At 53.2% G+C, this 230,686-nt stretch carries 193 protein-coding genes, 8 tRNA genes and 2 pseudogenes (2 of these 203 only partly in view); 107 read left to right on the top strand and 96 right to left on the bottom strand.

The features are described from left to right. Together fadJ and AYI96_RS00455 are read left to right on the top strand one after the other, a co-directional pair. Positions 1 to 899, top strand: the 3' end of a protein-coding gene (gene fadJ, locus AYI96_RS00450; RefSeq protein ID WP_144360766.1) for a fatty acid oxidation complex subunit alpha FadJ. Its footprint begins 1,240 nt before the window's first position; only the last 899 of its 2,139 coding nucleotides appear in the window; its start codon lies off the left edge, out of view; the stop codon is at positions 897 to 899. Between the two features lie 235 nt (positions 900 to 1,134). Continuing rightward, positions 1,135 to 1,377, top strand: a pseudogene (locus tag AYI96_RS00455) (IS5/IS1182 family transposase); the annotation flags it as partial. A 60-nt stretch (positions 1,378 to 1,437) separates the two neighbouring features. Here AYI96_RS00455 and AYI96_RS20225 read toward each other — a convergent pair. The 11 genes from AYI96_RS20225 to AYI96_RS00505 all read right to left on the bottom strand — a co-directional run bounded on the left by AYI96_RS20225 (position 1,438) and on the right by AYI96_RS00505 (position 15,002). Next, complete coding sequence (locus AYI96_RS20225; protein WP_167388619.1) at positions 1,438 to 1,839, bottom strand: hypothetical protein; 402 nt, start codon at positions 1,837 to 1,839, stop codon at positions 1,438 to 1,440. A gap of 529 nt (positions 1,840 to 2,368) precedes the next feature. Further along, complete coding sequence (fhuF, locus tag AYI96_RS00460; protein ID WP_144360767.1) at positions 2,369 to 3,223, bottom strand: siderophore-iron reductase FhuF; 855 nt, start codon at positions 3,221 to 3,223, stop codon at positions 2,369 to 2,371. Then, a complete protein-coding gene (locus tag AYI96_RS00465) occupies positions 3,214 to 4,089 on the bottom strand; it encodes an ABC transporter ATP-binding protein (protein WP_144360768.1) in 876 nt (291 codons plus the stop codon). The genes fhuF and AYI96_RS00465 overlap by 10 nt, the downstream gene beginning before the upstream one ends. Then, a complete protein-coding gene (locus AYI96_RS00470; protein ID WP_144360769.1) occupies positions 4,086 to 5,147 on the bottom strand; it encodes a FecCD family ABC transporter permease in 1,062 nt (353 codons plus the stop codon). Before AYI96_RS00470 ends, AYI96_RS00465 begins: the two co-directional genes overlap by 4 nt. Further along, a complete protein-coding gene (locus AYI96_RS00475; protein ID WP_144360770.1) occupies positions 5,144 to 6,193 on the bottom strand; it encodes a FecCD family ABC transporter permease in 1,050 nt (349 codons plus the stop codon). Before AYI96_RS00475 ends, AYI96_RS00470 begins: the two co-directional genes overlap by 4 nt. Next, the gene (locus AYI96_RS00480; protein ID WP_144360771.1) at positions 6,190 to 7,314 is read right to left on the bottom strand and encodes an iron-siderophore ABC transporter substrate-binding protein; all 1,125 of its coding nucleotides are present in this window, start codon (positions 7,312 to 7,314) and stop codon (positions 6,190 to 6,192) included. The genes AYI96_RS00475 and AYI96_RS00480 overlap by 4 nt, the downstream gene beginning before the upstream one ends. A gap of 65 nt (positions 7,315 to 7,379) precedes the next feature. Further along, on the bottom strand, positions 7,380 to 9,548 hold the full coding sequence (locus AYI96_RS00485; protein ID WP_039032835.1) for a TonB-dependent siderophore receptor: 2,169 nt from the start codon (positions 9,546 to 9,548) through the stop codon (positions 7,380 to 7,382). A 22-nt stretch (positions 9,549 to 9,570) separates the two neighbouring features. Beyond that, positions 9,571 to 11,463, bottom strand: coding sequence for an IucA/IucC family protein (locus AYI96_RS00490; RefSeq protein WP_144360772.1), 1,893 nt, complete (start codon positions 11,461 to 11,463; stop codon positions 9,571 to 9,573). Beyond that, positions 11,460 to 12,077, bottom strand: a complete 618-nt coding sequence (locus AYI96_RS00495) for a GNAT family N-acetyltransferase (protein WP_144360773.1) — start codon at positions 12,075 to 12,077, stop codon at positions 11,460 to 11,462. The genes AYI96_RS00490 and AYI96_RS00495 overlap by 4 nt, the downstream gene beginning before the upstream one ends. Next, a complete protein-coding gene (locus AYI96_RS00500; protein ID WP_144360774.1) occupies positions 12,077 to 13,423 on the bottom strand; it encodes a lysine N(6)-hydroxylase/L-ornithine N(5)-oxygenase family protein in 1,347 nt (448 codons plus the stop codon). The genes AYI96_RS00495 and AYI96_RS00500 overlap by 1 nt, the downstream gene beginning before the upstream one ends. A gap of 10 nt (positions 13,424 to 13,433) precedes the next feature. Next, entirely contained in the window at positions 13,434 to 15,002 is a 1,569-nt protein-coding gene (locus tag AYI96_RS00505) for a pyridoxal phosphate-dependent decarboxylase family protein (protein ID WP_222116193.1), read from the bottom strand. Between the two features lie 559 nt (positions 15,003 to 15,561). Between AYI96_RS00505 and AYI96_RS00510 the strand changes: the two genes are divergently transcribed. Genes AYI96_RS00510 through AYI96_RS00525 form a run of 4 tightly spaced genes read left to right on the top strand, consistent with a single transcriptional unit; the run spans position 15,562 to position 19,430 of the window. Next, positions 15,562 to 16,395: a TetR/AcrR family transcriptional regulator gene (locus AYI96_RS00510; RefSeq protein WP_144360775.1), complete on the top strand. Its 834-nt coding sequence runs from the start codon at positions 15,562 to 15,564 to the stop codon at positions 16,393 to 16,395. Then, on the top strand, positions 16,392 to 17,336 hold the full coding sequence (locus AYI96_RS00515; protein WP_144360776.1) for an HlyD family secretion protein: 945 nt from the start codon (positions 16,392 to 16,394) through the stop codon (positions 17,334 to 17,336). Before AYI96_RS00510 ends, AYI96_RS00515 begins: the two co-directional genes overlap by 4 nt. After that, positions 17,333 to 18,310, top strand: coding sequence for an ATP-binding cassette domain-containing protein (locus AYI96_RS00520; RefSeq protein WP_144360777.1), 978 nt, complete (start codon positions 17,333 to 17,335; stop codon positions 18,308 to 18,310). The genes AYI96_RS00515 and AYI96_RS00520 overlap by 4 nt, the downstream gene beginning before the upstream one ends. Continuing rightward, entirely contained in the window at positions 18,300 to 19,430 is a 1,131-nt protein-coding gene (locus AYI96_RS00525) for an ABC transporter permease (RefSeq protein WP_144360778.1), read from the top strand. The genes AYI96_RS00520 and AYI96_RS00525 overlap by 11 nt, the downstream gene beginning before the upstream one ends. 10 nt (positions 19,431 to 19,440) lie before the next feature. Here the strand turns inward: AYI96_RS00525 and AYI96_RS00530 are convergent. The 11 genes and pseudogenes from AYI96_RS00530 to AYI96_RS00585 all read right to left on the bottom strand — a co-directional run. Further along, positions 19,441 to 19,848 (bottom strand): annotated as a pseudogene (locus tag AYI96_RS00530) (M24 family metallopeptidase); the annotation flags it as partial. A gap of 250 nt (positions 19,849 to 20,098) precedes the next feature. Beyond that, the gene (locus AYI96_RS00535; RefSeq protein WP_144360779.1) at positions 20,099 to 20,950 is read right to left on the bottom strand and encodes a sulfurtransferase; all 852 of its coding nucleotides are present in this window, start codon (positions 20,948 to 20,950) and stop codon (positions 20,099 to 20,101) included. A 149-nt stretch (positions 20,951 to 21,099) separates the two neighbouring features. Continuing rightward, positions 21,100 to 21,558 (bottom strand): hypothetical protein, encoded by a 459-nt coding sequence (locus tag AYI96_RS00540; RefSeq protein WP_144360780.1) that lies wholly within the window; start codon positions 21,556 to 21,558, stop codon positions 21,100 to 21,102. 3 nt (positions 21,559 to 21,561) lie between these two features. Further along, entirely contained in the window at positions 21,562 to 22,338 is a 777-nt protein-coding gene (locus AYI96_RS00545) for a hypothetical protein (protein WP_144360781.1), read from the bottom strand. Positions 22,339 to 22,467: 129 nt separating this feature from the next. Continuing rightward, positions 22,468 to 22,686 (bottom strand): DUF6500 family protein, encoded by a 219-nt coding sequence (locus AYI96_RS00555; protein WP_039032896.1) that lies wholly within the window; start codon positions 22,684 to 22,686, stop codon positions 22,468 to 22,470. A gap of 32 nt (positions 22,687 to 22,718) precedes the next feature. Beyond that, positions 22,719 to 23,081: an MmcQ/YjbR family DNA-binding protein gene (locus tag AYI96_RS00560; protein ID WP_039032897.1), complete on the bottom strand. Its 363-nt coding sequence runs from the start codon at positions 23,079 to 23,081 to the stop codon at positions 22,719 to 22,721. A gap of 91 nt (positions 23,082 to 23,172) precedes the next feature. Then, complete coding sequence (locus AYI96_RS00565) at positions 23,173 to 23,589, bottom strand: GNAT family N-acetyltransferase (RefSeq protein WP_144360782.1); 417 nt, start codon at positions 23,587 to 23,589, stop codon at positions 23,173 to 23,175. Positions 23,590 to 23,647: 58 nt separating this feature from the next. Further along, positions 23,648 to 24,238 (bottom strand): hypothetical protein, encoded by a 591-nt coding sequence (locus AYI96_RS00570; protein WP_144360783.1) that lies wholly within the window; start codon positions 24,236 to 24,238, stop codon positions 23,648 to 23,650. Positions 24,239 to 24,506: 268 nt separating this feature from the next. Beyond that, a complete protein-coding gene (locus AYI96_RS00575) occupies positions 24,507 to 25,016 on the bottom strand; it encodes a M48 family metallopeptidase (RefSeq protein WP_039032845.1) in 510 nt (169 codons plus the stop codon). A 4-nt stretch (positions 25,017 to 25,020) separates the two neighbouring features. Beyond that, positions 25,021 to 25,458: a DUF3010 family protein gene (locus AYI96_RS00580; RefSeq protein WP_039032846.1), complete on the bottom strand. Its 438-nt coding sequence runs from the start codon at positions 25,456 to 25,458 to the stop codon at positions 25,021 to 25,023. Between the two features lie 47 nt (positions 25,459 to 25,505). Continuing rightward, positions 25,506 to 26,861, bottom strand: a complete 1,356-nt coding sequence (locus AYI96_RS00585; protein ID WP_144360785.1) for a DEAD/DEAH box helicase — start codon at positions 26,859 to 26,861, stop codon at positions 25,506 to 25,508. 231 nt (positions 26,862 to 27,092) lie between these two features. Here AYI96_RS00585 and rssA point away from each other — a divergent pair, with 231 nt between their 5' ends. The 7 genes from rssA to AYI96_RS00620 all read left to right on the top strand — a co-directional run bounded on the left by rssA (position 27,093) and on the right by AYI96_RS00620 (position 34,021). Beyond that, positions 27,093 to 28,040, top strand: a complete 948-nt coding sequence (rssA, locus tag AYI96_RS00590) for a patatin-like phospholipase RssA (protein WP_101094831.1) — start codon at positions 27,093 to 27,095, stop codon at positions 28,038 to 28,040. A 177-nt stretch (positions 28,041 to 28,217) separates the two neighbouring features. Continuing rightward, positions 28,218 to 28,967, top strand: a complete 750-nt coding sequence (locus AYI96_RS00595) for a hypothetical protein (RefSeq protein ID WP_039032849.1) — start codon at positions 28,218 to 28,220, stop codon at positions 28,965 to 28,967. Positions 28,968 to 29,176: 209 nt separating this feature from the next. Then, positions 29,177 to 31,294, top strand: coding sequence for an anaerobic ribonucleoside-triphosphate reductase (nrdD, locus tag AYI96_RS00600; RefSeq protein ID WP_039032850.1), 2,118 nt, complete (start codon positions 29,177 to 29,179; stop codon positions 31,292 to 31,294). A gap of 100 nt (positions 31,295 to 31,394) precedes the next feature. Next, positions 31,395 to 31,868, top strand: a complete 474-nt coding sequence (gene nrdG / locus AYI96_RS00605; RefSeq protein ID WP_144360858.1) for an anaerobic ribonucleoside-triphosphate reductase-activating protein — start codon at positions 31,395 to 31,397, stop codon at positions 31,866 to 31,868. A 151-nt stretch (positions 31,869 to 32,019) separates the two neighbouring features. Further along, complete coding sequence (locus AYI96_RS00610) at positions 32,020 to 32,376, top strand: YibL family ribosome-associated protein (protein ID WP_039032852.1); 357 nt, start codon at positions 32,020 to 32,022, stop codon at positions 32,374 to 32,376. A gap of 168 nt (positions 32,377 to 32,544) precedes the next feature. Then, positions 32,545 to 33,162 (top strand): GTP cyclohydrolase II, encoded by a 618-nt coding sequence (gene ribA / locus AYI96_RS00615; RefSeq protein ID WP_039032853.1) that lies wholly within the window; start codon positions 32,545 to 32,547, stop codon positions 33,160 to 33,162. A gap of 10 nt (positions 33,163 to 33,172) precedes the next feature. Continuing rightward, positions 33,173 to 34,021: a hypothetical protein gene (locus AYI96_RS00620; protein WP_039032854.1), complete on the top strand. Its 849-nt coding sequence runs from the start codon at positions 33,173 to 33,175 to the stop codon at positions 34,019 to 34,021. Between the two features lie 6 nt (positions 34,022 to 34,027). Here AYI96_RS00620 and AYI96_RS00625 read toward each other — a convergent pair whose 3' ends face one another. From AYI96_RS00625 to putP, 10 genes are all read right to left on the bottom strand, one after another. Next, on the bottom strand, positions 34,028 to 34,489 hold the full coding sequence (locus AYI96_RS00625) for a hypothetical protein (RefSeq protein ID WP_143078358.1): 462 nt from the start codon (positions 34,487 to 34,489) through the stop codon (positions 34,028 to 34,030). Positions 34,490 to 34,621: 132 nt separating this feature from the next. Then, positions 34,622 to 34,972 carry a VF530 family DNA-binding protein gene (locus tag AYI96_RS00630; RefSeq protein ID WP_039032856.1) on the bottom strand — a complete coding sequence of 117 codons (351 nt, stop codon included), beginning with the start codon at positions 34,970 to 34,972 and terminating at the stop codon, positions 34,622 to 34,624. Between the two features lie 175 nt (positions 34,973 to 35,147). Continuing rightward, positions 35,148 to 37,517: a S8 family serine peptidase gene (locus tag AYI96_RS00635; protein ID WP_071475911.1), complete on the bottom strand. Its 2,370-nt coding sequence runs from the start codon at positions 37,515 to 37,517 to the stop codon at positions 35,148 to 35,150. A gap of 544 nt (positions 37,518 to 38,061) precedes the next feature. Then, complete coding sequence (locus AYI96_RS00640) at positions 38,062 to 38,451, bottom strand: rhodanese-like domain-containing protein (RefSeq protein ID WP_039032858.1); 390 nt, start codon at positions 38,449 to 38,451, stop codon at positions 38,062 to 38,064. 3 nt (positions 38,452 to 38,454) lie between these two features. Then, on the bottom strand, positions 38,455 to 38,670 hold the full coding sequence (locus AYI96_RS00645; protein WP_039032859.1) for a DUF2892 domain-containing protein: 216 nt from the start codon (positions 38,668 to 38,670) through the stop codon (positions 38,455 to 38,457). 1 nt (position 38,671) lies between these two features. Then, positions 38,672 to 41,917: an efflux RND transporter permease subunit gene (locus AYI96_RS00650; protein WP_144360786.1), complete on the bottom strand. Its 3,246-nt coding sequence runs from the start codon at positions 41,915 to 41,917 to the stop codon at positions 38,672 to 38,674. Positions 41,918 to 41,926: 9 nt separating this feature from the next. Next, a complete protein-coding gene (locus AYI96_RS00655; protein ID WP_144360787.1) occupies positions 41,927 to 42,952 on the bottom strand; it encodes an efflux RND transporter periplasmic adaptor subunit in 1,026 nt (341 codons plus the stop codon). Positions 42,953 to 43,177: 225 nt separating this feature from the next. Continuing rightward, the gene (locus AYI96_RS00660) at positions 43,178 to 43,894 is read right to left on the bottom strand and encodes an SIMPL domain-containing protein (protein ID WP_039032862.1); all 717 of its coding nucleotides are present in this window, start codon (positions 43,892 to 43,894) and stop codon (positions 43,178 to 43,180) included. A 220-nt stretch (positions 43,895 to 44,114) separates the two neighbouring features. Next, entirely contained in the window at positions 44,115 to 45,401 is a 1,287-nt protein-coding gene (locus tag AYI96_RS00665) for an OmpP1/FadL family transporter (protein WP_039032863.1), read from the bottom strand. Between the two features lie 352 nt (positions 45,402 to 45,753). Further along, positions 45,754 to 47,205 carry a sodium/proline symporter PutP gene (putP, locus tag AYI96_RS00670; RefSeq protein ID WP_071475906.1) on the bottom strand — a complete coding sequence of 484 codons (1,452 nt, stop codon included), beginning with the start codon at positions 47,203 to 47,205 and terminating at the stop codon, positions 45,754 to 45,756. 166 nt (positions 47,206 to 47,371) lie between these two features. Between putP and AYI96_RS00675 the strand changes: the two genes are divergently transcribed. The 4 genes from AYI96_RS00675 (at position 47,372) to AYI96_RS00690 (ending at position 50,011) form a co-directional block, all read left to right on the top strand. Further along, positions 47,372 to 47,569 (top strand): hypothetical protein, encoded by a 198-nt coding sequence (locus AYI96_RS00675; protein ID WP_144360788.1) that lies wholly within the window; start codon positions 47,372 to 47,374, stop codon positions 47,567 to 47,569. Positions 47,570 to 47,585: 16 nt separating this feature from the next. Beyond that, positions 47,586 to 48,179, top strand: a complete 594-nt coding sequence (locus AYI96_RS00680; RefSeq protein ID WP_071475904.1) for a hypothetical protein — start codon at positions 47,586 to 47,588, stop codon at positions 48,177 to 48,179. A gap of 65 nt (positions 48,180 to 48,244) precedes the next feature. Beyond that, complete coding sequence (locus AYI96_RS00685; protein ID WP_071475903.1) at positions 48,245 to 48,874, top strand: class I SAM-dependent methyltransferase; 630 nt, start codon at positions 48,245 to 48,247, stop codon at positions 48,872 to 48,874. Positions 48,875 to 49,072: 198 nt separating this feature from the next. Then, positions 49,073 to 50,011: a chemotaxis protein CheV gene (locus AYI96_RS00690; protein ID WP_071475902.1), complete on the top strand. Its 939-nt coding sequence runs from the start codon at positions 49,073 to 49,075 to the stop codon at positions 50,009 to 50,011. On the opposite strand, the gene AYI96_RS00695 is transcribed toward AYI96_RS00690, so the two are convergent. Both AYI96_RS00695 and AYI96_RS00700 read right to left on the bottom strand, forming a co-directional pair. After that, entirely contained in the window at positions 50,012 to 50,650 is a 639-nt protein-coding gene (locus AYI96_RS00695) for a hypothetical protein (RefSeq protein ID WP_144360789.1), read from the bottom strand. Between the two features lie 71 nt (positions 50,651 to 50,721). Then, positions 50,722 to 51,081, bottom strand: coding sequence for a DUF2750 domain-containing protein (locus AYI96_RS00700; RefSeq protein WP_039032869.1), 360 nt, complete (start codon positions 51,079 to 51,081; stop codon positions 50,722 to 50,724). A gap of 209 nt (positions 51,082 to 51,290) precedes the next feature. On the opposite strand from AYI96_RS00700, the gene AYI96_RS00705 reads away from it, so the two are divergent. The 4 genes from AYI96_RS00705 (at position 51,291) to AYI96_RS00720 (ending at position 54,374) form a co-directional block, all read left to right on the top strand. Further along, positions 51,291 to 52,502, top strand: a complete 1,212-nt coding sequence (locus tag AYI96_RS00705) for a lytic murein transglycosylase (protein ID WP_409928932.1) — start codon at positions 51,291 to 51,293, stop codon at positions 52,500 to 52,502. A gap of 136 nt (positions 52,503 to 52,638) precedes the next feature. After that, entirely contained in the window at positions 52,639 to 53,523 is an 885-nt protein-coding gene (locus AYI96_RS00710; protein ID WP_260852920.1) for a WYL domain-containing protein, read from the top strand. A 70-nt stretch (positions 53,524 to 53,593) separates the two neighbouring features. Then, entirely contained in the window at positions 53,594 to 54,076 is a 483-nt protein-coding gene (locus tag AYI96_RS00715) for a peptidylprolyl isomerase (RefSeq protein ID WP_039032870.1), read from the top strand. Between the two features lie 70 nt (positions 54,077 to 54,146). Then, entirely contained in the window at positions 54,147 to 54,374 is a 228-nt protein-coding gene (locus AYI96_RS00720; protein ID WP_039036157.1) for a DUF3389 family protein, read from the top strand. A 4-nt stretch (positions 54,375 to 54,378) separates the two neighbouring features. Here AYI96_RS00720 and AYI96_RS00725 read toward each other — a convergent pair whose 3' ends face one another. After that, the gene (locus AYI96_RS00725; RefSeq protein WP_039036158.1) at positions 54,379 to 55,386 is read right to left on the bottom strand and encodes a glutathione S-transferase family protein; all 1,008 of its coding nucleotides are present in this window, start codon (positions 55,384 to 55,386) and stop codon (positions 54,379 to 54,381) included. A 178-nt stretch (positions 55,387 to 55,564) separates the two neighbouring features. On the opposite strand from AYI96_RS00725, the gene AYI96_RS00730 reads away from it, so the two are divergent. The 3 genes from AYI96_RS00730 (at position 55,565) to AYI96_RS00740 (ending at position 59,187) form a co-directional block, all read left to right on the top strand. Continuing rightward, complete coding sequence (locus AYI96_RS00730; protein ID WP_144360790.1) at positions 55,565 to 56,236, top strand: alpha/beta hydrolase; 672 nt, start codon at positions 55,565 to 55,567, stop codon at positions 56,234 to 56,236. A 538-nt stretch (positions 56,237 to 56,774) separates the two neighbouring features. Beyond that, complete coding sequence (gene ushA / locus AYI96_RS00735) at positions 56,775 to 58,469, top strand: bifunctional UDP-sugar hydrolase/5'-nucleotidase UshA (RefSeq protein ID WP_101096733.1); 1,695 nt, start codon at positions 56,775 to 56,777, stop codon at positions 58,467 to 58,469. A gap of 268 nt (positions 58,470 to 58,737) precedes the next feature. Beyond that, positions 58,738 to 59,187 (top strand): Hsp20 family protein, encoded by a 450-nt coding sequence (locus tag AYI96_RS00740; RefSeq protein ID WP_028779347.1) that lies wholly within the window; start codon positions 58,738 to 58,740, stop codon positions 59,185 to 59,187. Between the two features lie 113 nt (positions 59,188 to 59,300). On the opposite strand, the gene AYI96_RS00745 is transcribed toward AYI96_RS00740, so the two are convergent. Then, positions 59,301 to 60,620 carry a Na+/H+ antiporter family protein gene (locus AYI96_RS00745; protein WP_144360791.1) on the bottom strand — a complete coding sequence of 440 codons (1,320 nt, stop codon included), beginning with the start codon at positions 60,618 to 60,620 and terminating at the stop codon, positions 59,301 to 59,303. 313 nt (positions 60,621 to 60,933) lie between these two features. Between AYI96_RS00745 and AYI96_RS00750 the strand changes: the two genes are divergently transcribed. After that, positions 60,934 to 61,539 carry a peroxiredoxin gene (locus tag AYI96_RS00750; protein WP_025009505.1) on the top strand — a complete coding sequence of 202 codons (606 nt, stop codon included), beginning with the start codon at positions 60,934 to 60,936 and terminating at the stop codon, positions 61,537 to 61,539. 301 nt (positions 61,540 to 61,840) lie between these two features. Here AYI96_RS00750 and mnmC read toward each other — a convergent pair whose 3' ends face one another. Continuing rightward, positions 61,841 to 63,826 carry an FAD-dependent 5-carboxymethylaminomethyl-2-thiouridine(34) oxidoreductase MnmC gene (gene mnmC / locus AYI96_RS00755; protein WP_144360792.1) on the bottom strand — a complete coding sequence of 662 codons (1,986 nt, stop codon included), beginning with the start codon at positions 63,824 to 63,826 and terminating at the stop codon, positions 61,841 to 61,843. 209 nt (positions 63,827 to 64,035) lie between these two features. Here mnmC and fabB point away from each other — a divergent pair, with 209 nt between their 5' ends. The 10 genes from fabB to AYI96_RS00805 all read left to right on the top strand — a co-directional run bounded on the left by fabB (position 64,036) and on the right by AYI96_RS00805 (position 77,019). Continuing rightward, positions 64,036 to 65,247 (top strand): beta-ketoacyl-ACP synthase I, encoded by a 1,212-nt coding sequence (gene fabB / locus AYI96_RS00760; RefSeq protein WP_071475898.1) that lies wholly within the window; start codon positions 64,036 to 64,038, stop codon positions 65,245 to 65,247. Positions 65,248 to 65,412: 165 nt separating this feature from the next. Continuing rightward, a complete protein-coding gene (locus AYI96_RS00765; protein WP_144360793.1) occupies positions 65,413 to 66,543 on the top strand; it encodes a 4-phosphoerythronate dehydrogenase in 1,131 nt (376 codons plus the stop codon). Then, positions 66,544 to 67,560 carry an aspartate-semialdehyde dehydrogenase gene (locus AYI96_RS00770; RefSeq protein ID WP_039033444.1) on the top strand — a complete coding sequence of 339 codons (1,017 nt, stop codon included), beginning with the start codon at positions 66,544 to 66,546 and terminating at the stop codon, positions 67,558 to 67,560. 243 nt (positions 67,561 to 67,803) lie between these two features. Then, positions 67,804 to 70,992, top strand: coding sequence for a FimV/HubP family polar landmark protein (locus tag AYI96_RS00775; protein WP_144360794.1), 3,189 nt, complete (start codon positions 67,804 to 67,806; stop codon positions 70,990 to 70,992). A 132-nt stretch (positions 70,993 to 71,124) separates the two neighbouring features. Then, entirely contained in the window at positions 71,125 to 71,910 is a 786-nt protein-coding gene (gene truA / locus AYI96_RS00780; protein ID WP_101096814.1) for a tRNA pseudouridine(38-40) synthase TruA, read from the top strand. A 68-nt stretch (positions 71,911 to 71,978) separates the two neighbouring features. Further along, positions 71,979 to 73,250: a bifunctional tetrahydrofolate synthase/dihydrofolate synthase gene (gene folC, locus AYI96_RS00785; protein ID WP_144360795.1), complete on the top strand. Its 1,272-nt coding sequence runs from the start codon at positions 71,979 to 71,981 to the stop codon at positions 73,248 to 73,250. 126 nt (positions 73,251 to 73,376) lie between these two features. Beyond that, positions 73,377 to 73,967: an SPOR domain-containing protein gene (locus AYI96_RS00790; protein ID WP_071475894.1), complete on the top strand. Its 591-nt coding sequence runs from the start codon at positions 73,377 to 73,379 to the stop codon at positions 73,965 to 73,967. 107 nt (positions 73,968 to 74,074) lie between these two features. Further along, on the top strand, positions 74,075 to 74,563 hold the full coding sequence (locus AYI96_RS00795; protein ID WP_025010464.1) for a CvpA family protein: 489 nt from the start codon (positions 74,075 to 74,077) through the stop codon (positions 74,561 to 74,563). A 43-nt stretch (positions 74,564 to 74,606) separates the two neighbouring features. Next, positions 74,607 to 76,121 (top strand): amidophosphoribosyltransferase, encoded by a 1,515-nt coding sequence (purF, locus tag AYI96_RS00800; protein ID WP_039033440.1) that lies wholly within the window; start codon positions 74,607 to 74,609, stop codon positions 76,119 to 76,121. A 115-nt stretch (positions 76,122 to 76,236) separates the two neighbouring features. Beyond that, the gene (locus tag AYI96_RS00805; RefSeq protein WP_144360796.1) at positions 76,237 to 77,019 is read left to right on the top strand and encodes a class I SAM-dependent methyltransferase; all 783 of its coding nucleotides are present in this window, start codon (positions 76,237 to 76,239) and stop codon (positions 77,017 to 77,019) included. Between the two features lie 79 nt (positions 77,020 to 77,098). Here AYI96_RS00805 and AYI96_RS00810 read toward each other — a convergent pair whose 3' ends face one another. Both AYI96_RS00810 and AYI96_RS00815 read right to left on the bottom strand, forming a co-directional pair. Continuing rightward, positions 77,099 to 77,719, bottom strand: a complete 621-nt coding sequence (locus AYI96_RS00810; RefSeq protein ID WP_071475892.1) for a DUF938 domain-containing protein — start codon at positions 77,717 to 77,719, stop codon at positions 77,099 to 77,101. A 170-nt stretch (positions 77,720 to 77,889) separates the two neighbouring features. Beyond that, complete coding sequence (locus AYI96_RS00815) at positions 77,890 to 79,941, bottom strand: bifunctional 2',3'-cyclic-nucleotide 2'-phosphodiesterase/3'-nucleotidase (protein WP_039033437.1); 2,052 nt, start codon at positions 79,939 to 79,941, stop codon at positions 77,890 to 77,892. Positions 79,942 to 80,435: 494 nt separating this feature from the next. Here AYI96_RS00815 and AYI96_RS00820 point away from each other — a divergent pair, with 494 nt between their 5' ends. Together AYI96_RS00820 and AYI96_RS00825 are read left to right on the top strand one after the other, a co-directional pair. Then, positions 80,436 to 82,601, top strand: coding sequence for a M3 family metallopeptidase (locus AYI96_RS00820; RefSeq protein WP_144360797.1), 2,166 nt, complete (start codon positions 80,436 to 80,438; stop codon positions 82,599 to 82,601). A gap of 59 nt (positions 82,602 to 82,660) precedes the next feature. Continuing rightward, positions 82,661 to 83,077 carry a GFA family protein gene (locus AYI96_RS00825; protein ID WP_186299981.1) on the top strand — a complete coding sequence of 139 codons (417 nt, stop codon included), beginning with the start codon at positions 82,661 to 82,663 and terminating at the stop codon, positions 83,075 to 83,077. 109 nt (positions 83,078 to 83,186) lie between these two features. Here the strand turns inward: AYI96_RS00825 and AYI96_RS00830 are convergent, their stop codons facing one another. Next, a complete protein-coding gene (locus AYI96_RS00830; RefSeq protein WP_144360798.1) occupies positions 83,187 to 85,397 on the bottom strand; it encodes a M3 family metallopeptidase in 2,211 nt (736 codons plus the stop codon). Between the two features lie 202 nt (positions 85,398 to 85,599). Here AYI96_RS00830 and AYI96_RS00835 point away from each other — a divergent pair, with 202 nt between their 5' ends. Continuing rightward, the gene (locus AYI96_RS00835; protein WP_260852922.1) at positions 85,600 to 87,219 is read left to right on the top strand and encodes a dipeptidase; all 1,620 of its coding nucleotides are present in this window, start codon (positions 85,600 to 85,602) and stop codon (positions 87,217 to 87,219) included. Positions 87,220 to 87,325: 106 nt separating this feature from the next. On the opposite strand, the gene AYI96_RS00840 is transcribed toward AYI96_RS00835, so the two are convergent. Together AYI96_RS00840 and gcvA are read right to left on the bottom strand one after the other, a co-directional pair. Further along, entirely contained in the window at positions 87,326 to 87,730 is a 405-nt protein-coding gene (locus AYI96_RS00840; protein WP_144360799.1) for a GFA family protein, read from the bottom strand. 295 nt (positions 87,731 to 88,025) lie between these two features. Then, positions 88,026 to 88,919 (bottom strand): transcriptional regulator GcvA, encoded by an 894-nt coding sequence (gene gcvA, locus AYI96_RS00845; protein WP_071475887.1) that lies wholly within the window; start codon positions 88,917 to 88,919, stop codon positions 88,026 to 88,028. 121 nt (positions 88,920 to 89,040) lie between these two features. On the opposite strand from gcvA, the gene AYI96_RS00850 reads away from it, so the two are divergent. From AYI96_RS00850 to AYI96_RS00870, 5 genes are all read left to right on the top strand, one after another. After that, positions 89,041 to 89,814 carry a TSUP family transporter gene (locus tag AYI96_RS00850; RefSeq protein ID WP_144360800.1) on the top strand — a complete coding sequence of 258 codons (774 nt, stop codon included), beginning with the start codon at positions 89,041 to 89,043 and terminating at the stop codon, positions 89,812 to 89,814. A 124-nt stretch (positions 89,815 to 89,938) separates the two neighbouring features. Continuing rightward, positions 89,939 to 91,081 (top strand): exonuclease SbcCD subunit D, encoded by a 1,143-nt coding sequence (locus tag AYI96_RS00855; RefSeq protein ID WP_039033429.1) that lies wholly within the window; start codon positions 89,939 to 89,941, stop codon positions 91,079 to 91,081. Further along, complete coding sequence (locus tag AYI96_RS00860; protein WP_144360801.1) at positions 91,078 to 94,260, top strand: AAA family ATPase; 3,183 nt, start codon at positions 91,078 to 91,080, stop codon at positions 94,258 to 94,260. Before AYI96_RS00855 ends, AYI96_RS00860 begins: the two co-directional genes overlap by 4 nt. A gap of 171 nt (positions 94,261 to 94,431) precedes the next feature. Continuing rightward, the gene (locus AYI96_RS00865; protein ID WP_071475987.1) at positions 94,432 to 95,715 is read left to right on the top strand and encodes a peptidoglycan DD-metalloendopeptidase family protein; all 1,284 of its coding nucleotides are present in this window, start codon (positions 94,432 to 94,434) and stop codon (positions 95,713 to 95,715) included. A 126-nt stretch (positions 95,716 to 95,841) separates the two neighbouring features. After that, positions 95,842 to 96,693 (top strand): tetratricopeptide repeat protein, encoded by an 852-nt coding sequence (locus tag AYI96_RS00870; RefSeq protein ID WP_039033427.1) that lies wholly within the window; start codon positions 95,842 to 95,844, stop codon positions 96,691 to 96,693. A gap of 37 nt (positions 96,694 to 96,730) precedes the next feature. Here the strand turns inward: AYI96_RS00870 and AYI96_RS00875 are convergent, their stop codons facing one another. The 3 genes from AYI96_RS00875 to AYI96_RS00885 form a co-directional block, all read right to left on the bottom strand. Further along, positions 96,731 to 97,141 carry a hypothetical protein gene (locus AYI96_RS00875; protein WP_071475882.1) on the bottom strand — a complete coding sequence of 137 codons (411 nt, stop codon included), beginning with the start codon at positions 97,139 to 97,141 and terminating at the stop codon, positions 96,731 to 96,733. 390 nt (positions 97,142 to 97,531) lie between these two features. After that, the gene (locus AYI96_RS00880; RefSeq protein WP_144360802.1) at positions 97,532 to 98,449 is read right to left on the bottom strand and encodes a M14 family metallocarboxypeptidase; all 918 of its coding nucleotides are present in this window, start codon (positions 98,447 to 98,449) and stop codon (positions 97,532 to 97,534) included. Between the two features lie 95 nt (positions 98,450 to 98,544). Next, on the bottom strand, positions 98,545 to 99,282 hold the full coding sequence (locus AYI96_RS00885) for a YciK family oxidoreductase (protein ID WP_039033424.1): 738 nt from the start codon (positions 99,280 to 99,282) through the stop codon (positions 98,545 to 98,547). A 261-nt stretch (positions 99,283 to 99,543) separates the two neighbouring features. Between AYI96_RS00885 and AYI96_RS00890 the strand changes: the two genes are divergently transcribed. The 4 genes from AYI96_RS00890 (at position 99,544) to AYI96_RS00905 (ending at position 104,108) form a co-directional block, all read left to right on the top strand. Further along, positions 99,544 to 102,012 carry a VolA/Pla-1 family phospholipase gene (locus tag AYI96_RS00890; protein ID WP_144360803.1) on the top strand — a complete coding sequence of 823 codons (2,469 nt, stop codon included), beginning with the start codon at positions 99,544 to 99,546 and terminating at the stop codon, positions 102,010 to 102,012. 417 nt (positions 102,013 to 102,429) lie between these two features. Further along, on the top strand, positions 102,430 to 102,813 hold the full coding sequence (locus AYI96_RS00895; RefSeq protein ID WP_144360804.1) for a VOC family protein: 384 nt from the start codon (positions 102,430 to 102,432) through the stop codon (positions 102,811 to 102,813). 227 nt (positions 102,814 to 103,040) lie between these two features. Next, the gene (locus AYI96_RS00900; RefSeq protein ID WP_101096752.1) at positions 103,041 to 103,730 is read left to right on the top strand and encodes a helix-turn-helix transcriptional regulator; all 690 of its coding nucleotides are present in this window, start codon (positions 103,041 to 103,043) and stop codon (positions 103,728 to 103,730) included. Positions 103,731 to 103,778: 48 nt separating this feature from the next. Continuing rightward, positions 103,779 to 104,108 (top strand): hypothetical protein, encoded by a 330-nt coding sequence (locus tag AYI96_RS00905; protein WP_144360805.1) that lies wholly within the window; start codon positions 103,779 to 103,781, stop codon positions 104,106 to 104,108. An 80-nt stretch (positions 104,109 to 104,188) separates the two neighbouring features. Here AYI96_RS00905 and AYI96_RS00910 read toward each other — a convergent pair whose 3' ends face one another. From AYI96_RS00910 to AYI96_RS00920, 3 genes are all read right to left on the bottom strand, one after another. Next, on the bottom strand, positions 104,189 to 104,512 hold the full coding sequence (locus tag AYI96_RS00910; RefSeq protein ID WP_144360806.1) for a hypothetical protein: 324 nt from the start codon (positions 104,510 to 104,512) through the stop codon (positions 104,189 to 104,191). A 107-nt stretch (positions 104,513 to 104,619) separates the two neighbouring features. After that, positions 104,620 to 106,857 carry a TonB-dependent receptor gene (locus AYI96_RS00915; RefSeq protein WP_144360807.1) on the bottom strand — a complete coding sequence of 746 codons (2,238 nt, stop codon included), beginning with the start codon at positions 106,855 to 106,857 and terminating at the stop codon, positions 104,620 to 104,622. Positions 106,858 to 106,882: 25 nt separating this feature from the next. Continuing rightward, complete coding sequence (locus AYI96_RS00920; protein ID WP_039033419.1) at positions 106,883 to 107,110, bottom strand: hypothetical protein; 228 nt, start codon at positions 107,108 to 107,110, stop codon at positions 106,883 to 106,885. 278 nt (positions 107,111 to 107,388) lie between these two features. Between AYI96_RS00920 and AYI96_RS00925 the strand changes: the two genes are divergently transcribed. Further along, positions 107,389 to 107,892, top strand: a complete 504-nt coding sequence (locus tag AYI96_RS00925; RefSeq protein WP_260852923.1) for a YaiI/YqxD family protein — start codon at positions 107,389 to 107,391, stop codon at positions 107,890 to 107,892. Positions 107,893 to 108,113: 221 nt separating this feature from the next. On the opposite strand, the gene AYI96_RS00930 is transcribed toward AYI96_RS00925, so the two are convergent. Continuing rightward, entirely contained in the window at positions 108,114 to 109,007 is an 894-nt protein-coding gene (locus tag AYI96_RS00930) for a LysR substrate-binding domain-containing protein (protein WP_144360809.1), read from the bottom strand. Positions 109,008 to 109,139: 132 nt separating this feature from the next. Here AYI96_RS00930 and AYI96_RS00935 point away from each other — a divergent pair, with 132 nt between their 5' ends. The 3 genes from AYI96_RS00935 (at position 109,140) to AYI96_RS00945 (ending at position 111,751) form a co-directional block, all read left to right on the top strand. Then, positions 109,140 to 110,264, top strand: a complete 1,125-nt coding sequence (locus AYI96_RS00935) for an S-(hydroxymethyl)glutathione dehydrogenase/class III alcohol dehydrogenase (protein WP_028781420.1) — start codon at positions 109,140 to 109,142, stop codon at positions 110,262 to 110,264. Positions 110,265 to 110,274: 10 nt separating this feature from the next. Then, positions 110,275 to 111,111, top strand: coding sequence for an S-formylglutathione hydrolase (gene fghA / locus AYI96_RS00940; protein WP_144360810.1), 837 nt, complete (start codon positions 110,275 to 110,277; stop codon positions 111,109 to 111,111). Between the two features lie 178 nt (positions 111,112 to 111,289). Beyond that, entirely contained in the window at positions 111,290 to 111,751 is a 462-nt protein-coding gene (locus tag AYI96_RS00945) for a hypothetical protein (protein WP_144360811.1), read from the top strand. 21 nt (positions 111,752 to 111,772) lie between these two features. Here the strand turns inward: AYI96_RS00945 and AYI96_RS00950 are convergent, their stop codons facing one another. From AYI96_RS00950 to AYI96_RS00965, 4 genes are all read right to left on the bottom strand, one after another. Next, positions 111,773 to 112,438 (bottom strand): response regulator transcription factor, encoded by a 666-nt coding sequence (locus AYI96_RS00950; RefSeq protein WP_144360812.1) that lies wholly within the window; start codon positions 112,436 to 112,438, stop codon positions 111,773 to 111,775. A gap of 237 nt (positions 112,439 to 112,675) precedes the next feature. Beyond that, the gene (locus AYI96_RS00955; protein WP_025011189.1) at positions 112,676 to 113,107 is read right to left on the bottom strand and encodes an acyl-CoA thioesterase; all 432 of its coding nucleotides are present in this window, start codon (positions 113,105 to 113,107) and stop codon (positions 112,676 to 112,678) included. A gap of 195 nt (positions 113,108 to 113,302) precedes the next feature. Beyond that, positions 113,303 to 114,367: a 3-deoxy-7-phosphoheptulonate synthase gene (locus AYI96_RS00960; RefSeq protein WP_039033413.1), complete on the bottom strand. Its 1,065-nt coding sequence runs from the start codon at positions 114,365 to 114,367 to the stop codon at positions 113,303 to 113,305. Positions 114,368 to 114,608: 241 nt separating this feature from the next. After that, a complete protein-coding gene (locus tag AYI96_RS00965; protein WP_039033412.1) occupies positions 114,609 to 115,421 on the bottom strand; it encodes a pyruvate, water dikinase regulatory protein in 813 nt (270 codons plus the stop codon). A gap of 124 nt (positions 115,422 to 115,545) precedes the next feature. Between AYI96_RS00965 and ppsA the strand changes: the two genes are divergently transcribed. From ppsA to AYI96_RS00985, 4 genes are all read left to right on the top strand, one after another. Continuing rightward, positions 115,546 to 117,915 (top strand): phosphoenolpyruvate synthase, encoded by a 2,370-nt coding sequence (gene ppsA / locus AYI96_RS00970; RefSeq protein WP_144360813.1) that lies wholly within the window; start codon positions 115,546 to 115,548, stop codon positions 117,913 to 117,915. Between the two features lie 91 nt (positions 117,916 to 118,006). Then, positions 118,007 to 121,045, top strand: a complete 3,039-nt coding sequence (locus tag AYI96_RS00975; RefSeq protein ID WP_144360814.1) for an FAD-binding and (Fe-S)-binding domain-containing protein — start codon at positions 118,007 to 118,009, stop codon at positions 121,043 to 121,045. Positions 121,046 to 121,089: 44 nt separating this feature from the next. After that, positions 121,090 to 121,539 (top strand): DUF1285 domain-containing protein, encoded by a 450-nt coding sequence (locus AYI96_RS00980; RefSeq protein ID WP_039033409.1) that lies wholly within the window; start codon positions 121,090 to 121,092, stop codon positions 121,537 to 121,539. A 448-nt stretch (positions 121,540 to 121,987) separates the two neighbouring features. Further along, positions 121,988 to 122,410 (top strand): MarR family winged helix-turn-helix transcriptional regulator, encoded by a 423-nt coding sequence (locus AYI96_RS00985; RefSeq protein ID WP_039033408.1) that lies wholly within the window; start codon positions 121,988 to 121,990, stop codon positions 122,408 to 122,410. Between the two features lie 28 nt (positions 122,411 to 122,438). Here the strand turns inward: AYI96_RS00985 and AYI96_RS00990 are convergent, their stop codons facing one another. Together AYI96_RS00990 and AYI96_RS00995 are read right to left on the bottom strand one after the other, a co-directional pair. Continuing rightward, positions 122,439 to 122,774 (bottom strand): hypothetical protein, encoded by a 336-nt coding sequence (locus tag AYI96_RS00990; protein ID WP_144360862.1) that lies wholly within the window; start codon positions 122,772 to 122,774, stop codon positions 122,439 to 122,441. A 176-nt stretch (positions 122,775 to 122,950) separates the two neighbouring features. Then, entirely contained in the window at positions 122,951 to 123,985 is a 1,035-nt protein-coding gene (locus tag AYI96_RS00995; protein WP_144360815.1) for a Glu/Leu/Phe/Val dehydrogenase dimerization domain-containing protein, read from the bottom strand. 300 nt (positions 123,986 to 124,285) lie between these two features. Here AYI96_RS00995 and AYI96_RS01000 point away from each other — a divergent pair, with 300 nt between their 5' ends. Then, positions 124,286 to 124,720, top strand: coding sequence for a DUF4826 family protein (locus AYI96_RS01000; RefSeq protein WP_039033405.1), 435 nt, complete (start codon positions 124,286 to 124,288; stop codon positions 124,718 to 124,720). Positions 124,721 to 124,975: 255 nt separating this feature from the next. On the opposite strand, the gene AYI96_RS01005 is transcribed toward AYI96_RS01000, so the two are convergent. The 4 genes from AYI96_RS01005 to AYI96_RS01020 all read right to left on the bottom strand — a co-directional run bounded on the left by AYI96_RS01005 (position 124,976) and on the right by AYI96_RS01020 (position 128,589). Continuing rightward, entirely contained in the window at positions 124,976 to 125,881 is a 906-nt protein-coding gene (locus tag AYI96_RS01005; RefSeq protein WP_071475870.1) for an ABC transporter ATP-binding protein, read from the bottom strand. Continuing rightward, positions 125,878 to 126,720: an ABC transporter permease subunit gene (locus AYI96_RS01010; protein WP_039033403.1), complete on the bottom strand. Its 843-nt coding sequence runs from the start codon at positions 126,718 to 126,720 to the stop codon at positions 125,878 to 125,880. Before AYI96_RS01010 ends, AYI96_RS01005 begins: the two co-directional genes overlap by 4 nt. Before the next feature lie 147 nt (positions 126,721 to 126,867). Beyond that, positions 126,868 to 127,587, bottom strand: a complete 720-nt coding sequence (locus AYI96_RS01015) for a YceH family protein (protein ID WP_409928933.1) — start codon at positions 127,585 to 127,587, stop codon at positions 126,868 to 126,870. Positions 127,588 to 127,755: 168 nt separating this feature from the next. Then, positions 127,756 to 128,589, bottom strand: a complete 834-nt coding sequence (locus AYI96_RS01020; RefSeq protein ID WP_071475869.1) for a S1 RNA-binding domain-containing protein — start codon at positions 128,587 to 128,589, stop codon at positions 127,756 to 127,758. Between the two features lie 275 nt (positions 128,590 to 128,864). Here AYI96_RS01020 and AYI96_RS01025 point away from each other — a divergent pair, with 275 nt between their 5' ends. From AYI96_RS01025 to pdxH, 6 genes are all read left to right on the top strand, one after another. After that, the gene (locus AYI96_RS01025) at positions 128,865 to 129,164 is read left to right on the top strand and encodes a hypothetical protein (RefSeq protein ID WP_144360816.1); all 300 of its coding nucleotides are present in this window, start codon (positions 128,865 to 128,867) and stop codon (positions 129,162 to 129,164) included. A gap of 732 nt (positions 129,165 to 129,896) precedes the next feature. Beyond that, positions 129,897 to 130,772, top strand: a complete 876-nt coding sequence (gene speE, locus AYI96_RS01030; protein WP_028779304.1) for a polyamine aminopropyltransferase — start codon at positions 129,897 to 129,899, stop codon at positions 130,770 to 130,772. Positions 130,773 to 130,800: 28 nt separating this feature from the next. Beyond that, positions 130,801 to 132,714 (top strand): biosynthetic arginine decarboxylase, encoded by a 1,914-nt coding sequence (speA, locus tag AYI96_RS01035; protein ID WP_144360817.1) that lies wholly within the window; start codon positions 130,801 to 130,803, stop codon positions 132,712 to 132,714. 52 nt (positions 132,715 to 132,766) lie between these two features. Beyond that, complete coding sequence (locus AYI96_RS01040) at positions 132,767 to 133,696, top strand: adenosylmethionine decarboxylase (RefSeq protein WP_039033399.1); 930 nt, start codon at positions 132,767 to 132,769, stop codon at positions 133,694 to 133,696. Positions 133,697 to 133,727: 31 nt separating this feature from the next. Next, positions 133,728 to 134,657, top strand: coding sequence for an agmatinase (gene speB, locus AYI96_RS01045; protein WP_039033398.1), 930 nt, complete (start codon positions 133,728 to 133,730; stop codon positions 134,655 to 134,657). Between the two features lie 82 nt (positions 134,658 to 134,739). Then, positions 134,740 to 135,378 (top strand): pyridoxamine 5'-phosphate oxidase, encoded by a 639-nt coding sequence (pdxH, locus tag AYI96_RS01050; RefSeq protein ID WP_071475868.1) that lies wholly within the window; start codon positions 134,740 to 134,742, stop codon positions 135,376 to 135,378. Positions 135,379 to 135,436: 58 nt separating this feature from the next. Here the strand turns inward: pdxH and AYI96_RS01055 are convergent, their stop codons facing one another. From AYI96_RS01055 to AYI96_RS01085, 7 genes are all read right to left on the bottom strand, one after another. After that, positions 135,437 to 135,652, bottom strand: coding sequence for a cold-shock protein (locus AYI96_RS01055; protein WP_025009621.1), 216 nt, complete (start codon positions 135,650 to 135,652; stop codon positions 135,437 to 135,439). Positions 135,653 to 135,965: 313 nt separating this feature from the next. After that, a complete protein-coding gene (locus AYI96_RS01060; protein WP_144360818.1) occupies positions 135,966 to 137,105 on the bottom strand; it encodes a cupin domain-containing protein in 1,140 nt (379 codons plus the stop codon). 123 nt (positions 137,106 to 137,228) lie between these two features. Then, positions 137,229 to 138,599: an adenylosuccinate lyase gene (gene purB, locus AYI96_RS01065; protein ID WP_025887690.1), complete on the bottom strand. Its 1,371-nt coding sequence runs from the start codon at positions 138,597 to 138,599 to the stop codon at positions 137,229 to 137,231. 28 nt (positions 138,600 to 138,627) lie between these two features. Then, positions 138,628 to 139,245, bottom strand: a complete 618-nt coding sequence (gene hflD / locus AYI96_RS01070) for a high frequency lysogenization protein HflD (protein WP_028781430.1) — start codon at positions 139,243 to 139,245, stop codon at positions 138,628 to 138,630. Between the two features lie 3 nt (positions 139,246 to 139,248). Then, positions 139,249 to 140,364 (bottom strand): tRNA 2-thiouridine(34) synthase MnmA, encoded by a 1,116-nt coding sequence (gene mnmA, locus AYI96_RS01075; protein WP_028781431.1) that lies wholly within the window; start codon positions 140,362 to 140,364, stop codon positions 139,249 to 139,251. Between the two features lie 167 nt (positions 140,365 to 140,531). Further along, a complete protein-coding gene (locus AYI96_RS01080; protein WP_025011180.1) occupies positions 140,532 to 140,984 on the bottom strand; it encodes an NUDIX hydrolase in 453 nt (150 codons plus the stop codon). Further along, entirely contained in the window at positions 140,977 to 141,807 is an 831-nt protein-coding gene (locus AYI96_RS01085; protein ID WP_144360819.1) for a pseudouridine synthase, read from the bottom strand. Before AYI96_RS01085 ends, AYI96_RS01080 begins: the two co-directional genes overlap by 8 nt. A 324-nt stretch (positions 141,808 to 142,131) precedes the next feature. Here AYI96_RS01085 and AYI96_RS01090 point away from each other — a divergent pair, with 324 nt between their 5' ends. After that, on the top strand, positions 142,132 to 144,357 hold the full coding sequence (locus AYI96_RS01090; RefSeq protein ID WP_144360820.1) for an NADP-dependent isocitrate dehydrogenase: 2,226 nt from the start codon (positions 142,132 to 142,134) through the stop codon (positions 144,355 to 144,357). A 99-nt stretch (positions 144,358 to 144,456) separates the two neighbouring features. On the opposite strand, the gene cspD is transcribed toward AYI96_RS01090, so the two are convergent. Next, positions 144,457 to 144,663: a cold shock domain-containing protein CspD gene (cspD, locus tag AYI96_RS01095; RefSeq protein WP_025011178.1), complete on the bottom strand. Its 207-nt coding sequence runs from the start codon at positions 144,661 to 144,663 to the stop codon at positions 144,457 to 144,459. A gap of 396 nt (positions 144,664 to 145,059) precedes the next feature. On the opposite strand from cspD, the gene clpS reads away from it, so the two are divergent. Both clpS and clpA read left to right on the top strand, forming a co-directional pair. Beyond that, positions 145,060 to 145,368: an ATP-dependent Clp protease adapter ClpS gene (gene clpS / locus AYI96_RS01100; protein WP_025011177.1), complete on the top strand. Its 309-nt coding sequence runs from the start codon at positions 145,060 to 145,062 to the stop codon at positions 145,366 to 145,368. A 34-nt stretch (positions 145,369 to 145,402) separates the two neighbouring features. Next, positions 145,403 to 147,661, top strand: a complete 2,259-nt coding sequence (gene clpA, locus AYI96_RS01105) for an ATP-dependent Clp protease ATP-binding subunit ClpA (protein WP_144360821.1) — start codon at positions 145,403 to 145,405, stop codon at positions 147,659 to 147,661. Positions 147,662 to 147,854: 193 nt separating this feature from the next. Here the strand turns inward: clpA and infA are convergent, their stop codons facing one another. From infA to aat, 3 genes are all read right to left on the bottom strand, one after another. Continuing rightward, positions 147,855 to 148,073 (bottom strand): translation initiation factor IF-1, encoded by a 219-nt coding sequence (infA, locus tag AYI96_RS01110; RefSeq protein ID WP_005500725.1) that lies wholly within the window; start codon positions 148,071 to 148,073, stop codon positions 147,855 to 147,857. Between the two features lie 80 nt (positions 148,074 to 148,153). After that, the gene (locus AYI96_RS01115) at positions 148,154 to 148,864 is read right to left on the bottom strand and encodes an arginyltransferase (protein WP_144360822.1); all 711 of its coding nucleotides are present in this window, start codon (positions 148,862 to 148,864) and stop codon (positions 148,154 to 148,156) included. Beyond that, on the bottom strand, positions 148,854 to 149,564 hold the full coding sequence (aat, locus tag AYI96_RS01120; protein WP_071475861.1) for a leucyl/phenylalanyl-tRNA--protein transferase: 711 nt from the start codon (positions 149,562 to 149,564) through the stop codon (positions 148,854 to 148,856). The genes AYI96_RS01115 and aat overlap by 11 nt, the downstream gene beginning before the upstream one ends. Positions 149,565 to 149,617: 53 nt before the next feature. Here aat and AYI96_RS01125 point away from each other — a divergent pair, with 53 nt between their 5' ends. Beyond that, a complete protein-coding gene (locus AYI96_RS01125; protein WP_101096771.1) occupies positions 149,618 to 150,097 on the top strand; it encodes a glycine zipper 2TM domain-containing protein in 480 nt (159 codons plus the stop codon). A gap of 76 nt (positions 150,098 to 150,173) precedes the next feature. Here AYI96_RS01125 and AYI96_RS01130 read toward each other — a convergent pair whose 3' ends face one another. Continuing rightward, positions 150,174 to 150,515, bottom strand: coding sequence for a hypothetical protein (locus tag AYI96_RS01130; protein ID WP_039033464.1), 342 nt, complete (start codon positions 150,513 to 150,515; stop codon positions 150,174 to 150,176). A gap of 237 nt (positions 150,516 to 150,752) precedes the next feature. Between AYI96_RS01130 and AYI96_RS01135 the strand changes: the two genes are divergently transcribed. Further along, positions 150,753 to 151,505: a Nif3-like dinuclear metal center hexameric protein gene (locus tag AYI96_RS01135; protein ID WP_144360823.1), complete on the top strand. Its 753-nt coding sequence runs from the start codon at positions 150,753 to 150,755 to the stop codon at positions 151,503 to 151,505. A gap of 197 nt (positions 151,506 to 151,702) precedes the next feature. Here AYI96_RS01135 and AYI96_RS01140 read toward each other — a convergent pair whose 3' ends face one another. From AYI96_RS01140 to AYI96_RS01155, 4 genes are read right to left on the bottom strand one after another with little or no spacing between them, the layout of a single operon-like run. Then, complete coding sequence (locus tag AYI96_RS01140; protein ID WP_039033385.1) at positions 151,703 to 152,023, bottom strand: YdbL family protein; 321 nt, start codon at positions 152,021 to 152,023, stop codon at positions 151,703 to 151,705. A gap of 30 nt (positions 152,024 to 152,053) precedes the next feature. After that, positions 152,054 to 152,227, bottom strand: a complete 174-nt coding sequence (locus tag AYI96_RS01145; protein ID WP_224866993.1) for a YnbE family lipoprotein — start codon at positions 152,225 to 152,227, stop codon at positions 152,054 to 152,056. 38 nt (positions 152,228 to 152,265) lie between these two features. After that, positions 152,266 to 155,940, bottom strand: a complete 3,675-nt coding sequence (locus AYI96_RS01150; RefSeq protein WP_144360824.1) for a YdbH domain-containing protein — start codon at positions 155,938 to 155,940, stop codon at positions 152,266 to 152,268. A gap of 23 nt (positions 155,941 to 155,963) precedes the next feature. Beyond that, positions 155,964 to 156,812, bottom strand: a complete 849-nt coding sequence (locus AYI96_RS01155; RefSeq protein ID WP_071475856.1) for a D-hexose-6-phosphate mutarotase — start codon at positions 156,810 to 156,812, stop codon at positions 155,964 to 155,966. Positions 156,813 to 157,017: 205 nt separating this feature from the next. Between AYI96_RS01155 and AYI96_RS01160 the strand changes: the two genes are divergently transcribed. From AYI96_RS01160 to AYI96_RS01175, 4 genes are all read left to right on the top strand, one after another. Next, positions 157,018 to 158,817: an acyl-CoA dehydrogenase C-terminal domain-containing protein gene (locus AYI96_RS01160; RefSeq protein WP_039033382.1), complete on the top strand. Its 1,800-nt coding sequence runs from the start codon at positions 157,018 to 157,020 to the stop codon at positions 158,815 to 158,817. Positions 158,818 to 158,917: 100 nt separating this feature from the next. After that, on the top strand, positions 158,918 to 159,343 hold the full coding sequence (locus AYI96_RS01165; protein ID WP_186299982.1) for an HIT family protein: 426 nt from the start codon (positions 158,918 to 158,920) through the stop codon (positions 159,341 to 159,343). A 779-nt stretch (positions 159,344 to 160,122) separates the two neighbouring features. After that, a complete protein-coding gene (locus tag AYI96_RS01170; protein WP_039033381.1) occupies positions 160,123 to 162,675 on the top strand; it encodes a TonB-dependent receptor plug domain-containing protein in 2,553 nt (850 codons plus the stop codon). 1,239 nt (positions 162,676 to 163,914) lie between these two features. Further along, a complete protein-coding gene (locus AYI96_RS01175) occupies positions 163,915 to 166,467 on the top strand; it encodes a TonB-dependent receptor plug domain-containing protein (RefSeq protein WP_039033380.1) in 2,553 nt (850 codons plus the stop codon). 43 nt (positions 166,468 to 166,510) lie between these two features. On the opposite strand, the gene AYI96_RS01180 is transcribed toward AYI96_RS01175, so the two are convergent. From AYI96_RS01180 to ggt, 3 genes are all read right to left on the bottom strand, one after another. Further along, on the bottom strand, positions 166,511 to 167,836 hold the full coding sequence (locus AYI96_RS01180; RefSeq protein WP_144360825.1) for an IS4 family transposase: 1,326 nt from the start codon (positions 167,834 to 167,836) through the stop codon (positions 166,511 to 166,513). Between the two features lie 228 nt (positions 167,837 to 168,064). Next, positions 168,065 to 170,158 (bottom strand): putative Ig domain-containing protein, encoded by a 2,094-nt coding sequence (locus tag AYI96_RS01185; protein WP_144360826.1) that lies wholly within the window; start codon positions 170,156 to 170,158, stop codon positions 168,065 to 168,067. A gap of 575 nt (positions 170,159 to 170,733) precedes the next feature. Continuing rightward, complete coding sequence (gene ggt / locus AYI96_RS01190) at positions 170,734 to 172,476, bottom strand: gamma-glutamyltransferase (RefSeq protein ID WP_144360827.1); 1,743 nt, start codon at positions 172,474 to 172,476, stop codon at positions 170,734 to 170,736. Between the two features lie 92 nt (positions 172,477 to 172,568). On the opposite strand from ggt, the gene AYI96_RS01195 reads away from it, so the two are divergent. Beyond that, the gene (locus AYI96_RS01195; RefSeq protein WP_144360828.1) at positions 172,569 to 173,750 is read left to right on the top strand and encodes a GNAT family N-acetyltransferase; all 1,182 of its coding nucleotides are present in this window, start codon (positions 172,569 to 172,571) and stop codon (positions 173,748 to 173,750) included. Here AYI96_RS01195 and AYI96_RS01200 read toward each other — a convergent pair. The 3 genes from AYI96_RS01200 to AYI96_RS01210 form a co-directional block, all read right to left on the bottom strand. Continuing rightward, complete coding sequence (locus AYI96_RS01200) at positions 173,747 to 174,361, bottom strand: LysE family translocator (protein WP_039033377.1); 615 nt, start codon at positions 174,359 to 174,361, stop codon at positions 173,747 to 173,749. The two genes, AYI96_RS01195 and AYI96_RS01200, sit on opposite strands and share 4 nt — an antisense overlap. A gap of 140 nt (positions 174,362 to 174,501) precedes the next feature. Beyond that, positions 174,502 to 175,542, bottom strand: coding sequence for a 4-hydroxyphenylpyruvate dioxygenase (hppD, locus tag AYI96_RS01205; protein WP_039033461.1), 1,041 nt, complete (start codon positions 175,540 to 175,542; stop codon positions 174,502 to 174,504). 71 nt (positions 175,543 to 175,613) lie between these two features. Then, on the bottom strand, positions 175,614 to 176,774 hold the full coding sequence (locus AYI96_RS01210) for a homogentisate 1,2-dioxygenase (RefSeq protein ID WP_039033376.1): 1,161 nt from the start codon (positions 176,772 to 176,774) through the stop codon (positions 175,614 to 175,616). A gap of 244 nt (positions 176,775 to 177,018) precedes the next feature. Here AYI96_RS01210 and AYI96_RS01215 point away from each other — a divergent pair, with 244 nt between their 5' ends. Together AYI96_RS01215 and AYI96_RS01220 are read left to right on the top strand one after the other, a co-directional pair. Beyond that, the gene (locus AYI96_RS01215; protein WP_144360829.1) at positions 177,019 to 177,933 is read left to right on the top strand and encodes a LysR family transcriptional regulator; all 915 of its coding nucleotides are present in this window, start codon (positions 177,019 to 177,021) and stop codon (positions 177,931 to 177,933) included. A gap of 118 nt (positions 177,934 to 178,051) precedes the next feature. Then, positions 178,052 to 178,846 (top strand): TIGR00266 family protein, encoded by a 795-nt coding sequence (locus tag AYI96_RS01220; RefSeq protein WP_144360830.1) that lies wholly within the window; start codon positions 178,052 to 178,054, stop codon positions 178,844 to 178,846. 165 nt (positions 178,847 to 179,011) lie between these two features. Here AYI96_RS01220 and AYI96_RS01225 read toward each other — a convergent pair whose 3' ends face one another. Both AYI96_RS01225 and AYI96_RS01230 read right to left on the bottom strand, forming a co-directional pair. After that, positions 179,012 to 179,329 carry a hypothetical protein gene (locus tag AYI96_RS01225; RefSeq protein ID WP_144360864.1) on the bottom strand — a complete coding sequence of 106 codons (318 nt, stop codon included), beginning with the start codon at positions 179,327 to 179,329 and terminating at the stop codon, positions 179,012 to 179,014. Beyond that, entirely contained in the window at positions 179,329 to 179,793 is a 465-nt protein-coding gene (locus tag AYI96_RS01230; protein ID WP_039033372.1) for an EVE domain-containing protein, read from the bottom strand. The genes AYI96_RS01225 and AYI96_RS01230 overlap by 1 nt, the downstream gene beginning before the upstream one ends. A gap of 143 nt (positions 179,794 to 179,936) precedes the next feature. Between AYI96_RS01230 and AYI96_RS01235 the strand changes: the two genes are divergently transcribed. Next, a complete protein-coding gene (locus AYI96_RS01235) occupies positions 179,937 to 180,287 on the top strand; it encodes a DUF6508 domain-containing protein (protein WP_144360831.1) in 351 nt (116 codons plus the stop codon). A 325-nt stretch (positions 180,288 to 180,612) separates the two neighbouring features. Beyond that, positions 180,613 to 182,334 (top strand): AMP-binding protein, encoded by a 1,722-nt coding sequence (locus AYI96_RS01240; protein ID WP_039033370.1) that lies wholly within the window; start codon positions 180,613 to 180,615, stop codon positions 182,332 to 182,334. Positions 182,335 to 182,397: 63 nt separating this feature from the next. Here AYI96_RS01240 and AYI96_RS01245 read toward each other — a convergent pair whose 3' ends face one another. After that, positions 182,398 to 183,387: a cytochrome-c peroxidase gene (locus tag AYI96_RS01245; protein ID WP_101096782.1), complete on the bottom strand. Its 990-nt coding sequence runs from the start codon at positions 183,385 to 183,387 to the stop codon at positions 182,398 to 182,400. 342 nt (positions 183,388 to 183,729) lie between these two features. Between AYI96_RS01245 and AYI96_RS01250 the strand changes: the two genes are divergently transcribed. The 3 genes from AYI96_RS01250 to AYI96_RS01260 are packed head-to-tail and all read left to right on the top strand — an operon-like array spanning position 183,730 to position 186,347. Continuing rightward, positions 183,730 to 184,497 carry a substrate-binding periplasmic protein gene (locus AYI96_RS01250; protein ID WP_144360832.1) on the top strand — a complete coding sequence of 256 codons (768 nt, stop codon included), beginning with the start codon at positions 183,730 to 183,732 and terminating at the stop codon, positions 184,495 to 184,497. Between the two features lie 52 nt (positions 184,498 to 184,549). Next, positions 184,550 to 185,578 carry a M14 family zinc carboxypeptidase gene (locus AYI96_RS01255; RefSeq protein ID WP_409928934.1) on the top strand — a complete coding sequence of 343 codons (1,029 nt, stop codon included), beginning with the start codon at positions 184,550 to 184,552 and terminating at the stop codon, positions 185,576 to 185,578. Further along, complete coding sequence (locus AYI96_RS01260) at positions 185,571 to 186,347, top strand: alpha/beta fold hydrolase (protein ID WP_186299984.1); 777 nt, start codon at positions 185,571 to 185,573, stop codon at positions 186,345 to 186,347. The genes AYI96_RS01255 and AYI96_RS01260 overlap by 8 nt, the downstream gene beginning before the upstream one ends. Before the next feature lie 64 nt (positions 186,348 to 186,411). Here the strand turns inward: AYI96_RS01260 and AYI96_RS01265 are convergent, their stop codons facing one another. Continuing rightward, positions 186,412 to 186,819: a YccF domain-containing protein gene (locus tag AYI96_RS01265; protein ID WP_144360834.1), complete on the bottom strand. Its 408-nt coding sequence runs from the start codon at positions 186,817 to 186,819 to the stop codon at positions 186,412 to 186,414. 348 nt (positions 186,820 to 187,167) lie between these two features. Between AYI96_RS01265 and AYI96_RS01270 the strand changes: the two genes are divergently transcribed. Continuing rightward, the gene (locus AYI96_RS01270) at positions 187,168 to 188,106 is read left to right on the top strand and encodes a pyridoxal-phosphate dependent enzyme (protein WP_039033457.1); all 939 of its coding nucleotides are present in this window, start codon (positions 187,168 to 187,170) and stop codon (positions 188,104 to 188,106) included. 15 nt (positions 188,107 to 188,121) lie between these two features. Here the strand turns inward: AYI96_RS01270 and AYI96_RS01275 are convergent, their stop codons facing one another. After that, positions 188,122 to 188,358, bottom strand: coding sequence for a hypothetical protein (locus AYI96_RS01275; protein ID WP_039033367.1), 237 nt, complete (start codon positions 188,356 to 188,358; stop codon positions 188,122 to 188,124). Between the two features lie 313 nt (positions 188,359 to 188,671). Beyond that, positions 188,672 to 188,845, bottom strand: a complete 174-nt coding sequence (locus AYI96_RS01280; protein WP_100145745.1) for a hypothetical protein — start codon at positions 188,843 to 188,845, stop codon at positions 188,672 to 188,674. A 512-nt stretch (positions 188,846 to 189,357) separates the two neighbouring features. Here AYI96_RS01280 and AYI96_RS01285 point away from each other — a divergent pair. Beyond that, positions 189,358 to 190,929, top strand: a complete 1,572-nt coding sequence (locus AYI96_RS01285) for a mechanosensitive ion channel family protein (RefSeq protein ID WP_144360835.1) — start codon at positions 189,358 to 189,360, stop codon at positions 190,927 to 190,929. Positions 190,930 to 191,014: 85 nt separating this feature from the next. Here AYI96_RS01285 and ilvN read toward each other — a convergent pair whose 3' ends face one another. The 3 genes from ilvN to AYI96_RS01300 form a co-directional block, all read right to left on the bottom strand. After that, on the bottom strand, positions 191,015 to 191,512 hold the full coding sequence (gene ilvN / locus AYI96_RS01290) for an acetolactate synthase small subunit (protein ID WP_039033365.1): 498 nt from the start codon (positions 191,510 to 191,512) through the stop codon (positions 191,015 to 191,017). Further along, positions 191,512 to 193,233, bottom strand: coding sequence for an acetolactate synthase 3 large subunit (locus AYI96_RS01295; RefSeq protein ID WP_144360836.1), 1,722 nt, complete (start codon positions 193,231 to 193,233; stop codon positions 191,512 to 191,514). Before AYI96_RS01295 ends, ilvN begins: the two co-directional genes overlap by 1 nt. A 485-nt stretch (positions 193,234 to 193,718) precedes the next feature. Beyond that, positions 193,719 to 194,885 carry a multidrug effflux MFS transporter gene (locus tag AYI96_RS01300; RefSeq protein WP_177192585.1) on the bottom strand — a complete coding sequence of 389 codons (1,167 nt, stop codon included), beginning with the start codon at positions 194,883 to 194,885 and terminating at the stop codon, positions 193,719 to 193,721. Between the two features lie 334 nt (positions 194,886 to 195,219). On the opposite strand from AYI96_RS01300, the gene AYI96_RS01305 reads away from it, so the two are divergent. Beyond that, entirely contained in the window at positions 195,220 to 197,007 is a 1,788-nt protein-coding gene (locus tag AYI96_RS01305) for a SulP family inorganic anion transporter (protein ID WP_144360837.1), read from the top strand. 55 nt (positions 197,008 to 197,062) lie between these two features. On the opposite strand, the gene AYI96_RS01310 is transcribed toward AYI96_RS01305, so the two are convergent. Further along, complete coding sequence (locus tag AYI96_RS01310; protein WP_226683985.1) at positions 197,063 to 197,767, bottom strand: glutathione S-transferase; 705 nt, start codon at positions 197,765 to 197,767, stop codon at positions 197,063 to 197,065. 282 nt (positions 197,768 to 198,049) lie between these two features. Here AYI96_RS01310 and AYI96_RS01315 point away from each other — a divergent pair, with 282 nt between their 5' ends. The 4 genes from AYI96_RS01315 to AYI96_RS01330 all read left to right on the top strand — a co-directional run bounded on the left by AYI96_RS01315 (position 198,050) and on the right by AYI96_RS01330 (position 203,542). Next, on the top strand, positions 198,050 to 199,030 hold the full coding sequence (locus tag AYI96_RS01315; protein WP_144360866.1) for a rhodanese-related sulfurtransferase: 981 nt from the start codon (positions 198,050 to 198,052) through the stop codon (positions 199,028 to 199,030). A gap of 300 nt (positions 199,031 to 199,330) precedes the next feature. Next, the gene (locus tag AYI96_RS01320; protein WP_071475843.1) at positions 199,331 to 200,833 is read left to right on the top strand and encodes an alkaline phosphatase; all 1,503 of its coding nucleotides are present in this window, start codon (positions 199,331 to 199,333) and stop codon (positions 200,831 to 200,833) included. A 14-nt stretch (positions 200,834 to 200,847) separates the two neighbouring features. Beyond that, a complete protein-coding gene (locus AYI96_RS01325) occupies positions 200,848 to 202,485 on the top strand; it encodes an alkaline phosphatase (protein ID WP_144360838.1) in 1,638 nt (545 codons plus the stop codon). A 271-nt stretch (positions 202,486 to 202,756) separates the two neighbouring features. Continuing rightward, entirely contained in the window at positions 202,757 to 203,542 is a 786-nt protein-coding gene (locus AYI96_RS01330) for a hypothetical protein (RefSeq protein WP_186299986.1), read from the top strand. Between the two features lie 33 nt (positions 203,543 to 203,575). Here AYI96_RS01330 and ppx read toward each other — a convergent pair whose 3' ends face one another. Next, positions 203,576 to 205,066, bottom strand: a complete 1,491-nt coding sequence (gene ppx, locus AYI96_RS01335; protein ID WP_260852926.1) for an exopolyphosphatase — start codon at positions 205,064 to 205,066, stop codon at positions 203,576 to 203,578. A 19-nt stretch (positions 205,067 to 205,085) separates the two neighbouring features. Next, positions 205,086 to 207,218 (bottom strand): polyphosphate kinase 1, encoded by a 2,133-nt coding sequence (ppk1, locus tag AYI96_RS01340; protein ID WP_409928935.1) that lies wholly within the window; start codon positions 207,216 to 207,218, stop codon positions 205,086 to 205,088. 467 nt (positions 207,219 to 207,685) lie between these two features. Here ppk1 and yegD point away from each other — a divergent pair, with 467 nt between their 5' ends. Continuing rightward, positions 207,686 to 209,059, top strand: coding sequence for a molecular chaperone (yegD, locus tag AYI96_RS01345; protein ID WP_039033360.1), 1,374 nt, complete (start codon positions 207,686 to 207,688; stop codon positions 209,057 to 209,059). A gap of 29 nt (positions 209,060 to 209,088) precedes the next feature. Next, positions 209,089 to 209,577, top strand: coding sequence for a CreA family protein (locus tag AYI96_RS01350; RefSeq protein ID WP_039033359.1), 489 nt, complete (start codon positions 209,089 to 209,091; stop codon positions 209,575 to 209,577). A 126-nt stretch (positions 209,578 to 209,703) separates the two neighbouring features. On the opposite strand, the gene AYI96_RS01355 is transcribed toward AYI96_RS01350, so the two are convergent. Continuing rightward, positions 209,704 to 210,123, bottom strand: coding sequence for a hypothetical protein (locus AYI96_RS01355; protein WP_039033358.1), 420 nt, complete (start codon positions 210,121 to 210,123; stop codon positions 209,704 to 209,706). Between the two features lie 640 nt (positions 210,124 to 210,763). Here AYI96_RS01355 and AYI96_RS01360 point away from each other — a divergent pair. The 17 genes from AYI96_RS01360 (at position 210,764) to AYI96_RS01440 (ending at position 220,539) form a co-directional block, all read left to right on the top strand. Continuing rightward, positions 210,764 to 212,941, top strand: coding sequence for a prolyl oligopeptidase family serine peptidase (locus AYI96_RS01360; protein WP_039033357.1), 2,178 nt, complete (start codon positions 210,764 to 210,766; stop codon positions 212,939 to 212,941). A gap of 128 nt (positions 212,942 to 213,069) precedes the next feature. Then, positions 213,070 to 213,471, top strand: a complete 402-nt coding sequence (ybgC, locus tag AYI96_RS01365; RefSeq protein ID WP_071475837.1) for a tol-pal system-associated acyl-CoA thioesterase — start codon at positions 213,070 to 213,072, stop codon at positions 213,469 to 213,471. Then, on the top strand, positions 213,461 to 214,150 hold the full coding sequence (gene tolQ / locus AYI96_RS01370; RefSeq protein WP_025011953.1) for a protein TolQ: 690 nt from the start codon (positions 213,461 to 213,463) through the stop codon (positions 214,148 to 214,150). Before ybgC ends, tolQ begins: the two co-directional genes overlap by 11 nt. After that, the gene (gene tolR, locus AYI96_RS01375; RefSeq protein ID WP_071475836.1) at positions 214,147 to 214,584 is read left to right on the top strand and encodes a protein TolR; all 438 of its coding nucleotides are present in this window, start codon (positions 214,147 to 214,149) and stop codon (positions 214,582 to 214,584) included. Before tolQ ends, tolR begins: the two co-directional genes overlap by 4 nt. Then, positions 214,585 to 215,544 carry a cell envelope integrity protein TolA gene (gene tolA / locus AYI96_RS01380; protein ID WP_039033354.1) on the top strand — a complete coding sequence of 320 codons (960 nt, stop codon included), beginning with the start codon at positions 214,585 to 214,587 and terminating at the stop codon, positions 215,542 to 215,544. A gap of 9 nt (positions 215,545 to 215,553) precedes the next feature. Beyond that, positions 215,554 to 216,879, top strand: coding sequence for a Tol-Pal system beta propeller repeat protein TolB (tolB, locus tag AYI96_RS01385; protein ID WP_039033353.1), 1,326 nt, complete (start codon positions 215,554 to 215,556; stop codon positions 216,877 to 216,879). Positions 216,880 to 216,903: 24 nt separating this feature from the next. Continuing rightward, positions 216,904 to 217,443, top strand: coding sequence for a peptidoglycan-associated lipoprotein Pal (gene pal / locus AYI96_RS01390; protein ID WP_039033352.1), 540 nt, complete (start codon positions 216,904 to 216,906; stop codon positions 217,441 to 217,443). Positions 217,444 to 217,469: 26 nt separating this feature from the next. Beyond that, positions 217,470 to 218,198: a tol-pal system protein YbgF gene (gene ybgF / locus AYI96_RS01395; protein WP_039033351.1), complete on the top strand. Its 729-nt coding sequence runs from the start codon at positions 217,470 to 217,472 to the stop codon at positions 218,196 to 218,198. A gap of 137 nt (positions 218,199 to 218,335) precedes the next feature. Continuing rightward, a tRNA-Lys gene (locus tag AYI96_RS01400) sits at positions 218,336 to 218,411 on the top strand. 27 nt (positions 218,412 to 218,438) lie between these two features. Continuing rightward, positions 218,439 to 218,514, top strand: a tRNA-Lys gene (locus tag AYI96_RS01405). A gap of 34 nt (positions 218,515 to 218,548) precedes the next feature. Continuing rightward, positions 218,549 to 218,624, top strand: a tRNA-Lys gene (locus tag AYI96_RS01410). A gap of 36 nt (positions 218,625 to 218,660) precedes the next feature. Further along, positions 218,661 to 218,736 (top strand) — tRNA-Lys (locus AYI96_RS01415). Positions 218,737 to 218,765: 29 nt separating this feature from the next. After that, positions 218,766 to 218,841: transfer RNA gene (locus AYI96_RS01420), tRNA-Lys, on the top strand. 35 nt (positions 218,842 to 218,876) lie between these two features. Continuing rightward, positions 218,877 to 218,952, top strand: a tRNA-Lys gene (locus AYI96_RS01425). Positions 218,953 to 218,980: 28 nt separating this feature from the next. Further along, positions 218,981 to 219,056, top strand: a tRNA-Lys gene (locus AYI96_RS01430). A gap of 19 nt (positions 219,057 to 219,075) precedes the next feature. Then, positions 219,076 to 219,151, top strand: a tRNA-Lys gene (locus AYI96_RS01435). Between the two features lie 218 nt (positions 219,152 to 219,369). Beyond that, positions 219,370 to 220,539 carry a DcaP family trimeric outer membrane transporter gene (locus tag AYI96_RS01440; RefSeq protein WP_144133234.1) on the top strand — a complete coding sequence of 390 codons (1,170 nt, stop codon included), beginning with the start codon at positions 219,370 to 219,372 and terminating at the stop codon, positions 220,537 to 220,539. 454 nt (positions 220,540 to 220,993) lie between these two features. On the opposite strand, the gene acs is transcribed toward AYI96_RS01440, so the two are convergent. Further along, positions 220,994 to 222,946: an acetate--CoA ligase gene (gene acs / locus AYI96_RS01445; protein ID WP_039033349.1), complete on the bottom strand. Its 1,953-nt coding sequence runs from the start codon at positions 222,944 to 222,946 to the stop codon at positions 220,994 to 220,996. A gap of 327 nt (positions 222,947 to 223,273) precedes the next feature. Here acs and AYI96_RS01450 point away from each other — a divergent pair, with 327 nt between their 5' ends. After that, entirely contained in the window at positions 223,274 to 226,702 is a 3,429-nt protein-coding gene (locus tag AYI96_RS01450; protein WP_039033348.1) for a PAS domain-containing hybrid sensor histidine kinase/response regulator, read from the top strand. 70 nt (positions 226,703 to 226,772) lie between these two features. Here the strand turns inward: AYI96_RS01450 and AYI96_RS01455 are convergent, their stop codons facing one another. Beyond that, positions 226,773 to 227,567 (bottom strand): phosphatase PAP2 family protein, encoded by a 795-nt coding sequence (locus tag AYI96_RS01455; RefSeq protein ID WP_186299988.1) that lies wholly within the window; start codon positions 227,565 to 227,567, stop codon positions 226,773 to 226,775. Between the two features lie 344 nt (positions 227,568 to 227,911). Between AYI96_RS01455 and AYI96_RS01460 the strand changes: the two genes are divergently transcribed. After that, positions 227,912 to 230,686: the 5' portion of a S41 family peptidase gene (locus AYI96_RS01460; RefSeq protein ID WP_144360842.1), read on the top strand. The gene runs 447 nt beyond the window's last position; only the first 2,775 of its 3,222 coding nucleotides appear in the window; its start codon is at positions 227,912 to 227,914; its stop codon lies off the right edge, out of view.

Raw genomic sequence — 230,686 nt, forward strand, 5'->3', positions numbered from 1 at the left:
TGCGGGATATCGAGCGCGAATGCGGTGAACACACTATTTTTGCTTCCAACACCTCGTCGCTGCCCATAGGTCAGATTGCCGAAGCCGCCGCCAGACCGGAAAACGTCATCGGCCTGCATTACTTCTCGCCGGTAGAGAAGATGCCGTTGGTGGAAGTGATTGCCCACGATAAAACCTCGCCCCAGACGATAGCCACCACAGTGGCCTTTGCCCGCAAACAGGGCAAGACGCCGATAGTGGTGAAAGATGGCGCCGGTTTCTATGTGAATCGTATTCTGGCGCTCTATATGAATGAAGCGGCGCAGCTGCTGCTCGAGGGCAACAGTGTCGAGAGCCTGGATAAGGCGCTGGTGAAGTTTGGTTTCCCGGTCGGCCCTATCACTCTGCTCGATGAAGTGGGTATTGATGTGGGCGCCAAGATTTCGCCGATACTCGAAAAAGAGTTGGGTGAGCGTTTCGCTGCCCCCTCTGCCTTCGATAAGCTGCTCGCCGATGACCGCAAGGGGCGCAAGAACGCCAAGGGCTTCTATCTCTACGGTCCCAAAGCCGGCAAGAAGAAGGAAGTGGACAAGAGTGTTTATCAGGTGCTGGGGATAGCGCCGGGTGTTGGCGCCGAAAATGCCAACCTGGCAGAGCGCTGTGTGGTGCAGATGCTCAATGAAGCGGTGCGGTGTCTGGAAGAGGGCATCATAGCCTCTGCCCGCGATGGGGATATTGGCGCCATCTTCGGCATTGGCTTCCCGCCTTTCCTCGGTGGGCCTTTCCACTATATAGACACCATGGGCGCCGATCAGTTGCTGGCCAAGCTGGAACGCTTCCAGAGCCGCTTCGGCGACAGATTCGCCCCGAGTGAATTGCTCAAGACCATGGCCGCAGAAGGACGACGCTTCTTCGACTGACACTGATTGGAATGGCTGTTCTTCAAATAGCCTTTGAGTAACAGCACTTTGAATAGCAGTGCTTTGAGTTACAGTGCTGCTTTAGTGTAAAAGCGGCCTCAGGCCGCAACCCTCCAACCAAACGCCCCGGTAAGGCTGTAAATCACCGGGGCGTTTTTTTATATTTTTCGCAGTCTGGAGTGAGCTAAAAATGAGTTCGGCACAGAGTAGACAAGGGGAACCAAGACGACAAAGGGAACCAGGACATCCTCGAAATAAGACTGTGGATGCACTCAAGGCAGAAGAGTTGAAGCTATGGAAGTTGATGAATAACTGCCATCTGCGTTCCTTGTCCGAGAGCGCCATGTATCGCGATAAACAACTTATCAGTGCCAAATTAAGCCTGCGTGATTATAACGGACAGGTGGGTGAAGCATTGGCTGGCGTTAAGGCATTAAACAAAGTCATAAGACTTGGTATGCCTGTTCGCCCGACAATCTTTTTCAGGAAGGGGAAAACAAGTAAGAAACTGGGCCTAGAACGGCCCAGAATTTGTTACTTAACGTTGGGCTTCATGTTTACCATTGCCATTACCAATATAGCGTTGCGAAAACAAAGTAGTCTGCCATCCACTACTGGTATAGAGCTGTTCCCAGGTATATACCCACCCTCCACGAGTTTGCACTATTGTCCTTTTATCTCCTTCAATCGGAGTGTTTGGAACCGGAACTGAGAGGGTATCCACTTCTTTTGGCGATGATGTGCAAACCTTCCCTGAATAAGTAACCTGGACCTCAATACTTGGGTCAAAGTTTGGGTCGTCTATGCCATCCTGCACGGAGTAACCACTGGCTACAAACTCTGTATCGTTGGTAAGGCAAAGTCTATTGTCGCTCGCTAACGTGGTTTGAGAGAACACAACAGCCGAAATCAATGCCATTGCTACACTTATATTATTCATATCAAATCCTTATGATTAACCAAAGTGAAACATCATGCTATCTGCTGTATGTTTTTTGTCCATGCCACTAAAGTATTATCTCAGTAATACTTTGTATCATCCTACTGATATTTAAGCCATTTAGTGGATAGTGTCAGTGCCGAATTAAGGTGATGTTCTGATCGGAATAGGTACAAAAAAGAGTACAGCCTCAGAAAGTGAATGCGCGTAATATTATGAATTAAAATGTTTTTTTGTGAGCGGGCTGGTTTAAATGGCTTTGGTCGTCAAATCCTGAGTCCTGTGGGATCTGAACGGGTAAATCCCTAGGCGCCGCCGCTTCCGTGCCCGACCCAGTAAATGGGGGGAGGACTGGTTTGCTTGTCCTCCCGAAACATAACAGCAGCCAAAAGTAGAATTTTCTCGTGTATTAGCCGCTTGAGTCTCGGCATGAAAAAATCGCAATGTTTCTAACGATATTTCTAACGATGTTTCTAACATAGGATTCGCTATTTCCCAGTAGTGGCGCCTTGTATCCTAGTCTGTCAATCTATGCAGAGCATACACAAGACTTGCTGGTATCTTCCCCGCAACTGCCACCCTTACGGCGCCTGTTCTTATCCAGCGGGCAATCGGCGCACATTGGGGTGCAGGGAAGCTTGTGCCGCAGGCAACAGGCGATACGCGGGCTTTGCTGCTGCTTGAGCCTTAGCTTTCGCCAAAACGGATGGGCAATCGGCGTAACATAGGTACGTGGCTGCAGCTCAGCTTGCTCGAACATCTCTCTTATCAATTGCCTACGCCAACTGACGGGCAGTGACAACTCACCCAGATACCAATGCACAATATAGGCTTGATGGCTGAAGTGCAGCTTTGATGGCACTGGCCCCAGCGCTGCCAGACGCTCGACAATCGGAATAAGCAACCGCTCTAGTAAGCTTTCCCAACTGGCAAGTTGCCCGGCGGGAGCCGGATGGCTGACATCCGCATCAAGCAGCAGATAAAAAGTTTCTGCCCGGCCGTTATCAAAAGGTTCAAGGTACCAGTTGTCACTGCAAGCTGCTGATGTTATGGCGCGGTTAAGTGCGCTGCCGGGCTGACTGGCAAATAACCACAGCAGCAGGGGGGGGAGTTGCAGGCCGAAAAACCACTGACTCCACATGGAGTGCAGTGCCCGGGCGTCGATCTCGGGCTTTGTGGCACAAGTCGTGGACACCTTGGTTTGATAACTCAGGGCAAATTGCTGCAGCAGCGCCGGGTAATGTGCCTGGCTCAAGACCGAGTTCAAGCTGATGGCTTCTTGGGGTAGCTGCTCCAGACTCTCTATGGCCTTGAAGTGCTCGCCATAGAAGGCGGCTTTTTGCGCCAGTAGTTGGTTGAGCTCGCTGGCAATACTCATTCCCATGACGGCAGTCCTCCGGTGGCAGTGTTGGTCGAATCCTCGCCGTCATGGTGTCCGGCAGATCTGGGGTGTGCTCTGGGCCTGGGGATAATCATCGGGCAGTTGGCCTCGGGATCTGTGATTATGCTGGCATTGATATCGAACACCTGTTCCAGCAGGGCCTCGGTCAACAGTGACTCGGGCGCGCCGCAGGCAATCAGCTTGCCATCACGCATCAACAGCAAGTGATCGCCGTAGCGCAGAGCCTGATTGATGTCGTGCAGCACCAATACCAAGGTGCGCCCCTGATCCACCAACGCTCGGCAAAAGTCGAGTACTGCCAGCTGGGCGCGGATATCGAGAAACGAGGTGGGTTCATCGAGCAGCAGCAAGTCGGTTTGCTGCGCCAGCACCATCGCCAGCCAGACTCGCTGTTGCTGGCCGCCCGAGAGCTCGGCCACAGGCCTTTGTGCCAGTGTCGTTAACCCTGTGGCAGCCAGGGCTTGGGCAACCGCCAGCTCATCTTGCTCTGACCATTGGTGCCACAGGCTCTGATGAGGGTAGCGGCCGCGACTGACCAGCTCCTGCACATCTATTCCTTCCGGCAATTCCGGCTTTTGCACCAGCAATGCCAGCTCCCTGGCTCTGGCCTTGTTGCTCATCTGCGCCAAAGGGGTGTGACCCAAGATGACCTGGCCGCGTGTGGGCGGCAGTACCTGGCTCAAACACTTGAGCAGGGTCGACTTGCCACAACCATTGGGGCCAAGGATCACCGTCAGCTTACCCTTGGGGATGGCCAGGTTCATGGCGCTTATGATGGGCCGCTGGCCGTACTCGAGATAAAGCTCATGCCCACTGAGGGCAATGTCATAGTTAGGGTATTGGGTCATGATCTTTCTCCTTTCAGTCCCTTGGCCAGTTGCGGTTGTCCCCGGATTTCGCGGCTCAAGAGCAGCGCCAGATAGACGCCGCCGATGAGGGCGGTCAATACGCCCACCGGCAGCCTTTGGTTGCCCGGCAGCAATAAGGTGAGGGTGTCGGCCCCTAGCAGCAACAGCGCGCCTATCAGCGCCGAGCGCAGCAGTGCCAGTTGACGATTGCCAAAGCGGGCCAGATGTGGCGCCACCAAGGCGACGAAGGCCACGGGGCCGGCGCAGAGTACGGCGCCCAGCGCCAGCAAGGTGGCAAACAGCAGCGCCAGTGTTTGGCTTTGGCGCACCGGGTTGCCAAGCGCCTGAGCCAGTTCCTGGCCCAAGCTCAGCAGTGACAGACGGCGGGAGAGCAGCAACAGAGCGGGCAGCGCCAGCAGTAACACTGAGGTTATCAGCAGCACATCACCCCAGGTGCGGTGTGCCAGACTGCCGGACAGATACCCCAGCATCTGCTGCGCTTGCTCTCTTTGCACCAGTGTCAGTACAAACTGCACCAGGGCGATGGCAAAGGCGTTGATAGCGATGCCCATCAGCACCAGATTGCGGGAAAACTGCCATTGGCGTCCGAGTCCTGCGAAAAACAGCAGGAGCACAACCCCAGTGCCCAAGAGGGCGCCGGGCAGCAATGGCAGTTCCGGCAGCCATAATAACCAGAGGACGGCGCCGGCACTGGCGCCGGCATTGACCCCGAGAATATCCGGGCTCCCCAGCGGGTTACGGCTCAGACTTTGAAACACGGCGCCGGAGAGTCCCAGCGCCATGCCGGCGCCGAGGGCGCACAGGGCCCTTGGCAGGCGTGATTGCCACAAAAGCCAGTTTTCATAGTCGGAAGCTTCGGCAAACAGGGCCTTGGCAAGGCTCACCGGCGCCAGGCCCTGATGTCCCAGCATCAGGCTAAGTAGCAGTGCACCGACAAGCAAAAGTACAGCCAGCAAGGCAGCCCTTATGGCGCCGGTGGAGGGGGCTCTTAAGGTTATCGGGCCCCATTGCCAGATGGGAAAACGGGTGTGTTTCATGACGCCTCCTTCAGGTTTTGCCCTCGGGCCATCAGGTACAGAAACGGCGCTCCCAGCAAGGCGACCATGATGCCGGTCAGCAGTTCGGCCGGCGGCATCAATACCCGCGCCAACAGATCTGCCAGTAACACCATGGCGCCGCCTATTAAAGCGGCTCCCGGTAATAGCAGGCGGAAATTGAGCGTCAGATAACGCCTGGCCAGATGGGTACTGGCCAAGCCGACAAAGGCCAGCGGGCCGACAATGGCGGTGGCTGCGGCGCACAGCAAGGTGGCACCCAGCCAGGCGAGCAGCCCCTGCCAGCCCTGGGAGGCACCGAGCGCCTTGGCGGTATGAGTATCCAGCAGCATCAGATTCAGCGCCGGTGCTAGCAGCCACAAGAGTGCCGCGGCGGGCAGCAGATAGGGCCAGAGCGCATGAAACTCCGGCCAGCCCAGCCCGGACAGGGAGCCTGCCATCCAATACCTGAAACCATCGAATAGCTGCGGGTTCAGCAGCACTCTGGCCTGGACATAGGCCCCGAGCACGGCGCTGATGGCGGCGCCGGCCAGGATCAGTCTGACCGCAGCGGATTGCCCCTGGGATTGCTGCGCCCTGGACATCAGATACACCAAGGCGCTGGCCAGCAGCGCCCCGGGCAAGGCCTGCCAGAAGAGACTCAAACCCGCGGTTGCGCTCCACAGCCCCAGAGTGACCAGAGAGGCACTGGCGCCGGCATTGACGCCGAGCAGGCCGGGATCCGCCAAGGGGTTGCGGCACAGCGCCTGGATAACGCAACCGGCCATTGCCAATGCCATGCCGGCCAACATGCCGCACAGCAATCTTGGCAGCCTTGCCTGTAACACCAGCGACAGATGATCGTCTGCGGCCGGTTGCCAGAGCTTGCCCAGCATAGTCAGCGGTAGCGTGCGGGCGCCAAACAGCAGGTTGGCCAATACCAGCAGCGCCAGAATCGTCAGCAGCCCAAGCAGGGCTAAGGTGTTACGTCCAAGACGGCTCGGGGACTGGGTAGCTCCATGTTGCAGAAAAGTTTTTGGGTGTGTCATCCCGGCCTCCCGTTTTTATTCGATGGCGCGCCTGTATCTGCACCTGAATGGGCGCCTGTATCTGCACCAGCCTGTGTGTCCGACGGTCTGTTTGGGCGAGGTTTTTTTTGTTGCCCTGCCAGGGTTTGTTGCAGTTGCGGCACCAGCTTGGGAATAGCCCATTTAACGCTTAGCAGCGAGCCGTAGGAGCTGGCCATCACCAATGCCGGGTCGGTTATTGCCAGATACCGACCGCGGCGCATGGCGGGCAGACGACGGATAACCGCCATGGCTTCCACCTCGGCTCTGGCCTTGTCCGAGCTGTACCAGCTGAGCAGCAGCTCGGCATCGTCCAGCATGTCGGCGTGCTCCAGTCCTATGTGGGCGGCGAAGTGGCCTCGGCTGGCATTGAGCCCAAAAAGTTGTGGCGGCAATACAAACCCCAGCGCCAACAGCAGATCCACTCTGGGATCGCCTGTGACATAAACCGAGAGATTGCCAACTCGACTGGCGGCATTGATATAGGCCAGGCGCACGCCATTGAACTCAGGGTTTTCGGCGGCGACTTGGGCGATATAGGCCTGTTGCTGTTTCAAAAGTGCTTTGGCCTGCGCTTCTTTGCCGAGCGCCTTGGCTATCAGTTCCACCTGCTGCTTAACCGGTGTCAGCCAGGGTTTGTCAGGATAGGCGATGACGGGGGCCAAAGCGCTCAGCTGCAAAAAGCTTTCGCGGGTGATACCGGACTGGGGCGCCAGAATAAGATCCGGTTTCAACGCCAATAATCGCTCCACATCCAGTTCGGGGTAACTGCTGATGATGGCGGGCAGCGGCAGCTCTTGCGCTTCCAATGCCTGGCGAAACCAGGGCAGATAACCCTCCGCATCGCCGCCCCAGTAATGGGGTTCAATGGCGATGGGGACAACCCCTAAGGATAGGGTCCAGTCTTCGGCCCCGGCTCCCAGGGTCACCACGCGTTTGGGCGGCGACTCGATGCAGCTGGTCCCGTGGGCCGTGGTAATGCAAACCGGATAACCGTCTTGCGGCGGTGTTTGGGCTTTGGTTTGATGAGGGTCATAACAGCCCGCCAGCCCCAGGCTCAGAAACACGATAAGCGCCAACAGGCGCCTTGCTTCACACAACATATTTGTTATTCGCCCCGCAGTGCGGGGCGCTCCTTATTATGGGTAGTTTCACGGCATAACGCGGCTCAGAAACGGTAGTCCAGGGTGACGCTGAAGTTACGCGGCGCGCCATACTGGAATTGGTTATAGAAGCCGAGCTGGCTGTAATAGCTTTTGTCGAGGGCGTTATCCAGATTGGCTCTCAGGCTCAACTGTTCATTGAACTTGTATCTCGCCATCAGCTTCACCAGGGCGTAGCTGCCTTGCTCCACTTCAACCTTTTTTCCGTCCGGTTTTGAGACTTGGCTATAGATGCGGCTCTGCCAGTTGACCCCGGCGCCCAGCTGCAATCCGTGAAGCCAGCCATCGAACTCATAAGTGGTAAAGAGCTTGAGTTGCCGCTCCGGGTTGGTGGTGTTGATCTTTTGGCCTTGGGGATTTTCGGTATCAAACTGGGTGTAGCCCAGGTAAAGATCCCAGTTGTCATTGATGGAGCCGTTGACCTCAAACTCGAAACCCCGGGTCTTGGTGCCGTCGACACTGAGATAAATAGGGATAGTGCTGTTGGGCAGGCTTTCGCCGGTTCGCTCACCAACATTGTCCTGACGGATCTCAAAGGCGGCCAGTGACAAGTCCAGCGCCTCATCGAACAGGCTGGCCTTGATCCCGGCCTCATAGTTGCTGCCCTTGATGGGGTCCAGGTAACGGCCATCGGCCTGAACCTTATTTTGCGGAGTAAAAATGTCCGTGTAGTTGGCATACAGGGCATATTCGTCGCTCAGGGCATAGGTCAGTCCCAGATAACCGGTGAACTCACCATCGACCTTATAGTCATGTTTGGCACCAAAGTTATCCTGATCAGTCTCCCAGTTATCCAGGCGGCCACCGAGTACCATGGACAGGGCATCGGTCAGCTCAAGTTGGGAAGCGACATAGACAGATTGTTGCTTGGTTTCACCCCAGGAGCCGTAGAGCACCTTATCGCTCCATTGTGGCTTTGGGTAATCAAAGCCGGGTTGGCGGAAGTCTCCCAAAGGTGGCCTGGCGCCGAGTGCGCCATAGTAGGGGTTGGCAAAATCCTGTTTTTGTTGATTGGCACCGGCCACCAGTTGATGGTTGCGGCCAAAGGCATTGAAGTTGCCGGACAGCTTGAGATCAAAGGTGTGCTGAGTGCGACTGCCGTCGATAAAGGCCAAAGAGCCGGGGACCATGCCTTCATTGGTGACGGGATCCGGATTTTTCATGGGCCAGAGCACATCAAACTCCAGGCTGTTGTCGCCATAGATATAGCTGCCTTTAAGGGTCCAGTCTGAACTGAAATGATGCTCCAGAGTCACAAAGCTGTTGAGCGCATCTGTCTTGGCGGAGGCCCAACTGGGGGCGGTGGATACATGGCGGTCGTAATTGGTGCGGTTGCCATCACTGTCAAACAGCGGCAAGCCGCCGGACATGGTGCCTTCCGGCCTGGTATGCTGGAAATCACTGCCCAGGGTCAGCAGAGTATTGGCTCCTAAATCAGCCTCCAGGATGCCATACAGGGTTTGCCGCTGCTGCTCATATCTGTGTTGCCAGTTCTCCCTGTCCTGATAGGCCAGCACCACCCGGCCACGGATGCTGGCATCCTGATTGAGGCCACCGGAGAGATCGACCACACCGCGCAGCATATCCCAGGAGCCGCTGCTCAGGCTGACGCTGCCTTGAAACTCGGCAGTGGGCCGTTTTCGCACCAAATTGATGGCGGCGGAAGGGCTACCGGCACCCAGCATCAAGCCGGTGGCACCGCGTACCACTTCGATGCGTTCGTAAAGGGCGCTGTCCATCAGGTTGTCGCCATAGTTGAAACGGGTGTCATAGGTGGTTGCCACACCATCATAGAGAATACTGCTGACCGAGATCCCGCGGGCGCTGATGGAGTATCTGTCGTTGTCCGAAGGGCGGGCGTTGATCCCGGCGACACTGGTCATAACATCTATGACAGAGTTGAGCTGCTGATCTTCAATGGCCTTGGCGGTGACGGCTGTGACAGACTGCGGCGTTTCGAGAAACGACAGCTTCATGCCGGTGGCCGTGCTCATGTCGCTCGCCTTGTAGCTTGCGGTTTTGTCTTTGGCACCGACGATTGTCAGTACCTCCATCTCTTTCTCATGGGCCTCACTCTTGTCGGCGGCGAACGCCGGGGCGCTCAATAGCACAGAGCAGAGAAGGGCGATGGGAGTCGGTTTGAAGCCATTAAGGGTTTGCATATTAATATCCATTTCCTGTTACTTCCTGGAAGGGTTATAAGGCCGGGTCTGCAAGACGCTCGGTCTGGGTTGATGTAATGCCAAAGCTGTGGCTGGCGGCAAAGGGGTGCAGCGGATTGTCGATATCGCCGGCAAAGCGCAGGTTCTTCTCCCTGTCTTCGAGATCTATCATCTGCTGGTTGTTATTGAGTTGGATCCGGTTCAGGCAGGTACGGACAAAGGTCGGCTGGAACAGATCGTAGCGGCGATACTTATCGGCAAACTGGGGGTGGGAGGCCTGATAATCACGTACCTTTCCAGCCACCAGAGCCCAGAATCCCTGTTCACTCAGGCTGGTGTGGCTATCGAGCAGCGGTGCCATAAAGCGGAAGATACAGTCGAAAATATCCAGCAGTATGTAGTTGAGTTTCATCTCCTCTTCGAGTGAGACCGCCAGTTGCGCCACTCGTCCCGGCAGCGGCGCACTGCCGTTGAGAATTGCGACTTCTTCGCCTATGTCCTTCATCAATATGGTGACAGGCACCTTGTCATCCAGCACCAGAATAAGGTTCTCGCCATGGGGCATAAACACCAGATCGTAGGCAAAGAAGGCGTGCAGCAAGGGGGTAAGGTAGAGATCCAGCAGCCGGCTCATCCAGTCGTGGGCGCTCAGGGGGGATGCTTTAATAAGCGCCGCCAGCAGGCTCTGCTGCTGATTGTCCTGGTGCAGCAGCGCCGCCAGGGTCATCAGTTGCTGGCCGGGTTTTACCAAAGGCTCGCCCTGGAAGCTCAGAGCATAAGGGCTTTCACGCCACAGTGCCGAGAGCATCTTCTTGTAGGGGGTGTCTTTCTCCAGAGCCTGCTCATAATACCTGTGGTGATAGCCTATGGCAGCGATTTCCCTGAGCAGCACAAATCTTTGCTTGGCAAAGAAAGGGTCGCTGTCGATAAGCTCGGCGACAAAGGCGTTGATCTCCGGGGTGCGGCTCATGTAGTAGGGCGATAAACCCCGCATAAAGCCCATATTGAGAATCGACAGCGCCGTCTTCACGTAACAGCGCTTGGGTTGGCTCAGGTTGAAGAAGGTGCGAATGGATTGCTGCACCTGATATTCATCACGGCCTTGTCCCAGGTGAATGAGGCGATCGCGGGCCAGATCGGCGGCGAATATGCGGCTGATCTTTTCGCGCCACTGCCATGGATGAACGGGCATCAGAAAATAATCGTCCGGGTTTTTGCCCTGTTGCCGTATTTTCTGCTCAAATCTGAGCAGCAAGGCGTCGCCCAATTCATTTTGCAGCAGTTGGCGATAGTCGAGCCCAGCTATCAGCGCCAGGCTGGTATGTTCACTGCTGACCGCCAGCCACTCGAGTTGCAGCGGTTGGCCGCTCTCCGGCGTAAAGACACGCCAGTCATCGACATCAAAACCTATGCGGCCGTTGTTGGCGACAAACACAGGGTGGCCTTCGGTCATGGCTGCTTCTATCTGCTGATAGTCGCAATCCACCAGCTCCTGCACCGGCTTTGCCTGCCAAAGGAGTTTGAAGGCCTTGCTGTAGAGGGTGCTGGTGATCTCTTCAAGATAGGTGGGCAGCAGTGTATCGCTTATGCCGAGCCTCTCCTTGAGGGCGATGATAAGCAGCATGGCGTCCGGCTGTTGCAGCTCGCCATCTTTGAAACACTCGATGGAGTCCGGCGCTATCTGCAGCTGATCCAGCTGATAACGGCGGCCGCTGAAGCGGTAGCAGAGCTGACCATCCCGGGTATCCAGCTTGAGCTGCCAACAGGCCTCTTGCTCTGCTTCTGCTGGCAACAACAGCTCTGGCGCTATTAGCTTTTCATGACTGAATTCACTGAGAATTTTCGCCAGCAGATGGCGGCTTGCCTGGTTCCAGATGGCAGGCGTCAGATGGCTGAGACGGGGCTGTTCGATAATGGATGCTGTCATTGTGTGGCTCCTGTTGCCAGTGCGGCACTGAACCCAGGCAGGGTGCAAAAACCCAGCATGGCTTGTTTGTTTTCCAGTTGAATGGCGTGGCTGTAACAGATGCCTACCGCACGGTTCAGCGGGTGTATCTTGTGGTTGTTGATATCCGGCTCTACCACCAGGCGGGCAAAGCCCAGATGCTGCAGTATCAGAGACGCCACAGCTGTGATGGCCTGGCGGCTGAAACCGCGCTGCGGCTTAGTGGGAGGAGCCAGCAGCAAATGCATGCCGCAATCGCCGTGTTGGCAGTCAAAGTGTTGGCCCACTTCATCAAAGCGGGGATCGTACAGCTCGGTATAGAGCACAGGCTCAGCGCCGCGATAGGCCATCAGGCCAAACTTATCTGCAGCGGGGGCGAGCTCAACGCGGCGCTCGGTGGGCGTCAAGGATTGCATGCCCCAGAAGGCGGCATAGTCGCGGCCGAGCCAGTCGCTCAGGGTGTCAAAGTGCTCGCTTTCCTGATAGGCGCAAAAATCAAAGTCGTTGATCTTGAGGCGCTTGCCCGGCGCAAAGCCGTATCTGGCGCTGAAGCCGGCTGTGTCGGCAGCCGGATTGATTGCTGTTTGAGAGGTCATCAGCTGGCCTCCCGCTGCAATGCGTGATTGCTGCTGTGCCGGTGTTTGGGTGCACTGGCGTCTTGCTTGGGAATACCAAAGCTCTGGAAGGCAATTTGCTGCTCTATCTCGTACGGTGCTTGGCCCAGGATCTGTCGCAATATGGTGGCGTTGCGATAGCAGCCCATTCCGAGATCCGGCGAACACAGCCCGTGGGTGTGCAGCCCCAGGTTCTGAACAAAAATTCGCCCGGCCTTGTCTATGTGATAATGACGCTGGACATCGGGATCGCCCTTTTGATCGAACAGCAGCTGCGAGTGGAGCGGCTCGAGAAAGTCCGGCAGTCGGTAGCAGTAGCCGGTGGCCAGCACCAGTGCCGAACTGGTCAGTTCGAACTCCTGTTCAAGCTCCGTATGTTTGCAACCCAGCAGCAGTTGCTGTCCGTCGCTGTGAACGCTTTGCAGTGCCGTGTTGGTCAGCAGCTGTACATCAAAGTCACAGTGCAGGCGTTTTTGGTAAAGCAGATCATAGATGCTGTTGATCAGATCGGCGTTGATCCCCTTATAGAGGCTCTTCTGTGAGCCGATAAGCTCTCGGCGCTGCACCTCGGGCAGGGCGTGGAAATAGTCGATATATTCTGGCGAGGTCATCTCCAGTGTCAGCTTGGTGTACTCAAGCGGGAAGAATCTTGGTGAGCGGGTGAGCCAGCGCAGGCGATAACCGTATTTGTCGATATCCAGCAGCAGATCTTCGAAGATCTCTGCCGCGCTCTGGCCACTGCCGACTATGGTGATGTCATTTTGGCTCTGCAGCGCCTGTTTACGGTGCAGATAGTTGGCCGAGTGCAGTACCCGCTTGTCGGCGCCGGGGCAGAAGTGGGGCATCCAGGGTTGGGTACCGGTTCCCAGCACCAGGTGGCGGGCGCGCAGGCTTAGCTCTTGGCCACTGACTCTGTCCTGTCCCTTGACCAGATAGGTGTCGGTTTCGGCATCGAAACTGACCCGGGTGACCTTGAAATTGAATTTAAGGTTACTCAGCTCGGTGCAGACCCATTGGCAGTAGCGATTATATTCCTGCCGCGGCAGGAAGAAGCTTTCGCGAATATAAAAGCTGTAGAGTCGGCCTGTCTGTTTGGCAAAGTTCAAATAGCTGTAGCGGCTGGTGGGATCGGCCATGGTCACCAGGTCCGACATAATAGGGGTCTGCAATCTGGACGATTCCAGCAACATGCCGGGATGCCAGTCGAAACCGGCGCCGGCATCGACAAACAGACACTCAAGACCGTCAAGCGGCTCGGCCAGGGCCGCCAGGCTCAGGTTAAAGGGGCCGATGCCTATACCCAGGATATCGTAAATTTTGGTTTGCATCAGTTCCTCCTCAGGCGCTGCAAAGCGCGCTGGTCTTGTAGTGACGGGCCTGCTCGCGACCGATTTTGCAGATGTCGGTCAATACGGCTTCGATATCCTCGAGACGGGTGTGAGGGTTGAGCAGGGTAAACTTGAGATATTGGCTGCCGGCCACCTTGGTTGCTGCAATCATGGCGCGGCCTTCGCGGGCCAGACGGGCGCGGATATGGCGATTGCATTCATCCAGTTCGGCGCTGCCGAGTGCCGGGTCGTTGAAGCGAAACACCAGGGTGGTCAGCGACGGGCGCTGCGCCGTCTGCAACTCGGGGAAACGGCTAAAGCTTTTATAAAGCTCGGCTGTGGTGGCAATCAGGGTGTCGAACATCTCGCCTATGGCATCCGGCCCGGCGGCTCTCAGGCTCAGCCACAGCTTGAGGGCATCAAACCTGCGGGTGGTCTGCAGGCTCTTGTTGACCAGATCCGGTACTCCGGCCTGGGCCTGGGATTCAGGGTTGAGGTAATCGGCATGGTAGGTGAGGTAACCGAGCACGCCTTTGTCCTTGACCAACAGCGCCGAGCAGCACACGGGCTGGAAGAAGGACTTATGGAAATCTAGGCTAACTGAGTCGGCCAACTCTATGCCTTCGAGGCGTTGGCGTTGGGTAGGTGACAGCAACAAGGCGCCGCCGTAGGCTGCATCCACATGCAAATAACAGCTGAACTCGCGGCAAAGGGCAGCGATGGGCGCTATGGGATCTATGGCGCCAAAGTCAGTGGTTCCAGCGGTAGCGACCACGGCGATGGGGATCAGTCCTGCCGCTTTGAGCTGCCTGAGTTTGCCCGCCAGCGCCTTGGGATCCATGCGCCGATTGGCATCACAACCGACACTCACTACCGCCTCGTGTCCCAACCCTAAAAGTGCGGCCGCTTTTTGGATGCTGAAATGGCTGAATTCAGAGCAGAGAATGCGGTAGCGGTGAGCATTGGTAGCCAGACCGGCCAGAACATTGCCTCTGTGACCCGGCTCAAGGCTGCCGGCTAACTCCCTGGCAAGCAGCAGCGCCATCAGGTTGGACTGGGTGCCGCCGGTAGTGAAGACACCGTCAGCAAACCCCTGATATCCCACGCGCTCGCAGGCCCAGTCGATAACCTTCTGTTCAATCAGAGTCCCGCCGGCGCTCTGATCCCAGGTTTCCACCGCAGTATTGATGGCTGAACTCAACAGCTCGGCCAACAAGGATGTGAGCATCACAGGGCAGTTGAGGTGGGCCAGATAATCCGGGTGTTGGAAATAGATGGCGTGGCTGAGATAGAGCTTGTCCAGTTCGGCCAGAACTTGCTTCATGTCCCCGAGGGGGCGGTTGAGATTGATATCGGAAAATGCGCTCTGCAGCTCTTCGGGGCGAATGCCACTGCTGGGGCCATCCAGCCGTTCAAGGCGGTGTTTCAGGGTATCCATGCCCAGTTGCATCAAGCGGGAGTAGTGGTGTTCGGGTGCGATACCAAAGAGTTCAGTGTGGGGAGCGAACGGCAGATGGCCGGCGGCATCATAGCTCGGGTCATTGCTCGCCTGTTCAGGCTCCATGCTGGGGTGGGTCACTTTTGCCTCCTTTGCGACTGACATGAGGTCAGTCATCAATGACAAGTCACCCAGGGATAAGGAACTACTTCGGCCTTTCCCTGGGCCATTCCTTTTTTGCTGTCATCCTTTTCTTAACGACAGCGGCGACAAATTAGCACGCACTCAAATACAAATGCAAATGATTCTCACTTGATTTGTGTAAAGATGTAACCGCCTTGATTGGACCCCTGTATCAATCACAACAAATTGCTCAGATAAAGACTGAATAGAGAGTGGCGGAACTGACTGTGGTGGGATTGCCGGCGATTGAGTCAAGAGTGACGGAGTTGGCGCAATCGGCGGCGAGGCAAAGGGTGGAGTCCAAGGAAGGTGCGCACAAGTCCTATGTGTGCTCTTTGTCGGCTTACAGACCGGAATGCAAGAATTCCCTAATACAGCGGAGCAAGCTTGCGCAAATATCCTTCGAACCGGGCCGACTAAATTCCTCAACATAGGCATGAATGAAGAATTAACTCACTGCCATATAAGCACTAAACTGAGTATATTCATCACAAGAGGAATTTTTGAGGAGCAGGGGATGAAAGCCACAGCCGGTCGTCCTAAAGGCCATTCGGGGGCCCGGGATGCTTTGATAGAAGCCGCGCGCAGTTGCTTTACCCTGAAGGGGTATGAGCGGGTTTCCACCCGAGAGTTGGCGCGCAAGGCGGGAGTGGATGCGGCGATGATCCGTTATTACTTCGGCTCCAAGGCAGGCCTGTTTGAGGCCATGGTCAGAGACACTATCGCCCCTGTACTGGAAGCCTTCAAACACTACAATAATGCCGCGCAAAGTCGTCAATCTGCCTCTGAGGGCTTTGCAAACAGCCCTGAGCCCGGCAATAACAGCCCTGAGCTTGGTAACAATAGCCCTGAGCTTGGCAATAACAGCCCTGAGCCGAGCAACAAAGGTTCTGAGCGGAGCAAGATGAGTCTTGATCCGAGCAAGAAAAGGCCTGAGCCAGGTTTTGGCGGGCCATTTGAGTTGATGCAGGTCTATTACCGCGCCATGGCTGCCAACCCGGCCTTGCCCGGGCTTATCATCCAGGTATTGAATCACAGAGAAGGCAGTGAAGCCTTCGATGCCCTTGCCAGCGTGTTCAGTGACATGCTCAGCCGCTCGAGGCTGTGGATCCGCCAGCTTGGGCAAGATCAAGGCCTTAATCCCAACCTGGACCCTACCTTGGCGCGGCTGAGTTTTGTCAGCCTGATGGTGTTTCCGCTGATCGCCCCGGCCCATCTGATGCGGGACTTCGGCGTCGAATTGAACGAAACCTGGCTCAAACAGCTGGCAGAGCACAATGCCAAAGTCCTGCATCAAGGCTTATTGCGCCAGGATATTGCCGCCAACCCGGGCAGTGAGGAACCCCAATGAACAAGATATCCCTGATACTGACAGCGACACTATTGCTGTTGCAAGCTTGTGGCGACAGCGGCGAAAGCCGCGCCATGGGCACTCTGGAGCGGGATCGTATCCAGCTTTCAGCCCCCGTTGCCGAGCAGATAGCCGATATCCATGTGGCCGAGGGTGACAAGGTCGAGGCGGGGCAGTTGTTGCTGCAATTGGACAGCCGCAGCGCGGCAGCCAGAGTGGCACAGCGCCGCGCCGAACTGGCCGAGGCCGGCGCCAGGTTCGATGAGTTGCAACAAGGTGCCAGGGTAGAAGAGCGGCGGGCGGCCAGAGCCGCCATAGAGGCGGCGACGGCAGCTGCGACCGAAGCCAGACTCAGATATCAGCGCACCCGCGAACTGTTTGTCGCCAAAGTGGTGGGGCAGGCGGAGCTGGATGCGGCCATCGCCGAGCGGGATCACACCAAGGCCTTGGTCGAGCAGGCCAATGAACAATGGTTGCAACTGGAAAACGGTACCCGCAGCGAACAACTGGCTCAGGCCGAAGCCAGAGTGGCAGCCGCAGCGGCGGCGCTCAAGGCCGAGGAGAAAGCCTTGGACGACCTCAGTCTCAGGGCGCCGCTGGCATCAGAGGTGGACATATTGCCCTGGAAGAGGGGCGATCGAGTGGCTCAGGGCACTCAACTTGTCGCGCTTTTGGCACTGGATAAACCCTATGCCAGAGTCTATCTGCCGCAAACGGCCATCAGTAAGCTTTCCCGCGGCGACAAGCTGGAGGTCTGGGTCGATGGGGTGGCGCAGCCGCTCAAAGGCACAGTCAGAAATATCCGTTCCCAACCAGCCTTTACCCCGTTTTATGCCCTCAATGAGCGCGATCGTGCCAGATTGATGTATCTGACAGATATCGATGTCGAGGGCGCCGAGTTTCTGCCCTCAGGGCTGGCGCTGGAGGTACGACTGCCATGACTCAATCAACTGATGCCGGTGCTTCTTCGGCCATTCAAGCTACCTTGTCCATTGATTCTTCCAAGGCCATTGAAGCTCACGGGCTGACCCGGCGCTTTGGTGAGTTGACCGCGGTGGATAATCTCAGTCTTGCCATCCCCCGTGGCAGTATTTACGGCTTTCTCGGCCCCAACGGTTGCGGCAAGTCCACTGCGATCCGGCTGCTTACCGGCCTGTTGTTGCCGGATGCCGGTGAGGTAACCGTATTGGGAGAGCCGCTTGCCGGTAACGAAGAGGCGCTCAAGCAACGTATAGGTTATATGACCCAGAAGTTCTCTCTCTACGATAATCTGTCTGTGCTGGAGAACCTTAGATTTGTCGCCAGTATTTATGGCCTGTTCGGCCGCCGCGGCAAGGCGCGCATTGAAGAGCTGCTGCATCTGTATAGCCTGGAGGGCAGGGAGTCTCAGTTGGCCGGCTCCATGAGTGGTGGTCAGAAGCAGCGTCTGGCACTGGCCTGCGCCACGCTGCACTCCCCCGAGCTGTTGTTTCTCGATGAACCCACCTCGGCGGTCGATCCGGAAAACCGCCGCGAGTTTTGGGAGCGGCTGTTCGATCTCTGCGCCGCCGGGACCACTATTTTGGTGTCAACTCATTACATGGACGAGGCGGAGCGCTGCCATGCATTGGCAATCCTTGAGCGTGGCGCCAAGCGGGCCGATGGCTCCCCGGCCGAATTGATGCAGCAGATGGACGCCAGCGTGGTGGAAGTGAGCGGTGAGCAGCTAAGGGCGCTCAAACAACAGTTGGTGGCCTTGCCTGAGGTTGTTTCTGCCGCTCAGGTAGGCACCCGGCTCAGGGTGTTGGTGCGGCGTGATGCCACAGATCCCATCGCCTTTCTCAGCCCCTATTGCGATGGGCGCAAGCTCGCCATGGCGCGCCCCAGTCTCGAAGATGTGTTTGTATCCTGCACCGGAGGTCGACATGTGGGCTAGGATATTGGCGATCATGCTCAAGGAGCTCAGGCAGCTGTCGCGGGATAGGATGACCTTCGGCATGATAGTGATGATCCCTCTGGTGCAGCTGCTGCTGTTCGGCTACGCCATCAATACCGATGCCAGGCATCTGCCCGCCGGCTTGGTGGATATGTCCGCCAGCAGCTACAGCCGGGCCTTGGTGCAGGCGGTAAAGGCCACCCAGGTGGTGGACTTCAAGGCAAAATACGCCTCTATCGAACAGGCCGAGGCGGCCATCACCTCGGGGGAAGTGCGCGCCGTGCTCTATTTGCCGGCGGATCTCAATGCCCGTCCGGTGAATCATCCAGCCTTCGACCGTCGTCAGAGCGACAGCCAGCTTACCCGGCCCGTGGCCCAGTGGCTGGTGGATGGCTCGGATACGGTTATCGCCGCCGCGATCCGTAGCCTGAGAAGCATGCCGCTCGATGAAGTGGCCGATTTCAGCAGCCAAAACCGGGTGCCAAGCTTTGAGGTGGTGCAGTATTTCAACCCGGAGCAGCGCACTGTGGTTAACATAGTGCCCGGCTTGCTGGCGGTGATTTTGACCATGACAATGATCATGTTCACCTCTGCCGCCATTGTCAGGGAAAGAGAGCAGGGCAATATGGAGTTTCTGATCACCACCCCGGTCAAACCCATGGAGCTGATGGTGGGGAAAATCATCCCCTATGTGCTGGTGGGGCTTATTCAGGTGAGTATTATCCTCAGCGTGGGCCACTTCCTGTTCGGTGTGCCGGTGCGCGGCGGTCTGGACAGCTTGTTGCTGGCCTCTTTGCTGTTTATCTTTGCCAGTCTGAGCCTGGGCCTGGTGATCAGCACCATTGCCAAGACCCAATTGCAGGCGATGCAGCTGACGGTATTTATCCTGCTGCCCTCTATTTTGTTGTCAGGCTTTATGTTTCCTTACGAAGCTATGCCAATTGCGGCGCAGTGGATTGCCGAAGCGCTGCCGGCGACCCACTTTATGCGTATGGTGCGCGCCATAGTCCTGCGTGAGGCCGATATCCTGATGTTGGCTAAAGATGCCTTTTGGCTGGGGGCGTTCACCCTGGGAGGCGTGTTGCTCGCTTCATTGAGGTTCCGTAAGCGTTTGGGATGAGCGCTGTGATTCAGCGCTCTTCATCTCTGAGGGGCAGCACTTCATAGCCGGTATCTGTCACCAGTATGGTGTGCTCCCACTGGGCCGAGAGTTTTTTATCCCGGGTCACTACTGTCCAGCCATCTTTCTTGGTCTTTATTTTGGCGCCGCCCTGGTTGATCATCGGCTCTATGGTAAAACACATACCGGCTCACAGTTCCAGGCGTTTGGCCAAAGACGATGCCTGTGGCATCAGGTACATCTTGCTGGAGTCGGCAATAAAACCATCTTTTTCGAGGGTAATATCCAGATTGACAATATCGCTGGCCTTCAGCAACTGCTGCTCCGACTGAACCCCGTGACACACGACTTCATTGACCGAGCTGTTGAGCACATAGGCATAGCCGTATTGGCCCTTGCTGGCCGGGCGCGCCTTAAGGAAAGGGCTTAAGGCTTTCTTTAGACAAGCATAAGCAGCCTTGGCTCTCTTTGGGAGGGGGAAGCTGATGGGCGGGACAATGTTAACAAGCCTGCTTGGGGAAGCAGGCTTGAGATTGAGGGGGAAGGTGAAGCTAGAGAAGTGTTTGCTGCTCGCCTTCAGTTGGGCTGAAAGCGAGAGATGGTTTTTAACAGCCCTGATTTTTAACCGCCCTGATATTTAACCGCTTTGGTTTATAACGGCTTTGGTCTTAACTTGTTGCCAGCGGCAGATGGGCCTTGCTGCCCCAGTCGGCCCAGGAGCCATCGTAGAGTATCAGGGCATCGAGGCGTACCTGATAGGCCGCCAGGATCAAAATACAGGCGGTGATCCCTGAGCCGCAACTGAAGATCAAAGGTTTGCCGCTGCGTCTGGCGTCCATGGCACCCAGATGCAGAAAAATCTGCTCCAGTGTCGGCTGAGGTTTCAGGCTGTCGCCCTCCAGCACTTCGGCAAACGGCAGATTCACGGCGCCGGGAATATGGCCGCTGCGCACGCCTTCTCTGGGTTCGGGACTCTGGCCGAGAAAGCGTAAACTGGCCCTGGCATCCAGTATCATGGCCTGCTTGCCTGCCAGGGTATCCAATACCTGGGGGGCGTTACAGACCTTTTCCGCTTGATATTGCCCACAGGCGTTACCGCGCTGAAACTCGGTCGCCGGCTTGTCGGCACAGGGGCGCTGCTCTTTGAGCCATTTGGGCAGACCGCCGTCGAGAACAAACACCTGCTCAAACCCCATGACCTTGAAACACCACCAGCCGCGGGGTGATGAGTAGATACCCTGGTTGTCATAGATGACGACAGTGCTGTCCTGGTCGATGCCGAGCCGCTGCACCAGCTCGGTAAACTGGGCCTGACTCGGCAGGGCGTGTAACTCGCTGGACTGCAGATCTGTGCACTCCCGCTCCAGATCCAGCCGCCGGGCACCGGCAATAAAGCAGGGCTCATCGTAGACTATCGGCTCGCGGCCTATCACCTTGTCCATGCTGGCATCCAAAATGACCAACTTGGGATCAGAAAGATGAGCGGCCAACCACTCGCTGCTTACCAGTGCAGATTGCATCTCGACTCCTTAAAGCTCGGTAATGGCACCAAGCAATGAAACTTGGCCCAAATTACTGGAGCGCTACGGATTTCTCAAGCGGTTACTTTATCAATGGCTAGGTATCTGATGGTTTTATCGCCGTTATGCCGGCATAGACGGTTATGGATTCAGTCTCTGAACTCTTCGTCATAGGCCAGGCCGCTGACATCGGCCAGTTCTTTACCCAGCTCCTGCATGGCGGCCTTGCCCTTACGTCTCAGCAACGTCACTCTCTGACCATCCTTGAGCATCAAGATCAAGTCCCAGTATCTGGGCTTGCCGAAGTGAGGGCAGAGGCAAAATCCGCTGATTTCGGCCAGTGGCACCTTGAGTTGCCCTATGGGGTAGATACTGCGAATGCTGTGCTCCAGCACACAGGTATTTTTGTCTATCAAGATTTTATGGCGACAGAACAACGCGTGCCAGCCGAGTGTTGCCCCCATGGCCCAACCGAGCAGCAATTCAGGGTTAAGCCCGAAATACACCTGTACCAGAGTCAGCGCCGCCAGCGGCAGGCCGATTAACCAGGTCCAGCGGCCAAACACCAACTCGGCCCTTTGTGAGGAATACTTGTTCCAGTGCGCCATGGCTCAGCTCCCTAAGCGTGTCATCAGCAGTCCGAGCAGGGCAAAAAGCGGCAGCGGCAGTGCCAGTTTCCACATCAGGTGTTGCTCCCAAATGGGCCGGTACTGACTGCTGGATTGGTCAGTTTGCGTCGCGGCTTTCAGAGGCTTGGTTTCGGTATGGGGGGATGTTGCGGCCTGGCTCTCGGCCTCCGGCGCCGAATCGCTTGGAGCTGTGTCAAAGGGCACGGCTTTCAACTCGGGCCAGGCAGTGACTTTTTCATAAACTTCAAGTTCATTGACTGCAAGCGGGCCGGCGCAGCCGCGCAAAAAGCTTATCAGTGCCAGTGCTTCAGCCAGATCTGTCAGGGTGTGGCGCTGTCCGAGCAGCACCAGCTGTACCCCATTGGGCGTTTGCGCCAGTGGGGTAATATGAATAGAGAGTTGACTGTAGGGCAGGGTTTTGCGGGGCTTGGCTTTTATACGCCACCAGCCGGTGTATTCTTGAATCTCAGCGCTTTTGGGGTTAAACAGCCAACGCCTTCTTACCCCCAAACAGCCAATTGCCAGGGTTAACAACAGCAAGGCCGAGATGGCATGAAATGCCTGTGATTTACCTGTCAGCACCACAGCCATTAAACTTGAGGCCGACAGGGGAACCAGCATGATAAAGCCCCAGATGGTAGCCAGGGTTTGCTGTCTGCCAATAAAGTAGGCTCGCCCATCGGCATCCAGCTTTAAGTGCCAACGAGCGCCACGGGGCAGAGCGCGATATTTTTTGTTTAACTCATCTTCCTTGGACATCAATCAGTTATCCTTTAGCTGAAGTATCAAGCGCCAGATGCAAAATAGGGAAGGGCTTACCCATGGCATCGAGTGCCGAACGGGAGATCTGTTTAAAGCTTCTATGCCGGTAGGATCCTGTCACCTAGGTTATTGCCCGGCTTGCACCATTTGCAGAATTTTGCGGGCCTTCTCAAAGTGATCCAGTTTGTGGGTCTGGATCCACCAGCTAGCGGCCTCCATGAGCAACTCGGGATCATCATTCTTGTTGGCAAAGAAGGCATAGAAGGAGACGCCAACGTTCTCGCCCTTCTGGGCGATTTTTTGCTGGCAGACATGGATAACTTTTTGTCGCAGGCTGGCACGCATCTTGATTGTTCCCTCAATCTGAAAAGTCATTTTTAGGTGTTTTGCTGTTGCAACTGGGCTTGTTGCGCCTGGGTCAGTTTACTGACAACCAGAGCGTAGGATGCCTCAATCAGGTCACGGAGCATATCCTCGCTGACCTCACCATTCAAGGTTAGCGTGAACCAATGCTGCTTATTCATGTAATAGCCGGGCACTATCGCCTCAAAGCTATCGATCAGTGCCTGTACGTCGGCAGGTTTGGCCTTGAGTGTCACCCTAGGGGGCGTTTCCTGCTCGGCCAGCAGGGCAAACATCTTACCCATGACTTTATAGACTCTGGCTTCAGGACCAAAAGGATAGTCGGCAGTGGCGTTGGGGCATTGCTGTAACAGTTTCTTGAGTTGTGTCAGTGTCATGGCGTTCTCAGTCATTTGGGGGGAGGAGCATGATAATACCGGCTTCAGTCGACGTTTTGTTGAAGGGGAAGGGCATGTCGCAGCCTCGCCTTCAGTCATTGAAGCGTTTACACATAAAATACCTGTCCGGGCTGCCGGGAATTCCACTGACCGAGCCGACAACTTCAAACCCTTGTTTGGCATAAAATGCCGGCGCCTGAAACGACAGAGTGTCGAGCTGCGCAGCCAGACACCCCCGTTTGATTGCCTCTTGCTCGCACAGAGCCATTAAGCGGCTGCCAAGACCTGAACCTCTATGCTCCTTCGCGACCCAAACCACCTCAATCAGCAACTGGCGATAGATGCTGCGGCCACTCACGCCACCAATGAGTTGCCCCTCGGAATCGCGGGCGATGGCGGCCAGGGGTTGACTGCTTTCGTTTATATAGCTGTGATTATAGGTTCTGAGTTTGTCGATAAGCTCATTTTGCAGGTCGTCATCAACTTGCTGTAAAAGGTCAATCTGCATACCGATTTCCTTGAGTTGTTATTGGTTGTTTTGGATTCAGTCTTAATTAAATCCGGGGTCAAGGCTGTTGCTCAAGGTTGAGTGTCGCGTTATCTATCAAAGTCAGATATCCCTGATCTTCGGTCAGTTTGATCAAAACCGACAAGGTAATTTCCTTCACTGGCTTGCTCATCTCATCAAGACCTGCATCAATAGAAAAGCTATATTGGGTAGGTGTCTCGGTATTTATCAATGTTTGTACTTGCTGGAAGCTGTTTATTGCCGTATCAGTGAGTGCCAATTGATAATGATTTTGTGCGGGACTGCTGCTGAAAAGGCCCTCATTTTGGGGGATAACTTGAATAGACTCCAATTTGAGTGGGAAACTATACCGGGATACTCCCTGGCTGGTATCCAGTTCCAGGGTCAGTTCAGTGGCATCAATCTTGAGTTTACCCGGTTCATCGATGAGGATCTGCGATCTGATAACTCGCGGGTTTAATTCGGCAAAATCCTGCTCATCGAAAGAACTCAGGCTGAGCATGGTGCCGAGTGGTATATTGGCACAAGCGTTAATAAAAAATATTACCCCAAGGACTGTTAAACTCCTTCTTATCATAATTATTATTCCCTTTAATACGATATTTATAATGATTTTTGATGTTGGCACCGCGTCCATCTTTTATTAGTGCGTCGCTCAGTTAGCCATAAAAATGATAGCTTGCCAAGCTTCTTTATCAGCAGATAAGCCGGTTTTATAGACATCAAAATAAATAGTTAAATTCGAAGGAATTCGAAGCAGAGTAACCCTTGCTTCGTCAATCAGTGTGACTTTCCGCTATAGGTATTTGCTTTGTCATAGCGTCACTATCACTAGCATGAACAAGGAACGACAGCTCTGGGAATTAACTGCTATTGTTTGAGGAGCAGGAGGGGATTCAAGCCGGATAAGGGTCTTGATTGGCGTCCAGAAGACTGAGGTAAAGTCTCAACTCAAATTCCAACTGATGATAGTCCGGCTCCATATAGGTGCACAGCTTGTAGAAGGCTTTGTTGTGCTCTTTTTCCTTCAGATGCGCCAGTTCATGTACCACCAATATCCGCAAGAAGGCTTCGGGTGCCCGTTTCAGCCGGGAGGAGATACGGATTTCATTCTTGGTCTTGAGTTTGTGCCCTTGCTTTCGGGCGGCGTAGGTATGCAGCCCCAGCGCCTGATGGCTGAGGCTGATTTTGTCGTCAAAACACACTTTGGCAAGCGGGTTTGATTGACGCAGATAAGTTTGCTTCAGCGCTTGGGTATAGTCCCAAAGCGCTTTATCACTGCGGATCTGGTGTAACTCAGGATGACGTTTTCGCAGGTATTCAGCCAGTTTGCCCGCTTGGCTAAGCTGCTGAACCTGTTGCTTTATCTCGTCGCTGTAGTGGGCCAGATAATCAAAACCGCTCAAGGGCTCAGACCTTCTTGTAGATCCGCATCTGCTGGAAGGCATAAGCGGCTTCAAAGGCATTCTCCTGGAACTTTTTCAGTTCCAGGCCGCTGAAGTCCACTTGTGGTGGATTGCGTTTCAGCTGCTCTTTAATGCTTTGAGGTGTCAGCATTGTTACCGGTAACTTACCCAGTTGAATGGCCGCCTCGAACTTGAAGCTGACAGAGCTGCCGGCCAGCTTACCCTTGTATTCGCGCTCAATAATCACGACGTGTTCGACCTGATAGTCTTCCATCAGCTTATTGAAGGCGAATTGGAATTCTCTAATTGCTTCCTGGCTGGCAGGGTTGCTCAAGGTAAATGAGTGACGGCGGCAATCAGGAACGTTGAATACGTCCCCCTGGGCGCTCAGTAAACAGATGACGGCTTCGCCGCCTTTTAATTCAACCGCACAAACTTTCATGGTATTCCTTGTAGTTCATCATGCCGCACCGGCGGCTAATGTTAATCTTATGATTCGGAGTTGCTTTCATTGCCGTTATTTACTGGAGCGGGTTTACGCCTCATCGGGGCATCGCCCACATCCACCCCGGTAATAAAGCGCTTGTCTCTGCCTGACTTGGCCTTGCCCGGTTTAGCCGCTGTTTTGCTGCGGCCCTTGGGTTTGCTGGCCTTGGTATTCTTGGGTTTGCTGCTCTGGCGTTTGGGATCGGCCAGGCCACTGAATTTGGGTTCGAGCCCCTCCAGGGAACTGAACTCGAAGCGGCGACCGAGAAAGCTCTGCACCTTCTTGAAGTTGAACCAGTCCTTGGGGCCCACCAGAGACAGGGCGTCGCCCTTGGCGCCGGCGCGGCCGGTACGGCCGATACGGTGGACATATTCTTCGGCAAACTTGGGCATGTCGAAGTTGACCACCAAGGAGACGTTCACCAGATCCAGACCGCGGGAGGCCACGTCGGTTGTCACCAGAATTTGCTGCTGGCCGCGGCTGAACTGATTCATTATCTGGTTACGGGCACTTTGGCGCAGTTCACCACTGAGCGCCACCGCGCTGTAGCCTTGTTGCTTGAGCTTTTCGGCTAATCTGTCGGTATCCTGGCGGGTAGCGGTGAATATGATCACCTGACGCTGTTGTTCGCGCTTTAGCAGTTCAATCAGCAGCGTCTCTTTATGATCCAGATGGTCACAGAGGAAAATCCGCTGGTGTATGTCCTGATGCTCGGCATTGGCGGCGCCAATGGCCACATGTTGCGGGTCATTGAGCAAGGTGGCGGCGATATCATTGACCTCTTCATGTTCCAAAGTGGCCGAAAACATCAGGGTTTGCCGCCGTCTATGGTTGGCGGCGTCGTTGATTGCCTTGAGTTGTGGCGCAAAGCCGAGATCCAGCATGCGGTCGGCTTCGTCAAGAATAAGCAGTTCCAGCCCTTCCAGATACAGATGGCGTTGTGACAGGTGATCGGCAATCCGCCCCGGGGTGGCGACGATAAAATGCGGATCCCGCGCCAGCGCCTTGGCCTGATCGTTGAAATTTTCCCCGCCAAGCACACTGATGGCCCGGTACTGGGTATTGGCAACCAGTAGACGCAACTGAGCGTAGACCTGGTTGGCCAGCTCACGGGTCGGCAGGAGTATCAGTACCCTGGGATCGCGCTTGCTGAGCGCCTTGGTGGAGATCACCCTTTGCATCGCCGGCAGCAAAAAGGCCAAGGTTTTCCCCGAGCCCGTCTTGGATGAGGCCATCAGGTCTTTCCCGGCCAGCGCCACGGGAATCGCTTCACGCTGAATCTCTGTGGGCTCATCGATACCCATATGTTTAAGGGTTTGCAGCAGACGCTGATCCAGCGAAAAATCGGAAAAATGCAAAGGTGAAACTCCTCAATAAAAACGACCGCATATTATAACGGCTTTTACGCTGTGGGGCATGTATTTAGTCAATAGAGTGTCGAAATGGTTGCTGACTGGTTTTAAAATGTCTTGCGTTAACCACAACAGGCTCCAGGGATAAAATCTGGAGCAGCTCCGGCTTCGGGTGTATGCTGCTTTGGCTGATTGAGCTTAGGCTGCGTGATTGGTAGAAAATATTAAGGAGAGAGGATGGCGCAGAGTCATGAACCCTGTATCGGAGTTGCTCTTGGAAGCGGCGCCGCCAAAGGATGGGCCCATATAGGTGTACTCAAAGGCTTGGCAGCAATGGGAGTACAGCCAGATAAGGTGGCTGGTTCATCCATAGGTGCCCTGGTCGGCGCGGCTTATGCCAATGAGCGTCTCGAAGAGCTGGAAGACTGGGTGCGCAGTTTTTCCAGCTGGGATGTGTTGGGGTTGATGGATATTAGTTGGGGTAAGGGTGGACTCATCAGTGGTGATAAGGTATTCAGTGCCATTCAAGATCGCATCGGTGATCTCCTGATTGAAGAACTTAAGTATCCTTTTACTGCTGTATCAACCGACCTCTACTCAGGGCAGGAGATCTGGTTCCGTCAGGGGGATTTACGCCAAGCCGTCAGAGCTTCCTGTTCCATGCCGGGGATCATGTCGCCGGTGCGTCAGGGGCATCGCTGGCTGGTGGATGGCGCTGTGGTGAATCCCATTCCTGTGTCTGTGGCCAGAGCTATGGGCGCGAGTTTGGTGATAGGCGTCGATTTGCATGGTCATAGGCGCGAGCAACTGCAAGTGTTGCCGGTGGCGCTTAATAGCGAAGAACCTTCATTGCAGAGTAAAGTGGCGGAACACTCCTCTGAGAGTGGTTTTATGGATCTGTTGGCCAAGGGCAAGGATTATATTTCCGGCCTGACCGACAAGTTCTCTCTCGGCAATAAGGCTGAACCCGGTATGTTGGCTGTGATGTCACAGTCGATGGATATTCTGGAGCAGCGCCACAAGCGCGCGCGCTTAATGGGAGATCCACCGGATATCTGTATTGTACCCAAGGTGTCGGATATAGGCACTATGGAGTTCCACCGTGCCAGTGAAGCCATTGCCGCCGGTGAGAAGGCGGTGCAGCAGGCCTCGCATCTGATTGATGCGGCGTTGGGGCGTCTCTGAAGCAGGCGCTTTTTATTAATGCTTGGTGTGGGCACATTTTCTGCGGTGTGGGCACACTTTCTGCATAGTTCAGCACATCATTAGCATCAAGGCGCTCAAAGGGCGTTTTTCTGACATTTCTCAAGCAATTTTGTCTTAAAAACAACCAATAGAACGTCGATATGACGGAAAACTGACATGCAGCCAATCCATTCTTCTGTGGATCCCAGATTGTCCGGGGTCGATGCCTATGGCGTCAACAATCGTTTGACCAGCGGCAGCGGCCTCTCGGTTGTCGACACTGAAACTGTCAGTGACAACAAAAGCAAGGGCTCAACCTCGGCAAATATAGGGCAGGACAGCATATCTATCTCCAACGATGGCAAAAGAGCCGCACGGGTGCAGGAGTTGGCCAAGGAGTTTTTCGGCTCAGGCCAGTTCAGCAGTGCCGATTTGCCCAAGCTGTTGGCGCGCCTCGGCGAGGAAGGGCTGTTGTCTGAAAGTCAGATGGTCAAATTGCAGGGCAATGGCCTGATGGGAGTTGATACCAAGGATAACGTCAGCCTCAAGGAGTTTATTCAAGGCCAGATTGGTTTGCTCAGACAACAGGCCAGCCAAAGCCCTTTGCTCAATGCACTTGAGGGAGCGGACAGTCTTATGGGCAATATGGGGATGATGTATACCCCATCGAGCTCTTTGGCGGCCAACAAGGTGGCGGCTCAGTTGGATGCCGTGCTCAAGGGCGAAAACCAAACTGCCAAGAGCGCAGAGAGCGGCAATGGCAGCAGCAAGCTAGCGGCCAAGGTCGACTCCGCACTGCAAGAGCCGCAACTGTTATCCCGGCTCAGTGGTGTCAGCGCGCTGATGCGCACCGCTGCAGCCATGGGCAGCCAGCAGCAGGGCAGTGGGCAAATCAACAGTTATCTGGCCTTGGTAAAGAGGTACTGACTAGCGGCCGTTTGGAGCCCGGTCAAGGGAAAAATCTCCACAAGTTGTGCTCGTCGGCACTAATCCCATAGTGTTGTTCATCCTCTTCAATACCATGATCCAGATCATGGTATTGAAGAGCGATTTGTCGCTTAATCTCCACATATAGTGCTTGGTTAATAAAACACCACTATATATGGTGTTAAATAAACAACATGGAGATTAAAGAAATGCCGGTAGTGATTAAGCGGGACGGGTGCCGTACTCAGTTCGACGAAACAAGGATAAGGGATGCGGTGCTGGCGGCCTCTAGCCACTGCGGTATAGAAGATGCGGACTATGCGGCCACAGTTGCAGCTTTGGTCACCCAGGCGGTAACCGACAAGGCCGAGGTCAATATCCAGGAGTTGCAGGACAGGGTAGAAAATCTATTGATGGAAGGGCCGTACAAGCAAGTGGCCCGTAGCTACATAGAATATCGTCATGACAGAGATATCTGCCGTGAATCCAGCAGCCGCCTGAATCTGGAGATCCGCGGCCTGGTCGAGCAGAGTAACGCGACCTTGCTCAACGAAAATGCCAATAAAGATTCCAAGGTGATCCCCACCCAGAGGGATCTCCTGGCCGGTATTGTCGCCAAACATTATGCTAAACATCATATCCTGCCCAAGGATGTGGTTGCCGCCCATGAGGCCGGTGAGATCCACTATCACGATCTCGACTATTCACCTTTCTTCCCTATGTTCAACTGTATGCTGATCGATCTCGGTGGCATGTTGACCCAAGGGTTCAAGATGGGCAATGCCGAGATTGAAACGCCAAAATCCATCTCGACTGCCACTGCAGTTACCGCGCAGATCATCGCCCAGGTCGCCAGCCATATTTATGGCGGCACCACAATCAACCGCATAGATGAAGTGTTGGCCCCCTTTGTGGCCAAGAGCTACGACAAGCATTATCAAACGGCGCTCAAGTGGGGGATTACCGATGCCAAGGCGTTTGCCACAGAGCAGACCAAGAAAGAGTGTCACGACGCCTTCCAGTCGCTGGAATATGAGGTCAATACCCTGCATACCGCTAATGGTCAGACGCCTTTTGTTACCTTCGGTTTTGGTTTGGGTACCAGCTGGGAGTCACGGCTGATCCAAGAGTCTATTTTGCGGATCCGTATGGAAGGCCTTGGCAAGAACCGTAAAACAGCGGTTTTCCCCAAGTTGGTGTTTGCCATTCGTGATGGTATTAACCACAAGGCCGGCGACTGCAACTACGATATCAAGCAGTTGGCGCTCGAATGTGCCAGCATCCGCATGTATCCGGATATTCTTAACTATGAGCAGGTGGTCAAGGTTACTGGCTCATTCAAGACTCCTATGGGTTGCCGCAGTTTCCTTGGCACCTATGAGGAAAACGGCGAGCTGCTGCATGAAGGTCGCAACAACTTAGGCGTCGTCAGCCTGAACCTGCCGAGGGTGGCGTTGGAGGCCAAGGGCGATGAAGCCGAGTTTTATCGCATTTTGGATCAAAGGCTGGAGATGGCCCGCAAGGCATTGGATACCCGCATCGAACGCCTGGCCAACGTCAAGGCCAGAGTGGCGCCCATTCTCTATATGGAAGGGGCTTGCGGCGTGCGCCTGCGCGGTGATGACAACATTGCCGAAATCTTCAAAAATGGCCGAGCTTCCATCTCTCTGGGCTACATTGGCCTGCATGAGACAATCAATGCGCTTTATGGCACAGACACTCATGTGTTTGACGATGAAGCATTGAGGCAGAAAGCGGTTGCCATAGTGGCTCACCTCAAGGCGGCCACTGTGCGTTGGAAAGAGGAAACCGGTTATGGTTTCAGCCTCTACAGCACACCGAGTGAGAGCCTGTGCAGCCGATTTGCCAAGCTGGATGTCAAGCGTTTTGGCCTGGTTGATGGTGTCACCGATAAGGGCTATTACACCAATAGTTTCCACCTGGATGTAGAGAAGAAGGTGAACCCTTACGACAAACTCGATTTTGAACAGCCGTATCCTGAGCTCGCCAATGGGGGGTTCATCTGCTATGGCGAATACCCGAATATGCAGCACAACCTGGAAGCGCTTGAGAATGTCTGGGATTACAGCTATAGCCGGGTGCCTTACTATGGAACCAACACACCGATAGATGAGTGTTACGACTGTGGCTTTACTGGTGAGTTTATCTGTACCAGCAAGGGCTTTACCTGCCCCAAATGCGGTAATCATGAGCCCAGTCGGGTGTCTGTGACCCGCAGGGTTTGTGGGTATCTTGGCAGCCCGGATGCCAGACCCTTTAACCACGGTAAGCAGGAAGAGGTCAAGCGTCGGGTTAAGCACCTCTAACGAAAGGAAGATGTAAAACAGTACTCTGTGTACTTACGCTTGCATTTTTGCCCCTTTCCCTAAATAAAGGCGCCCCAAGGGGCGCCTTGTGGATATAGCTATGAACTATCATCAGTATTACCCCGTGGATGTGGTCAATGGACCGGGCACCCGGGTAACCCTGTTTGTCTCCGGTTGTGAACATCAGTGCCGGGGTTGTTATAACCAGTCAACCTGGGATCCCCGCTCCGGGCATCCTTTTGACCAGGCGATGTCTGACAGGATTATTGCCGATCTCAATGACAGCCGGATCCCGAGAAGGGGCCTGTCACTCTCCGGCGGTGACCCACTGTATCCGGGCAATCTTGACGCCATCAAGGCCTTGCTGTTGCGGGTGCGCGACGAATGCCCGGGAAAGGATGTCTGGCTCTGGACTGGTTATCGTCTCGATGAGCTCAGTCCTGCGCAGCGGGAATTGCTCGGGCTTATTCATGTGTTGGTGGATGGTAAATTTGTGCAGGAGCAAGCGGACCCCTCATTGAAGTTTCGCGGTTCGGCCAATCAGGTGATACACCTGCTCAAAGCCCCTCAATAAGTACAAAAGTGAAAACTGGTTAACACAATTGCTTTTCCCTGCTAAAAAACCCCGTCACCTGAGCTTGAGTTGCTGTTATACTTCTGTCCGGCACATTTACGGCAACCAGGCCGTCCATTCTCAGGGTGCCGGGATTTTGTAAGGTAACAGAATGAATTTGAAGCAGGAGCTGCAACAGCTCAACGATAAGCTGGATCAGTATCGCCGTAAATTGGCCGCCGCAGAGCAACGTGGCGATGGTCCTATCATTGCCCAGTTTCAGCGGGAAATCGCCGCCGTCAGTAAGCGGATTGCAGCCATCAAGGGGCAGCAGAGTCGTCAGCTTGGCAAACAGGGGCAGTCTATTCGCGATCTGCCGTTTAGCCGTGCACTCACCAAGGCCGAACAGGCCGATATGGGCAAGCTCAAAAAGTCGGTTCGGGGGTTGGTCGTTGTGCATCCCATGACAGCGCTGGGCAGAGAAATGGGCATTACTGCCGTTACCGGGTTTGCACCCAAGGCATTTTAACTGCCGCCGTGACAGCAAATAATAACCAATGAATTCACTTGGGTATTTCGGTCGGTGGTAAAAACGCATAAAATGACCGGCCTGAGTACTGAGCGCGCTTCACTATTATCTTGATTTTGAAGGATGTTAACCGTCTCAGGGAATGAGAGCAGTCGTTAAGGTTAATTCATGTCTATTAAATTTATCGCCACCGCCAAATTGCCAACCCCTTGGGGGGTGTTTGCCATGCATGGTTTCGAGGATACCGAAACCGGTAAAGAGCATGTGGCGCTGACTTTTGGTGAGCTCCAAGCCGATAAACCCATGCTGGGACGGATCCATTCGGAATGTCTCACCGGAGATGCCCTGTTCAGCCTGCGCTGTGACTGCGGCTTTCAACTGCAGACCGCGATGCAAAATGTCGCTGAAGCCGGTCAGGGCTTTATTCTCTACCTACGTCAGGAAGGTCGTGGCATTGGGCTGTTGAACAAAATTCGAGCCTACGAGTTGCAGGACGATGGCGCCAATACAGTGGAAGCCAACGAGCGCCTGGGCTTTCCGGCCGATATGCGCAAGTACGATATGATTGCGCCCATGCTGGAAAAAATCGGTGTTCACAAGGTTAGGTTGATGACCAATAATCCGCGCAAGGTGCAGGCGATGAAAGATATCGGCATTGAAGTCGTCGAGCGGGTACCGCTGCAGGTTGGCAAAAACCGTTACAACGAAGCCTACCTCAAGACCAAGTCTACTGAGCTTGGCCATATGATGTCTGAGTATCATTTCACCGAAGGTCATCAGGACTGAGTCGGCAAAGATGAAGTCACCGGGGAAAGCATCAACCCAAGTTGGTTTATTGAGTGTGTCTTCCCTGGGGCTTTTGCTGCTTGCAGCGCCAATCTATGCTCAAGAGTCTCCCGGCCACGCTCGGCCACCGGACAACTCCCATTATGCCTTTGGCAGCTATCTTGGCAGTGGGGTCTATCGCGCATCCGAGCAGGATGCCACAGTCATCAGCTTACCGCTGGACTTTACGTTGGAGCAGAGTGAGGACTCGGAGTTCTTATTGCGCCTGCCTATCTCTGTAGGCTTTTTCAACTACAGCCTTGAAGATGCCGGTGAATTTGAACTGCCATCCAGTGTTGGTACCTTGACCGTGACCCCCGGCTTTGAAAAGCGTTGGCGTCTGGATGAAAACTGGCGCATGGAGGCCTATGGCGATCTCGGTTTTGGCAGTAATTTCGACCAAGGCGGTAATGTCGCCATCATGGCTGCCGGCATCAGTGGCTTACGTCATTTTGAACTGTGGCAGGCAGATTCTTTGTGGGTGACCCGGTTGAAATTTGCCGCCTACAGTGAACGGGCGTTCAGCATTAGCCAGAGCTTTTCCGTATTGCAAACCGGGGTAGATATCGGCTTGCCTTATCACTGGTCCTGGCAGGGGTTACAGATGCAGCCCAGGGTGTTCGCTTTGGGTTATTGGTATTTTGACCAGTTACAGTTTGCCGGCGACCTCAATCAGGACACCTTGGTGTCCGGCAGTATTGAGCTGGGCGCCACCCTGGCCCTTGCCAAGCCCGTACTTGGCATAGACAGATTGGGGCTCAGTTACCGCAGTGGTGATGGGCTGGAGATCTGGCGCCTGCTGTTCAGCATGCCTATCTGAGCGGCATCAGCCCTCAGTGGCAGCATTCTTGTCCTGGTGGGTTTTCTCTTTGATTAAGGCGACCAGTTGACCACTGACGGCGGCTATCTGATCCTGCAGCAGTTTACGCTTTATCTCGGCGGCCTCTGAGTCATCACCATTCAACTGCTGCAACTCCTGCTGCAACTCTTTGAGCTTGTTCTGCAGTTCCTTAATCTTCTTGTCAATTTCAGACATACCCGAGGTATCTTCCTCGGCGGCTTCCTGCGCTTCTGAGGTTTGCGCCGAATTATTTCTGTGCAACTGACCGCCCACATCATCCGCCAGTGCTTTGTGACCGGCAGAAGAGATATTCACTTTATCTTGGCTGTCGGGACTTGTGGCAGCGCTTTCCTTAGCTGTGTCCTTGGCGACCACAGTGACTTCACTCAGGCTTCGGGGACCTGTTCCTTGAGTGGCGAGTTGACCTAAGCCTGCAATGTTCATCATTAACCTCCCTGGCGGCATCTATTCGTGCTGATAGTCGATAACTGCTTATCGGCTGCATTGAGAGAGACTTTAGCAATTTTGAGGCAAAATTGTTTAAAAATATAGCGGGTTGCGTGCTGTATCTGGGCCTGGTTAGTCGGTTTTTTTGCCCCAGATATGGGCATTGGTCTGAGGTTTGTCGGCACAGATTTGTTTGGCCGGCTTTTCCCGTGTTGCCGGGGTTGAACTGTCCAGCAGGTGAGGCGGAATGGGCAAGCCCTTGCTGGTCAGATAGAGGCGTTCCAGTTTTTCCCTGGCCCATTGGGTCTTTCGCAAAAAAGTCAGGCTCGATTTAATGCTGGGATCATGGCTGAAGCAGCGCACTTTTATCCTTTGTGCCAGGCCATCAAAACCGTAATGCTCCACCATTTCTGTGAGTATCGCCTTGAGGGTCAAGCCGTGCAGGGGATCTTTGTTGGTTTGAGGGGAGTTGGGAGCTGTCATCAATGGGCCTTGGTAGCTGGTGTTATAAAAGCGGCGCCAGTATAACCGAGAAGCTTTTCAAATGCCTTGCAAAAAGGTTGAAAAAGTTGCGTCAAACTGTCCGGCAGCTCTTCAGCCAAGGGGAAACCATAGAGAGAGAGGAAAAAGGGGCCGTAGCGACCCCTTGAAAGAGAGATTACTTAAAGTGCAGTGACCAGCTGTCGATGTAGCCTAGGTCACGGCGACCCGAGTCGACGGCCTTGAGCAACCAGGTACCACTGGACTCGACACCTGTCATATCGACCGAATAGCTCTGGTTGATATTGTCTGTGCCTTTGCCTGTGTTGTCGTGCAGCACGGCAATCCGGCCATTGGGGCTGTGCAGTTCAATCTGCAGATCACCAATGTAAGGATGCACTATGCTGACATCCACAGTGACTACGCCCGAATCACCGCTGCGGCTGACACTGATGGGGCTGGTAATGCCAGTGCTGTTGTTGTCGGGAATATCGATATTGTCACCATTGGTGTAACTCGCTGCGCCACCTGGATTTGTGCTGCTTGAGCCTGTGTAGCTAGTCACCAGGCTGGCACCGCCGAAGCTGCTGTAACCGCGAACCATCACATAGTAAGTACCGGCTTGAGGACTGTTGACCGAACAGCTTTCAGTGTTGCCGCTTTTCCAGGGGCGACAATCGAAGCTGCTGGTGGTTGGAGCCGCGCCGTACTGCATGTAAAGGTCGGCATCACCAGTGCCGCCACTCAGGTTGAAGCTGAGATTGGAGGCGCCGGCAGGCACATCGAGGAAGAAGTGCAGTTCATCGTCTTTGGCACCGCTTAGGTTATTGACTGCCACACCGTTTTCCAACTGACCATCGCTTGGTGTGCCGGGATCGCTCGGGCCATTACAGGAGGCATCCAGGTATTCCTTGGCGGCCACGGCATTGACCAGACCATAGCCGGTGCGATCGTCACGGCCGGGCACATCCAGATCTTCGGCGGTAGCTTTCAGTGCCTGACGCACCTGGGCGGCGCTACACTCAGTGTGATAGCTCCATACCAGAGTCGCGACGCCGGATACGTGTGGCGTCGCCATGGAAGTACCGTTGTAGTACTCATAATCTTCGCCAATGGTGTTGGATACGCTGGCCTGCTGACCGATTTGGTTACGCAGCGCCAGACCGGTTTCACGGTCTACCGACACAGATGCCTTGGTCAATTCAGTGTTTGAGTCCACCAAGAAGGGGTTTTGCAGTCCGGGCAGAGTGCTGTTGGAGTAGACAATAGTCGCTGCCGCACCGGCGTTGTTACAGGCGCGAACCGCATTGATCTCGGGATAACCGGCACCTTGGTTTTCCAGACGCTGCACCAAACAGACTTTGCCCGTCATGTTGCCGCAGTTGTAGTTGCTGCCGCTGGTGTCACACTCGGCCAGTTCGCCGCCGGCACTGGCGCTGATGGGCGAGGGCACATAGTTGCTGCCCGATGGTACAAGGCGGTTGTGAGGCACCACGCCTTCGGCAAACAGCGACTGACCGGCAATGACAATATCAGCCAGACGTCCTTCGCCGCGAGTCACGGTTGAGAGGATAGCTTCACCCGGGCCGGAGATTTCGACCTGATTGGTATACTGTGAAAAGGCCGAATGGTCTTTGTTGCTGTCGACCGAGGCCACAGACATTACCGCATCATAGGAAGCCGGGTAGCTGTGGGTATTGTTGCCGGCATTACCGGCTGCAGCAATCAAGAGCACGCCGTTGTTAAAGTGGTTGGTCATGGCATTGCGCTCAGTGGTGCTGGATCTTGGGCCACCCAGGCTCATGGTGACCACATTGGCGCCATTGTCGACACAGGTATCCACGGCAGATACCAATGAAGAGGAGTAACCCCAACCTGACTCGTTGAATACCTTGATCACATGGATATTGGCGTTCTGATTCGGCATCACCCCAACCACGCCTTCATTATTGGCGATGGCGGCTATGGTGCCGGCAACGTGGGTTCCGTGGGCATTGTTATTGCCCGGCTCGAACCAGTTTCCGGTGCCCGAGTTGTTGGTACCTGTGACATTGTTGCCACTGAGATCCTGGTGGGCACGATCATAGCCGGAGTCTATGATACATATGGTGCGATTACCGCTGAGGTTATCGGCCAACTGAGTCGAGCCGACATAGGTTTGCCCCCAGGGCGTGGTTTCACTCAACAAGCGGCGGGGCATATCTTCTTCGACATACTCCACATCGGTGCGGGCACGTAGCGCCTTGAGTCCGGGGTTATCCAACTTGACGCTGTAGCTGTGGCTGCGACCAATGCGCTTCATTTCGCGCGCCTTAACGCCGTTAAGCGCTCTGTGCTGGCCGAATACCTGATTCAGTTCGCTTTGACCATTCAGGGTTTGCAGGCCGTTGTTGTCCTTGAACTTAACGATATAGCGTTTGGGCAGGGGCGACTGCTGTGACAGATCATTGGCTTGAGGCTGGAAAGGTGCACCATGAACACCGGCAGAAACTGCCAGGGCCAGCATGGACAGACTCAGGACCAGCTGTTTATTTGTTATTTTTTTCATACTTGTCTTCCGTGTAACAGATCTTGGTTTATTGTCCTCGGGCACTTCAGCGTTCACTTAAATGACCCTTTTGCAATCTACCGTCACGGAAAAATCATGTAAAACAAATGTTAGCGGTATGGTGTTCTGATTTCGTTTTGCTGTATTTCATTTTTTGTGAATAAAAATTCAATCAAGCGTTTAGTGTTACCAAATGTATCATTGTCTGATGCATGAAATTTTGCCGGTTTTGAATAAGGTTGGATGCGAGGTTGGATAGGGTTGTAAGCTGTGAGGTATGTGTAGTTTATTGATTTGTATGTTTAATTGTGCCAGATATTCCAATTTATCATAAGAAATTACTTTTAAGAATAATGTTTGCGAAAAGGATACTTTAGTATGAGGTAAAGGCGGTTTTTTGACTGGAGGTGCATTTTTTGACGCTTGTCCGTCATCTTTGGTTTCTGGCTTTTGTTAATTTTTTGTGTTGACTGTTTTGTAAAAAGGCCCACTTGAGTGGGCCTGGTTGCATGAGTGGCGCAGTAGTTAATGGCTATCTGGTCAGCTAGTTGCCGGCGCTGGCCTTGAGGCTATCATAGCCGCCACCATTGTAGACTTCCTGATAACCGGCTTTTTCCAGTGATTCTTTGGCAATGCCTGAGCGGCGACCGCTACGGCAGTAGACAACCACAGGGGTGTCTTTGGCAATGCCCTGTTTGGCAAAAGCTTCGGCTATCTGCTCAAAGGGGATATTAACCGCCTCTGGCAGATGTCCCTCTGCATATTCCTCCGGGGTTCTGACATCCACCAGCATGGCGCCTTGGGCGACCTTGGTCAGCGCCACCTCGGGAACCATCTGCTCAGCGCGAACACTGAGGCTCAGCAGTACAGCAAACAGCAGAGTTGTCAGCCACAGGAAATGGCGTTGGGTACGGGTTATTATCTTCACTTGCATTCCTTAATCAGTGGCCTTGGCCTGTTCAGCCTCTGTTTTCATACCGAATTTACGCATCAGCATGCTGGCAGGACAAAAGCCGGTAAAAGCACTTTGGAATAGGTTAGCGCCAACAAACAGAGTTAGCCATACAAAATTGTGATGGACAGTGGCGGTTAACAGTAATGACAACATCACCATAAATCCGGCAAAGGCCATAGTGGCACGTTCTACAGACATTTTAAGCTCCTTTGGCCACCTGGGCCTGGTTGATCACTGAGTCGATGCGCTTGCGCATCAGGGCATAGTAAAGTACCGGGATCACCACCAATGTCAGCAGGGTGGAGATCAGGATCCCGAAGATAAGACTGATGGCCAGACCGTTGAAGATAGGGTCATCCAGAATAAACATGGCGCCTATCATGGCCGCCAGGGCGGTGAGCATAATAGGTTTGGCCCGCACGGCGCCCGAGTGAATGACCGCCTGTTCAAATGGCACTCCGGCAGCGGTTTCCTGGTTGATAAAGTCCACCAGGAGTATGGAGTTACGCACTATGATCCCCGCCAGCGCTATCATGCCTATCATGGAGGTGGCGGTGAACTGGGCGCCGAACAAGGCGTGTCCCGGCATGACCCCGATAATGGTCAAGGGGATAGGCGCCATAATGATCAGCGGTACCAGATAGGAACGGAAGTGGGCCACTACCAGGAGATAGATGGCAATCATACCGACCCCATAGGCCAGGCCCATATCACGGAAGGTTTCATAGGTGATCTTCCACTCGCCATCCCAGAGTACGCTGATGGCATCCAGACCATCGGGTTGGCTGAAATAATGCTGGTTGAAGCCAAGGCCACCTTCTGAGTCGATATCCGCCGCCATTTCAAACATGCCGTACAGTGGGCTGTCGAGCGGCCCGGCCATGTCGGCAATCACCATGATCATCGGGATCATGTTTTTGTGAATGATGGGCGCGTCTATCTGCCCCTTGCGGATTGTCACCAATTCGGCCACGGGCACAGTGCCGCCATGGAGGCTGTCGAGGCGCAGGTTGAGTACTGAAGTCAAATCCAGTTTGTTGGCCTCCGGCAGTTCCAGGCGAATGGGCACCGGGCGTTTCTGCATCGGCTTATGCAGCACATTGATATCCTTGCCGCCGACAGCGGTGGCCACCAGATCCACTATGTTGGCGTAGGGTACGCCCAGCAGACTGGCCTTGCTGCGGTCGATAAGTACCTGCCATTTCTGCTGTGCCGCAGGCAGGAAGATATCGATATCCACCACATCTTCGGTCGCCTGGAACAGGGACTGCAGCTCGCTGGCCGCCTGCTGGCGAATATCCTGGCTGGGGCCATAGACCTCGGCCACAATCGGCGACCACACAGGTGGGCCGGGGGGCACTTCCACCACTTTGACATTGGCGTTGAAGCCCCGGGCGATTTGCTGCAGCGGGCCGCGCACCGCCAGGGCTATGCTGTGGCTGTCTCTGTCCCTGTGCTGTTTGTCACTGAGATTGACCTGAATATCGCCAAGCTCCTGACTGTTGCGGACAAAGTAATGCCTGACCAGGCCGTTGAAGTTGATCGGGGCATGGGTGCCGGCATAGAGCTGCAGATGCTGCACTTCGGGTACAGTCACCAGATAATCGGACAAGGCCTTGAGGACTTTTTCCGTCTGCTCTACCGGCGTGCCTTCCGGCATATCCACCATCACCTGGAATTCGCTCTTGTTGTCGAAGGGCAACATCTTGAGCACCACCAACTGGCCAACGGGCAGGGCAACGGCCATGCCTATCAGCACAAACACGCCGGCCGCCATGCCTACTCGGGCCTTGCGGCTCTCGAGGAATGGCTTGATAAGCCGGGTAAACAGCTTGAGCATTACAGGGCTGGCGTTGTCGCTATGCCCCTCGCCACCCTTGTGTCTGAGCAGTTTGTGACTGAGCCAGGGAGTGACCACAAAGGCCACCGCCAGGGAGATCAACATGCCCATGCTGGCGTTGATGGGAATAGGGCTCATATAGGGGCCCATCAGCCCCGAGACAAAGGCCATCGGCAGCAATGCCGCAATAACGGTAAAGGTCGCCAGAATGGTGGGGCCACCCACTTCATCCACGGCAGCGGGAATGAGTTCACTCAGGCTGCGTTTGCCCATGGCCATATGGCGGTGGATGTTTTCCACCACGACTATGGCATCGTCCACCAAAATACCTATGGAGAAGATCAGTGCAAACAGGGATACCCGGTTGAGGGTAAAGCCCCAGGCCCAGGAGGCGAAAAGGGTAATCGCCAGGGTAATGACAATCGCCACACCCACCACCAGTGCCTCGCGCATTCCCATGGTGAACACCACCAGGATAACCACAGCGGCGGTTGCAAAGATCAACTTGAAGATCAGAGTGTTGGACTTGTCAGCCGCCGTCACGCCATAGTTGCGCGACACGGTGACATTGACATTGTCCGGAATAAGCAGGTTACGGCTCTTTTCCACCTTGGCAAGGATAGCATCGGCCACATCCACGGCGTTTTCACCCGGTTGTTTGCCTATGGCTATGGTCACTGCCGGAAAGACGCCTTTAGCTTCTGCTTCGGCGCTGTGACCGTTCTGATGCCAGGCGCCATAGAGGGGCACGTCGGCCTTGAGGCTGATATCGGCAATATCACTGAGGAAGACAGGGGCGGCCTTGCCTTGGCTGTCATTGTGCACCGCGACCACCAGTTGCTGCACATCCTCCAGCGAACGCAGGAACTGGCCGGTCTGCACCTTGATCTCCTGGTTATCCTGCACCAGAGACACAGGCATGGAGACCGCATTGTTGGCGCCCAGCGCCCGGTTGATAGCATCGAAGCTGACACCATAAAAACTCATTTGGGCCGGACTGATGCGCACATTGAGCACCAACTCATGGGACCCCATGGACTCGACATCTCGGGTGCCGGGAATGCGTTTGAGTTCGGTTTCGAGCCCATGGGCCACATGAGTCAGTTGCTGAGCAGAGACTCCGGGATCCTCTGACCAGAGAGTCAGGCTGACAATGGGCACATCGTCTATGCCCATGGGTTTTATCAAGGGATCGCCCACACCCGCGGCTCTGGGCAGCTTGTCCAGGTTGGAATAGATTTGATTGTAGAGTTTGACTATCGCCTCGTTGCGGGGCACACCCACCTCAAAGATGACGATGATCATCGCGCCATCGGGCTGCGAGAAGGAGTAGAGGGTATCTATGCCTTTTATCTGCGAGATCACCTCTTCTGCCGGCAGGGTCACCAGCTGCTCGACTTCGGTCGGTGTGGCGCCGGGGAAGGGGATAAACACATCGGCAAAGGTCACATCTATCTGAGGCTCTTCCTCCTTGGGAGTGACCATAATGGCAAACATCCCCAGCAACAAGCCCAGCAGGGCCAGGAGCGGCGTAATGGCACTGAGCTGGAAACTGGCGGCAATGCGGCCGGAGATGCCGGTGTTATTTTCGCTGTGATTAGCCATGAGTTCCCCTTACTTGGCCTGGCGCTGCTCGAGCAGCAACCGATAGGCGTTGGCGGCGACTATGTCTCCGGCTTCGAGTCCTGCCAGTATGGTCACGCTATCGTCACGCACATCACCCAGGCGTACCTGTTGCAGGACAAAGTTATCGCCGCGCTTGAGGTAGACGGCCGACAGCTCATTGACGCTGTAAAGCGCTTCTTTGGGCAGCACTATCTCCTGGCGTTTGTCTATGGCAAAGCGCACCTTAACGAAACTGCCGGGCAGCAGATCGCCTGTGTTGGCCGGCAGTGGCAGTCTCACCTGAAAGGCGCGGCTCTGCTCATCACTGAAACCAAAGACCTTGGGGGTGGTAACGTCAAAACTGCGGCCATCGGCTAGGATAACCGTCATCTTGTCTGTGGCTTTAGCGGCCTGAAGAAAACGCTGCGGCAGCTGCATCACCACCCGCATCTCATCGTCGGCAAAACCGGACAGGAGCGGCTGACCGGGAGCGACTGTCTCTCCCTCTTCCACATGCCTGGCCGTGACTATGCCAGCATATGGTGCGCTGACGACTGTGTATTTCAGTGATTCTTTTGCCTGAATGATCCTCGCCTTGGCCGCGCTGGCCGCTTGGGAGGCTGACTTGGCATTGGCTATGGCCTGATCCATTTGGCCGCGGGAAATCGCGCCCTTGGGAAACAGTTCCTGATAGCGCTTGAGCGTCAGCTGCGCTTCGGTATCCAAGGCTCTGGCTCTGGCGTATTCCGCCTCGGCCGCCGCCAGGGACGCGCCTTGTTCTTCACTGGTGATCTCAAGCAGCGCCGCCCCGGCGGGGACTCGGTCGTTGACATCAAAGTAAAGCTTTAGGATCCGTCCCGAGGTTTGGGCCGACACGGTTGCGGCCTTGACCGCCTCGAGCCTGCCATCCAGGGTCAGCAATTGGGAGTGCTCTGTCTGACGGACAGTCACAGTGGCCGGTTCGGCTGCCTTAACGGGTTGAATAAGCAGCAGTGCGGGCAGTAACAGGGTCAATATTGGCGTTGTTCTGGGCATGAAACTGTTCTCAAAAAAGCATCTATGAGAAAATTCTAATGAATAAGGTGGTCGCCTGCAACTATTATTAGAAAAATATGATTAAATAAGGCGTGGCTTGAGTAACTGACTAGACCTTGAATACCCAGGCCAGAATATACACAGCCAGAATACAGATACGAAAACAGGCGGCCTTGGCCACCTGTTTATATTGAAAAATCCGTTTCAGGTTTGCGCTTCAAAAGTTCAGTCGTTGAGATAGTAGGTGAGGGTAGAGACGATTCGCACCTTCTTGATGTAAGGCGTATTACTGTCGCGATCGGAAATGGTGAAGGTGCCCTGACTGGCTTGTTTGATCTTCCCAAGTACCGAGTCTGAATCTTTGGCAAACTTCTCGGCCACTTCACGGGCATTTTGGGTAGCCTCCTGCACCATGGACGGCTTGATACTGTTGAGTTCGGTAAACAGGAATTCGATGCGACTGTCATAGTCCTGACTGGCGATGGCAATGCCTTCTTTGGCCAGGGCCAGCAGCTTGTTACGGCTCTCAAGCAGCAGATCCACCTGGTGAGTATAAAGCGACACTGTCACCCGGGCTGCGTAGCGATACTTAACATTGGGATCGACATAACCCTGGGCTTGCCTGTCTTCTATGGAAGGCAGAGAGACAGAGATTTCATCCTTGTTGAAACCTTGCTGTTCAAGAAAGGCCGTCACTTTATCTGTTTTTTGTTGCACCGTCTGATACAAGGTGTTGAGATCGTTATCCACCTCATTGAAGCGAATCGGCCAGATGGCGACGTTGGCCTTGACCTCGCGTTCAGCCAGACCTTTGACCGCCACGGTTCGCTCCATACCTTTCATTGCCAGCAGGCTGTTTCCAATACTGGTGCCAAGCAGCAGTAAACCGGCGCAAATAAAACCCCCAAGCAACAGGGCCGCCAGAGAATAATTTTTACTCATTTCGAAATCCTTTTGTGACATAGGAGAGGTACGAAGTACGCCTTATATCCGGCCCTGTAAGCCAGCCGAAGCAGCGCAGTTTACACCTTCCATAAGATAACCAAGCCTTGGCGAGAATGCATCTGTAAGCTTGAATGCTGCCTGAACAACTTGCTGTTAATCAACAAAAAAGCCGCCCAGAAGGGCGGCCTTGTCAGCTTAAACTCGTTGGAGCCTTGGCTCAGAATTGATAGCTGTACTGCACTGAGTAGTACATGGCTTCTGATTTGGTAATGGCGTTAACCGGGCCAACTACTGCACTGTTTTCTACCAGTTCCACTTCTTCACCTTTAACAAAGGCCATACCGAAGTCGATGGTTTGATGCTGGTTGATGTGGTAGCTCAAGCCTGCAGTGAACCATTGACGGTCAGAGTCTGGAATGGAGATAGAGCTGATTTCATCAACAACACCATTGTCGAACATGTAACCGGCACGCACGGTGAACTGCTCATTGATGTCGTAAGTTCCGCCTACACTCATCAGCCAGGAGTTTTTCCACTGATACTGCTTCAGAGGAGCATTGACATTATTGGCAATCACAGTACCTGTACCATAAATGCTGCTGACACCATCTTTGGCAGTAATTTGATCAAAGTTACCCCAGCGGGTGTATTGAGCCGTGTAATGAACCGCAAAGTTTTCGGTTAACTGGTGGAAACCGGCCAACTGGAATATGTCAGCCAAAGGCACTTCCAGCTCATCAAACAGGGTTGAAGCAAAACTGTTTGTTTGGCCTGGTAAAGGTGTCAGTGTCGCAATATGACCACTCACATCGACATTGGGGCTGTAACGGTAGCTCAGGCCAAAACGGTTGTTCTCATTTAGCTCAAGTGTGGCACCAACAATACCGCCAATGCCCCAACCATCGGCATCCACATCGACCAAAGGCATTTGATTGTAATAGCGATCAAGGTTGCCTTCGCCATAAACCAAATCCAGTCCGACGCCCAAACTCAACATATCATTGATGCGGTAGGAAACACTGGTGTTGAAGTTGATGGTGGTTACTTCGGTATTACCTATCAGATCATAAGGAGCCGCAACTGTTTTGCTATTGACCAATGATGCGCTGTCTGTGCCGGTACCGAAGTTGGAAAAGGCCGCAAAACCGACAGCCCATTTATCGTTCAAAGGCTGGATGTAATAGATGTTGGGGATCCATTTGACGCTGCCTGCATCATCAATCCCACCCAGATCCACCTGGCCGCCCATGAAGTTAACGTCTTTGATATCTACCTGGACGTCAACAGTGGTGACACCAACCGAGATAGCGGCTTTGTCAAACAGTGCCATGGCGGCCGGGTTACGGGATAACACGGATGCGTTGTCTGCAATTACGGCGTCACCGGCAAAGGCACGGCCGATACCTGTGGCTGATTGGCTGTTGAGCTGGAAACCGGCTGCCAGGGTCTGGCCACTGATCAGCGCGACAGAAACTGCGATAAGAGTCTTGTTGAAATACTTCATTATTATCTTCTCTTTTATGTTTGCAGGTTGGCTGTCAGTCTTTAATACCCCACAGGCACCCGCTTATTAGTCCAGTGCATCTTATGGATGCTCCAGTGTGTCAACAACTCCGACCAGATGTGAAAAATTGTAATATTTTGGTTAATTTCTGCAAATGTGCTGCGAACGTGTCACGAACTGAAAAGTAGGTAGTTGACAGGAAAAGCAGTGATAACTGTGTTTTCAGCGATTGAAAACAACCATTGACAGTGTTGCCAAGCTGTAAAAGTTAGAGACACAATAAATTACAAACTGCGAACGCGTTTGGCGTACAAGTGTACGCCAAACTATGGCGGCGGCATAAGTATCGTGGTTAGAGACTCTGTTTGAAGCGACTGAATTGTGTCTGTGTAGCCTCGGATGGCGGCGACAAACGGCTAACTACAATCCCGGCCAGAGTTGCCAGAATGAATCCAGGCAATATTTCATAGAGGGCGAAGATACCGCTTTCCAATTGTTTCCAGATGATTACTGTCAAGCCGCCAACTAGGATGGTGGCAATGGCGCCGTTGCGGCTGTAGCCACGCCAAAACAGTGCCAGGATGACCACAGGGCCAAAGGCGGCACCGAAACCGGCCCAGGCATAGCTCACCAGGCCCAGTACACTGGCTTCCCGATCCAGGGCAACAACCACTGAGATAATGGCAATGGCCAACACGCCGATACGACCGACCAACATCAGCTCCTTGCTTGAAGCCTCGGGCCTGAGCCACTTGCGGTAGAAATCTTCGGTGATCACGCTGGAACATACCAGCAGTTGCGAGTCTATGGTGCTCATGATGGCCGACAAGATAGCGGCGATAAGCAGGCCTCCAATCCAGGGGTTAAAGGCGACCTGAGTCAGATGGATAAATACAGTTTCCGGATTCTTGAGCGGCTCATCGGCAAAGTAGAGCGCGCCGGCAATGCCGGTCGCCAGGGCGCCGATCAGGGAGACAAACATCCAGCTCATGGCGATGCGGCGTGAAACCGGCAGATCCTTAACACTGTTAATCGCCATAAAGCGTGACAGAATATGGGGCTGACCAAAGTAACCCAGCCCCCAGGCCAGAGCCGACAGCAGACCTATCAGGGTCAGCTTATCGCTCCATAACGACAGCATGGCTGGGTCCAGGGTATCCAGGCTTTGGTGGCTCTCTGGTTGGGTAAACATGCTGACCGGGACTATCAACAGGGCTATCAACATCAAGCAGCCCTGGAAGAAGTCTGTCCAACTGACTGCAAAAAAACCGCCGACAAAGGTATAGGCCACTATCACAGCGGAACCTATCAGCAGCGCCGTCAGGTACTCGAAGCCAAAGACATTGCTGAACAGCACAGCGCCGCCCACCATGCCGGAGGAGGCGTAAAAGGTGAAAAACAGTAATATGGTGACGGCAGATACCAGTTTCAGGAGGCCGCCCTCGTCGTTGAAACGCTTCTCAAAAAAGTCTGGCAGCGTGAGAGCATTGTCGGCCATCTGGGTATAGATCCGCAGGCGTTTGGCCACCAAAAGCCAGTTAAGCCAGGCGCCCAGTAACAGGCCTATTCCCATCCAGGCTTCGCCCAAACCGCCGAGATAGACGGCGCCGGGCAAACCCAGCAGCAGCCAACCGGACATGTCGGAGGCGCCGACACTTAGAGCGGTCACCGCCGGGCCCATCTTGCGACCGCCGAGAATATAGTCATCGACCGAATCGGTCGCCTTGTAGGCCCAAAGACCTATCCCCATCATCAGGGCCAAATAACCCAGAAAAGTTATCATTACCGGGGTTTCAATATGCATGCTGGTTTACACTTTTGTGTTGTTGTTTGGCGCGGATACTAGCAAAAGTTTGCCAAAGCGCCCATTGTTGACGGACTATGTGAAGCAGATCTGACCAGTCCAGGAAAAGATGTTCCGAAAAGTTTGCAGTAGTGAGTGTTAATTTACTCAAAAAAGGTGGGCTTAATTGGCTGAATCTTCACTAGAATTTAAACTTGCGGCTCATATTGACTTGTTTAAGGGCAAAGAGGGACTCTTGGAGCGCGGATACCGGCGTCAGGCTTTTTATATTGCAATTGTTGTATCTGCAATTTGTGCTTTGGGAACCATGCTCTGCCGCCCCGGTACGGATCTGACAGAGATGCAAACCTTCGGCGAAGGATAATATAAGGAGTATGCCTATGGCGCTGCCTCTCCTATGGCTCGGTTCTGCAGCCCTCGGCACCATTTGGCTTGCCGATGAAGGACTGAAGCGTAAGAAGATCGCCCAGAATCGATTACTCAAGGATCTGCCGGTACAGCGCGTCAAGGGGCAGGCGCGGTTGACACCCAGTGAATGGTTTCACAGCCAGAGTGTCAAACAGGTGCAGCCCGGGATGCTGGTGTGCTGCCACGTATTCGGGGTCATTGAACACACAGGTATCTGGCTCGGTGACGGTATGTTGGCCGAGCTCCACGGCAGCGGCCTTGTACGGCCTGTGTCGGTGAAGCGTTTTCTGGCAGGTCGCAGCGGCAGCAAGGTGTTTGTCGCCTGCGATCATCAAAGAATGCCCTTGGTCAGTGAACAAGCATTGGCCCGCGCCGGCGAGAGCCTGTTTCAATATCGGGATTATGACCTGTTTGATAATAACTGCCACAGGTACGTGTGGCACTGTATCAGCGGCAAGCCGCAAAGGGTGAGTAGTTTTTCGCGACTCAATCAACTGTTGGAAGACTTCTTTGGTCAGGGCATCTATTGGGATCAACTGCCGCTGGAACCCTTTGGGGACGAGTGAAGATGATTGTCGCCGCAAGGGCACTTAAAAGTTAACCATGAATTATTCTGCGTGGATCGTCATTTATGCAACTCAATCGCTTTGAAAAATCGATAGTCAGGCATCCGCTGCGTTTGTGGCTGCAAAGGCGGCTGGAGCGGCGGATGTTGCTGAAGCTGTTTGCCAAGCCTTTACCGGCTTTTAGTCGCGCCTTGGAGATAGGTTGCGGCTTTGGTGAGGGAATCGCTCTTGTGCGTCAGGAACTGGGGGCGCAAGAAGTATGGGCGCTCGATTTTGATTCCGACATGGTCAGCCACTGCGCCGGGCGGTATTCGGATCAAAACTGGTTGCATCTGTGCCAGGGTGATGGCAGTGGCTTGCCCTTTGCCGATAGCCAGTTTGATCTTGTGGTCGATTTTGCCGCCTTTCATCATATTCCGGACTGGCAACAGGCGGTGGTCGAAGTGTACAGAGTGTTGCGCCCTGGCGGCTATTTCGTCATGGAAGAGCTTTATCGCGCCGCCATCTGTAATCCTTTGAGTCGACGTCTGTTTGAGCATCCCCAGGAAAACCGTTTCAATCACGCTGAACTCTTGGCTGTTGTTGAAGATAGCGGCAACTTTGAGATTATTCGTCAACACCAGTTGTCGGGGCTGGCGGGCATCATCCTGGCCCGTAAAACCTTCGGCAAGCATGAGCGGGATAATGACGTGTAATCAGTGAGCGTGCGTGGGCTTTTGCTGTAGCCCAGCTTAACTCTATGAAGGCAGATGTTTGTAACGGATATAACAGTAGCCAAGTGCATATCATTTAAGACAATTTAGCCTAAATTTGCCCTGAAGCATGGTTTGTTCCGCCGCTTTACCACTATAATCGACGTAATATTCAGCAGTAGAATTGGACAAGTAGTTGTTATGGCAAATGTATTGGAATCAGTAGATCAACGAACCCAACTCGTCGGAGAGAATCGGCTGGAGTTACTGCTGTTCAGGATCAGTTCGACTCAGCTGTTTGCCATCAATGTTTTTAAAGTTAAAGAGGTAGTGAAACTGCCGGAACTCTCGACCATGCCAGGCAGCCACCCAGCCATCAGTGGTGTCGCCAATATCCGTGGCGTTTCGATTCCCGTTATCAATCTGCGCAGCGCTATAGGTTTCTCGCCCATGCCTGTGGGCGAAGACGCTAACCTTATCATCACAGAATACAACCGTAGTGTGCAGGGGTTTCTGGTGGGCAAGGTTGAGCATATAGTCAACATGACCTGGGGCGATATCATGCCACCGCCGAAAACCGCCGGCCGCAATCATTACCTTACAGCCATCACTCGGATGGAAACCCAGGGTAAAACTGAGTTGGTGTCGATTATCGATGTGGAAAAGGTACTGGCGGAAATCATCCACTATGACGTGCGTCTCTCAGAAGGTGTGTTGGATGAATCCTTGGTGGCCAAGATGCCGGGACACAAGATTTTAATTGTTGACGATTCGCCCACCGCCAGACGCCAGGTGCGCGATACTTTGGGGCAGCTGGGGCTTGAAGTGATTGAACGCAGTGATGGCCGCGAGGCGCTGGCGCTGCTTAAGTCCTGGTGCGATCAGGGGCTCAAGGTGACAGAGCAGATTTTGATGATGATCACCGACGCTGAAATGCCCGAAATGGACGGTTACCGTCTTACCTATGAGGTGCGTAATGACAAGCGGATGGCCGATCTTTTTATTACCCTCAATACCTCCCTCAGCGGCAGTTTCAATAAGGCGATGGTAGAAAAGGTGGGCTGCGATCGTTTTATTTCCAAGTTCCAGCCGGATCTGTTGGTGGAAGCCGTGCAGGACAGAATTCGCCAGCTGGGCTGATTAACGGCTGTTTTCCTGCTCCAGTTCGCGGATAAGTTGCTTTTTGGTGCGTTTGTCTGCGGCGATGTTGAGCCTGGCCAGGCGCACGGCGAAGGCAAATCTGTCGCGGCCGCAGATGGCGGTCAAGGCCTGCAGAAAGTCTTTATCCAGTGCAAAGTTTTTGGCGTAGTGCTCTATGGCGGCAAACACTGAGCTGTAGTGCAAGCCATCGAAGTCAAACCCGGTATTTGGGGTTTCGTCGCTCAGCGGAACTCCCTCGATGCACAGGGGCCAGCCCTTGGCATTGATCCTGTCTCTGGCCACTTCATACATAAACCAGGCGCTGCGTTTAAAACCGCCAAGAATTTTGCAGGAAAACTCAGATTCTTCCAGCTCTTCACGGGTCCAATTCAGCCCTATGGCCAGATGTTTAGCGTAGCGCTTCATCAATGCATCTTTAACTGCGATACGGCACTCGTATATCGAGGTGAGAGGATTTTGGCGGGCCAGCGTCAGGCACTCCTTACAGGCGGGCACGCTCAGCGAGGCATGCTCTGCATGGGGGGAGGCTTCAAAGGTGAAAATGTGCTCGCAGGGCTCGGCACAAAACCAGCAGCTGTGACGGCAATTAAAGGGGATGTCGACCATGGGACAGGGCATAGGGTTGTGCAGATGCTGCTCTGAGTCTTAAAAGAAGTCGGGAGTCTTGGTGACTCCCGACCTGATAAAGCTTATTCGGCTTCCACGTCCACCAGGAACTTGGCCAGCTCTACCGGCTCAACTTCGGGACATTCCTGCTCTGCGCGCCAATCGATACCAATCAATACGCCATCTTCGTTGAGATCTTCAATCCAGAACTCCAGCAGCTCTTCCAGTGAAATCGCTACCGGTGCGAAGTTGACCCACTCCTCGGTGCAATGGCTTTGGGCCACTGCCTGATCAGACCATAAAGGCATGACATCTGTGTCTTCATATTCGCTGGAATCACACACCACCCAGCCTTCGCCGGAGTCGTCCTGCAAGCCCCACACCTGCTGGTGCGCTTTGACGTTATCGATAAATTGGCTCAGTGCCGGCGCTAAATCAGTCATGATCTCTCTCTTGAGCAAGGGTTAGTGGCGCCATTATACGGCATAAGCACTGGAGTCCAAGTGAATCTTAACCTCAGATGAACAAACAGGAATAAATGCTTAAAAATCGACTCAACGACAGGGAATTATGCCTGCGGGGCTTAAAAAACGCTGAGCGACTGGTTAGGATGGAACTCGATGGGGTGTTTAATCTTTTAAGGAGTCGGAAGGTGTTCAGAGTATTATCCTGGTTTCCCCTGCTGTTGGCCACGCAAACGCTGGCAGCCCCCCAGAATGAGGATCCTGTAGAAGCCCTGATAAAGGCCGGAGAAGCGGCTTTTCCTCAGTGTATTGTGGCGATGCAGGACAAGGCCCTGAAAGAGGGGATCAGTCAACAGACCATCGACTCACATCTTAAGCAACTCAAGTTTGTCCCCAGAGTGATAGAGCTGGATCGCAGTCAGCCCGAGTTTACCCAGACATTTGCCAACTATTTCGATAAGCGGGTAACAGATTGGCGGGTTTCCAAGGGCAGGGAACTGCTGGTTGAACACAAAGCGCTGCTGGATAAGCTCAAGCGCGAGTACGGTGTGCCGCCGCAATATCTCTTGTCTTTCTGGGGCATGGAGACTAATTACGGGGGGTACAAGGGCAAGATGCCGGTGTTGGATTCGCTGGCAACCCTGGCCTGCGACTCCCGCCGTTCGGGCTTTTTTACCCAGGAGTTGATGACAGCGTTGAAGCTGAGCCAGAAATATGGTTTTGCTGCGGCCGATATGCAAGGCTCCTGGGCCGGGGCCATGGGACACACCCAGTTTATGCCCAGTGCTTATGCCAGTTATGCCGTCGATGGTGACGGTGACGGCAAGGCGGATCTCTGGAACAGCATAGACGATGCCCTGACTTCGGCGGCAAACTTTCTTGCTCACCTGGGGTGGCAGCGCAACGAACGCTGGGGCAGGGAGGTTCGCTTACCTGAATCATTTGATTATCAGCATCTGGGGCAGAAAAAGTCTCTCGCTGACTGGCAGGCGCTGGGGTTGACCCAGAGCAATGGCAAGGTGCTGCCACAGGCCCAGATGGAAGCCAGACTCTATCTGCCCGCCGGGCACGAGGGACCTGCGTTTCTCGGCTACGATAATTTCCAGGTGATCCAGCGTTGGAACCGTTCTGAGTTTTATGCCATCTCAGTAGGCCATTTGGCCGACAGAATAAGTGGCGCCGGTCGGCTTGCCAAAGCACCGCCGCAGCAAACCCGCTTGAGCCGCGCTCAGATAAAGGCACTGCAGCAAAAGCTCAATGAGCAGGGGTTTGATGCCGGAAAGCCGGACGGTATTCTCGGGCGTAACTCCCGCGCCAGTTTACAGGCGTTTCAGCTCAGCAAAGGCTTGGTGGCCGACGGTTTCCCTTCTGCCGAAACCTTTAAAGCCCTGGGACTCTAGTTCTGCTAATCAAAATGATTGCCGGTAGCCAAGGGATTGGCTAATGTTAGTTTATAAAGGCGCCAAGCAACTGCCCGGATAATGCAGGCAACAGAGTTTGGCGTTTTCCCGCACCGATTTGAACTCAGGGAATGATATGCGCAGCGAGATGAGCAACATAGACAAGTTGAGTCACGGCCAGCGTCAGCGTCTGGCCTTTATCGATTTCAGTTTGCAATATTTTGGTCAGGTCAGTCGTCAGGATCTGATTGCCAAGTTTGCCACCGGATTGGCGGCCGCCACCCGCGACTTCAGCCTCTATCGCGAGCTGGCGCCACAGAATCTTAAGCTGATGCATCCCAGCCGTCATTATCAGCGCCAGCATGAATTCAAGCCCTTGTTTCATCACGATCCTGAAGCCATTCTCTCGGGGTTGGCCCGTGGCTTTGGAGATGGTTTGTCACAGCCCCTGGTGCCCAGCCAGGTCTGTTTCGATGCGGTGCGGCTTATTCATCCGGATACCGAGATTATCGCGGCGCTGATGCGCTCGATTCAACAAGGGCTGGCGCTGGCGCTGCAATATGTCTCCACCTCAAGCGGCGAAACTTTTCGTGAAATAGTGCCCCATGCCCTGGTCAACAACGGTCAGCGCTGGCATGTGCGGGCATTTGACAGACTGCATGGCAAGTTCAACGACTTTGTGGTGACCCGTATCAAGCAGGCCAGAGAACTTGAAGGCTCTCCCTTGCCCAAGGAGCAACCGGCAGCCGACAACAACTGGTTGACGCCGGTGGAACTGGTGTTGGTTCCCCATCCGAGCCTGAAACACCCGGAGGCGATTATGCTCGACTATCGTATGGAGGATGGCGAACTCAAGGTGGCCAGCAATGCGGCCTTGGCTGGATATCTGCTGCGCAGCTGGAGTGTGGATTGCTCTGTTAAGCATCAAATTGATGGTGGTGTTTGTCAGTTGGCATTGAAAAACCACCAGGTGCTGGAGCGACTCGAGCATCTGGCGATAGTGCCGGGCGCTGGGCGTTAATCCAAAGCAGTGGAGTGCAGGCGACAGTTTTGTTAAGCTGCGCCGGAATCATGAATACTGAGGACTCAGAATGAGCGTTAAAGAAGATATGGTGGTGCAGTTCAATTACACACTGCGCGATGAAAAGGGTGAAGTGCTGGAAACCAACGAGGGGCACGATCCCATCGCCTATCTGCATGGCCATGACAACATGATGCCCGGAGTCGAGAAAGCCATTGAAGGCAAAGAGATAGGTGCCAAGTTCAGTGTGACCTTGCCAGCCTCTGAAACTTACGGTGAGCGGGTTGAAGGCGCTGAGCAGCGCGTATCGGTAAAACACCTGATGGGCGCCAAAGTATGGAAGCCTGGCATGCGCGCGGTCGTCAATACAGATCAAGGTCAGCGTCAAGTGACTGTGGTCAAGGTGGGCAAGTTTATGGCCACTGTGGACATCAATCACCCATTGGCCGGTCGCGAGCTGACCTTTGATATTGAAGTGGTCTCAGCCCGTGAAGCCAGCCATGAAGAGATAGCTCATGGTCATGCCCATGGCGTCGGTGGTCATCAGCACTGAGTTTGGCCTTAACTGAAAACGCCCGCTTTAGCGGGCGTTTTTGATTGAGAAACCATTGGGAGGAGAGGGGATGAAAATTAACTGCGAGCAGGGGCGATTGCTGCTGAGCCCCAATGAGCTGCAAGTTCGTTTGCCGGCCATGCAGACAGTGTTGATGGCGCTGAGCGACGATATCCGTTTGCTCAAAGGCCCTTGCATTCTGCTGGCCGATGCCGGCGCCGTGCGTTGGCAGTTGCGGCTCGACTCCGATGAACAGCTCGAGCAACTGGCAGACTTTTACGGCCTGACGCCCGAGTGATTTACTATTCCAGTCTGTGGCGTTGATGGCTGCGCTGATAGTCTAACTCGGGGCCCTGGGGCACGATGCGACTGGGGTTTATCTGTCCATGGCTGTAGTAGTAGTGCTGCTTGATATGTTCAAAGTTGACCGTGGCGGCAATACCGGGGTACTGATACAGATCGCGCAGGTATTGGCTCAGCGCCGGGTAGTCTTCAATACGGCGTTTATTGGTCTTGAAGTGACCCACATAGACAGCATCGAAACGGATTAAGGTGGTAAACAAGCGCCAGTCGGCCTCAGTGAGTTGTGAGCCGGTGAGAAAGCGGCGCTCACTCAATTGCAACTCCAATCTGTCAAGGGCACTGAACAGCTGCTCAAAGGCCTCTTGATAGGCTTGTTGTGAGGTGGCAAAACCGGCCCGGTAAACCCCGTTATTGATATTGGGATAGATGAACTCGTTGAGCGTATCTATCTCCTCTCTCAGATGGGGCGGGTAAAAGTCCAGGTTATTGCCGGTCAGATGATCGAAGGCAGAGTTGAACATACGGATGATTTCCGACGATTCATTACTGACTATGGTCTGATGATGTTTGTCCCACAAGACAGGTACTGTCACCCGACCGCTATAATCGGCCGCGGCGAGCTGGTAAATTTGGTAGAGGAATGCTTTGCCAAACAAAGGGTCTTGCTCGGCGCCCTGGATAGGGTGGCCGCCCTTGGGGCCCGCCTCTGTGGCAAATTCCCAACCATTTTCCAACATATGGGGCTCGACCACAGTCATTGAGATAAGCGCCTCCAATCCCTTCAAGGCGCGAAATATCAAGGTTCTGTGGGCCCAGGGGCAAGCGAGTGAAACATAGAGATGGTAGCGGCCCGGTTCGGCCTTGAATCCACCTTGACCACTGGGGCCCGGGCTACCATCCGGGGTGATCCAGTTTCGCAGCTTGGCATCTTCACGGACGAACTTGCCGCCGCTTTTGTCTGTCTGATACCACTGGTCGACCCATTTGCCCTGCTGCAATAATCCCATTTTTCGCTCCTTTAACCGCTTTGCCCTATGGCTCGCATTTCAGTCTAGGTGGTGGTTATTTATGGGTAAAGCGCGAAATACACGTGTTTTTATTCGAATTTTTAGAATGGTGCTGGCAAGGAATTATTAGCCTGATATGATGTCGGTCACATTTTTGCCTATCAAGAAGGATGTTGTTATGTCGTCAACTACCCTGGACGCCGTTGTTATTGAACCCCGGGAGCCGGCCACCGCCTGCGTTATCTGGTTGCATGGTTTGGGTGACTCGGGTGACGGCTTTGCCCCTGTGGTGCCGGCATTGGGACTGCCGGCCGATCACTCAATACGCTTTGTGTTTCCACATGCGCCGGAGCAGGCTGTCACTGTCAATGGTGGCTATGTGATGCGCGCCTGGTATGACATCAAGAGCCTCAATCTCCATGACAGAGCCGATATGGCTGGGGTACTGCAATCCGAGCGTTTGGTTCGACAACTCATAGAGCAGCAAGTCGCCCAGGGCATTGCCGCCAACCGCATTGTGCTTGCCGGCTTCAGCCAAGGTGGGGTGATGAGCCTCTTTACCGCACTGCGCTACCCCGAAGCGTTGGCCGGTATTATGGCGCTGTCCTGTTATTTGCCGGGGGGTGAGCAGCTGCCGGAAGACTTGAGCAGCGCCAACCGTGATACACCAATCTTGCAGTGTCATGGAGAGCAGGATGATGTGGTTGCTCTCAGTGCCGGACGTATGGCCAAAGAAGCGCTTGAGCTGGGAGGATATCGGCTCGAATGGCATACATTCCCAATGGCGCACGGCGTGGTGCCGCAAGAGCTGAATCTCATCAGTCAGTGGCTGCAGGCGCGTTTGAATTAGGGAAGGTACGAATAAGTTCTAGCGACGTCCTTATTGAGAGAGTGGCTGACACAGAATTGGCATTCAAAGCTACTGCCTGAAGGCATACCTGGGGTTTGACTGGGCCGGATAACGCAGAGTACAGGTGGAACTTGTTCACACTTTCCTAATATCCAGTTTTAATTTATTGAAAAATAAGTCGTCCCATAATGGAAACGGCCTTTCAGGGGGTGTTTCCATTATCAAACAATAGCCTGCCGCTGCTAATACTTTAGTTATTTTCATATATATCAGTGCGATAGGTTTTATTGTGTGCCAAGTGCACTTTAATATCAGCAGCAGAATACGCTAAAGTATGAGAGCTCCCTGGAAGCCTATTCTAAATTGTGAACAGTTTGTGTTATTTCCCGCCTTAAAATCATGCATTTAACTCCTGTTTGTTAATAAAAGTGACATGTTTTTGACTTAATCTTGCTAGTATGTCGGGCGAGGGAAGTTCGCTTCTCCGCTTATTAATGATGATGGTAAAAATAAATAAAAACATGGGGTTGATTTAACAATGTCTAATAAACTGATGAAAGGACTTTTGGCGACAGCCATTCTGGCTGCTCTCGCCGGTTGTAACAGTGATGACAAGGATCCGGCACCGGAAGTCTGCGGCGCCGATAACTGCACCAAGTTCACCATTTTACACACCAATGACAACCATGGCCGCTTCTGGGAAAACAGTGACGGTGAGTATGGTATGGCAGCCCGTAAGACGCTGGTTGAGCGCTTACGCAACGAAGTGGAAAGCAACGGCGGCCAGGCTCTGTTGCTCTCAGGTGGTGATATCAACACAGGTGTGCCTGAGTCGGATCTGCAAAATGCCGAGCCTGACTTTATCGGCATGAACTTGATTGGCTATGACGCCATGGCCGTGGGTAACCACGAGTTTGATAACCCACTGAGTGTGTTGGATATGCAGCGCGAGCTCGCCGAGTTTCCTATGCTGGCTGCCAACATCTACAAAAAAGATGGCAGTCGTTACTTCGAGCCTTACAAGGTTTTCGATGTTAAAGGTCTTAAAGTGGCTGTCATAGGTTTGACCACAGAAGATACCCGCAAGATAGGTAACCCTGAGTTTATCGGCGAGCTTGAGTTTACTGATCCCAAAGAAGAGATCAAAAAGGTCATCAAAGAGATCAATGATAACAAAGCCGCCGACATCATAGTGGCAACCACTCACATGGGGCACTATGCCGATGGCCAAAACGGCAGCAATGCCCCGGGTGACGTGGCCATGGCTCGCGCCCTGGAAGAGGGACAGCTGCAGGTCATCATAGGTGGCCACTCACAGAATCCCGTTTGTATGGAACCCGGTAGTCAGAGCTATGCCGACTTCAAACCCGGTGATGATTGCCTTCCTGATCAGCACAAAGGCACCTGGATCATGCAGGCCCATGAGTGGGGTAAATATGTTGGCCGCGCCGATTTTGAATATTATGGCGGCAAACTGCACCTGGCCAGCTACAAGCTGATCCCGGTCAACCTGAGAAAACTGGATGCAGAAGGCAAGAAGACAGAGGAACTGGCCGGTGAGCCGATCCCTGCCGATACCACAGTGAAGGCTGTACTGCAGCAATATCAGGACAAGGGTAGTGAAAAACTGGGCGAAATCATCGCCACTACCGATGGCAAACTGGAAGGCGATCGCGGCGTGGTTCGTGGTCAGCAGACCAACCTGGGCCGTTTGCTCGCCATGGCGCAGGCCACCAAGGTAAATGCCGATATCGGCGTGATGAACTCGGGTGGTGTACGTGACTCTATCGCCGCCGGTGATATCAGCTACCGTGATGTCCTGACAGTGCAGCCTTTCGGTAACATGATAACCCTGAGCACTATGACAGGTGCCGAGCTCAGCGATTATCTGGGTGTAGTGGCTACCATGCAGCGCGGTTCAGGGGCTTATGCCCAGATAACGGGCGTGAAAATGACAGTTGACTGTCAGGCCAAGTCGGTCGCTATCAGCGAAGTCAGCGGCAAGGATTACAGCGCAACAGATAGCTACACCTTCACTGTACCCAGCTTCAACGCAGCGGGCGGTGACGGCTATCCCAAGCTGGATCCGGTACAAACTGGCTATGTTGATGCCGAAGTCTTCTACAGCTTCCTGAAAGAGAAACAAAGCATCAAGGCCGTTGATTACGAGCCGGTAGGCGATATCGTTTATGAAAACTCCAACAGCCCACTGGGTTGTGAAGTGCCTCAGTAAATAGCACTTTAAGTCACTTTACAGGCAGCCCTTCGGGGCTGCTTTTTTGTGGCAAAAGAGCAGGGCAGCCATGTGGCTTTGAGTGATTTTTAATCAATTAATTCTACCGACACTTGAAATACTTTTGCCCGACCTTATCTATTGAGTGTCGGCAGGGAAAGTGCCTTGACCGATAAATGAAAGGCCGTGCCATTGGGCGGCCAGTGAAACCTAAGGTGCGATGATTCGGCCCGACACTACATATTGCTTAATCTATGAGGATATGACTATGCGTAACTATGATTTGACTCCCCTTTACCGCAGCGCTATCGGTTTTGATCGTTTGGCCCGTTTGGCCGAACATGCCGCCGCCAACAATGGCAATGCCGGTTACCCTCCATACAATATCGAACTCCTGGGTGAGAACCGTTACCGGATCACCATGGCGGTTGCAGGCTTTGCCATGGATGAGCTGGAGATCACCAGCGAGGGTGAAAAGCTGTTGGTGAAAGGCACCAAGGGCGAACAGGCCCCGGAGCGTAAATACCTGTATCAGGGCATTGCCGAGCGCGGCTTTGAACGTACCTTCCAGTTGGCCGATTATGTGACCGTCGAAGGCGCCCATCTGGAACACGGTCTGCTCAATATAGATTTGGTGCGTGAGATCCCTGAAGCCATGAAACCGCGCAAAATTGAGATAGGCTCAGGTAACCGCTTGATAGAAGAAACTCAGGCCTGAAACAGCGCCGATAAGCTAAGTCCCGGCTTGTAAAGCCGGCCGCTAAAGCAAAAAAGCCAGTCTGATACAGACTGGCTTTTTGTATTCAGGGTTATCACTCCCCAAGGCAGTGCTTAGAGTACCATGGCGGCAATCCAGCCGAAGATCAGCAGCGGGATATTGTAGTGAATAAAGGTTGGGATCACGCTATCGCGGATATGGTCGTGCTGACCATCGGCATTCAGGCCGGCGGTGGGGCCGAGGGTTGAGTCCGATGCCGGTGAGCCGGCATCCCCAAGCGCCGCGGCGGTGCCGACCAGGGCGATAACCGCAGGCACAGAGAAACCAAAGTTCAGCGCCAGTGGCACATAGATGGTGGCAATAATGGGGATGGTCGAGAAAGATGAGCCAATACCCATGGTGATCAACAGGCCCACCACCAGCATCAATAGTGCGCCCAGGCCCTTGTTGTCACCAATCAACTCACCTATGGCACTCACCAGAGTCAGTACTTCACCGGTTTGTTTGACCACGGCGGCGAAACCGGCGGCGGCTATCATGATAAAGCCTATGTTGGCCATCATGCGCACACCTTGGTTAAAGATATCTTCATCGGCCACATGTTTGAGCGCGCCGCTGAATGAGAAGATCATAAAGCCGACCAGCGCGCCGAAGATCATCGAATCTGTCTGCAGCTGCACCAGCAGAGTCGCTAGAATAGCCAGCACGGCAATGAAGATGTTGCGCTTGCTGAGGCCGGTTTCCGGTTCGGCGGAGAGGATCTGCTCTTCCCGGTATTCTCTTGGCTTGCGATAGCTGATAAACACGGCCGTCAGCAGCCCGGTCAACATACCGGCGGCCGGGATGAGCATGGCTTGGGGAATGTCCCCGGATTGAGCCTCTAAGCCGTTGGACTGTAGGTTTGCCAGTAGTATGTCGTTTAGAAATATGCCGCCAAAGCCAACCGGTAACACCATATAAGTGGTGACCAGACCGAAAGTGATAACACAGGCAACCAAACGCCTGTCCAGCTTGAGTTTGGACATCAGATGCAAGAGGGGCGGCACCAGAATGGGGATAAAGGCGATATGGATAGGCAGAATATTTTGTGAGCTGATAGCCATGGCCAGCAGCGACAGCAGCAACAGGCTGCGAACCCACTTGAGGTTTTGACTATTGGGATCCTTGCCAAGAGCCTTGATCACTGTAGTGGAAATCAAAGTGGTCAGCCCGGAATGTGACAGGGCCACGGCAAAGGCGCCGAGCAGGGCATAACTCAGGGCTATCTGGGCACCACCGCCCAGGCCGGTATTGAATGCCTCTATGGTCTGGTGGATGTCCAGTCCTCCCATCAAGCCGGCGACCAGGGCGCTGATCGTCAAGGCGATCACCACATTGACCCGGGCCAGGCTGAGAGCGAGCATCAGACAGACGGCAATCACAACTGCGTTCATAGTAAAGTCTTATTCGCTAAACAAAGGGGCTATTTTTGACTGGGGGGGCTTGGATGTCCAGCTGCAATCAGTGTTTGCGGCAAAAAAACTGCCTTTGTGAACTGGATCCTGAGGTTATTGAATCGCTTTGTGAGCCAGGTTGTTGCCGTGACCGCACACTTGCCGATTTCTTATCCAGACAAGCCTTAATTTGGGGCAAAAGCGTGATATTGATCCTAAATAGGTTGTCAGGTGCATGGCACCTCTTATAATGGCCTGTAGTTAAAACGGATTCTGTTTTATTCACAGCTCAATCCATAGATGGAGGTATAAAATGAGCGTATTAGTAGGCCGTCCGGCTCCGGACTTTACTGCAGCAGCTGTTCTGGGTTCTGGCGAAATTGTTGACAGCTTCAACCTGACTGCAGCAATCAAAGGCAAGCCTGCGGTAGTGTTCTTCTACCCACTGGATTTCACCTTCGTGTGCCCATCTGAGCTGATCGCTTTCGATCACCGCATGGAAGAGTTCAAGAAGCGTGGCGTTGAAGTGATCGGTGTTTCTATCGATTCTCAGTTTACTCACAATGCATGGCGTAACACCCCAGTGGAAAAAGGCGGTATCGGCCAGGTTCAATACACTCTGGTAGCCGACGTTCGCCACGACATCTGCAAGGCTTACGACGTTGAACACCCAGAAGCCGGTGTGGCTTTCCGCGGTTCTTTCCTGATCGACAAAGAAGGTATGGTGCGTCACCAGGTCGTTAACGATCTGCCTCTTGGTCGTAACGTCGATGAAATGCTGCGTATGATCGATGCGCTGCAATTCCACGAAGAGCACGGTGAAGTTTGCCCGGCAGGTTGGGAAAAAGGCAAGAAAGGCATGAAAGACAGCCCAGACGGTGTTGCTGCCTATCTGTCTGAGAATGCTGAAGAACTGTAATATAGTTTAAGTCTGCATCTGCAAAAGCAGTCTTAAAGTACAATGCCGTTCAGTTATGCTGAGCGGCATTTTTTATCTCGATTGATTACCTGTGTTGGTTCATTTGGAATGTTATTCGTGGACGGGCGTTCCATTCAACTTAAACGGTTTGACGAGCTGTGGCCGATGCCAGAATGGCAATACTGTCGGCTAATGGATATAGAATATCCATGGATACGATAGTTTCTGAGTGAGGCTTTGATAAGAGCTTCCTCTATTAAGCTCGGTTTGCCCATGCATGTCTTGGTTAATTCATTCAATATTAAAGCGCTTTACCCTTGATAAGTTTGCGCATCCACATCCGGTTGGGATTAAGGCGCTGCAGCAGCGTACTGCCTACCGGCAAGGGTTGATGACAAAGCTCTGATGCCAGAATTTCCGCCGCCAATGGACCTGTGCTGAGGCCGCGTGAGCCCAAACCACCAAGAATATAAAGACCGGGATGCACAGGCGCCAGTGTCTGTTGCCAGTAGCGGGCACTCTCGGGTGTGTGCTGATGTTGCTGATAAGCCTGCATTAGTGCACCGACATCCGGTGCTTGCCCCAACATGGGAAAGTGATCCCGGGTGACCATACGCACCCCTACTCTGGCATCTTGTCCCATCACCAGCCCCCGGTGCCAGTCGGCATCCGGATAACTCATGGCGATTTTTTGCAGGTTTTCTCTCTGCTCGGCGTCGCTGTAGGCCAACTGCTCGGGATCTTTGATATAACTGGCTCCCAGGCAATGAATCCCCTCCCAGGCCGGAGTGAGGTATCCCTTGGCGCACAGCACTGCCTTAAGCGCTCCCAACCCGCCTTGGGTTGCAACTTCACTGACCTGGCCGCGAAAAGGTGAGGCGGGTAGGGCCGAAGTTTGTGGCAGCGCCGTCAGCGAAGCGCCGCTTGCCAACACCAGCTTCTTGAATGGCCCAAAGCGGCGACCATCGGCAGCACTTAACCACCAGAGGTGATCCTCTCTTGAAATCGCCTTGATATGGGTTCGGGGTTGAAAGTCACAGTAACTCGAGTCGACGGCGTATTGGATGGCGGCGCGGCACAGTGCTCTGGGGCAGACCCAGCCACCCAGAGGGTAAAAAAGGCCATCTTCTTCTATATCCAATCCCGCAAGCTCAGTAGCTTCAAAGCTGTCGACCCGGCGCAGAATATCCGGGTGCCAGTTTTGGCCCTCGGCAATCTTATCCAGGCGGGCGCGGCTTCGCTCATCATAGCCAGTGTGTAACACACCGCAAAAGTCATGGGCGATATCGAACCCGGCGGCAGTCAGGGCGGTTATCCGCCGTCGACTGAAGAGAAAACCTTGTTGGAACAGGGTGTTGAGCTCTGATGTTTCCGGCGTCAACAGCGGGTATAGTGCACCTTGTCGGTTGCCGCTGGCACTTTCACCCGCGTTATCCTCGCTGCAAAATACCTGGCTGGCTTGTTGGCGCTCTGCCAATGACAATGCCAGCTGACTGCCGGCCACACCGGCGCCAATAATGGCAATAGATTCATCATCTGCAAGCATGGGCTCCCGGTAGAGCGGCCAGGGCGCCAGTCTGGCATTGCTTTGGCGCCGCAAGGCAAGGCGTTCTGCCTTGGCGATGGGCTCGAGCTCAGTTTGTTGAGTCAAAAGCAGTGCTGCCGGCCCGTTAAAATCTACTATATTGAGCCCGCTATTGACCATAATAGAGGCAAGAGCGCTTCTCTTACTTGGCAGGCACAGCAAGGAGGCGTAGTCTTTAGCCAAGCGCGCCATCTGCCAGACCGCTGCCTGAGAGGGTAAGGACTCTGCAAGCCAGAGCCAGTTGTCTATCCAGCCGTTATGGTTTACCCCTGGCAACTCTTTGAGCAAGGTGGCGTCAAATTCAAGGTAGAGATCCAGTGTCAACCTGCCACCATCGAGCACAAAACGTTGGCAGCCGGGGATTGCCAGAGGTTTACCTGCCTGCAGCTCGGCAAGAAGCGCCATTACTGCGCTTGTTTGATGTTCGGCGAATGCCGTAGCTTCGGTGGTCTGCCATAATGGCAGTTTGCTTTGCAGGACCTTGAGCGATTCTGCCCGGGAATCTTTATCGGCGGCAAACAGCAAGAGTTGTAACACAAGCTTGGGATAATTCTGTCGTAGTTGGCTCCAGAGTTGCAGCAGCGGCAACAGGGCTTCACTGCCTACCGCCGCCAGACAAATTTGCCGCCCGAAGGGCTTGTCACCGAAACGGATTTGTTGGTAGGGCGCAAGAGTCGCCGTCGGGGCTTGTGTTGTTTCCACAGATGTGGGATTTTGACTGCAAGTTTGCGTATTTTCACTGCCGGATGGCCGAAGTTGTTCCTGTTTCACGGGCAATTTTTTACTCTGGAGGCCTTGTTCGGCATTATTTTACCCAAGTTTACGGAAAGCTGACCACTTAAATGCTGTAAAACGGCTAACATGGCGTCAGCAAAAGTAGGTACTGAATTGTACGGAATGGATAGTAAAACATGAAAAGAGTCGTGATCACCGGAATTGGCGTTGTATCAAGTATCGGTAATAACAAACAAGAAGTGACAGAATCTCTCAAGGCTGGCCGCAGTGGTATCACCCACTCAGATCAGTTTGAGGAGATGCAGCTGCGCAGTCATGTCTGGGGCGACATCAAACTCAATCCCGCCGAGCATATCGATCGCAAGGCGTTGCGTTTTATGGGGGATGCCGCAGCCTACGCCTATTTGGCTATGCAGCAAGCTATTGAAGACAGCAGTCTGACCGAAGAGCAGTATTCAGATCCTCGTGTAGGTCTCATTGTTGGTACCGGTGGCGCTTCGTCTTCCAACCAGGTTCAGGCGGCTGACACCCTGCGTGCTAAAGGCGTCAAGCGCGTGGGTCCTTATATTGTGCCGCGGATAATGTCTTCTACTGCCAGTGCCTGTCTGGCGACGCCCTTCAAAATCAAAGGGATGAATTATTCCATCAGCTCAGCCTGTGCCACCAGTGCGCATTGTATCGGCCATGCGGTGGAACTGATCCAGATGGGTAAACAGGATATGGTCTTTGCCGGCGGCGCGGAAGAGATCGATTGGACCCTGACCATGGGCTTTGACGCTATGGGCGCCTTGTCGACCAAGTATAACGACACACCGGAAAAGGCTTCCCGCACCTATGATGCCGACCGTGATGGCTTTGTTATCTCTGGTGGTGGCGGCATAGTGATTGTCGAGGAGCTGGAGCACGCGCTGGCCCGCGGCGCCAAGATTTATGCTGAAGTCATAGGTTATGGCGCTTCATCTGACGGTTATGACATGGTAGCCCCAAGCGGCGAAGGTGCGGTGCGTTGCATGAAGATGGCGCTGGAGTCAGTAGATACACCTATCGATTACGTTAACACTCACGGCACTTCTACCCCTGTCGGTGATGTGCGAGAGCTGGAAGCCCTGCGTGAAGTCTTCGACGGCCAGATGCCGGCGATTGCCTCAACCAAGTCACTGACAGGCCACGCCCTGGGCGCAGCCGGTGTTCATGAGGCTATATACAGCTTGTTGATGCTCGAACAAGGTTTTATCGCGCCATCAATCAATATCGACAACCTGGACGAGGCCGCAGAAGGTATGCCAATTGTGCGTGAATACCGCGACGCCGAGCTCAACACTGTTATGAGCAATAGCTTCGGTTTCGGTGGCACCAACGCTACCCTGGTGATGCGTAAATACAAGTAAACGCCTTGTTTCACTGAGTCAAGAAGGAAGCCAAATGGCTTCCTTCTTTGCTTATGAGCTGACACAGAACTTGTTAGTAGCTTCCGCAAATGTGCGCCGGACTCAGACAAGCATCTAGCTCGCTGATAGAATAGCGGTTTAATCCACAACAGAGCAGGAAAGTCGATGAAGTTGGTGGTTGATGAAAACATGCCCTATGTGCAGCCCTTGTTTGCCGAGCTGGGGGAGATAGTAGCCGTCGATGGCCGTCATCTGGATGCGGCCACAGTAGCCGACGCCGATGTTTTGCTGGTGCGCTCGGTCACCAAGGTCAATGAGGCACTGCTGGCAGGCGCACATAAACTTAAGTTTGTCGGCAGTGCCACCATAGGGACAGATCATGTGGACAAGGCTTATCTGGCGTCCCGCAACATCCCCTTTTTCAACGCACCCGGATGCAATGCCATCGCGGTTGGCGAGTATGCTTTTATCGCCATGTTGGAGCTGGCCAACAGATTTGACACTCAGCTTAAGGGCAAAACCGTTGGCATAGTCGGTGCCGGTAACACAGGCTCGGCACTGGCGCGCTGCCTGGAGGCATACGGAATTAATACCTTGCTCTGCGATCCCTTACTGGCCGAGGCCGGCGACAGCCGCCGCTTTGTTGGCCTGGATGAACTGATTGCCGGTGCCGATATCATTAGTCTGCACGTACCTCTGACCCGGGATGGCGAGCATCCTACTTGGTATCTGTTTGACGAGCAGCGACTGGAAACGCTGAAACCCGGCTGCTGGTTGCTTAACTGTTGCCGCGGTGAAGTGATAGATAATCGCGCGCTGATCCGGGTCAAGGCCAAGCGACCGGATCTCAAGTTAGTGCTGGATGTTTGGCAAGGGGAGCCTAATCCCATGCTGGAGCTGGTGCCTCTGGTGGAGTTTGCTACACCGCATATTGCCGGTTACAGCCTGGAGGGCAAGGCCCGGGGCACTTTCATGTTATATCAGTCCTTGATGGCGATACTCAACCGCCTGGCGGACAAGTCGCTTGTGGCGTTATTGCCTGAGCGTTGGAGCTCCCGGCTCGATATCAGTAGTTCGCCCGATGAAAAGGCATTATTGTTCTTGTGCCGATTTATTTATGATCTGCGTGATGACGATGAAAAATTCCGGAAAATGCTGAAAAACCCCACAGGTTTTGATGACATGAGAAAAAATCACCGCCATAGGCGAGAATTCAGTGCTTTGACTCTTTCAAATGTCGGCGGTTCTGGGGTAGATTGGTTGTCTCATTTAGGTTTTTCAGGAGTCGGTCTGTAAATGTCGCAGGAATTTAACGTTGTCGTATTGGGTGCTTCAGGAGCCGTGGGTCAAACCATGATAGAAATCCTCGAGGAGCGTAACTTCCCGGTGGCGAATCTGTTTCCACTGGCCAGTAGTCGCAGCGCCGGTGAAACCGTGAGTTTTCACGGTAAACAGGTGGAGATCCTCGATGTAGAAAGCTTCGACTGGACTCAGGCGCAGATAGGCTTCTTCTCTGCCGGCGGTGACGTCTCGGCGAAATGGGCGCCAATTGCGGCCGATGCCGGTTGTGTGGTGATAGATAACACCTCTCACTTCCGTTACGACCTGGATATTCCATTGGTTATTCCAGAGGTCAATCCGCAGGCGATTGCCGACTTCCGTAACCGGAATATTATTGCCAACCCCAACTGCTCGACGATTCAGATGTTGGTGGCGCTCAAGCCTATCTATGATGCCTTTGGGATCAGCCGTATCAATGTGGCCACGTATCAGTCGGTTTCCGGTACAGGTAAAAAGGCGATTGAAGAGCTGGCGGGTCAATCTGCCAAGTTGTTGCAAGGCTTGCCTTCAGAGCCCAAGGTTTATGATAAGCAGATAGCTTTCAACGTGTTGCCGCACATAGACAGGTTTATGGAAAATGGCTACACCAAAGAAGAGATGAAGATGGTTTGGGAGACCCATAAGATCCTCGGCGACAGCGAAGTTCTGGTGAACCCTACTGCGGTGCGGGTCCCTGTGTTCTATGGACACTCGGAAGCGATTCACATCGAGACGCTGCAGCCGGTTGATGCTGCCGAAGTCAAGGCAGTGTTGCGGGATGCCGAAGGCGTGGTGCTGTTTGAAGATGATGACGATTATCCGACAGCTGTTACTGAAGGCGCCGGTAGTGATCCTGTGTATGTCGGCCGGGTGCGCAAGGATATCTCCCACGATCTGGGTATAGATCTTTGGGTGGTCTCTGACAATATCCGTAAGGGCGCGGCGCTCAACAGTGTACAGATAGGTGAGATCCTGATCCGCGACTATCTCTAAAGAAGGTGCGAGTCAGTCCCACGAGGGCTCTGCCTGTGCTTTCAGACTTACATGCAAGGCTGGAAGCACTTTTCCTAAACGCTTTGTTTCTGTTGAAAAAGCCTGCAGTTTGCAGGCTTTTTTTGTTTTGCAAATGTGAACAGTAGCAGGGCGGACATTTCTGGTTTATAGTAATCTCAATAAATACAAATGCCTAAAGCCAGTCGTCAGCCGGCGAAACCAGCGCTTGAAAGGGAAGAATGGATGAACTTTCGCACTTCATATCTTGTTGGCCTGATGGCCGCTTTTTTTGCCCTGAACCCAAGTAGTCTTATAGAACCCGCCCATGCAGAAGGCCTGAAAATTACCGGTCCCGACGGTCAAGTGCGCCAGCAGGTGCGCCAGTATGGCCCGACGACAACATCGGACACCTTTTGGAGTATTGCCCAGAAAGTCAGACCGGATCCCAGTGTCAGTATCTATCAGGTCATGGCCGCGATTTTTGAAGCCAACCCGCACGCTTTCTCATCCAATAACTACAACAGCCTCGAACGGGGTATGATACTGCTTATCCCTTCCAAGGAGGTGATGCAGGCTATTCCTTTGAGTATGGCCAGAGCTCGCGCCGAACAGGATGATAAGCGCTGGTCTTCCGGTAAGCCGCTAAAAGCAGATAATGGCAAAACTGAAACCGCTAAAGCCCCAGAGCGTTCAAGCCAAGCCGTAAAAGAGCCAACGACGGCCACCCAACCTCAACCTGCGACGCAGCCATCCAAGGTGAGTACAAGTGTCAAGGATAACAGTGAGCAGCCCAAAGTCAGTGAGTCATCCACTGAACCCACTCAAGTGGCTTCTACTAAATCCTCAAATACAGTAACAGAAGCAACCCAAGAAACGGCAGACGATAACAGCATTGAAGCATTGCAGAGCCGCAACCTGAGTCTGACCGATGAGCTGGGGCGTGCTCAGGATCAACTCTTGGTGGCCAATACGGATAACCAAGGGCTGCAGGCGCAAATTGATGAGCTGAATCAGCGTCTATCGGTATTGGAAGAGTCACTACAGGCCAGTAAAAAACAGGAACAGCAACTCAAGGCCGAAAATGCTGATCTCAAACAGCAGCTTCAAGTCGCCAATGCTACGGCGAATGAGCCGGACGACCTCTGGCGCAGTTTGATGGATAACCCATTATTGTTGGTGCTGGCTGCCGCAGTACCCGCGGTATTGTTGTTGTTGCTGCTGTGGAGCATGTTGCGCCGCAAGCGTAAGCAGGCTAATGGTCAAGCGCCACAGACAGATGCTGCCCCAATGGCAGCCGCAGCTGTTGCCGGCGCGGCCACGGCCGAGATGGCAAACGCCAACGATGAACTGGCCGTGCGTCTGGACGATGATCCGGACGATTCCATTGATTCATTGCTGGATGTCGACAGCTCAGCGCTGCAGCCTGAGCCGGAAGTTGAGAGTGACAACGAGCAGATGGATATGGCGCAGGAGATGTTCATCGACTCAGGCGAAGGGGATACCAGCCAAGAGGCTGAAGATGAAGGTCAGTCGCTCGATGATCTCTGGGCTGAAGCTATGGGTGAACAAGAGGCCGGTGAGCAGGAAGATGCTGGCGAGGAAGACTTGGACTCATTGCTGGCTGGCTTGGACGATACCGATAAACAGGAAGTTATTCCTGAAGATTGGCAGGCCGAAAGTGTTCCAGCATCAGAGCCTGATCTGAGTGAAACCCTACCGGAAGATGTGACTGCTGCTTTTGAACAGGGTTTTAGCCAAGAACTCGATCAAGAGTTTGCTTTTGAACAAGACAAAGAGGTGATTTCAGAGAGAGAAGCGAAGGCAGAGCTGGATGAAGATCTCAGTGCCGCTATCGCCGCCGAATTGGCCGAAGATGAGCAGGCTGACGAGACTCTGGATGAGACACAGGAAGCCGATATCGATGCGCTGCTGGCCGGGTTTGACGTCAAAGAAGACACAGAACCTCAAATTGAAGCCAGTGCTCAAATTGAAGCCAGTGCTCAAGTTGAAGACGATAGTAGGGCTGAAGCCGAGGAAGATCTCAGTGCTGCCATAGCCGCCGAGCTGGATGAGGATGACTCAACTGGTACCGAGCTGGGCGAAGAAGCGGACATAGATGCTTTGCTCGCAGGATTCGACTCGCCGGTAGAACTGAATTCTGAAGAGGAAGACTTAAGCGACGTTATCGCCGCCGAGCTTGAAGATGACAAGGTTGCCGTAGACTCCAGCGACACAGAGGCAGACATAGATGCCTTGCTGGCAGGTTTCGATGACTTGGACGAAGCTGTCGAGACTCAAGCAGCAGAGCCGGTTCAAGCTGAGGAAGAGAGTGAAGATCTGGACGCCTTGTTGGCAGGGCTTGCGGATGATGTTGTTGCGCTAGACAACCCTGATGAGGCAATCGCTGAAACAGACGAGGAAGATAGCTCAGAGGTTGAGTCTGATGATGCCACTGAGCGCAGCGATGCCGAATTGGATACCATGCTGGCAGGCTTGTCGCAGGCTGAGGACTTGGACGAGCCTAAGAAGCCTGATGAAACCGATATTTTGGCCGATGAGAGCAGGGATAGCGATAACGAGCTGCAAAGCGGTCAACGCAGCGACAAGGATTCCGGCTTCTTCGACGATCTCAAGGCCGGCGGCAAAAGCCATGATCCCCATATGCTTGAGTGGGAGCCCTCTGCACCCAAAGAGCTCTTGGTTGAGGAAGAGCCTTCAGCGAAAGAAGAGCCTTCAGCGCAAGAAGAGCCCTCGGAGCAAGAAGAGCAACAGCCTACAGCCATAGAAGAGCTCTTGACTCAAGAGGAGCTCTCAAGCCAGGAACAGGCTGTTGAAGTTGAAGACAGCCTAACAGATACCGAGCAGGCTCTGGATATCGGCCTGGCCCAGGATAGTGACGACAGTGATAAGAGTCTGAGCGACGATGATCTGTTGGCCGCTTTCTCTGAAAACGTTGTCAACGAAGCCGAGGTGGATGAAGAATTCAGTCTTGAACTGGATGATGATGACTCGCTGGATCTCGAAGATCATAAACTGACAGTGGATGAAGCGCTGGCAGCCCTCGATGCCAAAGAAAAGGGCAAGGTCGCTTCCAGCATGGTGCCGGAGCACGATCTCAGCGCCTTCCAGAAGGAAAACGGATTTATCGATATTGAGCGCCTGCTCAGTGAAGCCGATGAAGGCAACAGTGATACCGACCCCTACAAGGAACTGGACGTGGATATGGGCGAACTCGATTCCCTCGTTGGCGCCGCCGCTATGGTCGACGTCGATGATGAGGAAAACTCTGTCAACGCCAAGCTGGACTTGGCGCGGGCCTATATCGAAATCGATGACAAAGACAGCGCCAAGGCATTGCTTAAAGAGGTGGAGCTTGATGGTAACGCTCGCCAGCAAGAGGAAGCCGCAGCCCTGATAAAAACCTTGGGCTAGAGCTCAGTCAATACTCAAACGGCGCCCCAGGCGCCGTTTTTTATGCAGTCCGTTTATTGTCCGGGCTTTTTCTTGGAGGCGAATGCCTGCTCTGTGGTAGAATTCGCCGCCTTGAGATCAGGGGAGAAACAGATGCGTATTGCGTTGGGTATCGAATATGACGGCAGCGGCTATTATGGTTGGCAGCGCCAGGCCGAAGTGGATTCAGTTCAGGGGCAGTTGGAGCGAGCTTTGTCTCTGGTCGCCAATGAGCCGATAGCACTGCAATGCGCCGGTCGCACCGATGCCGGGGTACACGCCACCGGGCAAGTGGTGCATTTTGATACTTCTGCCATTCGTAAAGAAGGCGCCTGGACCCTGGGCGTCAATGCCAATCTGCCGGACAATATTGCGGTGCGCTGGGCCAAAGAGGTAGACGACAGTTTTCATGCCCGCTTTTCGGCAACTGCTCGTCGCTACCGATATATCATCTACAACCACAATTTCCGTCCCGGTATTTTGCGTGGTGGCGTCAGCCATTATCACGGCGACCTCGACGAACAGAAGATGCATCAGGCAGCTCAGTATCTGCTGGGTGAGCGCGACTTCACCAGTTTCAGGGCGATCCAATGCCAGTCGCGCACCCCGTTTCGCAATGTGCACAGAGTCAGTGTGACCCGCCAGGGCATGTATGTGATAGTGGATATCGAAGCCAATGCCTTTTTGCATCATATGGTGCGTAATATTGTCGGCTCGCTGCTGGAAGTGGGGCTTGGCAATCAGCCGCTGGATTGGCTGGGACAGTTGCTGGAGCTTAAAGACAGAACCAAGGCTGCCCCCACCGCCAAACCCAATGGCCTCTATCTGGTGCATGTCAGCTATCCTGAGCAATATCAATTGCCCAAGTTGGCCATGGGCCCACTGTTTATGCCGGACTGAAACCGTTAGCATGCTGTTGCCACCACGCTTTTGCTTGCGGCAACATCAAGATTTAAGGGAAGAATCAAATGTCGCAATCATCCGCTCATCTGCCGCCACTACCTGGAGCCGATGCTCCTTTGTCAGTTTGGCTGGACTACCTGCTGGCTATTCATCCGACTGAAATCGACATGGGGCTCGAGCGGGTCACCCAAGTTGCCACCAGGCTCGGGGTGCAGTCACTGGGCAGCACCAAGGTGATCACAGTTGCCGGTACCAATGGCAAGGGCAGCACTTGCCGTATGCTGGAGCAGATCATGCGCGCGGCGGGTTATCGGGTCGGAGTTTACAGCTCGCCCCATATCCTCAATTACAATGAGCGGGTGCGGATAGACGGTGTCGATGCGCCGGATAGCGACTTTATTTCGGCCTTTGAAACCATAGAGGCGGCCAGAGGCGACACCTCGCTGACCTTCTTTGAATATGCCACCCTGGCTGGATTACTGCTGTTCAAGCAGGCCAAGCTGGATCTGGTTATTCTGGAAGTGGGGCTGGGAGGCCGGCTGGATGCTACCAATATCATAGATGCCGATGTCAGTGTGGTAACCGCCATAGATCTTGATCATCAGGCGTATCTTGGTGACACCCGGGAACTGGTTGGCCGTGAGAAGGCCGGCATCTTCCGTCACAACCGCCCGGCGATAGTGGGCGATGCCGAGATGCCTGCCAGCGTGGTTGAGGTTGCCAATGAAAAGGGCGCCTTACTCAAGGCGGTAGGGCAGGCGTTTTGCTACAAGCAAACCAGCACTGGCTGGGATTTTTGCGGTGAGCACTGGCAGTTTGAGGGCTTACCCAGGCCGCAATTACCTCTGCCCAATGCCGCCACCAGCTTGGCGGCGCTGGAACAACTCTGGCCTGAGCTTTCCGAAGCGGCGATTTGCTCAGGGCTCGCCAGTGCCAGGCTCAGCGGCAGAATGGAGCATATCTGCGAGGCGCCGCTGATTATTTTGGATGTGGCGCACAATCCCCACGCGGCCCGCTATCTGGCGCAAAGGCTGGATGAACTGCAGGCCAAGGGGCGAGTCTATGGCGTTTGCGGTATGCTCAAGGACAAGGATATCGAAGGCGTAATGCAAGCGCTGGCGCCTAGCATAGACAGCTGGTTGTTGGTGACCTTGCATAATGAGCGTGGTGCCGATGCCGGCCGTTTGCGAAAAGCCCTGCCGGATGGCTGTGACGCCCGGGAATTTGAACAGATGCAAGATTGCTGGCAATACCTCAAACCCAAACTCGGCGCCGAAGATGTGGTAATTGTCTTTGGCTCCTTTTACACTGTTTCGGGCTTTAAAGCGCTTATCTAAGGAAGGTGCGAACAAGTCCCATGTGTGCTCTGCGTCGGCTTACGGGCCTGGATGCAAGGCGTGGTTCGCAGCAAATGGCCCTAGTCCTTTGCAAGAACTTCCATTATTGACTGGAAGGAAGATATTTTGTCGACTCAGTTTCATAACCGTCTGGTAGGTACCGTAGTATTGGTCGCCTTGGGGGTGATCTTTTTACCTGACATTCTCGATGGCAAGAAAGAGCGCCAGCAAGAGCAGTTCACTGAAATTCCGCTGCGGCCGGATACCGAATCGCAATTGGCGGAGCCGGGGGAGTTTCAAACCCTGGATGTCGCCGAGACTCTAGACTTGGCGCAGGAGACAGACGAGCCTCAGGTTGAAGTCGAACCCGCTCCCGAGGTGAAGGCTACCGAAAACAGTGTTTCCAACACCGCCCAATCCAAGCCGCAGGAGGCCAAAAAGACTCCCGAACCCAAGGCCAAACCCAGTGATGCGGCCTGGACTTTACAGCTCGGCGCCTTCAGTAATGCGGCCAATGTCAAAGCCCTGGTGGCCAAATTGCGCAAGGCCGGATTCAGCGCCTATACCTTGCCGGATAAGCCTGTGGACGGCAAATTGACCCGGGTGTTTGTCGGTCCGGATGTCTCCAGCGAACGCATCAAACAGCAACAGCAGAAAGTGGAACAGCTGACCAAACTCAAGGGTAAAGTAGTTCGCTATAACCCACAGGAAAGATGACAGTTTGCCCCGAGTCGGCAAGCAATTATTTACGCCCCGGGGGTGAGAATGCTTGCCTTCTCTGGTAGAATCCCGCCGACTTAAATCTTCACCGGATACTTCTACCCATGGTTTGGATAGATTACGCCATTATCATAGTTATCGGATTATCGACTCTTATCAGTCTGATCCGTGGTTTTGCCAAAGAAGCCATGTCGCTGGTGGTTTGGTTCGCCGCTTTTTTCATCGCCAGCCAGTTTTATCAAGACCTTGCCGTTCATATCACCCAAATCAATGATGAGGTGCTGCGAAACGGGGTTGCTATCGCCATCCTGTTTGTTGTCACCCTGATAGTGGGGGCCTTGGTGAACTATTTGATAGGCCAGTTGGTCTCCAAGACAGGGCTCTCGGGAACGGACAGAATTCTTGGCCTGTGTTTCGGTGCGCTGCGCGGCGCATTGATAGTCAGTGCCATACTCTTTTTTATGGATGCCTTTACCGGCGCGCCCAAAACCGATTGGTGGCAGGGTTCGCAACTGGTGCCCGAATTCGGGGTGGTTATCCAGTGGTTTTTTGACTACTTGGAAAATACCTCAAGCTTTGTACCCAAAATATAAAAAATACAATTATCAGAACATCTTACAATGAGGAAGCTTACCCATGTGTGGTATCGTCGGAATCGTTGGCCGCTCGGCGGTCAATCAGACCATCTATGATGCACTGACAGTGCTTCAACACCGTGGCCAGGATGCTGCAGGCATAGTGACTATCGATCAGAATGCCTTTCGCCTGCGTAAGGCCAATGGTCTGGTCAAGGACGTATTTGAACCCAAGCATATGCAGCGGCTGCAGGGCAACGCCGGCATAGGCCATGTGCGTTATCCCACCGCCGGCAGCTCCAGTGCCTCTGAAGCCCAACCGTTTTATGTGAACTCTCCTTTCGGGATCTCTCTGGCGCACAACGGCAACCTGACCAACACACTGCAACTGGCCGAAGGGCTGCGCAACAAGCGCCGCCATGTGAACACCACGTCCGATTCTGAAGTGCTGCTCAACCTGTTGGCCGATGAGCTGGACAAAACCGACAGCCTGACCTTGAGCCCGGATGAAGTGTTCGATGCCGTTTCCCGGGTGCACGCCGATACCCGCGGTGCCTACGCCGTGGTGGCTATGATTATTGGTCAGGGCCTGGTGGCATTTCGCGATCCTTTCGGTATTCGTCCTCTGGTGCTTGGTAAGCATGAGACAGCCTCTGGGACCGAGTATATGGTGGCCTCAGAGAGTGTGGCACTGGATGCCGTTGGTTTCGAAGTGATGCGCGATGTGGCTCCCGGCGAAGCCGTGTATATCACCACGGAAGGTGAGTTGTTTACCCGTCAGTGCGCCGAAGCGCCAAGTTATGCCCCTTGTATCTTCGAATTCGTTTACTTTGCCCGTCCGGACTCCACCATAGACAAGGTGTCAGTCTATGCCAGCCGGGTCAACATGGGTGCCAAGCTGGGTGAGAAGATCCGTAAGGAATGGTATGACCATGATATCGATGTGGTGATCCCTATTCCGGAAACCTCCTGTGATATCGCCCTGGAAATTGCCCGTGGCATGGATCTGCCTTACCGTCAGGGATTCGTGAAGAACCGCTATATCGGCCGTACCTTCATTATGCCTGGGCAGCAGGAGCGCAAGAAGTCGGTCAGACGCAAGCTCAATGCCATCAGCGCCGAGTTCAAGGATAAGAATGTGCTGCTAGTGGACGACTCCATAGTGCGTGGTACCACCTCAGAGCAGATCATCGAGATGGCCCGTGAAGCCGGCGCCAAGAAGGTGTATTTCGCCTCGGCTGCGCCTGAGATCCGCTTCCCCAACGTTTACGGCATAGACATGCCAACCTCCAATGAGCTGATTGCTCATGGCCGTGATGCCGATGAAATCGCCCGTATCATTGGCGCAGATGGCATCATCTTCCAGGATCTGAGCGATCTGGTGGAAGCGGTGCGAATGGAAAACCCGGATATCAAGCGCTTTGAAACCTCAGTGTTTGATGGTCACTACATCACCAAGGATGTGGATCAGGCCTATCTGGATCATCTGACCCAGCTGCGTAACGACGATGCCAAGGCCAACCGCAACAAGGATATAGGTACCAACCTGGAGCTGCATAACGTCTGCCATCCTTGATAAGGGAAGGTGCGAATAAGTCCTCTCTGATAAAGCCAACCCTTGAGGTTGGCTTTTTTTTGTGCCAGTCAGTATGCTGAGCCTCGACTCTTGATGGTGCAGGGAGAGAAGCACAATGGATAAGTACCGGGAAACCGTGGCAACCTTTGACAAAATGGCGCTTTCCTATCGGGATAAGTTTGCCGGCAACGATTGTTATGACTCGGCCCATAACCGATTCGCCTCTTTGCTGAAGCAGTATCAGGCCTGTGCCGGGCGGCGCCTGCGGTTACTGGATATAGGCTGTGGCCCAGGGCATGTCAGCGGCACGTTGGTAGACAGGGTGCCTGAGCTCGAGATAGTGGGTATAGATGCGGCGCCGGCCATGGTGGCGCTTGCCGGTGAATTGTTGCCCGAGGGACGTTTTTATCGGCTGGATAGCCGCAAGCTTGGTTGTCTGACGTCGCTGCTTGAAACTGATGCCGTGCAGGCTATCGCCCCCCTTGATGTGCCTGAAAACACTGCTGCGCCCGTAAGTATTGGGGTTTCTGATGGCTCTAATACCCTTGATGACCTAGAAGACTTAGACACGCCAGAGGGTTTTGATGCAATACTTCTGCTCTTCGTCACGCCTTATCTTGAACGTCAGGACGTGATGGCCTTACTGCAAGACTGCCGTGCGCTACTGAATGACGGCGGGCTCCTGTATCTGGCCTCGATGGAGGATGACTATCAAGCGTCCGGCTATCAAAGCTCCAGTTCCGGAGACAGGGTCTTTATCCACTATTATCCCGAAGTGTTTTTCGTCAGTGAGTTGGCCGCGGCCGGGTTTGAGCTTATTGATAGTCTGCGTAAACCCTATCTGGAGCAGGGCGAAGTCAAGGCCACAGATCTGTTTCTCTACGCCAAAGCCGTGTAAAAACCAAAGGCGTTTCAGAGGCAGATAGCGCCTGGACTTTTCAGGCAAAACATTTGTTTTGCCCATCACTTTGCCTCCGTTAGCGAACCGTTTTACGAATAAACTCCAGCAGGCGGTTGTTGGCGGGCATGGCATGATCCTGACAAAGCTCAAGCCCCTGGGCTGCGGCCAGCATCAGGATCCACTCCTGATCGCGAATGCCGCTTTGCGGATCGCGCTGCCTTAACATGGCATCGAACACCCGGTTGGAGTCGCTGCTGTAATCGCCTCGGTAGTTGAAGGGGCCATAGAGGCAGAAACGGCCGCCGCTTTGCAATACTCTGCCTATGCCGGCAAACATCGCCTCTACCATGGGTTGACTCATGATATGCGCAGTATTGGCGCTATAGATGGCATCCGGTGCCGGCTCAGTTGCCGCCTGCGGCCAGGGGGAACACACCTCCAGAGTGATCACCTCGGCCAGATTACTCGCCGGGAGTTTGCTATGCCAGGCGCGGATCCCATCAAGATACTGGGGTTGATCGCTGCATTGCCACACCAGGTGCGGTAACTCTGGGGCAAAGTAGACCGAGTGCTGACCGGTACCACTGCCTATCTCCAATACCCTGCGGCAGCCTGAGAATGCCTGTTTGAGAATCCTGAGTATCGGTTCGCGGTTGTTTTCACAGGCTTGGGAGAAGGGCGCGGGTATCGAAGACATAAAAGATTTCCTGCAATCTTGCCGTCGTGACGGCTGAGTGAGTCTGGTGTTTTACTGTACTTACTTTATAACATTGTCAAAGGCTTAAATCATGGCAAGTTTAATCTGTGAAGAAACATAAAAAGCGCCCCTGAGGGCGCTTGGTTCGTTTTATGTCTCAGCTGACAGCCTTATTGGGCAGGCTTGAGATCTATGCGGTAGACGGCAAAGCCCAGTTCATCGGTACTCAGCTTGGTCATGGTCCTTTGCTGGTTGGCCTGGATGAAGTTGGCGGCCTTGTCACTGTCCTGGGTGACAAAGCGGATGTCCAGAGCAACATTCGTATCTATATTCCTGAAGTCCCAGTTATAGTCGGCCGTGGGGTTAACCATGGCGTCATACTTGTCGGTTTCAGGATTGTACTTGGATTGCTCTGTGATGTAAGCCGCCAGAGCTTCACGGTTGGTGTCCGGCAGTTCCAGTACCACGTGCTCGCTGCCGGTGCCGGCAAACTTTCCGCCAAAGGCGCGGTAGTTGTTGGAGGCGACGATAAACTCCTTGGCCGCCAGGGTTTCACCTGTATAAACAGTGCCTTCGTTGTCGGTGAAAGCCAGATCTATAATCCGCGAAGCATCGGCATTGACCAGAGCACAATCGGCGTCGAATTTGCTCGGTTGAGTCACGTCTATCTTGTAGGTCACGCCATCAATAACATCAAAGTTATAGGTGGGGTGGTTATAGTTCACCAGCTCTTGCGGCTCAGTGCTGGCTGGATCTATTTGGTTAAACTGGTTGGCCGAACACTCGAGCCAGTCTTTCAGCTCAGCGCCGTTTAGCTTAACCGCCACCATAGTGTTGGGGTAGAGATAGAGATCGGCGGCGTTCTTGAAGGTCAGCGGCCCTTTGTCCACCATCACATACTGATCGGCATCACTGGTGGTGCTGTGACGGCCACCGGCCTTGAACGGCGCGGCTGCAGAGAGCACCGGCAATGACTTGAGTGCTTCCGGCAGTTTGGCCTTGACGTTGGCTATCTGGGCGTCGGAGACAATTTGCACAGTCGGGTCGTCCTGCACCAGCGTCAGGAAACTGAACATGTCGGCGGCGGCGACCCCGATTGGCTGCTCGACAAAGTCCATAGTGCCCTGGTGTTCCAGCTCAACCGCGTCGTGAATGTCCTTATCGGCTTCCACTAGAGGCGTCTTGTTGGTGCCGTCATAGATGGGGCGTGCCTCGGTGCGGGCCGAGAGCACTGTCCATTTGCCGTCTTTAAGCTGCAGTTTGAAGTCGACCAGGCCCATGTTGTCGCCCCAGCGACCCGGCATCACGGCGGGGACACCGTTAAGCAGGCCTTTTTCCACATCTGTGTTGGGCAAGTCGCCATAGCGGGCATCGGGGAAGATGGAGTGGCTGTGGCCGAACATGATGGCATCAATGCCGTCGACATAGGTGAGGGCATAGGTGGCGTTTTCGGCAGCAGGATCGCCTGGGTTTTCGGTGGAGCCAATGCCTGAGTGCGGAATGGCGATAATGATATCGGCGCCTTCAGCCTTCATTTGCGGCACAAATTTCTTGGCGCTCTCCACTATGCTCTCGGCACGTACCTTGCCGGTGAGGTTCTGCTTGTCCCACAGCATAATTTGCGGAGGCACAAAACCTATATAACCAATCTTGAGCTTGTGGCTGTTGCCGTCAGTGTCCTTAACCTCGGTTTCCTTGATAAGGTATGGGGTAAACAGGTTGTCACCTTTTTTGATCCCGTTCCAGCAATCATCGGCATCACAATAAACGTTGGCGTTGATATAGGGGAACTGGGCACCGGCGAGGGATTTTTCCAGAAAATCCAGGCCGTAGTTGAATTCGTGGTTGCCTATGTTACCCACGGCATAATCAAGCAGGTTCATCGCCTTGTAGGCGGGGTGCACTTCACCATCGGCGATACCCACTTTGGCCATATAGTCGCCCATAGGGCTGCCCTGCAGCAGATCGCCATTATCGACCAATACAGTGTTGGTGACTTCTTTGCGGGCGGCATGGATCAGGCTGGCGGTACGGGCCAGACCTATAGTGGGGTCTTCCTTGCCGCTGTAATAGTTGTAATCCATGATGTTGGTGTGCAGATCTGTGGTTTCCAATACCCGCAGATTTACGCTGACCGTTGGTTCATCATTGTCGTCGCTGTTACAGGCACTGAGTCCCAGTGCGGCGGCAATCGCCAGTGTGATTAATGTCTTGGTTTGCATTGTTTACTACTCTTGGTTTTTATTATTGACCCCGGGAGACTTTCCCGCCATCACCTTGTCAACCTGTTGTTAATCATATGATTAACCTGGTTAGGCGAGGCGCAGTATAGCCAAAGGCGAAGACATTTATGTGACATTGGACGGTAAAAACCAGTGACAATTTGTGACATTGAGCAGACCGGTGCCACCCGATGCTGTGGCAGGCGCACACTTTTCTTGCCTAAACAGATAAGCCTGAGCTATCGGCGGGACGCATGCGCATTCATATCGAATTGACGGTAAGTGAGCAGAATTTCTTACAGTTAAGTCATTGTCCAAAGAGCGGAAGAGTTGTTAAGGTAGGGGCGGGAATCAACAGGGCTGTTGCCCCGCCGAGACAGGTGTCCCGGGTAGCAAATTATAACAATGGAAGGTGCGAACAAGTCCTATGCAGAATGCCATGAGGACTGATTCGTACCCTCCCTAAGCAATAGCCTGCCGTTAATGGAGTCAAGATGCGTAAGACATTAATCGCCACCGCCATAGGCGCTGCACTGGTGCTGAGCGCCTGTGCCGAACAGCAAACCAAAGAAACTGTCAGCAATACCCAGGTAAAACAAGTGAGTCAAAGTATGCCAGAGGCAAAAAGTGCTGAGCAAACCGCAAGCAATGTGCTGCTCAGCCCAAGTCCGCTGCAATATCATGCGCCGCAGTTCGACAAGATAAAGACAGCAGACTATCTGCCGGCCTTTGAAGCCGGGCTCAAGGAACACAAGCAGCAGATCGCCAGTATAATCAACAACAGCGAAGCCGCTTCGTTTGATAACACTATAGTGGCGATGGAAAAGAGCGGCGCTCTTCTCAACCGCACAACAAGAGTGTTTTTCAGTATGGTGAGCTTGCTTTCCAATGATGAGCTTCAAGCCATTCAAGGGGAAATCGTTCCCAAGCTTACAGAGCACAGCGACAATATTTTCCTCAATCCCAAGTTGTTTGCCCGGGTTGAAGCCGTCTACCACCATAAAGATAGTCTGAGCGCGCAAGATCAACGCCTGGTGGACTTCTATTACAATCAATTCGTTCGTGCCGGCGCCAAATTGAGCGAAGCCGACAAGACCCAAATGCGTGAGCTCAACGGTGAGCTGGCTACATTGTCGACCGAGTTTTCGCAAAACATTCTCAAGTCGTTCAAGGATGATGTGATCCTGGTGACCGATAAGGCGCAGCTCAAAGGCTTGAGTGAGGATGAGATAGGCGCCCTGGCCAACGCCGCCAAGGAAGCGGGTAAAGAGGGCTACCTGATAAGCCTGGTGAATACTACCCGCCAGCCACTGCTGTCGAGCCTGGAGGACAGAGGCCTGAGAGAGAAAATTTGGCAGACTTCGGCCAATCGTGCCATGGCCAGCAATGGTCCTATCGTACTCAAGCAGGCACAGTTGCGCGCCGAAAAGGCCAAACTGCTGGGTTATGAAACCTGGGCTGACTATGTACTGGCCGATCAGATGGCTGCTAATCCGGATGCGGTATTTGCCATTTTGGATGACCTGGCACCCAAGGCCGTTGCCAAGGCTAAGGCTGAAGGCAAGGATATCCAGGCGCAAATCAAGGCTAGTGGTGCCGACTTTGAGCTGCAGCCATGGGATTGGGCCTTCTATGCCGAGCAGGTTCGCAAGGCCAAATACGATCTGGATGAGAGCCAGATCAAGCCCTACTTCGAATTCAATACCGTGCTGAATGACGGCATGTTCTACGCCATGCAGAAGTTCTACGGCATCACGATGAAAGAGCGTAAGGATCTGCCGGTATGGCAGGAGGATGTCCGCGCCTGGGAAGTATTCAACGAAGACGGCAGCTCCATCGGGCTTTTCTATCTGGACCCTTACGCCAGAGTGGGCAAGAGCGGTGGCGCCTGGATGGATGAGTTGGTGACCCAGAGTTTCCTTTTGGATAACAAACCTGTGGTCTATAACGCGCTCAATATTCCCAAACCAGCCGAAGGTCAGCCTACGCTGATGACCTTTGATGAAGTGACCACCATGTTCCATGAGTTTGGCCACGGCATTCACGGTTTGTTCTCGCAGGTGAAATACCCAAGCCTGGCTGGTACTGCTACCCCGAGGGACTTTGTTGAGTTCCCCTCCCAGGCCAACGAGGATTGGGCCACAGATCCGGATGTTTTGGCTCACTATGCCAAGCACTACAAAACCGGCGAGCCGATTCCGCAAGCCTTGCTGGAAAAAGTGCGAGCAGCGGCCAGCTTCAACCAGGGCTATGACACGGTAGAGTATCTGGCCGCAGCGCTGCTTGATATGGAGTGGCACTCCCTCAAGGCCGGTGAACAAGTGGCGGACGTTAAATCCTTCGAAGCCAAGGCCCGCGCCAAGCACGGCCTGGATTACGCGCCTGTGTTGCCGCGTTACCAGTCGACTTATTTCAGCCATGTATTCGGTGGTGGTTACTCGGCCGGATATTATGCTTACCTGTGGACCGAAGTGTTCGCTGCCGACGCCTTTGCCCATACCATGGCAGAAGGCGGCCTCAAACGAGCCAATGGTGACAAGTATCGTCAGGCAATTCTCTCCAAGGGGAACAGTGAGGATCTGATGCAGGACTACATCCAGTTCCGCGGCCAGAAACCCACAGTGGATGCGCTGCTCAAGCGCCGAGGTCTGGTAGACTGAACCCTTTGATAACACCCGCCAAATGGCGGGTGTTTTTCTAAGATAAGATGATAAAAGCTATGGAAGCTATTCGTTATCCCATCAAGGGCAGTTGCCAGTGCGGCGCTGTCAGTTATCGCTTGTTGGCGCCGCCGCAGATGGTGGTGGCCTGCCACTGCAAGGAATGCCAGAAGCTGTCCACCAGTGCCTTCAGCATTACGGCGATTGTCAGAGCCGAAGATATAGAATTCAGTGGCGAACTGAGCCATTGGCAGCGTGGTTCGGCCAGCGGCAATATCAGCGCCGCCAAGTTTTGTGGTCGTTGCGGCAATCGTATCTATCACTATAACCCGGCGGAGCCGCAGAGCATCAAGCTCAAGCCCAGCAACCTGGAAGATACCCGTATCATTGAGCCGAGCGCCCATGCCTGGGTCAGTGAAAAGCAGGACTGGTTTGTTATCCCGCCCGGAGTCAAGCAATACACCGGTCAGCCTTGAGAAAGCCCAGCCCTGAAAAAGTCCAGCCCTGAGAAAGAACAAAAAAGCCGTTCACTCAGCGAACGGCTTTTTTGTTTGCGTGGCTGGGCATTACCAATCCGGCAAGCGTTTATTCCGCCAGCAGGCCGCGGCTGCGCAGTAGTGGCTCAATGGCGGCTTCCTGACCACGGAACGCCTTGTAAAGTGCCATAGGATCTTCACTGCCACCGCGCTCTAGGATGTTGCTGCGAAAAGCCTTGGCGGTAGCCGGGTCAAAAATACCGTTTTCCTTGAAGGCCTCAAAGGCATCGGCGCCAAGAATGTCAGACCAGATATAGGAGTAATAACCGGCCGAATATCCTCCGGAGAAGATGTGGCTGAAGTAGGTGGAGCGATAGCGCGGCGCTATCTCAGAGATCAGCCCCATTTTGCTCAGCGATTGTTGCTCGAAGGCGGCCGCATCCTGAGGTTCGGTGACGTTGCTGCTGTGCCAGTCCAGATCCAGCTTGGTGGCTGCCATGTATTCCACTGTGGCGAAACCCTGGTTGAACTTACTGGCGGCGCGGATCTTGTCTACCAAACTCTGGGGGATCACCTCGCCGGTTTGATAGTGCTTGGCAAAATGCGCCAGCACATCCGGTTGAGTCATCCAATTTTCCATCACCTGTGACGGGAACTCCACGTAGTCGCGGGGCACAGAAGTGCCGGACTGGGAACGATACTCCACCTTGGACAGCAAGGCGTGCAGCGCATGGCCGAATTCATGGAACAGGGTACCGGCTTCATCGAAGGTCAGCAGCGTCGGCTCATTGCCACTGGGACGAGGGTAATTGAGCACGTTGACTATGATGGGCTGCTCGTTGACGCCATGGACCACCGCCTGACGGCGATAGGCATTGGACCAGGCGCCGCCGCGTTTGCTGTCACGGACATAGTAATCGCCAAAGAAGATACCGATAACGCTGCCGTCTTTGTCTTTCACCTCGAAGGTACGTACATCCGGGTGATACTTGGGCAGATCGTCACGCTCGGTGACACTGATGCCATAGAGGCGGTTGGCGGTGTAGAACACGCCCTTGAGGGTGTTTTCCAGCGAGAAGTAAGGCTTGGTCTGCTGTTCGTTGAAGCTGTACTTGGCGACACGTATCTTGTCGGCATAGTACCACCAGTCCCAGGCGGCCAGTTTGAAGTCCTTGCCTTCGCTGTCGATAAGCTTTTGCATCTCGGCCTTTTCGGCTTCGGCCTGGGCCAGGGCGGCGGGCCAAATTTTATCCAGCAGGGCATAGACATTTTCCGGAGTCTTGGCGGTACGCTCTTCCAGCACATAGTGGGCGTGGCTCGGATAGCCCAGAAGCTGGGCTCGTTTGGCTCTAAGAGCCGCCAGTTCTGCCAGCACCTTCTTGTTGTCGTGGGCGTTGTCGTTGTTACCGCGCTCGATATAACCCTTGTAGAGTTTTTCTCTCAGCTCACGATTATCGGCATAGGTTAAAAACGGGGTGACGGAGGGGCGTTGGGTGGTAAATACCCACTTGCCGGAATGGCCGCGCTTGATGGCCGCCTGGGCGGCAACGTCAATCACATCCTGCGGCAGACCGGCCAGATCGGCCTGCTGGTCTATCACAAGTTCAAAGTCGTTGGTTTCTGCCAGCACATTATCGCCGAACTCCAGGCTCAGCTTGCCAATCGCCTCATTGAGCTTTCGAAGCTCCGCTTTACCTGCGTCATCCAGGTTGGCACCGCCGCGGCTGAAGCGTTTGTAGGTGTCTTCGAGCAGTTTCTGCTGCGCCGGGTTCAGTACCAGCTGATCTTTTTGCTGATAGACAGCCTTGACCCGCTGAAACAGGGCGTTGTTCAGGTAAATATCATCGCGGCTGGAAGATAACAGCGGGGATACTTCCTTGGAGATCTTCTGCAGCTCGGCGGAGGTGTCGGCGCTGGTGAGGTTATAAAACACCCCTGACACCTTGGTCAGCAAGGCGCCACTGCGTTCCATGGCTTCTATGGTGTTGGCAAAGTCAGCGGCGGCCGGATTGTTTATGATGGCCTGAATTTCCGCTTTGCGCTCGGCAATCCCTTGTTTGAAGGCCGGCAGGTAATGCTCGGACTGGATGCGATCAAAGGCGGGGATTTCAAGGTAAGTATTCCAGGGCTGGAAGAAAGGGTTGTCCCGGGTTTGTTCGGCCTTGGCAGCGGCTGGGTTTGTGCCTGTGCCATTCTGGAGCGCAGGCGTTTGGGTTTGGGCAGATGTGTCGCTCTGGGATACAGGCTGGTTGTCGCAGGCGCTCAGTGTCAGCGCCAATCCCAGGGCCAGAGCCACTGGAGAGAGGGTCATTCCCTTCATTGTTATTCCTCTATGCTGGTGTTTATCTCCCGTATGGCGCGGCGGGCCGCGCCGAAGCCGTCCTTAGTAACATGGCGTATTGAAAAAGGCCAATTTTGTCCTGTTTAGTTTGTAACAAAATTTAGCGAATGCAGTATCGAAACTGTATCTGTGGCACACTCTCAGGCCTTTGATAATAAAAGATAACAAAAGCCACCCTGCCATGATGATAAGAACAGTTTCCCGTTTATCCCTGTCGCTGTCCCTGTGCTTGTTCGCTCCTTTTGTAAGCGCAGAGAGCGGCTTTACGCCTCAGGCTTCGAGCCAGACTTCAAGCGTAAGCGCTGCCCAAGGTACTGAGTCTGCATTGAGTAAAGTCTCGCCACTGTCGAAAACCTTGGCCCAGTACAGTCTTGACCGCTACGGCAGCGAGATGGAACAGAGCCTCGCCGAGTTGGTGTACTTCAATACCGAGGCTATCCCAGGGTTGACGCCCGACACCAATCCGGAATTCATCGGCTTCAAGCAGGCGCTCAAGGCCCAAGCGGAGCAGTTGGGGCTGGATTATGCCGATCACGGTTATGTGCTCTTGATAGGCCTTGGCGAAGACAGGGGCGGCGGCGCTAACAAGCTAGGCATTATTACTCACGGGGATGTGCAACCGGCCAATTCAACCCTTTGGCACCAGAGTCCCTATCAACTGGATACTCAATCGCAACCGGGCAAGCTGATAGGCCGCGGCACCGAAGATGACAAGGGGCCGATAGTCACCGCCATGTACGCCATGAAGGCGCTCAAGGACAAGTCGGTAAAACTGAATCGCCGCATTGAGCTTATGGTATATCTGGCCGAGGAGTCGGACTGGGAGCCGCTGAAAGTGTTTCTCAAGGACTATCAAGCGGCCGATATGAATATCACCATAGACGCCGAATATCCTGTGGTCACCGCCGAGAAGGGCTGGAGTCAGATAAAACTCACGATACCTGAAGCCAAAGTCAAGGCGCCTAATTTCGATAAACCGCAGCTGCAGCATTTCAGCGGTGGCTCCTTTGCCAGTCAGATCCCCCAGCAGGCCTTGGCCCTGATCCGCGGAGCCGACAGCGCCATGGTCAGCCGTTTGCAACGCGCCGCATACTCCCAGCAGGGGATGCGCTATGATTTTACCCTGGATTTCGACAGCCTGGAGATCGCCGCCAACGGCAAATCGGCCCATTCCTCAACCCCTGAAGATGGTGTCAATGCAGTAACGCATCTGGCTGCGCTGTTGGAGTCTGAGGCATTCGCACCGAGCCAGTCGGCATTAACCCTGGCATTTATCAATGAAATGATAGGCTTGGACCTCTATGCCCAGCGCTTTGGTGAGCTGGGCTATAGCGATGACTTTATGGGGCCTATGTCGCTGGCGCCGACTGTGGTGGAGTGGGGGCAGGGGGGGACCAGCATTACGCTTAACCTAAGGCGCCCCGTAGGCAAGAGCCCGGAAACTTTGGATAAACAGCTGTCTGCGGCGCTGGCCGGTTGGCAGCAATCCCACGGCGTGACTCTGGTCGATGTCAGCAGCTATTGGGGCGAGCCCAAAGTGATGGATAAGGCGCCGCATCTGCAGACCCTGCTCAATGTGTTTGCCGAGTTTACCGGTATTGCCGACCCTAAACCTGTTGCTATTGGCGGTTCCACCAACAGTAAACTGTTTCCCAATGCCCTCAGTTTTGGTCCGGCCATGCCGGATGTCGAGTATACAGGCCACAGTGAACATGAGTTTATCACCCGCGAGCAGTTGCAGCTGAACCTTAAGATGTACACCGCCGCCATGGTGGAGTTGGCGGTAAACCCGGGATCATAAGTCTCAGCTTTCTAGGTAATCGCTGCTGAGATAACCGCTTCCGAGTCAGGCACCGCTACGTGGACTGGCAGTAGGCGCCTTTATCACAGTGCTGTGCCCTATACTCTTAAACCGGGCCCTGCTCCAGGCAGGGCACTTGTTCCAAAGCCTGATCCCAAGCGGCGCGCGTCTGACAAAAAATGTGCGCCTGGGGAGTCAGGCCCGGCTCATCGTCCAGGCTGCCTGCGGGTATTTGCAGCAGGCGGCCACCCTCGACCGCTTGGGGCAGCGCCGAGCCGCAAACGGCGCAAAAGTTGCGGCTGTGGCGGGTACCGGGTAGGGTAAACGCAGTAATGGCGTCCTGGCCACTGAGCCAGGTTAACTCGGCGCTGTCTGAAAACAGATTGGCACTGTGGGCCGAACCTGAATCCTTGCGGCAGCGACTGCAGTGACACAAAAAGAATTGCTGCAGCTCAGCGTTGATTTCAAAACGAACCTTGCCGCAAAGGCAACTGCCTCGATAGTGCTTCATACCTCCTCCTTGGTGTTGATAGGTTACTCCCCTTCGAGCCCTTGCCAAAATCTTGGTTGCCCCTCCAGGCTCACTGGAGCAAGGAATAAGCAAACGAGTTCATTCCAATGGCGTCGGTTGCCTGTAATGTAGGTCACCGAATCAAACCGCCAGTGTTGTACTTTGGACTTGAATCCGGGTTATCAGTTACCTGGGAGTCACTTTTTACTTCATAGTGTTGAAAAGTAGCTATAAAAAGATTTGAGCTGTGATTAGCTGCCAGGCTTTATTACTCAGCACGATTCTCTGTTTTGCACTAACACTGCACGCGATATGGCGCAAACTCGGACAGCAACCAGTCGATAAACAGCGCCGACTTACGGGGCAGACTGCTGGACTTGGGGGTTAACAGATAATAGCTGTAGGGGCTGATAAAGGGGGCTTCAAAGGGGATCACCAGAGTGCCGGCCTTGAGCTGATCTTCGATAAAGAAACGCGGGATCAGCGCCGCCCCCATGCCGCTGGCTGCGGCCTGACTCAGCATATAGAAATGCTCGACGCCAAACTTCTGCTCTGTGGTAAGTTTTATCCCCAGTTGCCTGGCCCAGTAAGGCCAAAGCTCAGGACGGGTGGTGTGTTTCAGCAGCGTCACCTGGTTGATATCTTCCAGTTGCTTTAGCTTGGGAGCCAGCAGTGGTGAGCACACCAGACACAGCTCTTCATCCATCAGTTTGATCACATTCACTCCCTGAGGCTCACTGGTGGCGGAGCGAATGGCGATGTCGTAGCGACCGCTGGCAAAGTCGACGGCGAAGTCGCCTATGGTGAGATCCACATACAATTGCGGAAAGCGTGACTTAAATTCCTCCATTCTCGGGATTAACCAGTTGATGGTCAGGCTGGGCAACACATTGATAGCCAGGGTCTGCGCCTTGAGACTTTGACGTTTCAACTCGGCGGTGGCATTGGCCAGGGTCTGCAGTGCCGCCTGCACCTGCGGCAGGTATTGCCGCCCCTCATCAGTGAGCGCCAGTTGCCTGTGTTGACGCACAAACAGACTGAACCCCAGAAAACTCTCGAGTAAGCGCACCTGTTTGCTGATGGCACCGTGGGTCACATACAGCTCCTGCGCCGCCAGGGTAATGCTTTGTAGCCTTGCCGCCGCCTCGAATGAACGCAGGGCATTGAGAGGCGGTAATTCCTGAAACATGTTTTCTCCGCTGTTTATTGTGTGAGAAAATCTCACGTGAAAACGAGAATAACTCCTTTGCCTTTTGCGGGCAAACTGCGTCTAATAGCAATCCTTCAACTCAGTATTCGATAACATAAAAATGGCATTTGAACTCACTCTGCAATTGGCTACGGTTCTGTTTTTGGTTGCTCTGGTGGCGGGCTTTATTGACTCTATCGCCGGTGGCGGTGGCCTGTTGACTATTCCGGCGCTTATGTGGGCCGGACTGCCTCCGGCGACTGCGCTCGGCACCAACAAGCTACAGGCCTGTGGTGGCAGTTTCTTCGCCAGCCTCTACTTTGTCCGTAAAGGAATGGTGAATTTGGGTGAGATGAAACTGGCAATTGGCTGCGCCTTTGTCGGCGCCTCAGTCGGTACGATTTTGGTTCAGTTGATAGATGCCAGTGTGCTGGAGTTGATGCTGCCGTTTCTTATTTTGGCTATTGGTTGTTACTTCTTGTTTTCCAAAAAAATCACCGAAGATGACCGCGCCAGGGTTCTGACACCTAGGGTATTTGCCTTTACCGCCGCACTCGGGGTGGGTTTGTATGACGGCTTTTTCGGCCCGGGCACCGGCAGCTTCTTTGCCCTGGCGTTTGTGTCTTTGGCGGGGTTCGGTCTGGCCAAGGCGACGGCTCATGCCAAGGTACTGAATTTTTCCACCAATATTGCTTCGCTCATCTTTTTTGCCCTCGGTGGCAAGGTGGTGTGGCTGCTGGGGTTGGTGATGCTGGCAGGGCAGGCCGCCGGGGCGACTCTGGGCTCTCGTCTGGTGATCACCAAGGGCAGCAAGATCATCAAGCCGCTGGTGGTGGTCATGTCTCTGGTGATGAGCCTCAAGCTGCTGGCCGATCAATATCAGTGGAGTTTTTAAACCCAAATAAGACAGACGGCTGAGTGGTAAGCACTCGGTCGCAGAACCTCGGCAGGCGCATATACTATTGCATTGATTTTGCATACCATAAGGCTCACGTATTCGCCTGCAATCTTAGCGCCCAATGAAATTTATCCATACCTCGGACTGGCATATCGGTCGGCAACTGCACAACGAGTCGCTGCTGGATGAACAAGCTTATATGCTTGAGCAGATAGTGGCACTTGCCGCTGAGCATCAGGTTGATGCCCTGGTGGTTGCCGGTGACATATATGACCGTTCGATCCCGCCTGCCAGCGCGGTTGCCCTGCTGGATAAGTTCCTCAATACCTTGCTCAATGAGCATCAAATTCCTGTGCTTATGATAGCCGGCAATCACGACGGCCAGGAGCGGCTGGGGTTTGCGGCGCGGCAAATGGCCGCCAGCGGCCTTTATATTAGCGGCCCTCTGCAAGCGCAGGTTAAGCCGCTTATCCTCAAAGGCCGTGACGGCGATGCCTGTTTCTATCCCATTCCCTATGCCGAGCCGGCGCAGGTAAGGCATGTGCTGGAGGTAGATGCCGGCAGTCATCAGCAGGCGATGGCCTGCTTGCTGGAGCAGGTTCAGGCGCACGACAGCCAAGGCCTGCCCAAGGTAGTGGTGGCCCACTGTTTCCTCGATGGCGGCAATGAGTCTGAATCCGAGCGGCCCTTGAGTATCGGCGGCGCCGATAAAATCGACCCTGCACTCTTTTGCGGCTTTGACTACGCAGCGCTCGGGCATCTGCATGGCCCGCAATACAAGGGCGCCGAGCACGTGCGTTATTCGGGCTCGCCGCTGAAATATTCCTTCAGTGAACACAAACAGAAAAAATCCGTGACTCTGGTGGAGCTGAGCGCAGCTAATACCCCAAAAATCACTCTGCTACCGCTAAAACCCAGGCGGGATGTGAGGGTGATTGAAGGCCTGCTCGATGAACTGTTGCAACAGGGCGAAAAAGATCCGGGGCGGGAAGATTACCTGATGGTGCGTCTGCTCGATACCCAGGCGCTGCTGGATCCCATGGGCAAACTGCGCGGCGTCTATCCCAATGTGTTGCATCTCGAGCGCACGGGCCTGATGTCCCGGCAGCAGGGGCAGGAGATTGGCCGCGACAGAATCAAAAAAGGTGAGCTCGACATGTTCAGCGATTTTTTCAGTCAGGTGCAGGGTGAAGCCATGACAGAGGCACAGCAGCAGACCATGAGCCGTTTGATTGAAGAGTTGCACAGGGAGCAGGAACAATGAGACCGCTGATTTTGGAAATGCGCGCCTTCGGCCCCTTCGCCGATTGTCAGCGCATCGACTTTACCGAGCTGGGCGACAAGCCGCTGTTTCTGATCAATGGCCCCACAGGGGCGGGCAAGACCACGATTCTGGATGCCATCTGTTTTGCCCTGTACGGCAAAACCACAGGTAACGAGCGAGAAGGCAGCCAGATGCGCTGCGATAATGCCGATGACGGCCTGCTCACCGAAGTGTATTTCAGTTTTGAATTGGGGCAAAAACGCTACAGCATTCGTCGTTGCCCCGAGCAGCAAAGAGCCAAAAGCCGGGGCGAGGGTTTTACCCTGCAAAAGAGCGAGGCGGAACTCAAGCGGCTGATGCCCGATGGCACTGAAGAGTTGCTGGTGGCCAGTAAGGTCACGGATGCCAACGCCTGCATCGAAGAGTTGACCGGCCTGGATGTGGATCAGTTTCGCCAGGTGATGGTGCTGCCCCAGGGCAAGTTCCGCGAGCTTTTGCTGGCAGACTCCAAAGAGCGGGAAAAGATCTTCAGCCAGCTGTTTCAAACCCATATCTACCGCCGCATTGAAGAGCGCCTCAAACAGCAGGCGCTGGAAATCAAGGCAAAGGCCAGAGACTTGCAATCACGCCGCGCCGGGATTTTGGAAACCGCCGGTGTCGAGAGTCTCGAGCAGTTGACCGCGGAAATTGCCGCTCTGACCCCCTCTTTGACCGAGGCGACAGGTAACAAACAAAAAGCCAGCGAAGCCTTGGCCCAGAGTGCCAAAACGCTCGATAACGCCAAGGCGTTAACCGCCGAGTTTGAGCGCCGCAAGCTGCTACAAACCCAGCTTGATGCGCTTGAGCAGCGGCGCGCTGAAATCGAGCTGCACCAGCAGACATTGGAGAAAGCCCGCAAGGCTGAAAAGCTGCTGCCAAGCCTCAAAGAGTTGCAGTTTCGCCAGCAGGAGTGGCAGCAGGCTAAAGCCAAGGAGGCTGACTATGCCAAGCAGTTGCAGAGCGCCGAGCAGCGTCTGAAACAGGCTACAGATGACAAGGCAACACTCGCCGAGTTGGATGAGCAAGCTAATAAGCTGCGACGAGAGCTTGAACAACTCGACAAGCTGCAGCCGGCTATTAATGAGCTCAAGCAACTGACCGAGGAGCATGAGCTTGGCCTAGTGGAGCTTGGGCGCCTTGAACGGGTAGAGCAGCAGAGCCACACTGAGCTGGAACAATGGCAGCAGCAACAACAAAAGCTTAAGTCAGAGGAGAAGGAACTGTGCTCAAGCGCCGAGCGCCAAGGGCCGTTGCATCAAGCTCTGGCGGCGTTGAACACTCGCCTGGAGAAGACGAAGCAGCTCGGGCACATTAAGCAAAAATGGCAGCAAGCCCAAGCTGGCCTGCAGCAGGCCGAGGCCTATGGTCATCAATGCAAGGCTGAAAGACAGAGCGCCGAAACGGAACATCAAAGGTTGCAACTGGCCTGGCATACAGGACAGGCGGCTATTCTGGCGGCCAAGCTGCAGCCGGGGCAGCCTTGCCCCGTATGCGGCGGCTTGGATCATCCGGCACCGGCCGAGATGGCGCAGGATATTCCGGGTGAAGCCGAGCTCAATCGGGCGAGAGACGCCGAGCAGCAAGCCTCGGCAAGGCATGAGGCGGCCCGCAGTGATTATCGTCATATCAAGCGGCAAACCGAGGAGTTGCAGCTCGAGCTGCAGCGCTTGAGCGCTGAGTTACACGCCTTTATCGCCGCGGATGTTACGACAGGTGATACGGCTGATGTTAAGACTGGTGTTACAACAGAGGTTAAGGCTGACGCCGCTATGGATGCCGACTCCTATGTCAAAGCCGATCTCGCTAGTGAAATAGACAGGCTTGAGTCCCGGCGCAGGCAGCTGCTCAATGAATTGCAACAGGCCGAAGCGGCTCAAACCCGCCTCAATAACTGCAGGAAGCAATTGCAGCAGGCCGAGCAGCAAGTGGAGCAGCGACTCAAATACAGCGAGACTCAATTAAAGCAGTTGCAGCAGCTAAGAGAGCAGTTGAGTCTTGCGGGAGCCCGTAAAGACACGGCGCTTGCTGCTCTGCCCGGTGAATATCATGCTCTGGCAGCCGAGGCGGCGCTTGAACTGATGGCGCGGCAACTTGAGCAAAAGCAGAGTGAGTGGCAACAGCTTAAACAGCGACAGCAAGATATCAATCAACAGTATACCGAGGCCGTCAGCCAGCATAAGGCGCTGATGCAGGCCTTGACATCGGGCCGTGAAGACAGCGCCCGGGCCGAGCAGTTTGCCATCAAAGCGCAGCAAACGCTTGATGATGCCCTGAAGCAATCTGGATTTACTGATCGCCAAACTTTGGAACAGGCGCAGCTGGATGAAGCGCAGATGCAGGCATTGGCTGAGAAGATAGAAGTTTGGCGCACGCAGCGCTTTGAGCAGCATGCGCTGCTCAAAGCCATGGATGAGCGGCTCGCCGGACAAAGCCTGCCTGAGCTTGGGCAGCTTGAAAGCTTCTGGCAGCAACAGCAGCAGCAACTCGCCGAGGCGGAGTCTGCCTGGCAGACGCTCAACAACCGAATGCAGAGCCTTAAAGCTACAGAAGCCCAGCTCAATAAAGAAGCGCTAGCTACGCAGGCGCTGGAGCAGGAATACGCGCTTATTGGCACTCTGAGTGATGTGGCCAATGGCAACAGTCATAGCAAGGTGAGTCTGCAGCGCTTTGTGCTCAGTGTTTTGCTCGATGATGTGCTGCTCGAGGCCAGTCGCCGTTTGGCGCTGATGAGCAAAGGCCGCTACCGCTTGCTGCGCAAAGAGGACAGGGCCAAGGGCAATAAGGCCTCAGGTCTGGAGCTTGAGGTGGAAGATGCATACAGCTCCAAGGTGCGCCCTGTGGCGACACTTAGCGGCGGTGAGAGTTTTATGGCGGCCTTGTCGCTGGCGCTGGGACTCTCTGATGTGGTGCAAGCTTATGCCGGTGGTATCAAGCTCGATACCCTGTTTATTGATGAAGGTTTTGGCAGTCTGGATCAGGACTCTCTGGAACTGGCGGTTCGTACCCTGATGGATCTGCAATCCAGTGGCCGCATGATAGGGGTTATTTCCCATGTGTCGGAGATGAAAGAGCAGATAAGCTGCCGTATAGATATCAGCAAGCATGCACTGGGTAGCAGCATTCGCCTGGTTACAGCTTGATGCAAACAGGGCAAATTTGTCGGTCAAATCTGAAATCCACCCAGTAATCATGGGGTTTTGGCGAATAATACTTGTCTCAGGGACTTTTTTTGATATAAGTTTGCAGTTGGCCCCTTGAAAATAGGGGTTCCAGCTATTGGTTTTTTCAGTTTGAACTCGGTGAGGCAACAGTTGCAGACAGATAGAATATCCTGGTTGAGTATAATCCCTATGCGTTTGCAGACCTTACCATCCTTTCACAAGAAGCTGCTGCTCAGCTCTGGGTTATTGGTGGGCGCGGCGCTGCTTTGGCCCGGGACTCATGAAGTCACCCCACAACGTATTCCCTTGCATCTGGATATTGAAGCTCTGCTGCCTCAAGTCGGTACTGAGCCTTCGGTTGTTGAGTTGGCCGGTCCGAACTTTGAACGCGTGATCCAAAGTGGTGACACCCTCAGTGTATTGTTTCAAAAGGCGGGGGTTGGCCTGCAGACCATGTACAAGGTGTTGGAAGCCGATTTGGATATCTTGGCACTCGATACCCTGCAACCGGGTAACAGGATCCGTTTCTGGCTTGATGAACAGGGCAATCTGACCCAGTTGGAACTCTACTTCAACGCCGCGCATCAGGTACTGTTCAAGCGCTTCGACGATGGCGGTTATGGGGTTGAAGAGATCAACATCGAAGGCGTCTGGCAAAACCGGATTGTCAGCGGTGAGATCCAAGGTTCTTTCTATCGCTCGGCGCAGCGAGTCGGTCTGAGCGCCGCCGAAATTCAAAAAATTGAAAGCTTGTTGAAAGAAAAGCTCAATTTTGCCCGGGATCTGCGTGCCGGTGACCACTTTTCTGTGCTGATGAATGATCAGTACATAGAAGGGGAGTCGACCGGTGTCAGCCAGGTGTTGGGATTACGCATTCAAAACGGCCGCAATGAAATCACTGCGTTTCAGAGCACAGATGGCAACTTCTATGATGAGAAAGGGCGGAGTTTGGCGCGGGCCTTCCAGCGGATCCCGCTGGAGAAACGCTATAGGATCAGCTCATCATTCAACCCCAATCGCCGTCACCCGGTCACAGGGCGGGTTTCACCCCATAACGGCACCGACTTTGCCGTACCGATAGGCACCAAGGTAGTAGCACCGGGTGACGGAGTGGTGACTCTGGTGACCAATCATAGATACGCCGGTAAATATATAGTGATAGAGCATGGCAACAAATACCGTACCCGATATCTGCATCTGTCCAAACCTTTGGTGCATAAGGGCCAGAGGGTCAGTCGTGGTCAGGTTATTGCGCTTTCCGGTAATACCGGGCGTTCGACCGGGCCGCATCTGCATTATGAGTTTCATGTCAACGGGCGGCCGGTGAATGCCATGAAGGCGGATATCCCCATGGCCAGCCAACTCTCCAAAGAGCAGATGCGTGAGTTCAGTCAATTGGTCAGCACCCGTAAGATGGTGATGGATCTCGGTTAAGTTTATTAATTATTGGTTTTGCAGTAGCCAGCGCTTAACGGCGCTGGCTTTTTTTATAAGCCAATTTTACCCATCCAGACCCATTTGTTAGGGTGTGGAGAAAACCTGAGTGCAACAGGAGGAAAAATGAAGTTATGGCATGCACTGGTATTGATGTTATTGAGCCTGGCGCTGCCGGTTATGGCGGCTGAAGAGCCCCCAAAACCTTATTCGGAGCAGAGTATTTACGACAAACCCTTGATGGAGCGCTATGTGCTCGATGAGCTCAAGTCGATACGGCAAGATATGCAGTCGCTGGAAAAACGGGTCACGGTCGATATTACCGACCGAGAGTTGGCGGTGGCCGACAAGTCGATGAACTATGCCAATGTGACTGTGACCTACTTCTTTTACCTCATTGCCGCCGCTGTGTCTCTGATCGCCTTGGTGGGGTGGCAGTCACTCAAGGATATTCGCGATAAGACCCAGGAGATGGCCAACGAGAAACTGGAGGCGATTGCCGCCCAGTATGAGAAAAAGTTTCAGGAGATGGAGCGTGAGCTGAAACGAAAGAGCCGGATCATTACGGAAAACAACAAGGAAATTGAACGGATCAACGAGATACACAACCTGTGGATCCGCGCTCAACATTCGCAAACGCCGGAGCAGCGAATCGAAATCTACAACGATATTCTCAAAATACGTCCGGGCGATCTCGAAGCCTTAACCTACAAGGCCGATGCCGCCATGGAAATGGGCGAGTATCACTGGGCGATGAGCATCTGTAACCGGGTGTTGGAAGTGGATCCCAAGAACGCCAATGCGCTTTATCAGCGGGCCTGCGCCTTTACCCGCATGGGCTCGGAAGAGCAGGCGATTTCCGATCTGGAATTGGCTGTGGGTTTCAGTGCCTCACTCAGTGAGGCGGCCAAGGAGGAGAAAGACTTTGATTCCCTGCATGGCTACAAACGTTTTGACGATCTGATCAGCGACGACTGACAGTAATGTCGGGCAATTATCTAGTCCTGCGGAAGGGTTAACCTGCCTGCTGTAGCCGCTGTTGATACTTAAGGGCGCAGCGGCACAGTTTGCCCTTGAGTGCCGGGCAGCCGCCGCAGGGGGATTTCTTAAAGGGGCGCAGCGCAAAGCTCATGCTGCCGGTCTGGGGTTTTAGGCTGTGAAGTTGTCCGAGTTCGACAGAAGCTTGATTGGCGGCAATCCAGGTGCCGGCTCGGTTTTGCAGCTCTGCCTTGAGCAGTTTCTTTTGCGGTTTTTTGAGCTTCTTTTGCCGGGAGAGTTCAGTGGGCAGTTGCTGCTCTAATGCACTAACCAAGCCTTTGCCAAGGCGTTTGCGGCTGGACTTGCCGAGTGCGGGTTGCGTCTTTTTCAACGCCTTCTTGGCCTGCTTATGGCATATCTTGGAAATATGCTTGCTTATCTTGGGCATAAACCACTCCACATCTAATTGGTATCGTCTGCTAAAACAGAAAAGCGCTGTCATATGCCGACCTGGTTAATCGCAGCATTCAATGACGGCCTGAAAAGTCAGAGTAAAAAAGCAAAGTCGATACCTGGAACTGAAAGTGATTTTAAATGAAAACTATTATCAGTCAATAAAAGTTTGTTAATAAACAGAACTCTCCTGTGGTTACTTTTATCTTCAATGAGGGTTTGATAGACGGTTGAAACAGATGACCCGGCAAATGCCGGGTCATAGTTATTCTATCTGACGGGTTATTTGACCTGACAGGTTGAATATCAGATGCAGCGCTGTTTTAGGTTTACTCTTGGGCGAGAGTCACTTCATTCCTGCAAGAGGGGACCGGAGCCGAAAACCCTAACCTTGAATTCGTTTTAGATAATCCAATGCGCCACAAACCGCAGCTACCTGGGCGGCATTGCACTGTTCATCGCTTGCCTGCGGGCTGTCGGGGTAGACTTCCGTGGTGCAGGTGTATGGGGCATTGGTAACCGAGGCACATAAACCAAGTTGCTTGAGCGGATAACGGATAACGCCGTGGTCGACCACAGGAGAGCCGATGATCTTGCCGTCTTTGTCGGCCGGAGCGATATGGGTCACTTTGGCAACAGCTTGGATAATGGCTCGTTGGAACTCAGGTTGCGGCATGACTTCATCATCTACCACATAAAAACCGTCCGGGATCTCGCCGGGAGCTATGATTTTGCCATCGCGGGCCGCCAGCGCCGGGCGAAACTCGGTTTCATCCGTGTCTGTGGTTTCATGCAGATCGATATGAGCCAGGAAAGGGGCGCCGTGGCTAGCAACCAGAGCCATCAATGCGGCAGACTCTTCTGCCGGGCTGGGTTCAAAGAAGGAACGGTTGGGATCGATAGCCAAGGGATTCCAACGGTTGATGACTTCGTATCCCCAAGGGCTGACACAGGGGACGACCAGGAGGTTGAAATCCGCTTGATAACGTTCGGCTTCCTGCTCAAGAAACTGCAGCGCACCTTGAACGCCACTGGTTTCATAACCGTGGATCCCGCCAGTGACCAATACCCAGGGCTTATTTGCCTGTGGTGATTTACTCTGCAGGGCGAGCAGGGGATAACGTTCCGGGTCATAACTTAAGGCGCCGTACCGGCGGCATTCAAAAGCTGTCTTGAGGGCATAGATCTTGTCGAGCACCTGTTCACTGTAGCTGCGTTTAATGCTTTGGGTGGCGCGCCAGGCGGATTTTTCGGCATCCCCCCAGGGAGTACCTGGAGTGCCTATAGGGTATTCTTGACTCATGGATTGCCTCCTTATTTCTTTTATAAAACGTGTATGAATGGCGTATGAATAGCAAAACGCAGCCCATTGGACTGCGTTTATTCTTGAGGAAAATATTACTGGGCGTTAAAGGCCTGACCGTTTTCCTGCAGGCTGTCGTCGCCCATCAGATACAGATAAACGGGCATTATCTGCTCTGGCGTCTTGAGATCCAGTGGGTTCTCTGCCGGATAAGCCTTGGCGCGCATGCCGGTGCGGGTTGCTCCCGGATTGATACTGTTGGCGCGCACCTGGGTGCCTTCACATTCATGAGCCAGCACCTGCATCATGCCTTCGGTAGCAAACTTGGAGAAGGCGTATGGGCCCCAGTAAGCGCGGCCCTTACGGCCAACACTGCTGGAGGTAAAAATAATTGAGGCGTGCTCGGCCTTGCGCATCACAGGCAACAGTGCCTTGGTCATCATAACTTCGGCCACCACATTGACCTTGAGCAGATCTTCCAGTGACTGAATATCGATATGTTCAAACGGCCCCAAAGCGCCCAACAGGCTGGCATTATGCAGTAGGCCATCGAGCTTGCCGAATTGCTGCTCTATGGTTTCGGCCATGTCGCGGTAGTTTTGTTCGCTGGCGCCCTTGAGATCCAGAGGTACAATCGCTGGCGTCGGGCCACCGGCGGCTTCAATTTCATCGTAAACGGCTTCCAGCTTCTTAACCGTTTTGCCCAGCAGGATCACTGTGGCACCATGGGCGGCATAGGTCTTGGCTGCGGTTTTGCCAATGCCGTCGCCGGCACCGGTTACCAGAATCGTTTTGCCCTTGAGAAGATCTTTTGCTGCTTGATATTCCAACATGGGGAGTTATTTCCTCTTCGCGCTAAAGCCCGCCAATACTCGACTCACTACAGCGGTATACATCTGTTTAAAACAAATGACTGTTCATAGTTACTTTTCGTTGCGGTCAACTGTGACAAAAATGTAGCTAACTCAATATTTTTACGTTAACTTGAGACAGGCTGAGTACAGATTTCAGCTCCTCTGGTCACAGTGTCTGGGGTATTGTGACCAATTTCTTGGGGAAAACAAAATTATTACAACAAGATTTGGGGAAAAAAGATGAAAAGACTCATTTTGGGTGTTGCAATCACATCTGCACTTGGACTGACAGCATGTGGTGAAGACAGCTATAACGAACTTAAGGATAAGACCGAGCCGCTCATCCCTGAGTCCCATTTGGTGTTTGATCCTGCCAAAGCTGAAGTTCCCTTGCCAAACGACTTACTGCTCAATGGCACCACAGACGGTACCTTGAATATTCCCGGGGAAGCCTCCGGTGACTATACCAATCCGCAGTTGGCGCTGGGTGCGCTGGATGGTTGGTCAACTACCCAGCCGATAACCATAGATATTGAACCTTCCAAAGACAACAGCGGCAATACTCTGAGCCTGCTGGCATCTTCCGTGGCCCAGCCGGGAGCGGTGAGAATGTTTGAAGCCGTCAGCGGCGGCCCGCTTTCATCCAAAGCCGAGTGCCAGACCAAGCCTTCGGTTTCTGCCTGTGAAGTGGGTGAAGAGCTGGTTTGGGGTGAAGACTTCATCACTCAAGCGTCCGGCAACAAGATAGTTATTGTTCCACTGAAGCCGCTTAAGCCAGCTCAGTCCTATATTTACGCCACCACTAAACTCATCATGGATTCGGCTGGGCGCCCGATAGCGCCTTCCTATACCTATGGTTTGTTGAAACTGGATATCGACACAGCGCCGCTGGAAACCGCCGATCAATTGATGCTGCAAACTCTGGTAAACAGTTATGAGAAGGGCATGGCATCGGCTCACGGCGTTGACAAGGAAAGCATTACCTATTCAGGCCTGTTTACCACCCAGTCGGTGGCCGATGTTTATGAAACGACCAAGCTGCTGATGTTGCAACCCGGCTCACCCTATGCTCCCAAGTGGCTGCAAACTCCGACTCCCGCGGGTTATACAGTGGCGATGGCAGCTGGGCTCAGCCCTGCTGATGGCATAGCCTATGCGTTGGCGGATTTGGCCGATGTCTACACTGCGGCTATTGAAGTGCCGGTTTACGGTACTTGTTCATCGGCGAGCTGTGATGGCATTAACGGTTACTGGCAGGCCCAGGGCGACAGCCCGGTATCTGTGTTGCTGGCGTTGCAGGCCGGCACTCTGAGCCAGGAGAAGTTTGCCGCCCAGGCGATGGCGTACAATATAGATCCCGCCGCAGCACTGGCCAACCCTTCACTGCTGGCAGGCAAAGCGTGGAAGCTGGATGATGGCAGTGCAGTCGATAAGACTAAGCACCTAACCCGTTTTAATCCTATTCCGGCTATTCGCAACTACGAAACTGTGCCTGTGCTGATCTCCATGCCCAACGCCACTAAGCTTGCGGCGTTTTATGCCAGCCAGGGCTTGCCTTTTACGCCACCAACCAGTGGCTGGCCCACCACGATAGCGCTGCATGGTTTGGGTGGCGGCAAAGAGATGTCGCTGGCCTATGCTGGCAGTTATGCCGCAGCCGGTGTGGCTACGGTGGCCATAGATATGCCGCTGCACGGTGCCCGTTCATTTGATGCCAATGGTGACGGCATCTATGAAGTCTCGGCCTCAGGTGCGGCCTATGGCAAGGTTGTCGGTAAGCCGGATGCCTTCCAAAATGGCAATCCGCTGGTATTTGTCAATATAGAAAGCACGCTGTCGGTAAGGGATAACTTCCGTCAGGCGACCATGGATCATCTGGCGCTTAGAGTCGCGATAACAGGTATGTCGGCGCAACTTATCGAAATGGGCGCGCCTCAGGTTTTTGACAATAACCAGATAACCGCTCAGGGGCTTAGCCTTGGCGCCATTGTCGGCACCAACTTCGCGACCTATGCCAGCACAGGTTTGAAAGACCCTGCATCCGGCACAGCCTTGCCCAACTACTATGGCATCAAGGGCGCATCTTTGGTGGCGCCGAGCGGCGGCCTGGCGGGCTCTTTCGCCGGTTCTGCCACCTTTGCACCTTTGTTGTTTGCCAATGTGACGGCTTCCGATACCTTCAAGGCCTTGGTGAATGCGGCCAATAAACAAGGATATCAGCCGGGCTCGGCCGAATATGAAGCTCTGGTTCAGGAGGTATACGCCGAATTTATCCCTACCTTTGCCTTTGCGGTGCAAACCGGGATAGAGTCAGCCGATCCTATCAACCAGACTGCCATGCTCAAGGCCACGGGTTTGCCGGTTCATCTGGTGGAAATCGTCGGTGATGGCGCTGGTAACAAGGGCGATCAGGTTCTGCCTGGTACTGTCGCGGGCTTCCCGCTGTCCGGCACTGAGCCTTTGATTGCGACTCTGGGGCTTAACTGCGTCGATCAGACCAGCGCTGGTGGCGGCGCCGTACGCTTTGCCAAGGGGCACCACAGCTCGCTCATCGACCCATCTGAAGTTCCGGGCGTGACTGATGGCATGGCGGCTCAGGCGACAGCAGAAATGCAGTCTCAGGTGTCTATTTTTGCCTCTTCTGCCGGTAAAGATGGTGCCAGCATTTTGGTAACAAACCCAGCAGTCTTGCAAGGTTGTGGCGGTTGAAACGTTATTTGGTGCAAGTTTCGCCATGAGCAGACGCAGCACTTGAAGTCGCCAAGTCATGGCAAATGATTTCGAAAAGCACTAAAAAATCCGATGACGATGAGTCATCGGATTTTTTTATGTGAAGTTTGATTGTCGTTCAGTGTTTAATTCGTATCAGGGAGATAACTTCATCAGTCATCAAAGTATGACTTAAGCTCAGAAATATGATGAACGCACTGACAAGCGCCATATTGTGGGGGAAGACAACCTCAGTCGATAGCTACATAAAAGTTTACTCGTATCTTCAGATCAAACTACTGACAACAGGTTGTCAGCAGCATAGGTGCATACTTGCTGTTGCCCCGATAGCCAAGTGTGTAAGGGCGCTGGAGGATGAGCCTCCTGTGATAATTGAATCAAGATGGAGAAGAGAAAATGTCAACAGAAATTCCTTTGGTCTGGAGTGAGATCCCGGTTGCCGATATGGCCCGTGCCAAGCATTTTTATCAAGAGGTTTTGGGGCTGCATTGCAACGAAGATCCTATGCCTGATTGCGAGTATGTCAGTGTCAGCCGTACCAGTAGCGATAGTGCGTGTTTAGGTTTGATCAAACACCCACAGATGGCACCTTCATTGACGGCCTCAGTGGTTTATCTCAATCTGGGTGACAGGCTGAGTACCACAATAGGCAAACTGGAAGCACAAGGGGTGCAGATCCTGTTGCCGCCCATGGCTATCAAGGAAGGTGAATGTGGTTATTGCGCTCAAATAGCCGACTCTGAAGGCAACCGACTTGGCTTGTGGGCTATGCAGCTGTAAGCTCAGCGCAATTATCCTTATCGGGACCGACGCATTGTCGGTCTTTGTATGGCGTCACCCCACTTTGCATCGAAGTTTACTCATTCTGCGAGGATGAAAAGATGGCGAGGCAAATAGGGCAATGGAAGTTTTGTCTGGCTACATCGACATAGGCCAGTGTCGGATGCGTAGTTTTTCTATTCGCACTTCGGTGGTAAATCAAACATTTATAAGGAATGGTATAAGTCATGCGCCGTGCTGATCGTTTGTTTCAGATAGTGCAGATACTGCGTCATCGCCGCTTGACCACGGCGGCCGTATTGGCTGAGCGCTTGGAAGTGTCGGTCAGAACCATCTATCGGGATATTCAGGATCTCTGTCTCAGCGGGATCCCCATCGAAGGGGAGGCGGGACTGGGCTATCTGCTGCGTCAAGAGGTGAGTGTACCACCCTTGATGTTCAACGAGGCTGAACTGGAAGCGATCCAACTGGGGATCCGTATGGTGCAGACCTGGGGCGGTAATGAACTTGGCAAGGCCGCCAAACAGGCGCTTATCAAGGTAGAAGCTGTGGTGCCGGAGCGTTTACGTGCGTTGCAGAGTTTGATGTTTTCACCGGATTTCTACCTTGATCAACAAGATTTTGTCTACCTGGATCCGTTACGTATTGCCGCCAGGCTACGCCATTTTGTGCTGCTCGACTATCAGGATGTCAAAGGCAGTGCCAGTCAGCGCAAGATAAGGCCGCTGGCGATCTACTTTTGGCGCGGCACCTGGACTTTGCTGGCCTGGTGCGAACTGAGAGAAGATTTTCGCTCCTTTCGGGTGGACCGTATTGTTAATCTGTCACAGCTGGCGGAGCGTTTTCCTATCACCCCGGGGCAAGAGATGGAAGATTTTGTTCGCCTTATGGAAGCCGACTATCAAAACCAGGTGTAAAGCCAAGATTAACCCTTATAAATGACGCGGCATCTAATAGTTCTTGATATGTCGGCATTATCTTTTTTGCTCCCAGAATGCTGGATTCCTATGATTAAAGCCTGCTGGCGCAATAATCCATTCCCGGGAGTTTACCGAGTCATTGCCCTGAGTTCGTTTATCACCCCAGGGTATTTATCTTTCCGCCCTGGTAAGCCATTTAAAGCCAATGATATAGAAAGTAAGCAGGACTTCAGTGAGACGGTGGCGAGTTATCATGAGATGCAAAAAGCCCATGAGGCTTTCGGTGATGAGTTAATTGAAGTGCCCAAATGGTCGGTTGCGAAGAGAGCCGGTTTCATTTTGCTCAAGGTGAGCGAGGCACTGCAAACGCCTTAAGCCGTCGCTCACATTTTCTTCGTTACTTTCTGTTTCTCAGCCATTCAACCAGAGGTTACGGTTTAATCCCCGGGCTGAACCTACCAAACGCTCAGTTTGAATATTGCCAAAATCACAGCAGAGGTCAGCAGTCCAAGACCGCCCAAAACACAAACCACTTTTTCCGGGTAGCGTGAACCCAGTTCGGGAAAGAGGATGGCGCCCAGGCTGAAGCTTGGGATCATCTCGTACAGTAACCCCATTCTCTGGTTGCTTGCCGGTGCAAATGGCGGCAGGTAGAAGTAACAGAGCAGATAAATAGCCAAAGTGACAATCGCGAGCCATTCATAGCCCAGAAAGGGCTCATCGGCCTTGAGCAGACGGCGCAGCAGGATAATCATAATCGCCGCGATTAAAAGTAGCATGACACTTCCCTGTAAATAAATTGGCCGCCAAAAACTAAGGGATCAGAGCTGAGCTGACAAGCGCAAAAGAGAAAAAGCGCCGCAGGGGCGACGCTTTTTGAGGCTATTTACCAGCTCAGGTGGTAATTGATGGCAAAAGTGCGGCCACGGCCGTGATAGTCAAACATCTTCTCCGGGCCGTAAGTCGGGCTGTAGAAGTAAGCGGCTCGCTGGCCCCAAAGGGTGCTGTAGTCCTTATCAAGCAGGTTTTCGATGCCATAGCTCAGGTTGCCGACCGCCAGTTCGATGGAGCCGAGCAGATCCAAAGTGGTATAGCTGCCTAACTCACTTCTCTGGCCATCATTTGCCTTGAAGCGATAGTCAGAGTCGGCGCTGAAGCTGTGCTCGGCCTGCAATCTTAACTGCTGGCTGTCACCGTGCCAGGCGATAAAGGCCGTGGCTTTGGAAGGTGAAGCATAGGTGACTGTCTCATCAATCCAGTCGGAGCCATTTTTGATTTCACTGCGAACCAGATGCAGGTTGCTGCCCACCTGCCAGGCGCTGCTGATATCGAAGTTCAGCTGGGCTTCCAGGCCATAGGTGCGTTTATCCTTGTCCTTGACTTCTATGGTCAGATCGCTGCGATTGACCTCAATCACCTTATCCGAGATGGCGTAATACAGACTGGCCTGGGCCTGCCAACGGTCGGCCAGATAGCGCCAGCCCAGTTCAAAGGAGTCTGTTTTGATGCCATCGAGGCGGGAATCATTGATATTGATGCTGTTGGTCAGTTGCAGATAACCATCGGCATCGGCCTGATAGCTGCCGCGACCATAGTATTTGGACAGATCCGGCAGCTCAAAGCCTTGCGAGTAGGCGAGCCACAGTTGTTGATCCCGGCTCAGTTTAGCCACCAAGCCCAGGTTAACCAGGCCGACATGGTAGTCTGTGCTGCCGCCCTTGATAATATCGGCGCCCGGCGCCTTACCCTGGGCAATCGCCACCTGTTGGTTATAGCCGATAAAGTCATCGACACTGTTGTCCATCTGCTGATAACGATAACCTGCGTTGAGCACCAGATAGTCGTTGATATCCCAGCTGCCCTGCAGGAAGGCTGCGATGGACTCGACACTGAAGTCGACATACCGGCCTGTGGTGAACAGCTCCTTCATGGTCAAACCGCCACTCTGGTTGGCGGCGTCGAGATCAAAACTCATCTGATCCGAGTCGAAGCTCTCCTTGTCCCAGTCGATGCCCCAGGTGAGTTTGAGGCTGTCGCTGGGTCTGGATTCCAACACAGCTTTCAGGCCATAAATGCCGGTGTTTTGTGATGAGGCCGAGAAGTTGTAAACCCCGAGGGTTTCACTGACATAAGGGAAGGGGTGAAAGTCGAGATCTTCCTTGCGGTAAAAGCCTTGCAGGTACAAGGTTTGGCCGAGAAAGTCAGCCTGGGTATAGCTGAGGTTCAGTAAGGTACGATCGGTTTTGGGACTGCGATCGGCATTCAATCCCTTGCGGCTTTCAAGCTGGGAAGCATCTGAGGTGACGCCGCTGAAGTTTTCCCCCATATAGAGGCCGTGGTCGCCATCGGACTCATTGTTGTAAAACTGCACCAGGGCACTGAGGGTGGCATTGTTTGGCAGGCTCCAATCCAGGTTGGCCATCAGATCATAACCTTGGGTGTACTGCATGCCGGTTTGGGTGATATCCGGCATCACCTGATCGCCGCTGCCGTCGAACCACTGGCCATTTTCCTGCCAGGCGGCACTGAAACGTCCCTTGAGGGTATCGCTGCCACCGGCCACGGCAAAGGCAGTGCGGTAATCCAAGTCATCACTGCCGTTAAAACCCGATTTGAAACCTGCCTCGGCTTCAAAGGTATCCAGGCTGTCGGCGGCTTTTTTGGTCACTATATTGATAGCGCCGCCCAAAGCACCGCCGCCATAGAGGGCCGAGGCGCCGGCCAAGACTTCAATGCGGGCGATGTTAAAGGGATCTATGCTGTCCAGCTGGCGGCTGATCCCCCTGGAGGTGTTCATGGATACGCCGTCTATCAGCACCACCATGGCACGGCCGCGCATGTTCTGACCAAAGTTGGTCCGGCCCTGGCTGGATACGTCCATGGAGGGAACCAGGGCGGCCAGCATCTCTTTCACGCCTTTGCCGCTGTTTATCTGCTCACGGATGCTGTTTTCATCAATTAACCAAACTGTGCCGGAGAGCTCACTTATCTGGGTCGGGGTACGGTTGGCACTGACTACCATACGCTCCATCTGGGCTTCTTCGGCCAAGGCGGCTCCCATCAGCAGCAATTGACTGCAGACAGCAGCGGCAACAAGGCTCATCCGAGCCGTGGATTTGGGCATAACATTCTCCTATAAAAATCAGGGGTTAAATGAGGCACCAGACAGGGATCCAGCAGGCGAACACCAGGCTGAGTGTCTTCTTGCCGGGTTGGTATCCCAAGGCTAAAGACAGCACCAAGGCTGGTGCCAACAGCAGGATCAACAGCCGGGCATCCAGCCCAAAACTGGCCAATACCAGCATGATTGCCAGCAAGACCAATCCCTCACACCAAAGCAGTTGGTTACAGCGCAACAACAGCGGGGACGTTTCCATATTATTTTGCCTCCAGAATGAGGCTATATTTTAATTGCAAATAAAAATGGTTCGCAATTGAATTTACAGTGCGGGCGGGAATGGGGGTTACTTGTGAATGAGTCTCACGTTAACGCAATTCATCTTACATATATCGCTTTCACTCGCGTTCTTGAAAGATCAAACTTTTAGCCGGAATAGTATAAAATGACCCACCTAATTTCGGTGCAAGGCTAAGTCAGATATCAATATGGGGGTCTGTCTTGATGAAATGCCTTGCTGTCATAGAAGGAGTGTCAGTGCAGCAGAATAATCCTTATCAGGCCTCTTGTCCGGCGCAAATCTGGGTTGATGCCGATGCCTGCCCGGTTGTGGTCCGCGAGATGTTGGTGCGGGCGGCAGCGCGTACCGGCATCAATGTCACTTTTGTCGCCAATCAGGCACTCAGGATCACAGGCGCAGCCAGTGTCAAAACCTTACAGGTGCCCAAGGGATTTGATGTGGCCGATAACGAAATCGTGCGCCTGTGTCACGCCGGTGATTTGGTGATCAGCAATGATATTCCGCTGGCGGCCGAAGTGATAGACAAGGGCGCCAAGGCGCTCAATAGCCGTGGTGAGCTGCTGAATCGAGACAATGTGCGTGCCCGCCTCAATATGCGGGATTTTCTCGATACCCTGCGTGCCAGCGGTATAGATACCGGCGGCAGTCCCAAGTTGAGCCAGGCAGATAGACAGGCCTTTGCTAATGAGCTGGATAAATATCTGCTGCACTGGCAGCGCGCTAAGACGCGTCAGGGCTAAGCCTGCCAAGTAATAGTTCGCTCAGAGAATCAAAAGCCTGGAAACTTGAAAGCTCAGCGATTCGAAAGTTCAGCGATTCGAAAACATAGTGGCACGCAAGTTTCGCGGCTATGCAGGATTCAGAGCCTACGCAGAATTCGTTTCCGATTTAAGATTTGGCTGCAGCTCAAGACCTGTCACCCATTCAAGACTTAACGCTCCATTCAAGACTGGGCATCCACTCAAGACTCGGCCAGATCCGGCGCCTCCGGCAGCGCCTGCTGCAAAAAGTCCAAGAGCAGGCTGACCTTGGGCGACAGATGGCGGTTCTGTGGGTATAAGGCCCAAATCCCCTCAGGCGCCGCCTGGTAAGCCTCGAGCACTGATACTAGGGCACCGCTGGCGAGATCCTCGCCGACATAATAATCGGGCAGTTGCACCAGCCCGAGCCCTTTGCGGGCGGCATCCAATAACCCAGGGCCAGAATTACACACCAAGCGGCCACTCAAACGCCATTGACGTTCCTGGCCCAGCTCGATAAAACGCCAGTAAGGGTGGTTACCCAGCAAACATTGATGCCGGTGCAGCTCGCCCAGAGTGTGGGGCACGCCGTGGTTGGCCAGATACTCCGGGCTGGCACAGACATAATTGCGGCGACTGCCAAGACGCCGCGCCATCAAGCTGGAATCCGCCAGCTTACCCAGTCGAATCGCCAAATCATAACCGCCATCAATCAGATCCAGCGTCTTGTTGTTGAGATCCAGTTGCAGATCCAGCTTGGGGTGCAGGCAGAGAAAGTCATTCAGCAGCGGCAGAATAAACTGCTCGCCGTAAGTGACCGGCGCCGTCACCCGCAGCAAGCCCTGCGGGGTTTGTTTCAAACTGCCAAGGGCGCGTTCGGCTTCTTCTATACCATCTTGCAGCAAGCGGCAGTGGCGATAATAAAGCTGACCCTCTTCACTGAGCGACACCTTGCGGGTAGTGCGATAGAAGAGTTTGCTTGCCAGGCGTTTCTCCAGCGCGGCGATTTGGCGGCTTATCTGCGCCACAGACAAGTTGAGTCGCTCGGCGGCGCGGGTAAAGCTCTGGCTCTCGGCCACGGCGATAAATTCGCTGATCCCTTCCCAGTGGTTCATTATTACTTCTCAGTAAAAGTGATTTGTATATTTGGCTGATTATCTTTTATTTTGGAATAAATACAATGTTGGCATCCGGTTTATGAGCCAAGAGGTTCGATACCGAATCAATCACAACAGAAGGAAGCGACAATGACAGACAAATTTATCAAGTCCCGCGCCGCCGTAGCCTGGGCTGCAGGTGAGCCGTTGAAGATGGAAGAGGTGGATGTGATGTTGCCCAAGGCCGGTGAGGTGTTGGTGCGCATTGTTGCCAGTGGTGTGTGCCATACCGATGCTTTTACTTTGAGCGGCGACGACCCTGAAGGCGTGTTTCCGGCCATTCTCGGCCATGAGGGCGGCGGCATAGTGGAGATGGTCGGCGAAGGCGTCACCAGTGTGGCGGTGGGCGATCATGTTATTCCTCTTTACACGCCTGAATGCGGTGAGTGTAAGTTCTGCCGCTCCGGCAAGACCAACCTGTGTCAGAAGATCCGTGAGACCCAGGGCAAGGGCCTGATGCCCGATGGTACCACCCGTTTCTTCAAAGACGGCAAGCCGATTTTCCACTACATGGGCTGCTCGACTTTCTCTGAATATACGGTATTGCCTGAGATCTCCCTGGCCAAAGTCAACAAGTCGGCGCCGCTGGAAGAGATCTGCCTTCTGGGCTGCGGTGTCACTACCGGCATGGGCGCTGTAATGAACACCGCAAAGGTGGAAGAGGGCGCCACTGTAGCCATCTTCGGGCTCGGCGGCATAGGGTTATCGGCGGTGATTGGCGCTGTGATGGCGAAAGCCGGTCGCATCATAGGCATAGATGTCAATGAGTCCAAGTTTGAACTGGCGAAGAAGCTGGGGGCGACCGAGTGCATCAACCCCAAGGACTATGACAAGCCTATTCAGCAGGTGATTGTGGATTTGACCGATGGCGGCGTCGATTACTCGTTTGAGTGCATCGGTAATGTGGATGTGATGCGTTCGGCGCTCGAGTGTTGCCACAAGGGTTGGGGCGAGTCAGTGATCATTGGGGTTGCCGGTGCCGGGCAAGAGATCTCCACCAGACCTTTCCAACTGGTGACCGGCCGGGTATGGAAAGGTTCGGCTTTCGGTGGTGTCAAAGGACGCTCACAGTTGCCAGGCATAGTGGAAGATTATCTGGCCGGTAAGTTCAAGTTGGATGACTTTATCACCCACACCATGGGGCTTGAAGATATCAATGAAGCCTTTGAGCTGATGCATGAAGGCAAGAGTATACGCAGCGTGATCCACTTCTGAGGACCTTCTGATGGAAAATATCAGTAACAACAGGTCGTTTGGAGGCTGGCACAAGCAGTACCGTCATCACTCCAGCAGTCTGAACTGCGAGATGCGTTTCGCCATCTATCTGCCGGAGCAGGCTAATAGCCAAAAGGTACCTGTGCTGTATTGGCTCTCCGGGCTGACCTGTACGGATGAGAACTTTATGCAAAAGGCCGGGGCCCAGCGCCTCGCTTCTCAGCTGGGGCTGGCGATAGTTTGCCCGGATACCAGTCCGCGCGGAGAAGGTGTGGCCGATGCCGAAGATGCTGCTTACGATCTGGGGTTGGGGGCCGGTTTTTATGTCAATGCGACCCAGGCTCCCTGGAGCAATCACTATCGTATGTATGACTATGTGGTAGATGAGTTGCCGGCCTTGATAGAGCAGCACTTTCCGGTATCGGATAAGCGCGCTATTGCCGGTCACTCAATGGGCGGCCACGGCGCGTTGATGATAGCCCTTAAAAATCCGGGCCGTTATCTCAGCGCCAGCGCCTTTGCCCCCATCAGTCATCCTAGCCAGTGCCCCTGGGGCCAGAAGGCGTTTGCCGCTTATCTTGGCAGTGACAGGGAGGCTTGGAAGGCCTATGACACGGTAGAGCTGATAAAAAGTGGTGCCAAAGGGCTGCCGATGCAGGTCGATCAGGGCGAGAGTGATCTGTTTCTGGCCGAGCAGTTACTGCCACAGGCCTTGCAGGCCGCCGCCACTGACGCTGGAATTGCGCTGAGTTTTCACAGCCACCCCGGCTATGATCACAGCTACTATTTTATCGCCTCATTTATCGACGAGCAGCTTAAGTTTCATGCCAGCCATCTGGGCTTGTAAACGCTGAGCCTCTAAAACGCTCAGGCACTTAAATATAGCGCCGCCGAGGGGTTGCCCCGGCGGCGCTTTTTTATGGGTTATAGCGGCCATTGCCCGGTATCCGCTTGTTGAGTACTTTCTGGTTTACCCTACTTTTGTTTGAGGGGATTAACGAGCGCAGGGATTAATGGGAGGGAGCATGAAAATAGGCAGATGGCAGACCCCCTTCGAGCTGGGGGATCTCTATATCACTGGGCTCTTCTGGGGCGGTGATTTCATGTTGCAGCTTCCCGGCGGCAAACGTTATCAAATCAAAAATACGCCCCATCCCGGGGGCGATCTCAGCCTGGAGCTGTTTCATTTACCGAGTGAAGGGCGCTATCGGCTGCATTATCATTCGGTCACTGCGTTTCGTATGTTGGATGAACATGGGTTGCTGGAGCTTTGGCAGGCGCCGAGCGAGCTTGAGGACGAACAGGGTTACAACAGCCGCCTGATTAAAGATCACGCCTGGTCGCGGGAGAGCCCAATCAGTTTCTTCCATGGGCACAGTGACGGTTGGTCACATCTTATCTGCACCGGCGATGAGTGTGTTGAGGTGTTGTGCCCGAGCGCGCCGGAAATCATCTATCTTGGCAAATGTGCTGCCAAGGAGGATTGAGAAACCTTAGGGAAGCTGAGATCAGTTTATTTCGACCTTTTCCATTCCCAGTTGCTGCAGCGCTATCACGGCCTGGGTGCGATTGCGAACCCCTAGCTTTCGGAAGATAGCGGTGGCGTGGGCCTTGATGGTCGCCTCGGATACGCCCAGGTCGTAGGCTATCTGCTTGTTGAGCAGGCCTTCGGCAAACATCTGCAACACCTTGTATTGCTGTGGCGTCAGTTCTGAGAGCTTGCCGGCGACCTTGTCGGTATCATTTTCATCATCAATTTCAACCAACTCTATGTCTTGAGGCAGCCAGATATCGCCGAACATTACCGCGGTGATTGCGTCGATAAAGGTTTCCATTGAGGCTGACTTGGGAATAAAGCCGGCGCCGCCGTAGTGCAGGGCACGGCTGATAGTGGCGGCATCTTCATGGGCTGAAATCACTATTACTGGCAGTTCGGGAAAGTGAGCACGCAGATGGATAAGGGTGGAGTAGCCATGGGAGCCTGGCATCTGCAGATCCAGCAGCACCAGATCATAGTCCTGGTGAGTTTGCTCAAGCAGCTTTTGCAGGCCATCGGCACTGTCGGCCTCAAACCAGCGAGTGTTGGAAAAGCCGCTGTTAAGCGCCTGGCGCAGGGCATTGCGAAATAATGGGTGATCATCGGCGATGATAATATTTAAGTTTTCTGGCTTCATGGCTTGTTATGGTTATGGCTCTGCACGCTGAAGAAGGGTCAATGTAACAGAAAAGTGACAAATAATCCTATTGCTTTATCAGGCTTTAAGTGACTTTTTGTTACCGTCGCTTTTAGACTTTAGTCGAGAACGACAGTCAATAAAAGCCTTTTCAGCGGCAAACAGGGTTGCCGGATAAAACTTACATAGCCTTTAGCCAGAAACAGGCTCGGATTATGCGAAATAAGCGAACAGGGCCTAGTTGGCTAGATCATCGCTCCAGATCTGGGTCGGCTTTCTGTCTTCATCGACGGCCACGAAGGTGAAGACACCGCGGATAGCGTGCTCGCGCTTATCCTGATACATATCTTCTACAAAAATGTTCACTTCGACTTTCATCGAGGTGTTGCCCACATGGATCACTCGGGCGATCAATTCTGCCAAGCTGCCGGCGGGGATAGGCTTTTTGAAATCGATTCTGTCAGAGCTGACGGTGACCAGTGTCTTGCGACAAAAGCGGGTGGCGGCAATAAAAGCGGTTTCATCCATCCAGGCGAGGGCTTCACCGCCAAACAGTGTGTTGTGATGATTGGTAATGGACGGGAAAACCGCCTTGATCACCCGAGCCTCGGCTTGTTCAATTCGGCGTGCTACGGCCACTTCATATTGGCTCTGTGTCGTTTCTGGCATACGGCAACCTCTGGTTATGCTGGAAAATCAGGGGCGGTATTATAGTTCGACCAAAGGCGGATTGACAGCCTGGGCCAGAAAGCCCTGCATGAAAAATATTGGATGTTCGAAAGTATCCGGGCATGAAAAAGCCCCGGCATCTCCAGCGTGGAGATAGCGGGGCGATTCCATTTCAGTGGCCTGTATCTGGGGGGCTTACTTGCCCAGCAGGCGACGTCTTTCCTTGGCGGCAGCGGCCAGATCTCTGAGCAGTTTTTCCGAGTCTTCCCAATGGAGACAGGCATCCGTGATGCTCTTGCCGTAAGTGAGGGGCTCACCTGCAATAACTTTCTGATTGCCTTCGACAATAAAGCTCTCGGCCATAATACCGGCAATAGCAGTAGAGCCACTGCGCAGCTGTGCCATGATATCTTCGGCGACTTCCAACTGCTTCTTGTGCTGCTTCTGGCTATTGCCATGGCTGAAGTCGACCACTATGCCGGAATGGATCCCAACCGAATCCATCTGCTCTCTGGCTTTGGCTACATCTTGCTCGCTGTAGTTGGGGGTTTTACCGCCGCGCAGAATGATATGCCCATAGGGATTACCATGGGTGCGATAGACCGCCAGTGAGCCGTCTTTGTCCGGAGAGTAGAAGATATGTGGTTCTCTGGCGGCGCGCACTGCATCGACGGCAATATTGATGTTGCCGTCGGTACCATTCTTGAAGCCTACAGGGCAGGAGAGCGCCGAGGCCATTTCACGGTGAATTTGGCTTTCTGTGGTGCGGGCTCCGATGGCGCCCCAGGTGATGAGATCGGCAATATACTGGCCGTTCACCATATCCAAAAATTCGGTGGCGATAGGCAGTTTCAGCTCGGTGATCTGCTGCAGCAACTTGCGGGCCAGGCGTAGACCTTTATTGGGGCTGAAGCTGCCGTCCAAGTCAGGATCGGAAATCAGGCCTTTCCAGCCGACTATGGTGCGTGGTTTTTCAAAATAGACCCGCATTAGAATGCACAGATCGTCCTTGAGTTCATGGTGCAGTTTGGCCAGGCGGCCGGCATACTCAAGTGCTGCTTCTGTGTCATGGATGGAGCAAGGGCCTATGATGACCAACAAACGCGGATCGTCACCTTGAATAATGGCTTCGACTTCGCGGCGCTGTTCAATCAGGTAATCTGCGGCTTCCTGAGTCAATGGATACTCAGATGCGAGTTGGGCAGGTGAGATCACTTTACATAAGAGAGAGGTGCGTAATTCGTCTGTTTTAATGGTCATTCATGATACCGGGGGAAATTTCTTGAGCGCTTTGCGCTTATCTTGTGTCGGATTATAACCAATCGAGCCGAGCTGCAAAGTGGCAATTGTCCGATAATTGCCCAAGTGGGCCTTGAAAAAGTGTCAAGACCCACTTGAATCATTCAGGATTCGCACCGTGGTAACAAGTAGTTAGCCAGAAAATGCCAATATGTAACTCAGTTTCAACTCGAGCAGCATTTGTCTGCCGCTAGGGCGTTTTTTAGAACATATGGCGCTCAAGACCTGTGGCGTCGAGGATCTTGGTGGCAATTTCCTCGACCGATTGGTTGGTGGTGTCTATATAAGGGATGCGTTCTTTCTTAAACATCATCTCCACCTCTTTCACTTCGAGGCGGCATTGGCGCAAAGAGGAATAGCGGCTGTTTTCCATCCGGCTCTGACGTATCTCATGCAGGCGTACAGGTTCAATGGTCAGGCCAAACAGTTTGGATTTGTTGCGTTTTAGCACTTCAGGCAGCTTGAGGTTGTCCATGTCGTCTTGAATAAAGGGGTAGTTGGCGGCCTTGATGCCGAACTGCATCGACAGATAGAGGCTGGATGGCGTCTTGCCGCAGCGGGAAACCCCCAGCAGGATAATGTCGGCCTTGTCCATATGCTTCATGGTCTGGCCATCGTCGTTATCCATGGCAAAGTTGATGGCGTCGATACGGGCATCATAACCCGCTTTGGCCATTCCATGGGTTCGATGCAGTGAAGGGCTGGCGGTGACCCCTAATTGTTGCTCCAAGGGGGCGACGAAAGTGTTGAGGAAGTCGTAGTCCAGGCCCTCACTGGAATAAATGATGTCGCGAATTTCCGGTTTGACGATGGAATGAAACACCAGAGGCCGTTCCCCTGTTGTAATAAAACTATCATTAATCTGTTTTTTAACGGCTTCTGCTTTAACGGTATTTTCCACAAAAGGAATGGTAAGTGAATCAAATTCCAATGGAAATTGAGAAAGCACTGCGTGACCAAACACTTCGGCCGTGATTGCTGTTCCATCAGAAATGTAGAATACTTTACGTGCCATGCCGACCTCATGTAGTAATAAAATTACAAATAAAATTATAGATTTACGCTTGTTGCCTCGGAGTGTAAAATGCCGCTGCCCTCGTGTGAAGGGGCCACTGAAATAAACTTGCGGAGATAGAACTGTGCAGCAATACGTACTCTGGTATCAGGAATTAGGCATGGGTGACGTCAACAAGGTCGGCGGTAAAAACGCTTCCCTTGGTGAAATGATCAGTAATCTGGCCAATGCCGGTGTTCAAGTACCTGGCGGCTTTGCGACCACATCCCACGCGTTCAATGAGTTTCTTGAGCAAAGTGGAGTAAACCAGAAGATATATGACATTCTTGACACATTGGATGTAGATGATGTCAACGCACTGGCTAAAGTTGGTGCACAGATCAGACAGTGGGTTATTGAAACCCCATTTCAGCCAGAACTCGAACAAGCGATTCGAGAAGCTTACGAAAAATTAGCCTCTGAAACCCAAGACGCTTCATTCGCCGTGCGTTCCTCTGCCACCGCAGAAGATATGCCCGACGCTTCATTTGCCGGTCAGCAAGAAACCTTCCTCAACGTGAAGGGCTTTGAAGCTGTATTGGTTGCCATCAAGCATGTGTTTGCCTCTCTGTTCAACGATCGCGCTATCTCCTATCGTGTGCATCAGGGTTACGACCATCGCGGTGTGGCACTGTCTGCCGGTGTTCAGCGCATGGTACGTTCCGATAAAGCGGCTTCCGGTGTGATGTTTACCATGGATACCGAGTCCGGCAACAAGGACGTGGTATTTATCACTTCTTCCTTCGGTTTGGGCGAAATGGTAGTGCAAGGTGCGGTTAACCCGGACGAGTTCTATGTACACAAGCCAACCCTGACTGCCGGTCACAAGGCCGTTGTTCGTCGTAATATCGGCAGCAAGCTGATCCAGATGGTGTACTCAGATGATGCATCTCACGGCAAGCAGGTGAAAATTGAAGATGTCGCCAAAGAACAGCGCATGACTTTCTCCATCAATGATGAAGAAGTGATGGAGCTGGCCAAGCAGGCGATGATCATTGAAAAGCATTATGGCCGGCCGATGGATATCGAATGGGCCAAAGACGGTAACGACGGTCGTCTCTACATAGTTCAGGCTCGCCCCGAAACCGTGCGTTCCCGTGAAGATGTGCAACTGATTGAGCGTTATCACCTCAAGAGCCGCGGCGAAGTGATCTGTGAAGGTCGTGCTATTGGTCACAAGGTGGGCTCAGGTGTTGCCAAGGTGCTCAAATCTATCGACGAAATGGACAAGATCCAGCCAGGCGATGTACTGGTTACCGATATGACTGACCCGGATTGGGAACCTATCATGAAGCGCGCGAGCGCCATTGTCACCAACCGTGGCGGCCGTACCTGTCATGCTGCCATTATTGCCCGTGAACTGGGCGTGCCTGCGGTAGTGGGTTGTGGCGACGTGACCGACAAAATTGAAAACGGTCAGGAAGTAACAGTATCCTGCGCCGAAGGTGATACAGGTTATATCTATCAAGGCAAGCTGGAGTTTGATGTGATTTCCAGCCGCGTTGATTCCATGCCTGATCTGCCGATGAAGATAATGATGAACGTGGGTAACCCTGACCGCGCCTTCGACTTTGCCCGTCTGCCTAATGAAGGTGTGGGTCTGGCTCGTCTCGAGTTCATCATCAACCGCATGATAGGCATTCACCCCAAGGCTCTGCTGGAATTCGATCAGCAAACCGACGAGCTGAAAGCCGAGATCACTGAGATGATCGCCGGTTATGAATCTCCGGTTGAATACTATGTTGCCCGTCTGGTGGAAGGTATCTCTTCTATTGCTGCAGCATTCCACCCCAAGAAGGCTATCGTGCGTATGTCTGACTTCAAGTCAAACGAATACGCCAACCTGATCGGCGGTGACAAATATGAGCCAGAGGAAGAGAACCCAATGCTGGGCTTCCGTGGCGCCAGCCGCTACATCTCAGAGTCGTTCCGCGATTGTTTCGCCCTCGAGTGTGAAGCCATTAAGCGGGTTCGTAACGATATGGGGCTGAAGAACGTTGAGATCATGATCCCGTTCGTTCGTACTCTGGAAGAAGGCCGTCAGGTTATTGAATTGCTGAAAGAGCAAGGTCTGGAGCGTGGTAAAGATGGTCTGCGCGTCATCATGATGTGCGAACTGCCATCCAACGCCCTGCTAGCGGATCAGTTCCTGGAGATGTTTGATGGTTTCTCCATCGGCTCCAACGACCTGACTCAGCTGACTCTGGGCCTGGACCGCGACTCCGGCATCATCAGTCACCTGTTCGACGAGCGTAACGAAGCCGTTAAGGCGCTGCTGGCGATGGCTATCAAGTCTGCCAAGGCCAAGGGTGCCTATGTGGGTATCTGTGGTCAGGGTCCTTCGGATCATGCTGACTTCGCCGCCTGGTTGGTGGAGCAGGGCATAGACACTGTGTCTCTGAACCCAGACACAGTGATTGACACCTGGCTGTACCTGGCTGAAGCCCACGGCTAAGTCAGAAACAGTTCTTATGAAGGAAGCCGCTTTTTAGCGGCTTTTTTTTGTTTATAATGGCCCGATAACAAAAAATTTATTCGAGCATAAGATGTTACCCTTACTATCACACCAACAAACTCTGGAACCCCTGTATCTGGAATATCTGGATGCGCTGGATCAGCGCGGTTTTCGCGGCGATATCGACAGGCGTTACAGTGCCCGCTTGGCGCAAGCGACGGATAACTCTGTCTATCAGTTTCTGCCACAGGCGGTGCTCTACCCCAGAGACAGCGCCGATATTGCCATGGCGTTGCAGCTCGCCTGTGAGGAAGCTTTTGCCAAGGTGGTCTTCAGTGCCCGCGGCGGCGGTACCGGAACCAATGGTCAGGCGCTGACTCATGGGATAGTGCTGGATCTCTCGCGCCATATGAACCGGGTGTTGGAAGTTAATCCAGAGGAAGGCTGGGTTAGAGTCGAGGCCGGTGTGGTCAAGGATGCGCTCAATGATGCGTTGCGGCCGCACGGCTTTTTCTTCAGTCCGGATCTTTCCACCTCCAACCGAGCCACCCTGGGCGGCATGATTAATACCGATGCCTCCGGCGCCGGCTCGCTGGTGTATGGCAAAACCTCGGATCATGTGCTGGAGCTTACCAGTGTGTTGGTGGATGGCAGTGTGCTGCACACGGCTCCGGTGAGCCGCGAGGCACTGGAATCGGGTGAGAAGGTGACTGACAACCCGCTCGGCAACAAGTTGATTACTGAGGTGGCCCGTCGCTGCCGTGAGCAGCGAGAGCTGATTGAACAGCGCTTTCCCAAACTGAACCGTTTTTTGACCGGTTACGATCTAAAAAACGTCTGGGATCAACAGCTGAGCGAATTTAATCTGTCGCGGATCCTCACAGGCTCAGAGGGAACGCTGGCGGTGGTGACTGAGGCCAAACTGGATATCACCCCTTTGCCGGCCAGCCGCCTTATGGTCAACATCAAGTATGACTCTTTTGAATCTGCGCTGCGCCATGCGCCCGACTTGGTGCTCGCCAATGCCACTGTGGTGGAAACCGTCGATTCCAAGGTGCTGAATCTGGCGCGGGAAGACATTATCTGGCACTCGGTATCCGAGCTTATCCAGGAAGTGCCCGGCAAAATAATCGATGGTCTTAACATGGTGGAGTTTGCCGGAGAACAAGCCCAGGTCGATGAGCGGGCAGAGCGTCTGGCCGCGGCGCTGGATGCACAGATTGCCGCCGGTGAGAAAGGGGTGCTTGGGTATCAGCTCACCCGGGATGCCGGTTCCATCAATAAGATTTATGCCATGCGCAAGAAGGCGGTGGGGCTGCTCGGGGCCACCAAAGGTCGCCGCAAACCGATAGCCTTCGCCGAAGATACCGCCGTACCACCGGAAAAGCTCGCCGACTATATCATGGAGTTTCGTGCGCTGTTGGATAGCCATCAACTGCAATACGGCATGTTCGGCCATGTGGATGCCGGGGTGCTGCATGTGCGTCCGGCGCTGGATATGTGCGATCCTAAAGATGAAGCCTTGCTGCGTACCGTTTCGGATCAAGTGGCGGCACTGACGCAGAAATACGGTGGCCTGATGTGGGGCGAGCACGGTAAGGGGGTGCGTGGTGAGTATGGCCCCCAGGTATTTGGCGAGCAGCTTTGGAGTGAGCTTGAAGAAGTTAAGACGCTGTTCGACCCCCAGAATAAACTCAACCCGGGTAAGCTGGTGGCGCCCAAAGGCCAACAGCTTATCTACAATGTCGACAGTACCAAGCGCGGCAGTTTCGACAGGCAAATACCGGTCAGTGTTCGCGATGCCTTCCCGGATGTGATGAACTGTAACGGCAATGGCCTGTGTTTTAACTACAGCCGCTTTTCGCCTATGTGCCCGTCGTTCAAGGTGACAGGAGACAGGATCCATTCGCCCAAGGGCCGCGCCGGGTTAATGCGCGAGTGGCTGCGACTGCTGGAATCCGAAGGCGTCGATGTCAATGAGCTCGCCAAGTCCAAACCCATGGGCCTGTTGCAGCGGCTGCAAAACAGCCTCAATGCCAAGAAAGAATACGACTACTCCCACGAGGTGATGGAGTCGCTCAAGGGCTGTCTCGCCTGTAAGGCGTGTTCCGGCCAGTGTCCGGTGAAGGTGGATGTCCCCAAGTTCCGGGCACAGTTTTTCAGTATCTATTACCGCCGTTATCAGCGTCCCGCCAAGGATTACCTGGTGGCCGGTGTCGAGGATTCGGTGCAGCTGATGGCCAAGGCGCCCCGGCTGAGTAACTTTGCGGCGCAGAACCCTCTATCCAAGTGGGTGATTAAAAAGGCTCTGGGGTATGTGGATGCGCCTGCGCTGTCTGTACCTACGCTGAAACAGCGCCTCGATGCTCACCCCAGCCGCGGTTATGATCTCAACGCCTTGAGTGCTATCCCCGCCGCTGAGCGACAAAATTATGTGTTGGTGGTGCAGGACCCTTTCAACAGCTTTTACGATGCTGAACTGGTTTATCGCTTTATTCGCCTGATTGAAGCGCTTGGGCTCAAGCCGGTATTGCTGCCGTTCAAGCCCAACGGTAAACCGGCTCATATCAAAGGATTTCTGGAGCAGTTTGCCAGGACGGCACAGACCGCCGCCGATTTTCTCAATCAGGTGCATGCCCTTGGCATGCCCATGGTGGGGGTAGATCCGGCGCTAGTGTTGGTTTATCGCGACGAATACCGTGAAGCGCTCGGCGCCAAGCGCGGCCAATTCAATGTCCAGCTTGCCAGCGAGTGGCTCAGTACTATGCTCGAACAGTTACCGCAACTGCCTGCAAGCGGGCGTGAGTTCACCTGGTTCAGCCACTGCACCGAATCCAGTGCCCGTCCCGGCACTGCCAAAGAATGGCAAACCATCTTCGCCCGTTTTGGTGCCCAGTTGGGAACCGTGAATCTGGGTTGTTGCGGCATGGCCGGCACCTATGGCCATGAGCTGGAAAACCTGCCACGTTCCAAGGCTTTGTATGAGATGTCCTGGGACGAGGCGATAAAGTCGTTGCCAAAGGAGCAGATACTGGTGTCCGGTTATTCCTGTCGCAGCCAGGTCAAACGCTTTGGCGGCTTCAGGCCCAAGCACCCCATCGAAGCCTTGCTGGAACTGACTCAGGCGTAAGCCTGAGAGCGCCAAAAATAGGGAACCCAAAATAGGAAGCCAGGATGAAACAGTCGGCAGACAAGGTGAGTGAGGCCCTGAAAGGGCTGGGGGCAAGGCCTGACTTATGTCAGCAGCAAGCCCTGTTTGAGATAGATGTTAAAGGCGATTGGTATTATCTCAACTCACCGCTGCCGGCCAAGTTTGCCAGGCTCTTCAGCAGTATTTTGCACTGCATCGAGGGTGAACATCTGTTGCTCACCCCGGCAGAGCGTTTGAGGGTAGCGGTGGCCGATACACCGCTCATCATAGTTGATTACAAGCAGCTGGATATCGAGGCCGAGAGTAGCCGTTTTACCCTGGTTTGCTCCCAGGGTAATGAGTTTGAGGTGCAGGGGCTTAATGCCTTTGAGTGCGCCGAATCCGGGCTATTGGTAAGCTTGCCTCGTGGTCTCAAGGCCAGGCTTGGGCGGGCCTGTTTCTATCGCTTTGCCGAAACCTATTTACTGAGTTAAAAATTAACGGAATCGCTTTGCCATTCAGGCAGATATAAAACCTTTATTTACAGTAGCCTGACTGTAAATGCCCCATTATTCTCCTTTCTTGTGTTAGTGAAATATCCAGCAGGTGGTAGTATTAATACCATTGGTATAGAAGTTTGATTGACTCAGAATCGGGTTAGCCACTCAAGTTTAAGGCGGATTGTCGGCTGGCAATCGTGTACCCATAGGGGAGTCATAAAGCCGTATATTTGGGCAAGTCAATGCGGTTTTGTTCCGCTTGAGAGGTCATATGCCGCTTGTTATGCTCCCTGTGTAGGTCAATCAATTTGCGCAGTGGTATAGTTAAACTCGGCAGCGGCATGGCCCGGCGCCAATGAAACAGAATAAGCGATTTTGTTGCATAAAGCGCTTGCCCCTGCCGATAGCGAACAGACAAGCCCTGAAGTACAGGAGGTGTTGCTTGAACCGCAAAGAGAGTCTCGGTTATCTGGTATCCCATCTGAACGTGGAACTGCAACATGAACTGGATAGCCGCCTGAAGCGTTATCAGCTGGATATTAAACTCTGGCCTGTTTTGTTTGCGCTCTGGCAAGAGGAAGGGATAAGCCAAACCGAGTTGTCACGTCGCTGTGATGTGGCCAACTACACCATGACACGCCTGTTGGATCAACTGCAGGTACAAGGCTTAATCTATCGCCATCAGGAAGAAGACAACCGGCGTGCGTTTCAAATTTTCCTGACCGATCAGGCCAAGGCGATGGAGCAGGACTTGATTCGCGAGGCCGAGCGGGTCAACGAGAAGTTTATGGCGGCCTTGGATGAGCCGGAAAGAGCGCAGCTGCTCATGCTGCTCAACAAGATAAATCATACCGACAAGCGTTAACCCTATGGTTGAATGTATGCTCGGTAAATCAAAGATAAACCAAGAGCGCGCACACCAATCCCCCCAGTAGCAACCAGTGTTGCATATGTGAGTTGTTTGGCTGTTGTTTCCCCTGTTTGAGGCTCGCCAGCAGGCGGTTACACTTGTAGATGCGACAGATAGTCAGCTCTGTGGTGGGGTCAACCAGAAGTTGCATCCGGCAACGTGCGCCATTACGTAATTCAAAGCTGTGTTCGCTCTTTAGTCCCAGATTGAATTTGCTGGATACCATTTTACCGTCGACAAACAAACGCTCAAATCCATTCCAGTTACTGGCCTGTAATTCCACCTTTTGCTGTTCCACTTCATAGCCGAATCTGAGCATCACTGACTCCCTGACATTCGAGATGACGAGTGTTAAGTCAAGCAGAGGCAGATGACGCTCGCCAGTCTGGGAAAATGAATTTTCTGTTTCCGGCGCCTATCTCTTTGCCGACAAGGGGAAAATTTTTTCAGTAATAAAAAAGGGCCTGAAGGCCCTTTTATGGAATATGACTGAGCTTAGGCTTGGGTACCATTGATGATGGCACGGGCCATCTCATCGGCTACTTCAGCCGTGGTGCGGTTCTGCTCATCGGCCTGCTTGAAGATGGACAGCAGGGTGTTGTAAATCTCTTCAACCTTGGCGGTAGACTTGGCGGCATCATAGTCTTTTTCGAAAGACACGTTGATGATACCACCGGCGTTGATTACATAGTCTGGAGCGTAGAGGATGCCCATTTGCTTGAGCTGCTCGCCGTGGCGGGGCTCAGCCAGCTGGTTATTGGCACAGCCTGCGACTATGCCGGCTTTCAGTTGTGGCAGTGTGGTGTCGTTAAGTGTGGCTCCCAGGGCGCAAGGGGCATAGACATCTACGTCCAGAGCATAGATGTCCTGAGGGGCAACCACTGCAGCACCAAAGTCGGTGGCTACCTTGTCCAGTGATGCCTGATGGATATCGGTTACAAACAGTTCGGCGCCTTCTTCATGCAGGTGCTTGCACAGATAATAGCCCACATGGCCTACGCCCTGAACGGCTATCTTGAGGCCCTTGAGGCTATCTTTGTCCAGCTTGTGCTTAACGGCGGCCTTGATACCCAGGTAAGTTCCCATGGCGGTAAAAGGGGAGGGATCGCCGCTCATACCTTCCAGGCCAAGCACATAAGGGGTTTCATCATGGGCAATCATGATGTCGGCAGGGGTGGTACCCACATCTTCAGCCGAGTAGTAGCGGCCACCCAGGCTGTGAACAAAGCGGCCAAAGGCGCGGAACAGTTGCTCACGATTTTCTGTTTTGGGATCGGCTATGATAACTGACTTACCGCCACCCATGGCCAATCCGGCCAGGGCATTCTTGTAAGTCATACCGCGGGAGAGGCGCAACACGTCAGTGAGGGCTTCATCATCTGATTGGTAGTTCCACATACGGCAACCGCCTACGGCTGGACCCAGGTTGGTGTTGTGGATGGCGATGATGGCACGCAGGCCACTTTCCTTGTCATGACAGAATACTACCTGTTCATGTTCGTCGAATGATACATGATTAAATACAGCCACGTCTGTTCTCCGCTGTGCTTATTGGGGCGGCGCTTAGCGGCCGCCGACCGCTTGTTATATTTATTGCAGAACCATAGCATTTAGCGATACTCTCAACAAAGCTGATGAGCAGAATAATTGTGATCTATCTGGCAATTTTGCTTTCCACCTTACGTTAACGTAAAGTTGGTTGAAGATTGAAGTCCGCCACCCATAGTCGTCTCATTATGGAGTGGTACTGAAAAAGTCGGCCAGAGGCTTAGTTGAATAGATACAGAATATAAAAACACAATAAAAACAAACAAGAAGAAAGGAAAGTTTATGACTGAACAGACAAGTACACCGCCCAATGCCGAACAGCAGGAAGCCTTGCGCCAGGCGTGGGTGCGTGAACAGTTCCAGAAAGCCAATAAATTTCTTGCAGAGAAAGGGGTGATCCCAAGCAAAGTGCTACCGGCCGAAAGCCGCTATCTGGCGCCTTATGTAGCCATGTGGAAAATCGAATCCAAACAGCCCAGCCACAAGACCTATTGGGTGATGTCCGGTGACTTGCCTTCCGACTATGTTGATGTGAGCGTAGCGGCCACTGCTCGTGAAGCCTTGCGTCACTTTTCGCTAACCTGGCAACTTAAGGCCGAAAACTTAGTGCAATCCGGTGCAACCAAAGACCCAACCCAGGCCAAGTTTGCCCAGTTGTTGGTCTCCAGAGCCGAGAGTCTGTACAAGATCCAAGCGGACGATAAGCTCTGGGGGTGATGTCGCAATCAATTTCTCACTCTCGACTTTGACGATGAACTTCTGATAGTCATAGTGACGCCGGTAGCTTTGGCAGACTGTTGTTTCCTTCCCTGAGCAGTTCTTCTGCGGAAGAGAGAAAGTGCCGTGGCAGATGTGGGGATCTAGCGTGTAAAGCGTTGTGCCAGAGGCTGCTATTTTGTAAGACCACTAAAACAACAACCCAGCTTACGCTGGGTTGTTGTTTATCAAAGAGAGCTTCTAAGTTCAAAGGCGTCAGGCTACGCCGTCGAACAAGGTATCTTCCAGTGTGCGGCCTCGCATCAGGCTGCGATATTGCCAGCCATTTTGCTTAAGTAGCTGCAGCAGTTCAATATCCAAGGTGTCCTTCTCCGGTTGGTAACGGATAAGGTAGTTTTGTTTGCCCTTGGCCGAGATCTCGTAAACGCCTTCGAGGGCGTAGAGTGCTTCCAGCAGTTTTTCCTGATCACAGTGTTGCATCTGCAGCGTCAGATAGGCTTCGGCGCTGCTTTGCTGCATGGTGACAGACTGGCCCAGTTTACCTTTGTCCAGATACAGCACTCTGTCACAAAGCTTTTCCAGTTCATCCAGATTGTGGGAGCTGATAATAAAGGTGGTATCTGCGCTCAGGGATTCTACCAACTCACGAATTTTGCGGGCGTTGGCGGGATCCAGTCCGGCCGTGGGTTCATCCAGCAGTACCAGCTTGGGGTTGCCTATCAGCGCCTGAGCAATCGCGGCGCGTTTTCCCATACCATGACTTAGAGAGTTGGGTTTTTGATTGGCGACCTCCTCAAGGCCTACCAGCGCCAATACCCGCAGGGATTCAGCCTTGGCGGCTTCGGCGCCCATACCCTGCATGCGGGCAAACAGGCTGAATTGAGTCAGCAGGCTGAAGCCGGGATCCAGGGCGGCGTCCTGGGGCAGGGCCGAGACCTGTCCCAAAAGTCCGGTGCTGCCCGGGCGCTGTCCCATCACAGTGATTTCACCACTACTTGGACGTATATAACCCAGCAACAGGCTCATCAATGTGGTCTTGCCGGCACCGTTTGGGCCGACCAGGGCGATGGGACTACCGGGCTCCAGTTGCAAGTCGACGCTATCCAATGCCCGCTTGCTGCCGTAGAGTTTGCTCAGGCCTTTACAGTTGATAAGACTCATAGATCACCTCGCTGCATCATGGTGCGGCCTATCGCTAATAATCCAATGGTTTGCAGCAGTGGCAACCAGGCACTTGACAGCGCTGTTAGCGGCTGGGCATTGAGCATGGCATCTATCTGTGCGCCGGGCACCAGATAACCGATGAAAGAGAGCATGGGCAGCTGAGCATTGATAACCGCCATTACTATCATCATGGCGGCAAAGAAAAGCACCGCAAATACGCTGGCCAGTCTGGCGGAGCTGGCCCAGAGTGAGAACAGCGCCATCAGGGCGGTGTAGGGCAGCAGGATCAATACCAGATTGAGTGTCATCATCAAGCCGGAAGTCAGCGCGGGTAGCACCAACGCCATATCCCGGCTCATGGCCAAAACTACGGTTGCTATGACTGTGATGGCAACCAACAGCAATTGGATCAACATCATGCCGAGGAAGCGGCCGAAGAAGAGGGCATCGCGGCCAGAACGCAGGCAGAGGAAGCGGAGTGTGCCACGGTTTTTGTCCGAGGCGAACTGATCGCCGCAGATAAGAATGCTGAACATGGGGAACAGGTAGAGACTGATGACCCAATAGACGGCTTGCTCGGCAACCGGCCAGGCAAACAGTTGGTCCAGAGTGCCTTCACCGAAGGCGCCGGTAACAAAATGCTTGAAGTCCGGGTTCAGCAGAAAGCTGGCGGCACTTCGGACCGGATAGGCAAGGATCAGCAGCCACACCAGGGCGAAAGCTATCATCGCCAGGGTGCCACGGCGGTGGAAAATGAGTTTATAGAGTTCAAATCCCGCGAGTTGCAGGGCGTTTTTCAGCCCTCCGGGATGAGTGCTGTGAGTTGCAGTTGTCATGTGGTTCCTTGTTTTGCTCCAAATAAGGAGTCCTTGCGGCGACCGGGGCAAACACTGGGTTGCCGATAAGACGTCAGCCTAACACCATGAGGCCAGGCAGGCCACGCCTGGCCGCTATTTCAAGCAGTAGCTGTCGTCTTTGAAGGCTTATTGTGCCAGTTGCGTCTTAAGCTCGGCCAATGCCTGTTTTAGTAAAGCCAGCTCTTGCTTCATTGTCGCCAGTTCTTGTTCAAGCAAGGCTATCCGGCTCTGGCTTGCCGTTTCAGGCTCACTTTCGCACTCTCCTTCGCGCTCACCTTCATGGTGAGCTGCAGCTTGATTGGCAATCTGAGTGGTATCAGCGCCGCCGGAACTTTCAGATACACCATCATTTTCTGTGAAGTTCTCGGCAAAGCGTATCTCACGTTTTCCCGGCTCCCTGGTCAGTTGGCGGATAAAGCCTTTGTCTTTCAGCGCCAGCAGGGTTTGCTCCACTTGTGGCAGGCCGTCAAATTCAAACAGCCGTTGAGCCCGGCTTCTGAGTTCACCTGCGGTTTGAGCGCCGCGCAGCAGCAACAAACACACTATTGCCAGCTCTGCGGGGGAAAACTGCAGCTCGCCAAATTCTGTGTTACAGAATCTGTGGCGGTATTTAATGACCCGGCTGCCAAAGCCGGATTGCTCACTCAGTAGACGTTTTTTACTCAGGCTGTCCAAGGCTTGCTGCACTTCAGACTCGCTCAGTTCCATCACGGGATCGCGGCTGGTTTTTTGATTGCAGGCTTGGGTCAGTGAATTGAGAGACAGGGGATAGAGATCCGGAGTGGTGACTTCTTTTTCCAGCAGGCAGCCAATCACTCTGGCTTCGATGGCATTGAGTTGCAACATAATTGACAGTTCCATTCAAGGCAGATGTCGGCCAACTGACCGACATTTTACTCAGTGTTTTTGAGTTATATCAGAGCCTTGAGCCGATGTCGCGGTTTTCCTCGGCTGCGCCTGCCCTAAATAGAGCAGGCGCGTTATTTTTGCTCAATTCTTGGTTCAGTTCTTTGTTCAATTATTGGCGTGGATACCGTCATCTTCGATGCGCAGTTTTCCGGCCTTGAACAGGCCGCCGATGGCTTTCTTGAAGGCTTTCTTGCTCATACCAAGCTCGGCGTAGATCACCTCGGGCGAGGTCTTGTCGCTGTAGGGCAGGAAACCGCCGGCCTGAGTTAGTTTCTTCATGATCCGCTGTGATTGCTGATCCAACTCCTGACGGTCGGCCTTTTGCAGGGTCAGATCCAGTTTGTTGTCGTGACGCACCTGTTTGATATAACCCTTGAGCTTTTGGCCAAACTTCAGCTTACGGAACACCTCATTTTGATAGATGACGCCCCAATGCTTGTTGTTGACTATCGCCTTATAGCCGAGATCTGTAGTACCTGCAATGATAAGGTCAACCTGTTGACCATTCTTGTACCAAGCCGGGCTCTTATCGACAAACTTATCGATTTTGGACGAAGCGACAATCCGCTCGTCGGCGCGGTTACGGTGAACATAGACCAGGTAACTGCGGCCCTCTTCGGCCTGCTTATGCTGCTCACCGAAGGGCAGCAGCAGATCTTTTTCCAGTCCCCAATCGAGGAAGGCACCGACCCGACCAATGGAAACCACCTTGAGATAAGCAAACTCACCCACCTGAGCCAGGGGCTTTTTAGTGGTTGCGATAGGCAGGTCGTTGGAGTCCAGATAGAGGAATACCTCCACCTTGTCGCCCACCTGACAACCCTTGGGCACCACTTTATTGGGTAATAACACCTGTCCCAACTCATGAGCGTTGAGGTAAACCCCGAAATCAACCTGTTTGACCACTTCCAGGGTGCAACTTTGACCTATTTCTGCCATCTGTTTTTGAACCTGATTAACTTTGTTTCAGCTGCGGCGGATTATAACGGATTGCGCTCACCTATGCCCGTGCCTTTTGTTAGGGAGGTGCGAATAAGTCCTCGTGGCCTTCTCTTTTGTAGGGTGTGGCTTGCACAGCAATTGGCGCTCAAGGCATCTGACTGAAGGCATGCCGGGGCCTGTTGAAGTCAGACTTCCCTAAGTTTGAATAAGACTAAAGTTAGCGCTGCTTTTTGCAGCACAGCTGGTTAAGCTGAAAATAAAAACCTTTGCCTATGTTCTCTATTTGGTCTGTCAGCCTGCTGGCACTCTTGTATCTCGGGCTGTTGTTTATCATCGCCTGGTGGGCGGATAAATATAACCCCAAACGCTTTCGGGCACTGTTTTACAGCCTGACACTCGGCGTCTACTGTACCTCCTGGGCTTTTTCGGTACCACGGCCCAGGCCGCCAATCATGGTTGGTGGCTTTCATCTGCTGGAGCGCGCGCTTGGGGTGACTATTGAGGAGATCCGCGCCAAGACGGTGGGCAGACTGCATTGCGGTGAATCAGCGCCGGAAATGACCTTTGATTAATTCGCTAAATTGGGTGGCGTTTTTAGCTGCTGCGATTTTTGCTTGAATCGCCAGGCTTCACGATAACAAACCTTTGCTTGAGGGTGAGTTTTCACCCTCGTGTTCCCCAAGGGGGCTGCATTGAATCAAACTCAGTGCCCGAAGCGGTATCTGGCGATCAAAATGGAGAGTCTGAGTATTTAAAAAATCTTGAACAGATAAAATCAGCTTTCAAAGCTCAATTTATTGATATAAATCGAAAAAAACTCGCTTAAATGGCATGGGTGAATATCGCAACTGTAGTTTATATTTCAAAGCCTTGGATAAACTGTGATTCGTGCTTGCATTATGGGGCACAGCAAGGTTTAATTGCGCCGTTTTGAAGGTACATTCTGTCCTGACAGGCAAACGTGAGTAACAGGGTTATTATGGTTCACGAGTCATTAACCGTGTAAATGAAAAAAGCACCATTTACACGGGGTTAAGAGGGTTTTAGCTAATGCACAGCCATTCATTTTCCGCACTGGTTCGCCAAGTGCCACAAAACAGGTTTTCAACCATTGTCAGCTATGACAATACCGGCTTGAAACATCTCACGTTAATCCGCATCAATTCCGGCCGCGAACAGGCCAATAGTCCCAACTGAGCCCGTCGTCCATCTACGACGATACATTGACTCGGCATTCATTTTTGAATCGCCGAGGACGGGTTATTTGTCCACCCTTACATTCAACACCAAGAGTTTTAGGTTAAATGCAAGCCAAGAATATTTACTACGAGACACTGCATCCGGCATACGGGCAGTATTTTGAGGTGGAAAAGGTGCTGTTCGAGCAAAAGACCGAACAGTGGCACCTGAGCATTTTTGAAAATGCCGCTATGGGACGGGTCATGGCGCTCAATGGCGCCATCCAGACCACAGAGAAAGATGAGTTTGTCTATCACGAAATGTTGACCCATGTGCCTATTCTGGCCCACGGTGACGTCAAGCGGGTGCTTATTATAGGCGGCGGTGACGGCGGCATGCTGCGGGAAGTGGTCAAACATAAACAGATTGAATCCATTACCATGGTGGAGATTGATGCCGCCGTAGTGGAAATGTGTAAAAGCTATTTTCCAAACCATTCTCAAGGCGCCTATGATGACCCCAGAGTCAACTTGGTGATCAGCGACGGGATGGATTATGTTAGGCAATCACAGCAAAAATTTGATGTGATTATCTCTGATTGCACAGATCCCCTTGGTCCGGGAGAAGTGCTGTTCAGTTCCGACTTTTACGAGGGCTGTAAGCGTTGTCTCAATGAAAATGGGATTTTTGTCGCTCAGAACGGCGTGCCTTTTATGCAGCTGGATGAAGTGCAAAATACCGTCAGACGCATGAGCTCTTATGTGAAAGAGTGTCGGTTCTATATGGCGGCCGTGCCTACCTATGTGGGTGGCAGCATGGCCTTTGCCTGGGCAACCGATGATCTTGAGGCGCGTCAGCATAGCCTGGCGACTCTCGAAGAGCGTTTTGAGCGGGCCGGTATTACCACCCGTTATTACACGCCGGCTATCCATCAGGCAAGCTTTGCGCTGCCGGCGTTTGTCGAACAGGCGGTCGCGTCAGCGATGACGGTTACCGCATAACCCATTTTTTGATAACAGGCTAACGAACATGAGTGATTGGTCTATTGACGATGCCCGCGTCGGCTACAATGTCGCATACTGGAGCCAGGGATTTTACGGAATAAGCGATCAGGGTGAGGTGACAGTGTCACCGGATCCTTTGAATTCGGACAGCAAAATCGGCCTGAACGAACTGGCCAAAGACATGGTGAAGGCCGGTGTTAACCTGCCTGTGCTGGTCCGTTTCCCGCAGATTTTGCACCACAGGGTCGATAGCCTGTGCCAAGCCTTTAATCAGGCGATTCAAAAGTACGAGTACAGCGAAGACTATCTGCTGGTTTATCCCATCAAGGTGAACCAGCAGCAGACAGTGGTTGAGGAAATCCTCGCCAGCCAGGTCAGCAAAGAAGCTCCGCAACTTGGGCTTGAAGCCGGCAGTAAGCCTGAGCTGATGGCGGTACTGGCGATGGCACAAAAGGCCAGCTCAGTCATAGTCTGTAACGGCTACAAGGATAAAGAATATATCCGCCTGGCACTGATAGGCGAAAAGTTGGGCCACAAGGTCTACATAGTGCTGGAGAAGATGTCCGAGCTTAAGATGGTACTGCAGGAATCCCGCGAGCTTGGGGTTACTCCGCGTCTGGGGCTGCGCGCACGTCTGGCGTTCCAGGGCAAGGGCAAGTGGCAGGCCAGCGGCGGTGAAAAGTCCAAGTTTGGTCTGTCTGCTGCGCAGGTGCTGCGGGTGGTTAACGAGCTCAAGAGTGCCGACATGCTGGATTCGCTACAGTTGCTGCACTTCCACCTGGGTTCGCAAATCGCCAATATCCGCGATATTCGCCATGGTGTGGGTGAAGCGGCGCGCTTCTACTGTGAGCTGAGAAAACTGGGTGCCCAGGTCAACTGTTTCGACGTGGGCGGCGGCCTGGCGGTGGACTATGACGGTACCCGCAGCCAAAGCAACAACTCTATGAACTATGGCCTGAGCGAATACGCCAACAATATCGTCAGCGCTCTGAGTGATGTCTGCGCCGAGTACGAGCAGCCGGTGCCGAGAATTATCTCTGAGTCCGGCCGCTTCCTGACGGCGCACCACGCCGTACTTATCACGGATGTTATCGGTACTGAGGCCTATTCCCCTGAGAATATCCAGCCACCGGCAGAGGATGCGCCACAGCTGCTGCACAATATGTGGCAGTCCTGGAGCGATATCCGCGGCCGCGCCGATTCCCGCGCCTTGATTGAGATTTTCCACGATACTCAATCGGATCTGGCCGAAGCTCACGCTCTGTTTGCTCTTGGGCAACTGAGCCTGGAAGAGCGCGCCTGGGCGGAGCAGACCAACCTGCGTGTCTGTCACGAGCTGCAGGGATTGATGAACAACAAGAACCGTTATCACAGACCCATCATTGATGAACTCAATGAGAAACTGGCCGACAAGTTCTTCGTTAACTTCTCGCTGTTCCAATCGCTGCCGGATGCCTGGGGCATAGATCAAGTGTTCCCTGTGTTGCCGCTAACCGGGCTGGATACCGCACCTGAGCGCCGCGCCGTGATGCTGGATATCACCTGTGACTCGGACGGCATGGTGGATCAGTATGTGGACGGGCAGGGGATTGAAACCACACTGCCGGTTCCTGCCTGGAGTGCCGAGAGCCCGTATCTTATCGGTTTCTTCCTGGTGGGGGCTTATCAGGAGATCCTCGGTGACATGCATAACCTGTTCGGTGATACCAACTCGGCTGTGGTGCGTCTCGATGAAAGCGGCCTGGCCAACATAGAGTCTGTGCTGTCCGGTGACACAGTGGCCGATGTACTGCGCTATGTGAACCTGGATGCCGTATCCTTTATGCGCACCTACGAAGAGCTGGTGAATCAGCATATTGCCGAAGACGAACGCACCTCGATCCTTGAAGAGCTGCAATTGGGTCTTAAGGGTTATACCTATCTGGAAGATTTTTCATAAGGTCGGTGCATTCAGCAGGCCCTTCGGGGCCTGCAACAAGTAGAGATAAAAGATGTTTTTTGAAGGTTCAGAAAAAAAAATTGAAGTGATAGTGACGCCGGCTACGCCTTCGCTGCGCTCACTGGGAAAGCCCTTCTGGGAAGAGATGGTGGCCAAGGCCAATGCAGAAATCCTCTCTTCCGTCAGCAATGATTATTGCGATGCCTATCTGCTCAGCGAGTCGAGCCTGTTTGTTTGGGACGACAGATTTTTAATGTTGACCTGTGGTACCACCACTCTGGCGCGCTCGACTCTGCATTTTATCGACTCCCTCGGTGAAGAGGCGATAGCCTTTGCGACTTTTCAGCGCAAAAACGAATATCTGTCGCACCTGCAGGCCAGCTCTTTTGAGCAGGACTTACAGGCGTTGAGAGAGAAGCTATCCGGCGTGGCGTATCGTATCGGCCATCTGGATTCTCATCACCATTATCTGTTTTGCAGCGACAAGGCTTTCAGCGCCGAGAGCAGTGATGCCACCAGTGAGCTGTTGATGTATCACATTCGTGGTGAAGCGGCTGACTACTTGCGCTCCGATAACCAAAGCTGCGAAGGGGTTCGCCAACTGCTGGCACTGGAAGAGATGCTGCCCGGATTCCAGTTTGATGACTTTCTGTTTGAGCCCTTTGGTTATTCCATCAACGGCATTCGCGGCAAAGAGTATATGACTATTCATATCACGCCCCAGGAAAGCAGCTCTTATGTCAGCTTCGAGACCAATCTGGATCTCGCCGCACAACCGATAGATATCTTCGCCCGTTTGCTGGCTATTCTCAATCCCGGCAGCTGGGATGTCATCGGCTTCAACGCCCAGTTGGATACCCGTGGTTACCCGGAACATTTATGTTTGGGAAGTTGCTCTTTGTCCCTGGAGCAGGGTTATAATGTCAGCTTCAGTCATTATCAGCAGATGTGCCACGAAGTGCTGATCCCTGAGTCCATGTAAATATCGGCATTAGCCAAGTTTTGGAGTATTTATGACCACTTTAGCAGATAAACCTGATTACTCGCTTTATTCAAATGCGTTTGGTTATTTGCGTCAGCCACTGGATTTCAAACCGCTAGAAAGCGATGCGGATGTGGTGGTAATAGGTTTGCCTTTCGATATGGCCGTTACCGGCCGCAGCGGTGGCCGTATGGGGCCCGGAGCTATCCGCAATGCCTCGACCAATCTGGCCTGGGAAGAGAAGCGTTGGCCTTGGGATTTCAGCCTCAGCGAATATATCAAGATAGTGGACGCCGGCGATCTGGTATTTAATTGTGGTGATGCCGCCGATTTTACCGAGCGCACCGAAAACTTTGCCAGCAAAGTTCTGGCCTCCGGTAAGACACTGCTGAGCTTTGGCGGTGATCACTTTGTAACCCTGCCGTTGCTTCGTGCGCACCACAAACAGTTTGGCAAGATGGCGCTGCTGCACTTCGATGCCCACACCGACACTTACAGTGAAGGCAGTAAGTTTGACCATGGCACCATGTTCTATCACGCCCCTAACGAAGGCTTGATCGATCCGGCCCATTCTGTGCAGGTGGGGATCCGCACCGAATACACCAAAGAAGGCCACGGTTTTCAGGTGATTGATGCCGCCATGGCCAATGATATGACCGCCGATGAAATCGTGGCGCAGATCAAGGCTCGGGTTGGCGATATGCCTTTGTATGTGACTTTCGATATCGATTGCCTGGATCCTGCCTTCGCGCCGGGAACCGGTACTCCGGTATGCGGTGGTCTCACCAGTGACAAGGCGCTGAAGATTATCCGTGGTCTCAAGGGCCTCAACATAGTGGGTATGGATGTGGTTGAAGTGGCACCTGCTTACGATAGCGCCGACATTACCGCGCTGGCGGGCGCGACTCTGGGCCTGGAAATGCTGCATGTCTGGGCCTTGTGCCAGGGCAAAGTCAAGTAAGCCGCTTCACGTTAAGCCAACGCTTGTCGTTGGCTTTTCTTTCGCTGGGGCATTGCGCCCGGTTCAGGGACAAGGATAGACAATGACAGATTTGAGTGATATTCGCCGTGAATACACCCGGGGCGGCCTCAGGCGCGCCGATCTGGCCACCGAGCCCATGGCGCAGTTTGAGCGCTGGATGGCGCAGGCCAAGGATGCACCTTTGACAGATCCTACCGCCATGGTGGTGGCCACAGTGGATGAAACCGGCCAACCGTTTCAGCGGATAGTCTTGCTGAAGCGTTTTGATCAGCAAGGATTTGTATTTTTTACCAATCTGGAAAGCCGTAAGGCGCAGCAGATTGCCGTCAATGCCAAGGTTAGTTTACTGTTTCCCTGGCATCCGCTGGAGCGCCAGGTGGCCGTGACAGGGGTAGCCGAAGCCCTGTCTGCTACAGAGGTATTCAAGTACTTTGTCAGCCGTCCGAAAGACAGCCAGATAGCGGCCTGGGTCTCGAAACAGTCGAGCAAGCTTAGCGCCCGTCAGGCACTCGAGAGTAAGTTTGCCGAGATGAAGGCCAAGTTTGCCAAGGGCGAAGTCCCCTTGCCCAAGTTTTGGGGCGGCTACCGCATAGTGCCTTCCAGTGTGGAATTCTGGCAGGGCGGTGAGCACAGGCTGCATGACAGATTCCTCTACAGCCGCACAGATGACGGGTGGGAGATCAATCGTCTCGCACCTTGATGGCGATATCGCCTAACAAGAGGGACGGCATCTGCCGTCCCTTTACTTTATCCGTCAGCTATTTTAACCGCACTACGTTTTCTGCCTGCAGCCCCTTTTGGCCTTCAGTCACGCTGAAGCTGACCTTCTCACCCTCTTTCAGAGTGCGGCGGCCGCTGCCTTGAATGGCGCGGTAGTGGACGAACACATCGGCGGCGTTTTCCTGGGTTAGAAAACCAAAGCCCTTTTCATCGTTGAACCATTTAACGGTTCCTGTCACCTGTTGTTCTGACATAGTTTCCTCTTTCAGTAACTTAGCCTAGGCTGTTGCTTTGTATAAGTAGATGTAGGGTAAAGGGGATTTGTTTCACTGGTTTGACACTCTGATTTTCCTTGAAAACCAGAGTTTTTTGCGCTTGGCAACAGGTTTTTATAGCAAGAGTGGGGCTGGAATAACAGACCGATAGAGATTGCCAGGGATAGAGTCAATATCAACCCCATCAAGAGTGAGGGAGTAGCATTCTGCTGGTTTATTGGTTGAGAATGCTACTCTTATGAGCCGGGATTAGGACTGATATTTTATTCAGTACAGAAAGACTGACTCAATCTCATTCTTCACTGAGGTAGAAGTAGCCTTTTTCAAGCAGGTTGCACAGCAGCGCAGTTATCACCTCATAGTTCAGCAATGATTCGAGATCTTCGCCGCTGATGCTGGTGCGATTGGCAATAAGCTGCGCCTGATCTTCACTGCCTTGCGGCAATTCAAAAGCTTCCCCATTGATAAACAGTCGGCAGTTGGGGTCCTCTTCCAGCATGAGAATTTTAAGCCCACCTATGCGCTTGAATACAGCGCCTTCGGCCGCGGCTTCTCTGAGCTCCTCGGTACTCATAGGCTCACCCTGGCAAATATCCAGCTCAAAGCGGTTCTGACTCAACAATTTGCCCAGCACGCCCTGATAATAGTCAGGGTTTTCAGTCAGCTCTTTCAGCAGCGCCATCATCCCCTGTTGCTGGCTCTTGGCGATCAGCGCAGGTTGCCCGGCTTCTTCACCCGAAGTGAAGCGTTTGTGGCCGAGATCCTGATCAAGCATAAAGTCGGCCATTTCGCTGATAAGTTCTTGCTGACTCGGTGCCCGGAAACCTACCGAGTAGGACAATGCCAGGGTCAAGGTCTCGCCCCTGTGAGGAAAACCAGGCGGTATATACAGCATGTCACCGGGTTCCAGCACTGTATCTATAATAGGCTCAAAGTCTTCAATCAAAGGGGTATTGGGGTTGTTGCCGCGCTTGGCGTATTGGCCCTTGGCACCCACTGTCCAGCGCCTGCGTCCCTCGCCTTGAATGATAAAGACATCATAGTTGTCGATATGGGGGCCGACACCGCCACCCGGCGTGGCAAAGGACACCATTAGGTCATCGAAGCGCCAGTCCGGCAGAAAGCGGAAGGCTTCCACCAGAGCTTGTGAGTCCGGATACCAGTGGTTGACGGCCTGCACCAGCAGTTGCCAGTTTTTTTCACCGAACTTGTCATAGTCTTCAAATGGGCCTGAGATCACTTCCCAGTCCTGCCCCCTGGTGATTACCACCCGTGAGGAAATCTCCTCTTCACAGGCGAGGCCTGCCAGCTCATCGGCGGCGATAGGATCGACAAAGTCCTTGAAGGCTTGTCTGATCACCTTGGGTTGTTGCTGCCACACCTCTTTAACAAAGGCATTGCTGTCCAGAGTCAGCTGGTAAGTGTTCGTCATCTGTTATCCAATCCATAAACTGTTTCAATGGCCAGTCAGTTATCCCGCTTGCAACGGCATAAACCCCGGGGAGAAAAAAGGCGGTACTGGAAACCAGTACCGCCCGTGACAGCCAAGAGGCTATCAGTTCAAATCATCGACAAAGGCTTCGGCGCGGCCTATGTAGTTGGCCGGCGTCAGTTGCTTGAGTTCGTGTTTCACGTTCTCAGGCAGCTCCAGACCGTCGATAAAGGCTGCCAGCTGCTGACCATCGATACGCTTGCCACGGGTCAGCTCCTTGAGCTTCTCGTAAGGCTTTTCGATGCCATAGCGGCGCATGACTGTCTGTACCGGCTCGGCCAGCACTTCCCAGTTGTGATCCAGTTCATCGCGTAGGTGCGCCTCGTTGACTTCCAGCTTACTGACACCCTTGAGTGTGGCCTGGTAGGCGATCAGCGAGTGGGCGATACCCACACCCAGGTTACGCAGTACTGTGGAGTCGGTCAGATCGCGCTGCCAGCGGGAAACCGGCAGTTTACTGGCCAGATGCTGCATCAGGGCGTTGGCTATGCCCAGGTTACCTTCCGAGTTTTCAAAGTCGATAGGGTTAACCTTGTGCGGCATGGTGGATGAACCGATTTCACCGGCCACTGTCTTCTGCTTGAAGTGACCCAGGGCGATATAACCCCAGATATCACGGTCAAAATCAATCAGCACGGTATTGAAACGGGCCACGGCATCGAACAACTCGGCAATATAGTCGTGTGGTTCAATCTGAGTGGTGTAGGGGTTCCAGTTCAGCCCCAGGCTGGTGACAAAGCGCTGTGACAGCTCATGCCAGTTAACTTCTGGGTAGGCCGACAGGTGAGCGTTGTAGTTACCCACGGCGCCGTTGATCTTACCCATGATCTCAACCGCTTCAATTTGTTTGAGTTGGCGTTCGAGACGTACGGCAACGTTGGCCATCTCTTTACCCAGAGTCGAAGGCGAGGCGGGTTGGCCATGAGTACGGGACATCAGAGGCACAGTCTTGTAACGTCTGGCCAGCTCTTTAACGGCATCGACCAGCTTCTGGCAGTATGGCAGCAGTACCTGTTCACGGGCTTCGGTCAGCATCAGGCCGTGGGACAGGTTGTTGATGTCCTCACTGGTGCAGGCAAAGTGCACGAACTCGCCTATGGCGGCCAGCTCGGCATTGTCGGCGATTTTTTCCTTGATGAAGTATTCCACCGCCTTAACGTCATGGTTGGTGGTGGCTTCGATGGTTTTGACTCTCAGGGCATCGGCTTCACTGAAGTTATCGCGAATATTGTCCAGCAATGCCAGAGCTTCTTCACTGAAGGGGGGGACTTCTTCGATTTCAGGGCAGCTGGAAAGCAGTTTCAGCCAGTTGATTTCGACCTGAACACGATACTTGGTAAGACCGTACTCGCTGAATATCCCCCGAAGTTCGGCGGTTTTACTACCATAACGCCCGTCTACCGGTGAGATAGCAGTCAGTGCGGAAAGATCCATTATAAGCTCCTTGATGAACTTGGCTTTATTATAGGGTGAGGCTTTTTTTAGCTGTATCGACGATCGCCTTGCGGGCAAACACCAGATGTCTGCGTTTGCCGCCGAGTTGACGCCAGAGTACGGCACTGCGCATTGCTGCCAGCAACAAGGCGCGTATTTTATGTTGGACCAGTGGCCGCTGCAGTATGTTGGGGTTGCCCGAAATCTGGATCTTGGGCCCCAAATTACTGATGATATCGCTGTAGATGCTGGCCAGGTTGGCGATAACCTGCTCGTCGGTTATGGCAAAGTGGCTCAATTGGCGATGCACCTGATTGATGCGCTCAGACAGCATCCCCAGAGCCGCCTGGTTGCGGCTCAGCTTGCGCTCCAGCGCCAGAATGCCAACCAGATAGCGGGTGATTTCCACATCTTTCTGGGCGCTGTCACCCAGTTGGTTGATAATCCACTTGTAGCCGTTAGCCAGCACGACTTTGTCGGGATAGATCTCATCGATATTCTCGGGATCTGTCACCATAATGCCATCGAGTGCCGCAGCCAACTGCTGCGGATCGCTTTCCCCGTGGCGGGCTATGTATTGCACCTGGGCGATAGCCTGCAATATGCCGGCAAATGCCATAGTGCGGTCATGCAATTGCTCGCTCAATGATTACTCCCTAATCAGGGTTTCTATGATGCCGCCACCCAGGCAGACTTCACCGTCGTAGAATACTGCCGACTGCCCTGGCGTGACTGCCGCCACAGGTTCGTCGAAGATCACTCTCAGTTCATCGTCACCCTGGACATAAACAGTGCAGGGGATATCCTGCTGGCGATAACGGGTCTTGACCGTGATTTTTGCGCCATCGGCCGGGCCCTGCCTGTCGACCCAGTGCAACTGTCTGGCTGTGAGGCCAACCGACATGAGTCTTGGGTGTTGGCCGCCTTGGGCGACAACCAATACATTACGTTTCAGATCTTTGTCGACCACATACCAAGGATTGTCGTTGCTGTTTTTCATGCCGCCAATCCCAAGGCCTTTGCGCTGGCCCAGAGTGTGGTACATCAGCCCTTGATGCTCGCCTATCACTTCACCGTCGACACTCTCGATTTTGCCCGGTTGCGCGGGCAGATAAGTGCCAAGGAATTCAGTAAATTTGCGTTCACCGATAAAACAGATGCCGGTGCTGTCTTTCTTGTTGAAGGTGACCAGCCCTTGCTCTTCGGCGATGCGGCGAACTTCGGGTTTTTCCAGTTCACCCACAGGGAACAGGCTGCGAGCCACCTGTTGGTGACTCAAGGTGTAGAGGAAGTAGCTCTGATCTTTGTTGCCATCTATGCCGCGAAGCAGCTGGGTTTTACCGTCGGTATCACGGCGGCGCACATAGTGGCCCATGGCGATATAGTCGGCATCGAGAATGTCATCGGCAAACTCAAGGAAGGCTTTGAACTTGATCTCCTTGTTGCACATGATGTCCGGGTTAGGCGTGCGTCCCGCCTTGTACTCGGCCAGAAAATACTCGAACACATTGTCCCAGTATTCGGCGGCAAAGTTGACCGTGTGCAACTTGATCCCCAGCTTGTCACAGACAGCCTGGGCATCTTTTAAATCTTCGGCGGCAGAGCAATATTCGTCGGTGTCATCTTCTTCCCAGTTCTTCATGAACAGGCCTTCTACCTGATAGCCCTGCTGGAGCAGCAGATAGGCTGAAACAGATGAGTCGACACCGCCGGACATGCCGACAATGACTTTTTTTCCTGATGCATTGGGAGTGTTAGCTGTCATAGATCCTAAAACCGTTGAATTCATTCATGAACGCCCGAAAAGAGAACTGCTGCTTGTGCCCGGTTGTGGCAGGCCGTTATTGGCGCGACGCGGGGGTGGACAAACAGCCATAAGGCGCTCAGTTTCTGCGGGGGCGTATTCTATCACGCCTTGGTGCCCAGAGCTAATCACAACAGCTCGCTATTGAGCAAAGATAACGGCAGCCGTTGTCCCTGCAAATAGCTCTCCAGTGTGGCGCTGACCAAGGGGCTGCGAAGCTTGGACCCCAAGGCCGTGATTTCATCCATGCTCAACCAATGGGCGGCCTTGATGGCGACGTCCAACGGCTTGGCACTCTGACACTTGACCAGGCGAGCACAGAAGGTGAAACGTAAAAAGGCCAGCTCTTTGGAAGCACTGAACTGATCTATCCGCACCAGGGCTTCAGGGGTGACAGTCAGGCCGGTTTCTTCGAGCACCTCGCGGCGACAGGCGTCGATAAGGCTTTCATTTGCTTCCAGGTGACCGGCCGGTTGGTTGAATTTCTGTTGGCCGTCTATCAATTCCTCGACCAGCAGAAAACGCTTCTCTGCCTCAATAATGCAGGCCACTGTTACATTGGGGCGATAACGTTCAGTCATGGAGAAGCTCCTTAATCGCCGCCTCAGAAAGAGTACGATATTCACCGGGTTGCAGGCATTGCCCTTGCTCGGTATCCAGGCTGAGATCGCCTATGGCATAACGTATCAATCTTAAAGTGGGAAACCCGACATGGGCTGTCATCCTTCGTACCTGACGATTGCGCCCTTCGCGGATACAGATCTCCAGCCAAGTGGTGGGGATATTGCGCCGCTCACGAATGGGCGGATTACGTGGCCACAAAGATTCGGGTTGTTGCAGTAGCCGGACTTTTGCAGGTAGGGTGGGGCCATCTTTCAACTCAATTCCCTCACGTAAGGCTTGAATCGCGGTGTCATCGACATCGCCTTCCACTTGTACCCAGTAGGTCTTGAAGGTGTGCTTGTTGGGTTGGGTCAGCTTGGCCTGCAACTGACCGTTATTGGTGAGCAGTAACAGACCCTCGCTGTCTCTGTCCAGGCGGCCGGCGGCATAGATACCGGCGATGGGCAGCAGATCTTTGAGCGTGCGTCGTCCGCCTTCATCGGTAAACTGGCATAACACATCGAAGGGTTTGTTGAGCAGCACCACTTGGGTTTCTGCAACCGAGAGTGGTGGTACTTTTGGCCGGGGTTTTTGAGGACCAGGGCGCTTTTTATTCAGACCCAGTCTCTTGTTATTGGAACTTTTGTTATTAGGACTCTTGCTACTGGAACTCTTGCTGTTGGGGCTTGGTTTGGTGGAGCGCTGACTCTTCTCTCGGCCAAACTCTTTACCGTCAGGGCCCTTGGGGTGACTGGACTGGCGTTTGGGTTTACGTCTTGGTTGGGAGGTAGGCGAATTCATTGAGATATCCTGGCTGCTTGAGCCGCGTGCTCTGACCATTTGGGAGTGATATGCCTGAGTGTAACACCTATGTCCGGTTTGGCGGCGACACGGGTTTGTGACTTTTGGCAGAGTGTACCTGCCACTCGCCTATAGTGGAATTTGAATCTTGGCTGGAATGCTCTATGATGTTCGCCAAATTGTGATCTACAACCAATTTTTACGCCCATAACACGATAGACATAGATTACCGACTGTAACGGTATCCAGGGCGAAAGAGGCAAGGAAATTAAAGAATAACAACACTTATAACAACTCATTTTTATAAAAAGCGTAGGACTGAAAATGACTGATAAAACCCCCACTATCATCTATACGCAGACAGATGAAGCGCCGGCTCTGGCGACCTTATCTCTACTGCCTATCATCAAAACCTTTACTCAGGCAGCCGGCATCAATGTCGAAACCCGTGATATTTCTCTCTCCGGCCGTGTGATTGCCGCCTTCCCCGAGCGTCTGACCGAAGCGCAGCGTATCGGCGATCACCTGGCTGAGCTTGGTGAGCTGGCAACCCAGCCCGAAGCCAATATTATCAAACTGCCCAATATCAGTGCGTCCATTCCTCAGCTGCAGGCTTGTATCAAAGAGCTGCAGGCCAAGGGCTATGATCTGCCTGATTATCCGGCCGAAGCCAAAACCGATGAAGAACGGGAAATCAAGGCCCGTTATGACAAGATCAAAGGCAGTGCGGTAAACCCTGTGCTGCGTGAAGGGAACTCAGATCGCCGCGCCCCGACTTCGGTCAAGAACTATGCCCGTAAGCACCCGCATTCAATGGGGGCCTGGAGCAAGGACTCCAAATCTCATGTGGCTCACATGCAACAAGGGGATTTCTACGGCAGCGAGCAGTCCGTTACCCTCAAAGAGGCCGATACTGTCAGCATAGTGCTGGAACAAAATGATGGCGGCCAACTGGTGCTTAAGCAGGGGCTTAAGTTGCTGGCCGGTGAAATCATAGATGCGGCCGTTATGAGCAAGCGTGAACTGACCGCCTTCTTCGAGCGCGAAATTGAAGCGGCCCGCAAGGAAGATGTACTGCTGTCACTGCACCTGAAAGCCACCATGATGAAAGTGTCCGATCCGATTATGTTCGGCCATGCGGTGAAGGTGTTCTACAAAGATGTATTTACCAAACACGGTGAAACTTTGCGTGAGCTGGGTGTGGACGTCAACAATGGTCTGGGTGATGTCTATGCCAAGATAGCCAAGTTGCCGGCCGAGCAGAAAGCGGCCATTGAAGCCGATATCGCCGCCGTCTACCAGAGCCGCCCTGAGCTGGCGATGGTGAACTCAGACAAAGGCATCACCAACCTTCATGTGCCAAGTGATGTGATTATCGATGCTTCCATGCCTGCAGCAATCCGCTCCAGCGGCCAGATGTGGGGCCCGGATGGCCAGCTGAAAGATACCAAGGCGCTGATCCCGGATCGTTGCTATGCCGGTGTTTACCAGGAAACCATCAGTTTCTGTAAGGAACATGGCGCCTTCGACCCTGCAACCATGGGCAGCGTGCCAAACGTGGGTCTGATGGCACAGAAGGCCGAAGAGTACGGCAGCCATGACAAGACCTTTGAAATCCCTGCGGCCGGTACGGTTAAAGTACTGGACAAGGACGGCAATCTGCTTATGTCCCACGCCGTTGAAGCCGGTGATATCTGGCGCATGTGCCAGGTAAAAGACGCACCTATCCGTGACTGGGTCAAGCTGGCCGTACGCCGTGCAAGACTGACCAACACTCCGGCGGTATTCTGGCTGGATGAAAACCGTGCCCACGATGCCCAGGTGATCGCCAAAGTGAAGGCCTACCTGCCTGAGCACGATACCGATGGGCTTGAGTTGCACATCATGTCACCTGAAAAGGCGGCCCGTTTCTCCCTTGAGCGTATTAAAGCCGGTAAGGACACGATTTCGGTAACAGGCAACGTGCTGCGTGACTACCTGACCGACTTGTTCCCTATCCTTGAGTTGGGTACCAGTGCCAAGATGCTGTCAATCGTCCCGCTGATGAACGGTGGCGGTCTGTTCGAAACGGGTGCCGGTGGCAGTGCGCCCAAGCATGTACAGCAGTTTGAAGAGGAAAACCACCTGCGTTGGGATTCTCTGGGCGAGTTCCTGGCGTTGGGAGCCTCACTCGAGCACCTAAGCCAGACGACAGCCAATGCCAAGGCACAGGTGATGGCTGATTGCCTGGATCAGGCGATAGGGCAGTTCCTGGATAACAACAAATCACCATCCCGTAAGGTGGGGCAGCTGGATAACCGCGGCAGTCATTACTTCCTGGCACAGTACTGGGCCAGCGCGCTGGCCAAGCAGGACAAGGATGCCGAGCTGAAAGCTTATTTTGCACCTCTGGCCGAAGGCCTGGTGGCTGCAGAAGAGCAGATAGTGGCGGAACTCAATGGTGCCCAGGGTGGTGCCGTTGAACTGGGTGGCTACTACAAGCTGGATCCTGTTAAAGCCGAGCAGGCTATGCGCCCGAGTGCCAGCCTGAATCGTCTTCTGAGCGCTTGATACTGAAAGCTGAATGAGGGAGTTCTCCCTCATTCAATTGCCAAACAAGCATTAAAAAGGCGGGGATAACCCCGCCTTTTTTCATCTCTGTTCACCCGGTTATTTAACTGGAGAGATAGCCGAGGCATGCATACCTTTTGGGCCCTTCTCAACTTGAAATTCAACAGGTTGGCCTGCTTTTAGAGTTCTGTAGCCTTCCATTTCAATGGTTGAATAGTGCGCAAAAACATCCTCACCACCTTCATCAGGGCAGATAAACCCGAATCCTTTGGCGTTGTTGAACCATTTAACAGTTCCGCTTGCCATACTTCCACTTCCTTCTATTGTCTGCTTCCCAGTAAGATAGTAAAACTTTTGAGCGCTTTAGCAGGCGCTCAGATAACAGAATGTAAGCAGTGTTGCTGGATGTCAAGCTTAAGTTAACAAAAAAACAACATTGTATTTGTTGCTGTGCGTATACGGTTTTGCCATGGTGGCACTTTATCGGTAATGCCTACCTGGAACATCTTAGGCTTATTCTCGGCGTATACGTTTTAACCGATTGAAAAATAAGCATGAGTTAGAAACGCCTTAGACAAGCGCCGCCGCGCCAGAGTATAGTGTGATAAAGGGCAATACCGCCCAGGGCCCGCCAAGCAGTACTTTGAGACATGGCCGGGCGTAGTGTTGGTAGAAGCCAAGTTGAGAGGCTAATATTGAATCATGGGTAAGACTGGACAGATAGAACGTGTGGAGGAAGGGGTTGAGCAGGAACTGCAACCACCTCCAATGTATAAAGTGATTCTGAACAACGATGACTATACCCCAATGGACTTTGTTGTGGAGGTACTGCAGCTGTTCTTTCGCAAGAATGAACAGGAAGCCACAGACATTATGTTGACCATACATCATCAGGGAAAAGCGGTTTGCGGCGTTTACCCGTTCGGGATAGCCGAAACCAAAGTGGTTCAGGTGAATCAGTTTGCAAGACAAAACCAACATCCGTTACTGTGTTCGTTAGAGGAAGCTTAACCAGCCTGTCTCTGTAGTTTTTTAGGGGGTGCGTATGCTGAACAAAGATCTTGAAGTGACCTTGAACCTGGCATTCCAACAAGCCAGAGATGCCCGTCACGAATATATGACGGTTGAGCACCTACTGCTGGCGCTGACCGATAACCCCGCCGCAAGGGATGCCTTGCTCGCCTGTGGCGCCAATATCGACCGACTCAAAGAGGAGGTCGCCAACTTTATTACCCAGACCACACCCATTATCAGCGATCCCGATGATGAACGTGAGACTCAGCCGACACTGGGTTTCCAGCGGGTGCTGCAACGGGCAGTGTTTCATGTGCAGTCGTCAGGCCGCAATGAGGTGACCGGTGCCAACGTGCTGGTGGCCATTTTCAGTGAGCAGGAGTCCCAGGCGGTTTATCTGCTGCGTCGTTACGATATTACCCGCCTGGATGTGGTGAATTATATTTCTCACGGCTTTGCCAAGAACGATGAGGCCGATGCTCCGGGGTCGCAGGAAAGCCTGGAAGATCAATCCGAAGCTACAGAAGAGCGCAGCATGCTGGCTCAGTTTGCCAGTAATCTCAATGAGATGGCCAAGCAGGGCAAGATAGATCCGCTTATCGGCCGCGATAACGAAATTGAACGCTCGATTCAAATTCTTTGCCGTCGCCGCAAGAATAACCCGCTGCTGGTGGGCGAGGCCGGCGTCGGAAAGACCGCCATCGCCGAAGGTTTGGCCTATCGGATAGTCAATGAGTCTGTGCCTGAGGTGATAAGCGAAGCGACCGTCTACTCTCTGGATCTCGGCGCGCTGTTGGCCGGCACCAAGTATCGAGGCGACTTCGAGAAACGCTTCAAGAGCCTGCTCAAGGAGTTAACAGCGGATCAGAATGCGATTCTGTTCATCGATGAAATCCACACCATTATCGGTGCCGGTGCGGCATCCGGTGGGGTGATGGATGCATCCAACCTGCTCAAGCCCTTGCTCTCCAGCGGTAATCTGCGCTGTATGGGCTCCACTACTTTTCAGGAATATCAAAGTATTTTTGAGAAGGACAGGGCACTGGCGCGGCGCTTCCAGAAGGTGGACATTCACGAGCCTTCGGTGGCCGAAACCACCAAGATACTTCAGGGGCTCAAGAGCCGTTACGAAGAGCATCATGGGGTGCGTTACACCCTGGCAGCCTTGGCTTGTGCCGCCAGCCTATCGGATAAGCATATCAACGACAGGCATCTGCCGGACAAGGCTATCGATGTGATCGACGAAGCGGGGGCGCGGATGGCGATGATGCCACAGAGCAAACGCAAGAAAACCGTGGGTCAGAGCGAGATTGAAACCATTATCGCCAAGATGGCCAGGATCCCGGAAAAAACAGTGACTTCTTCCGAGAAGGACTTGCTGAAAAACCTGGAACGCAACCTGAAGATGGTGGTGTTCGGTCAGGACAAGGCGATAGAGAGTCTCAGTGCGGCGATTCGGCTGGCACGCAGTGGTCTTGGCAATGAAAACAAACCTGTGGGGAGCTTCCTGTTTGCCGGCCCAACCGGGGTGGGTAAGACAGAGGTGACCAACCAGTTGGCGGCTTGCCTCGGGCTCAAGCTTATCCGCTTCGATATGTCCGAATATATGGAAAGCCATACTGTGTCGCGTTTGATTGGCGCGCCTCCGGGTTATGTCGGCTACGATCAGGGTGGTTTGCTGACCGATGCCGTGATCAAGACGCCTCACTGTGTGGTGTTGCTCGATGAAATAGAAAAGGCGCATCCGGATATCTATAACCTGCTGCTGCAGGTAATGGATCACGGCACTTTGACCGATAACAATGGGCGCAAGGCGGATTTCCGCAACGTGACCCTGGTGATGACCACCAACGCCGGGGTGCAGGAAACTGTGCGTAAGTCCATTGGCTTCAAGCAGCAGGATCACAGCTTGGATGCGATGTCGGAGATCAATAAGGTGTTCTCGCCAGAGTTTCGCAACCGTCTCGACTCTATCATTTGGTTCAACCATCTGGATATGACCATTATCGCCAAGGTGGTGGATAAGTTCCTGGTCGAACTGCAGGCACAGTTGGATCAGAAAGGGGTGACGCTGGAAGTCAGTGATGAAGCCAGAACCTTGCTGGCCGAGAAGGGTTACGACAAGACCATGGGGGCCAGACCTATGGCCAGAGTGGTCAAGGATCTGCTGAAACGGCCGCTGGCCGATGAAATCCTGTTTGGTAAACTTGAGTCCGGTGGCATCGCCCATGTGGATGTCAAAGATGGCGAACTGGAGATCAATACGGAAGCGCCGGAGAAGATCTCTTGATAAGCTGAATTACAACAAAAAAAAATGGCTGCCAATGGCAGCCATTTTTATTCTGAATCCTGACCCTTATCCGACACATTGATGTCTGGATAGACAACGGCAGGCCAGGTGCGCCTGCTGCGCAGTGGGTCGCCCCCATGGGCTCACCAGCAAAAAAACCGGCACAGCCGGCTTTTGAGAAATAACTGGGATCTTAGCGTGAGCGGAAGACGATACGCCCTTTGCTCAAGTCGTATGGAGTCAGCTGCACAGTGACCTTGTCACCGGTCAGGATTCGGATGTAGTTTTTACGCATTTTACCGGAAATGTGAGCAGTCACAACGTGACCGTTTTCCAGTTCAACCCGAAACATTGTATTTGGCAAGGTTTCAAGGATAGTCCCTTGCATCTCAATGTTGTCTTCTTTCGCCATTAATCAGTTATCCCGTTAGCCTCGAATGTAAAAAACCGCCGTATCATGCCGCAAATTACAGCGGCTGTAAAGGGGAGGCCTCAGTGATTGTCGCTTTTCTGCCAGCCTTGAACGCCGAGGATCTCATAGGGGCGGTAGAGTCGCTTGTAACCCATTTTGTCGTGGTTATCTATTTGATATCCCAAATAGAGGAACGATTTCGACATCAATTTGCCCAGGCGGCATTGCAGCAGTACCAGCAAGATCCCGAGGGAGCGGTCGCTGTAGTCCGGGTCGAAGTAGCTGTAGATGGCTGACAGGCTCTGGGGCAGGAGATCTGTCACCGCCACGGCAACCAGTCGCTGACCATGCCAAAGTTCGATAAACACCGGGCAGAGCCACTCACAGGCGAGAAAATGCCGGTACTGCTCTTCGCTAGGAGGATACATGGGGCCGTCACTGTGGCGGGCACAGATATAACGCTCATAGAGGGGATAGTGAGCCGGGGTTTCCTCGGTAACTATTCGAAAGTGCAGGTCACGGTTTTTGGCCAGGGTGCGTTTTTGTCTTTTGGACAGGCGAAATTCATCCAGGGGAACTCGGATGGGCTGACAAGCGTTGCAGTGGGGGCAACGGGGCTTGTAGATGGCGCTGCCACTGCGGCGAAACCCCAGTGCCAACAGGCGCTCAAACAGTGACAAGTCCAGTTCATCTTCCTGGATCACCAATAATTGCTCCTGTTGTCCGCTCAGGTAACTGCAGGCAAAGGGTTGGCTGAGGCCTATGGCAATGGCATGGTTATCAGAGTGCAAGTTTGACCTCGTCGGTTTGCCAGCAATCCTTGGCGAGATTGCCGTCCCTGAACTGTCTCAAGAGTACGAGAAAATCTTTGCGCTTTAAACTCTTGGCTCCGAGGCTTTCCAGATGTGGATTCATCACTTGGGCATCAATCAGTCTGAAGCCCTGTTTGAGAGCGTATTGATGCAGGGCGATAAAGGCCGCCTTGGAGGCATTGGTTTTGCGGTGGAACATGGACTCGCCACAAAACACCTGACCTATGGCAAGGCCATACAGGCCACCTATCAGTCGACCATTGTCCCAGACCTCGAAGGAGTGGGCATGACCCAAGTGGTGCAGCTCCTGGTAGGCCAGACGTATCTCTTCGGTTATCCAGGTGCCGGGTTGATCTTTTCGCGGCATGGCACAACCGGCCATTACATCGGCAAAGGCTCGGTCGATACTGACAGTCCAATCCTGCTTTTTCAGATACTTGCGTAGACTGCGGGAGATATTGATGCTGCCCGGAACAAAAACCGCGCGGGGATCCGGTGACCACCAGAGGATGGGATCTTGACTATTAAACCAGGGGAAAATTCCCTCGTAGTAGGCGTTGAGTAACCGCTTGGGATGCAGGTCGCCGCCAATGGCCAGTAGGCCATTGGGATCCGTCAGTGCCAGTTCCGGTGACGGGAAAGGATCCAATTCATGATTTAAAAAAGACAGTAGGTTCACAATTGCGTATGATTCTGCTTAGGGCCTTCTTATAAGTTAGCGGAAAAACAGCTATGTGGAAACTGATACTGAATGCAATGCTGCTGCTCTCATTGTCCCTTGCAGCGGGAACCCAGCCCCTCTATGCCGGTTATGACAGAAACCAGGCACAACCGGTGGAAAAAGTGCTCTACGGCCAAGTGGAGTCGGTACGAAAAATTACCGAAAAACAGCTGATGGAAGACAGAAATCGCGGCTGGAAAACCTTTGGCGGTGCCTTACTCGGTGGCGTGATTGGCCATCAGTTCGGCGGTGGCAGTGGTCAGGATGTGGCAACCGCTCTGGGCGCTCTACTCGGCGCCGGCATTGGTCATCAATATGGTAATAGCAGTTACTATCGTGAGCTCAAGCTGGTGGAGTTGATGATACGCCAGGAAGATGAAACCCAGGTGATGATCATACAGGATGAAGATCCCGGCATGACGTTCAAGGTGGGCGATGAAGTGCGGGTGGTTTATCTGCAGGGCAGCGTCCGGGTTGACCTGGCTATGTGAGATGACAGTGTAGACTTTGAGCCAATAACAGATAAAACAAAGGCGCCGTTAGGCGCCTTTGTTTTGGATGGAGTAATTAAAAACCGCGAGGCAGTTTGTGATTACCGGCTGCCAGTTTTTCACGCCACAGCTCTTTGGGGGTTTTGCCCCCTTGGCCGTCGGCTAGGGCAGGCGCTGCCGGCTTTGGTGTTGCCTTTATTGCTGGCTTGGCCGCCTTGGGTTTTTCCTGTTTGGCTTCAGCCTTGGCCGGTTTGGCGCTATCCGCCAACATCTGTTCCAGTTCAGCGAAACGAAGTGATTTACCGCCATCGATTTTGTACCAGCTGCCATTTTGCTCAATGGTCACTGCTTTGCCCTGTTGCTTACTGAGGGCTTGCTGCAGTGCGCTGATAACTTCTTCTTTGGTCAGTTTTGCCATAATCATAACCTGTTTATTTTTAGAGTTACTTGGAGGTTTGCGATAATTTTATAAGTCAAAGGTTGGCAATGTCCAATTTGCCGGCCAAAAAGCAACAAACTTGTGCCCAAGGGCGCAGCTTTTGGTCGCTTTGGGGACTGAAACCGGCAATCTGGCTTAAGATTTGTGACCTCAACCCAAGGGCTTGCTGTGCTAGAATAGCGACATATATCTGCAACCGAATCGACAGGGAACCCTATGCAAAGAGAGGAACTCAAACAATATCTGCACGAGTTTTTACAACTGGACCAGTTTCGCGATTATGCCCCCAACGGTCTTCAGGTTGAAGGCAAGGCCGAAATTCGCAAGATAGTCACAGGTGTGACCGCTTGTCAGGCATTGATTGACCGGGCCGTTGAAGCCGGTGCCGATGCCCTATTGGTGCACCATGGTTTCTTCTGGAAAAATGAACCCGAAGTGTTGACTGGAATGAAACAGCGCAGGATCAAGACCTTGCTGCTCAACGACATTAACCTGTTTGGCTATCACTTGCCGCTTGATGCCCATCCCATGCTCGGCAATAACGCCGAATTGGGCCGGGTGCTTGGCGTCATTGAGCCTGAGGCGGTGGAAACCGTCGCTCAAGGTTTGCTTTGGCAAGGCGTACTGGACTCACCTATGACGGCCAAAGACCTGAGTGCCATGCTTGAGCAGTGTTTGGGACAAGTCCCCCTGCATCTGGATGGCGGTGACAGAAGCATACAGAAACTGGCCTGGTGTACAGGTGGTGCCCAGGATTATATCGATACTGCTGCGGCACTGGGAGTTGATGCTTTTATCAGTGGTGAAGTTTCTGAGCGTACCTTCCACAGCGCCGTGGAGCAGGGGATCCATTACTTCTCAGCCGGCCACCATGCTACGGAGAGGTTCGGCATCAAGGCGCTGGGGGAACATTTAGCGCATGAATTTGCGTTGGAGCATGAGTTTATTGATATTCCCAACCCAGTATGACAAGGCGCTAAAGAATGGCAGTATGGTGCATGGGTTGTTTACTGTGCATCACTGCCAGACGTGTGTGAAGCTTACAGTTTGTTGAGAGAGAATTACCAAGGTTCAATTGAACGAAACTGGAAGCTAATCCAGTAAAAGAAAATGCCGTTCAAACTGATTGAACGGCATTATACATCCGGTTGATGCTATCGGGTTTGTTATTTACGAACCCACTTGCCGGAAGCATCCTGCACTATATGGCCTTTGTCGGCGGCAGCAATCGCCTTGGCGCCGGCGAGTTTGGCAACATCATCCACGGAAATCCCGTTTTGACGGGCGATTTTTTCATAGTGTGCCCGGCGTTTGGCATTGACATCCTTAACCAGTGCCGTCACCTCGGCGCTGGATTTGACCACACCCAAATAGCCGTTTTGCTGTTCACCCACCAACCCTTGGCTCTTGGCGTCCTGCAAACCTATGGCAAAGACGCAGAAACTCATCAACAGGGCGGCAGTCAGGGTCATCAACTTGGTTTTCATCTGTGTTTTCCTTTCGCGAATTCTGGCACCTTAGAAGAGTTCATCATTGGTCAGCAGCTGATCCAACTCTTTATCGACCTTAATGCGAATTTCATGTTCGATTTTCACATTCAGGTTGATAACGATTGGCTTATCCGGTGGCTCAATCTTGACCGTTGGGGTACAAGCCGACGCCAGCAGCAAGGCTGCAGCCAGCGGCAGCAGAAATTTAGTCTGTTTCACATTCATGTCCTTTTGTGTCCTCACTGCATGGAAGCTTCAATTTGGGTTTGAAGCTTGTCACCTATGGTCAGACTCCTGAGGAGCTGCAGCATGTTCTCCTCATGAGAGTAGTTCAAGTGGATAGGGCGTTCAATCCCCTCGGCCTGACCTTTTACTTCAACCTTGAGCCAGGCCTCACCATCCGGTGCCATATCGTAAGTGCTGGCCAGGGTAGAATATTGCAGGTGTTCTAGGGTGGAAAAGGCAAAGTCCAGATAGGGTTGTCCGGCGCGCATTTGGGCGACAGCCGGATTATTGCCGACCTTGATAAGTCCGCCGGGGGCACGGGCCGCCAGGCGGCCACCTTTGACCGACACCTGGCCGTCGGTAATAAATACCGGTAAGACACCGTCGAAAATACCGTCGGCGTAGATGCCTTCCTGAGGCTGGATGGCCAACAGTTCTTCCAGGCTCAGGCCCTGCAACACCAAATAAGCATTGGATGGCGCGTTGAGCCGCAAGCGGAAGCTGGGCAGCAGCATTTGTCCCTTGAGTAACTCGCCTTGGCCGCGCACCTGAATATCGGCATCCCGAAACCCGGGCAACAGCTTGGCTTGAGTGCTTTGGTTGCTGTCGAGTTCAGGGGTCAGGCTGAGCTGGCCTTCTAAACCCAGGTTGGTCAACAGCACTCCGGGGTTGAAGGCCTGTACCGAAGCCTTGAGCTGCTGACAGTTGAGTTCGGCCTCTGCCGGCGCCTTGGCTTCCTTGGCCAGTGTCAAGCGGCACAATGCCGACAAGTTGGCGCCTTCAAATGGTAACTGACTGATACTGCCGGAGAGATCCGACAGCAGCGGGTTGAAATCCAGTTGCAATTGCAGCGCTCGCCCAAGCCCTTCGAGCTTGAGGTCGGCAATCATATGGGTCTCGCCCCTGAGTACCAACTCAGGAGGCAAGGGCAGGTTCTTGGCCGCCAGCGCCTTGATATCAGCGAGATCCGTATCCAGGGTCCAGCGACTGTTCAAGCGATAGCCAAGCGGATCTTTGGCCCGCTTGGGCCAGATGGGCATAAAGTCGTGGCGGCTGTGAAGCGGGATATTATCCAGTTGCCAGTTTTCTTCACTGATAAGACGGTTATCCTGCCAGTCAATGGTTTGGCTGAAGCTGCCATAGCCCAGATTGAGCAGGGTTTCGGTGCGAGGTCCGAGCTTGGTATGCCGGGTTTGGCTTAAGTTGAGCCCATCGAAGGCCAGATTCAGACGACTGGCAAAACGCTCATCCAAGAGTTGGCTCAAGAGTGGCAAGTGCCGTTTTTGATTTAGGTTGGCGTCCAGGGTTCGACTGAGTCCGGGGCTCAGGAGTGAGGTTTGGGCAATCGACAGTGCCAGCGGCCCGCTTTTAGCCTGCAATTCACCCAACTGGCTGCTGACCGCGGGTAAAGACAGCTTAAGTTTGCCTTGGTTGAAGCTGCCACTGAACGGGGCCAGCAGTGACAACTTAAAGCCGGAGAGTTGGATACTTTTATCCTCTATACCGGCTTGAATGGCGCCTGTGCTGAAGCCGGGATTGGCTGCGAGGCTGAAGTCCAGTTGTTGCCCTGCGTTTGTCGGCTCCAGGGCAAGCTTACCGCTAAGCGCCATTGATGCGCCCTGATTGAGTTGCAATTCAGCTACAGCCGACTGCCAACGAAAACCGCTCGGCAGGGAGGCTTCAAGGCGCCAGTCTGTGCTTGCTTGTTCCAGTGGCAGCTGCTCAAGGCTGAGTCGCAGCCCCTGAATGGCCTGTTGCAGCGCCAGTTCGAGTCGCTGCTCGGCCGACAAGGGCTTTGAGTTTGGTGAACTTGAGCCTGATGAGCCAGAGCTTGAGAAGTCAGAGCTTGAGAAGTCAGAGCTTGATAAACCAGAGCTTGATAAACCAGAGCTTGATAAGCCAAAGCCCGGCGAATTTAACCCTTGAGGCTTGGCGCTTTGCGGCAAAGAAACAGACGTGTTTTGCTGTGCTCCTGTGGCTTTTGGCAGTTGCAATTGCAGGTTTTCAAGGGCCAGCAGCAAACTCGGCCGCTTGCCATTACTGAGTGCGGATGGACTCAATTCCGCAATTCTTGGCCGATTAATTGGCGCACCGAACGACGCTTGCTGCTTCTCTGTCATCAGGGCGGGCAGTAGCGGCCGCACTGTCAGATTCGGCAGCGACACTCGCATGGATGTCTCATTGCCCGTTGCCGCATTGCCCTTTGTATTGTTGTCCTTGGCGGGTTTGAATTCGGCGCCGAGGCCCTGATCAAGCGCCAGCTCAATTGCGGCGATAAGGGGGGGAGCTTGGTTTTTTATAGCTGGCTCTTGCGCCAGGACTTGCTGCAGCTGCGCCAATTGCGATTCGAGTTCTGCGGCCTTGGTTGCTGATGCTTGCGCCGATGGGGAGTTTGCTGCGAGCAAGGCAAGCAGCGCTTGGCGCTGAGCCGGAGTGGTTGAAAGCGTGAGTCTCAGCGGCGCCAGCTCAAAAAGCTGCTCGCTGGTGGAGCCCGAAAAGCGAAAGTGTAATCCTGCGTCATCACTATCCTCAACCTCAGCCTCAACCCTGGCATTTGCACTGGCCTTGGCACTGAAACTGGCAGCAGCGTTGGAACTGGGGCACAGAGGGCTATCGGCCAATGAATTGTGTGCCTTAGCTTTAAGAGGCAGCGGCGTTATTTCAAGCGCCACTTGCTCGAGTCCCGGCATGGCAATAGTCGGCGCCGACCAGCAATGGCGCGAGTCTATGTTGCCTTGGGTCAAATCCAGAGTCAGTTGCGAGAAGAGATCTCCGCCAAGGCTCGGCATCAGCTCGGCATGCAATATTTCATCAAGCTTGAAAGCACTGATGAGGGGCGCTGCGGCCGGGTCCTGCTCAACACTTGCCAGCGCCTGTTGCAGCGCTTTGAGATGCAGTTGACTGGTCAGTCGCCAGGCGGGGGCACCGTTGGCGAGTTTGGCTTTCAAGTCGGCGGTTAATGCCAGCAGGGGCGTCTCTTGTCTTGTTTGAGTTCCTGAGTGAGTCTCTTGTTGCCCTCCTTGTAACCGGGTGGCCAGCTCAGTAACCAGTTGCCCGGAAGGGCTTAACTGCAACTTTTGCAGCAGCAGAATAAAGCTTGGGGTTTTACTTGCCTTATCCAAGGTCAGCGACGTATTGGGTGTATCGGATACGCCGGCCACGCGTTGCAGGCTTATTCGGGTCGGCCCCAGGGCTATTTCGGGCACAGAGTTCAAGTCCAGTGCCAGACTCTGACCGCCATCATCACCGCCGGGCAAGAGTAGTTCAGGCGTCAAACTAAAACCGGCGTCTCGATAGCTGACCTTTTGAAGTTGCGCCATCAACCAGTCGATGGAGCCAGGGGGCGGCGTCGATGCTTCGCCTGTCAGTAATTGCCAAATCCGTTTGGCACTGACAGGCGATTTGAGCTGGAGCCTGAGTTGATGAAACTCAAGCTCGCTGCCCTGGTAATCAAGCTTAAGGTAATCGAAGCTCAGTCTGTCCCAGCCTTCAGGCGCCAGGCGCAACTCGTCGATACGAATATCTTGCGCAGCCAGATATTGATTAATATGCGGCAGCAGCCACTGCGGCCTTTCATACAGGGACCAAGCCAGCCCCACAAGCAGGGCACCCGGAAGCAGTACCAGCAGAAGCAACAGGCCAACAGCCCAGACAGTCAGGCGTTTCTTGCTTGGGAGTCGATACCTCATTGGTGTTTCCCGGCCTTGGCCGCTCACTCCTGCCAGCGAATTTCTGTGGTCAGAGTGTGACTCTGTTTGGGGCCGAGCACCAGTTTATCTTCCAGCACATTGGCGGCTTCCAGGCAGACCATAGACAGGTAATCCTGCTCTTGGAAACGGGCCAGCCGCTTGGACTTGTCTATCCAGGGATTCCAAAGTACTGCCGAGTGGCTCTGCTCACGGCTGACAAGAATAGTGCCGTTGGGGGTATGCAGCTTTTGCAGCTCAGACAAGCCGGTGTAAACCCGGTCGGTTTCGCGCTCAAAGCGCACTTCGTCTTCGACTTGTGCATAGGGACCTTCACCAAACTCGATATACTGGCTGCCGGCAAAGCCGGTAGCGCGCAGTTGGTGGATATCGCCGATGGGGAAATAACTGTGCAATGCCTGGGTCAGCGTTACGTTTTGCTCGCTCAGGTTGCGGTTAATCAGGCTGACCCTGAGGCTGTCGCTGAGGACAAAGTCCAGCCGCACCTCGGTATCGTGGGGCCAGTAACGTCTGTCCTCGTCGCTAAGCTTAAGGACAAAGCTCAGCTCTACCCGTTCATTACTGATATGAGTTCGCTCAAGTTGCCACAACCGGGTGCGGGCAAAGCCATGCTGGGGCCAGCCCTCATTGGCATGCATGCCAAACCAGGGCCAGCAGACGGGAATACCGCCGCGAATACCACTGCCCGGTAGATAGTCATCGGCAGGAGAAACCCACAGCAGCGGCGCCTTGCCTTTGGGCACAAAGCTGTCTATCTGGGCACCCTGTAAAAAAATACGGCCGTAGCAGAGTGGGGTATCGATTTCGATATAGTCCAGACCATTGGGGTGTTTGCGGGTGTTGACGCTGGCCATGCAGGATTCCTTTAGCGGGCGAACAGGATAATGCCCCTAGCTTACAAAGTTTTACAGCCCGAGATAAGAGGCTGTTCAAGCGAATTTACGCAGAGCGCTGTTCTTGTATTAAAAAAAAGTGATATAAAACTGGTCAGAGGTGCTGAGTTTTTACTCAGAATTGGCTAAGGTGAGACATCAATCACAGGGAAAAGGAAATAAGCATATGGCAAGTTATCAGCCGCCGATGCGGGATTACCGCTTTATTCTTGAACAGTTACTGGATATTTATCAGCAGCCAAAGCTGCAGGGGTTCGATGAAATTGACCCTGAGTTGGTCAATGCCATTCTCGAAGGCATGGCCGATTTCAGCACTGGGGTGATGCTGCCGCTTAATAGTGTCGGCGATCTGCAGGGTTGTCGTCTGGAAGCCGATGGGGTGAAAACCGCCGAGGGCTTTATCGATGCCTACCGCCAGTATGTGGACAACGGCTGGCCGACGCTGACCTGTGATCCCGAGTTCGGTGGTCAGGGCTTGCCGGAAGTTGTGGGTATTTTTGCCACCGAAATGCAGACCTCCTCCAACATGGCCTTTGCCATGTATCCCGGGCTGACCCACGGTGCTTACAGTGCCATTTTTGCCCATGGCTCCGAGGCGCTCAAGGCCAAATATCTGCCCAAACTGGTGAGCGGCGAGTGGACCGGCACCATGAATCTGACCGAATCCCATGCCGGTACCGATCTGGCGCTGCTGCGTACTAAGGCCGAGCCCAGCACTGACGGTTGCTATCTTGTCAGCGGTGAGAAAATCTTTATCTCCAGTGGCGATCACGATCTGGCCGAAAACATAGTGCACCTGGTATTGGCCAGGTTGCCCGATGCACCGGCCGGGGTGAAGGGGATCAGTTTGTTCGCCGTGCCCAAGTATTGGGTCAAGGAAGATGGCAGCCTGGGCGAGGCTAACAATGTCAAGGCCAGCGGCCTCGAACACAAGATGGGTATTCACGGCAATTCCACTTGTGTGATGCTGTTCGACGGCGCCAAAGGCGAGTTGGTGGGCGAACCCCATCAAGGCCTCAGAGCCATGTTCACCATGATGAACCAGGCGCGCATGGGTGTTGGGGTTCAGGGGCTGGGCGTCTCTGAAATCGCTTACCAGAACGCGCTGGCCTACGCCAGAGAGCGGGTTCAGGGAAGGGCACTGTCCGGCACCAAGGCGCCGGAGCAAAATGCCGATCCTATTCTGGTGCACGGCGATGTGCGGCGGATGCTGCTGTCGCAAAAAGTCTTCAATGAGGGCGCCCGCGCTCTTATCGGCCAGCAGGCGCTGTGGCTCGATGAAGCTGAGCGCCATCAGGATGCCGAACAAAAGGCCAGAGCCAAGGCGTTGGCGGCGTTGTTTACTCCTGTGGTCAAGGGCTTTATCACAGATAGAGGCTTCAGCGCCTGTGTCGATGCCCAACAGGTGTTTGGCGGCCATGGCTATATCCATGAGTGGGGGATGGAGCAGTTTGTCCGTGATGCCCGTATCGCGATGATTTATGAAGGCACCAATGGCGTGCAAGCCCTGGATCTGGTGGGGCGCAAGCTGATGGGTGACAAGGGCGCGGCGCTTAAACTCTGGGCCGCAGAGGTGGAGGCCTTTATCGAAGGCGCCAAACCCAAGGCCGCTCAAGAGCCCCGGTTTGCCAAGGTGCTCGAAGGTTTGGGTCAGGCGGCAACGGATCTGCAGCGCGCTACCCAGAGCCTGATGGAGTTGGCGATGAAAAATCCCGACAACCTGGGCGCGGCCTCCATGCCTTATATGCAGCTGTTTGGCACAGCTGCGCTGGCGTGGATCTGGGCACGGATGGCCGAGCTGGCGCTCGACGGGCTGGCAGATGATGCCGACGGTTTCTATGCCGGCAAACTGGCCTCGGCGGCTTTCTTTATGGACTACTATGTCAGCAGCGCCAGTGGCTATCGGCGTCAAATTGCCGCGGCCAGTGAATCCATCATGGCCTTCGACGACAGTTACTTCGGCTAATTGCGGTAGCTTCAATACCAAAGGGTCGGTGCAACCGGCCCTTTTTTGTGGTACACCAATAGCTTCCAAGCCAATCGATTCGTCAGTATGGAGTGACAAGATGGATCTGAATTACGACAACAACAATATTTTCGCCCGCATTCTTCGCGGCGAGTTGCCCTGTATCAAACTCTATGAAGACGAGCATACTCTGTCTTTCATGGATATCATGCCGCAAACCAAGGGCCACTTATTGGTGTTGCCCAAGGAGTCGGCCGTGACCCTGTATCAGTTGTCCGATGAAGCGGCGGCGGCCTGCATGCGTACCGTCAAACTGATGGGCAAGGCGGTGGAAAAGGCCATGGGGATCCCGGGCTCCACTGTGTTCCAACACAACGGCAGCGCCGCCGGTCAGAGTGTGCCCCATGTACATTTCCATGTGTTGCCCGGCCCGCTCAAAGGCCTGATGGAGCACGCGGCCCATAAGGGGGATATGGATGAGCTGCACACTATAGCCGACAGAATTCGCGCTTGTATTGGATCTTGAGAGTTATTTTCTATGGGGCTGTTGACCCAATCAAAACTTGAAGAAAAGGAGAATAAAGAGTTCCAATAGTTCTTCTTGTTATTTGTTAGGCCGATATTCTCAGTGTTTATCTAAATAAAGCCTTGGCTCAAGTCAAGGCTTTATTTTGCGTTCTTTGCCTTGTCTAGCGTTATCATCTTCAATCCTTGCATTAATTTAACAAATCATCCTGGTTGTTAGCTTGATGGTGATTTTTTCTTGAAATGCATCCGTTTCTGGCAGCAGAAAAAACTATCTCCTTAGTTAATCATTTACTTTATTTTAGTACATATTGATAACAAATGTGTTGTTTGTATCGTTGTGGTGGCGCTTTAATTTGACTGAGTAGGCGAGTTTTATGCGTTGTTAGCCTTTGCCTGCAATTTAGGGGGAAGGAGATTGCCTAAAGAAATTTTTGGTGTCTCATTGTGATGTATCAGCATTGAAACAAATTGTTTTGTGATCTATATCACGTTTTAATGCTCCAGCCATGTTAATTAATGTGTTTTGAATTAACGAAAAATCAAAGTCTATTTTTAGGTTTTCCATCATAATTAGCTGCATATTTATTCGTTTATAAGTTTGCGGGCCACTATCCCTATAAAACAAAACATTAACGAAACATAAATAAAACATTTTGGTTTTTGCCAGATGAAAATCCTGTTATTGACGCTATTGAAACGAGGCGACAGTATCTTGGCAACGCTGCATTAATAAGTGCGGTGAAAATAAAAACAAACCAAGAAGTAAGGGAGTTTAAAATGACAAGAACCAATAAGCTGACCAGCTCAGTAAGATTGGCATTATTTGCTGCAGTATCAACGTCAGCTGCATCTGTCTCTCAGGTAGCTTTTGCTGCCGAAGAGGGAGCCAAGGTAGAACGTATTGAAGTCACCGGCTCACGTATCCAGCGTCAAGATATGGAAACCGCTTCACCAGTGACAGTGATCAGTGCCGACGCCATTCGAGCGGAAGGTTTCACTTCAGTGGATCAATTGCTGCAGGCACAAACCTCCATGGCCGGCGCTGCAGTGGGGTCCAGTACCAATAATGGAGCCGATGGTGTGGCTCAGGTCGATCTGCGGGGCATGGGCGCTGAGCGCACTCTGGTTCTGCTCAATGGTCGCCGTATGGTCAATTCCGGCTCTGGTGCCGATAGCGCAGTGGATTTGAACTCTATCCCTGTGGCTATGATAGCTCGGGTAGAAATTCTTAAAGATGGCGCTTCTGCAGTATACGGCTCCGACGCCATCGCCGGTGTGGTTAACATTATCACCAAGAAAGACTTTGAAGGTTTTCAGTTGGATTTCAACGGCAGCGGAACCGATAAAGGCGACGGTGAGAGCGGTGAGCTGAGTTTGTTGTATGGCTTCAACACAGACAATGGTGGTAACTACACTTTTGGTGCGTCTTATTCTGACCGCCGTGGCGTAATTCAGGGGGATCGTGATTGGACCGAGCCAGGGGCCAGTTCCTTTATTCCTACCGGCTCTCTGAACGGAATGGTCAAAGACGCCAACGGTAACTGGGTCGAGCGCAGCACAGGTTATGATTATACTCAGGACAGTTGGTTCCAAACGCCTAGTGAGCGCTATAGCTTATTTGCCAACATGATCCAGGAGCTGGGTAATGAGTTGGTGCTGACAGGTGACATACTGTATACCAAGCGTAAGTCCGATCAGCAAATGGCGGCTCAACCAGCCGATATCATGCTGGGTGTCTGTGGCGAGGAAGGTATTGATGCTTCTCGCTGTCTCACGCTGGATCAATCCATGCTGGATGCCGGTATCAAGGCCGATAAGACCGGCCGTGTTAACTACCGTCGCCGTACCAATGACGTAGGACCTCGTATCTATAATCAAGACGTCGATACGCTGCGCGCCTCGATTGCCCTGCAGGGCACGCTGGATGTTCATACCGGCATGACTTGGGATCTGTCTTACACCTATGGCAAGAACAAGGCCGATACCTGGGTTGAAAACTCCATCAATGCCAAAAAGATGGAAAACTCAGTTTACAACAATCAAGGCGCCTGGCTCAGCGGTGCGCCATTGACCCAGGAGATCATCAACGATATCGGTTTCACCGAGCGTAACGATGGTGGTAACGAACAACATCTGGTTGCCGGGGTATTGAGTGGTGAGCTGTTTGATCTCGATGCTGGCCCGGTCAGCTTCGCTATCGGTGCCGAATACCGTTACGACAGCGGTTACTTTAATCCGGATCCTGTGATTGTCGCCGGTGAGGGTACAGCGGCCCAGCAAGACCCAACTGATGGTAACTACGACGTTATCTCTATCTATCAGGAGGTTAGCGTACCTTTTAGCGAAAAACTGACAGGTGAATTTGCGCTACGTTTCGATGATTACTCTACTTTCGGTAAGGCATCGACCTGGAAGATAGGCCTGACCTATGAAGCGACTGATGACTTAATGTTACGCGCCGTGGCAGCCACCGGATTCCGAGCGCCAAACGTCAGTGAACTCTATGGTGGTAACACAGGATCGTACGACTATTTGACCGATCCATGGGGTAACGAGCAAGATCCACAGATTTTGGTGAACTATACCTCGGACGAAAACTTGGAACCTGAAGAGTCTGAGTCTTACACTGCCGGTCTGGTTTACTCACCGCACTTTATTGACGGTATGTCTTTGACTCTGGACTACTGGCGTTTTCGGGTAACCAATGCCATTACCCGTCTGGATGCTCAGAAAGGGCTGAAAGATTGTTACGCCGGCAATCAGCTTGCCTGTGATACCTTCAAGATTACTTCTGACGGCGATCTATCTGACTTTACCAATCCGCTTACCAACGTAGGTAGCCAGAATACCAGTGGTATCGATTTCAACCTGGCTTACAGCTTCGAAGGCCTGGGACTGGACTGGAAGATTAACAACGACCTGACCTACCTTTTGGAGTTTGAGCAGGATGGCGTTTCCTATGATGGTACCATTGACGGTAACTTTGGCGCCTATGCAGAAGTTCGCAATAACTTCAGTATTCAAGCCAGTCGTGGCGACTGGAGCCTGATGTACTACAACCGTTATATCGGTAAGATGGATGATATTTATACTGACTATGATCAGAATGATAATCCATTTACAGCGGTTGCCAAGGCTGATGCCGTTATGTATCACAACATTGTCGGCACCTATCACTTCACTGATGGTTTGACAGCCTCGCTGGGTGTTAAGAACTTAACTGATGAAGAGCCGTCATTTGTATCCAACGGCAGTGATGCCGGAACTGTCCCTGAGGTTTATGACACCATAGGTCGTCAAATCTACGGTGGTGTGACTTACAAGTTCTAAGTCATCTCATAAAATGCCAAAGCGCCTTCGGGCGCTTTTTGGGTTTAATCTACAGTAGTGGCAAATACCGCTTTGACATTAAAAAAGTTGTTGCAATCTCGATAATCATAGTCTCGTTCACAGCAATCGTTTGATTTTGGTATTCATCCCTTGCCATAGTTATTGCGTCACCTATGGGGCGCTGAATGCATATTTCAAGCAGGTAAATTTTGAGTGGTTGGCAAGCTGTAATGAGTGCTTGGATGCTATTTCCCTTGGGCTAACTTACTCAAGTTTTCAGCGAATCATATGCAGAGTTACAGTCCGGTCTTGTCTGTTATGCTTCTTGCAAACGCGCAGGGCTATTTATTGTGAACCACGTCTTGCATCCACCTGTAAGCCCGCGAAGAGCACCAATGGGCCTTTTCGTATCTTCTTCACTGATGTTTGGGTTCAATCCAACTTTTTCATCAGATAAGAGAGGGCTTATTAATCGCCCCTTCTCCACATTATGAGCAAGCTCCTACGGCCTTGATTGAGCCGCTTAAGGGCGGTTTGTGCTCTTTTAATGGCGTTGCTGGCTCTAATTCTAGCTCGCAAATGAAATGATATAGCTCTTGGCTCCCTTCATTTTTGGACAATACCCCCGTTCCTTAAAATCAAAGATCTTATTTATATGCATAGCAGCCTGAGTGGCTTTATTACAGACACATTTACTCTGGTATACAGGCTTGAAGTGCTCTCTCTAAAAGAACAACCTCCGCAGCATAAAAAACTATTGAATAAAAACATATACAAGATGGTGTTAAACAGATTTGTAACATAACCATGCTGCATACCGTTTGTAATATGACCTGGTTAACAGAGATGTCCATGCAGATATACCTAACAGAGCTGGTAGTCAAACACGTCAATGAAGGGTTTTTCTTTGTGATATTGATGGCATATTCGGTATAAGTGTGCTGCAGATCTCACTTTTGATTAATGTAATTGTTGCGCAATTTGGGCTCTTTTAACAAAAAATTAAAGTTATTTTTTGACAAATTCAGCTATTTAAGTTTGTGGTTATATACTAATTCTAGGATAACTGAAGTTCATCAAAAAAATAAACAATATAATTTCAATTTGTTAACAATGCGACCTTTGTCAGATTAAAACTCTGTTATTGACGATTTTGCGACCAGGCGACAGTATCTTTGCTCGCCGCACCTAAAGAGGTCGGCGAACATAAAAACAATTCAGGAAGTAAGGGAGTTTATTATGACAAGAACCAATAAGCTGGCCAGTGCGGTTAAATTGGCGCTGTTTGCTGCTGTGTCAACGGCAACAGTATCTGTCTCTCAGGAAGCTTATGCTGCAGAGGAGGGCGACAAGGTTGAGCGTATCGAAGTCACAGGCTCACGTATTCAGCGCCAAGATATGGAAACCGCTTCTCCTGTAACAGTGATTAATGCCGATACTATTCGGGCAGAAGGTTTTACTTCGGTCGATCAATTATTGCAGGCACAAACCTCCATGGCTGGTGCGGCTATTGGCTCAACCACCAATAATGGTGCCGCTGGTGTAGCTCAGGTCGATTTGCGAGGTATGGGCGCTAAGCGCACCTTGGTACTGCTTAATGGCCGCCGTATGGTCAATTCCGGCTCCGGTGCCGATAGCGCAGTGGATTTGAACTCTATCCCTGTGGCTATGATTGCCCGGGTGGAAATTCTTAAAGACGGGGCTTCTGCGGTATACGGCTCTGACGCCATTGCCGGTGTGGTTAACATCATCACTAAAAAGGATTTTGAAGGTTTACAGTTGGATTTCAACGGCAGCGGAACCGACAAGGGGGACGGTGAAACCGGGGAGTTGAGCCTGTTGTATGGTTTCAACACAGATAATGGCGGCAACTACACTTTTGGCGCGGCGTACTCTGACCGTCGTGGCGTCATCCAGGCTGACCGTGATTGGACAAAGCCTGGTGCCAGTTCTTTCATCCCAACCGGTTCTCTGGCCGGTATGGTCAAAGACGCCAACGGTAACTGGGTTAAGCGCAGTACTGGTTATGATTTCACCAAAGACAGTTGGTTTCAAACGCCAAGCAAGCGCTATAGCCTGTTTGGCAACATGATCCAGGAGCTGGGCAATGAACTGGTATTGTCAGGTGACATACTGTACACCAAGCGTAAGTCCGATCAGCAAATGGCGCCGCAGCCTGCTGATATCATGTTAGGAGTTTGTGGTCAGGCAAGAGTGAATCCTAACCGTTGTATTACCTTGGATCAGTCTATGTTGGCTGCAGGTATAAAGGCGGACAAGACCGGGCGAGTCAATTATCGCCGTCGTACCAATGATGTTGGGCCGCGTATTTATAATCAGGATGTCGATATTCTGCGTGCTTCTCTTGCTCTGCAAGGCACGTTGGATGTTAATACAGGTATGACTTGGGATTTGTCTTATACCTATGGCAAGAACAAGGCCGATACCTGGGTTGAAAACTCTATCAATGCTGAAAAGATGACAAACTCGGTTTACAACAATCAAGGCGCCTGGATCAGCGGCGCACCATTGACCCAGGAGATCATCAATGACATAGGCTTTACCGAACGTAACTATGGTGGTAATGAACAACATGTGGTCGCCGGGGTATTGAATGGTGAGTTGTTTGACCTGGCTGCCGGTCCTGTCAGTTTTGCTATCGGAACCGAATATCGCTATGACAGCGGATACTTTACTCCGGATCCTGTGATTGTCGCCGGTAAAGGAACTGCTGCTCAGCAAGATCCAACCGACGGTAACTATAATGTTATCTCAATCTATCAGGAGATTAGTGTACCTTTCAGCGACAAGCTGACCGGTGAATTTGCCCTGCGTTTCGATGATTACTCTACTTTCGGTAAGGCGTCCACCTGGAAGCTAGGGCTGACCTATGAAGCGACCGATGAACTTATGCTGCGCGCCGTGGCTGCTACCGGTTTTCGGGCACCAAATGTCAGCGAACTCTATGGCGGTAACACAGGATCTTACGACTATTTGGAAGATCCATGGAAGAATGCCCAGGATCCACAAATTTTGGTCAACTATACCTCAGATCTGAATCTGAAGCCTGAGGAGTCAGAGTCTTATTCTGCTGGTTTGGTTTATTCACCAGGTTTTATTGACGGTATGTCTCTGACCTTGGATTACTGGCGTTTTCGGGTAACCAATGCCATTACTCGCTTGGATGCTCAGAAAGGGTTGAAAGATTGTCATGCCGGTAAACAGGCTGCTTGCGACACTTTCAAAATCACCCCATCCGGTGACTTATCCAAGTTCACCAACCCGTTGACCAACGTGGGAAGCCAGAATACTAGTGGTATCGACTTCAACCTGGCTTACAGTTTTGAAGGCTTGGGGTTGGACTGGAAGATCAATAATGACCTGACTTATCTGCTGAAATTTGAGCAGAATGGTGTGGCCTATGACGGTACTATTGACGGTAACTTTGGCGCCTATGCAAAGGTTCGCAATAACCTCAGCATCCAGGCAACTCGTGGTGACTGGAGCCTGATGTATTACAACCGTTATATAGATAAGATGGACGATATCCATACCAAGTACGATAAGAATAAAAAACCTTACACTGCAGTTGCCAAAGCGGATGCTGTTTTGTATCACAACATTGTCGGTACCTATCATTTCACCGATGCCTTGACAGCTTCTCTGGGGGTGAAAAACCTGACAGATGAAGAGCCTTCATTTGTATCCAATGGCAGTGATGGCGGAACTGTTCCTGAGGTTTATGACACCATAGGTCGTCAAATCTACGGTGGTGTAACTTATAAGTTCTAAGCCATCTCATAAAATGAAAAAGCGCCCGAGGGCGTAATGCCGTTCACTTAGTGTGAACGGCATTTTTCTTAGGCTTAATGGGATACTTGTTTTTACTCATTTTTAACGCACGTGGATAGGCTCTATCGCGTTTCCCATCAAGCTTGAACTGCCTCGCATTACGCACTATGTTCAAGACATCTCTCGGGACATTCCCTGGCGTTTGAGATGACAGCTGAGTCAGTTTAAAAATGATATAACTCGATGCATCTCTAAAACTTAATTGGTTCGGATGTAACGACGGTAAGCTTTTAGCCATCAACACCATCTTGTATCTAATGAGGTTATAGGCCAACAGTACCCCCCACAATTCTTGGATAACCAGCTCTGGCAATTGACTGCGTAACGTAAAGCGACTCTCCAGAAGATGCTGCTTCATCTCCCGATAGCCCACTTCAATCTCCCATCGATGAGCATATAAATCCGCTATTTCTGCCCCCGGATAACGCAAGGGGTCCGTTAATGAGGTCAAAATGGAAACCGACTTACCTTTTATCGTTTTCGTCAGTAAGCGAGCTTCAATATTTTCAGGCAGCATAGGCCACTTCTTTCTGGCTTGAGGCGTGGTGGTTAACCGCACCAGTTGGTCGTGTTTTCCTAAAGAGCGTACCACTTCATATTGTGTCCCTTTCTTCAACGGCAGCAGCCAGTGGCTGTTAGGTTGAGCCTGTTGCCAGGCCTGCAAAAGCCCCAACGAATAAAAGCCTCTGTCAAACAGCGTCAGGCTGTTATTGGGGATGCTTGATATCAATTCAGCGGCTAAATTCATTTCACTGACAGCAACAGAATCAAAGGCACTGTTCAATACCAAGTGGCTGCTTAACTCCATCATGCAAACCATACGAATTTGCGGATAGGCAGCATCACCAGAAGCGTTGGCGGTTTTGGCAAAAGCCTGATTGTTTTGCTCACTATCAGGTGTTCGCCACACGACACCATCGCCCCCATAGAGGTTAAGCCCACACCAATGCGGATGCTCTGCTCTCTCATGCCAGGTCTTGGCACTTCGCTTAAACACATCCTGAACAACATCAGAGCCCAGCCGCTTGCGCGCTTGCGTGACAGCACTGCGAGCAACGTAATCCACCTCTTGAGGTAAGACGATATCAAGCTTATTGATGAGAGAGCGGACGGACTCGCCTCTGAATAGAGCCATACCAATCACCGCCCAAATCATGGCATCCATAGGTAACTTACGCCGCCTTAAACTGGCAACACCATGTGAATCAAGGCACGACTGAATTAACTCAGGCTCAAGCACATCGGCCAGACAGGTGAATTCGGTAAGACGATTGATATGAGTACGCGCCAAAGCTTCTGAAAGTTGCATAAAAAAATCCGATGACATGAGGTCATCGGATTTTGATCCTTTCAGTGAGATCGTCAAGCGATCTGTCTTAACTGATCGGCATTACCCGAGGGCGGGCGCTTTTGGCGTTTATTGTACGCCGTGGAAAACATAGTTTCGAACCACTAAAGATCAGCATCTTGCCAACCGGCTAGGTTGAATTCGCCGTATCAGTGTTTTATTCAGTCAAACCACTGACTTTGAGTTGCCTTAATCGTTATTGCCTGTCCCTGTCCATTGGATGTTGGCTTTAATCTCTTCCACCAAGCCGGCATCCTCTTCGGTAACATGACCTATAACACTGTAAATTTTGCCGACAACAGGCTGCTCGATATCGAATTGCGCCTGGCAGTATTCGATACCATTTTCTTCAGCGGGGAACAGATAGGCTGGAATGCGATATTCCATACCTTCGTAGCTGAGGTTGAGATCGTAAAACTCCCTTACCTCATCACAGCTGAAGTCGGTGTTGGGTACATCGAAGTAGAGCCCCACCTTGGCGCCGCCATTATCCGCCGCTGTCATCTGCATGGTCAGGTGACCGAGCTGATAGGTCGCTTCTGTGGCCGCCGGCAGCTCCGCTGTAAACATACGACCTTGGGCATCGTCATCAGACTCAATATCCAGACGTTTTTCTACATCATCGGCTTTGCTGAACAGGGTATAGCGACCGTCCCAAAGTTGCAGCACTTTGGCATTGTCACCGACACCGGCAATGGCGTCGTTCAGCTTGATGGTTTCCTGATGTTCAACACCTTCATCATCGCCGTACTCCAGCACCATTTGGCCTAGTTCATTGATGGTATAAGTGGAGACTTCCACGGTTGCAATGGCGGAGCATTCGCTGAGGTTGTTTTGAGTGCGGACATTACGCAGCACAGAGCCGTTTTTGAACTCCAGAGTATCACACCACACTTGCATCACACCGTCGTCGTGTTCGTCTGCAGAACCCCATTCTGTGATGAACCAGGTGTTGCCTTCCAGCGGATGTTTGGGCTCTGGTTCGACACCGTTACCGGCAACCTTGACTTTAAGATCGGCTCTCACAGCTGCATGTTTGCCGTCATTGACTGTCACAGTGACAACAAAGTCGCCGGCAACCAGAGGCTTGCCGGACAAACGCAATGAGTCACCTTGCTCAATTTTCAGGTCGATACCTTGCATATCCGTCATGGCGCTGAAGGTCAGTTGATCTTTATCCTGATCGCCAAATAGCTCATCCAGGTCAATCACCTGATCGATTTGATTGCCTACTGTCAGCGCCATGCGTGCCAGTTCAGCTTCCAGTTTGGCTTTTTCAGCCGGGTTGATGACAGGAGCATGGTTGATACTGCTGACTTCAATCTCAATTTCCAGCGGGTATGAGCGGGTGCCCTTGCTGTCGGTGGCGTAAGCGTGCAGCTCAATTTCACCGGCTACCTTAGGTGTGCCGCTGAGAACGCCTGTTTTGGCGTCGAATGCCAGGCCCAGGGTTTGCAGTGCAATGTTGCCATCTTCCTCCATCAGGCTCAGAGTGAAGCTGTCGTTGTCCTTGTCGGCAAAAGCGGCTGACAAATCTACGGCAGTCATCGGCTGACCCAGTTCCACTTCAATTTGGGTCAGCTTGTCCAGTTCAGCCTGGCTCAAGACAATATGAGGTCTGTGGTTGGACTCTACACCGCCTTCTGGAGTGATCACCGGCTCGTAGTCGTCGATTTTGTCACCGGTTTGCACCTTGGCAGCCACATCTTCAACCAAACTTTGCAGATGCGCTTCAGCCAGGCCCTGATGGCTAACCAGAGTCTCGCCGACAATGTTCAGCGCTTGAGCGACTTTGTTGGCGTTGCTCTTGGCCAGATAGTCACCAAACAGCAGCTCTGGTTCGGCTTTAAGTTCAGCAAATTGAGCCGACACGGCTTTTTCGGCATCCGCCTTGGATACACCTTGGTTGGCGTCCATATGCTTGACAACCAAGTCTGTCAGCGGGCTGATCACCTGGCTGTTGGCCTCTTTGCTTGCCGGGGCTTTGAGCTCAAAGGCTTTTTTCACCAAGCCGCGACTTTCATCCATGGTCTTGTCGGCAATGGCTTTAACACACAGTGTTTGTCCCTGATATTGGCCATCGATCCGGGCAATACCGCCTTTGCCGGTTGTCGCCACTTTGGTTTGGCAGTTTTCGCCGACATAAACGTCGGCATTCACCAGATAACCATCAATGGCTGTGACCGAAAATGATTTGGTTGTGGGGGTGTCATTGTTGTCGTTGCCGCCGCAACCGGCCAGAGCCAGTGCTATTGACGCTGCAAGCAAAGTCGTCTTCTTCATTCTTTATCCTAAAATAATTTGAGCGCCTTGATGACGCCCATCCACCTTTTTAGATACAAAAGTTCCATTTAAAGGGGGACGGATGATAACTTTGATAAGGAAAAGATAAATTGATTGGATTCACATAAAATAATGATTAAAAACAGTGTGGTAGATTGAATTTTAAGCTGTGATTTAATTTTAAACACATATTGGCGTCGCAATCGCCAAAAGTGCCGCTATCTGAGTTTTTACTTGTCAGAAGCAAGGAGTTGTGCCGCCTGAATGGATTGATAAACGCTTATAAATAAGAGGGTTATTGACAGCCTGTTAATTGCGTCTCGGGTAGTAGAAATGAAAGCTCAGGATTGAATTAGCCCTGATTTGGCCCAAGCCAATGTGCTGAGGTTAAGTCGCCGGTTTGTTAAAAGTTAACCTTGGTTCAGTTTAAAAAACAGCTCCGCAAGAGTGGCATCTGCGGAGCTGTTTTCAATGTAGATGAGAGTTAAGCCAAATTTAATGCCCGTCGCTCACTACTTTGTTTCAAAAACCTGTCTAAGGAGTTCTTTCAGTAGCTTAGGTTTTGGTAACTGGGCTCAGTAGCCTGCCGCTTCGCTGCCGGCACGGCGCGGGTCAGATGCACCAAATTTACCTTCTTCGGTCACCATTATGCTCTGGGTGCTGCCCATGGAACTTTTGACCTTGACCAGGTGGCCCATGGCTTCCAGCAGCGCTATGGTGTCACCATTGAGGCTGCGCTCAACCCGAATTTCATCCGGCAACCACTGGTGATGCATCCGCGGCGCAAAGCTGGCTTCGGCGATATTCAGGTCGTGGTCAATCACATTCATGATGATCTGCAGCACTGTGGTAATGATCCTGGCGCCCCCCGGGCTGCCGGTAACCAGAAACGGCTGACCGTCTTTCATTATCATGGTCGGGCTCATGGAGCTCAGTGGCCGCTTGTTGCCTTGTACCGAGTTGGCTTCACCGCCCACCAGACCATACCCGTTGGGGGTGCCGGGTTTGGCTGAGAAATCATCCATCTCATTGTTCAGCAAAATCCCTGTGCCATCGGCCACCAGCCCAGAACCATAACTGAAGTTGAGGGTATAGGTGTTGGATACTGCATTGCCCCATTTGTCCACGACCGAGTAGTGAGTTGTCTGGTCACTTTCATAGGGTGCCAGCTTGCCGGGTTTGACCTGGCTTGAAGGGGTGGCGTGCTTGCTGTCGATGCTCTTGGCTAATGTCTTGGCATAATCCGGGCTCAACAGGGCTTTGACCGGCACAGGATAGAAATCCGGATCGCCGAGATACTCGCTGCGATCGGCATAGGCCCGTCTCATGGCCTCGGCCATAAGATGCAAAGTGGCGGCGGTGTTATGGCCCAGATCATGGATGGGGTACTGCTCGAGAATGTTGAGGATCTCTATGATATGAATACCACCCGATGATGGCGGCGGCATGGAAACCACCTCATAGCCTCGATAGTGTCCGCGCACCGGCTGGCGCTCTATGGCCTGATAGTTGTTGAGATCCTCAAGGGTCATGATGCCGCCGGCGGCCTGAATGGCTCTCACCAGTTTCTCGGCGGTTTCCCCTTGGTAAAAGCCTTTGCTGCCCTGTTTGGCAATCAGCTCCAGTGAGTGAGCCAACTCAGGTTGCTTGATGATGTCGCCCGGTACAAAGCTGCTGCCATCTGCCTTGTAGAAGATAGCGGCAGAGCTTGGCCATTGGGAAATGCGGCGCTTAACCCCATCAAGGGAGTTGGCCAGATCTGAAGTAACGCTGATCCCATCCCGCGCCAGTTTGATCGCCGGGGCTATCACTTGCTCCCGTTTCATGGTGCCATACTTGGACAGGGCCAGCTCCATGCCCATCACAGTGCCGGGAACGCCTACCGCCAGGCCGTGCTCGCGGCTGAGTTTATTGACCGCATTACCCTTGTCATCAAGGAAGATATCCCTGTGGGCCTTGGAAGGAGCCATCTCCCGATAGTCTATGGCTATGGTCTTGTTTTCCTTCGCCAGGTGTACCAGCATGAAACCGCCGCCACCTATATTGCCGGCCCGGGGCAAAGTCACTGCCAGGGCATAACCCACTGCCACAGCTGCATCTACTGCGTTGCCGCCTTGCTTGAGAATATCCACCCCGATACGGGAAGCCAGTGCCTCTTGGCTGGAAACCATGCCATGCTTGGCCCAAACGGGCTGGGCTGTGGCCATTTCACTGTAAATCGAGGATTCGTTGGCGGTAACTTGTGGGCTGTAACTCAGGGTGGAGGCTGCAGGCAGAGCCAGAGCGACGGCGAAGATCAGCGGTTTTATCAGACGCACTATATTTCCTTATACTGCTTTTGCTTAAGTTGCTATGCAATGTGCCGCCAATTATCCTTGATTGCAAGTTTGCCTCGGCATATGGAATAAATTTGGACAATAAGCACTGGCAGTGGCGTTTTGCCGCCGGCATTGATGAGATCCCCGCCGCCGAGTGGGATCTGTGTCTGGCTGAAGATGGCCAAACAGAGCCGGACAACCCCTTTTGCCGGCATGCTTTTTTGAAGGCGCTGGAGCAAAGTGGCAGTGTTTGCGCCGCAGCCGGCTGGCAACCCATGCATTTACAGCTGTTTTGCAACGACAGGCGTTTGGCTGTGATGCCTCTCTATCTCAAGGATCACTCCTGGGGCGAATATGTGTTCGACTGGGCCTGGGCCGATGCCTATCAGCGCCACGGTGAAGCCTATTATCCCAAGTTGGTCTGCGCCATTCCCTTTACGCCTGTCACCGGCCCAAGACTCGGGATAGCGCCCGAGGCCAGGGCGGCGGCCGCTGATATCCAGCAGGCGCTGGGGAAACTATTTTGGCAACTGCTCGAAAGCTATTCCTCCTGGCATTGGTTGTTTGTCAATGAGGTGCAACTCGAGTCATTGCGGCATTTGCCCCAGACCTTGGTGCGGGAAGGCACGCAGTTTCATTGGTTTAACCGGGGTTACAGCCAGTTTGATGATTTTTTGGCGCGGCTCAACTCGAAACGGCGCAAGAATATTCTCAAAGAGCGCCGCGCCTTGGCTGACTTGCAGTTTGTCTGGCTCAGGGGCGATGAACTGCAAGATTGGCACTGGCAGCTTTTCTATCGCTGCTATCGGCAAACTTACCTGAAACGCTCCGGCCACCGGGGATATCTTCAGCCCGACTTTTTCAAGCTACTCGGTAAGTTGATGGCGGCCGAGGTGCGTTTGCTCCTGGTGCACCGAATGGGCAAAGCGCCGCAACAGGCGCTGGCATGCGCGCTTTATCTGCAGGGGAAAGATACGCTTTATGGCCGCTATTGGGGAGCACTTGAGGAGATCCCGGCGCTGCATTTCGAGGCCTGTTACTGGCAGGGGATTGACTATTGCATCAAGAACGGCCTCAGTTGCTTCAACGCCGGTGCCCAGGGGGAGCACAAGCTGATTCGCGGTTTTGAGTGTGTCACCACCTATTCGCTGCACGGCATAGCGCATCCAGGCTTTAGGGAGGCGATAGCCGATTTCTGTCAAACAGAGGCCGGCAACAACCGCTTGTATCAAGCGCAGTTGCAGCAGGCCTTACCTTACAAAAAGGGCGATTAACCCAGCGCCAGCCAGACACCGACCCCAAGCATCAGGCTGCCGGCTATCCGGTTGAGCAGGCGGACATTGTTGCCACGGCTCAAAAACAGCCTCAGGCTCTTGCCGCCGTTGGCATAGGCCAGCATGCAGATGAGTTCGGTACACATGATAATGCCGATGAGTGCCGTCAGTTGCGGTGCCATAGGTTGCTGCAGATTGATAAAGGGAGGCAGCAAGGAAATCATAAAGGCCCAGCCCTTGGGATTGGCAATGGCGGTGACAAAACCTTGGGAGATCAACGCTGTGCGCTTGATACTTCGTGGTTGGTCGAGATTGGCCATCTTGCCCTTGGCCCGCCACATATTGATGCCGAGCCAGATAAGATAGGCTCCACCAAGATATTTGAGTCCCTGGAAGATCATCGGATGTTTCAACATAATCGTGGCCACCCCCAGCACGGCCGCCAAAGCTACCAGGGCGACCCCCACGACTTCACCCAGCATCATCCACAGAGTGCGGCGCACCCCAATGCTCATCCCCAGTGTCATGGCCAGGGTCATGCACATTCCCGGGGTAACGGAAACAAAGAAAAAGGTTGGAATAAAAGCGGCGAGCAGGGCGTAGTCTTGCATTTTGGGTACAGCTATCTCTCAAAAAGGGAGATCAGTCTAATGAAATCCTACCGGGTGACAAAGTAAAAAATTGCAGTGCTCAATATACTAACAAGAGACCGATCATCAGATCGGTCTCAAACGGGGGATTTCGTTATCGGTTACAGCACGCCACGCTTCATTTGATCGCGCTCGATGGATTCGAACAACGCCTTGAAGTTACCCTCGCCAAAGCCGAGGTTGTTCTTGCGCTGAATAATTTCGATAAAGATCGGGCCGAACAGGTTTTTGGTGAAGATCTGCAGCAGATAGCCACTGTCATCCCCGTCCACCAGAATTTGATGATGCTTTATCTTGTCGCGGTTTTCCGTCACCTGCGGCACCTTGTCGAAGATGGTGTCGTAGTATTCAGGGATGATGTCCAGGGTCTCGATTGAGGTTCCTTCCATGGCATCGAGCGAGGCGACGATATCCCGGGTGCGGAACGCCAGATGTTGCACGCCCGGGCCGTTATATTCGCGCAGGTACTCATCAATCTGGTTTTTGTCGTCACCCTTGCCCTCATTGATGGGGATACAGAAGCTGCCATCGGGAGAGCGCAGAGCGTAGGAGACCAAGGCGGTTTGTACGCCGCTGATATCAAAGTAACGCACTTCGGTGAATCCGAAGATATCCTTATAGAAATCAGACCATTGTTCCATAGTACCCTTGTGGACATTGTTGGTCAGGTGATCTACTTCCATAAAGCCTTTTTCAGGGACTATCACAGGGGCAGGCAGGTCGACAAAGTCTGTCTTGTAGATGTTGTTCTGCTCGCCGAAACGGTCGATGAAGTAAATCAGGCTGTCGCCTATACCATAGATTGCCGGGTAAGGCAGGTCAGTGTGGGCCTGATCCGCCGGGCGGGCGCCGCGGGATACCGCCAGTTGCAGGGCATAGTTGGCATCTTCTACCCGCCAACCCATGGAGCAGATGGCCGGACCATGGTGCTTGGCAAATTCGGCGCTGAAGCCTTGACGCTCCTTGTTGAGCAGAAAGTTAATGTCGTTCTGCTTGTAGTAGAAAATCTCCCTGTCCTTGGCTTTTTTCAGCATGGAGAAACCAAAGTCGATAAAGACCTGGTGCATGAAATCACTGTCCGGGGTTGCAAACTCGGTAAATTCGATACCGAGCAGTCCCAGTGGATTCTTTTCGCTTGCCATTTCTATGTCCTCTTCAATGATGTTGCTTGCGGCCATTCTCTGATGGCCTTGCTGGATATTCGGGTCCGGGCTCAGCGTTCGAGCCAGGAGCGGTTGTAATCAGTACTCATGCAGCTCTGCACATGGGTGGTTAACTGCAGCGGGGCAAAGGTATCCACCATAACGGCGTATTCATAGGTGTCTTTCTTGCCGATGGAGGCTTCGGTGCGCCCGGGCTGCGGCCCATGAGGCACGCCTTTTTGATGCAGTGTCAGGTAACCGGCTTCTATGCCGGTGCGGCTCATAAAGTCGCCGTCCACATAATAGAGCACCTCGTCGCTGTCGATATTGTTGTGGTAGTAAGGTGCGGGGATCGCCTTGGGATGGAAGTCGTAAGGTCTGGGAACAAAGTTGCAGATAACAAAGTTGTGGGCGGTAAACACCAGATGATCCGAGGGGGGCAGGTGAATCTTGCCTACCTTGGGCGCGTACTCTGTGATATTGAAGGCCCAGGGGTAGACAAAACCGTCCCAACCCACCAGATCAAAAGGATGCCATTCCAGCTGAGTCAGCTGATACTTGTCGCCAAACTTGCTGACCAGTGGGAATTCCCCTTGCTCGACCTTGGCCTCTGTCAGTTCGGGTACCCGGATATCCCGCTCGCAATAGGGGGCTGACTCCAGCAACTGGCCATAGTCATTGCGAAAGTGTTTGGGGATCTCCACCATGGAGAAGGACTCGATCACCAACAGGCGCACATTAGTGTAGTCCTTGAATTTCAACTGATAGGTGGTGCCGCGGGGGATCACCAGATAGTCCCACTTTTGCACCTTGAGCTTGCCGTATTCACTTAAGAGCTCGCCTTCACCCTCGTGGACAAATACCACCTCGTCGGCGTAGGCATTGCGGTAAAACAGCTCGGTATCCTCGGTGACTCTGGCGGTATAAATCGCCAGATCCTGATTGAAGAAAATCTTGTTGCGGGCACAGAAGAAGTGCCCCTGCCTGTCGGCCTGTTTGCTGTCCAGTTTATAGTTCTGTACCAGGGAGTCCTGCCACACTTCTCCATGACTGAGCTTAAAAGGCTCAACAGTTAACGCCTTGGTAGGCATATTGTGGTGGTACTTGTTGGAATAGATATTGGAAAAGCCATGGGTTGAAAACAGCTCTTCACGGTAGAGTTCACCGGATGGCTTCTCAAATGCGATGTGGCGCTTGTTGGGAACCTGCCCCTGTTTTACATAAAATGGCATCTGACTCTTCCTTGGTGGCGCTTGCTGTTAATGTTCTTTGGGAACCTTCGGCGGCCACTGTTGTTATTCTTGTTCTCTTTGCGCTCTTGTCTGTCGGAATTGCCGGTCGCTGGCAGCGCAAATGAGCCGTTTTTGTGATCTATCTTTCAATTTAGTTGCGTGCTTGTACAAAAAAAAGAATAATTATTCGGCATACTCAATCTAAAAATTTGATTGTCTTGTTGGATTTACGGGAGTGTAAACCTTGCGTATCGATATCGACGCCTTCAATGTGCTTAAGGTGGTGGTGGAAGAGGGCAGTTTTGCCAAGGCGGCAGAGCGTCTGCACAAGGCGCAGTCGGCGGTGAGCTATCAGATAAAGAAACTGGAACAATATCTTGGCGTTAATCTGCTGGACCGTAATCAATACCGGGCCGAGCTGACTCACGAAGGGCGGGTTATTCTGGCCGAGGGACAACGCTTACTGGCGCATCTTGGCAACATAGAACATCTGGCCAGCCGTTTCAGTGAGGGTTGGGAGCCCAGGTTGGAGCTGGTGATAGACGGCGCCTTGCCGATGGAGCCTATCATGACTGCCCTCAAGCGCATGACAGAGCATAAGATCCCGACCAAAATCCAGCTTAATATGGAGTTTCTCGGTGGGGTACAACACAGGTTTGAGCGCGACAGCGCTGATCTTATGCTGGTGAAAGACTATCGCAGCGGCCCCAGTTACCACCCCAAGCCCCTGCCTGCCATCACCAGTGTGTTGGTGGCAGGTAAAGACCACCCCTTGAGTTCGCGCCGCGGCATAACCCTGTCTGAATTGCAGCAACATGTGGAGCTTACCATCGAAGACTCATCACCGGTCAAGAGCCAGCGCGATGAGCTGCAGTTTGGCGGCGACAAGGTCTTTTATCTCTCCGGTTTTATCATGAAAAAGAACGCCTTGCTCAAGGGCTTGGGTTTTGGCTGGATGCCGGATTTCCTGATAACCGAAGAGCTGGCTTGTGGTGATTTAAGTGAGCTGGACTTTGTTGGCGGTAGCCGTTTTCGTTTTATTCCTCAGTTGGTGTCGACGCTGGAACGCCCCCTTGGCCGCGCAGGAAGGCTGTTTACCGAGCTGATTCTGGAGGAGTTTGAGCGCTTTCATGGGGACAACGCCAGCGGTCTGGGTTGAAGCATTCTGTTACTTTTTACTCAAATCACATCCGCCTCCTCACTTGCCGTTTTGACATTTTATGTCATAGACTGAGTGCCAGGTCATTCAGACCCTAAACCATTGAGGGGGAGTTTCAATGAGCAAGAACAGCCATGAAGTGGATTATGAGATCAAGGGTGAGAGCATGCAGCTGGTTGAGGTGGAGCTGGATCCCGGCGAAACCGTGATAGCCGAGGCCGGCGCCATGACTTACATGGAGGAAGGGATCAGTTTTGAAGCGCGCATGGGCGATGGCTCAGAGCCGGATTCGGGCTTTTTCGGCAAGTTGATGGGGGCCGGTAAACGTATGCTGACAGGTGAAAGCCTGTTTATGACCCATTTCAGCAATCAAGGCCAGGGCAAACGCCGGGTGTCGTTCGCCGCACCTTATCCAGGCACTATTCTGGCAATCGATCTCGATGAGGTCGGCGGTGAACTCATTTTGCAGAAAGACAGTTTCCTGGCCGCGGCTATGGGGACCCAGGTGACCATGAGATTCAATAAGCGCCTGGGAACCGGTTTCTTCGGCGGTGAAGGCTTTATTTTGCAGAGCCTCAAGGGTGATGGCATGGCCTTTATTCACGCAGGTGGCACCTTGATCCGTAAAGAGCTCAAGGGCGAAACCCTGAGAGTGGATACCGGCTGCTTGGTGGGTTTTACCAAGGGTATCGATTACGACATAGAGAGGGCCGGCTCTCTCAAGTCCATGGTGTTTGGTGGTGAAGGCTTATTTCTGGCGACACTTTCAGGCTATGGCACAGTGTGGCTGCAGAGCTTGCCGTTTTCACGTATGGCCGACAGGATCATTGCCCATGCGCCTTCTGCCGGTGGCAGTGACAGGGGCGAGGGCTCAGTGCTTGGCGGAATTGGCCGTATGCTGGATGGGCGCTGAGAAGCGCTATTGGCGAAACTACCGGCAAAGATAGCAGTAAAGATTAAGGTAAAGATAGCAGCGAAGAAAGGCAGTCAAGCGCTTAACCTATTTTGCCGACAAACAAAAAAGCCATGGTTTCCACCATGGCTTTTTGCTTTGGAACTCAGGGCTTTGATAACGGCATCAGTGTTCCAGGATCTCAATGATCCTGCGGGTCTTGTCGTGCAGCTTGAACAGTGTGCCTTCTATGTCGACCGTTATCAGGCCATCATTGCCCAGGGGCACAACCACTCGGCCGCGGGCATAGATATCATTATCAAGGATATCGCCCCTGTGATAGCGCTTTTGCCAACCCGGAGGCAAAGGTTCACCCCGGGCGGCTTTCTTTTGCAGTCCCGGGGGTAAATCTTTATGGTCTTTATCCTGCTTGGCCAAAACGGTTGGACTGGCCAGCAGGGCACCCAGGCTGATTGCTACCAAGGTTTTGGATAGTTTGTTTATCATAGTTTCTCTCCTGCGAGTAGAAGAATACGTTGCCATTCCTGCTCTGTGACCGGTTGCACGCTTAGTCTGGCCCCTTTTTGTACCAGATACATATGTTCGAGCTGCGAGTCTGCCTTGATCTCTTTCAGGCTGACTGTTTTGGCAAACTGCCGTTCAAAGCCGATATCCAGCTGGAACCAGCGCGGTGACTCTGGACTGGACTTGGGATCAAAGTAGGGTGATTCTGGATCCCAGGCCGTGGTATCGGCTTTGGCCTTTCCGACGACTCTGGCTGTGCCCACCACGCCCGGCGTTTTGCAACTGGAATGATAGAACAAAATGGCGTCGCCGATTTGCAGTTCATCGCGAATAAAGTTGCGAGCCTGATAATTGCGGATCCCGCACCAGGGTTCCACCTTGACCCGCTGTAGATCGTCGATGCTGAATTCATCGGGTTCGGATTTCATCAACCAGTACTTCATGCTGGCACTCCTTGAGTGTTTTTACCAGAAAAGCTTACCAGCCTGTTAAGCACTTATTCAGCAAGGCAGGGGCAGACTGACCTCATTAGATTGGTAGATTATGCATTATTGTGATAATCGATGTAAAAGATTAGGAGTCGCCTATGGCCACACTTAGCCTGACAGCTTCAACTGCTGATTATCAAACCTATCGCCAAGATTTTGCCCGCGGGGAACAGGATTACGACCCCGCGACAGTCCACAAATTTGTTGCCGAAATGAAGCGCCAAGGCATGTTGCTCAACGAGTTCAGTTGGGATGATTGGTATCAAAACAGCCATATGGTCGACAGGCCTGAATATATCGCCGATGCTTCCTTGTATGAATGCCGCTTGCTGCTCAGTGCCATGGCGCGCTTAGAGCGTTTCAGCCCGGGTGTCCTGCAGAACATGCGCCGTCAGGGGGTCATGTTGGCTTTACTGGAAAGAATGCAGCAATTGCAAAAGGCGGCCTGAGGATATTCGGTCGCTGTTACCGTGCATTTTGCGGCCATGATCCGTCATCGGCAGGCTTTTTATTCAGGGCTCCTTTGGGGGCCCTGATGGTTTTTGAGCCATTATTCTTTAGTCTAAAAGCCGGTTTCCTTGCTTGTTATTCCAATACGCCATTCGTTAGAGTCGTTATGAACCCTGCGCCCAGGCCGCAGTGAAAGCCGATCATTGCCGCTGTTTTTGATGCTTTTCAGACGCTGTCAATATGGCTTCACACTGTGAGGGGAGGGCCGTCGGCTCAGGGTGACAGACTCTTCCTATAACGATAAAACAACGCACGGAGGCTTAGATGTCTGCCAACAAGACAAGCAAGCAACTCAATGATTTACCTCTGTCACAGAGCCGTTATCTGGGGCACAGTAATACTCCCTTGATAGACAAGACCATAGGTCAGTATTTGCAGGATATCTGCAACCGCTATCCGGACAATACAGCTGTGGTGATGCATCATCAGCAACTGCGCTGGAGTTATGCGCGCTATCTTGAAGAGATAGATAAGTTGGCCACAGGCCTGTTGGCACTGGGTATCGGCCCCGGGGACAGGGTCGGGATCTGGTCGCCCAATAATATCGAGTGGTGTCTGACTCAGTTTGCCACCGCCAGAATTGGCGCCATCATGGTGTGCATCAACCCGGCTTATCGCCCGGAAGAGCTGGAATATGCACTTACTAATGTGGGCTGTAAGGCTCTGATCACTCACGATAAGTTCAAGTCCAGCGATTACCTGGCGATGCTGAATGAGTTGGCGCCGGAGCTCAGTGATGCCGAGCCCGGTAAGCTGGTGTCCAGTCGTCTGCCGGAACTGCGCTGCGTTATTCGCACCGGCAGTGACAAGACGCCGGGCATGCTGAATTTCCCCGAGGTATGTGCCATGGGCTCTGAGGCGGAATATGCCGATCTCAAAGGCATAGGTGAGCGTCTATCGGCCAATGATGCCATCAACATCCAGTTCACTTCAGGCACCACGGGTAACCCCAAAGGCGCCACGCTGACCCACCATAATATTCTCAACAACGGCATGCTGGTGGCCGATGCCATGGGCTTTGGCCCGGATGATAAGCTTTGTATTCCAGTGCCCCTGTACCACTGTTTTGGCATGGTGCTGGGGAATCTGGTGTGTCTGGCCAAAGGCGCCACGGCCGTATTCCCATCCGATGCCTTTGACCCTACTACTACCCTCAAGGTGGTCGAGCAGGAGCGCTGCACTGGACTGCACGGGGTACCAACCATGTTTATCGCCGAATTGGAGCTGGCCAATTTCCAGGATTATGACCTCAGCAGTTTGCGCACCGGGGTGATGGCCGGCGCCACCTGTCCTGAGGAGTTGATGAAACGGGTGCATAAGCTGATGCATATGACAGAAGTCGTTATCGCTTACGGCCAAACTGAATGCAGCCCGATCAATAATATGACAGAGGTGGAATCTTCATTTGAGAAACAAGTCACTACCGTTGGCCGGGCTCTGCCCCATACCGAGGTGAAGATCATTGATGAATTCGGTGAGATTGTACCTATAGGGCAGCCGGGGGAAGTATGTAGCCGAGGTTATTGTGTGATGCAGGGTTACTGGAACGATCCGGCCAAAACCCAAGCCACCATAGATAAAGAAGGCTGGCTGCATTCGGGCGATCTCGGAGTGATGGACAGCGAAGGATATGTACAGATAGTCGGTCGCATCAAAGATATGATTATCCGGGGCGGTGAGAACATCTATCCACGGGAGATTGAAGAGAAACTCTACACCCATAGTGAAATTCAAGATGCTGCAGTATTCGGGGTACAGAGTGAAAAATACGGTGAAGAAGTGTGCGCCTGGATCAAGATACGTCCCGGCAGTACCGTCACTGAAGATGAAATCCGCCACTTCCTGACCGAGAAGGTGGCTTATTTCAAGGTGCCGCGTTATATCAAGTTTGTTGAACAATACCCTATGACGGTCACCGGCAAAATCCAGAAGTTCCGCATGCGTGAGCTGATGTATGAAGAGCTGCACCGGGATATCAACGCTTGAGTCATTTAAACCGCAACAGTAAAAGAGAAGCGCCGCATTGCGGCGCTTCTTTATGGTCATGAATTACTTGCCGAATGGAATCGGTCTAGGGGTGTCTTTGTTGGATGGCGGCAGAATGGGCATTTCTACCTTGGGCTGTTCGCCGGTCAGCGACTTGAGGAAAGCCACCATCTCTTGGGTTTCTTTCTCGGTCAGCTTCTGACCCAACTGGATATCCGACATGGTGTTGACCGCCTCTTCCAGCTCCCAAACACTGCCGTCATGGAAGTAGGGGTAGGTGAGTTCAATGTTACGCAGTGTCGGCACCTTGAACACCATCTTGTCGGCTTCCTTACCCGTTACCGCCTTGCGGCCTTCGGCAGGGTTATCCGTGTGGAAAGGTTTGATAAGTCCCATCTTCATATACATGGTGCCACCGACCGCCGGACCATTATGGCAAGCGACACAGCCCTTGTCCTTGAACAGCTGATAACCCGCTTGGGCTTCGGCGCTGATGGCATTTTTGTCGCCTTCCAGATACTTGTCAAAGGGGCTATTGGGGGTCACCAGTGTCTTTTCAAAGGCGGCAATTGCATCTGTGATCCTGTCGATGTTGACCTCTTCAGAGCCGTAAACCTGCTTGAAGCGGGCGCGGTAAGCCGGCATGGAGGCAACGGTTTCGGACGCCAGTTCATGAGTAAATCCCATCTCCTTGGGGTTGGCTATTGGACCTGCGGCCTGTTCTTTGAGATCTTTGGCGCGGCCATCCCAGAACTGTGCCAGCATATAATCGGCGTTCAATACGGTAGGCGAGTTGATAGGGCCTTCTTGCCAGGCATGACCGATAGAGGTTGGCAGGGCATCTACCCCTCCCATTGAAAGATTGTGACATGAATTACAGGAGATAAACCCGGACTTTGATAATCTGGGTTCGAAGTAAAGCATTTTTCCGAGTTCGACTTTTTCCGGCTCGGTGATTTTCACCGGCTTGATAATTTCGATAGGCTCAGCCGCCTGAGCCGCAGTCATCCCGAGGGCTGCCGTTACAGCCATGACCAGTGCTTGATATCTCATTGCTATCACCTCTAATAGGCTTACTTTGTGTGTGGTTATTTGCCCATCATAGTGATAGAAGGAGAGCTTTGACAGCTGTTAATATCGATTGGCTCTATCGTTGATTTAGATAGGTTTTTTGTGATGATTACCGCGGTTTTAGCCTCCAATTTTAGCTATCTTACCCAAATCGAACTTTTTCACATTTTCATCTCTCGTCACACTTTGGTTTAAAGTGTGCGGTAAGCTGTATTTTTTGTGTCCGGCGCTGATTGAGACTGGTCGCTGCCAGACATCGACAAGCTATACTCTGTTAACTTCCGGAATGCTTATGGGGTTGGCCTTGGCATATGGAGTGACATTATGGCAAAAACAGCTATTACCTTTTTCGGCCGTTCTGCGCTGCACGTCCTCTTGTTGTTGCTACTTTATAGTGGCAGCTCTTCTGTGCGCGCCGATACCCTGCAATTGAGCTCGCTTAATTGGCCCCCCTACACAGGTCAGATGTTGCAACAACAGGGAGCCTGTGTTGCCGTGGTCAAGGCGGCACTGGCCGCCATGGGCCATGAACTCAAAATTAATTTTTACCCCTGGAGCCGGGCAGTGAAGTTGGCAGGCATGCCTGGTTCACCCTATCTTGGTTATTTCCCCGAGTATTATCACCAAAGTGATAAGTTTATCTTTTCCAAGCCATTAGGCTTTAGTCAATTGGCCTTGGTGGAGCAATCCCAGCGGCCCGTGAGCTGGCAACAGTTGCAGGACTTGCAGCGTTACAATCTCGGGGTGGTCAAGGATTATGTTAATACCGAAAGTCTGGATCGGGCCATGGACTCAGGCCGGCAACCCTTCGAGCTGGCCAATTCCGATGAACAAAACCTTCGCAAATTGGCGGCCGCCAGAATTGATGCCGTGGTGATCGATGCCAATGTCTATCGTTACCTGCTGCGGCAACAGGGGATGGAGGAGTTGGAGGGCAAGCTTAAACTGAATCGGCAATTGCTGGCCAGCAAGGGCTTGCTGGTAGCTTTTCGAAATTCCGAAGAGGGACAACGCTGGCGGGATATTTTCGACCAGGGGCTGGCCCGTATCGATGCCAAGAGCATATTGGAGCAACACTTAAAGTATCATTGAGTTGTCATCCAAAGCGGCTAAATTGAGCACTTTACCCCAGATGGACGTGTCTGTGACAGAAAGTGCCTATGAGCTTGAACTGCTTGCCGAGCTGGAGCATAAATACCAGCAACACTTGAATGCCAGGTCTTTGGCCCAAGTCGGCTTTGCCGGGAAGACGCACGATGTGCGGGCGCTGGAGCTGGGGAACCCAAACGCCGGGGTGCCCACTGTGCTGTTCGTCGGCGGCGTTCACGGGATAGAGCGCATCGGCAGCCAGGTGATACTGGCGCTTCTTGGCAGCCTGTTGACCCGCTGCAGTTGGGATAAACATCTGCAGTTGATGTTAACTCAGATACGGCTGGCGTTTGTACCTGTGTTGAATCCCATCGGCCTTATCCGGGGAACTCGCGCCAATGGCAATGGGGTCGATTTGATGCGCAATGCTCCCATAGATGCCCGCGGCTCAGTGACTTTTATGGTCGGCGGTCAACGGCTTTCCCGCCATCTTCCCTGGTATCGGGGCCGCAGCAATCAGCTGGAAGCCGAGACCCGGGCGATTATTGACTACAGTAATGATCTTATGGCCCGCGGCAGCAGCTTGATTGTGCTCGATGCTCACTCAGGTTTTGGCCTGGTGGATCATATCTGGTTTCCCTTTGCCTGTAAGGACACGCCTTTTGCCCGCTTGGGGGAGGTGTATCATCTAAAGCAGTTGTTCGAAATGAGCTACCCCCATCATTGTCATTATCATATTGCGCCTCAAAGCCGCTTCTATCGCACCCACGGCGATATTTGGGATTATTTGGTCAGTTGTAACCCCCAAGTGCCTTTCCTTCCTTTAACGCTGGAAATGGGCTCCTGGGCCTGGGTTAAAAAGAATCCCAGGCAATTGCTGCGCTTCTCCGGTTATTTCAACCCTCAAAAGCAGCACAGGCTGCAGCGTATTTTACGGCGTCACTTTACCCTGATGCAGTTCTTGCTCGATGTGGGGTATGCTCAGGTACTGGAACAACTGCCTGAACTTCATCGACATCACCTGGACTATCAGGCACGAAACTTTTGGTATCCACAAGCGGCGGAGAAACCAAGTCATGACTGAGCAGCAAACCTGGGTGCTGATCCGTGGCCTGATGCGCGATAAACGTCATTGGCAAGCCTTTGCCGATAATCTGCTGGCGGCGGGGTTTCGGGTGGAGCTCATCGATCTGCCTGGAAATGGCGATAGGGTGGCGGATATCAGCCCCTGGGATATTCAGGATTATGCAGACTTTGTTGCAGATGAACTGCTGCGGCGCAAGGTGGCTAAATGCCGAATATTGGCTATTTCCATGGGCGCCATGGTGGCCATGGAAATAGCCGGGAAAAATGACGCTGAAGATGGCCGCCAAAAGGAGTTTCAGATTGAGGGGCTTTTATTGCTCAACAGCAGCGCCGCCGATCTTTCGCCTTGGTATCAGAGATTTCGGCTGCAAGCCCTGCTGCGAGCCTTGTGCTCCAGAGTCAAAGGTGAGGGCATTCAATGGCGCGAGGCGACGATTCTTGCGCTTACCAGTCTTGCCCATGCCAAAGATAAGTCTCTGTGCCGTCACTGGAGCCAACTGGCGCTTGAGGCCAAAACCACACTCGCCAATGGCCTGCGACAAATTGTTGCCTCGGCACGCTTTCGCTCCCCGGCTAACTTGCGGGTGCCGGCAGTCATTGTTTATGGCTGTGATGATCGCCTGGTTTCGCCCAAGTGCAGCGTTCGCCTGGCGGCCAAATATCGACAAAAGCCGATTCCTTTTTGCCGCTGCGGTCATGATGTGGCGTTGGATAGGCCTGAGTTATTGCTGGAGTTGGTGCAGCGTTTGAGTCGACAAATGCCTTAGACTTGCTTGGGGAAGTTTGAGCCCAGGTCAAAATCGAGTCAGATATCCGACCTGGGCTTTGTGATTAGTGGGAGGCGACCACTGTCTTGCCTATGGGCGTTAAAGAAAGCAAGGCCAGCTTCAGATGCTGAATGCCAAAAGGTATGCCTATGATGGTGACAAAGCAGGCCAGGGCGTGGGTCAGGTGGCCTATCGCCAACCAAATTCCGAACAGCAGGAACCAGGTGATGTTGCCGACCATACCCAGGGCGCCGGTGCCCAAGTCTTCGCGGCCAGAGAGCCTGTCGCGGTTGATATGCTCCTGACCGAAGGGCCAGAATGCCAGTTCACCTATGACAAAACAGGCGCGGCCGAATGGGATACCTATGATACTGATAAAACAGAGCAAGCCGACAAACCACCAGGCCAGTCCCATGACAAAGCCGCCAAGAATAAACCAGGCAATATTAAAAATAAGACGCAAAATAGCCATTGAGTGCTCCTTTAAATGGCGGATCAGCCGCACAGTTTTACTGTAAAGCTTGGGGATATTTCGATTAATAGCCAGAAGCGTGCCATAATTATAACCTGTTGAATAATATGGGTTGTTGCTATTTCTAAGCCTGGGCGGATGGCGGGGATTGGTGATTTATACCAATAAGTGGCGATAATCATCATAGAGCGAAGCCGCAATGAATTAGCTACCAAGCCATCACTTGGTTGGCATAAAGCCTACTGGTGCCTGTGAGGATTTGTGGCCTGAACCCTGTCCTCCTTGGCGGCAATCACATACAATAGCTATCCCTTGCACACCTTAGCCTTGAAATATATCGCCACTGCCATGCCTTTAGCCGATTTCAAACTGGATAAAACCCCGGTTCAAGCCTTTGAGTTTCGGGGACATCAGCTGTTTATCAAGCGCGATGATCTACTTCATCCCAGTTTCAGTGGTAATAAGGCGCGCAAGTTCCGTTATTTCCTCGACCATGACTTTCCCGGTATCAAGCGCCTGATAGGTTATGGCTCGGCCCAGGCCAACTCACTCTACTCTATGGCGGCGCTGGCCAAACTCAAAGGTTGGCAGCTGGACTTTTATGTGGATCACCTGCCGGACTGGTTGCAGCAGCGCCCCCTGGGTAACTATCGCGCCGCGTTGGAATTGGGCGCACGGGTGATTGCCGTAAAGAATACGCCCAAGGCCGAGTTGATGACCGGCATGACCCTGGAGAACTTTGTCAGGCAGCATATTGTACCTGAGTGCGAGCACAGCCTGTTCGTTCCCGAAGGGGGCCGCTGTAGTTATGCCGAATACGGCGTGGCTCAGTTGGGCGCCGAGATTTTACAGTGGCAGCAGCAACAGGCTGCCCATAACCTCAAGCTGTTTCTGCCATCGGGAACTGGTACAACGGCACTGTTTCTACAGAAGTATTTTTGTGAGCAACAGGCTGATATTGAAGTGCTGACCTGCGCCGTGGTCGGCGGAGACAGTTACCTCAAGACCCAGTTGCTTGAGTTATCGCCCGATGAGGCATTGCATCCAACTATTGTTACACCTGAGCGTAAGTATCATTTTGGCAAGTGTTACCCCGAGTTTTACCAACTTTGGCAAGAGCTGGAGCAAAGCGGTATCCGCTTTGAGCTTTTGTACGATCCGCTCGGCTGGCAAGTGTTGCTCGACTTCTTGCAACGTGAGGGCGACTGCCAGGTACTGTATCTGCATCAGGGGGGGCTCCTTGGTAATGAGTCCATGCTTCCCAGATACAGGCGTAAATTCGGTTGAGTGGGAACCTTGACTTCAGATCAGCTGGTTGCGCTTGAGGATCTTATGAGTACGCTCTGCCAAACGTTGCAAGGATTTGAGATCGGCAAGCCCAGGCACCTCGTCATCGAGACGGGACTCCCAAAAGCATACCTCAGTGTCCAACATCTCCAACATTTTCTTGGAGCAACCCAGGCATTTCCCACCGCATAGGCTGGCTTCCGGCAAATTTAATGGAATACAACGCCGGATCTCGCCCAGCAATGAACGCATCGCTTCCGTGGTATTCGGTTTAATGGATCCGGGTTTAGTCGCGCTGCTTTTAGCGGCTGTGATGGATTGATTCAAGACAACACCGACAGATGAGTTTATTAAGCATCAGCTTAATTCAAGTGGAAGGCTTGGATAATGATCTGGCGCTTGATTTACTGTTTATCGCCATTTGGTCAGGCTGCTTCCCGGGATCACGGGAAAAGGCCTTGACCAAATGTGATGTTTACCCGATTGCTGCTGGATAACAGTCCAATCTGCCTGAGCGCTCGATACAGTGAGAGGATAGGGGTATCGAGTGGGTATTTCGACAGTCTTACTTATTGGCGCTCAGCAACCACTTCATAAACTTGAGGGTTTCTGTACGCTTTGAGAAGGTTTGCTTCTTCTTGCCTTTGCTGTCGGTAAAGGCGATTGAGTTTTTGTTGATGGAAATTGAATCTACAGGAAAACTTACTGCGATTTCATGTCCGTTTACTTTGTATGACATAGGCCACACTCCTTATTTCTGTTAGCGCCGGTATTGGCGTATATAATCTTAACTATAGAAAATCCTTAGCATTTATTGCGAAAGATGCGTTGGTTGACTATTGAATGTACCCAGTTTGTCACCCTTTATCAAGCCCCCCGATAGACTGAAGTGCATAAAGGCACTTCGGGTGTCAGTAGAACATCAGACCATCGCCGCAGCACAGAGTTCACCACAGCTGTGTGACATTTCAATTAAACTCAAGAATTATTAACTGAACGGACTTACTTAAGAGGCCTGGAGCGAGATGGGACGAGCTGAGGATACCTTAATAATTCAGCTTATTGTATAGATAATTTACTACAAGTCAAGCAGTATAAATATTGGGCCGACATATCCGGAACTACATGTTTCTGCTACTCTTTTTTCTGATGGTGCCAATGGTTCCCTGACGCACTTTGGCTTGAACACAACTTGAAGTGATTACACCGGATGGATTGGTACCTTACCTTATAGTGGCAAGGAGTGCGTTAATGAATAGAGTGTTGATTGGCATAGGATTATTTATTCTTTTGCTCTGGCCAGGGTTGTGCCCGGCGGTCGAACCTGAGCCGGAAACGTCAAGCGAGCAAAGTGCTGCTGGGGCTTATGAGTACCGCGATCCCTTGCTCCGGGATACCCCCAGAGGTGCCCTGCAGGGCTTTATGCATTATGCCCGAGAAGGGGATTATCAAACCGCGGCCGAGTATCTGGATCTGCGTTTTCTTCCCGCCGGTATGACTGCGGAGCAGGGGCCACTCTATGCCAAGCAGTTGCTGGCGATTATCGAGCGTAATCTCTGGCTCAATCCTCAGGAGCTTGATGATACCCCAGAGGGTAAAACCGACGACAAGCTGCCCGCTTACCGGGAGGGGTTTGCCCGTTTGGAAGCCGAAAAAAAGGCCTATCAGCTCCTGTTGCAGCGGGTGCCGAGCTCTGAATACGGCAGTCTGTGGAAGGTTTCCAATGCCACGGTTGCCAAGCTCCCAAAACTTTACCAGGCCTTGGGCTATGGCCCTGTGGTGGAGTGGTTTATCGAGCACATTCCTGAAGGACGCCTGTTTACCCTGAATCTTTGGGAATGGGCCATGATGCTGGCCTATCTGGCGCTGGCATTCTTATTCGTGGTGCCTTTGACCTGGTTGCTGCAATGGCCACTTTCACGTTCATCACACCCGCTCAAGGCTGAATTGGGCGCCTTTATTCGCGGCCCACTCAGGTTCTTTGCCGCTGTGGCACTCGATAGGGCCATGCTTGCCAACAGTACCTTGAGCGCTGCGATGCAGGAGATAGTCAACACAGGCTTTTTCTTTATTCTGGCCACGGTTTGGTTGATATGGGCGCTGGTGGGGCTGGCACAGAGCAGTCTTAGGGAGCGCTGGATAGCCAAAGGCAACAAACAGGCGGCCTCCTTGTTGCGTCCTCTTGGGAATTTTTTGCGGGTGGCCCTGCTCAGCCTGGCGACCTTATTATGGCTCGAGCACCTGGGGTTTAATGCCGGCACTATACTGGCCGGGATGGGCATTGGCGGGCTGGCAATCGCCTTGGCCTCGAAGCAGTCGATAGAAAACCTTATTGGCACCATTACTCTCTATTCGGCCGCGCCTATCAAGGTTGGCAATATTGGCAATTTCGGCGGAGTTCGCGGCACAGTGGAGGAGATAGGCCTACGCTGTACCCGCATTAGAACTCTGGATCGCTCTGTCATTCATATGCCCAACGCCAAGTTGGCCGAAATGGAGATAGAGAATATTTCAGAGCGGGAGAAAATCCGTTTTAAGACAGATATCCGTCTCGATTACAGCACTGATGCCAAACAGTTGCAGGCGATCATCAATGACATCAAAGCCTTGCTAAAGCAGCATGAGAAGGTGGATGAGTCACCGATGCGGGTAACCTTCAAGGGCTTCGGCAACGCCGGACTCGAGTTGAATGTACTGGCCTATGTCGGCACCACCAGTTTACCTGTTTATCAGGAAGTCGCCGAGGAGTTGCAGCTGGGGATCATGGCGATTGTCGCCGAGCACGGCAGTAAGATGGTACCTGTATGGCCGGTTTCACCTTAATGCTACTCAGATTCCGTATTGATTCGGTTTGAAAATACCGCTCACGGTAAAGTGAACGGTATCAGCAGGGTCTTCAGTCCCGGATTCAAGCTCGCATCGCTTTTTCACCCCTGGCAAGGCCTACCACGCCGGAGCGGGACACTTCCACTACCTTGGTGACCTCGGTCAGCGCGGCAATAAAGGCGTCCAGTTTATCGCTGGTGCCCGCCATCTGTACTGTATAGAGATTGGCGGTTACATCGACAATTTGGCCGCGGAAGATATCGGCGGTGCGTTTTACCTCTGCCCGCAATGCGCCGCTGGCCTTGACCTTGACCAAGGCAAGCTCCCGTTCCACATGGGTGGACTCTGTGATGTTGGATACTTTGAGCACATCGATAAGCTTGTGCAGCTGCTTCTCTATCTGCTCCAGAATGCTCTCATCGGCCTCTACTGCGACTGTGAGCCGGGAAAGTGTCGGATCATCGGTGGGAGCCACAGTGAGGGTTTCAATGTTGTAGCCACGTTGGGAAAAGAGACCGACAACTCTTGACAGGGCGCCGGGCTGGTTTTCCATCAATACAGATATGATTCGACGTCTCATCAGCTTTTCTCCGTCTTGCTCAGCCACATTTCATTCATAGCGCCACCACGAATTTGCATCGGGTAGACGTGTTCGGTTTCATCGACACTGATATCCACAAACACCAGCCTGTCTTTCATGGTCAGGGCTTGTGCCAGTTTGCTCTCCAGCTCATCCACATGGTCGATATTGATCCCAACGTGGCCGTAGGCTTCGGCTATTTTGGCAAAATCAGGCACTGAGTCCATATAGGAATGGGAGTGGCGGCCGGAGTAGATCATGTCCTGCCACTGTTTCACCATCCCGAGGAAACGGTTGTTGAGATTGATGATTTTCACCGGCACATCATATTGCAGTGCGGTGGAAAGCTCTTGAATATTCATCTGAATCGAGCCGTCGCCGGTGACGCACACGACGGTTTCATCCGGCATCGCCATCTTGACCCCCATGGCGGCCGGCAAGCCGAATCCCATGGTGCCCAGGCCGCCTGAGTTGATCCAGCGCCGCGGCTTGTCGAAAGGATAATAGAGGGCGGCAAACATCTGGTGCTGGCCAACATCGGAGGCCACATAGGCATCACCGTTTGTCAGGCGATAGAGGGTTTCTATCACTTGCTGGGGCTTGATCCGTTCAGCATTGCGCTTATAGTCGAGGCAGTTGCGGCTGCGCCAGGAGGCAATTTGCTGCCACCAGTGTTGCAGCGCCTCGTCATCCTGAGGCGTTACCTTGTCTTCATCCAGTAATTGCAGCATCTCGTTCAGCACCTTATCGGCCGAGCCCACAATCGGAATATCCACCTTGATGGTCTTGGAGATGGATGAAGGGTCGATATCTATGTGCAGTATGGTGGCATCCGGGCAATATTTGGCGACATTATTGGTGGTTCTGTCATCGAACCTCACCCCAATACCGAAGATTAAATCTGAATTGTGCATGGCCATATTGGCTTCATACAGGCCGTGCATCCCCAGCATGCCCAGGTTGTTGTGATGAGATCCGGGAAAGGCGCCCAGCCCCATAAGCGTATTGACCACAGGCAGTTTCAGTCGTTCGGCCAGAGTCAACAGCTGCCGGTGGCAGCCGGAGATAATGGCGCCGCCGCCCACATACAGCACTGGTTTTTTGGCGGCCATCAAGGCCTGCAAACCCCGGCGGATCTGGCCCTTGTGACCCGAAAGCGTCGGGTTGTAGGAGCGCATCTTAATCTCTTCCGGGTATTGATACTCGTGCAGTATCGCCGGGTTGAGACTGTCTTTGGGGAGATCCACTACCACAGGGCCGGGGCGGCCGCTGGCCGCAATATAGAAGGCTTTCTTGATAATGGTGGGAATTTCGGTGGGGTCTGTCACCAAAAAGCTGTGTTTCACCACAGGGCGGGAGATCCCTATCATGTCGCACTCCTGAAAGGCGTCATTGCCGATCAGGTTACTGGGCACCTGGCCCGAAAGCACCACCAGAGGGACTGAATCCATATAGGCGGTGGCGATGCCGGTAATGGCATTGGTCGCTCCCGGGCCGGATGTCACCAACACCACGCCGACCTGGCCTGTGGCTCTGGCGTAACCATCGGCCATGTGCACGGCCGCCTGTTCATGGCGGACAAGAATATGTTCTATATCGGATTTTTGATGCAGGGCATCATAGATGTCGAGAACTGAGCCACCTGGGTAGCCGAATATATGTTTTACGCCTTCGTCAATTAACGAACGCACTATCATGCTGGCGCCTGAAAGCATCTCCATTTGGTACTCCTTGATAAGATACCGTTACGGTAAACAGTAACTTTTACAGCGACGGTTATCGCTCTAATCCAAGCCGGAAGGGTAGTTCCGGCCAGCTGTCGACCCGGCCCTGGGGGCTCACCTCCCTGTAGGGAAGGGGTCTCTGTCACCAATGGACAGAATTTCATCATATTGGAAAGAGAGAAGTTTTCAAGCCCTTGGAAGCGGCTTTTTTATGAGCATGAATAAATTTCATTTTTGCCGCCGAAAAGCGGCCTTGATTGCGGTAGGTTATTGCGAAAATATAATTGGTTATGTATTGAATTAATTATGTTTTATTATTAATTGAGGATATTTTTAGACTTTAGTATAAAGCGCTGCTGATTCTATGTGTATGACCCCAATCTTTGAAAATTGTGGTTCTTGGGGGTGCGGAAAATCGACAAACGGCGTTTTGCGCTCAAGCGGTTTCAAACGCTTGAGCGTGATTTACCGCCAGCTTTATTTTAGGAGCCGGTACTGCGGCATTCGGGCAAAGGGCGGCGACTGACGGCGAACTGGCACAGACCCACCAGTAGCACAGAGGCCAGCATCAGCGCGGCAAAGGGCACGGCAGTCCCCGTGTAAAACAGCGCCAGCAGCGGTCCTGCCAGAGCACCAAAGCCAAACCTCAGGGTGCCGATAACCGCGGTGGCTGTGCCGGTTTCCTGCTGAAACTTCATCAGTACTATGGCGTCGGCGTTAACCGACATTACCCCCAGGCATCCCATCAGGGGGATCAGCATGGCCACAGTAAAGTGGTAACTCAAGTCGAGCAGGTTCACCAGTAACAGCCCGGCAGCGGCAATACTGCCGAGCATAGTGGCGGCAACCAACATGCGTCTTGAACCATAGCGACCAACAATGCGTGAGTTGATAATATTGGCCAGCATCAAAGCGCCTACGTTGGTACTGAATAGTATGGCAAACAGAGACTTATCCAAGTTAAATACCGACATATAGACAAACGGCGAGGCTGTCAGGTAGCAGAAAAAGGCGAATGAAGTCAGCACGCCGCTGCCAATATGCAGCTTGACCCCGGGCCGGGTAAAGACGGTGGCATAGGCGCCAAAGAATGACTTGCGGCTGCGCTCGGCGCCTTGCATATCCGATGGCAAACGCAGTTTCAGCAATACCAGCATGAGCAGCAGCAGGGCATAGCAGGCTAGGATAAAGAAAATCAAATGCCATTCACCCAGCTCCAAAATTAAGCTGCCTATGGATGGAGCCAGCAGCGGCGCCAGCATCATTATTAGGCTGACATAGGACATGCCCTTGGCCGTATTGTCACCATAGACCTCCTTGATATAGCCGGGGATCACCACGGTAGCTGCGGCGCCGATAAACGCCTGGAAAAATCTGAGGCTTAAAAACATTTCTATCGTTTGCGACAGCGCCAACCCCAGGCTGACCAACATAAATCCCGATAGGCCAATGATCACCAAAGGACGACGGCCGAAGCGATCGGCCAAAGGCCCAAAGGTAAGCATACCCAGAGAATACCCGGCCAGATACAGGCTCAGAGACTGCTGCACTGTCGTGATATCGGAATGGAAACTCTCGGCTATGGTAGCCATGGCCGGCAGATACATGTCGATGGCCAAAGGCGTTATCGCCACGATGGCCGACAGCATGGGAATAAGCAAGGCCAGATGCAGCCCTTGGGGCGTGCGCCTGGTTATCTGGGGTTGGGTATCCAATTTAACCTCATTATATTGGCCAAAAAGCATTGGATGCTTGGTCAGGAATGTGACTCGTGCCACGAAAAGGGGCTGGGGGTTTATGTTAAGTCGTGGCGGCCAATAAGCCAATCCCCCAGAGTCGTTTCTTTACATTACTGACAAAGGAAGATGGAAAAGTGAATAGTGAGAATATTTTATTTCGCCCTGGATGACTTCCTGGCATAAGCTCACTACATTATCCACTCAGGACAGAATGCGCTTAAATTGACGGAGTTGAGTGCTGAATATGCGAGTTAATTTTCCACAATGGAACACCAGGGAGTCGCTGACTCAATTACTTCCCGGGCTGGCAGGATTACTGCATTACCAAAAAGAATGGTTGCGGGATGATCTGCGCGCCGCCTTGTCGGTAACCGCGGTGGCCTTGCCTGTAGCTATCGCCTATGCCCAGCTTACCGGGGTCAGCGCCGTTGCCGGGCTATACTCCTGTATTTTACCTATGTTGATTTATGCTTTGTTTGGTACATCGAGGCAACTGATAGTGGGTCCGGATGCCGCGACCTGCGCCGTGATTGCTGCTGTGGTGACGCCACTGGCCGCCGGCGATGCCAAGGTGCACTGGCAGTTGGTGATGACCATGACTCTGATGACGGGCGCCTGGTGCCTGCTGGCCAGTCGCTTTCGGCTTGGGGTGCTTGCCGAGTTTCTCTCACGGCCGATTTTGATGGGGCTGCTCAACGGGGTGGCGATAACCATTATCGTTGGCCAGTTTTCGAAGATTTTTGGCTTTAGCTTCGAATCCCGCTATTTGCTGGAGCGCCTGGCTGGCGGCGCCGAGTATCTGTCGCGCACTCACTGGCCAACATTGGGCATGAGTCTGGTCACCTTACTGGTGTTCCTGCTGGTCAAGCGTCTGCGGCCGCAATTGCCTGCTTCTATGGTAGCGATAGCTGTGGCCGGATTATTGGTATGGCTGCTAGATTTGCAGCAGTATCAACTGGCGGTGGTCGGCACTATTGAAGGCGGTTTGCCGGAGTTTCAGGCACCGGTATTTGACTTGGGGCTGAGTCGTGAATTGGTGATGCCGGCGCTGAACCTTGCCATGGTGAGCTTTGTCTCGATGATGCTGACGGCGCGCAGCTTTGCCGCCAAAAATGGCTACGACATAGATCCCGATAAGGAGTTTCGCGCGCTTGGATTTGCCAATATCGCCTCGGGTTTGTCCCAGGGGTTTGCTATCAGCGGCGCCGATTCGCGCACCGCGGTCAATGATGCCAATGGTGGCAAATCGCAGCTGGTTTCTGTGATAGCGGCACTGCTGATAGCCCTGGTGGCCCTGTTCCTGACTGCGCCGCTGCAATATATCCCTTCGGCGGCGCTCGGGGTGGTGCTGGTTATCGCATCACTCTCTTTGATTGATATCAAGGGGATCTGGAAACTGAGAAAGCGTGACAACGGCGCCTTTACCCTGGCGCTGATCACCCTGTTGGCCGTGCTCTTTATCGGGGTGATCCCGGGGATCACCCTGGCGGTGCTGCTGGGCTTATTCCAATTTATCCGGGTAGTGATGAAACCCTCGGAGCAACTGCTCGGTGTCGATCGCAAGGGGGTGCTGCGCAGTATCGACCGCAGTGACAAGGCCACGGCGATCCCGGGGATCATGATTTACCGTTTCAACTCACCCTTGACCTATTTCAACGCCGGTTATTTCAAACGCCAGCTGCTGCTCAGGTTAAAAGAGCAGCCCGAGCCGGTGGACTGTGTGATAGTCGATGCTGTGGCTTGTTTCAGTCATCTGGATATCAGTGTGATGGCCATGATTGCCGATTTGGCGCACCTGTTGAAGCGCCGCGGCGTCAGTTTGGTACTGGCGGGCCGTAAACGTCAACTACTCAGCTGGTGTGAAGCCAGCGGTATAGATGTGGCGGAGGATGGTTTGATCATCAGGCCTGATTTGGCCTTGGCGGTGCGTATGCATCAAAACTATAAACAAGCGGTCGCTGAAGGCCAGGCACCCGAAGTGCGGCGTTTGGCCGGCGATGATACCAGCGCTCCCAGACCGTCACACCTTTAAAACCTGGCGGGATCCCGACAGCACGCAAACGCCTGCCCGGATTACTCGGCAGGCGCTAAAGCGGCTGTTGCTCGCCGCTTTCCAGCCACAATGGTTTGGGTTTCATGGCGCGGATAAACCAAGGGTGCTCGAGCCAGGCCTGCAGCCATTGATTAAGACAGGGCAGGGGGGCTGCATTGAACCTGGCTCTATCCACATGGGCAAATTGGCGCACAAAAGGGAAGATGGCGAGATCCGCTGCGCTCATACGCCCGAGCAACATGACCTGCTGTTGTTGCTCTTTTTGCCCCTGTAGCTTTTGCTGCCCGAGATGTTCTTGAGCCTCAGCCAGTCTCTGCTCCAGTGGCAGCAAGTACAGGAGCGCTTGCTCGAAATAGCTTTGCTGGCTGAACTCAGGGTAACGGTCAAAGTATTTGTATCTGTCCAGCAAGGGCTTGAATGCCCTGTCATTGGTCGCTATCAGGGTTGAGATAAGGTTTTCTTCCTCAGGATTTTGCGGCAGCAATGAGTGGGGATCGGCTTGTGCCAGTGCCCAGAAAAGGATATCCAGGCTCTCGTCCAGTACCCTTCCATCAGCGAGTTGCATCACAGGCACAGTGCCTTTGGGCGATAGTTCCAGCATCTGCTGCGGCTTATTTTTCAGCAGAATTTCCCGCACTACAACAGAGTAGTCGGCGGCAATTAAGCCCAGTCTGGCGCGCATGGCATAGGGGCAGCGGCGAAAGCTGTACAGAATAGTTTGACTGCTTACTTGAGTCACAAGAGTCCCTTGGAATTCAATGAAAACAGCCATTGTAGGAATCACTCGGGTGGCAGGCAAGGTTGCTGTTCATAACCGCATGTAAAGGATTAAACCGCTACTATATGGCGGCCTGCTGTAGGAATCGCCGAATAACCCTACTTTTGCTGTCTATTTGCGCCACTGTGATTGGGATAGAATGGCGCCCCCATTTTGGGAGGCAAATCACTTAAGAAAAGTTTCAGAAGGTGACGCCGTTATGCACTGGAAATTAGGTTCCAGCCAGCAGAAGTTGAGGTAATGATGTCCAAAATAGTTGTATGTGCTTTATATAAGTTTGTTTCCCTGCCGGATTATGAGGCTTTGCGTCAGCCGTTGCTCGAGACCATGGAAGACAATGGTATTCGCGGCACCTTGCTGCTGGCTGCCGAAGGCATTAATGGCACTGTGGCCGGCTCGGAAAACGGTATCAATACTCTGATGGCCTGGTTGGATGCCCAGAATGGCCTGGATAATATCGTCTCTAAGCGCTCATTTGATGATGAGATGCCGTTCTATCGCACCAAGGTCAAACTCAAGAAAGAGATAGTCACCATGGGGGTGGAAGGCATAGATCCCAGAGAAGTGGTCGGCACCTATGTCAAACCTCAAGACTGGAATGCGCTGATCTCCGATCCCGATGTGCTGCTGGTTGATACCCGCAATGACTATGAAGTGCAAATTGGTACCTTCAAGAATGCCGTCAATCCCGAGACCGAGACTTTCCGCGAGTTTCCCGAATATGTGAAGCAGCAGTTGGATCCGGCCAAGCACAAGAAAGTAGCCATGTTTTGCACCGGCGGGATCCGTTGTGAAAAGTCCACTGCCTACCTTAAGCAACAAGGCTTTGATGAGGTATATCACCTCGAAGGCGGGATCCTCAAATATCTGGAAGATGTGCCCGAAGAGCAGAGTCTGTGGCAGGGAGAGTGCTTTGTTTTCGATAACCGGGTTTCAGTGGATCACCAGCTGCAAAAAGGTCAGTACGATCAGTGTAATGCCTGCCGGATGCCGATAACCGAGGCCGATAAGCAGAGCCCGGCCTACGAGCAGGGGGTCAGCTGTCCCCATTGCATAGATAAGCTGGATGAAAAGCAGCGCCGGCGCTTTATCGAGCGTGAGCGACAGATGCAACTGGCCAAGCATCGCGGTGAGGCCCACATAGGCGCCGATGTCAAAGAAGTGATCCATAAGCGCCGCGAGCAAAAACAGCGTCAGAAAGAGCAGGCCAAGCAAACGTCCTGATAGCGCTAAGAAATCTAATCATCGAAGGAGCCCATTGGCTCCTTTTTTGATATGCAGATGATTTAGGTGCCTCCAGTCATTATGGTTTTTCGATACCGGAACAAACAGCAGCCTTTCCCCACTCAATACCCATTCAGGTTTCTTGGCCAAAAAAAACAGCTTTTTCTTTAATTTGTGCCGTCCAGACAAAGACCTTCACATAACTGCAATCTTGATTAACCAAATCTGTCATCTGGATCTTAGACAATCAGGCCGCTCTACCTTTACTTGCGACCAATTTACTTCAACCCAATACGGATGATGAAAGTGATGAAAAATAGATTAGCTGCGTTGATCTCTTGCAGCCTGGTAAGCATGGCGGCCAACAGCGCCGTGTTACCCAGTGTTCAAACTGACAGCCATTGGTATAAGGAAAGCGCTCAGCGCGTGTCAGACAAGGCTACATTAGAATCAAAAGCAAAAGCCAAAAATGTGATTTTGTTTGTCGGTGACGGCATGGGGATCTCCACTTTGACTGCCGCGCGTATCTTCCAAGGACAGCAGATAGCAGGTAACCAGGGCGGTGAAGAGAACTTCCTGAGTTTTGAGAAGTTTGATCATACCGCATTGATCAAGACCTATAACACCAACCAGCAAACACCGGACAGTGCCGGCACCATGACGGCCATTGCGACCGGGGTAAAGTCCAAAGCGGGGGTGATTTCGGTATCCGAACAGAGCCTTCGTGGCAACTGCCTGTCATCCAAAGGTAATGAGCTGGTGACTCTGGTGGATCTGGCCAATGCCAAAGGCTTATCTACCGGTGTGGTGAGCACTGCACGTATCACCCACGCCACCCCGGCAGCAACCTATGCCCATAGCCCGGAGCGCGACTGGGAATCTGACGCCAAGCTGCCTGCCGAAGCGGTAGCCAACGAGTGTAAAGATATCGCCTACCAGATGGTGATGCGCGATAAAGACAATGCCCTGTCAGTCGCCCTGGGCGGCGGTCGCCGCGCCTTTATTCCTGAAACCGTGACTGATGGCGAGAACAAGAAAGGGCAACGTAAGGATGGCCTGGACTTGACCAAGGCTTGGGTCGACAACCTGGACAACGCCGCCTATGTGTGGAACAGCACGGAGTTTGACGCCATAGATGCCGGCACCACAGATCACCTGCTGGGCTTGTTCAACTCCTCCCACATGGAATATGAAGCGGACCGCGCCGATGATGTGGGCGGTGAACCTTCATTGACCCAGATGACAGCGAAATCCATCGAGATTTTGCAGAAGAACGACAAGGGCTATCTGCTGATTGTCGAGTCGGGTCGTATCGACCATGGTCACCACGCCGGTAACGCCAAGCGCGCCCTGGCCGATGCGGTGGAACTCTCCAACGCCGTTAAGGCGGCGGTAGAAAACACCAACCCGGAAGAGACGCTCATTCTGGTCACCGCCGACCACAGCCACGTGTTCACCATCGCAGGTTATCCGAAGCGGGGTAACCCCATTCTTGGTCTGGTACACGGCGTAGACGGAAACCTTTCTACTGCCCTTGACGGTAAGCCATACACTACCTTGGGTTACACCAATGGCCCGGGCGCCGTTGTGGGGAACCGTGACGACCTAACCTCAGTGGACACTCAAGACAAAGACTTTATCCAACAAGCTCTTATTCCTATGGGAAGTGAAACCCACGCCGGTGAAGACATCAGTCTGCACGCCACAGGCCCCGGCGCCAATCTGGTGCAGGGTGTAATGGAGCAGAACGTGATTTTCCACATTATCAATCAAGCCCAAGAGCTTGGCGGTACTAAGTATTAATTGGGAGCAAGGAAATGAATAAGAAATTACTGGTACTGTCTTTGGCCGCGATTCTCGGCCTGGCGGCCTGTGGAAGTGACGGTGACAACGGCAAGGACGGCAACGCAGGCACTCCGGGCACAGATGGAAGCAACGGCAGTGACGGAAAAGACTGGACCGCCGTTAATCAATGGTATGTCGATGGTCAAAACCGCGTCACCAAGGCGTCCAATATGAGCAATAACACCCAGGCGGGTGCGGCGAAAAACATCATCTTGTTTGTCGGTGATGGCATGGGCGTTTCAACTGTGACAGCGGCGCGGATCCTCGATGGTCAGCTCAAGGGGCAAACCGGAGAGGAAAACTCACTTTCCTTTGAGACTTTGCCTTATCTTGGCCTGGCCAAGACTTATAATGTCGATGGTCAAACCCCGGATTCGGCCGGCACCATGACGGCCATGGTCACCGGGGTGAAGACGGACGTTGGCGTGATCTCACAGGCTGAAGGTGTTGAGCGCGGCGTTTGTTCTTCCACCAGGGGTCAAAACCTGGTGACTTCGCTGGAACTGGCCGCCATGGCGGGTATGGCTACAGGTGTGGTTTCGACCGCACGTATCACTCACGCTACCCCGGCTGCCACTTATGCCCATGTGCCGGATCGCGACTGGGAAGCGGACAGCAACTTGCCGGCCGAAGCCGTCAGCAACGGCTGTAAAGACATTGCCGCCCAGATGCTGGACTTCAATAACGGCAAAGGGATCAATGTGGTTATGGGCGGTGGTCGCCGCGCCTTTATTCCCAAAACCACTATCGATCCAGAAGGCAAAGCGGGTAAGCGTAACGATGGTCGCGATCTGACCGCCGAGTGGTTGTCTCAGTACTCCAATGCCAGTTACGTTACCGACCGCGACAGTTTCCTGGCGATGGATACCGGCACCACAGAGCATGCGCTGGGGCTGTTTAATTCCTCTCACATGGAATATGACTACGACAGAGTCGAGACCGGTGTTACCGGCGAGCCTTCTCTGGCAGAGATGACGGCCAAGAGTATCGATATTCTGAAAAAGAACGACAAAGGCTTTGTCCTGATCGTTGAAGCCGGTCGTATCGACCATGCTCACCATGCCGGTAATGCGGCCCGCGCTCTGTACGACACCATAGCCTTGTCTGAGGCGGTACGTATCGCCATGGAGAAGACCTCGGCCAATGACACCTTGCTGATGGTTACTGCTGACCACAGCCATGTGTTCACCATCGCCGGCTATCCGACCCGAGGTAATCCTATCCTGGGTCTGGTGAAGAGTAACGACGCCAACGGTCAGCCGTCGGTCACCAACTCTACCGATGCCAACGGCATGCCTTATACCACTGTTGGTTATGCCAATGGTCTGGGCTTTGGCTCGCTGGCGACCGGTGGCGATGAGCGATACAACTATGCCGCCGAGCCTGGACGCGTGGATCTGAACTACATAGACACCCAGAGTGTGGGGTTCCATCAGGAAGCATTGGTGCCGCTGGCAAGTGAAACCCATGCCGGTGAAGATGTGGCCATCTTCGCTCGCGGCCCGGGTGCCAGTCTGGTTCAGGGTACGGTTGAGCAGAACCACATCTTCCATGTGATGAACTTTGCCGGTGATTTGGTTAAAAAGGCCGAGGCCGCCGCGGCGCAATAAAGTTTAGCGTTTCGCAGCCTGATGCCCCTGCTTATCCTTAGTTTCAGGCAGGGTGCCAGGCTGCTTCTTTGGTTTTAGTCTTTTGTTTTAGAGTCATATCAGTAGGTTTATTATGTCCCGTGTAACATTCAAGCCAGCGTTTCCCTTTTTTTCCCGCGTAGCGCTTCATATCGCTCCTCGCACAGCTCATTGCACAGCCCCTCGCGTTCTTTGTCGCCCACTCACGTTTTCACTCGCTTTGGGGCTCACAGCTTCGCTGGGGCAGTTTGCCATGGCCAATACCCAGTCTGCCAGCAACCAGCCAGGCAGCCAGGAGCACGCCCATGTCAAAGCGGGCGGCTCAATTGGCAATGATGCTAATGTTTGTGCCGCCAAACCCGGCCGTTTTCAAGCCAGCTATCAGATCACTGTTGGCAGTGGTGAGCAGGCCAGGCAGCAGCAACTGATCCTGACGCGCTTTGACGATACCATCATCTATCAACGCAGCCCTGTCAGCTATGAGGCTTGGCATAAAAATGGCGAGTATGTGCGTTATTTCCCCCAGGAGAAACGCTCTATCAGCTATCGCCGCGGCGATCTCTTGGCGCTGAACATTCGCACCGATCTCGATAGGCAGTTTCATCTGATATCGCCTGCAGCCTTGAGTCAATTTGAAAAGGGCCAAAGCCTGCAAGATAGCTGCTTCACCCGTCAGAGCTATTCCCTTAGGAGCAAGGGTCATGAAGAAAACCATAGTCACGCGAACAAAAGCGCCGCTAACGAGCCGCAGTCTATGCAACTGAGCTGGATAAGTGAGCTGGAACTGCCGGCCGAGATGACCATCACTCAAGGTGAGCAGCGTATTGTTTATCGGCTCAGCAAACTGACGCCTGTGAGCCAGGAGAGTTTCAAGCGGCTTACCTCAGGTTTCCAGGATCTCGACTTTGCCGATGTGGGCGACAGTGAGTCTGACCCTTTTATTGCCAAGATGATCACCCAGGGCTTTATTCAACATGGCAGCTCAGGCTTCTACTCGGCAGATGGGCAGCAGCTTGAAGGCGGGCATCACAGCCATTAATTAACCACAGTTACGGATATAAGAAGAGCCTAGTCACACATCGGCATAACTTATCTGCAGCTCAAAGCCCAACTGGGCGAGCTGCTTTTGCTCCCGCTGCAAGTCTTTGGCAAACAGGCTGATACGTTGACGCGGTTCGGGCAGGCTTATCTGCATCCCTGTTGCCGTGGGTTTTACCCGGGTGATTTTCAAGCTGCGGGCGATACGGCCGAGATTCAGCAGTACGGCGAGCCGCAGCAGCGCCATTAGGCGGATGAGGCGTAATTTTTGAGCGGGCTCCAGTTGTGCCAGCGCCTCCAGGTTGGGTTTCTTGCGCTGGTTGCCAATCAGCAGTGCCAACAGCTGTTGCTGCTCTTGGCTGAAACCGGGCAGGTCGCTATTGGCTATGATGTAGGCACCGTGTTTGTGGTGAGCGCGGGAGTTGATATGGATCCCTATCTCATGCAGTTTCACCGCATGTTCCAGCAGGGCGCGCCAGGACTCGAGTTGCCAACCGTCGGCCACGGCATCAAACAGCTGTTTGGCCGAAGTGGCCACCTTGGCGGCATGGTTCAAGTCCACATGATAGAGTTTGGCCATGCTTTGGACGGTGCGGCCGCTGACATCACCGAATTGGCTGATCCCGGCAAGTTCGTAAAGTACGCCTTCGCGCAGTGCCCCTTGCGCAAACTGCAACTCGGTGACCGGCAGCCTCTTGAAGAAACTGATCAAGATAGCCAGCCCAGCCGGTAGCAAAGGTGCACGTTTGCTGTCCACCTGCGGCAGTTCAATCTGCTCCACATGACCCCAGCTGAGCAACTGCTGTTTTAACTGCTTGAGCCTGGGCAGAGTGATGGTTTCATCGTTGAAGAAGTGCTGCATCGCTTCGCAGATGGCCTTGACACTGCCTGAGCTGCCGAGAGTGAGGTCCCAATGGCCGCTGAAATATTCCTTGGCCAGCGAGGCAAACTGTTTATCGGCCGCTGCCTGGGCGGCGCGAAAGTTCTCCAGCGTCAGCTTGCCGTCGACAAAGTATTTCTGGTTATAACTGACGCAGCCACAGCGCAGGCTGGAGAGTATCTGTGCCTGAGTCTTTTGGCCAAGCACCACTTCGGTGGAGCCTCCACCGATATCTATGATGAGGTTGCGCTGTGCCAGCTCCTGGCTGTGGGCTATGCCCTTGTAGATAAGGCGCGCCTCTTCATGGCCGGATACCACTTCGACCGGGTAGGGCATTATGGCCCTGGCGGCCTCGATAAAGGCCTCACGGTTACGGGCAACTCTCAGAGTGTGGGTGGCCACCAGTCTGACTCTGGCCTGATCCAGAGTAGAAAACCTGAGGTTGAAATCCTTGAGGCAGGCGAGACCGCGCGCTATGGCGTCATTATCCAGCCTGTTGTCCCGATCTAGCCCCTCGGCCAACTGTACCAGACGTTTCTCTTTATGCAGGATCTGAATGCTGCCATCCTGCTCGCGGGCTATCACCAGATGAAAGCTATTGGAGCCCATATCCACGGCGACAAAATGCTTGGGTGTTGCAGTCAAGGTGGTCCTCATTTTGCTATTACTTCGGTTCCTGGGGTTGGGTCAGATCCAGTTGCCGCTGTTTTTCGTAGTTGCCCAGATACTGATGTATGGCTATCTGGGATCTTACCTTACGCTTGTTACCCCGCTTACGGTAGGGGTTGGATTGATCTTTGTTGATCACCCGCGCCTTGATGTTGTCGGCAAATTGCAGCGCCAGGGTATCGAGGATCATCTGTTTGAGAGCGGGATCATAAACCGGAGTGCTGACTTCAATACGGTTATCGATATTACGTCCCATCCAGTCGGCAGAGCAGAGAAAGAGTTTGTTTTCGCCGCCTGAGTGAAACAGCATTACCCGCGAGTGCTCGAGGAATCTGTCCACTATGCTGAAGACCTCAATATTGTTGCTGATCCCGGGAATATTGGGAATAAGCGCGCACATGCCGCGAATAAGCAGACGGATTTTGACGCCGGCGCTGGAAGCCTCGTACAGCTTTTGGATCATCGCCTCATCCACCAGATTATTGAGCTTGAGGGTGATGGCGGCCTTGATGCCGCTTTGGGCATTGATGATCTCCTGTTCGATAAGGCCGGTCAGCTTCTGGCGCGCATCATAGGGAGAGACTATCAGGTGCTGGAAATTATCTCGTCTGTAGGGGTGCTCAATCAACTCAAATACCTGTTCTATCTCGGCGGTAATTTCCTGATTGGCGGTAAACAGCGAAAGGTCGGTATACACCCTGGCCGTGCCCTCGTTGAAGTTGCCTGAGCCAATATGGCCATAGAGTCGAATGGCGCCGGCTTCTTCGCGGCCGATAAGGCACATCTTGGCATGAACCTTCAAACTTGGGATCCCATGGTGTACCTTGACACCAGCCTCGGCCAGCACCCGACTCCACTCGATATTGGCCTGCTCATCGAAACGGGCCCTGAGCTCAATCACAGTGGTGACCTGTTTGCCGTTCTTCACCGCATCTATCAGCGACTGGATGATATGGGACTTTCTTGCGACCCGATAGAGGCTGATTTTGATGAACTTGACGGCAGGATCATAGGCCGCCTGGCGCACCAGCTCGGTAAAGTGGGAAAACTTGTGATAGGGGTAATAAAGCATGATATCGCCGCGGCGAATGGCGTCAAACTTGTTGGCATAGACGCTGAATCCGGCCGAGTCCAGTGCCGGAAGCTTGTCGTTTTCCAGGTATTTGCGCCCTGGATTGGGAAAGCCGATAAAGTCCTTGAAGCTGTGGTAACGGCCACCGGGGATCAGGCACTCGGTATTGGAGATATTCAGCTGCGCCGTAAGCATGCTCAGCATATGCTCCGGCATCTCTTTGTCATACACCAGACGCACAGGCTCGGCAGTGAGGCGCTTTTTCAGGCCCTTGGTGAGCTTTTCCAGTTGGCTCTGTTCCAGCTCATCGGTGAGATCGAAGTCGGCGTCGCGGGTCAGCTTCATGGAGAAGACTTCGATCTCTTCATATTCGAAGAAAGGGGCGAATAGCTCATCGACACAGTGCCTTATTATGTTATCGAGCAAGATCAAATGCTTGCGTCGCTTTGAGGTTTCTGCCGGCAGTTGGATGAAACGTGGCACATTCTTGGTGGGCACTTCCACAAGGGCGTACTGACGTTTTTCCCGGCTGTAGAGGCACACCGCCAGATAAGTGGTGTCATCGTTGAGTTGTTTGAACAGTTCGGAACGGTTACTGAGGATAAGCGGAGTGATGTGGCGCTTGAGCTGATCCTTGAAGTGCTTTTTCAGCCATTGGCTATGAAAGTCGCTCAGTTGTTTCTCATTGATGAGAAAGATGCTGTGTCTTGCCAGTTCCCGCATTAACTCACCGTAAATGGCATCGAAACGCTCTTGCAGTATCAAGACCTTGGTCTGGATCTTGGCCATCAAATGGCGACTGGAGTTGCGACCTTCCTGCAGGCTGGATAACAGAATCGAGCGGCGCACCGCAGCAACCCTAACCCGGAAGAACTCATCCATGTTGTTGGAAAATATGCCCAGAAAGCGAACCCGTTCCACCAGAGGAACCAGAGGATCGGCCGCTTCCTGCAAGACTCTTTCATTGAAAGACAGCCAGGAAAGCTCCTTATCCAGAGAAAATTTTTCGACGGACGGTGACACGGCAAAGACTCCTCGTGAGCAGACGCCGGGCATAGATAAAGCCCGGCAGATATACAATAACACTCCGATATCCGCTTGTAATCAGAGAATAAAGGCGGGGCGCAGTTTCAGGGTTTTACGCTATTTGGGCCCGGCTCAGGTTTGAATTCGGGGTTGCGCCGGCGCTAAGGAAGGTGCGAACAATTCCCATCTGTGCTCCGCGTCGGCTTACAGACCTGGATGCAAGGCGTGGTTCCAGCAAATGGTTTTAGTCCTTTGTCCTTTGCCAGAACGCAAGAAGCGTTCCCTAAGGGTAGAGCGAATTTATGTCGAAAGAATGACAATCCCCCACTTTGGTCAAAGAGAGCGATATTGACGATTGGGTTTTCTGCCCTGCTTATGCTATGTTGCGCTCTTTTTTCTCGGTCGGTTTCCTGGCCGGGAGCGGGCGCTGAGGCTTTGTCTTCAAAGCAAAAAGCGGCGCCCTGGCCACTTCGAGCCAGCGAAAGCAGGAGGACGGAATGTTTGCAGGTTTTGACTATGGCAGTGCCAACTGCGCTATTGGCGTGATGGAGGAGGGCCAGACCCGGCTTTTGCCTCTGGCCGAGGATGGCAACTATATGCCGTCGACCATTTATGCCATGGAGCGGGAACTCATTTCCGAATCTGTGCTGCAGCGCTTGCCTTTGGCGGCCCAGGCTGATTTCAAACCCAAACGCGCCGCCGAGTTGAGTCGCGCCAGAATCGCGCGCTTGGAGCTGGATTTACTTGCCAATGAGCAAGCGGTATTCATCGGCAATCAGGCGATTGAAACCTATATGGAGATGCCGGAAGAGGGCTTCTATGTTCGCTCACCCAAGTCATTCCTTGGCGCTTCGGGCCTGCTCAGCAATCAGATGGCGTTGTTTGAAGATATCGTCACCTTGATGATGCAGGAAATTCATACCCGGGCGCAGCAGAGCCTGAAACAGGCGATTTCCCAGGTGGTGATAGGGCGCCCGGTTAACTTTCAGGGCATTGGCGGCGAGCAAAGCAACAAGCAAGCCGAGGCTATTTTGACCCAAGGGGCCCGGCGCGCCGGGTTCACCGATGTGGCCTTTCTGTATGAGCCTATGGCAGCTGCCCTTGAGTTTGAGTCGACACTCACCCGGGAGCAGCGGGTGCTGGTGGTGGATATTGGCGGCGGCACCAGCGACTGCTCGTTTGTGCGCATGGGGCCTGAGCTTAAAGACAAGAAAGATCGCAGTGACGACTGCCTGGGCCACAGTGGTCAAAGGGTAGGGGGTAACGATCTGGATATCGCCCTGGCGATGGCCGGTTTTATGCCGCACTTGGGGCTCGGCAGTGCGCTGATCACAGGCAAGCCTATGCCAAGGCAGCCTTTCTGGAATGCGGTCGCCGTCAACGATGTCAGTGCCCAGCGGGAATTCTCTGCCTTGAGTAGTCGCAAGTTGATTGAGGAGCTGCAACGGGATGCCAAAGAGCAGGCGAAACTTGCGCGCTTATTAAAGGTGCAAAAAGATCAGCTGGGTTATCGTTTGGTGCGCAGTGCCGAGCAGCTTAAAATCGCCCTGAGTGACAGTAAGCAAGCCGCTATGGATATAGGTTTTGTCGAAGCGCCCAAACCGCAGCCTTTGATGGTGAATGTTGATGCCGCCACCTTTGTGGCCGCCATTGATGAATCGCTTGAAACTGTGCACAAGCTCATCACCCAGGCTTTGGCGGAAGGGGGATGTCAGCCGGATGTCATTTATCTCACAGGTGGCAGCGCCAAGAGCCCGTATATTACCGAGCAGATCCGCGCGCGTTTCCCGGATGTGACTTTGGTCAGTGGCGACCACTTCGGCTCTGTGGTGGCCGGTTTGACCCGTTGGGCTGAGCGCCTGTACCGTTAAATTGCACTTTAATTGAAAGAGGATTCTTCATGGCACTGAAAAAAACGCCACTCTTGGCCGCCTTGGTTGCTACTGTGGCGACAAGCCTGCTCGCCGGGTGTGGCGATGATGTCGGTAAGGTCAGCCTGGGCGTATTCACTACCAAAGATGTGATCATAGATGCCAAGACAGATCCCAAACTGCCCGGTGTTACTTGTCATATCAGCCGCATAGAGGCCAATTTGGATTTTGCCGATCCATCTGATATGAGTATCAGCTGTCGCCAGACCGGGCCGATAACCAAGGCGCAACTGGCCGGTATCGAACTGGGTAAGAAGGGCGAGATAGTGTTTACCGAGTCCTTGAGCATCTTGTTCAAAAGCCTCAAGGTGAGGCGTATCTATGACAGTGAACACCAGACACTCCTGTATCTGTCTTATTCCACCAAGGAAACCAACGGCAGTCACAAGCACGCCCTGTCCACTGTGCCGCTGTGGGGAACCGACGCTTACGAGCCAAGGTCACAGGCGCTAAACTGATAATTCCGGGGGCAGATAAGAATCACCTGGGAATAGGCTTTTTCTTCTTTTTCATTGCATTGTCATACACAGAGGCGGTGATGGTTAGAAGGAGACTTAGTCTGTTCCTTTTTCAGCTAGTCTGAATTAATTAGAGTCAAGGATATCAGCCCTTTGATTCTGCTTTATGCCTCGCCATAGCAGCTGACCACCGAGTATCAGCACCAACATAATCACGGGCCCACCGACAGCATAATCGTTCAAGGCGATCATCGGCGGTAACTGGACCGTGTCTTGGTATGATGCATCGGAAACTATGATCAGAAGCGCCAAACCTGCTGCCGCCAACAAGGCGATACCGCTTGAGCGGCGCCAGTTACGGCGGCGGTTGAGAAAACCGGCGAGGGTGAGACTAACAGCCGCCAGCAAGGCACCAAAGATAACCATAAAGTATTTTGCCGGTTGTTGCTCCGGCAGGCTCTGGAAGGCACCAAAAATACAGACATAAGCCGAAAATGCGCCAACCAGCAGTAATAGGTGAGCAAACAGTAAACGTAGCAGTGACATACGGGTCCTTGTTGTCTTTGGAAAAGTTGATTTCAGAGCTAGGTGCCGTATCCGCGGTGTGGCTCAGCAAAGCGCGTAGGGCTTATAAGGTTTTGCAAATCAAACCTTCAAAAAGAGATTAAAACATAAAAAAAAGCCCGCTTGAAACAAGCGGGCCGCAAAAAATAAAATCATTGCAATCAACAAATTGAAGGAAGGAAGTCAAGCATAAGAACCAGGGAAAACTGCCATGAAAGCTACACAACAGTTTTGAAGTTCTTGGTTTTCATATTTACCGGGGTAAATACTTCCTGAAAACGAGGCATATTTTAGTGACAGAATGTGTCAGCAACAAGCGAGAAAAACTACGTCATGAGATAAGTAAAACTAATGTCACAAAGGTGATGTAAATCACGTAAATGCAGTTATAGCCCGTGTTTCGCTTCTTTACTCAATGTGGTTGCATAAATCTGCAATTTATATAATTAATCCTTGTTGCCGTTTTATTAACATTTGTCATTGTTCAATCCTTGCACAGATTGCAATTTGACGATTGTGTCGGTTTTTTTTGCTTGTATAGTACTTTGCAAGTCGCTGCGTTTGCATTTTTTTGCTAAAACGCCGCTGTACGCCTCTTTATTTAGTCGGACAGGAAGTTTCCATGACAATAACTACAAAATTGGCTCGCCCTATGCTGTTGGCTGTAGGCTTGAGCCTGGCGCTCGGCGCCTGCCAGAGCACAGATACCCCAAATGGCCAGAGTTCGCTGGCTGCTGTTAAATCCCAGTATCCGGCGACCCGCGCCGAAGTGCTGGTTGAAAACATTCACGGTGTTCAGGTTGCCGATCCTTATCGCCACCTGGAAGAAAGCACCCCGGAAACAGAAGCCTGGGTTAAGGCTCAGCAAGCTTTTGGACAGGAGTATCTGTCGGCTATCCCCAACAAACAGGCGGTAGTCGACAGGATCACCACCCTGTGGAACTACGAAAAAATCTCTGCCCCTTTTGAAAAGGGTGACAACACCTTCTACTACCGCAATGACGGCCTGCAGGCCCAGTCAGTGCTCTATGTTAAAGACAAACAGGGTAATGAGAAGGTGTTGCTGGATCCCAACGCTTTCTCCGACAAGGGCACAGTTGCCCTGTCAGGTGTGTCAGTGAGTGACGATGGCAAGGTGCTGGCCTATGGTGTCTCCGAGTCCGGCTCCGACTGGCAACAGTGGCAGTTTATGGATATTGCCAGCGGCAAGCTGCTCAGCGACAAACTGGAGTGGATCAAATTCTCCTCTGCCGTGTGGGATCACGCCAATGAAGGCGTATTCTATGCCCGTTATGATGCCCCGGCCGGCGGAGACAAGATGGCCGATGTCAACTTCAATCAGAAGGTTTACTACCATAAGCTGGGCACAGATCAGAGCCAGGACAAGCTGGTTTATGAAAGACCGCAAAACAAGGACTGGGGCTTTGGTATTGGAGTCTCTGAAGACGGTGACTATCTGTTGCTGTCCATCTCCCAGGGAACTGACAGCCGCAACCGCTTCTTCTATAAGTCACTCAAAGATCCAAAAGCGGAAGTGGTTGAGCTGATTTCCGAGTTGGAAGCCGAGTACAGCTTTATCGGTAACGACAAGTCAGTGTTCTACTTCAAGACAGATCTCGATGCCCCCAACGGCAAAGTGATTGCCATAGATTTGCGCCACCCGGCCAAAAAAGACTGGAAGACAGTGATCCCTGAGACAAAGGACCCTATCGCCAGTGTTGGTATCATTAATGATCACCTGGTGGTGAGCTCACTGCATGACGTGCTGGGGCAGCTGTCCATCTACTCCATGGGCGGCGTCAAGCGCCAGGACGTGACTCTGCCGGGTAAAGGCAAGATTGCCGGCCCATACGGCAAACGCAGTAAAGACTACTTCTATTACACCTTCAACAGCTATGTGCAGCCGCAGACCACCTATAAGTTTGACTTCAAGACAGGTGAGTCCGAGCTGTACCAGAGCCCTAAAATCGCCTTTAATCCGGATGATTACGTATCCGAGCAGGTGTTCTACACCAGCAAGGACGGTACCAAGGTGCCCATGATGCTGTCCTACAAGAAAGGGCTGAAGAAAGACGGCACCAACCCGACACTCCTGTACGCCTATGGTGGTTTTGCCATCTCCATGACCCCAAGGTTCAGCCCGGCCAATATCGCCTGGTTGGATATGGGCGGCATCTATGCTGTGCCCAGCCTGCGTGGCGGCGCCGAATATGGTGAGAGCTGGCACCAGGCAGGTATGTTCGACAAGAAGCAAAATGTGTTTGATGACTATTTTGCCGCTGCCGAATACCTGCTGGATCAGGGCTATACCAACAAGAGCAAACTTGGCGCTTATGGCCGCAGTAACGGTGGCCTGTTGATGGGGGCCGCCGTAACCCAAAGACCGGATCTGTTTGCTGCCGTACTGCCCGCCGTAGGGGTACTGGATATGCTCAGATTCCACAAGTTCACCATAGGCTGGGCCTGGACCAGTGAATATGGCAGTGCCGACAATGCCGAGCAGTTCCCGGCGCTGCTGGCTTACTCGCCATATCACAACGTCAAGTCTCAGGCTTATCCTGCGACTATGGTGATGACAGCCGATCATGATGACAGGGTGGTGCCGCTGCACAGCTTCAAGTTTGCCGCCATGATGCAGGCCAAGCAGCAGGGGGATCAGCCGGTTATCATGCGTATCGAGTCCAATGCCGGTCACGGCGCAGGTAAACCCACGGCGATGAAGATAGATGAAGCGGCGGATATCTTCACCTTCCTGTGGCACAACTTTGGCTTGACCCTGCCGAGTAAAATCGACGGTTAAGCTTAAGTTAAGCCTTGAAAAAATAAACTGGGGCCTGCGGGCCCCTTTGCTTTTTCCGCCATTCACAAGCGGATTGTGGATAAGGTATAGTAGGCCTCACTTTTGGCGCATTAAAAGCAAGTGAAAGCATGTTTCGTTGGCCTATCACTGTCTATTATGAAGACACAGACGCGGGTGGGGTGGTTTACCATTCCAACTATTTGAAATTTTTTGAAAGAGCCCGAAGTGAGTGGCTCAGATCTATGTCGGTGAGCCAAACCGCTCTGTTGCAGCAGGATATCGCCTTTGTGGTACGCCGCGCCGAGCTGGATTTCTGCAAGGCGGCGCGATTTGAGCAGAACCTTTGGGTGGAAACCCGTGTCTCAGAAGTGAAGCGGGCATCTTTGGTGTTTGAACAGCGCCTGGTAGATGCCGAGGGTGAGTGTTATTGCGCGGCCAGCATTCTGGTTGCCTGTATTTCACTCGAGCGCATGCGGCCACTGGCCATTCCCCAACACATATTGCAGGAGTTTAAAAAAGGTGGAAGCTGAGATTTCGTTTATTGGATTGTTCATGCAGGCCAGTTTGTTGGTAAAACTGGTGATGCTCACCTTATTGTCTCTGTCTATCGCGTCCTGGGCTGTGATTATCCAGAGGCGCAAACTCCTGAAAGCGGCCAGGCAAAATGCCGAACGCTTCGAAGAGAAGTTTTGGTCCGGTGTGGATCTCAATCGTTTGTACCAGGAGCTGTCGGCCCGCCAGGAAAGCAACTCAGGGCTTGAGTCCATGTTTGTATCCGGCTTCAAGGAATACGCCCGCCTGTCGAAACTGAACGGCCGGGTGCCAGAAGCCATTATGGATGGCAGCTACCGCGCCATGCGGATCTCTCTCTCCAAAGAGTTGGATAAGCTGGAAACTCATCTGCCACTCTTGGCAACCATAGGCTCTACCAGTCCCTATATCGGCCTGTTTGGTACAGTTTGGGGGATCATGAACTCCTTTATCGCCTTGGGCGCGGTGGAAAATGCCACTCTGGCCATGGTGGCACCGGGTATTGCCGAAGCGCTTATTGCTACCGCCATGGGCCTGTTCGCCGCCATTCCTGCGGTTATCGCCTACAACAGATTCTCTACTCAGGTGGAAAAGGTCGAGTCTTCCTACGCCAACTTTATGGAAGAGTTCTCCGGCATATTGCACCGTCAGGCATACAGCGATAAGGAAGCCGTATGATGCAGGGATATCAGCGCAAGCGGCGTCGCCCCGTCGCTGAAATCAATGTGGTGCCCTATATCGACGTGATGTTGGTGCTGTTGATCATCTTTATGGTGACGGCGCCGATTGTGACTCAAGGGGTGAAGGTGGACTTGCCTCAGGGTGAGGCCGAACCGCTGCCCGCCGACAGCAAGCCGCCAGTGGTGGCCTCTATCAATGCCGAGGGTGAGTATTTTCTCGACTTGGGTGGCTCACCCAATAATGAGGTGCTGGATCTGGAAGAGATCAGCACCCGGGTCAGCGCCATCATTAAGATGGAGCCGGATCGCCCCGTGGTGGTCAAGGGCGATCGCGCTATTCCCTACGAACGGGTAATCCAACTGATGGTGTCGCTGCAACATGCCGGCGTGCCTTCGGTCGGTTTGATGACAGATTCGCCAGAGGAGAAGTAAGTGGCTGGGAAATCTGATTTTACTGTCCCCTTTATCATCTCAGCTGTGCTGCATATTGGGGTTATTGCGATTCTGGCCATGGGCGTGGACTTTCAGGACAAACCCAAATTGCCGACACCACAGGCCCAGTCTGCGCCTGTGCAGGCCGTGGTGGTCGATCAGCAGAAAGTGGATGACTATGTCCAGAAGCTGAAACAGGACAAGGCCGACGCCGAGCGCCGCGAGCGCGAACGGCAGCAGGAACTGGATCGCCAGGCCAATGAGGCCAAAAAGGCCCGCGAGCAGGAGCAGGAACGGATCCGCAAACTGGAAGCCGAGCGCAAGCAAAAAGAACTGGAGACCCAGAAAGCTGCCGACGCTGCCAAAGTTGCCAAGCTGAAAGAGCAGCAGGAGAAAGAAAAGGCCCAGAAAGCCGAGGCCGAGCGTAAGGCCAAGGAGCAGCAGCGTAAGGAAGCCGAAGAGGCCGCTCTTAAGGCAGAGCAGAAACGCAAGGCTGAAGAAGCAGCCGCCAAAAAAGCGGAAGAGGAGCGCAAACGCAAAGAAGCTGAACGTAAGGCCAAAGAAGAAGCCGAGCGTAAACGCAAGGCCGAGGAAGAGGCCCGTCGCCGTCAGGAGCAGGAGTTGGCCGATGCGCTGGCCGCCGAGCAAGCCGCCTTGTCGGCGACTCGCAATCGTCAGGTTATGAGTGAAGTCGACCGTTATCGAGCGATGATCACCGCCACTATTCAGCGCAATCTGGTAGTGGACGAGTCGATGCGCGGCAGAGTCTGTAAGGTCAAGGTGCGTCTGGCCAAAGATGGCTTTGTTACCAACAGCCAGATCATCGAAGGGGATCCTGTGGTATGTCGCGCCGCCAAGGCCGCCATCAATAAAGCCGGGCGTTTGCCGGTTTCCCAGGAGCCCGATGTGTATCAGCTGATGAAAGAGATTAATTTAGAAGTTAGACCGGAATTCAACTAAGGGAGCCCCATGAAACGAATTGCCAAGAGTCTTATCTGTTTGCTGGCCGTGCTGGTGCTGCCGGCCAAGGCGGCACTGGATATAGTGATCACCGAAGGGGTGGACGCCGCGCGTCCCATTGCCGTGGTGCCATTTGTTTGGCAGGGCGCCGGGCCGGCCCCAGAGTCGATTTCGGATGTAGTGATGTCCGATTTGACCCGCAGCGGTACTTTCAAGCCATTGGATGAATTGTCACTGGGTCAGCGTGCCATCAGCAAGATGGACGAGTTCAATGCCGCCGCCTGGAAGAATGTTTCTGCCGAAGCCGTGGTGATGGGCTATGTGAAACCCTATGGCGCCGGTAAGTATCTGGTGAGCTTTGACCTGGTGGACTTGGTCAAGGCACAGATGCAGTCCGGTGGCCCTCAGTCCCGCAGCGAACTCTTGCTGGATAGCCGCGAAACCGTTATCAGCGAAGCGCAATTTCGCCAGTATGCTCACAGGATCAGTGACATAGTTTATGAGAAACTGACCGGGATCCGCGGTGCCTTCCTGACTCGTATCGCCTATGTGGTGGTCAATCACCAGGAGAAAAACCCTTACCGCCTGATGATTGCCGACTACGATGGCTACAACGAACAGATGCTGCTGCGCTCGCCTGAGCCTTTGATGTCTCCGGCCTGGTCTCCGGACGGGCGTAAGCTGGCCTATGTCAGTTTCGAAAACAAAAAGGCCGAAGTGTTTGTCCAGGATATCTACAGTCAGAGCCGCACCAAGGTTACCAGTTTTCCCGGTATCAACGGCTCGCCAAGCTTTTCGCCCGATGGGACTAAGCTGGCGCTGACTCTGTCCCGCGACGGTCAACCTGAGGTCTATGTAGTAGAGATTGCCACAGGCGCGCTCAAGCGGATCACCAACCACTATGCCATTGATACTGAAGCCACTTGGTTCCCCGATGGTAAGTCGCTGCTGTTCACTTCCGAGCGGGGTGGCAGGCCCCAGCTATATCAGGTAGAGTTGGCCTCAGGCAAGGTGACCCGCCTGACATTCGAAGGCGAGTGGAACCTGGGGGGAACTGTGACCCCTGATGGCCGCAGTATGATTTTCGTCAACAGAACCAACGGCAAATACAATATTGCCCGTATGGATCTGCAGACGCGTTTTATGCAGGTGTTGACCTCAACCCGGCTCGATGAATCACCCAGTGTTGCCCCTAACGGCACCATGGTGATTTATGGCACCACCTATAACGGCAAGCAGGTGCTGGCAGCGGTATCTGTCGATGGCCGCTTCAAGGCGCGGTTGCCTGTGGGGCAGGGTGAGGTGAAATCACCCGCTTGGTCACCGTTTCTATAACTTATATTTCAGAAGGATAACATGATGGATCTCAACAAGTTGTTTAAGGCAATCGCAATCGCTGTGCCATTACTGGCTCTGGGTGCCTGTAGCTCAACTTCAGAATCAGAAACGGACGCCAGCGGTTCGACAACTTCCGGCAGTGAGTACGGTAGTGGTGCCGGCGGTGTGGAAATCGGGGGTGCCAATCCGGTGCTGAGCCCTGAAGAACAGCAGCGCCTCAAGTTCCAGGAACTGCGTAAAGAACACGTCATCTACTTTGATTTTGACCGCAGTGAAGTGCAGACAGAATTTGCTGAAATTCTGGAAGCCCACGGCACTTATCTGGTTGAACACCCTAACGTACGCGTGTTGATCGAAGGCCACGCCGACGAGCGCGGTACGCCTGAGTATAACATAGCTCTGGGTGAGCGCCGCGCTAAGGCGGTAGCCAAGTACCTGCAGGGTATGGGCGTACTGCCAAGCCAGATGAGCATTGTCAGCTATGGTGAAGAGAAGCCGTTGGATATGAGCCACACAGACGAAGGTTTTGCCAAGAACCGTCGCGCTGTGCTGGTGTACTGATCCCGGCATTAGAGGGATATTGAAGAATGAAGAAAGCCGTTATTATCACGGCCATGCTTCTGGGAACTGGGGTCGCTTATGCGGCCCCAGCGCCCGTTGAAGACATTGGTGGCGGTTCCAGTGAGGATCGCATCGCCCGCCTTGAGCGGATCATCAAAGCCCGTCAGCAAGCCGAGTTTGAGACCATGCGCAGAATGGATACCCTGCAGCAAGAGGTGCTGGAACTCAGAGGCCTGACCGAACAACAGAACTATCAGATCAACCAGATGCTGCAGCGTCAGCGCCAGCTCTATGACGAAATCGCCAACCTGCAGAGCAAGCCGGCGGCGCCCGCCGTCAGTCAAACCTCATCCAATCTGGTGGCCAGTTCGTCTTTGTCCGAGACCGACAGTTATCAAAGGGCGGTCGACCTGGTACTGAAAGAGCGTCAGTACGACGCTGCAATTCCGGCATTTCGTGACTTTATCAAGCAGTATCCCAATTCGGGCTTTGCCGATAACGCCAACTATTGGCTCGGGCAACTGCTCTATAATAAGAATGAATTTGCCGAAGCCAAAACTGCGTTTGCCAATGTGGTCGATAACTTCAAAGAATCGGGTAAGCGGGCCGACAGTCTGGTTAAACTTGGGCTGATTGCCGAAAAAACCGGTGATAAAACGGCGGCGAAGAACTACTATCAGCAAGTGGTGAAACAGTACGCAAACAGCGCTGCAGCAAGGATTGCACAGCAGCAATTGGCGGCAATTAAACCATGATTTAACTAAAAAACATCCGCCCAGTTTGTTTTTCATGCAAACAACAAAAAATCGGGAATTTACACTTGCATGAGAATCACAAAGCGGTATTATAGGCGCCCTCAGCACGGCATGGCCTGCTGAGGCGAAACTTGAATGGGTCGTTAGCTCAGTCGGTAGAGCAGTTGGCTTTTAACCAATTGGTCGAAGGTTCGAATCCTTCACGACCCACCAAATTCATGTTTCGTAAACCTTTTTAGTGGGTCGTTAGCTCAGTCGGTAGAGCAGTTGGCTTTTAACCAATTGGTCGAAGGTTCGAATCCTTCACGACCCACCACTGATTTATTGCGGTCTGCCTCGGCAGTTATGTCGGGTCGTTAGCTCAGTCGGTAGAGCAGTTGGCTTTTAACCAATTGGTCGAAGGTTCGAATCCTTCACGACCCACCATCGCAATTTAAATCAACAATCTGGCAGTATATCCGTGGGTCGTTAGCTCAGTCGGTAGAGCAGTTGGCTTTTAACCAATTGGTCGAAGGTTCGAATCCTTCACGACCCACCATTTGCCTGAGAATAGGGTGACACCCAGATGGGTCGTTAGCTCAGTCGGTAGAGCAGTTGGCTTTTAACCAATTGGTCGAAGGTTCGAATCCTTCACGACCCACCATTTCTCAGCGTACTGCAAAAGGTAGATCTTCCTGCGGGTCGTTAGCTCAGTCGGTAGAGCAGTTGGCTTTTAACCAATTGGTCGAAGGTTCGAATCCTTCACGACCCACCATCAGGAAAGATAGACCACAACATTCAGTGGGTCGTTAGCTCAGTCGGTAGAGCAGTTGGCTTTTAACCAATTGGTCGAAGGTTCGAATCCTTCACGACCCACCACTGAATGCTCCATCTGTATGGGTCGTTAGCTCAGTCGGTAGAGCAGTTGGCTTTTAACCAATTGGTCGAAGGTTCGAATCCTTCACGACCCACCATTCAGAATTCCTTCTGCAAAATATTAAGTCTGTTATTCCCAAACCACAAAAATAATCAAGCTAATTTAGCTAACACTTTTCTACTTTTGTCTTATAGACCTATTGCCAATGTTTCAATTCTGTTAAACATCGGATAGTGCTTCTTGCTAGCTCAATCTGTCTCGGCTGTTGTGCGTTTTGCCGGGTGGATTGGCATAACAACAAGGAGACAATCCAAGATGAAACAAGCAAGACTCACCGGGGTGTGTGCAGCAACCCTTTTGGTACTGGGCGGTTTGGGGACGGCTCAGGCATCGGTATTGGACAAGACTGATATGCAGTTTGGCGGTTATCTCAAAGCCGATATCATGTTCAGCGATTACAGTAATGGTGCGCCCGACTCCAACAACGTCTCACGTCAGTTTTACGTACCCGGCGCCATCTATGGGGTAGATGGCAACGGCAAGCAGGTGACCGACTTCCAGGCACGGGAAACCCGTTTTAACTTCAAGACGGTAACAGATCTTGACGGCCATACTCTCACCGGCTTTATTGAGCTGGACTTCATGACTCATACCGATGGTGATGAGCGGGTATCCAACAGCTATTCACCGCGGATTCGTCATGCCTTTATCAGCTATGACAACTGGACCATAGGCCAGACCTGGACCACTTTTATGAACCCGGGGGCACTGCCGGAAAACCTCGACTTTGTCGGCGCCACCGAAGGTACGCCCTTTGCCCGTCAGGCGCAGCTGAGATACAGCAATGGTGGCTTTCAAATCGCCATTGAAAACCCGGAAACCACTATTACTCCCTATGGCGGTGGCAGCCGGATCACCAGTGGCAATGGGGTAATGCCGGATCTTATCGCCCGTTATAACTTTAAGACCTCAGGTGGCGCCAGTTTCTCTGTAATGGGGATGCTGAGGCAACTTGAGCTTGAGACCCGTATCGCCAATCAGGATATAGACAGCACTGAGCTCGGCTATGGCGCCAGCGTGGCCGGGATCATTCCTGTGGGCCGTGATGATATCCGTTTCACCGCCACCTATGGCGAAGGCCTGGGCCGCTATGTGGCGCTCAACTTTGCCAATGGCGCGGTACTGGACAACAACAACGATCTGCAGGCGATAGAATCCTACTCAGGTTTTGTGTCTTATCGTCATTGGTGGAACGAGCAGTGGCGCTCAAGCTTTACCTTGTCCGCTTTCAGCGCCGATAACGATGTGTCTCTGACCGGAGGCACGGCTAACAAGGAATCCTATTCAGGTTATATCAACCTGCTTTACTCGCCGGTGAAGGCTCTGACCTTTGGGGTAGAGTATATGTACGCCAAGAACGAGCGGGAAAATGGCACAGATGGTGAACTTAACCGGGTCACCTTCTCAGCCAAATATGTGCTCTAACCCTTGTTGCAACCGGGAGCTGTGACGCCCTATTTATAACTCCCTATTTATACTCTTAGCCAAGCCACCTCAGGGTGGCTTGCTTTTTAACTCTGGCGCTAAATATCCCGGCAATGGCGAAATCTGCCTCAAAGGTTTAGGGGCTGTAATAAATGACATGGTTTTCCTTTATTGCCAAATCCCGTCCTCGGGGGCCATCAACGGCATAAACGGGCTATGACCGGTTTCGTTGCTGATTGTTGCGTCTGGCTTGCCAAACACTAATTCGCTATTCATGCCATTGATAACATGTGAAAAGTTATTCTTCACGTGTTAGCGCTTTGAGGGAACTGGAGAGATAATTGAAATGTATGAGCGGCTTACATAGCTGAACCGTTTAAGCCGCCCTTGGGGGATCCAAGCTGAAAGTAAAAAAATGCCCCTCAAGGAGGGGCAATGAGGAGGAAGTACGCTTTTACTCTGTACGGTTGAGCCGCGACTCAATCAGAGTATCAATCACGGCTGGGTCGGCCAGAGTTGATGCATCTCCAAGGTTGGTAATCTCGTTGGCGGCAATCTTACGCAGAAAGCGGCGCATGATCTTGCCGGAGCGGGTCTTGGGCAGGCCGCCGGCAAACTGGATAAGATCCGGGGTCGCCAGGGCGCCAATCTCTTTGCGTACCCATTGTCTCAGTTGCTGTCTCAGCTCTTCAGTAGCTTCTATGCCCTTGGTCAGTGTGACATAGGCGTAGATCCCCTGGCCCTTGATGTCATGGGGATAACCCACAACGGCGGCCTCGGCCACCAGATCGTGCGCCACCAGTGCGCTTTCAATCTCGGCGGTACCCAGACGGTGACCGGAGACGTTAATCACATCATCGACCCGGCCGGTGATCCAGTAGTAGCCATCTTCATCACGGCGGGCACCGTCACCGGTAAAATACATGCCGCGGAAGGTTTTGAAGTAGGTCAGGGCAAAGCGTTCATGGTCACCGTAAATTGTGCGCATCTGCCCCGGCCAGGAATCCAGCATCACCAGGTTGCCCTCGGTAGCGCCTTCCAGAATATTGCCCATGTTGTCGACCAGTGCTGGCTGTACCCCAAAGAAGGGACGGGTGGCCGAGCCAGGTTTGGTATCAGTGGCGCCGGGCAGCGGGCTGATAAGAATGCCACCGGTTTCGGTTTGCCACCAGGTATCAACAATCGGACACTGCTCATGACCTATGACCTCGTGATACCAGCGCCAGGCCTCAGGGTTGATGGGTTCGCCTACAGAGCCCATGATCCGCAGCGAGCTGCCGTTAAACTGGTCAAACTGCTCCTTGCCTTCGGCCATCAGGGCGCGAATAAGCGTAGGAGCCGTGTAGAGTATGTTGACCTGGTGGCGGTCAATCATCTCGCCCAGGCGGGCTGGGCTTGGGTAGTTGGGCACACCTTCGTGAATAAGCACTGTGGCGCCATTGGCCAGCGGGCCGTAAATCATATAGCTGTGGCCGGTGATCCAGCCCACATCTGCGGTGCACCAGTAGACTTCGCCTTGCTTGTAGTCGAACACATATTCGTGGGTCATGGAGGCGTACACCATGTAGCCGCCTGTGGTGTGCAGCACACCCTTGGGGTTACCGGTGGAGCCTGAGGTGTAGAGCAGGAATAGGGGATCCTCGGCGCCCATCTCTTCCACTTCGCAATGCTCGGAAGCGGTTTCGGTCAGTGATTCCCACCAGACATCACGGCCTTCGACCCAGTTGATATCATTGCCGGTGCGTTTAAGCACTATCACCTTCTCAACCGTGGTGACATCCGCATGGGAGAGCGCCTCGTCGATATTGCGCTTGAGCGGAATAGCCCTGCCGCCGCGCAGGCCTTCGTCTGCGGTCAAAATGACTTTGGAGCGGCCATCTATGATGCGTGAGGCGATGGAATCCGGGGAAAAACCACCGAATACCACGGAATGTACGGCGCCGATGCGGGCACAGGCCAGCATGGCGATGGCGGCTTCCGGCACCATGGGCATATACATGGTCACCACGTCGCCGCGGCGCACGCCCTGGCTCTTGAGGGCGTTGGCAAATTTGCACACTTCTGTGTGCAGCTGGCTGTAGCTCAGGGTGCGTTGATCTTTGGCATCATCGCCTTCCCAGATGATGGCGGTCTGATCGCCCAGTTTCTCCAGATGGCGGTCGAGGCAGTTGGCCGAGGCATTCAGCGTGCCGTCGTAGAACCAGTTGATCGACAAATTGTGATCGTCAAATGAGGTTTTCTTGACCTTGGTATAGGGCTTGATCCAGTCAATACGCTTGCCATGTTCTCGCCAGAAACCTTCGGGGTTAACCACGGACTCCTGGTACATTTTCTTATATTTTTCATCATTTACCAGTGCATTGGCCGCAATCGCTGCGGGCACTTTATAAAGAGACTGAGTACTCATTGGGCTTCCCCTTGTTTTTATCATACGTGAGCCAAAGTATGGGTTGCTTGGCTGTGCTGTCTCTATTAGACATTGGTCTAGTGATGAAAAAATGTTATTTATTAATCGGTTATTGCGTTTAAAACGCACAGCTTGAAGTGCTTGAGCCAGCGTGGTTTTTTAAGGTTTGCGCGGGTTTAGATTGGCATCCAATAAAGGTTTTTTGCCCCCAATGGGCGCCCAATAAGATGCAGAACGCCGCAGAGGTTCATCAAACCCCTTGGCTGGTGTAATCTAGCCGGGATAACAACAGTCGCCGAAGGATACGGCGACAATAAAGAGAACCCTATGAATTTGACCCTTTTTGTGGCGGTGATCGCCGTCTGTTATGTCTGCTTGCTGTTCCTGCTTGCCTGGGGCGCGGAGCGCTGGTTCAGTGGTGTCACCCGCAGGTTACAGAAATGGATCTACGCCCTCAGTCTGGCAGTGTATTGCTCTTCCTGGAGCTTTCTCGGCACGGTTGGCCAGTCGGCCAATGACTTTTGGTCCTATTTGCATATCTTTATTGGCCCCATCATCATCTTTACCCTGGGCTTTGGCATGTTGCGCAAAATGGTGGTGGTGTCCAAGGCGCAAAATATCACCTCGGTGGCTGACTTTATCGCCGCCCGCTACGGCAAGTCGCAGCCGCTGGCGGTGATCATCACGCTCATCGCCCTGTTCGGCATCATGCCCTATATCGCGCTGCAGCTGAAAGCCATGGTGTTCAGTCTAAGCCTGTTCCAAAGCCCGGATGATCCGCTCGATGGTGCCAAAGTCGCGCTTATCATTGCTGTGCTGCTGGCCATCTTCGCCATCCTTTTCGGCACCCGCAAACTGGATGCCACCGAGCATAATCCGGGGATGATGCTGGCCATCGCCTTTGAATCTTTGGTTAAACTGGCCGCCTTTGTATTAGTGGGCGGTATAGTGGTCTTCGGGGTATTCGGCGGCTTTGGCGACCTCTGGAGCCAGGCCAGCGCCAAGGGCGTAATAGTCAATCCCAATCTAAGGCTCGAAGCGCTGATGCCCGAGCTGATAGTCGGCATGGCGGCTTTTCTCTGTATGCCGCGGCAGTTCCACGTCATGGTGGTAGAGGCCGAAGGCGAGCAGACTCTGTCCAAGGCGCGCTGGTTGTTCCCGCTTTATATTGGCCTGTTCGGTTTGTTTGTCGGGCCGCTGGCACTGGCGGGCAAGGTGCTGCTCGGCGACAGTGTCTCTGCCGATACTTATGTGATCAATCTGCCGCTGGCGCTGGACGCACCTTGGCTGGCGATAGTGGCGCTGCTGGGAACCCTCTCGGCCGCCACTGGCATGGTGATAGTGGCAGTGGTGACCATCAGCGTGATGATTAGTAACGAGTGGCTGGTGCCAGTACTCTTGCGTACCGGGCAGATCCGTCGTAAGAACTTCAGCCAGTTTTCCCAGCAACTGCTCTATGCCAGACGTCTCTCCATCGCGCTGATCCTGGCTTTCGGGTATTTCAGTTACCTGAGTTTTGACAGCAGTGATTCTCTGTCCAACCTGGGCATGCTGTCTTTCGGCGCCTTTGCCCAGTTGGCACCGGCCTTGGTGGGCGGCCTCTACTGGAAACACGGCAATCGCGCCGGGGTGTTTCTCGGTATGGCGGCGGGCTTTGGTCTGTGGGGCTTTTTGCTGCTCAAGGGCTCTGGCGCCTGGGAAGGCGTGCTGGCAGGTCAGTTTGAACTGTTAAAGGCGCTTAAGCCCAATGTCAACGATACCCTGCTTGCACTCGGTGCCAACCTGATTGGCTATATCGGCGGCTCTATCTGGCTGCGCGCCGGCTTGGTGGAGCGTATTCAGGCCAGCGCCTTTGTCACCCCGGGTGAACTCAAAAACACAGGTAATCGCAAGACGGGCCCCATTAGTCAGCAGGACTTGCTGATCCTGGCCAGTCGCTTTGTCAGCCCGACCCGGGCCTATGAGAGTTTCTCGCGCTTTTCTGCCGATGCGGTGCGCAGCGATAGCTGGCACAAGACGGCACCGGCCGAACTTATCGCCCATACCGAACATATGTTGGCCGGGGTGCTGGGGGCTTCCAGCGCCTCTTTGGTGATGGACTCAGTGCTGCAGGGACGGGATCTGGCCCTCGATGAAGTCTTTAGCCTGGTGGATGAGGCCTCATCGAAGATTATTCTCAGTCAGGACATGCTGCGCGCCGCCATAGAACACGCCTACGAGGGCATGAGTGTGGTCGACAAAGATCTCAACCTGGTGGCTTGGAACTACCGCTATGTAGAGCTTTACGACTATCCGGAGGATTTCCTGCAACCGGGCATGCCCATCAGCGAGGTGATACGTTTCAATGCCGCCCGCGGCTACTGCGGCCCGGGGGATGTGGACGAGCATGTCGAGCGCCGGGTACAGCATATGCGCAACGGCACCGCCCATAGCTCAGAGCGGCGCAGGCGCGATGGCAAGGTGATCAAGATTCAGGGCAATCCCATGCCGGACGGCGGCTTTGTGATGACCTTTACCGACATTACCCAATATCGCGAGCAGCAACAGGTGTTGGAGCAAGTCAACGAGACCCTGGAGGCCAGAGTCAAGGAGCGCACCTATGAGCTGGCGCTGCTCAACAGCAAGCTGCTCGAAGCCAAGGCTCAGGAGGAGATGGCCAACGCCTCCAAGAGTCGTTTCCTGGCGGCGGTGGGGCATGACTTAATGCAGCCCCTCAACGCGGCCAGGTTGTTTACCGCCTCTTTGAGTCAGTATCCCGGGCTTGACAGGGAAGGGCGGCTGACCCTCTCCCATGTCAACAGCTCACTGAAAACCGCCGGTGAACTGCTGACCGATCTGTTGGATATCTCCAAGCTGGATTCCGGCATGGTGGAGGTAAAACGGCGCGACTTTGCCATCTCCGAAGTACTCAACACCCTGGCGGTGGAGTTTGAGGCCATGGCCAAAGACTGCCAGATCCATTTTGCCATGATGCCCTGCAGCCTGACGGTCAATTCAGACCCTTCACTGCTGCGGCGGGTGCTGCAAAACTTTCTCACCAACGCCTATCGCTATGCCAAGGGCGGGCGGGTGCTGATGGGCTGTCGCCGCCGCGGTAGTGAGCTTGAGGTGCAGGTGCTGGATACCGGCTGCGGCATTGAAGCCGGGCAGCTTAGGGAGATATTTCACGAATTTAAACGCCTTGATAACCCCCATTCCAACAGCGTCAACGGCCTGGGGCTTGGGCTGGCGATAGCCGACAGAATAAGCAAGGTGCTGGAGCATGATATCCGTGTATCTTCGGTGCAGGGCAAGGGCTCTGTATTTGCCATTCGGGTGCCGCTGGGTGCCACTGTCAGCGTGCCGCAGCCCAAGGCCATCTCTTCTGTGTTGCAGCCGCTCGCCGGGGTCAAGGTGCTGTGTATCGACAACGAAGAGGCTATCCTCGCCGGGCTCGAAAGCCTGTTGAGCCGCTGGCAGTGCGAGGTGATCTGCGCCCGGGATCTGAGTGATGCCAGGATCAAGCTGGGGCTCAAAGGGGTGGCGCCGGACATCATGCTGGCTGATTATCATCTGGATAAGGGCCAAAACGGCGTCGATGCCATGGATGAGCTCAGGGCGCTGTATGGGCAACATCTGCCCGGCATTTTGATCACCGCCAACACCCGCAAGGATCTGGTGGAGGATGTCGAGCGCCGCGGTTACCACTATATGGCCAAGATGATTAAACCGGCGGCGCTCAGAGCCTTGATCTCCAGCCTGGTGAAGAAGGCGTAATTCAAAAGCTCAGTGAAATAGCCTTTGGAAACGGGACCAGATTTATCGGCAATAAATCAGGCCCGGTATTTTAGTGGGTGACTTCTGTTTGTGTCTGTATCTGTATCAGTGCCTGCGTCTGCGTCTGCGTCTGCGCCGGAACCCCGGCGTATCCAGCCGCTCGCCAGGGGCGGTAAGCCAGACCGTAGCTCAAGGTCGCCATGGTCCAACCGATAAGGGCGCTGGCGATATCGTGCGATAAAAAGTGGGCGCCGCGAAACTCCTGACACAGACTGAACACGGCGCCTATCAGCAATACTGCGCCGAGTAACTTAAAGCGCCATTTTGGCTTCAAGACCAATGCCAGATAATAAAGTCCCACCCAGGCAAAGGCGCCGCTCGAGTGGCCGCCGGGGAAACACTGGCCCAATTCAGTGTCAACGCTCAGGCTCATGGGGAAGGGCAGATAAGGCTTTTGGCCTCCAAATAGACTGAGATCCCAGGGGCAGGCAACATTGGTCATGCTCTTGCCGATACGTACCAGAAGTACGGTTGCCAGGGCGCTTGTAAACAACATCAGCAAGGGCCGGCGCCAGCGTTTCATTGAGGCTTTGAAACTGCTCAATACCAGGCTCGACAGCAACACAACTGCCGCCAGCACCACCAGATCCCGTCCTCCCGTGTGCAGCAGTTTGTCTGTAACAAAGGCATGGCGCCAGGGCCAGGCTGTGTCGGTGCCCTCAAATGCCAACATCCACTGTGCCAGCAGCAGGTCGGCATTGCTGATGTGCAGCAAGATAAGCAGGCCAAGCCCTACCGATAACGGCAACAGCAGATGATGTTTGAACCAGTGTTGAAAACTCAGTGGGTGGCTTGCAATGGGCATTGTGATTCCTGTGACATAGTGCGAGTTGAGACAGAGTCGCAGCTGAGATCTGCGAAATAGAAAGCCTGAAAAAGCGGGCGTTGAACTCATGGCGTTGAACTCACGGCCCGGCTGGTGGATAGGAATTATTCTGGCCGGCTCAGATTAAGGTCTGCTTAAGGCCGGGCATTTTTGTCTCAATTGCCCGGAATGGCGTATTGCAATGAGTTGAAACAAAACCTTTTTTGCGTATTTTTTTGCCACTGGTTATGTTACAGGGGTAGCTCTGCTATGGCGCTGGTTAAGTTGCGGTTTTGGCGGGGGATCCCCACAGGTTTGCTGGTATTCAAATACAAGGAACAGGAATGAAGCTCAATAAACTCTTTTGGCTGACGGCCCTTGCGCTCGGCAGCCCCAATTTGCTGGCTGCCGAGGCCAAACTCCTGCGGGAGCCGGATCTTCGCGGTGATACTCTGGTGTTTTCCTACGCCAAGGATATCTGGAAGGTGTCGCTCAAGGGCGGCGAGGCGGTGCGCCTCACCAGCTTTCAGGGCCAGGAGATGCAACCCAAGCTGTCGCCGGACGGCAAATGGGTGGCCTTTACCGGCGACTATGAGGGCAATCAGGATATCTACCTGCTGCCGATTGCCGGTGGCGAGCCCAAACGCCTGACCTTCCACCCGGATGTGGATCAGCTTGTGGGCTGGAGCCCGGACAGCAAATCGGTATTGTTGCGATCCGGCAGGGCCAATGCCCCAAGAGGCTGGCAGCAGCTGTTTACCCTGTCCATCGAGGGCGGCAATCCCAAGCCTTTACCCATGAACCGCGCCTTTGACGGCAGTTTCTCTGCCGATGGCAAGCAGTTGGTTTACCGCCGCGCCGGTCTTTGGGATCCGGGCTGGCGTAACTACCGCGGCGGCCAGAATCAGCCGCTCAGGTTGATTTCGCTCGATAGCCTGGAGGAAAAAGATCTGCCCTGGGACAACACCCAGGATCTCGAGCCCCAGTGGCACGGCGACTATATCTATTTTCTCTCCAACCGCTCTCAGGTCACTAATATCTTTCGGGTAGCGGTCAAGGGCGGCGAGCCGGAGCAGGTGACCCATTACCAGGATGCCGATGTCAAAGGTTTTACCCTGGATAACGACACTCTGGTATACGAATACCGCGGTGAGCTGGTGAAAAAGTCGCTGGCTAATACCAATGCCAACGACAAGGGAGAGGCACTGGCCATCAGCCTGCATGCCGATTTCCCCTGGGTGCGGCCACGCTTTGAAGAGGTTGAAAAGCAGATAGAGTCGGCGGCCATTTCGCCTACCGGTAAGCGCGCCCTGTTTGTGGCCCGCGGCGATGTATTTACTGTGCCAGTGGAGCACGGTGATGCCCGTAATCTTACTGAAAGTTCAGACAGCCGCGAAGTGGGCGCCGCCTGGTCCAACGGCGGCAAACAGCTGGCCTGGTTCTCCGACAAGAGCGGCGAATATCGCCTGGTGATAGCCGATCAACTCGGCAAGCCGCAGCAAGAGATCAAACTGGCTGAGAAGGGCTTCTATAGCGGACTTATCTGGTCGCCCGATGATAAACAGCTGGTGTTCAGCGATCAGCGCCAGCAACTCTGGCTGGCGGACTTGTCCAAGGGCAAGGCGCAGGTTATCGACAGCCAGCCGGTAGTGAATCCCGACTGGGAAATGGCCCCCAGTTGGTCGCCTGACAGCCGTTATCTGGCCTACAGCAAGCAGGATGACAGCTTCTTCCGCAGTCTCTACCTGTTCGATAGCCGCAATAATCAGAGTAACAGAATTACCCAGGGCATGGCCGATGTGCGTTACCCAGTGTGGGACCGCGCCGGCGACAAGCTCTATTTTGCCGCCAGTACCGATTATGGCCCTCATGCTGCCTGGTTGGATATGACCTCGGTTGCCTTCACCCCTACTTACGGCCTCTACACCATGCTGCTCAATACCCGCACCGAGGCGCCCATGCTGCCAAGAAGCGACGAGGAAGAGGGCAGCACTGAAGAGGAGTCCAAAGGTTCAGATGCGCCACCTGCGGTGCGAATCGATCTCAACGGTATAGAGCAGCGGGTGCTGCCTCTGGGTGAGAGCGGTAAAATCCACAGCCTGAGCGCCGGTAAGCCAGGTGAGCTGTTCTATATGCAGGATTTGGATGAAACCACAGAGCTTCGCAAGTACAGCACTGAGGAACGCAAGGCCGATACCCTGGCCGGTGATGTGGATGAGTATCACCTGAGCCATGACGGCGAGAGCCTGCTGGTGAAAATCGGCGACAACTGGCAGCAATTTGCCGGCGCCGCGCCCATGGGGGATGATGCCAAGACGCTTAACGTCAAGCTGACGGCTCGTATCGATCCCAAGGCCGAATGGCAGCAAATCTTCCGCGAAGCCTGGCGCTTCCAGCGCGATTACTTCTATGTCAGTAATCTGCACGGTGCCGATTGGGACGCGGTATACAAGGAGTTCCAGCCACTGGTCGCCCATGTGCGCCACGGCGCCGACATGACCTATCTGCTCGATAACATGGGCGCCGAAACCTCTGTGGGCCACTCCTTTACCAATGATGGCGATCTGCCGGAAATTGCCGACAACCGCACCGGCCTGCTCGGCGCCGATGTTGAGGCGACCGACAAGGGCTACCGCTTCAGCCGCATCTATCGTGGCGAAAACTGGTATCCGGCGGACCAAGGAAGTGCGCCGCTGGCTCTCTATCCCCAGGTCAAGGCGGGCCAGTATCTGCTGGCAGTCAACGGCAAGCCGCTGGATAACAAGGCCAACTTCTATCAGGCCTTCCAGGGGACTCTCGGTAAACAGACCCGTCTCAGCATCAGTCCGGATGGCAGCGACAAAAAAGCCTTCGAAGTGACTGTGGTGCCAACGGCCAGCGAACAGGCATTGAGACGTAACGCCTGGGTTGAGGATAACCGCAAACGGGTGGATGAAGCTTCCGGCGGCAAATTGGCTTATGTCTGGGTTCCGGATACAGGCGAGAACGGCTTCAGCTATTTCAACCGTTACTTCTTCGCCCAGAATCAGCGCCAGGGAGTGATCATAGATGAGCGCTTCAACCACGGCGGTTACATTGCCGAGTACATCATAGATGTGCTACGCCGCGAGCGTAACGGC

It is taken from the genome of Shewanella sp. MSW, assembly GCF_007636515.1.
Classification (GTDB): domain Bacteria; phylum Pseudomonadota; class Gammaproteobacteria; order Enterobacterales; family Shewanellaceae; genus Shewanella; species Shewanella indica.

Excerpts from the sequence above, each read along its gene's own strand:
- AYI96_RS00490 (WP_144360772.1), bottom strand. The coding sequence starts at position 11,463 with ATGACAGCATCCATTATCGAACAGCCCCGTCTCAGCCATCTGACGCCT.
- AYI96_RS01260 (WP_186299984.1), top strand. The coding sequence starts at position 185,571 with ATGACTGAGCAGCAAACCTGGGTGCTGATCCGTGGCCTGATGCGCGAT.
- AYI96_RS00610 (WP_039032852.1), top strand. The coding sequence starts at position 32,020 with ATGAATTTGAAGCAGGAGCTGCAACAGCTCAACGATAAGCTGGATCAG.
- AYI96_RS00470 (WP_144360769.1), bottom strand. The coding sequence starts at position 5,147 with ATGAAACACACCCGTTTTCCCATCTGGCAATGGGGCCCGATAACCTTA.
- AYI96_RS00975 (WP_144360814.1), top strand. The coding sequence starts at position 118,007 with ATGTTACCCTTACTATCACACCAACAAACTCTGGAACCCCTGTATCTG.
- AYI96_RS00990 (WP_144360862.1), bottom strand. The coding sequence starts at position 122,774 with ATGCTCAGATTCGGCTATGAAGTGGAACAGCAAAAGGTGGAATTACAG.
- AYI96_RS00920 (WP_039033419.1), bottom strand. The coding sequence starts at position 107,110 with ATGGAAACGTCCCCGCTGTTGTTGCGCTGTAACCAACTGCTTTGGTGT.
- AYI96_RS01140 (WP_039033385.1), bottom strand. The coding sequence starts at position 152,023 with ATGAAAACCAAGTTGATGACCCTGACTGCCGCCCTGTTGATGAGTTTC.
- AYI96_RS00545 (WP_144360781.1), bottom strand. The coding sequence starts at position 22,338 with ATGTCCAAGGAAGATGAGTTAAACAAAAAATATCGCGCTCTGCCCCGT.
- fghA (WP_144360810.1), top strand. The coding sequence starts at position 110,275 with ATGGAAAATATCAGTAACAACAGGTCGTTTGGAGGCTGGCACAAGCAG.
- AYI96_RS00945 (WP_144360811.1), top strand. The coding sequence starts at position 111,290 with ATGAAAATAGGCAGATGGCAGACCCCCTTCGAGCTGGGGGATCTCTAT.
- AYI96_RS00540 (WP_144360780.1), bottom strand. The coding sequence starts at position 21,558 with ATGGCGCACTGGAACAAGTATTCCTCACAAAGGGCCGAGTTGGTGTTT.
- AYI96_RS01285 (WP_144360835.1), top strand. The coding sequence starts at position 189,358 with ATGAATAGAGTGTTGATTGGCATAGGATTATTTATTCTTTTGCTCTGG.
- AYI96_RS01450 (WP_039033348.1), top strand. The coding sequence starts at position 223,274 with ATGAATTTGACCCTTTTTGTGGCGGTGATCGCCGTCTGTTATGTCTGC.
- gcvA (WP_071475887.1), bottom strand. The coding sequence starts at position 88,919 with ATGTTTCAGGAATTACCGCCTCTCAATGCCCTGCGTTCATTCGAGGCG.
- AYI96_RS00880 (WP_144360802.1), bottom strand. The coding sequence starts at position 98,449 with ATGAGTCAAGAATACCCTATAGGCACTCCAGGTACTCCCTGGGGGGAT.
- AYI96_RS01020 (WP_071475869.1), bottom strand. The coding sequence starts at position 128,589 with ATGGCAGAAATAGGTCAAAGTTGCACCCTGGAAGTGGTCAAACAGGTT.
- folC (WP_144360795.1), top strand. The coding sequence starts at position 71,979 with ATGTCGCAATCATCCGCTCATCTGCCGCCACTACCTGGAGCCGATGCT.
- AYI96_RS01135 (WP_144360823.1), top strand. The coding sequence starts at position 150,753 with ATGCAAAGAGAGGAACTCAAACAATATCTGCACGAGTTTTTACAACTG.
- AYI96_RS01060 (WP_144360818.1), bottom strand. The coding sequence starts at position 137,105 with ATGACGAACACTTACCAGCTGACTCTGGACAGCAATGCCTTTGTTAAA.
- AYI96_RS01325 (WP_144360838.1), top strand. The coding sequence starts at position 200,848 with ATGAATAAGAAATTACTGGTACTGTCTTTGGCCGCGATTCTCGGCCTG.
- AYI96_RS00485 (WP_039032835.1), bottom strand. The coding sequence starts at position 9,548 with ATGGATATTAATATGCAAACCCTTAATGGCTTCAAACCGACTCCCATC.
- AYI96_RS01360 (WP_039033357.1), top strand. The coding sequence starts at position 210,764 with ATGACAATAACTACAAAATTGGCTCGCCCTATGCTGTTGGCTGTAGGC.
- AYI96_RS00960 (WP_039033413.1), bottom strand. The coding sequence starts at position 114,367 with ATGACCATTAAAACAGACGAATTACGCACCTCTCTCTTATGTAAAGTG.
- AYI96_RS01090 (WP_144360820.1), top strand. The coding sequence starts at position 142,132 with ATGACTGATAAAACCCCCACTATCATCTATACGCAGACAGATGAAGCG.
- AYI96_RS00930 (WP_144360809.1), bottom strand. The coding sequence starts at position 109,007 with ATGAACCACTGGGAAGGGATCAGCGAATTTATCGCCGTGGCCGAGAGC.
- AYI96_RS00840 (WP_144360799.1), bottom strand. The coding sequence starts at position 87,730 with ATGAAGCACTATCGAGGCAGTTGCCTTTGCGGCAAGGTTCGTTTTGAA.
- AYI96_RS01265 (WP_144360834.1), bottom strand. The coding sequence starts at position 186,819 with ATGGCTATTTTGCGTCTTATTTTTAATATTGCCTGGTTTATTCTTGGC.
- purF (WP_039033440.1), top strand. The coding sequence starts at position 74,607 with ATGTGTGGTATCGTCGGAATCGTTGGCCGCTCGGCGGTCAATCAGACC.
- AYI96_RS00710 (WP_260852920.1), top strand. The coding sequence starts at position 52,639 with ATGCGCAGCGAGATGAGCAACATAGACAAGTTGAGTCACGGCCAGCGT.
- AYI96_RS00510 (WP_144360775.1), top strand. The coding sequence starts at position 15,562 with ATGAAAGCCACAGCCGGTCGTCCTAAAGGCCATTCGGGGGCCCGGGAT.
- AYI96_RS00655 (WP_144360787.1), bottom strand. The coding sequence starts at position 42,952 with ATGCCCAGAACAACGCCAATATTGACCCTGTTACTGCCCGCACTGCTG.
- fhuF (WP_144360767.1), bottom strand. The coding sequence starts at position 3,223 with ATGGGAATGAGTATTGCCAGCGAGCTCAACCAACTACTGGCGCAAAAA.
- AYI96_RS01300 (WP_177192585.1), bottom strand. The coding sequence starts at position 194,885 with ATGCTGTCGGCCATCGTGGCGATAACGCCTTTGGCCATCGACATGTAT.
- yegD (WP_039033360.1), top strand. The coding sequence starts at position 207,686 with ATGTTTGCAGGTTTTGACTATGGCAGTGCCAACTGCGCTATTGGCGTG.
- AYI96_RS00770 (WP_039033444.1), top strand. The coding sequence starts at position 66,544 with ATGTCGCAGGAATTTAACGTTGTCGTATTGGGTGCTTCAGGAGCCGTG.
- AYI96_RS01440 (WP_144133234.1), top strand. The coding sequence starts at position 219,370 with ATGAAACAAGCAAGACTCACCGGGGTGTGTGCAGCAACCCTTTTGGTA.
- AYI96_RS01220 (WP_144360830.1), top strand. The coding sequence starts at position 178,052 with ATGAGCAAGAACAGCCATGAAGTGGATTATGAGATCAAGGGTGAGAGC.
- AYI96_RS01160 (WP_039033382.1), top strand. The coding sequence starts at position 157,018 with ATGGCAAGTTATCAGCCGCCGATGCGGGATTACCGCTTTATTCTTGAA.
- AYI96_RS00910 (WP_144360806.1), bottom strand. The coding sequence starts at position 104,512 with ATGCTACTTTTAATCGCGGCGATTATGATTATCCTGCTGCGCCGTCTG.
- AYI96_RS00480 (WP_144360771.1), bottom strand. The coding sequence starts at position 7,314 with ATGTTGTGTGAAGCAAGGCGCCTGTTGGCGCTTATCGTGTTTCTGAGC.
- AYI96_RS00955 (WP_025011189.1), bottom strand. The coding sequence starts at position 113,107 with ATGCCAGAAACGACACAGAGCCAATATGAAGTGGCCGTAGCACGCCGA.
- AYI96_RS01230 (WP_039033372.1), bottom strand. The coding sequence starts at position 179,793 with ATGAAGTACTGGTTGATGAAATCCGAACCCGATGAATTCAGCATCGAC.
- AYI96_RS00645 (WP_039032859.1), bottom strand. The coding sequence starts at position 38,670 with ATGTCTGTAGAACGTGCCACTATGGCCTTTGCCGGATTTATGGTGATG.
- AYI96_RS01250 (WP_144360832.1), top strand. The coding sequence starts at position 183,730 with ATGGCAAAAACAGCTATTACCTTTTTCGGCCGTTCTGCGCTGCACGTC.
- AYI96_RS01210 (WP_039033376.1), bottom strand. The coding sequence starts at position 176,774 with ATGCCATTTTATGTAAAACAGGGGCAGGTTCCCAACAAGCGCCACATC.
- AYI96_RS00595 (WP_039032849.1), top strand. The coding sequence starts at position 28,218 with ATGCAGCCAATCCATTCTTCTGTGGATCCCAGATTGTCCGGGGTCGAT.
- fabB (WP_071475898.1), top strand. The coding sequence starts at position 64,036 with ATGAAAAGAGTCGTGATCACCGGAATTGGCGTTGTATCAAGTATCGGT.
- AYI96_RS01350 (WP_039033359.1), top strand. The coding sequence starts at position 209,089 with ATGGCACTGAAAAAAACGCCACTCTTGGCCGCCTTGGTTGCTACTGTG.
- AYI96_RS01000 (WP_039033405.1), top strand. The coding sequence starts at position 124,286 with ATGACTGAACAGACAAGTACACCGCCCAATGCCGAACAGCAGGAAGCC.
- AYI96_RS01150 (WP_144360824.1), bottom strand. The coding sequence starts at position 155,940 with ATGAGGTATCGACTCCCAAGCAAGAAACGCCTGACTGTCTGGGCTGTT.
- cspD (WP_025011178.1), bottom strand. The coding sequence starts at position 144,663 with ATGGCAAGCGGAACTGTTAAATGGTTCAACAACGCCAAAGGATTCGGG.
- AYI96_RS00515 (WP_144360776.1), top strand. The coding sequence starts at position 16,392 with ATGAACAAGATATCCCTGATACTGACAGCGACACTATTGCTGTTGCAA.
- AYI96_RS00665 (WP_039032863.1), bottom strand. The coding sequence starts at position 45,401 with ATGAAGTATTTCAACAAGACTCTTATCGCAGTTTCTGTCGCGCTGATC.
- AYI96_RS00890 (WP_144360803.1), top strand. The coding sequence starts at position 99,544 with ATGAAAAGACTCATTTTGGGTGTTGCAATCACATCTGCACTTGGACTG.
- AYI96_RS00700 (WP_039032869.1), bottom strand. The coding sequence starts at position 51,081 with ATGACTGATTTAGCGCCGGCACTGAGCCAATTTATCGATAACGTCAAA.
- clpS (WP_025011177.1), top strand. The coding sequence starts at position 145,060 with ATGGGTAAGACTGGACAGATAGAACGTGTGGAGGAAGGGGTTGAGCAG.
- AYI96_RS01455 (WP_186299988.1), bottom strand. The coding sequence starts at position 227,567 with ATGCCCATTGCAAGCCACCCACTGAGTTTTCAACACTGGTTCAAACAT.
- purB (WP_025887690.1), bottom strand. The coding sequence starts at position 138,599 with ATGGATCTTTCCGCACTGACTGCTATCTCACCGGTAGACGGGCGTTAT.
- AYI96_RS01200 (WP_039033377.1), bottom strand. The coding sequence starts at position 174,361 with ATGCAAGACTACGCCCTGCTCGCCGCTTTTATTCCAACCTTTTTCTTT.
- ushA (WP_101096733.1), top strand. The coding sequence starts at position 56,775 with ATGTCTAATAAACTGATGAAAGGACTTTTGGCGACAGCCATTCTGGCT.
- AYI96_RS00775 (WP_144360794.1), top strand. The coding sequence starts at position 67,804 with ATGAACTTTCGCACTTCATATCTTGTTGGCCTGATGGCCGCTTTTTTT.
- AYI96_RS00900 (WP_101096752.1), top strand. The coding sequence starts at position 103,041 with ATGCGCCGTGCTGATCGTTTGTTTCAGATAGTGCAGATACTGCGTCAT.
- ybgF (WP_039033351.1), top strand. The coding sequence starts at position 217,470 with ATGAAGAAAGCCGTTATTATCACGGCCATGCTTCTGGGAACTGGGGTC.
- AYI96_RS00855 (WP_039033429.1), top strand. The coding sequence starts at position 89,939 with ATGAAATTTATCCATACCTCGGACTGGCATATCGGTCGGCAACTGCAC.
- AYI96_RS00500 (WP_144360774.1), bottom strand. The coding sequence starts at position 13,423 with ATGCAAACCAAAATTTACGATATCCTGGGTATAGGCATCGGCCCCTTT.
- nrdG (WP_144360858.1), top strand. The coding sequence starts at position 31,395 with ATGAACTATCATCAGTATTACCCCGTGGATGTGGTCAATGGACCGGGC.
- AYI96_RS00695 (WP_144360789.1), bottom strand. The coding sequence starts at position 50,650 with ATGCCCTGTCCCATGGTCGACATCCCCTTTAATTGCCGTCACAGCTGC.
- speA (WP_144360817.1), top strand. The coding sequence starts at position 130,801 with ATGAGTGATTGGTCTATTGACGATGCCCGCGTCGGCTACAATGTCGCA.
- AYI96_RS01330 (WP_186299986.1), top strand. The coding sequence starts at position 202,757 with ATGGCCAATACCCAGTCTGCCAGCAACCAGCCAGGCAGCCAGGAGCAC.
- AYI96_RS00875 (WP_071475882.1), bottom strand. The coding sequence starts at position 97,141 with ATGCCCAAGATAAGCAAGCATATTTCCAAGATATGCCATAAGCAGGCC.
- AYI96_RS00640 (WP_039032858.1), bottom strand. The coding sequence starts at position 38,451 with ATGCAAGTGAAGATAATAACCCGTACCCAACGCCATTTCCTGTGGCTG.
- AYI96_RS01275 (WP_039033367.1), bottom strand. The coding sequence starts at position 188,358 with ATGCGTTCATTGCTGGGCGAGATCCGGCGTTGTATTCCATTAAATTTG.
- AYI96_RS00750 (WP_025009505.1), top strand. The coding sequence starts at position 60,934 with ATGAGCGTATTAGTAGGCCGTCCGGCTCCGGACTTTACTGCAGCAGCT.
- AYI96_RS00725 (WP_039036158.1), bottom strand. The coding sequence starts at position 55,386 with ATGGGATTATTGCAGCAGGGCAAATGGGTCGACCAGTGGTATCAGACA.
- AYI96_RS00685 (WP_071475903.1), top strand. The coding sequence starts at position 48,245 with ATGCAACTCAATCGCTTTGAAAAATCGATAGTCAGGCATCCGCTGCGT.
- truA (WP_101096814.1), top strand. The coding sequence starts at position 71,125 with ATGCGTATTGCGTTGGGTATCGAATATGACGGCAGCGGCTATTATGGT.
- AYI96_RS01005 (WP_071475870.1), bottom strand. The coding sequence starts at position 125,881 with ATGAGTCTTATCAACTGTAAAGGCCTGAGCAAACTCTACGGCAGCAAG.
- AYI96_RS00850 (WP_144360800.1), top strand. The coding sequence starts at position 89,041 with ATGGCATTTGAACTCACTCTGCAATTGGCTACGGTTCTGTTTTTGGTT.
- AYI96_RS01175 (WP_039033380.1), top strand. The coding sequence starts at position 163,915 with ATGACAAGAACCAATAAGCTGGCCAGTGCGGTTAAATTGGCGCTGTTT.
- tolR (WP_071475836.1), top strand. The coding sequence starts at position 214,147 with ATGATGCAGGGATATCAGCGCAAGCGGCGTCGCCCCGTCGCTGAAATC.
- ribA (WP_039032853.1), top strand. The coding sequence starts at position 32,545 with ATGTCTATTAAATTTATCGCCACCGCCAAATTGCCAACCCCTTGGGGG.
- AYI96_RS00935 (WP_028781420.1), top strand. The coding sequence starts at position 109,140 with ATGACAGACAAATTTATCAAGTCCCGCGCCGCCGTAGCCTGGGCTGCA.
- AYI96_RS01245 (WP_101096782.1), bottom strand. The coding sequence starts at position 183,387 with ATGAGATATCAAGCACTGGTCATGGCTGTAACGGCAGCCCTCGGGATG.
- AYI96_RS00765 (WP_144360793.1), top strand. The coding sequence starts at position 65,413 with ATGAAGTTGGTGGTTGATGAAAACATGCCCTATGTGCAGCCCTTGTTT.
- AYI96_RS20225 (WP_167388619.1), bottom strand. The coding sequence starts at position 1,839 with ATGAATAATATAAGTGTAGCAATGGCATTGATTTCGGCTGTTGTGTTC.
- AYI96_RS00555 (WP_039032896.1), bottom strand. The coding sequence starts at position 22,686 with ATGCGTGCCAGCCTGCGACAAAAAGTTATCCATGTCTGCCAGCAAAAA.
- AYI96_RS00495 (WP_144360773.1), bottom strand. The coding sequence starts at position 12,077 with ATGACCTCTCAAACAGCAATCAATCCGGCTGCCGACACAGCCGGCTTC.
- AYI96_RS00825 (WP_186299981.1), top strand. The coding sequence starts at position 82,661 with ATGGAAGCTATTCGTTATCCCATCAAGGGCAGTTGCCAGTGCGGCGCT.
- AYI96_RS00730 (WP_144360790.1), top strand. The coding sequence starts at position 55,565 with ATGTCGTCAACTACCCTGGACGCCGTTGTTATTGAACCCCGGGAGCCG.
- AYI96_RS00715 (WP_039032870.1), top strand. The coding sequence starts at position 53,594 with ATGAGCGTTAAAGAAGATATGGTGGTGCAGTTCAATTACACACTGCGC.
- AYI96_RS00630 (WP_039032856.1), bottom strand. The coding sequence starts at position 34,972 with ATGACAGCTCCCAACTCCCCTCAAACCAACAAAGATCCCCTGCACGGC.
- AYI96_RS00820 (WP_144360797.1), top strand. The coding sequence starts at position 80,436 with ATGCGTAAGACATTAATCGCCACCGCCATAGGCGCTGCACTGGTGCTG.
- nrdD (WP_039032850.1), top strand. The coding sequence starts at position 29,177 with ATGCCGGTAGTGATTAAGCGGGACGGGTGCCGTACTCAGTTCGACGAA.
- AYI96_RS00895 (WP_144360804.1), top strand. The coding sequence starts at position 102,430 with ATGTCAACAGAAATTCCTTTGGTCTGGAGTGAGATCCCGGTTGCCGAT.
- AYI96_RS00565 (WP_144360782.1), bottom strand. The coding sequence starts at position 23,589 with ATGCAGATTGACCTTTTACAGCAAGTTGATGACGACCTGCAAAATGAG.
- acs (WP_039033349.1), bottom strand. The coding sequence starts at position 222,946 with ATGAGTACTCAGTCTCTTTATAAAGTGCCCGCAGCGATTGCGGCCAAT.
- AYI96_RS00965 (WP_039033412.1), bottom strand. The coding sequence starts at position 115,421 with ATGGCACGTAAAGTATTCTACATTTCTGATGGAACAGCAATCACGGCC.
- AYI96_RS01130 (WP_039033464.1), bottom strand. The coding sequence starts at position 150,515 with ATGGCAAAACTGACCAAAGAAGAAGTTATCAGCGCACTGCAGCAAGCC.
- AYI96_RS01165 (WP_186299982.1), top strand. The coding sequence starts at position 158,918 with ATGGATCTGAATTACGACAACAACAATATTTTCGCCCGCATTCTTCGC.
- mnmA (WP_028781431.1), bottom strand. The coding sequence starts at position 140,364 with ATGACAGCTAACACTCCCAATGCATCAGGAAAAAAAGTCATTGTCGGC.
- AYI96_RS01320 (WP_071475843.1), top strand. The coding sequence starts at position 199,331 with ATGAAAGTGATGAAAAATAGATTAGCTGCGTTGATCTCTTGCAGCCTG.
- AYI96_RS01270 (WP_039033457.1), top strand. The coding sequence starts at position 187,168 with ATGCCTTTAGCCGATTTCAAACTGGATAAAACCCCGGTTCAAGCCTTT.
- putP (WP_071475906.1), bottom strand. The coding sequence starts at position 47,205 with ATGCATATTGAAACCCCGGTAATGATAACTTTTCTGGGTTATTTGGCC.
- AYI96_RS00915 (WP_144360807.1), bottom strand. The coding sequence starts at position 106,857 with ATGCCCAAATCCACGGCTCGGATGAGCCTTGTTGCCGCTGCTGTCTGC.
- AYI96_RS00860 (WP_144360801.1), top strand. The coding sequence starts at position 91,078 with ATGAGACCGCTGATTTTGGAAATGCGCGCCTTCGGCCCCTTCGCCGAT.
- AYI96_RS01010 (WP_039033403.1), bottom strand. The coding sequence starts at position 126,720 with ATGACAACTGCAACTCACAGCACTCATCCCGGAGGGCTGAAAAACGCC.
- AYI96_RS01125 (WP_101096771.1), top strand. The coding sequence starts at position 149,618 with ATGTGGAAACTGATACTGAATGCAATGCTGCTGCTCTCATTGTCCCTT.
- AYI96_RS00625 (WP_143078358.1), bottom strand. The coding sequence starts at position 34,489 with ATGATGAACATTGCAGGCTTAGGTCAACTCGCCACTCAAGGAACAGGT.
- AYI96_RS01235 (WP_144360831.1), top strand. The coding sequence starts at position 179,937 with ATGGCCACACTTAGCCTGACAGCTTCAACTGCTGATTATCAAACCTAT.
- rssA (WP_101094831.1), top strand. The coding sequence starts at position 27,093 with ATGGCGCAGAGTCATGAACCCTGTATCGGAGTTGCTCTTGGAAGCGGC.
- AYI96_RS01025 (WP_144360816.1), top strand. The coding sequence starts at position 128,865 with ATGTTCTCTATTTGGTCTGTCAGCCTGCTGGCACTCTTGTATCTCGGG.
- AYI96_RS00870 (WP_039033427.1), top strand. The coding sequence starts at position 95,842 with ATGAAGTTATGGCATGCACTGGTATTGATGTTATTGAGCCTGGCGCTG.
- tolB (WP_039033353.1), top strand. The coding sequence starts at position 215,554 with ATGAAACGAATTGCCAAGAGTCTTATCTGTTTGCTGGCCGTGCTGGTG.
- AYI96_RS00680 (WP_071475904.1), top strand. The coding sequence starts at position 47,586 with ATGGCGCTGCCTCTCCTATGGCTCGGTTCTGCAGCCCTCGGCACCATT.
- AYI96_RS01080 (WP_025011180.1), bottom strand. The coding sequence starts at position 140,984 with ATGACTGAACGTTATCGCCCCAATGTAACAGTGGCCTGCATTATTGAG.
- AYI96_RS00620 (WP_039032854.1), top strand. The coding sequence starts at position 33,173 with ATGAAGTCACCGGGGAAAGCATCAACCCAAGTTGGTTTATTGAGTGTG.
- clpA (WP_144360821.1), top strand. The coding sequence starts at position 145,403 with ATGCTGAACAAAGATCTTGAAGTGACCTTGAACCTGGCATTCCAACAA.
- AYI96_RS00830 (WP_144360798.1), bottom strand. The coding sequence starts at position 85,397 with ATGAAGGGAATGACCCTCTCTCCAGTGGCTCTGGCCCTGGGATTGGCG.
- pal (WP_039033352.1), top strand. The coding sequence starts at position 216,904 with ATGGATCTCAACAAGTTGTTTAAGGCAATCGCAATCGCTGTGCCATTA.
- AYI96_RS01015 (WP_409928933.1), bottom strand. The coding sequence starts at position 127,587 with ATGTTGCAACTCAATGCCATCGAAGCCAGAGTGATTGGCTGCCTGCTG.
- ilvN (WP_039033365.1), bottom strand. The coding sequence starts at position 191,512 with ATGAGACGTCGAATCATATCTGTATTGATGGAAAACCAGCCCGGCGCC.
- AYI96_RS01315 (WP_144360866.1), top strand. The coding sequence starts at position 198,050 with ATGTCCAAAATAGTTGTATGTGCTTTATATAAGTTTGTTTCCCTGCCG.
- AYI96_RS00810 (WP_071475892.1), bottom strand. The coding sequence starts at position 77,719 with ATGTCTTCGATACCCGCGCCCTTCTCCCAAGCCTGTGAAAACAACCGC.
- AYI96_RS00905 (WP_144360805.1), top strand. The coding sequence starts at position 103,779 with ATGTCGGCATTATCTTTTTTGCTCCCAGAATGCTGGATTCCTATGATT.
- AYI96_RS00745 (WP_144360791.1), bottom strand. The coding sequence starts at position 60,620 with ATGAACGCAGTTGTGATTGCCGTCTGTCTGATGCTCGCTCTCAGCCTG.
- AYI96_RS00650 (WP_144360786.1), bottom strand. The coding sequence starts at position 41,917 with ATGGCTAATCACAGCGAAAATAACACCGGCATCTCCGGCCGCATTGCC.
- speE (WP_028779304.1), top strand. The coding sequence starts at position 129,897 with ATGCAAGCCAAGAATATTTACTACGAGACACTGCATCCGGCATACGGG.
- AYI96_RS00560 (WP_039032897.1), bottom strand. The coding sequence starts at position 23,081 with ATGACACTGACACAACTCAAGAAACTGTTACAGCAATGCCCCAACGCC.
- AYI96_RS00535 (WP_144360779.1), bottom strand. The coding sequence starts at position 20,950 with ATGCAATCTGCACTGGTAAGCAGCGAGTGGTTGGCCGCTCATCTTTCT.
- AYI96_RS01280 (WP_100145745.1), bottom strand. The coding sequence starts at position 188,845 with ATGTCATACAAAGTAAACGGACATGAAATCGCAGTAAGTTTTCCTGTA.
- AYI96_RS01295 (WP_144360836.1), bottom strand. The coding sequence starts at position 193,233 with ATGGAGATGCTTTCAGGCGCCAGCATGATAGTGCGTTCGTTAATTGAC.
- AYI96_RS01180 (WP_144360825.1), bottom strand. The coding sequence starts at position 167,836 with ATGCAACTTTCAGAAGCTTTGGCGCGTACTCATATCAATCGTCTTACC.
- AYI96_RS00885 (WP_039033424.1), bottom strand. The coding sequence starts at position 99,282 with ATGTTGGAATATCAAGCAGCAAAAGATCTTCTCAAGGGCAAAACGATT.
- infA (WP_005500725.1), bottom strand. The coding sequence starts at position 148,073 with ATGGCGAAAGAAGACAACATTGAGATGCAAGGGACTATCCTTGAAACC.
- AYI96_RS01040 (WP_039033399.1), top strand. The coding sequence starts at position 132,767 with ATGTTTTTTGAAGGTTCAGAAAAAAAAATTGAAGTGATAGTGACGCCG.
- AYI96_RS00525 (WP_144360778.1), top strand. The coding sequence starts at position 18,300 with ATGTGGGCTAGGATATTGGCGATCATGCTCAAGGAGCTCAGGCAGCTG.
- AYI96_RS00475 (WP_144360770.1), bottom strand. The coding sequence starts at position 6,193 with ATGACACACCCAAAAACTTTTCTGCAACATGGAGCTACCCAGTCCCCG.
- AYI96_RS00690 (WP_071475902.1), top strand. The coding sequence starts at position 49,073 with ATGGCAAATGTATTGGAATCAGTAGATCAACGAACCCAACTCGTCGGA.
- AYI96_RS00635 (WP_071475911.1), bottom strand. The coding sequence starts at position 37,517 with ATGAAAAAAATAACAAATAAACAGCTGGTCCTGAGTCTGTCCATGCTG.
- speB (WP_039033398.1), top strand. The coding sequence starts at position 133,728 with ATGACCACTTTAGCAGATAAACCTGATTACTCGCTTTATTCAAATGCG.
- AYI96_RS01185 (WP_144360826.1), bottom strand. The coding sequence starts at position 170,158 with ATGAAGAAGACGACTTTGCTTGCAGCGTCAATAGCACTGGCTCTGGCC.
- AYI96_RS00815 (WP_039033437.1), bottom strand. The coding sequence starts at position 79,941 with ATGCAAACCAAGACATTAATCACACTGGCGATTGCCGCCGCACTGGGA.
- AYI96_RS01085 (WP_144360819.1), bottom strand. The coding sequence starts at position 141,807 with ATGAATTCGCCTACCTCCCAACCAAGACGTAAACCCAAACGCCAGTCC.
- AYI96_RS00580 (WP_039032846.1), bottom strand. The coding sequence starts at position 25,458 with ATGAAAGTTTGTGCGGTTGAATTAAAAGGCGGCGAAGCCGTCATCTGT.
- hppD (WP_039033461.1), bottom strand. The coding sequence starts at position 175,542 with ATGGCAAGCGAAAAGAATCCACTGGGACTGCTCGGTATCGAATTTACC.
- AYI96_RS00795 (WP_025010464.1), top strand. The coding sequence starts at position 74,075 with ATGGTTTGGATAGATTACGCCATTATCATAGTTATCGGATTATCGACT.
- AYI96_RS00520 (WP_144360777.1), top strand. The coding sequence starts at position 17,333 with ATGACTCAATCAACTGATGCCGGTGCTTCTTCGGCCATTCAAGCTACC.
- AYI96_RS01055 (WP_025009621.1), bottom strand. The coding sequence starts at position 135,652 with ATGTCAGAACAACAGGTGACAGGAACCGTTAAATGGTTCAACGATGAA.
- AYI96_RS01305 (WP_144360837.1), top strand. The coding sequence starts at position 195,220 with ATGCGAGTTAATTTTCCACAATGGAACACCAGGGAGTCGCTGACTCAA.
- AYI96_RS01240 (WP_039033370.1), top strand. The coding sequence starts at position 180,613 with ATGTCTGCCAACAAGACAAGCAAGCAACTCAATGATTTACCTCTGTCA.
- AYI96_RS00805 (WP_144360796.1), top strand. The coding sequence starts at position 76,237 with ATGGATAAGTACCGGGAAACCGTGGCAACCTTTGACAAAATGGCGCTT.
- AYI96_RS01170 (WP_039033381.1), top strand. The coding sequence starts at position 160,123 with ATGACAAGAACCAATAAGCTGACCAGCTCAGTAAGATTGGCATTATTT.
- AYI96_RS00740 (WP_028779347.1), top strand. The coding sequence starts at position 58,738 with ATGCGTAACTATGATTTGACTCCCCTTTACCGCAGCGCTATCGGTTTT.
- AYI96_RS00835 (WP_260852922.1), top strand. The coding sequence starts at position 85,600 with ATGATGATAAGAACAGTTTCCCGTTTATCCCTGTCGCTGTCCCTGTGC.
- AYI96_RS00980 (WP_039033409.1), top strand. The coding sequence starts at position 121,090 with ATGAAACAGTCGGCAGACAAGGTGAGTGAGGCCCTGAAAGGGCTGGGG.
- AYI96_RS01355 (WP_039033358.1), bottom strand. The coding sequence starts at position 210,123 with ATGTCACTGCTACGTTTACTGTTTGCTCACCTATTACTGCTGGTTGGC.
- AYI96_RS00720 (WP_039036157.1), top strand. The coding sequence starts at position 54,147 with ATGAAAATTAACTGCGAGCAGGGGCGATTGCTGCTGAGCCCCAATGAG.
- ybgC (WP_071475837.1), top strand. The coding sequence starts at position 213,070 with ATGTTTCGTTGGCCTATCACTGTCTATTATGAAGACACAGACGCGGGT.
- pdxH (WP_071475868.1), top strand. The coding sequence starts at position 134,740 with ATGACAGATTTGAGTGATATTCGCCGTGAATACACCCGGGGCGGCCTC.
- ppk1 (WP_409928935.1), bottom strand. The coding sequence starts at position 207,218 with ATGCCCGGCGTCTGCTCACGAGGAGTCTTTGCCGTGTCACCGTCCGTC.
- AYI96_RS00950 (WP_144360812.1), bottom strand. The coding sequence starts at position 112,438 with ATGAAGCCAGAAAACTTAAATATTATCATCGCCGATGATCACCCATTA.
- AYI96_RS00465 (WP_144360768.1), bottom strand. The coding sequence starts at position 4,089 with ATGACCCAATACCCTAACTATGACATTGCCCTCAGTGGGCATGAGCTT.
- AYI96_RS00660 (WP_039032862.1), bottom strand. The coding sequence starts at position 43,894 with ATGAGTAAAAATTATTCTCTGGCGGCCCTGTTGCTTGGGGGTTTTATT.
- AYI96_RS01155 (WP_071475856.1), bottom strand. The coding sequence starts at position 156,812 with ATGGCCAGCGTCAACACCCGCAAACACCCCAATGGTCTGGACTATATC.